The sequence below is a fragment of the Leucobacter faecis genome (assembly GCF_054456695.2).
In genome coordinates this window covers 57672-280861 of sequence record NZ_JBTJER020000005.1, presented here as the reverse complement: position 1 = coordinate 280861, position 223190 = coordinate 57672, and the positions used below count along the sequence as shown (strand labels likewise).

Below are 223190 nucleotides of genomic sequence, written 5' to 3'. Positions count from 1 at the left end.
GAACCCGGAAGCTAAGACTGACTGCGCCGATGGTACTGCACTCGGGAGGGTGTGGGAGAGTAGGTCACCGCCGGACACCTTTTTATAAGGGGTCGTGGGGTTTTGCACTATGATCGTGCAGAGCCCTACGGCCCCTTTTGTATTTTGCAAGACCAAACTAAACAGTGTTTTCGGGAGGCACCCATGAACGAACGTCCAGACAGGCGAGATCACTCAGATCGCGGCCCCCGGAAACCCTATAACTCGGGTGGGAGTGGCGACCAACGGCGCGGTAACAGCGATCGTGGACCGCGCCGCGACGGTGAGTTTAAGCCGCGCCGCGATGGCGAGTTTAAGCCGCGTCGTGATGGTGACGGCGGGCAGCGTCGAGACGACCGCGGGTACGCTCCGCGTCGCAATGACGGTGACCGCGGTCCCCGCCGCGAGGGCGAGTTTAAGCCGCGCAATGACGACCGCGGGTACGCTCCCCGTCGTGACGATCGTGGCCCGCGCCGCGATGGTGAGTTTAAGCCGCGTCGCGATGGTGACTTTAAGCCCCGCCGCGAAGGTGACTTCAAGCCGCGTCGTGATGGTGATTTTAAGCCGCGTCGCGATGGTGACTTTAAGCCGCGTCGTGACGGTGACTTTAAGCCGCGCCGTGACGGAGCCCAAGGTCCCCGACAGTACGACCGTAACGACCGTAACGACCGTAACGACCGTAACGACCGCGGACCCAAGGAGTACGGCCGCGGGGGCACCCGAGGTGGCGGCCGCAGCGACCGAGGCGGCGCTGGTCGCGAGTTCACCGAGGCAGAGCGTCTACAGCACCAGCTGCGCCCGGTGCGCAGTGAGCATGCTGATCCGGTGCTGCCCGAAGAGATCCAGGCGAACGACCTGCACCCCTCGGCGCGCAATGAACTCAAGACGCTGCAGCCCGATGTGCAAGATCGCGTTGCGAAGCACCTTGCCATGGTTGCGTACCTGATTGACGAGGATCCCGAGCTCGCACACCAGCACGCGCTGTCGGCGAGCCGCCGGGCAGGCCGCATTCCGGTCGCGCGCGAGACCCTCGCGATCACCGCGTACCGCACGGGCGACTTTGCACTTGCGCTGCGCGAGCTGCGCACCTACCGGCGCCTCAGCGGCCGCAATGATCACGTTGCGCTGATGGTCGATTGCGAGCGCGGTCTCGGTCGCCCCGAGAAAGCTATCGAGACGGCCCAGGGCATCGACGTCGCGTCGCTCGAGACGCAGGACCGCGTGCTGCTCGCGATCGCGGTCTCAGGCGCGCGGCTCGACCTCGGTCAGACTCAGCAGGCCCTGTTTGAGCTCGAGATTCCCGAGCTCAACCCTAAGAAGGCGTTTTCGTGGAGCCCCGACCTGTTCGGCGCATACGCTGCCGTGCTTGAAGATCTCGGCCGCGAGTCTGAGGCAAAGCGCTGGTACGCTCGCGCCGACCAGGCAGCCAACGCGCTCGACTCGCTCACGGCAGGCTTCGATGAGGTTGAGGTCTTCGAGATCTTCGAAGAACACTACGACGAAGAGCCCGAAGCCCCCGCTACAGTCGGCGAGGCCACCGAGGCTGCGCAGCAGCATGATCCGGATCAAAACCCGGCAGACGAGGGCGCCGAAGCCGCCGAGGCGAGTGCGCCCGAAGCAACAGCGGTGTCAGCCCAGGCTGCCGCCGAGGCGGCGGGAGCATCGGCCGATACACCCGATGCATCGCTCGATGCGATGTCAGTGGAGGACGAGGTCGCTCAGATTCTCGCCGATGCTGGCATTACAGACACTAGCGACGATGATGCGAGCGACGACGACGCTGCGGGCAGCGAGGAGGCCGCAAAGTGAAGCTGTTTGGCGCCAAGCGCACCCCCCTGGGGGCCGCGCCAATTGCGGGCCACAAGCTGCTGCTGACCGACCTCGACGGCGTCGTGTACCGCGGGCACCTTGCGGTCGATGGCGCTGTCGAGTCACTGACCCTCGCCGCTGATTCGGCCCAGGTCGCCTACCTCACGAACAACGCGTCGCGCACAGACGAGACCGTGGCCGCACAGCTGCGCGGTTTTGGGCTGCCAGTGACGGCGAACGATATCGTGACGTCGCCGCAGGCCGCCGTGGCGCTGCTCGCACAGACCGTCGCCCCAGGCGCGCGCGTGCTCGTGATCGGCGGTGACGGCCTGGTCGATGAGCTCACCAAGGCCGGCTACGAGGTGACGCGCAGCGCAGACGATAGCCCGGCGGCTGTGCTGCAGGGATTCGCACCCGATATTGGGTGGAAGCACCTCGCAGAGGCGGCGTACGCGCTCGCCGAGCGCGCCGACGGCAGCGCGCTGCCCTGGATCGCCACCAATACCGACTGGACGATGCCCACCGATCGCGGGCTCGCGCCGGGTAACGGCACCCTCGTGTCAGCGGTGCACACGGCGGTGCAGCGGCTGCCCGAGTTCGCGGGCAAACCCGAGACGCCCATTTATGAGGCGGCGTTTGCGCGCTTCGGCACGCGCGAGGCGCTCATGCTGGGCGACAGGCTCGACACCGACACGAAGGGTGCGCGCGCCGCCGGCATCTCGGCGCTGCACGTGCTCACAGGCGTTGACCGCCCCAAGCAGCTGGTGGCGGCCTCGAAAGACATGCAGCCGAACTACATCGTCGAGAATCTTGCGGGGCTGCACGAGCCGTACCCCGAGACCGTGACGCTGAAGGACGGCACCGCTCAGGTGGGCACCGCCAAGGTACGCATGGACGGCCACGTCGCAAAGGTGGTGTCTGAGGGTGACTCAGCGCTCAACCTGCTGCGCGCAGGTTGCGCCGCGATCTGGGGCTCGGGGCTTGCGATCTACGGCCTCAAAGTGCCCGAGATTCTCTATGAGGATCACTGGCGGTAACGCCGAACGCCGTTCATGAACGCCGCGCTGATCGCACTGATCAGTGCGGCGTTCTATATGACATTGGTCCCGAGATATCTCGCCCGGTCAGCGCGGCGTCGGTGGTGCTCGTTAGGCTAAGGGCATGACAGTTTTAGACGACGCCGCGCAACCGGCCGGTGAGCTTCAAGAACCGGTAGTTACCGGTCAGCTCGAGCTCATCGGTGCGCTGGCGCTCGCACAGCGGGCGGCGGGCTTCTTGCAGCTGCACGATGAACTGCTCGCAGAGCTTGAGCGCAGCGATCAGCCCGTCGTCGCATCAGATACGGAGGCCGCGCATGCCTAACTCAGTCTGGGGCGGGGAGCCTGCGCGGCTCGACCGTGTGCTCCCCGAGCTTGGTCTTGCGCGCTCGCGCACGCAGGCGCAAGAACTCATCGAGCGTGGCGAGGTGCGCATCAACGGTGTGACCGCGGGTAAGCCCAGCGTGCGCGTCGGCGCGGGCGACGACGTCGCGATCGCTGAGGTAGCGCGCTATGTGAGTCGGGCTGCGCACAAGCTCGTCACGGGTCTCGAAGCGTTTGGTATCGATCCTGCGGGCTGCACCGCGCTCGATCTCGGTGCCTCGACCGGTGGGTTTACGCAGGTGCTGCTTGAGCGCGGCGCCGCTGTTGTGCAGGCTATCGACGTGGGTCACGACCAACTCGCGCCAGAACTGCGGGGCGATTCGAGGGTTCGGCTCGTGGAGGGACGCAACGCACGCGACCTCGACCCCGCAAACCTGGCCGCCGATACCGGGGTGCAAGCGGCGCCTACGCTCGTTGTCGCCGATCTGTCATTCATTTCACTGCGTCTTATTTTTCCGGCGATCGCGCGCTGCGCGGCGCCCGACGCAGACCTTGTGCTGCTCGTCAAACCGCAGTTCGAAGTGGGGCGGGTGCGCGACGGGGTCGTCACCAACCCCGCACAGTGGGCCCAGGCGCTCAAGATCGCGGCGGCAGCGGCCGCCGAGAACGGCTATGCGGTGCGCGGGCTCGCCCGTTCACCGATTGCGGGCGGACACGGCAACCGCGAGTTTCTCGCCCATTTCGTGCGCGATGCAGGTCAGTCACTCGCAGATCAGTCACAATGGGACGCGCGCATCGCGGCGCTGTGTCAAGCCGAAGGAGACGAAACCGCATGAGCAGCACAGCGAACCAGGAGGGGGCAGCTGCGAGCAAATCGGCTGCTGAGCGCCGCATCTTGATCGTGTCGCACACTCACCGCGACGAGGCTGTCGCGGCGACGGTGCAGGCGGTGCAGGCGCTCATGGACGCCGGTGTGATTCCCGTCATGGACGGGCAAGACCTCGACGAGTTCTCGCCCCACATCGATGTTGAGCAGATTGAACGGCTCGGCGCCATCACGCCGATCGGGTCGCTCGAAGTCGCGATCGTGCTGGGTGGCGATGGCACGATTTTGCGTGCAGCCGAACTGTTGCGCGGCTCGCGCTGCCCCATCGTGGGCGTCAACCTCGGCCATGTTGGCTTTCTCGCTGAAATGGAAAGCTACGATCTCACCACCACGATTGAGCGGGTGCTGGCGCGCGATTACACCGTCGAAGAGCGGCTCACGCTGGATGTGACGGCCACGTGCGACGGCGTGGTCATCGCCGACACATGGGCGCTCAACGAAGCGAGCGTTGAGAAGCGGCGGCGCATGCTCGAGGTCGAGATCGGTGTTGATGGGCTGCCCGTATCGACGTTCGCCTGCGATGGCATGGTGCTTGCGACCCCCACCGGCTCGACCGCATACGCGTTCTCGGCAGGCGGGCCGGTCGTGTGGCCGACGGTGCAAGCGATGCTCATGGTGCCAATCGCGGCCCACGCGCTGTTCGACCGGCCGCTCATGACCGGCACCGATTCAGAGCTGAGCGTGCGCATCTTGCCCGAGAACATCGGCCCTGGCGTGCTGTGGTGTGACGGCCGACGCCGCACAGAACTGCCCGCCGGATCAATCGTGCGTGCCCGCACATCGAGTGAGTCGGTACGGCTCGCGCGGCTCAACGCCGCCGAATTCTCGCACCGGCTGGTACAAAAGTTTCACCTACCGGTGTCGGGTTGGCGCGGCGCGCGACGTGAGGAGACAGCATGATCGAGCAACTGCAGATTCGCGATCTGGGCGTCATCGCAGACACGACGCTGCCGCTCGGGCCAGGCTTCACCGCTATCACCGGTGAGACGGGCGCCGGTAAAACAATGGTTGTGAGCGCACTGGGGCTGCTCATGGGGGAGCGCTCCGACGCGGGCGCGGTGCGTTCGGGCACGAAGCAGGCCCGAGTCAGCGGCATCGTACGCACAGGTGACGCTGCCGTAGAACAAATCGTCTTCGACCTCGGCGGTGATGTCGAAGACGGCGAGCTCGTGCTCACGCGTACGGTGAGCGCCGAGGGGCGCAGCCGGGTGAGCGTCGGCGGCGCAAGCGCCCCGGTCGGTGGGCTCGTACGGCTTGCCGAGCGGCTATTTGCAGTTCACGGGCAGTCAGAGCAACTGCGACTCAAATCGCAGGCAGCCCAGCGCGACACACTCGACAGGTTCGGCGGCGAGAAAGTCGCGAAGACCCGTGCCGCATATGAGACTGTGCACGCGCGCTGCCGAGATCTCGCCGCCCAACTCGAGTCGCTGCGTGACGCCCGAGACGAGCGGGCAGCCGAAGCAGCACGCACACGCGCCGAGCTCGAAGAAATCGAAGCGGCAGACCCGCAGCCCGGGGAAGAGACCGACCTCACCGAGCGCATCGAACGGCTCAGCAATATTGAACTGCTGCGTGCGGCGACGTCGGCCGCGCACGAGGCGCTCGCGAGCGAGTCCGACGACCCGATGGCACGAGACGCGGCCGGGCTCGTCGATGACGCAGTACGCGAAGCCCTACGCGCCGCGGCATACGATGCCCGCCTTACTCCCATCGCAGAGACGCTGCAGAGCGTTAGCTTTCAGCTCGCCGACGCGGCCCGCGAGCTGGCAGCCTACGCGGGCGACCTCGACCAGGAGGGACCGGGCGAACTCGCGGCTGCGAACGAACGCCTCGCCGCGTTAAACGCGCTATTTCGGCTCTACGGCGTCGACACAGTCGCCGTCATCGCGTACGCGCAGCAGGCAGCCCAACGGCTCACCGAACTCGAGGGTGACGACGACCGTATCGACTCGCTTTCCGCTGAACTGACCGACGCCGCAGCACGCGAGGCGAAGCTCGCCGCAGAGCTCACAAAGCTGCGCACGGCGGCGGCAAAACGCATCTCCAAACTCGTCAGTGTCGAGTTGAAACAGCTCGCCCTACCCGACGCCGAATTTGTCGCGAGCGTGCTGCCGCTCGAGACGCTCACCGCGTCGGGCGCCGACGAGGTTCAGTTCTTGCTCGCCCCGCACCCCGGTTCAGAGCCCAGGCCTGTCGCAAAAACGGCCTCGGGAGGCGAGCTTTCGCGGGTCATGCTCGCGCTCGAAGTGGTCGTTGCAGGTGTTGACCCGGTGCCCACGTTCGTGTTCGACGAGGTCGACTCGGGCGTGGGCGGGGCCGCCGCGATTGAGATCGGGCGCAGGCTCGCGCAGCTCGCGAAAACGTCGCAGGTGATCGTCGTGACCCACCTAGCGCAGGTCGCGGCGTTCGCGAACAACCACCTGCGCGTGCAAAAAGACTCGAGCGGCGGGTTCACTGAGAGCAGTTGTGTACGCCTTGAAGGGCCCGCGCGACTCGGCGAGATGGCCAGGCTACTGTCTGGCCTTGCCGACTCCGACAGCGCGCTCGAGCACGCCGCCGAGCTTCTTGCGCTCCGCGGGTAGCTCCCAGGTGCTACGCTCCCAACCATGAACAAGTTGTTCGGACGGAGCGCACTGCGCAAGAGGCAGCCCGACGTGACCAGTCCCGCCGAAGAAAAAGCGGCGTACCTCGAGAGTCACCCCGACGTGGTGCACGCCGATATCGAGCAGATGGACGCCGACACGCGCAAGATGTACCGCGAAGCGCGTGAAGCAAGTCGTGACGCTCAAGCCGAACAAGCGCAGTCGCGCACGCGCGAATTTGTGATCCGATCACCGTTCCAGCTGGGCTTCACGGTCACGCTGGGGGTGCTCGTCGCGATCCTCTTCGGTTCGATGGTGGGCAAGCTGAGCACCATCATCATGTATGTTGCCGCCGCTTTGTTCATTTCGCTCGGCCTCGACCCGGTCGTGCGTATGCTCGAACGGCGCCACATTAAGCGCGGGCTGGGCATTGGCATCGTGTTTGGTGGCTTCGTCGTGGTGATCGCAGGGCTGCTCGCGATTATCATCCCGATGATCGCCAACCAGGTGTCGCAGCTCATCAAGAGTGCGCCGACCCTGTTTACCGACATCACCAAACAGCCCTGGTTTCACGACATCAATACCAGGTTTGGTACGTTCATCGACTTCGACGGTCTGCTCGACATGGGGCGCAACCTGGTAAGCAAACCCGAAAACTGGGCGCAGCTTGCAGGCGGCGTATGGCAGGCGGGCATCGGTATCGCCAACGGGCTCACCGCCACGCTCATCATTCTGATCCTGTCGCTCTACTTCCTGTCGTCCCTGCGCGGCATCAAACGGGCTTTCTACCAGGTCGTGCCTAAAACGGGGCGTGCAAAAGTGATCGACATTACCGAGCAGGTCACCAAATCGGTCGGTGGCTATGTCAACGGAATGGTTGTGCTGGCGTTCATCAACGCGACACTCGGGTTCATCATGATGACTATAGTCGGGGTGCCGTTCGCGGGGCTGGTTGCCGTGGGTGTGTTCCTGCTCGCGTTGATTCCGCTGATCGGCTCGGTGCTCGCCACCGTGCTCGTGTCAGTTGTGGCGCTCTTTAACTCACCGATGACCGCGCTCATCGCCGCGGGCTACTACCTCGTCTACATGCAGATCGAGTCATATTTGCTCACTCCAAAGGTGATGAACCGTGTCGTGTCGGTGCCAGGATCCCTCGTCGTGATCGGTGCGCTCGCTGGCGGCACGCTGCTGGGCCTGCTCGGCGCGCTGATCTCGATTCCCGTGACGGCGGCCGTTCTCATGATCATTAAACAGGTTTGGGTGCCCCGACAAGAGCTGCGGTAGCTCTCTCACCGCAACCTAACGAAATCAACTGATAGGATCGAAGCCCGTGGGAACGAAGCAGAGCGCGGCACAGCCGAAAACGACCAAGCACATCTTTGTTACCGGGGGCGTGATCTCGTCACTCGGTAAAGGCCTGACGGCCGCCAGCCTGGGTAACCTGCTCACCGCACGTGGTTTGCACGTGGTGATGCAGAAGCTCGATCCCTATCTGAATGTGGATCCGGGCACTATGAACCCGTTCGAGCACGGCGAGGTCTTCGTGACCGACGACGGTGCCGAAACCGACCTCGACATCGGTCACTACGAACGTTTCCTCGGCATCAATCTGTCGCAGGCCGCCAACGTAACGACCGGCCAGATCTACTCGACTGTGATCGCTAAGGAGCGCCGTGGCGATTACCTCGGCGCGACCGTGCAGGTGATTCCGCACATCACGAACGAGATCAAGCGTCGCATGCGCCTGCAGGCATCGGAAGACCCGCAGCCCGACGTGATCATCACCGAGGTGGGCGGCACCGTCGGCGATATCGAGTCGCAGCCGTTCCTTGAAGCGGCACGCCAGGTGCGCCACGAGCTCGGCCGCGGCAACGTGTTCTTCGTGCACGTGTCGCTCGTACCGTTCATGGGTGCCTCGGGTGAACAGAAGACGAAGCCGACCCAGCACTCGGTGGCGGCGCTGCGCTCGATCGGTATCCAGCCCGACGCGCTCGTGCTGCGCAGTGACCGCCCGGTCACCGACGACAACATGCGCAAGATCGCGCTCATGTGTGACGTCGAAGAGAACGCCGTGATCAATGCGATCGACGTGCCCAGCATTTACGACCTGCCGACGCTGCTCAACACGCAGGGCCTCGACGGCGTGATTGTCGAACACCTGGGGCTGTCTGAGCGATCCAACGACGTCGACTGGACTGAGTGGCAGCCGGTGCTCGACGCCGTACACGAGCCGAAGGGTGAGGTGACGATCGCGCTCGTCGGCAAGTACATCAACCTCCCCGACGCTTACCTGTCGGTGACTGAGGCGCTGCGCGCGGGCGGCTTTGCTCATGCCCAGAAGGTGAACCTGAAGTGGGTGCCCGCAGACGACTGCGAAACCCACGATGGCGCGAAGGCCGCCCTCGGTGATGTGCACGGCATCTGCGTGCCCGGCGGTTTTGGCGTGCGCGGCATCGAGGGCAAGCTCGGTGCGCTGCGCTTCGCCCGCGAAAACGGTATTCCCACACTCGGCCTGTGCCTCGGCATGCAGTGCATGGTCATCGAGTACGCGCGCAACGTCGCAGGGCTCGAGGGTGCGTCGTCGACCGAGTTCGACCCCGAGACCAGCGTGCCCGTCGTGGCGACGATGGCCGAGCAGGTTGAGATTATTGACGGCGGCGACATGGGCGGCACGATGCGCCTCGGCCTGTACGAGGCGCAGTTCGCTGCGGGCTCTCTCGCCGAGCGCCTCTACGGCGCGAAGAGCGCGAGCGAGCGCCACCGCCACCGCTACGAGGTGAACAACGCCTACCGCGACGAGATCGCCGCGGCCGGCCTGTCGTTCTCGGGCATGAGCCCCGACGGATCGCTCGTCGAATACGTCGAGCTGCCCGCCGATCAGCACCCGTTCTACATCGCCACCCAGGCGCACCCCGAGCTGCGGTCGCGCCCCGGCCACCCGCACCCGCTGTTCGCGGGGCTCGTGTCGGCCGCGATCGGCCGCCGCGAGGCTGCCCGCCTCTTCGAGGTCGAGGGTGACGACAACTAACGATCGCGAGAAGGGCGCGGGGGCCGAGGCTCCCGCGCCCTTCGGCGCATCCGACGCAAATGGGCTGGGCGATCCGGCTCAAAAGGCGCCCGCCCATTTGCTCGCCGATGCGGCCGCGCACGTGCACGTGCTGGAGAGCGAGTTGATCGTGCGTGGCCGGGTGTGGGACGTGCGCCGCGATCGGTTCGAGTTTGGCGGCGCCGAGCTCGTGCGCGACTACGTCGATCACACGGGCGCGGTCGCTGTGCTGGCGCTTGACGAGGCGGGGCGCGTGCTGCTGATCAAGCAGTACAGGCACCCGATTGCGCGCAGGGACGTCGAGATTCCGGCGGGATTGATGGACGCACCAGGCGAGTCGGGGCTGGCGGGCGCTCAGCGAGAGCTGGCCGAAGAAGCCGATCTCGCGGCGGGCCGCTGGGACCTGCTGCTCGACCTGTTCTTGTCGCCCGGCGGATCGAGCGAGGCCATGCGCATCTTCCTGGCGCGCGACCTGAGCCCGGTCGCGCACGACTTCGTGCGCGAGGGTGAGGAGGCCGAGCTCGAACCCGTGTGGGTGCCGCTCGATGACGCGGTCGCTGCGGCGCTTCAGGGCCGGATCGGCAATGCCGTGACCGTGAGCGCGGTGTTGGCGGCACACGCCGCGCGCGGTGCGGGCTGGGCGTCGCTGCGCGACCCCGAAACGCCGTGGGAGTTTCGTGCGGGCGTGCAGGGCGAACGGTCGCGATGAGCGGGCTCGCGGTCGACGCAGGCATCGATCGGTTCTTGCGGCACGTTGCGATCGAGCGCGGCCTCGCCGCAAACAGCCTGGCGGCGTATCGGCGCGATCTCGCGGCCTACGCCGAATGGCTGGTAGGGCAAGACATTACCGATTTAGCCCACGTCGGCCCCGATACGCTCTCGGCGTTTGTGGCAGACCTCGCCGCGCCGGCCGGGGAGCGGGCTCCGCTCGCGGCAGCGTCGATTACTCGCCGCGCGTCGACCGTGCGCGGCATGCACCGCTACCTGTTTGAAGAAGACCTGCTCGACGGGTATGCGGGGCGGGGGCTGCGCACGCCCAAGAAGCAGCTGCGCCTGCCGCAGGCGTTGTCTGTGGATGAGGTTGAAGCGCTGCTCGCGCACGCGGGCGGCGACGACCCCGTAGGGCTACGTGACCGTGCGCTTCTCGAGCTGCTGTACGGCAGCGGGGCGCGGGTCAGTGAGGCGTGCGGCATCGACCTCGACGACCTGCTGCTCGAGGGCGGCCGCAGCGATGCGCTCGCTGGAGGCGCTGGCGGTGCGGGTGAGGCGAACGCCGCTGCCGAGCAAGCGCTCGCGGGCGGCGGGCTGCTGCGTGTGCTCGGTAAGGGGTCGAAGCAGCGCATTGTGCCGTATGGCAGCTACGCGGGTACGGCGATCGCGGCCTACCTGGTGCGTGCCCGCCCCAGCATGGTGGCGAAGGGCAGGGGAACCCCCGCCCTGTTTGTAGGGCCGCGTGGTTCCCGCATTTCGCGTCAGAGCGCGTGGCTCGTGATCCAGGCAGCGGCGGGGCGCGCGGGCATCACCCGTCATGTGTCGCCGCACACGCTGCGGCACTCGTTCGCGACGCACCTGCTGTCGGGCGGCGCAGACGTGCGCACGGTGCAGGAGCTGCTCGGCCACTCGTCGGTGACCACCACGCAGATCTACACCCAGGTCACGGCCGACACGCTGCGCGAGCACTACCTCTCCTCGCACCCGCGCGCGACGTAGCGGTTCACCGTCATTCTGCGGGACGCACCACCACCGTCATTCTGCGGGACGCTCCGCCACCGTCATTCTGCGGGAGCGTGCGACTCGCAGAATCCACACACCGTTGCCGGCTGGGCCGCGACCAGCCCAGACAACGATAGGATGAATCGTTAGTGACACGGGAGGAGGCCCACGTGGCGAACGCGCAGGAGAAGATCGGCCCGACCGGCAGGCCGGAGCGACACATTCCGCCACCCTCATTTCTCGCCAGTCACGGCCCCGCCCGCATCATCGCGATGTGCAACCAAAAGGGCGGCGTTGGCAAGACGACCAGCGCAATTAACCTTGCGGCGGCGCTCGCGCGCTACGGCCGCAGGGTACTCGCCATCGACTTCGACCCGCAGGGTGCGCTCTCGGCAGGCCTCGGGGTGCCAGCACACGACGTGCCCACGATCTACGACCTGATGCTCGGCAAGGTGAAAGACCCGCGCGAAGCGATTCAGCAGACCGCCACGCTCGGACTCGACGTGATTCCCGCCAACATCGATCTGTCAGCGGCAGAGGTACACCTCGTTACCGAGGTCGCGCGCGAGCAGATTCTAGCCGGCGTGCTGCGCAAGATCGCCCATGACTACGACGTGATCTTGATCGACTGCCAGCCATCGCTGGGGCTACTCACCGTGAACGCGCTCACCGCGAGCCACGGGGTACTGATTCCGCTGGCGTGCGAGTACTTCGCGCTGCGCGGTGTTGCGCTGCTCGTTGAGACGATCGACAAGGTTAAAGAACGGCTCAACCCCGCGCTCGAGCTCGACGGCATTCTCGCCACCATGTTTGACCCGCGCACGCTGCACGCCCGCGAGGTGCTCGAACGCGTCGTCGATACGTTTGGAGACAGCGTCTTTGACACTGTCATTGGGCGTACGGTGAAGCTGCCCGACGCGCAGATCGCGGCGAAGCCAGTGCTCGACTACGCGCCAGCGAACCCCGCCTCAGAGGCCTACCTGAAACTCGCCCGCGAGCTCGTGCAACGCGGCGTCGTCGCCTAAGCGAAGCCCCCGTGACCCGCACGAGCGAAGCCGCAGGCGATCGCGACGTCGAGTTTCGGGTGAGTCTCGACGTGTTCGATGGCCCGTTTGACCTGCTGCTCAGCCTGATCGGCAAGCACGAACTCGACATCACTGAGGTGTCGCTGAGTCTTGTCACCGATGAGTTCATCAGTTACCTCGCAGGGCGCGACGCTACCGGGTCTGAAGAGGGCCGCTTTGAGGCTGCCCAGCTCGATCAAGCGAGCGAGTTTCTGGTGGTGGCGGCAACGCTCCTCGACCTGAAGATCGCGAGCCTGTTGCCGCAGGGCGAAGCCGTCGACGCCGAAGACATTGCGCTGCTCGAAGCGCGTGACCTGCTCTTTGCACGGTTACTGCAGTACCGCGCGTTTAAACAGGCGAGTGCCTGGTTTCGTGAGCGCCTCGTGGTTGAGGGCGGCAGGCACCCGCGCCAGGTGCCACTCGATGTTAGGTTTCGCGAGGCGGGCCCCGCACTCGAACTACAACTTTCTCCGCATGATTTCGCGGCCATCGCCCAGTTCGCGTTTACCCCGCGTGAGATTCCCACCGTCGGGCTTGCGCACCTACACGCCCCGCTCGTGTCACTTCGAGAGCAAGCGGCGATCATCGTGACGCTGCTGCGCGAGGGAAGCGCGAAGACGTTTCGTGAGCTCATTCTCGGCGCCACCGAGCGCGGCATCATCGTCGCAAGATTTCTCGCAATCCTCGAACTGTACCGTCGCGACGCAGTGAGTTTCACACAGGTCGAACCCCTGGGAGAATTGATTGTGCAGTGGACCGGCGCAGGCTGGTCTGACGACGATCTAACGACACTGGGGAGCGACTATGAGTGAGCACGCGCCGACCGCGCACGCGCAGGCGGGGACCACCCGCGCTGGCGAGACTCACGGCGAAGAACTCGAGGTCGCGCGCGCAGCGCACTCGCTCACCCAGCAGCTCGAAGCGCTCTTGATCGTCGCCGAAGAACCGCTCGACGCGCAGACCCTCGCCGCAGCGGTCGCACGGCCCGTACCCGACGTGCGCGCGGCGCTCGCCCGGCTGCAGGCCGAATACGACGGCGTAATTGACCCCGGAGTGACCGGCCCAGGCGCGAGCGCTGGCCCGGGTCTTGAGGGCTCGGGCGAGGCAGGATCCGGATCAAATGCGGGCGGAGAGGCCGTGCGCGTAGAAGGAGCGCAGGGCAGCTTCGCGTCGCGGGGATTTGAGCTGCGCGAGGTGCCCACGGGCTTCAGGTTCTACGTACGGGCTTCTCTCGACGCAGTTGTGGCAGACTTTGTGAGGCAGGAGCGCAGTGCGCGGCTGTCGCAGGCGGCTCTCGAGACGCTCGCCGTGATCGCGTATCGGCAGCCGGTCACGCGGGGGCAGGTCGCCCAGATTCGTGCGGTGAACGTCGATTCGGTCGTGCGAACGCTGCTCAGTCACAGCCTGGTGGCAGAGGTTGGCAGGCATGAAGAGACAGGCGCGACGCTCTACGGCACCACCGCGGTGCTGCTCGACAAGCTCGGCATCAGCGATATTGCCGAGCTGCCACACATTTCGCCGTTGCTTGATGACGGCGCCCAGGGTTTTGAACATGAAGTTTTGTAGGCGCGCTTTCGCGCCAGGGTGGAAGGTAATCACATGAATCGCGATAGCGAAGGCCTCGGCGGCTCGTTCTCGGTCGACGGCGAAAACGTCGAGGTAGACCTCGCAGAGTTCGGTTGGGAGGGGGGCGCGGCTGGCGCTGACAGCACCGATGGTGCTGCTGGCGCTGACGGCACCGATGGTGCCGACCCAGACGACGGGCGCGTGAGGCTGCAGAAAGCGCTCGCGCACGCGGGCATCGCTTCGCGTCGCGCCTGCGAGTCGCTCATCACGACCGGCCGAGTGCGCGTCAACGGCAAGGTCGAACACGAGCTGGGATCGCGCGTCGATCCCGAGGCAGACGAGGTGCGCGTCGACGGTGTCGTCGTGCAGCTCGACGTGTCGAAGCGTTACTTCGTGCTCAACAAGCCGCAGGGTGTCGTGTCGACCATGAGTGACGAGCACGACCGCCCCGATCTGCGCGAATTCACCGACAAGATCAAGGACCGGCTCTACAACGTGGGGCGCCTCGACACCGACACGAGCGGCCTGCTGATCCTCACCAACGACGGCGAGCTCGCACACAAGCTCGCGCACCCGAGCTTTGGTGTCTCGAAGACGTACGTGGCGCGCGTGCGCGGTCGCATCACCGGTGCCGTGATTCAGCAGCTCAAGTACGGCGTCGAGCTGAAAGACGGCCCGATCCACGCCGACCGCGCCCGCATTCTCTCTGACGGCGGTGGCGGTAAGTACTCACTCGTCGAGCTGACACTGCACTCGGGCCGCAACCGCATCGTGCGTCGCATGCTTGCAGAGGTCGGATTTCCCGTCATCGATCTCGTTCGTCGCCAGTTTGGCCCGCTCAGCCTCGGCACGCTCGGCATCGGCGAGATGCGCGAGCTGTCTGCCGGTGAGCGCGGGGCCCTCCTGTCGGTGACGAGCGAAGACGGATCTGTCGCGGACGGTGGCGCCTCGGGCGGTTCTGCGTCAGGCGGCACCGCAGAGAACCCGACTAGGCGTGGCTGGGCTAAGAGCTCGCGCGTAAAGAACGCAGGTGCGAAGGCTGGCGCTAAGGGCGGGCGCGGTGCCGGTGGTGCCGGCGGCGCCGGTAAGCGTCGCGACGAAATCACGGCCGGGCGCCCCGGCGACGGTAAGGGCGCACGCGGCCTGCGCGGAATCGCGGCACGCGGTAACCCGCACGGCCGCCGCACGGCAGATGATGCGCGCGAGTGGCAGAGCCGCGGCGAAGCAGAAGCGCAGGAGCGTCGTGCAGGCGGTGCTGGTCGCGGTGCTGGTCGCGGTGCTGGCGCTGCCCGGGGTGCTGGTGCTAGCCGCGGTGCTGGCCGCGGTGGTTTCGAACGCAACGATCGCGATGGTCGTGGGTTCGATCGCAATGATCGCAATGATCGCAATGACCGCAATGGCCGCAATGATCGCAGCGACCGGTCAGAACGCCCCGGTCAGGGTGCTGGCCGCGCGCGCGTCTGGTCAGATCGTGATGACCGCAGCGATCGCTCGCCCCGGGCAGATCGCAGCGACTACTCTGGCCGCGATAACTTCCGCGGTAGCAACGAGCGCAACGAGCGCCGTAATGATCGCAACGACCGCGGTGGCAGCGAGTACCGCGGCCGCACCGACCGCAACGACCGTGGCGAGCGTGGCGGCGAGCACCGCGGCCACGGCAGAGGCGACTCGGCGCGAGGCGGATCCGGCGCTGGATACAGCCGCGGCAGCCAGAGTCGCGGGCCCCAGCACGGTGGCCAAGAGCGTAACGACCGCAACGATCGTGGATACCGCGGCGGCAGCGAGTACCGCGGCGGTAACGACCGTGGTGGCAGCGACCACCGCGGACGTAACGACCGCAACGACCGTGGATACCGCGGCGGACGTGATCAGCGGGGCGGGGCGCGATGAGCGACGCGCAGCTGAGCGCGCGCACGCGCGGCACCGTACACATCATCGGATCGGGCCTGCTCGGGGCGAGCGTGGGCCTCGGCCTGCGCGAACTCGGCGTCGACGTGACGCTCGAAGACCTGTCGCCCACGACCGTTGCGCTCGCCGCAGACTACGGCGCAGGGCGGGTGCGCACAAGCGCCGATGACGAGCCCGCGCTCGTAGTCGTCGCGACCCCGCCCGACGTGACGGCAGACGTCGTCGAGGGGGCGCTCACCCGCTTTCCGGGCGCGGTCGTCACCGATGTCGCGAGCGTGAAGCTGGCACCGTTCGAAGAGCTGAAGCGCCGCGGCCTTGACCTCACCAACTACGTAGGTTCGCACCCGATGGCCGGCCGCGAACGCGGCGGCGCCACCATGGCCCGCGCCGACCTGTTCGCGGCGCGCCCCTGGGTGATCTGCCGCGACACCGAGACGCCCGCCGCGGCGCTCGCGCTCGTCGAAGCGATCGCGCTCGACCTCGGCGGTGTGCTCATCGAAATGACGCCCGAGCAGCACGACCGCTCGGTGGGGCTCGTATCGCACCTGCCGCAGGTCATTTCGAGCCTCACCGCCGCGCGCCTCGCGCCCGCGAGCGACCTTGCGATCGGCCTCGCGGGAGGCGGTCTGCGTGACACGACGCGTATCGCTCAGAGCGACCCCGAGCTGTGGGTGCAGATCCTCGGCGCGAACCGGGGCCCGGTCGTCGAGCTGCTCGAAGCGTTTGCCGCCGATCTGGCCGAGTTCGCTGAGGCTTTGCGCGATCCGGATCAGCCTGGAGCCAAGCGCCGCATCGCCGACCTCTTGGCAGCGGGCAACACCGGTGTCGCAAGGATTCCCGGCAAACACGGATCTGCCGAGCGATTCACGACGATCACAGTGCTGATCGATGACCAGCCGGGCCAGCTGGGCTTGCTGCTCACCGAACTCGGAGAACTGGGCATTAATATGGAAGACTTGCGCCTGGAACACTCTCCCGGGGCACAAATTGGTTTTGCTGAGATCGCCGTGCTGCCCGAGGTAGCTGAGCGTGCGGTGTCAGACCTGGTTGAGCGCGGATGGAGGACGCTGTGACAGAAACTGTGACGACGGTAGAAGCCGAGACGGTAACGAACGCGGTGGCGGCGCCCCTGCTGGTAGCTATTGACGGCCCCGCCGGCAGTGGCAAGTCGAGCGTCTCTCGCGCCGCCTCAGACCGGCTCGGGTTCGGCATTCTCGACACGGGCGCCGCATACCGCGCGCTCGCGTGGATCGCTCTGCAGGCCGGCGTCGACCTCGACCAAGAGGCCGCGGTGCTGCGTCTGATGGACGCGTGGGAGTACACGATCACGATGCGCGGCGAACAGCGGGTGACCGTGGGGCTTGCGGGCGCAGACCCGATCGATGCGACCGCGGCGATTCGTGAGCACGCCGTGAGTGGCCAGGTGAGCCGGGTCTCGAAGCATCCCGTGGTGCGCGAGCGGCTCAACCGCATGTTTCGTGAGCTTGTCGCCACATCGGGGCTTCCTGGCGTGGTGATCGAGGGCCGCGACATTACGACCGTTGTAGCGCCCGACGCCCCCGTGCGCATTCTCATGACCGCGTCGGCCGAGGCGCGCGCCACGCGCCGGGCGGGCGAGCTTGAGGGGCTCACACACGAGCAAGTGCTCGCAGACATCGCCGCGCGCGATGCCAAAGACGCGCTCGTGGTCGACTTTTTTAACCCCGCCCCGGGGGTGACGCTCGTGGATACGAGCGACCTGAACTTCGAGCAGTCGGTGCAGGCTGTCATCGACATCGTAGAAGCGGCGCGAGTGCCCGCAGAGAAGAGCAACTAATGACGATCGAACGAGCAGGCGACGAGTTCGCCGCCGCCCAAGAAGCCGAGGTGTTTGACGCTTCGAACGTGCCGGCTGACGAAGTTATCGAGGGCTTTGGCATGTCTGAAGACGGCGATGAATTCGACGGAGTAGTCACCGACGAAGAGCGCCTGCGTGCGATGCGCTCAAACCTCGACAGCTTCTCGCTCGAAGACGACGACATCGCGATTATCGGCGATGACGGTGAGTTCTTGGGCTTCAAGGAGCAGGCTTCTGAGACGCTGCCCGTTGTTGCGATCGTGGGCCGCCCCAACGTGGGCAAGTCGGCGCTCGTCAACCGTATTCTGGGTCGCCGCGAGGCCGTCGTTGAAGACAAGCCCGGTGTGACACGCGACCGCGTGAGCTACCAGGCCGACTGGAACGACACCCGCTTCACGCTCGTCGACACCGGCGGTTGGGAGCCCGACGCGAAGGGCATCGACGCTTCAGTCGCGCTGCAGGCCGAGGTGGCGATTGAGCTGTGTGACGTCGTCATGTTTGTGGTCGACTCACGCGTGGGCCCGACCGCGACCGACGAGCACGTCGTACAGCTGCTGCGCCGCACCAAGAAGCCCGTGTTTCTTGTCGCCAACAAGGTCGACGACGCTGTGCTCGAGCCCGAAGCAGCTCAGCTGTGGTCGCTCGGCCTCGGTGAACCGCACCCCGTCTCTGCCCTGCACGGCCGCGGTGTGGCAGACCTGCTCGACCTCGTCGTAGGCTCGCTGCCCGAAGAGTCGACGGTTGCCCAGCCCAAGCTGCTGGGCCCGCGCCGCGTCGCCCTCATCGGCCGCCCGAACGTGGGCAAGTCGAGCCTGCTTAACAAGGCCGCCGGCGAAGAGCGCGCTGTCGTGAACGAGCTCGCTGGCACCACCCGCGACCCCATTGACGAGCAGATTGAGCTGGCCGGGCGGGTGTGGACGTTTGTCGACACCGCCGGTATTCGCCGCCGCGTGCACATGCACAAGGGCGCCGACTTCTACGCTTCGCTGCGCACAACTGCCGCGCTCGAAAAGGCCGAGGTCGCCGTCGTGCTCATCGACGTGACGCAAGAGATCAGTGACCAGGATCTGCGCATCATCGACCTGGTGCTCGAGTCGGGCCGCGCGCTCGTGCTCGCGTTCAACAAATGGGACCTGCTCGACGATGATCGCCGTCGCTACCTCGAGCGCGAGATCGAGAAGGATCTCTCACACGTGGAGTGGGCGCCTCGCGTCAACATCTCGGCACGCACCGGCCGCCACCTCGAGAAGCTGGTGCCCGCGCTCGACGCTGCACTTGAGTCGTGGGACACCCGCATTCCGACCGCGAAGTTCAACGCGTTCGTGGCCGAGCTGGTGCAGGAGCACCCGCACCCGCTGCGTGGCGGCAAGCAGCCGCGCATTCTGTTTGGTACGCAGGTGCAGAACCGTCCGCCCACGTTCGTGCTCTTCACCACCGGGTTCCTGGATCCGCAGTACCGTCGCTTCATTCAGCGCAGGCTGCGCGAAACCTACGGTTTCGAGGGCTCACCGATCGTGCTGAACATGCGCATTCGCGAGCGTCGCCCGCGCCCGTAACCGCGCATATGACTGTGGCCGCGTCCCCCTTAGGGGGCGCGGCCACAGTCATTTGCGCGGGCTTTTTCTTCCGTCATTCTGCGCGACGAAGGAGTCGCAGAATCCACAACCTACGCAACAAACGGTAGGGCAATCAGGCCCGCGCTCACGATGAGCACGAATACCAGCACGGCGAGGGCGGCGAGCCCAAGCATCACCCCGTTGAGCCACACGCCCCACAGAGCGAGCGTGCGTTCAGAAGTCTCGCGACGTAGCGCTTTCACTCCGAGCACGAGTCCAATGATGGGCGCGATCACCGTCCAGCCCGACACCACCGACACGATGCCCAACACGAAGCTCGCGATAGCGAAGCCGCGCTCCCGGTCTGACGAACCCGCTGTGGGCTGTGCGTTTGGCTGCTGTGCGTTTGGCTGCTGTGCGAACTGGGCGGTCGCCTGCGCGGTGCCCTGCTCGGTGGCCTGGGGTGCGCTGACACCCGCGGTGACCTGTTCTGCTGCGGGTAACTGAGCTGTGCTGTTCATGGAGGTTCCTCTCTGCGCGGTACGCAACTGTCGGTGCAAACCTGCGACCGATCTATTGGTTCCTACGCTACGCGCGTGAGCTCTGCCCCGGATCGCCCGCCGGTACCAACCTCCGGCCGCGGCACGGTACCGCAGTACCACGGTGTTCGCCGATGCCGCCACCAGCTGCTCGCGACTGTGTCGCGTGGCTATGGCCACTGGTGCCTATGGTTTCGACCGGCGCCTATGGTTTCGTCAGCGTTACAACGCACGATCTCATAGGCGCCAGTCGAAACCATAGGCGTAGGTGGACGGGGAGACCACGTGCACGGGCGGGCCAGCCGGCGCTGACGGGCCCGTCAGCGCGCCGCCTGTCAGCGCCGCCCGTCAGCGCCGCCCGTCAGCGCCGCCCGTCAGCGCCGCCCGCCAGCGCCGCTGCCGCTAGCGCGGCCGGGCCGGTCGCGCCGACCACGGCCGGTACCTACCTCCTAGTGTTCGGCAGCCGAGATGTCGGTGCCCTTGGGGGTCATCAAGAACACGGCGACGCCGGCAGCAAACATGATCAAGCCGCCGGTGATACCCGTGACCTGCAGCGAATGCGTGAAGGCCTCGCCTGCGGCGTGGGCGAGATCCGGAATTGCAGCCTCTTCAGAGATTGCGACCGCAGCGCCCAGCGACTCGTGCGCTTGCCACGAAAGCTTGTCGGTGAGCGGTTTAAGGGCCGGGCTGAGGGTGAGCTCAGCGCGGTAGATCAGAGCCGAAACGCTGCCGAGAATCGCGACACCCAGCACCGCGCCCAGCTCGTACGAGGTCTCTTCGAGCGCTCCGGCGCTGCCGGCCTTCTCTTCGGGGGAGCCCATCATGATCATGGCCGACCCGATCGCGAGCGAGCCCATGCCCACACCGATGAGTGCGAGCGCGAGAATGATCACGCCGATGTCGAGCCCGCCGGGCGCGATGCCCAGAATGAGCATGCCGAGGCCCGCGATCGCGATGCCGCCGGCGAGCACCGCGCGCGTGCCGATGAGGCGCGTGGCGGCGGGGGCGGCGAGCGATGCGATCGCGCTCGTGACCGCGATGGGCAGCATCTGTACGCCCGCTTCGATGGGGGAGGCGCCGTTTACGAGCTGCAGCCACTGCGCGAGCAGCAGCATCGCCGCGGCCATCGCGAACATCGAGCCGAGGGCGGCGATGATGCCGGCCGAGAAGACGCGGCTGCGAAACAGCTGCAGGTCGAGCAGTGGGTGCGTGCTGCGCACCGAGCGCGCGCCGAACCAGGCAAGCAGTGCGAGGCCCGCGAGCAGCGCGATCCAGGCGTCGATTGCGGTGAGGCTCGCGGTCTTGCCAAACATTTTGATTGCCCAGATCGTGAGCGTCATGCCCACGAGCGCGAGCACAGCGGCGAGGAAGTCGAGACGGCCGGGGTTCTTGACGCGCGACTCGGGCAGGATCAGCACGCCAGCGATGAACGCAAGGACCATGAGCGGCACGTTCACGAGGAACGCGGCGTGCCATGAGAAGTGCTCGAGCAGGAATCCGCCAAGCAGCGGGCCGATTGCGGCGCCCAGGCCCGAGACGGCGGCCCAGATCGCGAGCGCGGTCGCGCGCTCCTTGGGATCCTGGAAGATCACGCGAATAAGCGACAGCGTCGTGGGCATGATCATCGCGCCGCCGATGCCGAGCAGCGCGCGCACGCCAATCACCGCGTCAGCGGTCGGCGCCCACAGAATCAGTAGCGACGCAGCACCAAAGATCAGGTAGCCCAGCAGCAGCATGCGCTTGCGGCCCCAGCGATCGGCGATCGCGGCGAACGGTACGAGCAGGCCCGCGAGCACGAGGGAGTAGACGTCGATGATCCACAGCTGCTGGTCGGAGTCGGGGTGCAGTTCGGCCGACATTTCGGGCAGCGCGATGTTGAGGATCGTCATGTCCATCATGATCACGAGCAGGCTCGCGGTGAGAACCGCGACGGCCGCCCATCGGCGCGTGCGTGAAAGTGATTGGACTGTGGTGGAGGGCATGTGCCTGGGAGCCTTTCGGGGTTAGGGCTTGGTGCTTTGGTGCTTTGTGCTTAGAAGCTTGGTGGCGTAGAAGCTTGGTGGCTTAGTGATGATCCGGATCGGGCATATTGATGAGTGCCTGCACCGTGCGCTTGATCGTCTCGCGATCGAGCGGGTGCTCGTGGAGGCCCGCGTGCAGCGTGACGCCGTCGTAGTAGGTGGCGATCGCGGTCGCGCGCTCGCGGCCGATGGTGCGGGCGAGCATATCGATGAGCCGGTTTGACCAGCGCAGCGCGAGCTCGCGCAGGTGCGGGTCGGTTGACGCGGTGGTCATTAGTGCAATGTCGGCATTGACCACGCGTTCGTCTTGTAAAAACGAGCAGAACTCGTCGACGAGTGGATCGGGGTTGTGCGCGACCTCGTCAATGAACACTGCCATGCGGGCGAGTGACTCGTCGATCTCGTCGGCGAGGAGCTGCAGGGCGGCTTCGCGAATTTCGTCAATCGAGGTGAAGTGCTGCGTCGTTGAGCCGAGCGGCACTTTGGCCTGGGCGGCGATGGCTCGGTGGGTGAGCTTGGAGACGCCGTGCTCGACGACCAGCTGTGACGCGGCGGCGATGATCTCGCGGCGGCGGCCCTCGGGGTCGCGGCGCCGGGGGGCCTGGGGCTGCTCGTTCATGGGGCCTTTCTGGTGTGAGGACGAGTACGTTCTCACAGTGTACATCTGTACATGTACGTTTGTACACTTTTCAAAGTGTTGCATTTTGTTGTTGCTTGTCTGCCCGTTTGTCGGTCGTTGCGGGTAGCGTGGGGGCTAACTCGCCGCGAAGTCGCGGCGCGAACAAGGAGGACACCCGCAATGGCCGAAATCAGCACGGCTGATCTCTACGACGAGCGCGGCGCGCAGCTGCAGTCGCTCGCGCTGCAGATGCAAGACATTGGCGGCATCGTCGGATTCACGGGCGCCGTGCGTACCGTGCGCTGCTTCCAAGACAACCTGCTCGTGCGCGAGACGCTGCAGAGTCCGGGGGAGGGGTGCGTGTTGGTGATCGACGGCGCGGGCTCGCTCTCGACCGCGCTCGTGGGTGACGTGATCGCGAGCGCCGCGGCAGACAACGGCTGGGCTGGCATTATCGTGAATGGTGCGATTCGCGACCGCATGTCGCTGGGTACGCTGCCGATTGGCGTAAAGGCGCTCGGGTCGAACCCGGCACGATCGTCGAAGACCGGCGCGGGTGAGGTCGACGTGACGGTCGAGTTTGGAGGGGTGCGGTTCGAGCCCGGCGCCCAGGTGTGGTGCGACGAAGACGGGGTGCTGGTCGCCAAGCCCGCCGCGGCGTAGCACCGCGACTTGTCATTCTGCGCGAGCGTGGCTTCATGTTTTGTCATTCTGCGCGAGCGTAGCGAGTCGCAGAATCCAGCACACCGCCGCTGTTGCCGTTGCCGCTACTACGGCAGCGGCGGCAGTATGCGCAGCAGCATCTGGGCGCCGTGAATGCTCGCTGCGCCGACGGCTCCTACGCGCACTTTGAGCTCAGCGTCGCTCGTGGTGACCGCGACGAGGGCGCCAGCCGCCGCGCGAACATCGGTCTCTCGCACAATCGCGTCATCGCCCAGGAGCTCGGCGTCGATGATCTGCACAAGCTGGCCCGGGGTGATGCCGCGGGCGACGCCCTCGGTTACCATCACCCAGTCTGGAAACGCGCGGTCGAGACCGGGCACGCGGGCATCGGGCACGCCCACAAAGCCGGCGCGAATGCCTGCGGGTGACGCGGCGAGCAGCTCGAGGCGGTCGCGCAGCTTCTCGGCTGCGCCGCGGCGGTCCTTCCACCAGCCGTCGGGAACGCTGCCGATCACGTTCGCGGCGTCAACGATCACGGCGGGAGCAGCTGCCAGTAGGGGCCGCAGAATCTCCCAGCTCGCGGCGAAGGCGGGGTGCAGCGGCAGGCTCGTCACCTCGTCGAGCGGCACCCACGCAAGCGCGTGGCTCTCGGGGTCGGTGATCTCGGGCTCAAACGGCGCAGTCACCTCGGCGATGAGCGTGGTGTAGGCCCAGCCGCCACGGTCGAGCACATGCGTAAAACGCGGGCGCAGGCAATTATCTGGCACGCCCGCTTCTTCTTGAGACTCCCGGATCGCGGCAGCGATGGGTGACTCACCCTCGTGCCGAGCGCCGCCCGGGATTCCCCAGGTATCGCCGTGGTCACTCCACGTGACGCGGTGCTGCATGAGAATGGCACCGCGGCCCTCATCGCGGTCGCGGTCAATCACGAGAAGGCCGGCGGCGCCAAAGCGGCCCCAGTAGCGCCCGCCGTCGGCGGCTGTGATCCAGGCATCGCCAGTGTTTCGGAGGTCGCTCATGTCTTCAGCGTAGCGGGCTGGCCCGGTTTGGGTAAGAATGAGGGTATGGACAGCAACGAAGTGCCCGTCATTGTGCTCGCAGAAGAAGAGTGCTGGAAACTGCTGGGTATGGAAGACGTGGGGCGGCTCGTTACCCATGTCGGTGACATTGTCGACATTGTGCCGCTGAACTTTGTGGTTGACCGCGGTTCACTCGTGTTTCGTACCGCGCCAGGCAGCAAACTCTCGGGGCTTACGGTCAATAGCTCGGTCGCGCTTGAGGTTGACCGGTTTAACTCAGAGCGCGGGTGGAGTGTTGTGGTGCACGGCCGTGCCGAGGCGCTTACCCAGTCTGCCGATATTGAAGCGGCCGAGCAGCTGCCGCTCACGCCTATGGTGGCGACGGTGAAGCCCGTGTTTGTGCGCATTCACGTTGATTCGATTCGCGGTCGCCGGTTTAGATTTGGGCCCGAGCCGAAGGCTGCTGATCAGCAAGAAGGCTGAGTGATTTCACCTGATGTGGCGGTTTCGACGCGCCGGGCGCCCCCGATTTCGCGTGCGCGCACGAAATGGGTAATATTAAAGGGTTGCCTCGGGCGGTTAGCCACTCGGGAACAACGGGTTGTGGCGCAGCTTGGTAGCGCACCTGACTGGGGGTCAGGGGGTCGCAGGTTCAAATCCTGTCAACCCGACAGCTAAGCCTCGGCGAGAGTTTCTCGCCGAGGCTTTTGTCGTATGTGCGCGGGTGAGTGCCTCGTGGAAGCAGTTCAAACAGAAACTAGTTGGTGTCAGGTCGCGGCGGCGCTTGGCGTAGGCATCGAGGATGTAGCCACGCTGAAAGGGCACGCGCTCCGTTTAGGTTTGGATACAGGACATCTGACCGGTCATATGGAGGCCCCCAGCACCGCCGGTCTCCCAAATTTATCGCGTTTAGATCGTGCCGGGCCGCTTGTCGCGGCAGCGTGGTACACGTTAGCCGGCTACGACGTGTCATGGCCGCTGGAGCCCTGTAGATACGACTTGCTGGTTGTGAGCGGTGCGACGGTGCGCCGGGCCTACCGCTGCGCGTCCGGTGGGGTACATGTGGTGAGAAAGGCCATGATCGAGGTGGCGTCCGAGTCCCTGAAGAGAGACTCCAACCCCTGATTAAATTCAAGCCTTCGAGCAACAGGGACGCTTACCGCTTCGTAACCAGAGGCGATGAGATGGCCCGTCATCATAATTCGTGCCGTTCGCTTGTTCCCGTCGTAATAGAACTGTGATCGTGTGGCCGATGCAAAGTACGCGAGTGCGCGCTCTCTGGGATCGATGACACTCTCCAGCGCAGCGAGCAAGTTTGCGTAGTCGACCACCATCTGCTCGCCGCCCTTGCCGGGGTCGTCACCGTCGATGTCGCTGCCATCAGTGAGTCGAACGGTACCGCCACCTCCCATGACCGTGCCCTGCCCGCGAAACACCCCAGGGTCGATGATTTCGTACTGCGCTACAGTGCGGTTGATGCTCTGCGAGGTTTCGGCAGACAGATTGAAGCTACCGTCTCTCACCATCTCAATCATGGTGTTCATGGCCTCGCTGAGTGCGATGATCTGATTCGCGTCCTCAACGCGCTTTCCTCCAACGGTTACTCCGTCGAGTAATGTGCGCACCTCTGGCAGCGTGAAAAGGTTCCCTTCAAGGGCTGCTGTGTTCCAAATGAACTCTGGAAGGGTGTTCCTGAGCCGTTCGAGGGACCGTTCGATAGGTGATTCGCGAATGAGGTCAAACTCTATCTGCGACGTATCCCAGATGACGCGTCCTGAATCTCCAATCTTCTGTGGTGTGACTTTGTCATGGCGGCGGAGGTAACCTGAGCGTTCGTTTACTTGGGGGCGAAGGTGGTAATGGTCGCTCCCGAGCCCCCACTTCTTCTTAGTCATTCTTGCCCCATTCCTGAGTGATCTCACGGGCTAGGTGCGCCAGGCCGAGTCCGTGAAGGTCTAGGACCGTTTGGATGGGTGACGCAAAACGCTGCTGCTGAACCACTAACGGGTCGATGAGTGTCTCCCGCGGGGCTGGCGCAACAACGACTCCGGCTGGTTGGAACCGACTCGTCTCCACAAGTGTTTGCCTGATTGCTTCTGAAGCGCCGTCGGGGTCAGTCGACCACAAGACGGTTGCTCCACGGACCTCTCTGTCAAGCAGTAAGGCAGCAGCCGGGGCGCCCGAAACAACGGAGTCGCTTCCCCCTGCTGAAGCCGCGTTCACCCCCAACGCAAAAGAATCTAGCCCGCGCCTGGGGGCGAAGAATCTTGCGTCCGGATGGTGCTGCGGTGCACTAAGTCTTCCGGCGGTTTCAACAAGGGGCTCAGGATCTTTGGCGATACCGTATCGCTCAAACCGCTTCAGCCATTTCAAGACTGCAGGTCTCGCTACAGCATCCATTTCGGGATCCAGGAGCACTCTCGCCGCTATTGCCGCGTAGGGGTCCCCGCTCGGGTTCACGCGTACTTCGATGGCTAGGCCGAGTGCTGCAGCAAGCTCACTCAGTGTGCCCAAGGATGGCTCACCGTCACCTTTGCGAAGACGGTTAATGGTCGCTCGAGACACGCCAGATCTTTGCGATGTGGCTGTCGGGTGCTTTGCAGCCAGCTCGAGTAGATCTTGAACATCCATGATGCGATTGTATCATTTCTAGTACAACGTACTGTTTGTGATACTTGATGTTGTTGCTCGGAACTTGAGCGCCATGAGGCTGGGGCGCCGCATTGGAAGAGAGTGCTTCGGTGAGAGCATTCTCCTCATAGGCAAAGCGACACTTACGCGACACCTTCTCGAGTGGAGACGCTGATTGTGCGCGCCTAGTCGTGGTCGGAGGCCCCAAAGTAGGCGCTCCGGGGCACCCGCGCGACAGAGGATTCCCGCACGATCAACTTTGGCTCGAAGATCTCGTGCACGGGCGCGCTCGTTGGCGTGGCTTCGAGGAGTATCGCTGTGATGCTCGCCGCCATTTCGGTGACCGGTTGACGTACAGATGTGAGGCTCGGCACTGTATATCTGCCTGCCGCTGTGCCGTCTACGCTCACCACAGCAAGATCGTCGGGGATGCTGAGCCCGGCGTGGTGCGCGGCCGACAGCACACCGATTGCTTGTTCGTCGCTGATCACGAAAATGGCGTCGGGCAGTTCGTCAGATTCCCACCAGTTAGTAAACGCTGCGGCCGCCGCTGCCCGCGTGTAGTTCGAGGAGCGTTCGGAGGTTGAGAGCGAGAGCTCTTGGGTTGCGCGGCGAAAGCCAGCGACTCGTCCTGTGCTCGTTGATGTCTCGCCAGGGCCACTGAGTAAGCCGATACGAGTGTGGCCTTGATCCGCGAGGTGGCGTGTCGCAAGGTACGCCGCTTGTTCATAATCGATCGCGACGGAAGATGCGTCGCTATCTGGTCCCACCGCGCGCAGTGAGACCACGGGAATCCCTAACTTCTGGCAGATCTTGTCTTCGGGGTTGCTGCGCATGGACGCGTAGACGAGCGCGTCCACGCGACGCTCCACGAACGTCTCGACGAGACGCGTCTCGCGGTGCTCATCCATCGCTGCGTCTCCGATGAGGAGCAGATAGCCTTGGTCGCCCAGGGGTGCTTCGAGCTCTCGAGCCAGCTCAGCAAAGAAGGGGTTCGTGATGTCGGGCACAATGAGCCCTATCGATCGGGACTTGCCGCCGCTCAGCGCTGCTGCGGTGCTATCTGGTCGATAGTTGAGTTTCGCGGCCGCATCAAGCACACGGCGTCGAGTTTCGGCCGCCACGGGGCGAGGGCCGTTGTTGAACACGTAGCTGACGACCGCGTTAGAGCAGCCCGCTAGACGCGCAACGTCTCTTGCTGTCGCCATGATTCTCCCTGCTATCCGGATAGAACGAACACTATCGCACCTTGCTTGTCACCAATCAAAAGTTGACGAACGGACGCAAGGCTCGTAATCTATCCGGTTAGATACCTGATACGACAGATTGGCTTCCAATGAAGAAGAACCTGCTCGCCGCGGCCGCCGCCGCTATGGCCGCTGTGCTTGCCCTCGCTGGTTGCTCTGGACAGGATGGCGCGGCGCCTTCAGAAGCAGCATCGGGCACTGTCCGATTCGTGGCCACCGATGACCCGTCGAGCTACGACGCGGTGATCGCGGCTTTCGAGGAAGCTCACCCTGACGTAAAAATCGAGTACTCGCAGATTCCGTTCGACCAGTACAGCTCGACGATTCAGCAGCGCATCGGCGCTAAGGATGAGACGATCGATATTTACTCGGTTGATCAGCCGCGCTTGGCGCAACTGGCTGCGCAGGGATACCTTGAAGACTTGTCGGCGCTCGACGAATCGACCAAGAGCGCGGTCAGCGACGTGGCTTACAACGTCAGCGTGTACGACGGCAAGCTGTACGCCCTGCCGATCACGACTTCCACGCAGCTGCTCTTCTACAACAAAGACCTGCTGGACGCCGCGAATCTCTCATACCCATCGTCAGACGTCGATGCGCGCGCGACATGGGAAGAGATCGCCGAGAACGGTGCGGCAGTGCAGCAGACCGGTGCGAAGTATGGCCTGTTGCTTGAGCAGCCCGACTCGTACTACCAGATCCAGCCCCTAGTGGAGTCGGCCGGTGGTGGCTCGGGCTTCACCGGTGATGACAACCTGGGCGTTGACGTGACCAACAAGGAGTGGGTCGAAGCGATGGACTGGTTCGCCGATATCTTTGACTCCGGTCTCTCCGCTCGCGGCATTGGCATCTTCCAGACCAACGCCGTGTTTGCAGATGGCAACGTGGCCTACTTCGTGGGTGGCACTTGGAACCTCGCCAACTTCGACGCTTCTGAGGTGAACTGGGGCGTCGCTCCGATGCCGTACTTCAACGGTGGTACCGTTGCGACGCCTACCGGATCATGGTCGTTGGGCCTCAACCCCGCTTCGCCGAACAAGGCGGCAGCGCAAGAGTTCATGGAATACATGGCGCTCGACGCCGAGGGCAGCTACCTGACGAGCGAGTCCGTCGCGAACCTGCCCGCCAACACGGCCGCGCTCGAGCAGACTCTGCCCAACCTTGACGCACTTGCGGGTGAGCGCAGTGCGGGCGCCGGTGACATTGTCGGCTATGAGGCGAACACGACTGCCGTACCGCGCCCGGTGAGTGTCGGCTTCCCCCAGTTCGAGGATGCGATCAACAAGGCAATCGCAGACATTCGCAACGGCTCAGACGTTACAGCTCGGCTTGGTCAAGCGCAGCAAGAGATCACTGATGTGTGGGCGCGGCTGAAGTGACGCACACAGCGCTGAAACGCCGTGTGAGGGTGGGGCGTACCCGCCCTCGCACGGCCCACGGCAATCTGTGGGTGGCGCTCGGGTTTCTTGCCCCCGCCCTCATTGCGCTCGCGCTGCTGCGGCTCTTGCCCGCAGGCGTTTCTCTGGTCGAGAGTCTCTACCGCACCAGCATCCTTAACCCCACCCCGACGTTCGTGGGGCTCCAAAACTACACCGAGCTGTTCACCAATGCTGGCTTTCAACAGTCCATCTTGGTGACGCTTATTTTTTCAATCATCATCAACCCGCTGCAGGTCGTTGTCTCATTCCTGCTTGCGGTGCTGTTCACGCGCCGTACGGCAGGGTCCCGGATCTGGCGATCGCTCGTGATCGTTCCCATTGCAGTACCTCCCGCGGTTTCTGCTGTTGTCTGGAGCGTGATCTATCGCCCAGACGGTCTAGCCAACTCGTTCCTCTCGCTGTTTGGAATTCCGGATCAGCCCTTCCTGTCTTCGGCGCAGCAAGCGCTACCCGCCGTTATTGTGCTGCTGTGTTGGGTGGGTGTTGGGTACTGGATGTTGTTTCTCTGCGCCGGGATCAACGACATTCCACAGGAGATCTTTGAAGCCGCAGACCTCGACGGTGCGAGCGGTTGGCGCAAGACCTGGGCAATCACGCTGCCCATGGTGCGTCGTCCTCTCGGGTTCGTGCTTGTCGCAACGACGGTCGCAAACTTCACCGTATTTGCGCCGATTCAAATCCTCACCAAGGGCGGCCCCGACGGCTCAACGAACCTGCTCATGTACGACCTGTACAACCGTGCCTACTCCTTAGGCGACCTCAACACGGCCCAGGCCGAGGTGCTCGTTCTGGTGCTCATAACCCTGGCCGTAGTTGCGATCCAGTTCCGCATGATGAGGAGCGCAGACTAGTGGCACAAACGAACATTCGACGCGGCCCGCGGTCTCGCACCGTCACATACGTCCTACTGTCAGCGTTGGCCGCCGCGGTGGGGCTGCTGTTTCTGGCACCACTGTGGTGGGCCTTCATTAATTCGCTCAGGCCTTCTGTTGAGACCTTCAGCTACCTCGACCCGCTGCAGTGGCAAACCTTCTTCACGCTGACACCTACGACACAGAACTATGGCGCTCTGCTGTCGAGCGACCTGGGTCGTGCCACCGTCAACTCGCTCCTGGTGAGCGGGCTAACGGTCATCGGGGGACTGGTGATCTGCTCGATGGCGGCCTTCGCTCTCGCAGCAATTCCCTTTCGGGGGCGCGGCGTTGTTTTCGTCATCGTGCTGGTGAGCTTTTTGATCCCGTTCGATGCGATTGCCATTCCGCTGGCAAACATCTTCCGGGATTGGAACCTCGTCAACACTTTTGTCGGGCTCATCCTTCCCGGGATCGGCAACGGCATGGCCATTCTGCTGATACGCACGTTCTTCCTCGCGATCCCCAAGGAGCTCGTGGAGGCGGCACGACTGGACGGACTGGGGTGGTGGGGAATCTTCCTCCGGGTGTACCTGCCGCTATCGGTGCCCGCTCTCATTGGTGCGGGCTTGACTCTCTTCTTGTTCCAATGGCAGGCCTACGTCTGGCCGCTGCTGATGGGAACCGATAAGGGGCACATCCTCGCTCCGATCGCACTGGCGAATCTGCAGGGACAGCACACGGTCGACTATGGTGTGCTCTTTGCCGGCGCGATCGTGCTCACACTCATCCCACTCGCGCTCGTGCTCGCTTTCCAGCGTTACTTTGTGCAATCGACAGCAACCACGGGCATCAAGTAACACTCACTGCTGCGCTGCAGCACACTTCCTTCCATGAACAGGACCTTCGTCATGCCGCGACCTTTCCAAATTATTCTTGACACCGACCTGGGATCAGACGTCGACGATGCTATGGCGCTCTCCGTCATACTCGGCAGCGACGATATCGACCTCGTCGCGGTAACTACCGTCTACGGTGACGCTTTACTGCGGGCACGCATGGTGAAACGGTATGCGGCCCTGGCCGGCGTCTCGGCGCCCACCTACGTGGGTGAATCGACGCCGCTCTCGGGCAGAGACGTTTGGTGGGCGGGGGTCGAGGGCACGCTCCACGCGGGGCTTGAGGCCGAGACTCCGGACCAGGGGTCGGCGGTGCAGAAGATGGTCGAAGCGGTCAACGGTCGGCCGGGGGAGATCGACATCGTTGCGATCGGGCCGCTCACGAACATCGCTTCAGCAATCGCCGCATCACCACAGTTCGCCGGTAACGTCAGGCACCTGTGGATCATGGGAGGTTCATTCGACGGTGGCCCCGGCGTCGATGGGACAGGTATCGAACACAACCTGCGCAGTGATGACGTTGCCGCGGCGCGCGTGTTCGCCGCAGAAATTCCGACCACTGTGACCGGGCTTGAAGTCACCGAGCAGATTGAGATCGCGGCCGATCAGCTCGACCGCATCCGTCAAGCTGGGCCCGTCGGGGCGGCACTCGGTGCAGATATCGCCCAGTGGTGGGAGTATTGGAACCGTGACAAGAACGTCCCTCACGATCCCATCACGGTGCTCACCATGACGCGCCCTGAGCTGTTCACATTTAGCGCCAGTGGGCGCGTAGAAATTCAGGTGGGCGGTGCAGGTGGTGGCCGAAGCGATTTTCATGCCGACCAGGCAGGCACAGTCAGACTGGTTACCGGCGTGAACACTCCCGCCGTGACCGAAGCGATCGTTTCTCACATCGAACGTCTGGCGCAGCTAAACAGCAAATGAACCGCAATTTGAAGCCTGTCTGGGGGTGCGTAGGGTTTGGCGTCTTCCTGGGGTTGTTGCTGCTCACCTACGTCTTGGTGGCGACTAACGTGCTCCACGGAGGCTGGTGGATGCCGTGTCTCTTGGCGACCATGACCGCCGGGACTGCGCTCGCGACCACCTCTCTAGTTAGGCGTGAGCGCAAAGGCTTCGCGGTCGCGACACTCATCCTCGCGCTCGCCCTGCCGGCGGTGATTTTTCTAGGACTCGTGGTGTTCTTCAGTTTCATTTACGTCGGGTAGCTAGGCGTTCTGCGGTTATGACCGCGCTCCCAGAGGCCACATATTTCGTGGCTGCGGCGGCGCAAACGCCCCACAATGTTCGTCGCGAATACTACATGACTATCCATGCGCAAACAGGTTCACTGTCTCACGATGATGCAAACTTGGTGACGCGTATTTTTCACGCCCACGCCCTCGTGCTCTATCGCGCGCAACAGCGAAGGCGAAGCCTGGGCCCTCTATGCTTCCGTGTTCATTTCTCACTGAACTGAACCAAACATCAACAATCTGACGTTGGACTGAATGATTCCGACGCGGTATTGCGTCGTTTTCATGTTCGACGACAGCACCGCAGGGGCTGCGCGCCCTCACTCAGAATGGATCTCAGTTGACTTCTCCCTCTCCTCTCACATCGAGTTCGAGAGCAGGCGCGAGCACAGGCTCGAGCGCAGGCGCGAGCGCAGCCTCAGCTCCCGCCACTGAGCCTGACGCCAAACCAGGGGCCGCTGCGGCTCGTAATATTGATTGGCACGTTGCGGGCTGGAGCTTAGGCATTCTCGCGGCCTTCGTCATAGCCGCGCTAATCGTTCCTGACGCAGTCTCCGACGCTGTCAACGTGGGATTCACCAAGGCTGCCGCGTGGTTCGGGCTGTACTGGCAGTACCTGCTCCTTTTCACCTTCTTCGTAGCCGTAGCCTTGATCTTCACGCCGTGGTCGAAAGCGCGCTTGGGAGGGCTGAAGAGCCCCGAGTACAGTCGGTTCAAGTGGGTGGCCATGATCATGACCACGTTGCTTGCCGGTGGCGGTGTGTTCTGGGCCGCGGCTGAGCCGCTTTACCATTACATGTCGGTGCCGCCGTTCTTCGAAAACCTCGAGCAGACCCCTATGGCTGGTGTGTTTGCGGCGTTAGCGACGAGCTTTGCCGACTGGGGGTTTCTCGCTTGGGCGATTCTTGGCTCCCTCGGCGCGATCGTCATGATGATTGCCTCCGAAAAGGGGCTCCCGATGCGGCCGCGCAGCTTGCTGTACCCGATTCTTGGTCAGAAAGCGGCGACCAGTCGGATCGGCGCCATCGTAGATATCGTGTGCATCATCTCGGTCGCGGCAGGCACGATCGGCCCGATCGGGTTTCTGGGGCTGCAGATCTCTTACGGGCTGAACTTTCTCTTCGGTGTCCCTGACGTCTACTGGGTGCAGCTCGCGATCATCGCCGTTCTCACCGCGGTCGCAGGGGTGAGTGTGTTCTCTGGAATCAACAAGGGCATTCAAATCCTGAGTCGTGTGAACGTGTGGATGGCGCTCGGGCTTATGGCGCTCGTGGTCATGCTCGGCTCGGCTTGGTACCTGCTCGAAGCCTTTGTGGGTGGGTTTGGCATGTACCTTTCGAATTTCATTCCGCTGTCTCTGTACCATGGCGACAGTGCATGGCTCGCGAGCTGGACGGTCTTCTTCTTTGGCTGGTTCCTCGGCTACGCGCCGCTGATGGCTATCTTTGTGGCCCGGATCTCGCGCGGACGCACGGCTCGCGACCTGCTGCTCGGCACCGCGGTGCTCCCGCCGATCGCGACCGCCGTCTGGTTTAGCGTCTTGGGCGGCACAGGAATCTACCTTGACCAACAAAATCCCGGATCAATCACCGGGGCGCTTGCAGAAGCCGGGCTCCCGGCAGCCATTATGGCTATCACCTCAGAGCTTCCGCTGTCGATGTTCCTCGCGATTACCTTCCTTGTGCTCACCATGACGTTTGTGGCGACCACGGCCGACTCAATGTCGTTCGCGATCTCCCAGTCTTGCGTGAAGGGCGACGCGCCTTCACCGAAGCTGCGTCTTACATGGGCGATCTTGCTGGGTGCCGCGGCTGCGGTTCTTATCTCGATCGGTGATGGGGGCATCGGTGCGTTGCAGTCGGCGATTGTGATCACCGCGGTACCCGTGGGGTTCGTGATGCTACCGTCGCTCGTTGGAGCCCCGTTCTTGTTGCGCAAGCTTGCCATCGAACAAGGCGTTGCGGGGCGCGCGTAGACGCTCGTACGATGAGCGGTGAGGTTCTCACCATGACTCGTAATGAAATGCTCCCGCCGAGTCGCATTGAAGCGTTCTCCGACGGCGTGATCGCCGTCGCAATCACGCTGCTCGTGCTTGATCTCACGGTGCCTGACCCGAATAGCGCGGGCGCTCTGGGGGAGCGTCTTCTTGCTGAATGGCCCAGCTTTGTGGCTTATGTCGTCTCGTTCGTGGCGATCGGCATCTTCTGGATCAATCACCACACGATGGTGCGCCGGCTGTTTAGCAGCCGCTTTTGGTAGCGCCTGTGGGTTGACCCGGTAGCAGACGTGGGAGTGCCCGGTAGCGGTCACGCGCCCGCGTTGCCGGCCCGCGCTAGGTTGGCCCGCTGATATCGGCTCGATGGCGGCGCACGTTCAGGCCGTTCGACTGCACGACTCCCGTGTTCGAGACGCTCCAGTTGATAGCGGATTCTGCGATGACGGCGTCGTGGAAGGACTTATCCCAGTCCACGGGATCGAATTGCGAGGTCACCAATGGCGATCGCGCGACGCGAGCAGTGTGTGATCGCTTCGACCTGTCGATCGGGACGTTGCTGGCTGAGTGACGCATGATGTTGGTAGTCGGCCATACGTGTAGATCCTTCCACCCGCCAAGACCCTAATCGGTCACGGTTGATGGCCACTCTCAGACATGACCGCCGGAGCGCTACCGGGTGCACCCACGCACGCTACCGGGTACCCCCACAGGCGCTACCGAACAAGTCGGCTAAACACCGGCTCGCCAGTGTGGACCACTCTGTTCTCGTGCTGAACGTGTTTCTCCTGTTGAGCATTGTGGTTCTCCCGTTCACGACCTCACTACTCGCCACCTATTTGAACAGGCCCGCGGGTGGCCATCTCGCTGCTGTGGTGTATGCGTTGTCATTGTTCGTGGCATCATCGCTGTTCTTCCTCATGCAGTGTCACCTTCTGCTGCGACGCAGATATTTGCTGCGATATCCCCCCACAGCTCTGCAGGTACGTTTCATATTGGTTCGTGCCGCGTTGGCCTTGCCCACCTACCTCGTTGCGGGTGGTCTGGGGTTGGTGTCGCCCTATCTCACGCTCACTGTTTGCATCTTGCTGGGTGTCTTCTACCTGCTGGCACCACCGTCAAGTGGGTATCCCGAGGCGCCGCCAACAGGCACGACAAGCGGCTAATGGCGAGGGCTCGCCGAAGAGCGGGCGCGGCCCCGACTTGACAGGTTGGATACCCCTGTGGGTATAGTGAAGGCGTGTAAACAGATACCCCTAGGGGTATCTGTCTTGCTGTGAATCTGTGTGTCTCACAGCATTCGCTCCCTGTGCGGCTAGCGGCCCCGCGGTACTCGCGCGTAGCCTGACTGCATCCAAACATGTTTCACCGAGAGAGTTGGAGACCCGACCATGCTGCTTGAACGCATCTATGACGAAGACCTGGCGCAAGCGAGCTACTTCATTGGATGCCAGGTGAACGGCGAAGCCATTGTGGTCGACCCGCGCCGCGACACCGATGTCTACCTCGACCTCGCCGCGAAGAACGGCATGTCGATCGTCGCCGTCACCGAGACTCACATTCACGCCGACTACCTTTCGGGCACCCGCGAGCTCGCCGCCCGCACTGGTGCACAGATATACGTTTCTGACGAGGGAGGCCCAGCTTGGATGTACGGCGCAGACTTCGACGGCGCCACCCGCATGAAGCACGGTCACCGCATCACCCTCGGTAACATCACCGTCGAAGCTTCACATACGCCCGGCCACACCCCCGAGCACATGTCGTTTCTTGTTACCGACGGGGCGCAGGCGACCGAGCCCGGGTTTATGCTCACTGGTGACTTCGTCTTCGTAGACGACGTCGGCCGTCCCGACCTGCTCGACGAGGCCGCGGGCTTCGTTGACACCAGGTTTCAGGGGGCTAAAGACCTCTTCGCGAGCCTGCGCGACAGGTTTCTCACACTGCCCGACTATGTGCAGGTGCTGCCCGCCCACGGCTCGGGGTCTGCCTGTGGCAAAGCCCTCGGTGCGATCGCGGCCTCCACCGTCGGCTACGAGCGCAACTTCTCGTGGTGGGGTGCGTTCCTCAAAAACAATGACGAACAAGGCTTCGTCGACGAACTGCTGAGCGGGCAACCCGACGCCCACGCCTACTTCGCGCGCATGAAGCTCGAAAACAAGACCGGCCCGGCCGTCATCGGTGAGACCTCCGAACTCATCGAATACACCGCGAACGACCTCAAGGATGCGCTCGCCGCAGGGACCGTGCTTCTCGTCGACACGCGCCACAACAGTGAGGTCCACGAGGGCACCGTCGCGGGCGCACTCAACATTCCGGGCCCCGCGAAGGCTGCAAGTTACGGTGCGTGGGTTGTCGACCCGCAGCGCGAAGCGCGCCCAATCGTGCTGCTCGCAGACTCCCGGGAAGCAGCGCAAGAGCTGCGCGACCACCTGGTGCGCGTGGGCATCGACACGGTGCGCGGGTTCGTCACCTCCTTTGACGGGCTCGAGCTGGTGCAACCCGAGCTCATCGCGCCAGCAGAGCTCGACGGGTTCGACCGCGCGCTGCTGCTCGACGTGCGCAACCGCACCGAGTACCAGGCGGGTCACCTGCCCGGCGCTCACCAGCTCTCGGGTGGTCGCGTGCTGTGGCATCTCGATGAGCTGCCACAGGCGGGCGCGGGCACGATCGTGTCGTACTGCCAAAGTGGCGTGCGTAACAGCGTCGTCGCGAGCGCCCTGCGCGCCCGCGGCTACGACGTCGCCGAGCTCGACGGCAGCTACGCAGCCTGGGTCGCTCAGCCAGGCAACACCCCAGCTGAGGGCAGCTCGCCAGGTGCAACCGCGACCGGTGCGATCGTGCTTGATGTGCGCACCGCCGAGGAGTACGCGTCGGGTCATCTCGAGGGCGCCCAGCTGCTTGACTTCAACGGCGGAGACCTCACCGCCGCGATCCCCGCCCTTGACCCCGAGGCTGAGTACGTCGTCTATTGCCGCTCGGGCAACCGATCGGGCCAGGCCATCGCGCTCATGGCGCAGGCCGGGTTCGAGCACCTCACAAACCTCGGCTCGCTCGACCAGGCCGCGGCCGCGACGGGCCTGCCCGTCGCGCGCTGAGTCGCTGCGGGCTGAGCCGGGGCGCCTCGCGCTGGGCTGCCGCGCGCTCCGCTGGGCTCGGGCGGCTGAGTGGCTGCCGCGGCTGGGCTCGGGTGGCTGAGCGGCTACGGCGTGCGGGGGCGCGGGCGTTCTAGGATCCGGATCCCTCGACCGCAGCGATCACCGCGCCCAGCTCGTCGCGCAGCGCGACGAGCCGTTCGAGCGGCAGGCCGAGCCGCTTGATGACCGCGGGCGGCACACCCAAAGCTTGTTCGCGCAGTGCCTGGCCGGCCTCGGTTGTGACGAGGGCAAACGTGCGCTCGTCGCCCGCGACGGGCACGCGCTCGATGAGGCCGGCGTGCTCGAGCCGTTTGATGATCGGCGACAGTGACGCCCGGTCGAAGTGGAGGGCCTGGGCGATGTCGCCAAAACGCATGGGGGCGCGCTCCCAGAGGGCGAGCATGACCAGGTACTGCGGGTGTGTGAGTCCGAGGGGCTCGAGGATGGGGCGGTATGCGCCGATCACGCTGCGACTGGCGATCGCGAGGGCGAAGCACACCTGCTGATCGAGTTTGAGCAGGTCGTCGGGGAGGTCATCCATGTTCACCATGCTATCTCGTTAGTGCACAAACGAACTGTGTTAGGGTTTCGTTTGTGCGCGAACGAAAAAGACGATTGTGGCATGAGACTCGCTGGGACGGGCTGCCCGGGTTTGGTAATGCGCTGCGCCGACTGCTGTACCAGTTTGAGGGTGCCGCGCAGTTGGGGGACCCCAACGAGCCGCCGTATGTGCCGCCGGCGAACCCCAAGTGCCCGGTGTGCAACGAACTGATGGCGGACCACCGGGTTGACCGTGGCGGGCCTGGCGAGCGAACGCATTTGCGGTGCCCGAAGCCCGGCGCGGCGGCTGCCGGTGCAGGTGACAGAACCGATCCCGCGTAAGTCGGCGCGGGCCGCCTGTGTCGGCGCGAGTCGGTGCGAGGCCGCCTGAGTCAGCACGAGTCGGCATCGAAACGACGAGTCGGCCCGATAAATGCGTACTTATCGGGCCGACTCGTCGTTTCGATACCGTCTCGTCAGTGCGAGGTTGTGCTGGGCGCTGGGCGCTGGGCGCGGGGCGCTACGCGCGGTGCGACGCAAAGCTGAACGCTGCGGGGGCTACGCCCGCACCCACACTGAGGTCTGCGAGCACGCGGCCCACCGCGGGCACGAACTTGAAGCCCTGGCCCGAGAACCCGGCTCCCACCGTCACGCGGCCCGCGCGGTCGAGCACAAACCGCTCTGACGGCGTCATCGTGTAGGTGCAGCTCACCCAGGCGGCCGAGTCTGAGTCGAGACCGGGAAACCACTCGTCGACGTATTCGCGCAGTTGTGCGCGGGCTGCGTCGGGTGCCCGAAACTCGCGCTGATCAGGGTCGACGGTGTCGCCCGTCGCGTGAAACCCTACCTTGATGCCTTCGCCGTGCGTGAGCATGCCGTAGACGTTGCCCGCGTATCCGGTGAGCTCTGAGGCACGCCGAAAGTGGTTAAACGACGGCCATTCAGCGCCCTCGGTCGCAGCGCCGTTGACCCCAGCATCATCGACCCCAGCGCCGTCAAACCCTGAACTGTCGAACGCGGCGCCCTCGGGCCCTGAACTATCAAACGCAGCGCCGTCGGACGGGGCGCTGTCAAACTCAGCGCCCTCGAACCCAGCGCGCGCGGCGAAGTGCGCGGGATGCTCTTCGGTGACCCGCAGCGGCGGCAGCTGATCGGCCACCGCGAGCCCGCCGAGCACCGGCTCGCTCCACGCACCGGTCGTCACAACGACCCCGGGTGCCTCAAACTGCGCGGTCTCGCCGCCCGGCAGGGAGGCTGTTACGGTGACGCGATCCGGAGCTTCATTGATCGACGTGACCCGGTGCTCGTAGCGCAGATCGGCGCCGTCAGCGGTCGCGAGCGCGCCGATCACCTCGAGCGCGGTGCGCGCGTGAATGCGGCCCGCGTCGCGATTCACGAGCACCTCACCCTCGAAGCGCATGCCCGGCCAACGGGCGGCAGCGGCCGCGGGCGTGATGAGCTCGGTGGCGGCGTCGCGGGCAGTGAGGGCAGCGTGGGCGGCGCGCACGCGGGCGGGGTCGCCGTGCGTGACGAGCCCGCACATGGTGAGCAGCTGCTTGCCCGAGCGGCGCTCGAGCGCGCGCCAGAGCGTGAGTGCCTCGTCGTAGAGGTCGAGGTAGTGGGGCTCGGCGTAGGCGTTGTTCATGTTGCGGGTGGCGCCGTGCGAGGCGCCGCGCTCGTGGCCGGGCGTGAAGCGCTCGAGCATGAGCACGCGCAGGCCACGCACCGCGAGTTGCCAGGTGGTCGCAAGTCCCATCGCGCCGCCGCCGATCACGATGCGGTCGAAGTGTTCGGTCATGGCCCCCAGCCTAGCGAGCGCGTGCGTGGTGGGTTGCGCATTGCGCGGCGGGCGTTCGGCGGGCGTTCCGCGGGCGCGCATGCGGGATTCGTGGGATTCTTGGGGTATGGATCTTACGGTGTCGCGGGCGCTCACGATTCCGGCGGGCGAGCTGGGGTGGCGATTTTCGCGCTCTTCGGGGCCGGGCGGGCAGCACGTCAACACGTCAGACAGCAGGGTTGAACTGACATGGAGCGTTGCGGGGTCGGCCGTGCTCACCGGAGGGCAGCGGCAGCGACTGCTTGAAAAGCTAGCGCCCAGGCTTGTTGCGGGGGCTGTCACAGTCGCGGCGTCTGCCGAGCGCTCGCAGCTACGCAACCGCGAGATCGCGCTCGAAAAACTGGCTGCGCTTGTGCGCGAGGCGCTGGCCCCAGATGCTCCGACTAGGCGCGCGACCAAGCCCACACGCGGTTCAAAGCGGCGTCATTTGGCGGCAAAAACGCGCCGGTCAGAGACGAAGAAGCTGAGGCAGCGGCCGCGCGGGGAATAGTTCGCGCCCGGAGGCTTTGCAGCTGCTTGGCGCGACTGCCGCTTGGCGCGCGTGCTGCTTGGCGCGCGTGCCGCTTGGCGCGCGTGCTGCTTGGCGCGCGTGCTGCTACTTGTCGAGCGCTGCCTCGATCGCGTTCGGTAGATCGTTGGGATCGGTGAGCGTGAGCTGCTTGCCGTCGAGGAAGAACGTGGGGGTGCTGTTCACACCGAGGGCCGTGCCGGCGTCGAGGTCTTGTTGCACGCGCGCCTCGGTGGCGGGGTCTGCGACCGCCTTGTCGTACGCGCTCATGTCGAGCCCGAGCTCTTCGGCGTAGCCGCGAAACCGCGCTGCCTCTGAGGTCTGTTGCTCGCCCCACTCGGCCTGCGACTGCAGCATCTGGTGAAACATCTCTTCGAACTTACCTTGCTGTGCGGCCGCCTCGACCGCAACGGCAGCGTTCATCGAGTTGAAGTGCCCGCCGAGCGGAAAGTAGCGCACCACGTAGTTGATCTTGCCGTCGTAGTACTCGCGCACGTCTTCAACGTAGGGGTAGAGCGCGCCACACGCCTCACACTCGAAGTCGAGAAATTCGACCAGGGTGGGCGCATCTTTACCCGCGTCATCGAGCACGTGCGAGTTGTCGGCCACGGTCACAGCGGGCTTCGAAGGGCTCGTCACCACCTGGGTGGGCCGCGACGCAATCGACATTGAGATGACGAGACCCACCACGATGAGCACCACCGGCACGGTCACAAGCATCGCTCGCATCGACGTGCTGAGACGCCGCTTCTGGGGGCCCGCAGTTGGCTGTGTCATTGTGGTCGTCTCCTCGTGTGGGGCAGGCAACAGTAGGTTCAGCCATCAGCCTAAGCGAGGTGCAGCTGAATAAACGCGGGGGCGGCGGTGAGCAGTGAGTGGCAAGATGGGGCACAGGTTGATTCAACGGCGGGGCGACCGAGGCTTCGCGACCTTGGATGGCAGCAGCAGAAGCAACAGCCGAAGCTGACGCAGAGTAGAGGAGCACCGTGCGTCCATATATCGACAAAGTTATTCCTAAAGCGTGGAAGGCTGCCCAGCGCTTCTCAACCGAGGTTCGCGAAGCCGCACTCGAGCACGGTCTCAGCGCACAAGAGTTCGAGCTCATTAACGTGCGGGCTTCACAGCTCAACGGTTGCGCTTTCTGCCTGGACATGCACTCGCGGCAGGCGCGCGATAGCGAGCTGCCGCAGCAAAAACTCGACCTGCTGCCTGCCTGGCGAGAGCCGACAGGCACAGGCACAGGCACAGGCTCGGGAACTAGCGACACGAGCCACCCTGCGGGCGTCTTCTCTGAGCGCGAAGCGGCGCTGCTCGCGATCGCCGAGGCGGCGACTCAGCTGCCGCTCACCGAAGACGCGCGCGCAGATCTTTCGGGCGCGCTCGTTGTGCTCGGGGAAGAGACGTTTGCGGCTGCCGAGTGGGTGGCGGTGTCGATCAACGCGTTTAACCGAGTCTCGATCTTGAGCGAGCACCCGGTGCGCCCGCGCGACGGAGCGGGCAAGCTCATGCGCTAGCAGCACCCAGCGCCCAGCACCAAGCAGTACGGGCAAACGCCCAACGAACCCGGCATCGCCCAGCGAACCACCCACCGAAAGGGAGCCCACTGTGAGTAACCTCGAGCAGCACCCCACCGAAACCCTGCTCGCGCAGGGGGCGCCCTGCACCGACGTCGAAACGCTCGAAGCCCGGCCCGTTCCGCTTGGTGGGCTGCGCGCCATGACCGTGTACCGCACGCTCCCGCAGCGTCAGCGTTCCCTCGTGGGCGCCTGGTGTTTTCTCGATCACTACGGCCCCGACGACGTAGCCGCGACGGGCGGCATGGAGGTGCCGCGGCACCCGCACACGGGGCTCGCGACCGTGTCATGGCTGTTCTCGGGCCGCATCGACCACCTCGATTCGGGCGGCAACGCTGCAGCGGTGCTGCCGGGCGAACTCAACCTGATGATCGCGGGCCGTGGGATCACGCACCAAGAGATCAGCAGCCCCCAAGCGTCCACACTGCACGGCGTGCAGCTGTGGTACGCGCTGCCCGAAGCGACGAGGCACAGCGAAAACCACTTCGTGCACTACGCGCCCGAGCCTGTCGATCTGGGGTCAGGCACCGCGCGCGTCTTCATCGGCGAGCTCGCGGGCGCCAGCTCACCTGTCGACACGCGCACGCCCCCGCTGCTCGGGGCCGAGCTGCTCATCAACGCCGGCGCGAGCGTGCGGCTTAAGATCCGGCCCGATTTTGAGCACGCCGCGCTCGCCGAGAACAGCGCGCTCACCGTGAACGGTCACGAGCTCGCGCACCGCGAGCTCGGGTACGTGCCGCCGGGGGCAGACACACTCGAGCTGCGCGCGGGCGAGCATGGCGCGCGCGTGATCTTGCTGGGCGGCGTGCCGCTCGGCGAGCAGATCGTGATGTGGTGGAACTTCATCGGCCGCGACCACGACGAGATTCTCGAGTACCGCAGGCGCTACCAAGCTGAGCTGGGTTTTGAAGCTCCGGATCAGCGCGACGCGGGCAAGCGCCCCCTGTTTGGCGACTTCGCGCCGGGCCAGCGGCCGCCGCTGCCCGCGCCGCCGACCCCCATCGCGCGGCTCAAACCGCGCGGGTAGCGGGGCGTGCGCCGCGGGCCGGCGCCACCCGCTACCAGGGGCTCGGCTCGTAGTCCTTCAAGAACTTGCCAAACAGGTCTTCGCCGGCCTCACCGCGCACGATCGGGTCGTAGACGCGGGCCGCGCCGTCGACGAGGTCGAGCGGGGCGTGAAAGCCCTCTTCGGCGAGCCGCAGCTTGGTGAAGTGGGGGCGCTCGTCGGTGATCCAGCCTGTGTCGACGGCGGTCATCAAGATGCCATCGGCCTCGAGCATCTCACCCGCGCTCGTGCGCGTGAGCATGTTGAGCGCGGCCTTCGCCATGTTGGTGTGCGGGTGGCCCGGGCCCTTGTAGCGGCGCGAGAACTGGCCCTCCATCGCCGACACGTTCACGATGTATGTGCGGCGCGCGGGCGACGACGCCATCGACGCGCGCAGCCGACTGATCAGCAAGAACGGCGCCGTCGTGTTACACAGCTGCACCTCGAGCATCTCGAGCGGATCAACCTCTTGCACGTGCTGCACCCAACTGTTCACGTGCGTCACATCGGGTACGAGCCCGCCCGCGTCGATCGCAGTGCCGTCGGCGTGCTTCTCGATCGACGACGAGCCCGCCTTCATTGCGGCCTCGGTCAGATCGCCCGCCGTGAGGTGCTGCGCAAACCCCTCGGCGACCGTGCCCGCGAGGCCCGCGGTCGACAGCGCGGCGGTCGAGAGCGCGGCTTCGGCCAGCGCCGGATCAGCATCGACCGATGCCTGCAGCGCCTTCGGATGCAGCTGCGCGGTGCGCCCAAACGTTTCGAGCTCGGGCATGGGCCCGTCGGGGAGCGGCTGCAGCTCGGCGTCGGTGAGCAGCGAGTACGAGCCGGGCGAGCGACGCACGGTCTGCGCGGCGTTGTTGATCAGAATGTCGAGCGGGCCCTCGGCCGCGACAGACTCTGCCAGCGCGATCACCTGTGACGGGTCGCGCAGGTCGATGCCCACGACTTTGAGGCGGTGCAGCCAACCAGCAGAGTCGGGCAGCGACGCGAACCGGCGCGCAGCGTCTTTCGGAAACCTGGTGGTGATCGTCGTGTGGGCGCCGTCGCGCAAGAGCCGCAGCGCAATGTGCATGCCGATCTTGGCGCGGCCGCCCGTGAGCAGCGCGCGCTTTCCGGTGAGGTCGGTGCTGGCGTTACGCTTGCCGTGGCTGAACGCAGCGCAGCTGGGGCACAGCTGGTGGTAGAACGCGTCGACCCGCGTGTACGGCTGCTTACAGATGTAGCAGTTGTGCGGCTTGAGCAGCTCACCCGCGGTGGGCGCATCGGTCGACGCCTGTAGGTCGAGCCCGCGAGTCTCATCGTCGATGCGGTCGGGCGCACCCGTCGCGGTATTGGCGATCACAGCCTGGTCTGCGCGGCGGATCGCGTCGCGTTCACGCTTGCGACGCTCACGCCTTGCCACCTTGTACATGCCCGAGGTCGCGTCGCGCACCGTCAAATAATCGGGGTGATCCTCGGGCAGCCAGGCCGCCGCGCTGAGCACCCGCAGCGCGACCGCGAGGTCGGCCGGGTCGATGGGGGCGTGCTGGCCGGTGTCTGTAGCAGAGCTGGTCGCCTGAGCTGAATCGCTCGAAGAATCGATCATTGGGCCCATTTTACGCGAGCCACCTGCGCCAAACGTTCAGCCCCCGTTCACGCGCCGGTTTGGGCCCGGCCACACGCGCACGCCGTAATAGGGAGGTGACTATTCTTACTCCACTCGCCGCTACGCCCGGCACCGCTGACGACGCTGGACTCGCTGGCCTCGCCGTGATGTTTGACCTCGACGGCACGCTCGTAGACACCGAGCGCAGCTGGCTCGAGGCGGTACGCCGCACCGTGCACGGGCTTGGCGGCGCGATCGACGACGCAGCATTGCTCTCGTATGAGGGCGCCACTCTCGAACAAGCAAGCAGCCGGATCATTGCTGCGTACGAGGTTTCGCTGCCCGCCTCAGAAGTGGCGCGGCTGCTCGAAGACACCACGCTCGAAGCGCTCGAGGGTGAGGTGGCCTGGCGCGAAGGAGCGGGCGAACTGCTGCGCGCACTGGGGGTGGCCGGGGCATCGCTCGCGCTCGTCACGAGTTCAACGAAGCGGTGGGTAGACACGGTCACCCGGCACGTCGACCTCACCCCGTTTGATCACATTGTGACGGCCGACGACGTGGAGCATACGAAGCCGCACCCTGAGCCGTACCTGCGAGGGGCGGCGCTGCTGGGCGTAGACCCGACGCTTTGTGTCGTCTTCGAAGACTCGCGCGTGGGCACCGAGGCCGCGCTCGCCGCAGGCTGCGTGAGTGTGCTGGTGCAGCCGACTGCCGCGGGTTGGGCTGAGCGCGTGCATGCGACGGCGCCGACGTTTACGGGCATTGATCCGGCATGGATAGTGAGTGTGCAAAGCAGCGCGCGCTGATTTTTATGGCGGTCACCGTCGCGCCGTGGGTGGACCCTGCGACTCCTTCGTCGCGCAGGGTGACAAGGAAGGGGGCGCCTTACCACTACCGTCATGCTGCGGCGGCGTGGTCTCCTACCGTCATGCTGCGGCGACGGAGTCGATCGCAGTATCCACGCGACCTACAGTTGCACTCACGCAGGAGATCAGCACTCCTGCAGGATCAGAACCTGGTTTTAGTCCTGCACGAATGTTGATCTCCTGCACGAGTGCAAATTCACTGCACCGAGGTCCGTGGCGACCGGAGGTGGACCCTGCGACTCCTTCGTCGCGCAGGGTGACGGGGTGGGAGCGTCGCGCAGGGTGACAAGGAGGATGCATCGCGCAGGGCGTCGTGGGGGTTGACTGGGCGAGGAATGTTACTAGCGTGGGCGTATGAAGGCCTTTGTTATCGCCGATCAATCTGCAGGGCATGTGCAACTGGCAGAGGTGCCGGTGCCGCGCGAAGGGCAGGGCGAGCTGCTCGTGCGCATGAGAGCAATTGGCGTGGGAGTCCATGACGCCTACTATTTGCCGCCCGAGTCACACCCCTGCCTTCCGGTTGGAATTGAGGGGGCAGGTGAGATTCAACGGGTCGGCGACGGTGTCGCGAACTATCGTGCGGGGGACCGCATCGCCTTCGTGAGCTCGATGCAAGCCAAGGGAGGAACCTGGGCCGAGTACGCGGTCGTAGATGCCGAGGCGCTCATCGTGCAGATGCCGCCAGGCATGAGTTTTGTGGAGGCGGCAGCGCTTCCTGTCGCGGCCAACACTGCGCTACGAGCACTGGCGAGGCTGAGCGATTTGCCCAGCGGTGCACACGTGTTTATTGCCGGTGGCTCGGGCGCCATTGGTACGCTGGCGATTCAGCTGGCCGCGAGGCGAGGGTGGCGGGTCGCTGCTTCTGCCTCTGCCCAGAACCACAACTTCATGCGTGCGCTTGGCGCCGAGCTGACGGTCGACTACCGAGATGCCGGGTGGGTGTCGCAGGTGAGGGAGTGGAGCGCCCGAGGCGTTGACGCCGCGATTGCCGTGCAACCGGCGACAACGGCCGACAGCATGCGGGCTGTGAAAAACGGGGGTGCAGTGGTGACTGTCTCGGGCGATACCGTGACGCCCGAACGAAACATAACTGTGGCCATGATCGACTACAGCGTCGATGTTCGTAGTGACCTCACGCAGTTGGTGGCCGATGCGGTGCGTGGTCAACTACGGCTTGAGATTGAGCGCGTGTTTCGGTTTGCTGACGCGCCCGACGCGCTCAGCAAGGTGCAGACACGACACGCACGTGGAAAGGTCGTGGTGAGTTTGGAAGGCGCGACCCCTGTCGCGCCACGCGCGTCAGTCGTACAGTGAGAAGCATGATCCGGATCATGATGATCGTGGCGAGTGTGCGAGAGGGGCGCATCGGCTTGCCGATCGCCCGGTGGGTGCGCGAGGTAGCGGCGAGCGACACGCGTTTCGAGATTGATTGGGTCGATCTGAAAGAGGTCGCGTTGCCGTTCATGGATGAGCCGAGGCATCCGCGGCTTCGTGAGTACACGCACCCGCACACGAAGAGCTGGAGCGCCCGCGTCGAAGCGGCAGATGCGTTCATCTTTGTGCAGCCCGAGTACAACTACAGCTTTGCGCCGACCCTCAAGAACGCACTCGATTATCTGTGGCATGAGTGGGGCCGCAAAGCGCTTGGCACCGTGAGCTACGGCGGCATTTCGGGTGGCACCCGCGGCGTCGTTGCGCTGCGGCCCGTCGTAGTTGAACTCGGTCTCGTGCCGGCTCAGACGAATGTTGAACTTGCCTGGGCCGCCAAACAGATCACAGAAACGGGAGCGTTTGAACCGCGCGCCTCGCAGGTAACGACGCTGCGCGCGATGCTCGATGAACTTGCACTGCTCGAGGGGGCGCTGCGCACGCTGCGGCACTCGTCGCCGACAGCAGAGCGCAGCTAGCGGGCGAGCGAGCGCTGCAGGGGGGCGTAGTGGTTGATCACCGCGGTGCGATACGCCTCGACATCGCCGGCCAGCGCGGCGGTGAGCATGTCGCCGTGAGCCTTTGCCGTGTCGGTTATGTCGGTCGGCTGTGCGATGCCCAGCTGCGGTAGTACGGCGGTGTGTACGTCCCAGAACGCGCCGACGAGCTGCTGTGCGAGCCCGTTTTGGGTGAGCTCAAACAGGCGCGTGTGAAACTCGCGGTCTGCTTCGAGAAAAAACTCGCCGCGCCCGGCCTTATCGACCATCTCGGCGACAAGCTCGTGCATGCGCGCAAGTTCGGCCCCCTGTGCCTCGGCCACGATCCGGTCGGCCATCGAGAGATCGAGAGCGAGACGCACTTCGACGACCTCGCGCAGGGCATCGATCGAGCCTTCGGGCGAGATAACGCCACGAAACACGAGCGTCTGTACGAGCGGGTCAAGTGACATCTCGCCGACGTAGGTACCGTGCCCGTGCCGCACGTCGACGATGTCGAGCGTCGACAGTGACCTGATTGCCTCGCGCACCGAAGATCGCGACACCTCGAGCTCTTCGCACAGCTCGGCTTCAGTGGGAAGCGGGTCGCCGGGCATGAGGCGTTCGCGCAGAATGAGCCGTTTGATTTCGTCGGCGGTTGTTGCCCGGCGGGTGCGGCCACCCCGGGGTAATGGCGCATTCATAGCTCACTCCTTAAAAACCTGTAGTCACTACATCGTGATCTTCTCACGCTTGTAATTCATCGTTCGATATGTTTATAGTACGTCAGACGTCTGATCTCCTCAAGGCGTTTGCCCACAACAACTTGGAGCAATACATGTACCGAATCACATCCCGCCGCGCGGGACGTTTTGCGACTGTCGCAGCGGGCACGTTGGCCGCCGCGCTCGCACTCACGGCGTGCAGTGCAGCCGCCCCCGCCAAGACCGAAGGTGGCGACGCAGCCTCAGCGGCCGAGGTCGACCCCAACGGCATCATCGAGGCCGGCATCTCGTACGCGCTCAGCGGTAGCTTCGATCCGATGGTCGCATCGGGCGCCGTTACGGTCGCAGCAAACTGGCACGTCTTCGAGGGCCTCGTCGACCTCAACCCCGTCACGAACGTGCCCGCACCGGCGCTGGCGGCCGACATGCCCAAGCAGGTTGACGACACCACCTACGAGGTCGACCTGCGCGAGGGGGCCACCTTCCAGGACGGCACGCCCGTCACCGCAGACGACGTCGTCTTCAGCTACGAGCGCGTGCTTGACCCCGAGTCGGGTAGCCTCTTCACCCCGTTCGTTGACTTCATCGACACGGTCACCGCGGTCGACGAAGACACCGTGCAGATCACCACCGACTTCCCGTTCTCGCTCATCGAGCAGCGCCTGGGCATCGTCAAGATCGTGCCGAAGGCGCTCGTCGAAAAGGACGCAGAGGCGTTTGGTGCGAACCCCGTCGGCTCAGGCCCCTACAAGCTCGTCTCGGCTACCCCCGACGACGCGGTTGTCTTCGAGCGCTACGACGATTACAACGGTCCGCACAAGGCACTCGCAGCCGGCATGAACTGGAGCCTGCTCTCAGACGCCGCCGCCCGCACCACCGCCCTCACGAGCGGCACCATCCAGGCGATGGAAGACGTGCCCTACATCGACGTTGACACGATCGCGCAGAGCGCGACCGTCGAGAGCGTGCAGTCGTTCGGCCTGCTGTTCATGATGTTCAACATGAAGCAGGCACCGTTTGATGACGTGCGCGTGCGCCAGGCGCTGTTCTACGCGCTCGACATGGACAAGATCATCGAGACCGGCATGCTCGGCAACGCCGAGGCCGCCACCTCGTTCTTGCAGAAGGGCCACCCGAACTACCACGAGGCGTCGACGGTCTACACCTACGACGCTGAGAAGGCGAAGTCGCTGCTCAAGGAAGCTGGCGTCGAGAACCTCGAGCTGAACATTCTTATGACCGACACCGGTTGGGTGAAGGAGCTCGCTCCGCTCATCAAGGAATCGCTTGACGCCGTGGGCATCAAGACCACGCTCGACATCGCGCAGAGCGCCGCACAGTACGGCAAGGTTGACCAGGGCGACTACCAGGTCATGATCGCCCCCGGCGACCCCTCGGTATTCGGCAACGACGCAGACCTGCTGATGCAGTGGTGGTACGGCGACAACGTGTGGCCGCAGACCCGCTACAACTGGACCGGTTCTGAGGACTTCACGAAGCTCCAGGGCCTGCTCAAGGACGGTCAGCAGAAGACTGGTGACGAGCAGCAGCAGGCGTGGAACGATGCGTTCGACCTCGTCAGCGAGCAGGTGCCGCTCTACCCGCTGCTGCACCGCAAGCTTCCCACCGCGTGGGACAGCGAGTCCCTCGTCGACTTCAAGCCGGTTCCCACCACCGGCCTGTCGTTCCTCGACGTAGGCGTCGCAGCCAAGTAATTCCACTCGCGGGGGCACGATCCATTCGTGCCCCCGCGGTGTGTCACGAGTAAGGAACCACCGTGCAACACGTGCTTCAGCTGATCGGGCGCAGGCTGCTCCAGCTGCCGCTGATGCTTCTTGGCATCACACTCCTAGTTTTCTTCGTCATGTCGTTCTCGCCGGTCGACCCGGCCATTACGGCGCTTGGCGAATCTGCATCACCCGCCGACCGCGAGGCATATCGCGATGCGCACGGGCTTAACGACCCAATCTTCGTGCGCTACTTCAGTTTTCTGGTGGGCCTCTTCCAGGGCGATCTGGGCACGTACTCTGCCCGCCAGCTGCCGGTCATCGACGAACTGCAGCGCGCATTTCCCATCACCCTCCAGCTCACATTCCTCGGCCTCATCATCGCCGTTATCGGCGCCACAGTGCTCGGCGTCGTCGCCGCGATCAAGCGCGACAAATGGCCCGATCAGGTGATCCGCGTGGTGTCTGTGGCGTCGCTGTCGACGCCCTCGTTCTGGCTCGCGATCCTCTTGATCCAGGTCGTGACGCTGCAGTTCGGCTTGCTCCCCGGATCAGGCAAACTGCCGCCGCTCACCGAAGACCCCGCGGGCTGGCTTGCGCGAATGGCGTTGCCGGCGATTGCGCTCGCGGTGCCGGTGATCGGGCAGCTGTCGCGCGTGGTGCGCACCGCTATGGTCGAAGAGCTCGACCGTGACTATGTGCGTACGGCGCTCGGGTTCGGTATTCCCCGCGCGGTCGTCGTGGGCCGCAACGTGCTGCGCAACGCACTCATCACCCCCGTCACCGTGCTCGGTTTGCGCGTGGGCTACCTGCTCGGCGGTGCCGTCGTGATCGAGATCATTTTCGCCATTCCCGGCATGGGCATGCTCATCTTGAACGGCGTGACCAACAACGAGCCCAACCTGGTGCAGGCGGTGACGCTCGCCGTAGCGGTAGCGTTCGTCGTGGTGAACATCATCGTCGACCTGCTCTACGTCCTTATCAATCCGCGTATTAGGTCGGTGTGACATGCGACGCAAACTCACAGAACGTCTCTCTCGCCCGGGCCTCGCGCTCGGCCAGCTCGGGCTCGGCGCCAAGATCGCACTCGCGCTCGTCGCACTTGTCGCGCTCGTGGCAGTGTTCGCGCCGCTCGTGGCCCCCTACGACCCGCTCGCTTCGGGCCCCCCGGTGCAGCCTCCGAGCGCAGAGCACCTGTTCGGCACCGACCGTCAGGGCCGCGACATCCTGTCGCGCCTGATCTACGGTGCACGCTACTCGCTCGTCATTGGCCTCGGCGCGACCGCGGTCGCACTCGCAGCCTCCGCCGTGCTCGGCACCATCGCGGCGACCGCGCCCAAGGCCATCTCTGAGACGCTCATGCGCGTGCTCGACGTGATCATGTCGTTCCCGGGCATCGCGCTCGCGATCGTGTTCGTGGCCGTGTTTGGACAGTCTCTGCCGATCCTGGTGCTGATCATCGCGTTCCTCTACACCCCGCAGCTCACCCGTGTGGTGCGCGCCAACATCCTCGATCAGTACGGCGAAGACTACGTGTCAGCGGTGCGTGTCATGGGTGCGCCCACGGCCCGCATCATCGTCAAGCACGTGATGCGCAACTCGATCGCCCCGGTGCTCGTGTTTGCGACGGTGCTCGTCGCCGACGCGATCGTGTTTGAAGCCTCGCTGTCGTTCATTCAGGCGGGCGTGCCTGCCCCCGAGCCGTCGTGGGGCAACGTGATCGCCGAGGGCCGCAACCTGGTCATGAGCGGTGCCTGGTGGGCCACGTTCTTTGCCGGTGCGCTGATTCTCGTGACGGTGCTCAGCCTCAACATCCTGTCTGAGGCGATGACCGACGCGATGGTCTCGCCGCGTGCTCGCCGCATCACGTCTGACGCTGCGAACACCGAGGAGTCGACCAGCGACCTCGAGCACGAGCAGGCTGCCTTCACCGGCGTCATTACTACGGTCGATACCGCGGTCAATGTTGCTGTGCCCGGCGGTGTTTCTGACCCGGATCTTGCCCCGCTCACCCCGCTCGTTCCGCTCGCGGATCGCCTCGCGCTGCTGCGCGAAGTTGAGCTTGCCCGCACCGACCGGCTCGTGTACGAGGGCGACGCGGAGCCGCTGATCTCGGTCGAGAACCTGAGCATCAAGTTTCCGCGTCACGGCGACGTCAATGTCGTCGACCGCGTCAGCTTCGACGTGCGCCCCGGCGAAACGATGTCGCTTGTGGGTGAGTCGGGCTGTGGCAAGTCGATCACGTCGCTCGCGATCATGGGCCTGCTCGACGCGAAGGCCGAGGTTTCTGGCCGTGTCATGTTCGACGGCAAGGACCTGCTCGCGATGAGCGAGAAGGAGCGCAACGAGTTGCGCGGCCACGACATCGCCATGATCTACCAAGACGCGCTCAGCTCGCTGAACCCGGCCATGAAGATCAAGGCGCAGATGAAGCAGCTGACGAGCCGCGGCGGTACCCGCAGCGCCGAAGATCTGCTCGAGCTTGTGGGTCTCGACCCGCAGCGCACGCTCGCCAGCTACCCGCACGAGCTTTCGGGCGGTCAGCGACAGCGCGTGCTCATCGCGATGGCGCTCACCCGCAACCCGCGCCTCGTGATCGCCGACGAGCCGACCACAGCGCTCGATGTCACCGTGCAGAAACAGGTCGTTGACCTGTTGCGCAGACTGCAGCAGGAGCTCGGGTTCGCGATGATCTTCGTGTCACACGACCTCGCACTCGTCGCTGAGCTGACGCACAAGATCACCGTGATGTACGCCGGTCAGGTCGTCGAGCAGGCGACCACGCGCGAGCTGCTCACGCAGCCCGTGCACGAGTACACCCGCGGCCTCCTGGGCGCTGTGCTCTCGATCGAGGCGGGCAGCGACCGACTACACCAGGTGCCCGGCATTGTGCCCTCGCCGAGTGAGTTCCCGGCCGGTGACCGCTTCGCGCCGCGATCGAGCGATCCGGCACGATATGCGGGCGTGACCCCTGTGCGCCGCCAGATTCCAGGCACCGCGCACACCTATTCCGCGCATCCAGACGATGCGCCCGTCACCGCAATTGAGGTACTGGCATGAGCGAGAACGTGAAGACCCCTGCGCAGCGGGCCAGCGTGAGCGACGCGCACAGGCCCGTGATCGAGCTGCGCGACGTCGAGATGCGCTACCGCGCACGCAACTCGACACTGTTCAACAAACAGTATGTTGACGCGCTCGCCGGCGTATCGCTGCAGGTGATGCCCGGGCGCACGCTCGGCATCGTGGGCGAATCGGGCTCGGGCAAGTCGACGTCGGCGAAGGTGCTGCTGGGGCTCGAACAGCCCACAGCGGGCCAGGTCGTGTTCGACGGCGAGGTTGTCACCAAGTTCACAACGCCCGTGCGCCGCCGTATTGGCCGCATCATCTCGGCCGTGTTTCAAGACCCGGCGACGGCGCTCAACGCGCGTATGACGGTGCGTGAAGCCCTCATCGACCCGATGCAGGTGCACGGACTCGGCTCGCCCCGCGATCGTGAGCGCAAGACCCGCGACCTGCTGACGCATGTTGGTTTACCGCAGTCGGCACTCGAGGCGATGCCGGGGCAGCTGTCGGGCGGCCAGCGCCAGCGCGTCGCCATCGCGCGTGCGCTTGCGCTCGACCCGCAGGTGATCGTGGCCGACGAGCCGACGAGCGCGCTCGACGTGTCGGTGCGCGCGCAGATCCTCAACCTGCTCACCGACCTGAAAGACGAGCTGGGGCTCGCGATGGTGTTCATCTCGCACGACATTCAGACCGTGCGCTACCTGTCAGACGAGATCGCCGTGATGAACCGCGGCAGGGTCGTCGAGTACGGGCCCGCGGCCGAGGTGTTCGATAACCCGAGCGATGACTACACGCGCACCCTGCTGGGGGCGGCGCCGTCGCTGCTCGAGCTGCACTAGCGCTCCGTCATCCTGCGCGAGCACGCTCCGTCATCCTGCGCGAGCACGCTCCGTCATCCTGCGCGAGCGAAGCGAGTCGCAGGATCCACCCGGAAGCGCACCACACACGTTTTATTCGCATCACAACACAGATAAAGAAGACACACCAATGACTGCTACACCCGTAACTTCACCCGTTTTCGCCGGCGTTGTGCCCCCCGTGGCGACGCCGCTCACCCCCGCGGGCGACGTCGACCACGTTTCGCTCGAGCGTCTCATCAACTACCTCGTTGACGGCGGCGTCGCGGGCCTGTTCGCGCTCGGATCGACCGGCGAGACCGCCTACTTCACCGACTCGCAGCGCGTCGAGATTCTCGAGACGATTGTGCGCGTCAACGCGGGCCGCGTGCCCGTGATTGCTGGCGCGATCGAGCTGACCGCCCCCCGCATCATTGAAACGGCACAGAAGCTCATCGCCGCTGGCGCCGACGCCATCGTGACGACGGCGCCGCTGTACACGCTCAACTCGCAGGGTGAGATCGGCCGTCACTTCCGCACTATCGCCGCCGCCATCGACGCACCGCTGTGGGCATACGATGTGCCCGTGCGTGTGCACTCGAAGCTTAGCCTTGAGCTGATCATGGAGCTCGCCCGTGACGGCGTGATTCACGGCATCAAAGACTCGTCGGGCGACGACGTCGGGTTTCGCCGCCTCGTGGCCGCGAACCGCGCCGCCGGCCACCCGCTGCAGCTGCTCACCGGTCACGAGGTCGTCGTTGACGCGATGCTGCTGGCTGGCGCCGACGGCGTGGTGCCCGGCTTCGGCAACGTCGAGGTCGAAGGCTACGTGCGCATGTTCGAGGCAGCGAAGCGCGGAGACTTCGCCACCGCCGCCACCGAGCAGGAGCGCATCAACGAGCTCTTCGAGATCGTGTTTCAGCCCAAGGGCTACTCGGGCGACGCGACGGGCGTGGCAGCGTTCAAGGAGGCCATGGCAGCCCGCGGCATCATCGCTAGCGCGCAGATGAACCTTGCGCTTGACACGTTGAACGCGAGCGACCGCGCCGCCGTGCGCGAGGTGCTCGCTGCCGCTGGCGTCGGCCCCATCGCCCAGGCGTAACCGTGCAGACCGGGGTGGGAGCGAACGCCGCTGAAGCTGTGGCCGCTGAGTACGTCATCGCCGTCGATATCGGCGGCACCAAGACGGTCGTCGCGCTCGTCGACCGTGCACTGCGAGTGACGCACGCGCACACCGCCCCCACCCCCGCCCGCGAGGGCGCGGACGCTGTCGTCGCGACGGTTGCTCGCCTCGCGGCGGCCGCGCTCGACGCGGCCCGTGCCGCAGACGCGGCACCCCCTTTCATTGCCGGCGTGGGTATTGGCACCGCCGGCACGGTTGACCCCGAGCGCGGTGTGATCGTCGCATCAACCGACACGATGGTCGGTTGGGCGGGCACCGAGCTCGCCCGCGACGTGCGCGCCGATCTCACCAAGGTGCTCGCGGTGCGCGGCGTCGCGGTGCGTGACGCTGTGCAGCCGACCACTCCGCTGCCCGTCACCGTGCGCAACGACGTCGACGCGCACGCGGCCGGCGAGTTCGCGGCGGGGGCCGCACGCGGCGACCAGAGCGTGCTCGTCGTCGCGGTCGGCACCGGAATCGGCGCGGGCATCATCTTGGCAGGTACCCCGCTCACGGGCGCTCACCACTCGGGCGGCGACCTCGCCCACGTGCCCGTACCCGGCGCAGAGCACCTCACCTGCACCTGCGGCAGGCCCGGGCACCTCGAGGCCATCGCCTCGGGGCTCGGCATCCTCGCCCACTACCGCTCGCTCGGCGGCGACCAGACCGTGCCCGACACCCGCGAGGTCGCGGCGCGGGCGAGGGCCGGAGACCCGCTCGCGGCGCAGGCGATCACCGACGCGGCCCGGGCCCTCGGGCGCGCGCTGGCTGGTGCGGTCGCGATTCTCGATCCGGATCGTGTCGTGCTCACCGGCAGCGTGACCGGCATCGGCGCAACGCTGTGGGACGCCGCCGAGGCAGCGTTTCGCGCCGAGCTCACGGGCGCCGTCGCGGGCACGCCGCTGGTGGCGGGCGTGCTGGGCGGGGACGCGCCGCTCGTGGGCGCAGCGGCGGCCGTGTGGGCCCAGGCGTAGCCCGCGGCACTTCGTTTGAGACCGCGGCGATGCGCCGCGAAGAACAGGATTCAACATGAGATTTACCTCCGAACAGATTCTTGACGCGCTCGCGGGCGGCCTCGTCGTGTCGTGCCAGGCGTACCCGGGCGAAGCGATGCGCGACCCGCGCACGACCGCGCAGGTCGCCGACGCCGCGGTCGTGGGCGGGGCCGCGGGCATTCGTGTGCAGGGCCTCGCCGACGTGGCCGCGGTGCGGGGCCTCAGCGACGACCGCGCGCGCGATGGCGGTGTGCCCGTGCCCGTCGTAGGGCTGTGGAAAGATGGCGACGGCGGGGTATTTATCACTCCGACGCTCGCGCACGCGAAGGCCGTGGCCGATGCCGGCGCCGACATCGTCGCGATCGACGGCACGCGTCGCGCCCGCCCCGACGGCCTCACCCTCGCCGAGACGGTGGCCGGGCTGCGCGCACACTGCGATGCGCTCGTGATGGCCGACTGCGGCTCGCTCGAAGACGCGATCGCGGCCGAGCAGGCGGGCGTCGACATTCTAGGTACGACCCTCTCGGGGTACACCGGGGAGCGCGAGAAGAGCGCGGGGCCCGACCTCGAACTTATCGCGCAGATCGTAGCGTCGAGCACGTTACCGGTGCTCGCCGAGGGGCGGGTGCATGCGCCTGAGCAGGCAGCGGCCGCGCGCGCTGCGGGCGCGTTTTCAGTGTGTGTGGGTACCGCGATCACGCACCCGGCCACAATCACTTCGTGGTTTGTTGACGCCGTGAAGGGGCAACAATGACCGGGGCTGCGGTGGGTGTTGACGTGAGTGCTGGTGCTGGTGTTGCCGCCGTTGGTGCGGCTGGTGTCGCCGCTGCCGCTACCGCGGCGGCTGCTGGCGTCGTGACCGGCGAGCGGCCCGCGGTGGCGGCCGAGCTGCGCGATGGGTACACCCTGCTTGCACAAGTGCAGCCGCGCGGGGTGGCCCACGAGGGCGAAATCGCTGCGTACCGGGCGGCCGCCGTGGTGCGTGCGCAGAACCCGGCCCGACGCGTGCGTGAACTGCGGCTCGTGCAGCGCGAACACAGCGCGGCCGTGACGGTGTTTACCGACGTGTCGGTGGCCGAGTCTGGCGAGAGGCACAGTCTGCGGGTCGTACACTTGCACGGCGGCGGGCTCATCGCGGGCGACAGGTTTGCGGGCTTCGATATGACCGCACGCTTTGCGAAGCAGCTGCGACTTGAGGTGTGGGCGGTGGAGTATCCGCTGAGCCCCGCGGCGTCGTTCACCGACATGGTTGACGCAGTCGTGTCAGTGCTGCGCGAGGCCGTCACAGACGGTGTGCCGGTTGTGCTGGCCGGGCAAAGTGCGGGCGGCGGCCTCGCCGCGGCGGTCGCTTTTGAGTGCCGCGACCTGGGCATCGTGCTCGCCGGGCACCTGCTCGCCTGCCCCATGCTCGATGCGCGCGCGACCGTTTCTGCCGCCCAGTTTGACGACGATGAGTCGTGGAACGGGCCCTCAAACCGCATTGCGTGGACGGCCGCGCTGCGTGGCACGAACGCGCTGCCGCCGGGCGAGCGCACCGACCTGGCCGGGCTTGCCCCCGTGTTTGTTGACACGGGGTCGGCCGAGCTGTTTCGGTCGTCAATCACGGGGTTCGCCGGGCGCCTGTGGGAGGCCGGGGTGACGGCCGAACTGCACGTGTGGTCGGGCGCGTTTCACGCCTCAGACTTTGCGGTCGAAGAAGCGATTGTGTCGCAGGAGGCGCATCGCGCGCGCGGCCGCTGGCTCGAAAGGCTCATTGAGGGGCGCCTGTAGCTGTTGAGCCCGAGAACTACTTGGCGATGCGAAAGCCCAGGTGGGAGGTGGCAGAGTCCTCTGTCTGCGCCGAGCGCGCGGCGGGCCGGTACCGCTGACAGTAGTCGGGGGAGCACAGGTGCGACCCACCCTTGGTGACCCGGCTCACCGCTGGGTTAGGTGCGGCTGGGTGGGCAACAGCATCAGGCGCCTGCGGGCTGCAGCCGCAGCAAGTCGTGGCCCCGGCACCCGCTGAGCTCGCTGCTGAGCTCGCTGCTGCGGTCGCTGCTGCGGTCGCTGCCGGAGCGTCTGACGCCGCCGCGCGGTGATTCGGCGTCGACACCGTCGTCGTCCATTCCCACACGTTGCCAATCATGTCGAACAGCCCGTAACCGTTGGGCGCAAACGTGCCCACGGGCGACGTGCCGCCCCAGCCGCGGTTCTCGTACGGAAACCGTCCGAGCCAGGTGTTCGCGAGCACCTCGCCGGCCGGGTGGAGCTCGTCGCCCCAAGCGAACTCGGTGTCGGTGCCACCGCGAGCTGCGTGCTCCCACTCGGCCTCGGTGGGTAGCCTCCCCCCTGCCCATTCGGCGTACGCCGTCGCGTCGGCAAAACACACCTGAGTCACGGGGTGCTGATCCTTGCCGGTGAGGTCTGAGTCGGGCCCGAGCGGAGCACGCCAGCTTGCACCCGGCACCCACGCCCACCACTGCCGCCAGTCACGTAGGTCGACGGGACCGGGTGTCTCATGAAATACGAGGCTTCCGGGGGCCCTGTCGGCGTCGCTCAGCGCGGCGTAAGCCGGGCCGGTGAGCTCTCGTTCAGCCACGGTGACGTAGCCGGTCTGCGAGGCAAACTCCCGAAACTCGAGGTTGGTGACGGGCCGCTGAGCAATCTGAAACCCGGTTCCCATCGCGGTGTGTGCGGGGCGCTCCTCGGGGTAGAACCGATCGGAGCCCATGCTGAACTGGCCACCGGGAATGGAAATCATATTGCTCACACGTTCGATCCTATTGTTGTTGTCTCGATTCAACAGCAGAAGTACGCTGGAGTATGGCTACCGTCAGAACCGTACAGGTCACATTTGATTGTGCAGACCCGCGCGCAGTTGCAGCGTTCTGGAAACGGGTGCTCGGCTATGTTGACCCGCCCACACCGCCCGGTTTTGCGACCTGGGACGAAGTCGATGCCGCCCAACCGGCCGCCGATCAAGGAGCGAAATGGGCTTGTCAAGACCCTGAGGGCGTGGGCCCGCGACTCTTCTTTCAGCGTGTGCCCGAACCAAAACGCGTGAAAAATCGAGTACACCTTGACGTGCGGGTGGGTGTCGGGCTGCGGGGCGACGAACGTGTGGCGGCACTCGAAGCAGAGGCGGCACGGTTGATCGAGATCGGTGCGACTCGTCTTTACCTCCTCGAAGCAGACGGGGTCAACGAATCCTGCCTGGTCATGCAAGACATTGAGGGTAATGAGTTCTGCCTCGACTGATCGGCGCGGTGTAGAGCGCACCGGTGCTGAGCACCCGCCGCCGCTCCATCAAAATAGCGGTACTGACCTCGAACGATTGCCGCCGCGCTCTTCGGTGCCGCCGCCTGAAGCTGCCGCGGCCTCACGCGCAAGCAACCGCTCCTTCACCGGTAACCCATACCTGAACCCGCCCAGCGTTCCGTCTGAGCGCATCACCCGATGGCACGGAACAAACAGCGCCGCTGCGTTCTTCGCGCACGCGCTCGCCGCAGCGCGCGCGGCGTCGGGGTTTCCGGTGCGGGCCGCATACTCGGCGTAGGTGAGCACCTCGCCGGGTGCGACGTCGCGCAACACCTCCCACGCACGCTCGCGGTACGGGCCAGACTCCTGCACGACAGGCACAGTGCCCGGCGCCGCGACGTCGCCCGCGTAGTATGCGTCTACCGCTGCCGCAGCCTCGCGCGCGATCCGCTCGGCCGATCCGGAGCCCGCAGAAGAACCGGAGCTCGCAGAAGAACCGGAGCCCGCAGCAGGGTCAGCAGCAGCACCAGCAGCGGCACCAGCACCAGTAGCGGCACCGGCATCGCCAGTGGGGTCGAGCTCTTGCACGTCGCTCTCGGCGGGGCGCAGTGACTCGTGAATGAGCGGCAGCAGGTAATTGGTGTCATCGGTCCAGCCCGATGCGAGCACGCCCAGTGCTCCCGCGATGAGTGTGAACGGCCCGTCGGGAGTCTCGAGCGTCACGCAGACGGCGGGGCTATCTTGTGACATCTTCTGACTCCTTCGACTGCGGTGTAGGTTGCGCCGCGGGTTGGGCCGCGGGTTGGGCCGCCGCCGCCCGCCACAGGTGCATCGACGCGTATGAACGCCAGGGTGCCCACTCTACGGCGCGGGCCGCGAGCGCGCGATGCTCGGCCTGCCTGCTGCCCACGCGCGTCTGGGGCAGCGCACCGAGCGCCCGCGCTCCCGCTACGAGGGCGACATCTCCGATGAGCCACGCATCGGGGTCGCGCTGCACGCGCATCGCGACATACGCGGCGGTCCACGGCCCCACCCCGGGCAACGCGGCGAGCTGCTTCGTCAGCGTGCCAGCGCCCGCAGCACCCTCGAGGTCGAACTCGCCCGCCGCGAGCGCGACCGCCGCCGCCCGCACTGCATTGCTCTGCCGCCTAGGAAGCCTCAGCGGCCGCTCGGGGTCGAGCTCGTCTGCCGGCCCGATGTGCGGCACGGCCGCGACGATCTGCGCGGGGGCCGGAAACAGGGTCGTGAGCCCCGGCGCGATGCCGGGGGCGGTGGGCGCGGGGGATCCGGCACGCTGCGCCAAGCGCGCGAGGTGGCCGCGGGCCGCGGCGACCGTGATCTGCTGGCCTATGATCGCCCTGATGATGAGCTCGGCGGGGTCGAGCGCGCCCGGCACGCGAGTGCCTGGGCGCGCGTGCACGAGCGGGGCGAGTGCCGGATCGTTCGCGAGCGCGGCATCGATGCTCGGCGCGTGAGCGTCGAGGTCGAAGAGGGCGGCGATGCTGGCCGCGACCGTGTCGACGTCGTGCTGGTCTGCGGCATGGACCGTGGCGTGCAGGGTCACCGGGGCGGCCTCCGCGCGCGGTGCGGCGTGCTGCTCGGTGTAGCGCAGTGCGATCGCCGCGGGGCCGCTCGGCCCGCGCAGGGTACGCGCGTAGGTGTAGGTCGTTCCGTGGGCGGTGTCGTGTTCGGCGGTCGCGTGTTTGACGGTCGCGTATTCGACGCCCGTGACCGCTCGCGCCGCGAGAAACTCAAATACGCCCCGGGCGTCGAACGGTGGCCGCGGGGTGAATTCGAGCTCGCAGATCATGGTGCGACGCTAACATGACCGGGCGTTAGTGCTGTGCTGCCATGTCGCCCACGTGAGGGGCTTCGAGGGAGCGCATGTAGCGCAGCATCACGGCACCGTTGGGGGAGGTGACGGCGGGCTGCGTGAGGCGCAGGCTGGTAGGCATCGCCCCGTGCGCGAACACTTTCTTGCCGTGGCCGAGCACAATGGGGTACACCCAGAGGGTGAGAATATCGAACAGCTTGTGCGCAATGAGGGTCTGCACGAGGTCGAGGCTGCCGATCACGTGAATGTGGTTGTGCTGGTCGCGCAGCTTGCGTATTTCGGCCTCCGTGTTGGGGCCGAGCTGCCGCGAGTTGTGCCACTCGAGCGTGCGCGGCTGGCGCGACGCGACGTATTTGGGCAGCCGGTTAAGCTTCTCGGTGATCGGTCCCTCCTCGGCGGTGGGCCAGTAGCCAGCAAAGATGTCGTAGGTGCGGCGTCCGAGCAACAGGGCATCCATCTTGGCCATGCCCGCGTCAACCTGCTCGCCGACGAGGTCGTCGATGAGGGGTGCTTGCCAGCCGCCGTACTTGAAGTCTTGATCGGTATCTTCGTTTGGCCCGCCGGGAGCCTGAGCGACACCGTCGAGCGTGGTGAAGAGATCGATGTAGATGAGTCCCATGATGAACCGTCCCAACGGCCCGACAGCAGCATCGGGCCTACCGCGAGTGTCTCACCAGCGCGGCGCGTGCACAACGGGGTTGACGGGGGAGAGGCCACGTTCATGGCATGAACTATAAAGACTATAAAAGTACCGCGAACTATAAAGACTATAAAAGGTCACGACGACTATAAAGACTATAAAGACTATAAAGGGGTATTCTTGGGGTATGAGTAACGTGGGAGACGACGAGCAGAGAATGGACAGCCCATTTCGTCCGGGGTTTGGCAAGAACCCACCCTTCCTGGCGGGGCGCGATCGCGCGCTTGAACAGTTGAGCTTTGGGCTCGAGATTGGGCAGTGGCCGCAGGAGCGCGGGATCCTCATGACCGGATTGCGGGGCGTGGGAAAGACCGTGATGCTCAACCACGCCGAAGACCTGGCGCGCGAGGCGGGTTGGCTCGTGATCTCCGAGACCGCTTCAAAGGGATTCTTTGAACGCATCGTTGGCGTGCATTTACCTGAAGCGCTCAACAGGCTGCGCCCAGGGCGGGGGTTTCGGGTCACTGACATCTCTGTCGCGCACCTGGGCAGTGTGTCAATTCAATACCCCGATGGGCGCGAAGAAGCCCCAACCTTTCGCGGAATGCTCTCTGAGATTCTCGAGCGGCTAGGAGGAGCGGGCGGGGTTTTGTTTAGTATCGACGAAGTGAGCTCTGCGTCAGTGTCAGACTTCACCGTGTTTGCTGGCGAGTACCAGCACCTTGTAAGAGAAGACGCCGAGGTGGCGTTTGTGGGGGCCGGGGTGCAGGGCGAAATACGCGATTTGCTTTCGAAGAGCAGCGCGACGTTTCTACGGCGTTGTGCCAATGTGGCTATCGGCATGCTGTCGTATGAGGAAGCACGTGAAGCGTTTCGCGAACCCATCATGTCGCGGGGGCGCACAGTGTCAGCAGAAGCACTCGAGCATATGACGCTTGCGTCGCAGGGGTACCCGTTTCTTGTGCAGTCAATTGGTGACATTGCCTGGCGTGAGAACCATCAATTGCAAGAGATTTCGCTCGCCGACGCGCGACAAGGGCACCGCATGGCCCGGCGCTCAATGGGGGCCTTTATCCACGAACCGGCGTTGTCTGGCCTGTCGGGTATCGACCGAAGTTTTCTCGCCGCCATGGCACACGATGACGGACCAAGCCGACTTGAGGACCTGCGCAGGCGCATGGGAGGTGTGGACTCAGGGTACGCCGGCGTGTATCGGGATCGGCTCCTTACCGCCGGATTGATCGAGGCCGCTGGGCGAGGGCGGGTGACGATCTCCTTTCCGTACCTGCGCGACTACTTGCGGCATCACGTGGTGGCCGATGCGGCCAGTGACGAGACGCGAGAGCACGAGCAGTTTCCGCCGCCGCCAGCGCTCGACTGAGTCGAGTTTGATTGGGTTGGTTTGATCTGTGGTTAGGTCATTTGCGTAAGTGCAAAGTAGTGCACATAAAGTGCAGTATGCTGCACAGGTGGATGAACATGCAGCCGAACTGGCCCGAGCCATCGGGTCGCGGGTGAGAGACGAACGTAAACGGCACGACTGGACCCTCGAACACCTCGCCGCCGCGGCGGGAGTGAGCCGCCGCATGCTTGTCAGCGTCGAACAGGGCACCGTAAACCCCAGCGTGGGCAGCCTGCTGCGTATCGCAAGTGCGCTTGGCGTGGGGCTGCCAGCGCTCGTCGAACCGCCCGCCGAAAGTGCCTCGCAAGTGACCCGCAGCGGTGACGGCGCCACACTGTGGTTGGGGGAGCACGGCGGTCGCGGCGTGCTGCTCGCCGGCACCGCCCCGCCAGACGTGATCGAGCTGTGGGACTGGACGTTTGAACCGGGCGATAGCCGTGCGAGCGAGCCGCACACCGACGGCACCCGCGAGGTGCTGCAAGTGCAGCGCGGCACACTCACCGTCACGGTCGACGGCGAAACCCATCAGCTTACGGAAGGCGACTCCCTCAGTTTTAGGGGCGACGTTGACCACGAGTACGCCAATAATCACGACGGCACCCTGCACTTCTTACTCTCGGTGTTTGAGCCCGCGATGGGACGCGCACACCACCTGCAGAACGGAGCACACGCATGAACCGGTTGACATCGAAGCCCAGCGGCGCGGGGATTCCACCATGGTCGATCGCGGTCGCGGCGATGCTGCTGATTCAGCTGTCAAACGCGCTCTCGGTCACCGTCATTGAACAGGTGGGCCCCGCGGGCACCGCGTGGCTGCGCATGTGCTTTGGGTCCGTATTGCTGCTGCTCATCGTGCGCCCCAAGCTGCGGTCGATTCGGGTCAAAGATATTCCCGCCCTGCTCGTGCTGGGGCTCGTCACCGGGTTCATGACCACGTTCTTCTTGATGGCGGTCGCCCGAATTCCGCTCGGCACCGCCGTCGCGATCGAGTTTCTCGGCCCCTTGGCCGTCGCCGCGATCACCAACAAGAAGCGCAGCGCCTACGCCTGGCCAGCCCTCGCGCTCGTCGGAGTGGTGCTGCTCACCGAGCCCTGGCACGGGGCGGTCGATATTTTGGGTGTCGTGTTCGCGCTGCTCGCCGGTGTCTGCTGGGGCCTCTACAACGTGTTCACGCAGTTTGTTGGCGACCGTTACGCGGGTATCAGCGGGCTCGCGCTCACGATTCCAATCGCCGCGGTGTTCACCGCAGTCTTGGGACTGCCGCAGGTGCTGAACGGTAACCCCGAGCTGTGGGTGCTGCTGCTCGCGGCGGGAATCGCGCTGATTTCACCGGTCGTCTCGTTTGGGCTCGAGATGCTCGCACTACGCCGCATGACACACACCGCGTTTGGCACGCTACTGTCGATCGAGCCGGCGTTTGGCGTCATCATGGGCATCCTCGTGCTCGCTCAGTCACCATCGGTGCTGCAGCTCGTGGGCATCGCGATCGTGGTGCTCGCAGGCGCGGCCGCCCAGCGCGGCGGCCGGCGCGAGGGCCAGCCATCCTTGTAACCCGGCGCTTGTAGACTGTGACCCTATGCACGCCATGGCCCGGCGGCCCGCTCGTGCCTCTCATTTGAGGCGCGGGCTGGCCCGGGCCGCTATCGAACGAGGTCGATCTCTTATCGCTCCGGATCAGCCAGCAGCCGGCCAGCCCGCCGCCGTCCCCTCGGTGACCTGGCAGGGTGACGGTACAAGCCACTCGGCCGTGTGGCTCTCTGCAAACGACCGGCCAGCGCCTAAGCGCGTGGTGGCGGTAGACGATCGGCTCACCGCCGACCAGGCGATCAAGCATGCCGCACAGGGCACGGCAATGCTGTGGCTCGGCGACTTTCACGGGGCCAAGCAAATTCTGAGCGCGATCGACCGCCGGGTGTCAGCTGGCAAGAAGACCGCACGCGGTAAGAATCGGCCCGCGCGCGGTGCTCGAGATCAAGCGAGCGCGCGCGGCGATGCGCCTGCCGATACTCTCAGCGACGCCGAAGAGTTCTACCGGATCCGGCAGGCGCGTGCTGGCCGCTCACGCATCATGTCACTCGTCTTGGTGCCGCTCGAAGTGGATGCCGAAAGTGGCCTCGCCGAGATCCCGCTCCCGCGTGCGCCAAAGATCGGGCCCGCGATCAAGTTTGGGTACGGCGACTGGCCGGGATCCGGATCGAAGCCAGCAGACGGCACTGGCAACCAAGTGGCGCGCCGAGCCGTTGTGAGCCTGCAAGAGCTTACGGGCGTGCAGGGTGCGTACCAGTGGTTTGTGAGCGGCGTCGATGTGCCGAGCTTGGGCGCGAAGATTCACCCGCACTACGGCACGTTCTTGCCGACGCGGCACGAGTACGTTGACCTGGTCGCGCAGGCACCGCTCGCTGAGGGCGCCCTGCGCGCGTTCGATATTGGTACCGGCACCGGCGTGCTCGCCGCGGTGCTTGCGCAGCGGGGGGTGCAGCAGGTGGTGGGAACCGACCTGCATCAGCGGGCCGTAGATTGCGCGAATGACAACTTTGCGCGGCTCGGCATTTCTGCGGTGGCCTCGGCTGAGTGTACGAGCATGTTTCCAGAAGGGCGGGCGCAGCTCATCGTGTGTAATCCGCCGTGGCTGCCGGGCAGCGCCGCGACCACCCTCGACGCCGCGATCTATGACCCTGGTAGCAAGATGCTGCTGCAGTTCTTGAACGGGCTGCCGACGCATCTGACCGAAGACGGCGAGGGGTGGCTGATCATCTCGGACCTTGCCGAGCTGCTCGGGCTGCGCACCCGAGCGATGCTGCTCGAAGCGATCGAGCAGGCGGGGCTCACTGTTGTGGAGAGGCTCGACACGGTGCCGACCCACGGTCGCGCGCGCGACACCAGCGATGTGCTGCACGCCGCGCGCTCGCGTGAGGTGACGAGCTTGTGGCGGCTGCGGGTGAGGGCGCGGGCGTAGCTGCGCGGTGCCGGGCCTGTGCGGTGCCAGGCTGTGCGGTGCCGGGCCCGTGCTTGCACGAGTCGGCATCGAAATGACGAGACGGTATCGAAAATGCGTACTTTCCATACCGGCTCGTCATTTCGATGCCGTCTCGTCACTGAGACGTGAACGTCGTCGCGGGCGTAGCTGCCTCCGTGTGGACGCTTCACGCGGTCTATTGGTTGATGCCCACTAATCCGTACGAGCGCAAGTACTCGATGATCGCGGTATGCTCATCAAAAATATATGCGCGTGCCATGAGGTCATTAAACCTGTCGCTTACCGCAGGGTCTTCATCATCGAGTGGAATCGTGAGCAGCATATTGGTTTCGGCCGTGATCAGCAGCCGGTTGGCAGCAAAGATCGCAGTGCGTTTGTTTCCATCTTCAAAGGCTTGAGCCTTTGCGAGCAAGACGAAAAGCCAGAGCGCGGCTTCGACGGTATCGCTCCGTTCAAGGGCCGCATCGATTGTGAGCTGCAAGCCAGCGAGGTCAAGCGCGGGAGGTTCGTGTCGCCCGTAGCGCGTGCGCACACCGATCTGTTGATGCGCGGTGCGAAGCTCGCCGGGATGAAGTGGCCCGCTTCGGGTGATGGTGGCATTGATGCTGCACACATAGCGCGCATCGAATTGCGTGTCGTCAGGTGCAAGGATGAAGGTCGCCGCATCGCGTAGATCTTCAAGCAGTGCGAGATCAGCGCGCGAAGAAATGCCCTCGAGTGACCCCGTGCGTAGAAAGTTTTCAGTGTCGAGCCGGCCAGTCTGTAGCCCGTCGAGCACCTTGCCTGACGAATAGATCACACGAGCGAGTTTTGATACATTAAGCACGGTTTCGCCTGTGACTGGTTCTTGTATGTGCTCCACCGCGCCAGTCTACTTGAGGGGTGTGCAGCGCGAATAGATACCTTGAGGGCGGTACGAAACGGAGTCAACTACTGTCAACCCCTTTCACGTGACGTACGATCGTGCGTACTCTCGTGCCAGCAGGTGCTGTTGCTGCACATGCGGTGCTGCCGACGCCTCGAGGTAGTCCGCACACGCGGCGCGTCACCTGCTAGAAGGGAGAACGCGATGACCACCGCGCACCGCAGCAGCGGCGACGAACCCTCGCACGAACACAATCGCACCTTCGGTATCGAAGAAGAATTTCTGCTGCTCGACGCGCGCACCCTCACCCCGGTGAACTGTGCAGCAGAGGTGATTCTCGCGGCCCCCAAGACGCACCGGCTGCCCGAGCGCGAGTTTTTGTCGAGCGAGCTCGAAGTCTCCACCCCCATCTGCCGCACCGCGGCCGAGGCAGAAGACGCGCTCCGCGGGTTTCGTACGGCCTACGCAGGGGTCGCCGAAAGCTGCGGGGTGGTGCTCGCCAGCTGCGGGCTGCCGCCGCTGGGCGGTGAAACCACCTGCACCGTCACGCCCAAGTCGAGGTACCAGCGGCTGCGCGACGAGATGCGGGGCGTCGCTGGCCACCACTACGCGATCGGCACACACGTGCACGTCGCGGTGCCCTCGCGTGACGCGGGCGTCGACGTGCTCGCCCGCCTGGCGCGCTGGGCGCCGGCGCTGCTTGCGCTCACGGCTAACTCGCCGCTGTGGTGCGGGGAGGCCACGGGATTCGCCAGCTGGCGTTACGTGCAAGAGCTCGCCTGGGCGACCGCGGGTTACCCGCCCAGCTTCAGGGACGGGGCAGAGTATGCGCGCGCGGTCGCCGGCCTCATCAACACCGGAATCATCATCGACGAGGGGCACGTCACCTGGATGGCCCGGCTCTCGCACCGGTACCCGACGCTCGAGCTGCGCATCGCAGACGCACAGCTCGAGGCGGGCGAAGCCGTCGCTTACGCGGTGATCGTGCGGGCGCTCGTCGAGCACGCGCTGCGCGAGGGCGAGGCAGGGCAGCCGCGACCGCGCTATGTGCCGGGTCTCGTCGACGGCGCTACGTGGCTCGCGGCCCGCAACGGGCTCGCGACCGATCTCACCGACCCGCTCACGGCAGAAACGATGCCCGCATTCGACCTGGTCGGTCGCATGATCGCGACGGTCGAAGACGAGCTCGACCGCTTCGGCGACCGCGGCCGCGTCGCCCGGTATCTGCGCCGGATCAAGCGCAGCGGCAGCCCCGCCGCGCGCCAGGCCGCCGCCTTCGCCTCGGGCGGTGTCAGCGACCTGCTAAGCCTTTACCGTGCCCGGTAGCCGTGCGCGCCCGCTCCCGTCATGCTGCGGGAGCCCAGCGACTCGCAGCAATTGCCTACTGCTGTCGAGCCGTCAGAAGTTTGCGTAATCCATGTCAGACGAACTTAGGTTTCCACCTACTTGCAAGATCAGCTCGACGGTCCAGCAGCTTTCATAGTCAAGCGTGAACGTTTCACGAGTCTCGGTGTAGGCGCCCTCGGGGCCGAACGCGTAGGTCCACCCATACCATTCAGAACCAGCACCGTAAGTGAGGTCGTAGGTGCCAATAGGCACCCCAAAGGATTCACTGGTGCCGGGTGCAAGGTAGGCATCCCAGACCGTTGTTGGGCCGCTCTTTAGTTTCACATAGTAGCTACGGTCACCAGAGGGCACAGTGACAGTTAGACAGCCTTCGCCCCCACCTCCGGAGGCGCCGTAACGGTGAGTCGGGGCGGGGACGCTGGGCTGGCTAAAAGCGGGCTCAGGAGGGAGGAGGTCAATTTCTGCCGGAGGCTCTGAACTCGATGATGTGTTCTGGTTGCTGTTGCTGTTGCTGTTGCTGTTGTTGTTGCTGTTGCTGTTGTTGCCTTCGCCGTTTGAAAACTCTAAGAACACAGCCAATAGAACAATGACAGCGACACTGATGAACAGCCCCCAGAAAAGACGACCGGAAGCTGACGCACGATCGTCGCTAGCTGCGGTAGGGGGTCGGGAGGCTGCGGAAGTTGTTGGGGGTTTCGGGCCGATTAATAGATAGGCCTTGGGTTTGGAGTCTTGCTCGTGTGCAGGCAACAAGAAACACCATTCAGCGGTGACGAGCATGACGCTCAAACACCTCCGGCGTGTGGCACACTCAACGCGCCGGGTTTCGGGGCACGCTAGGCTAATGAGTTGTGCCGCTGATTAGATCACTATTCGAGTCGGTAGTTCTCGCAGCTATTGGCGTGCTGCTCCTAGCGTGGGCTGCGGCGCAGAACCAAATAGGGGGCGGGGCTAGCGGCAGCTTCGAGAAGTGCAGCCTCGCCACGGGGCTCCTCTACTTATTCTTTGCAGCGCTGGTAGCTGGCTTGGTGCTGTGGCACGCTTACAGGCGCAAAACCGCGAGGGAAAAGCAGGCTGCGGCGGAACGGGGCGGGCGCTTCGGCGCGCATCAGCCGATGCACGTGAGTCGAGAAACCACGAAAGGTGCGCCAACAGCCCCCAACCAGTTGATTCTACGCGGTGACCTGTGGTTTAGAGTACGAAGCCTGCCCGCCATTTGTACCGATCTGTTGCTTGCTGCCTTGGTTGTCGTTGGGTTCGTGTACGCGGGCCCTGCCCGGCTCAGCTTCACCATTTTTGCGTTCACCGTGGGGGTGTGGATCGGCTATCGCTTCCACCGAAAACGTGGTCGCGGTGTCGCAGCGCAGCGCGTGCTTTCGACCACGGTGCCGCTTGCCATCACCGTTTTCTTCTGGATGATGATGCGCACGACAGAGATTCCGTATGCTGCGCTCATGTTCTTACCAGCGGCCGGGCTTGGTGCGGGGCTAGCGATGGCGGTGGAGCGATGGGTCGGCCCGAAGCGCTATGCGCTTGCCCGCGCCTGGGAAGGCATTGACCGGGTGATTGGAGCGAGGCCGGGTGCGTCAGCAGCGACTCCAGCACTGAGTCGTGGGCAAATATCGTTCAAGATCGCAGCCCTCACTGCTCGGATTTCAAAACGCGAGGTGCGTGCATTTCTGAGGCAGTTTATTGCTCAGTTTCCGCGAGTTAGCCGTTCCGATATTCTGGGGCGCAGGGTCGTGATGACCGTAGGCGTCATTGCTTTTGCTATCGGGATGCTCGCGTTTCTCACCGGCATCGTGGAAATTGCGAGTGAGGGGGCAGAGGACGCGGCGGCCCAGCTGCTCGGGATGAGCGCGGTTCTGTTGCTCTTCATGTTCGCCGGCGCAGTGTTCATCTGGTTTCTGGTGCGCACACGCACCAGAGTGCCGTACGGCGAAGATTATCTGCGGCTCTCGCGCTTCGCAGCAGACAACGGTTTCGGTTTTGATCCGGGACCCTGCGTGCTGAATGACGGTGCAATTGAAACAAACATCATGCAGACCGTTCATGCAGTCGAGGTTGCCACTCGGCTGAGAATCAGCAACCTCGAGCACCGTCAAGGGGTAGCGCTCGCCCGAACGACTCACTTCAGCGGCAAATGCGTGATCGAGCTTAGTACCGAACTGCCGCACGTCATGCTGTTCAGCCAGGATCATCTGACGCCCTCATTCGCAGCGTTTACGGCCCCGGCGGGGAACCAACGGTTGTCGCTTGAGGGCGATTTCGATGACCACTTCGCGCTCTTCTGCCCTCGGGGTTATGAACGCGACGCGCTCTACCTCTTCACACCAGACATCATGGCGCGACTCATCGACGGGGCGCGCAGCTTCGATATCGAGCTCGTCGGCAATCTGCTCATACTGCGTTCGCGGCGTGATCTCGTGACGGTAGACCCCGCAGTCTGGGCCGAGCTCGCGACAGCCCTCACCGCACTCACCGACAAGCTGGCTCAGTGGGAACGCTGGCGTGACGAGCGACTGCTTCTGCAACGAACGGTGCAACCGTTTACAGAAGGAGTAATCGCCGGGTCGTCAGGTGCACGAGTAGCAATACAAGGGAGGCGGCTGAGACGGGGGATTGGACCTGGCACCTGGTTCGCGATGGGGTTTGTTTCTCTGTACCTCACGCTGACCGCGCTCGCGAACCTGATCTAGGCAGACGGCGCGCGCCAACGAGCATCGCGACAACGTGACAAATTATGAAGCCTTCGAGGGGCTCGATCAACCGCGCCAGGTGACCGCCACCGACGCCATCCGCCGCACAGATAACGCCGAGGTCGCGGCAATGATCGGGGTGCGTGCTGAGGGCGTTGCGAAAGAGCCCGCGCACGCACGCAGTCTGAGCGCGCGGCGTGATCCGGATCGCTCGTGGCTGCTGCCCACTTACCGCCTGAATCAAATAATGCTATTCTGATTCAGTTAAGGAGGGGTCATGGAATCTATGCCCAATCGCATCACTCGACTCCGTGCCGAGCTGGGGCTCGATCAGCGTGCTGCGGCAGCGCAGTCGGGGCTATCGCAGTCGACCTGGAACCGCATCGAAACGGGCAAGAAAGATCCGACGCTCGCCGAGCTCGTGGGCATTGCACACGCGCTTGGAGTGCTGCTGAGCACCGTTCTCGGACACAGCGAATTTCGTGATCGCCTGCAAACCGCCGCGCGCGCTGAGCACCCCAATGCCGATGTTGCCCGAGCAGTAGAACGCCTCGACTTTTGGTTTGAGCTCGACAACGACCTGCGCGCGGCAGGCATCGGAACCCATCGGTAGGGGTGAGGGCGCATGAACGCTGAACTCGAAGGGCAGCAAAAGGCCGCGACGTTTCGCCACGATAACGACCTTGGGATGTCGCCCATTCGTGACGTGCAAGAACTGATCGAAGGGCTGCTCGGTATCGATGTTGCAGTGATGACGATGCCGGGCGATCTTGACGCGGTGATGCGCCGTGACCCAGAAAGCGGTCGCGTGCTGATCGGGGTGGGTACGAGCAGGTCGCCAGAGCGGCAGAGGTTCACGACAGCGCACGAACTCGGGCACGTTCTGTTTGGTGAATTTCGTGACGAGGTAGCCAACGGCTTGCACCGTGATGCTGCAGAACAACGGGCGGACTCGTTTGCGCGCCACTTACTTGCACCGCAGCAGGGGGTGCGCCGCCTCGTTGAGAAAATTCCAGACGAGTTGACGGTGTTCGCCAAAATGTCTGCGATTGTGCGCCACTTTGGTGTCTCGCCCTATGTTGCGGCGATTCAGCTACGTGACATTGGAGTGCTTACCGTTGAGGAGTTTGACGCGGTAAAAGCAAAACCTGCGAGCTGGTATGCACGCCGATTTGGCTGGGCTGCTGAGCGAGAATCACTCGTCGTAGACGCGTTGCGCGAGCAAGCGCCGCAGCGCATCACGACGAACGCGATCGAGGCGTACCTACTGGGGCAGCTCTCGCTCAGACAGCTGGCCCGCGTACACGGCGTCAACGATGTCGACGAGTTCGAGCGCGAACTCGTGGGCGAAGGGATTGTGCCGCCGACTGCGGCCGATCCCCACAGCGAGGTGTCATTCGGAGATGAATGGTGACTGATCCGCGGGCAGTGATCATTGATGCCGGGCCAGCTTTGAATTTCATTGCGGCGGGGTATCAACAGCTGCTGTTGGACGTCATATCGGCAAAATCTGCCTTCATGTGTGCACCGCAGTCGGTTGCAGATGAGGTACAGCGCAAGTCTCACCAGCCGCACGGATCACATGCAGGCACCGCCCGGTTTCACAGCAGACACTGGCACGTGTTTGAAGCGCTTGTCAGCAACGGGCTAGTGAAGCTTCTCATCGATGATGTGCGAGATAAAGCGTTAGTGGCGGCGACGGTGTCAGTATCAAAGCAAACCGTCATGCAACGTGCACTCACGTCAAAAGACCTGGGTGAGACGATGGTGGTGGCGCACGCTCTCAAAATGGCGCGCATCGGCAAAGCCGTGATCGTGCTGGTCGACGATGGCGGCGGCCAGCGGCTTGCCCGGCAGCATGGGTTAAAGGTGACGTCGACGCTCGGCATTCTTCGAGATGCCGCAAGGCTTGGAATGGTCGAGACGCGCGGCGACATGAAACTGATCTACGCGAGAATCGCGCAGTATGACGATGGGCTACCTCACTGGGATACCAGCGTCGTGAGCGTGCTGCATGACCGCGAGTTGTACATCGGTCGGCGAGCGGCCCCGCTCTGATAGATACGGCGCCGCAAAGTGCGCCAAGATAGAGACATGGCTGTCTCTTTCTCTGCCTTGCACGCCGACGTCGGCACAATCAACGGCCCAGTAGCGAACGAATACTCGGTGGCCAATCCGTCATCGAAGTTATGGGTGAAAAGCGTGGTGCACGATGGCGAGTACCCAAAACTGACGTTGAATGAACCGCCGAATGAAGCGATCCAATTTGTCCTGACCTGCGATTTTTGGTTCTAGGAGTTTTGGGTTTGAGGCTTTGTGATTTCCAAATAGGCCCCTAAAGAATCCATAACTGCTTGAGCTTGAGGCACATGAGATGCGTGATTTGAACGATGAACCGAGGAGAAATCTTGCACGACGACGAGTTCGTCTACGACAGAGCTGCTGAGGCCGAGGCGGTTCTACTCACAGACCAGAGCCGCCTGGGCGACACCTTCCGAGGCGACCGAGACGGCCTCACTCGGGAAGAACAAGCAGAGATGGTCGGCGCTAAAACCGTAAACTACGGTTACAACAACGGCGTGACTATCAAAGCGCTGGTGGACGGAACCCTGCCGTCAGGCCCGACGCTCGCGCTGCAAGCTGCGCGCCGATTGCGTACCCTGCTTAAGCGCGATGATCTTTCTCAAGAGTTGCGTGCTGATTGGGCCTTGCTCGAAGAGCAGTTGACACTACGGGCAGAAGACCGGCTCGCAGCAGAAGCAGAAGACACCGCAACGGCGAAGGCTACGACTGAGGCGGAGTCAGTTGGAACTTCAGGCATCTATGTCTACACGTTGCCGCACTACCTCAAGTATCCAGTCGATGCCGAGACCGGTAAGACGTATCTTAAGGTCGGGCACTCATCGCGTGACGTGCTGCACAGGGCGGGGTCGCAGGGGCGTTTAACCGCGCTGCCAGAGGACCCAATCCTGTTGCGCATTTACCCGTCACCGGCATCAGGTGAGACTGAACGAAAGTTTCACGAGTGGCTTCGCATGGCAGACCATCACGGTGCGCGCACTCGTCGCGGTGGCACCGAATGGTTCTTGACCTCGACGAAGTTTCTCGATCACATCGCCACAGAACTCGGACTAGAGCGGCAGACCATCAACGACCTTGAAGTCGGCGACGACTAACCCAAGTACCCACCCACCTCAGAAGCGAGACATGAATGGCGTCGTCGATTACTTGGCTCGATAGCTCTAGCGTCGAGCAACGGCGCATACGCGAAATCTTGGGGCTCTTCACCAGCAAAGAAAGTCTTGAAGAGCTCGGGCTTGGGCAAGTGCGCGACGCGCTGGCTGACGCGCTCTTTCCAGGCACTTCAACGCTGCACACCCGCGCACGATACCTCCTGTTTATCCCGTGGATCTTTCAGCAGGTGTCACAGGAGCGAGGGTCGCTCGTGCAAGCGCAGGCGAAAGAAATCGAGCTCATTGGCGCCCTCAAGTCTTTTGACGCGCGCGCTCGCGGCATCATTGGCGCCGAGGCAGGTGCCGCGCTCAAGACGATGCCGTCCACTATCTACTGGTCTGCGCTAGGCTCCTACGGCATATTGACCGACCCCAAACTCAATAGGGGTCAGGCGATCAGCACCGAGGGGACAAGACTGCAACAAGACGATCCCGAGCACAGGTCACTCACCCTCCGTGCTTGGCGACCAGAGATGCCCCCTGCCCCAGAGGGCTTCCCTGCGCAGGCCATCGGAGGCATGCAGCTCACAGCAGACGAGGCAGCCTGGCTGCGCGAACGCTTCATCGCGAGTGCCCCGGGCTCAATGCTGGCGCACCTGGTGTCGCATCTCGAAAGGCAACAGCTCACCAAAGACAGCGGCGCACCCTGGGAAGACCTCGCCACGAGCACCGCGGCGGGAGACGCTCAGCACGCCCTGCACCATGCGCGACTGTTTTCAGAGACCATGCACGGTGCGCAACTGCTGTACAACCTGCTGATTGCAGAGAGCTATGAGGCCCACGGGCTCACGCGTCAGGCGGGCGCACGTGAGAAATTCGCTGCACGTCTGAGCGACTGGGCAGAGCAGTACGAAAATGTGACACGCGAGCAGCCCTGGAGCCTGAACAGTTTCTTCACCCTCATCACCCGCACGCGAGGTGGGTCACCAGTGGGAGCGTCCACCGAACGGTTTGTGCGCGAATGGGTGCAGACCCTCGCGACTGCTAACGCGCACGAAATTGCGTCTCATGCCGCGGCGCGCGAGTTAGTGCGCACGCGCGAACGCCGTAACAAAGGCCCCATGGCACGCATCGACAATAGGCCGCGACTCGAAACGTGGGGTGGCAGCTCAGGCGCGGGCCGCTACGTATACCGCTGGTCGTATGTGCGCACGATCCTCACCGACATCGCAGACGGGCTGGCGCATGTTTGAACCACAAAACAGGTCGCTTCTCACCGATAGCCTGCAGCCTCCGCGCGGCTATGAGCTTGTCCAAGCGGTCGGCACAACGTTTACGCTCGACCTGGCCACGGCGCTGGCGGTGCCGCTCGCGTTCGCGTCGAAGAACCTCGCTGGCCATGACGACCTCGGCATCATCGCCGCGCTCACCCGCTTCACCGACCGCATCACGATCTTCACGCAGGCCGGCGAGATTCGCCCAGGAGTACGCACCGACCTCGTCACGCTGCTCGAACCGATGCTGCACACTGTGCACCCGGGCGGCGGCATCTTCCACCCCAAAGTCTGGCTGCTCGAGTACGCCGCGGGCGACGACCGCCGGTATCGACTGCTGTGCTTGAGCCGCAATCTGACTGAAGACCGCAGCTGGGATCTTTCGATCCGGATCGATGGGGCAGTGACCAGTGAGGCCGCGGCCGAGACGGCGCGCGCACGCAATCTGCCACTGCGGCGGCTTCTTCACGGACTGTGTGCGTTGGGCGCAGACACGCTCGATGACGCCCGGGTCGCGAACCTTCGTGGGCTGGGAGAACGGCTCCTGCGTGTGGAATGGGAGCTGCCGCCTGGGGTGACGGACCTCACATTCCATGTGCTCTCGGGCGCCGCACACGAGCAGTTCGGGGCGGAGGATAGCGACAGCGATGTGGAAGCCGGCTTGGTCACCCCTGAAACACAGATCGCCGAAATGCTCTCATACGATGCAGCTGAGGCCCTCGTGATCTCACCTTTTTTGTCGGAGGAAGGGTTGAATCTCGTGCGCAGCCAGGTTTCGCGCAAGACGGCCGTGATCTCACGGGTCGAAGCGCTCGACCGCCTACCAGGCACGGTTACAGGGAGCGACCTGCCGACCTACGTGCTCGATGCGCAATTGAGCGAAGTCGACGATGAAGCACCCGAAACTCTGACGGGGCTACACGCCAAAGCGATCTTCTACAAGCACCGCCGATACAGCAGTCAGTCACGCGCACTTATTGGGTCAGCGAACGTCACGGGCGGCGGGCTGCGCAGAAACGTCGAAGTGATGCTTGAGCTCACAGGGCACTCCCGCGATTTCGCCCCCGCGAGTGTGCTGAAGGAACTCGAGCCCATGCTCGAACAACACACTTCGGTCGGCGGAGTGGAAGAAACGGTGGCAGACGCCGCCAGGCACCGGCTCGAAGCAAAGCTCAGGGGGCTCGCCGGGCAGCGGTTTCACGCGCGAGTGGTCGCTGGTGAAGCGTATGCGATGCGCGTGTGGTGTGATGCGCCCGCCGCTAAGCTCCTCTCGAAGCTCGAATCCGACGGGATTGACGTGTCATGGGGCCTGCACTCTGGCGCAGGGAGTGGATCGGGCACACCTATCGGGGCGAGCGAACAAGCAGCAGCTACACTCGACCATCTCACGCTCACCCAGGTGTCTCCGTTCTTGAAAATCACCTTGAAGCAGCGTGCCGAGGGAGAAGAAGTTTCGGCAACGACGATCGTGCTGGCCACCCTGCACGATGACATCACAGCGCGCCGTGACGCCATCTTGGCGCAGGGGATTCGTAGCGGCGATGAATTCTTACGGCTGCTTGCACTGCTGCTTGACCCCGACGGGCTCCGGTTTGACCTGCGGGCTGGAGTGGGTGGCGGAGGAAACGGGAGCTGGTCGACCGCTGGGCTCAGCCGCGGCCTCTTCGAAGCGATGCTCACATCCCTTGCGCGGGGGGACGACGGGCTCGAGGTCGTACACCGCATTTATACGGAGCTGGCTGCCAACAGTGACACAGAAATGGACCTGCCGCCGGGTTTTGCAGAGCTCTGGCAGAGTGTGTGGAACGCACGCAGTGGGCACGGGCAGAGAGGCCAGAAGCGATGAGCGCGGTAAACCGTGAAGACGTGTTGAACGGGCTGCGCAGCTTTCAACGCGATGCCGTGGCCCACGTTATTGACCAGTTCTACGGGCCTGCCTCGGCCCGCCATGCCGGCAGATTCTTGATTGCCGATGAGACGGGTCTCGGCAAGAGTGTCATCGCACGCGGCATCGTCGCAGAAGCCATCACCGCGCTCGAGCAGGACGACAGTGTGAGCCGCATTGACGTGGTCTACATCTGCAGCAACCGCGACCTCGCCGGTCAAAACCTCAAACGGCTCAACGTCACGGGTCAAGAAGAAGTCGCTATGGCGACCAGGCTGTCGCTGCTCGCGCTCGAATCGAGCCGACTATCGAAGCCTTCGGCATCACCCTCAGGCAAGCCCATCAACCTCGTGTCGTTTACGCCGGGCACATCATTCTCTGTCGCATCGTCGAATCAGGGCAGCGGTGATGAACGTGCACTGCTCGTACTGCTGCTCGATGACCTACTGCAGCATGATGAGGCGCAGCAGCACGCGATACGTGTGATGCTGCGGGGCCATGTCGAATCGGTGCAGCGATTTTCACGCCACTACGTTGACAACGTTGCCGCTCGCTTAGCGGGGCCGATCGACCCCGGCATACGAGACGGGTTTGCCGCCGAAGCGCGCTCGAGCGGCAGCCTCGCCGAGTGTGCACGGTTGCGTGACCGCGTCGCCGAATTCTTGACTCATAGCCAGGCCACACAGCCCGAAGCGAGAACTGAGCGCTTACCCGATGACCTCTACTGGCAGGTTGTCAGATTGATCGCCAAGCTGCGCGCGCACCTCGCTCTCGCAAGCGTCGTGTCTCTCGAAGCAGACCTCATAATCCTCGACGAGTTTCAGCGCTTTAAAGCGCTCCTTGACCCGCAACAGGGAGGCGATGCGGCCGAACTCGTAGAGGCTCTGTTTCGCTCGCGGGGTGTAAAAGTGCTGTTGCTCTCGGCGACACCCTACGAGCCCTTCACACAAGCAGACGATAGCGACGCAAACCATTATGAAGACTTTCTCGCAATCGTAAACTTTTTGTGCGACGGTGACGCTGCGCAGGTACAGGACGTGCAGCATGCGCTGCAGCGGTACCGCGACATCTTGGTAGCAGGTGGCGACGCGGATGCGGCGGCCGATACGGTGCGCCGGTGCCTCAGCCCGATCATGTCGCGCTCTGAACGCCCGAATACCATGGACGGCGCCGACCTAGTGAAAGTGCAGCGACTTGAAGTGCCAGTGCCGACGGCGAAGGACCTGGAACGCTGGGTAGCGCTGAGCGATCTCGGCCATGAAGTGGGCAGCCCCGTGAATCTGGAGTACTGGAAATCGGTACCGCACTTCGCCAACTTCATGGAGCACTACAAGATCGCGCGCATGGTCGACCAGGCAGCAACCGGAGCCCAAGCCAAACGTGTTGCTCGAGCGATCGAGCGCACCGGAGCCATCACCCGCGATACCGTCGAACGGCGGGCCCAGATCGACGTGGGCGGAGGGCCGTTACGTGCACTGATGGATCACACCGTTGACGCAGGGTGGTGGCGACTCTTATGGCTTCCCCCGTCGATGCCGTACCTGAAGCCGGGGTACGTGTATGCGCCGTTTGCTGACGCAGGGGTCACCAAGCAGGTGCTGTTCTCAGCCTGGTCGGCCGCCCCTACCGCAATCGCGGCAATCATGAGCCACGAAGCCGAGCGACGCATGCGCGATATTGGAGAGCAGGGCGTAGGAGCTGCTGACCGGGAGTCTCGCGCCCAGCTGCTGACCTATCGACAGGCTGAAAACCAGGCCGCTAGTTTGTCGACTCTTGCGCTTTTTTGGCCACACCCCCGGCTGCTCGCCGCGGCCGATCAACTCGCCGACGTGCGCGCTGCCAGTGGGCTCCTTGAAAGCACAGCGCTCGCCGAAGAAGTTGCTAAGCGGCTGCCGCAGGGGGCCGCCACGCAGCACGCTTGGGAAGCGTTTTTCGGTAACGCCGGGGCGTTTGACCCCGACGGCACCGACGCCGCGTTCGCTGTCGACCGTGAAGAAGCGACGCAGCGCGCCACCAAAGCCGACGATCGTGAGGCTTCTGACCTGGCGGCGCAACCCCGCGGCACAGTGGGGCTGCGGGCCAACATCGCCGCAGCCGAGCAGCACGCGCAGACGATGGGGGCAGAGGGATCCGGCGCGCGCGGCCTGACACACCCAGACCTTGCGCGAATCGTCGCGTTCTCGCCGGGTAGCGTCGCCTACCGCTCGCTGGCCGCGCTAGCGAGCGAGGAGTGCACGCCGCAGGGAATCTGGCGGGCCGCGTTCACGATCGCTGAGGGCGTGCGAGCCCTGTTTAACAGGCCCGAGAGCAGAGAGCTGCTCGACCTGCTTGCTCGTGAGCAGGGCAACAACGCGCCCTATTGGAGCCGCGTGCTCGACTATTGCGCCGATGGTAACCTGCGCGCGGTGCTTGATGAGTATGTGTTCCAGTTGTGGTGCGAGACCGGGCAGCAGCCGTTGACCGACAAGATGCTGGGCGATATTGCGGCGCAGGTGGCGGCGGCGCTCGGTATGCGCCCGGCGACATATCACGCGCACGAGGCCACGATTGGACGCGAACGGATCTCGATGAATGCGCGGTTTGCGGTGCGCTATGGCGGCGGAGACCAGTCGCGCAGCGAGGGCGATGCGGACGTGGCGAGGCAGTCAGCGGTACGCGCCGCCTTCAATAGCCCCTTTGCGCCGTTTGTGCTGGCATCGACGAGCGTGGGGCAAGAAGGCATCGATTTTCACTGGTGGAGCCACTCGGTAGTGCACTGGAACTTACCGAGTAACCCCGTGGACTTTGAGCAGAGGGAGGGGCGAGTGAATCGATACGGCGGTCACGCCGTGCGCAAGAACGTCGCTGAAGCTCACTGGGCTGAGGTGCTTTCCTCCGAGGATCCTTGTGCGTGGCGGGCAGCGTTTGAAGCGGCCACGCTTGAGGTGACCGAGGCAGGGGAGTTTTCGCCCTGGTGGGTATACCCGGGCCGCGCGCAGATTCAACGGACCCTGGTGCAGTATCCGTTGAGCCGCGACATCGAACGCTACGACAGACTGCGGTCTGCCCTCACCCTGTACCGACTCACACTTGGCCAGCCCCGGCAAGAGGACATGGTCGAGATGCTGGAACGACGCGGCGTCGACGGCGCCGCTGCAGCGATGATTGATCTGAGGCCGCCGGTGCGCAGCGGTGAGGGCACGGCTTAAGAATATTTAGTTGTGCACAACTCAATAGTGTCCAATGCTTTTCAGGTCATGTCGGCGCTGGCATCTTCTCGTTCGACGAGATCGGCGAGGCTGCCACGGTCAGTCAGTAGTAGCTCACATATCGCGCCCAGAGCGCACAGGGTTGAGTCGAGCCACGGCGCACCCCTGCGCACGGCAGCTTCGAAGCGAAGTCGTCGCAGTAGTAGGTATGGACGAGTCCGTACACTTTTGTGAAGATTTCACAGTCGCAGTGGCAGGCGCCCATGCGGGCGAGACGCTCGCCGAGCGCGGTTGCACGAGGCGCGGTGAGGTCACGAAACGTTCGTGCGAACCGATGGGTGTGGTTGCACCCAAACGAGTTGGCTTGACGTAGGACATAGCAGGCGAGGCATTCGCCCGCCTGGGGCAGGAGTAGCGCCAACGCAGTATCTTGAACGATCTGCTCGGCGACATCGGCGATAGATTTGGTGTTCATGCCAGCATGGTTGCACGAGCCTCCGACATCGCAACTGAAGATTTATTACGGAGCGACGAGATCGAGAGTCGTTCGGGAGCTTCTACGAACTTTCTGAAGAGGGTGGCAGGGGTCGGGTGACAGCCGAAAATCATGCAGCGTTTCGGCAGCCCGGTGGACTGCGATTTTTCGTCAGTCTCAGATAGATAGGTCTGATGCTCAGTGGGCTGAACCAAAATTGCCCCGGCGCGGCGACCAGATAACTGGCCTCGTCCGGGGCTTACGAAGTAGAGTCTACCGTGTCGATGAAGGGACTACGTCAGACGTAGTCGCATGGTAGCGAAGAATCAAATCCCTAAAGTGATCGACCGCGAATCCCAAACAAGTAAAGGCGTATCAAAGTCAATGGATGCGTTTACCTGGAGTTTTCGAGAAGGCCGCATTTGGAACTGGTAAGCAGGGATTCCAGATGGTCCCTAATCATCTCTAAATTGAGCATGTCGGTGGCTGGGAACGCGTAGCAAACAACGCAGTTGGAGGCTCCGCCGCCGGTGGAGCGATCGAACAATCAAGAGCAACGATTTCAACATTTGTCGGCGACAACTGACTTTCGGCGTGCTTTGATGGGCGCATGGCCCCCAATGATGCGGCGCCCCGCGATCCGGAGCACAGCTCGCGCAAACCGCGCAAACCGCGCAAGCCGCGCACCCCAGTTGCGCCGACGCCCCAAGCCCAGAGCGCAACACGCGACCAAGCCGATCAGCTGCGCGAGCAGACCCGGCTCTTGTGGGCGACCGTCGCGGGTTTCGTGCTGGGCGCGATCGGCGGGGCGGCCGTGCTGCACGGTGGCCCGCGGCCGTTTGCGGGCGCGGGAGGCGCGACCGTGCCCATCGCACTCATCGCCGCAGCGCTCGCCGCCGCCGCGTTCATCGCAAGCACGCGGCTGCACCGCGCCCACGAGACGACCCCCATGCCGCCGTGGCAGACCGCCGTCTCGCACCTGTCGGCGGCCTCGGTGACCATCGCGCTCGCCGCTGTCACCGGCCTCGGCGTGCTGCTCACCGGGCAGGTGCTCGAAACGAGCCTCCAGGGGCTCGCGCTGCAGACCCCAGGCGGCGCAGTGCTCGCGGGCGTCGCCGCCGCCCTCGGCGCACGGTTCGCGTTTCGCGCAGGAGCCGCGCTCACCGCGACCGACCTCGTGGGGCTGCTCGCCGCGTTCCTCGTGATCGGCACGTTTCTCGCGATGGTGACCGCGACCGAACCAGACTGGTGGCGGCGCAACTTCTCGCAGCTCGGCATGGGCCCCGGCGGCTGGGCGTTCAACGGCACGCTCATCGTCGCGGGCCTGCTGATCGCCACCGTCGGCTCGTACATCGGCCGCGACCTGCACCGACTGCTCGGCGACCGAGCCCTCGCGCGCATCGCCCCCGCGGTGCTCGCATGGGCGCTCGCGGGCACCGCGCTCGCCGCGGTCGGGCTGCTGCCGCTCGACCGCGCCCCGGTGCCGCACCTGATCGCGGCGTTCGCGGCCGCCGCGCTGGTCGCGATCGCGGCTGGCTTCTCGCTGCGTGCAGTGCCGGATCCGCCGCGCGTGCTCCTCGCTGCCACGGGCGGCTTCATCGTCTTGGTCGTCGCGGTCGTCGGCGCAGCTTTACTCTTCCATTTGCCGATGGCGGCCGTGGAGGGAGTGGTCGTCGGGCTCGCGATCTTGTGGCTCACGACTTTCGTGCGGGTGCTGGGCATCTTGAGCCCGAGCAGCTCGGTGCCGTCGGCGGTGCGGCACCTGATTCGGTAGGCGGCGGTGCCGCCGCGCATGCCAGACTGTACCTATGAAGCCAGTCACAGAAGACCAGTTCATTGACCTCGTCGCATCTCTCATGGACGAACTACCTGACGACCTCGCGCAGGTGCTGAACAACGTCGCGATCACCGTGCAAGACGCGCCCGATGATGGCAACCTCAACGTGCTCGCGGTCTACCGGGGTACGCCACTTACCGTGCGTGGCAACTTTGGTGCAGAGGCGATTCCAGACAATGTCGTTCTCTATCGTGAATCGATGCTGGCGCATGCGCACGACGAAGAACAGTTGAAGCGGGAAGTTTGGAACACGCTCATTCGTGAAATCGGCGCACACTTGGGAATGACCGAGGCGCAACTGCACGAGCTGCATGAGACACACAAGCGCTAGGCGCATCTCAACGGAGCACAGCGAACGGGCCCGCGGTAATGCATCAGTCGCAAATGCGCGAGTGATAAGCAATCAGTCGTGACCCGCCGTGATCCGGCGCAGACGAACCAATATGATGAACCGTATGAAGACTGTAAAGCACTGGTATGTTTCACGTTTGCGCGTTGAAAACTTTCGGTGCTTCGCGCGCCTCGATCTCGAACTTGCACCCGATCTCACTCTGCTTGTCGGGCTCAACGGGGCTGGAAAGACCGCGGTGCTAGACGCGATCGCTGTCGCGTTGGGAACCCCGATGCGTGAACTCAGCGGAGAAAAGCAGCGTGGAATCTTGCAAGAGGACGTGCGAGTCGTGCCGTTTGATCTCGACTCGCACGTTACAAGCGCGACAGTAGAACCGCAGTATCCTGTAAGCGTTGCAGTAGAGGCAGCACTCGACGGCCACGATGTGACTTGGGAACGGCGTCGCGATAGTGCGAGCGGTAACACTAAAGAGGTGGGCAAAGAGGTTCATCAGCTCGCAGCAGCGGTGTCTTTGCGCGCTACCGGGTCTGACGCCGATGCGCGAGCGCAGACGCTGCTTCCAGTAATCTCTTACTACGGTATTGAACGACTGGTGAAAATTCGCTCTGGTCACGGAGAAATCCAAGCATCACGGAAGCATGCCTACGCCTCGGCGCTCGAACCCGGGTCTGATCTGACCCGGCTCAACGGGTTTCTTGCGGTGCTGGACGGCCAGATTCAAGACGCGCGCGTGTTCGGTGACGAGAATCCAGAAGGCGCGATCAACCAGTTTCGGGCGATTGACCTGGCGTGTGAAAGAGTACTTGAAACCGTTGGATGGCGACGACTTCGTTGGAATAGGGCAATAGGCCAGCTCACTCTGTCGCACAGTAAACACGGCACGCTACCGCTGTCTTACCTGGCGACTGGCACCAAAATTGCAGCAGGCATGGCGATCGATCTTGCCAGCCGAATGGCACGAGCAAACCCGCAGCTCGGAGCGTCGGAGCTTCTCGAATTGACCCCGGGCATCGTCATGATCGACGAAGTCGATATGCACTTGCACCCCTCCTGGCAGCAGCGCATCGTGCCAGCGTTGCGGCGGGTGTTTCCACGCGTGCAGTTCATTCTCACCACCCATAGCCCGCAGGTCATATCGACGGTAGAAGCCGATCGGGTCCGAATTCTTGACGGACGCGGGGTGAGCGCACCGCAATTTTCGCAGGGCCTTCGTGCGAACGTGGTGCTCGAAGAGGTACAGGGTGTGAACCCTGCTCCCGACGTCGAGATTCGGGCCACGCTGGGTAGGTACATGCAGCTGGTACATGCGGGTGAAGGTAAGGGGAGCCGCGCTCGTGAACTGCGTGGGCAGCTGGACGACACCCTTGGCGGCGCGGACTTCGAGGAAGAGCTGCGTCGAGCCGACATTGCGATGGAATTTTCGGACTGGGACGACTGAGCATGTATCGCATCAATGCTTCGCCTATGCCGGTAGCGGTGCGCAGTTACCTGCAGCAAAACCCTCAGTTACGGTTCGCGAGCGGCGCACTTGATAGCGACATTAAACGGCAGATTCGTGAACATCTTGCGGCGCAACAACACGGTCGATGCGCCTACTGTGAGCGCAAAATCGGCGACCTGGGTTCGAGCGTTATTGAGCATTTTCACCCACGAGATATACAAACGATAGGCCCAGATGATCCCTGTCGTCCACGACTGGGGGCACGACGGAACACCTCGATCAGAGTTGATTTTGACCCCAATAATCTTTTGCTTTCTTGTGACGGTCACAGGGCCAGACCTGCCTCAGACGCGACGTGTGATCGTCGAAAAGACAAGGCACACGTGTGCGCAGATATTGACAACCCAAAGCAGCTTGCGACGGGGGCCTACTCGATCGTGTGGGTGGAAAGCGACGGCAAGCTGGCGGCTCAGCGCACCCCGAGCAACATTGCTGCAACACAGATTGTGATTGAACAAGTGCTCAACCTCAATGACCCAAGTCTCCTCGAGCGACGTGCCGGTTTGATCGCCGACCTGAAAGAGCAGTTCAACAGATTGAGAGCAAAACATGCGGCAGGAGGATCCACCGCGTCTATGCGACGAAAGTTTGCGAGCAAACTGCGCGACAACATTGAAGAGAAAGACTACCCGTCGACGCGTGAGTCAATCGCGCAACTGATCGAAAGCGGGATCACCCGCTAAGGGGGTGACCGGACTGCAGTACGCGCTTGAACCGTGGTTGCGCTGCAAATGATTGGTGCCACAGAAAGAGCCACAACATATAAACGGGGGAGCCGCGCGTGGAGGAGCACATGCTGGAGACGTTTGTTGGGGCGCTGTGGGCGATGCTAGAACCAAATCTGTGGTGGCTCGTACCGCTCGTGGTGGTCGTTGCTGTGCTGCGCTGGCCGTATCCCGGTCGCGGGCCGAGCTCAGCGAAACGCGACAGCTGGCGTAGCTTCAAATACGCGCTGCGCGCGGCCGTTTTTGCGCGAGCACAGGGACGGTGTGAAGGGCCGCTGGTGCTCGCTTGGGGGCGCTGCGCAAGGCACGCCGAGCATGCCGACCACGTGTACCCGTGGTCGAAGGGCGGGCCGACCACATTGGCAAACGGGCAGGCGTTGTGCGCGGGCTGCAACCGATCGAAAGGGGCACGCACGCCGGCTTGGTGGTACATTGCAGGTCTTGAGCACAGACGTGCCGGCTATGTTGACGCCGGGGTCGACCTACGCGTGTCGGCTGTGCACCCGCGCGAATGAACTAGCAGGCATCACTTCGCGAACCGCATGCCGTAGGTGGTGTCGGCGCCGTCGGTCGCGAGAAACCTGAAACCGAGCCGCTCGTAGAACGCGCCCGCCGGGGCGTTCTTGGCATTCATCGTGAGGTGCAAGCCAGGCACGCCCCGGCGCACGAGCTCGTCGCACAGCGTATTGATCAGCCGGCGGCCGAGGCCTGATCCCTGCGCCTCGGGTAGCAGATTGATGTGCAGATGTGCGGGGTAGTCACGCGTCAGCGCGCTCGCCGCTGCAGACTGGGCCTCGGGCGAAATACCGTCGCCGTACGCCAAGAACTCGTCTTGAAGCGCCCCGCCCTGCGCCCCACGCAGGTACCGGCCGGCCCGCGACGCCCACCACTCGGTACGAAACCAGCGGGCAAACGCGCGGGTGTCTGCGGTGCCGACGATGTAACCGACCACCCGCCCGGCAGCAGGCCCGACAGTAAACCAAGCAGCAGGCCCGCCTACAGCCTCGACCACCCAGCACAGGCTCGCGTCGTGCACCCCGTACGGCACCGCAAACAGGTCGCCCCACAGCGCGTCATCGCAGAGCATGCCGGTGGCGTCGGCGCCTACGTTCGCGGTGCGGGTGCAGACATCGGCAAGAGCCGCGCTGTCTGCCGAGACAAACGGTCGCACTCGATACGCTGGGGGCTGCGGTGTTTCGTCGTCACACATGCACCCATAACACCACACACAGGACGCGATGCCCCACTCAGCTTCTTCACCGTGGCTGCACCGCTTTGACCTTCAGCTAGCAATCGACCTTTGCACACATGAATTACCGCGGATTTCTGTGTGTAAAGGTCGATCGATGTAATGAGGTCAATGTACGCGACCCTCACGGTACTTGCGCACTGCGGCCAGCGCCTTCTGCAGCGCCGACATGACGGGCGGGCCGAGCACCATGCCCAGGATCCCCGCGACCACGCCGCCGATGATCGTCGACAGCAGCACCATCACGGGGTGAATGTTGAGCGACGAGCCGAGCGCCCACGACAGTACCGCGTTCTGCACGGGCCCGTTTGAGACGAGCAGCGCGAGACCCACGATCAGGGCGGCGGGCGCCCCACCAAACCCAAACGCGATGAGCACGGCGAACGCGCCCGTCACCCAGGCACCAATGTAGGGCACAAATGACAAGAAGAAGTAGAGCACGATCATGGGAATGACGAGCGGAATGCCCAGCAAGATGAGCGGCAGCACGAAGATGGGGCCCGTGATCACGGCGGTGAGCGCGGTGCCCTTAAAGTAGCCGCGCACCGAGAACCGCACCTGCTCGTCGATTTCGGTGATGAGCGCGTCGTCTTGCGAGATGACCCGTGCGAGCCAGTGCGGAAACAGCTGACCGTCACGCAACACGAAGAACAAAAAGTAGAGCGCGAAGAAGATACCCACGCTCAGCATCACCGTGCTGTAGACAGCGCCCGCCGCCATGCCAAAGGCGCCGTGGCCGAGCTTGCTCAGCAGGTCGTCGCCGGCGGCACGCAACTGCTCGAGCCATGACGGGTCGATGTCGAGTGAGTGCAACCAGTTTAGGGCGATCGTCCAGCCGTGAATCAGCTGTTTCGAGATGTCGGGAATCTGCTGCACGAACCCAACCACGGCGACCACGATCACGCCCGTCGCCACGGCGATCGCCACGAGCAGCACCAGTGTCGCCGCGAGCGCGCGCGGCATGCGATGGCCCACGAGCCAGGTGACGATCGGCTCGAGCACCGTGCCCAAGATCACGGCAATCACGAGCGGTACGAGGATTCCGCTGAGCGCGCTCACCCCGCCCGCGATGAGCACCGCGAGCACGATCACGCCTATCGCCGACCAGCTGGCAAGCCCCACTCGGCGCAACCGCGCATAACCCATCTGGTTCTGGCCCGGTGCGCCATCGTTCGTCATTGACATGCCGCTCCTGTGTACTCTGCACGCCGCGCCGCCGCGGCTCTTACTTAAGTAACCTAGCGGTTTTCGTGGTAGCTCGGGCTCAAGCCCGGCAGAGATATGGCACAAAGCAATTGAATAGCAGAGTATGTACTACAGCGGGTGTGAGTGACAGGCGAAGGAGCAGCAGTGTACGAACAGCCATCGGGCCAGGGCCCAGCCCACTACACGCCTCGAAACGATAATCAGTTCAAGCAGCGACCTCCGCGTCGCGGTCTAGCCGTGGCCATCATCGCGGTCGCGGCATTCATCGCGCTCGGGGGAGCCTCGGCGGTGCTGGCCGCGACGGGTGTGCTCGGCACCTGGTTTGGTGGCGCAGATACGCAGGCCACGGTTAAGAACTCCCAGAGCGCGACCGGTGGCAACGCGGGCGCGGCAGAACCCGAGCCCTACGAGTTTGGCATCGCCCAGAAGTGGTCGACCGAGCTGAAGCCTGGCATGCGGCTGAGCAAGGTGCCAGTGCAGTTTGCGGGCGGCGTGGTGGTCGAGCGGCAGGCTGTAGCGGGCGATGGCGCGCGCGCCACGCTTTACCGTACGAGCGACGGTAAGCAGTTGTGGGATGAGGCCACAACGATCACCACCTGCGAGCTCGACCCGCTCACCTCGGGTGCCGCATGCTCCCTGCAGTATATGCTCGGCACGGGTCCCACCGAGGTCGTATTTCTTGATGCACAGGGCGAAACTTCGCGTTTCGAGGTGCCCGGCTTTCGTGCGCTCCAATTCGCTGACGACGGTGAGAGCCTCTGGCTCTTTGCTCACGACGGTGCCATTCATGTCGATCGCGAGGGCAACGAGCTGACCAGCAATGATCCGGATCAAAAACCAGCCGCGCCCGTAACGTCGCTCGCCGCGCCTGAATCGAACCTCACCGTGCCGCTGGGCGTAGACACCGCGCAGTTTGATGAGTCGTTTCGCACGATTGAGGTGCGCCAGACTAACTCTGAGAAGGTGCTGCTGAGCCAAGCGATCGACCCGATCGCGGGTGCGACGGCAGCCTGGGGCGGGCCCGACGGGGTGCTTATTACCTCTACCTGCGTCGACTGCGTTGACTCCACAACGGGCAGCCTGTCGCGGCTCACGTTTCTCGCGGAGGGAGACGAAGTGAGCAGTGCCGTGAGAAAAGTCGCGACCGAGGTGCCGGCCGAGATTCCAGACTGCCCCGAACCGACGGTGCTGCTCGCGTGGGCGCAGTTTACGAACGGGTGGGTGCTGATCTGTGGGGTAGATGGGCAACCGAGCTACCTGGCAGTGCAACTGCCGGGCGAAACTTCGCCGCGGTACTCAGCCGGGCAAAGCGACCCGACGTCGCAGGCCGCGCGCGACGCAGTGAAGTGGGATGAGCACCTCGAACGGTACACCGCGGTGATGGAGCGCGGTGACTTCTTTGTGCTCGAAAACGACACGGGCACGGCCACTCTCTGGCCGTCAGCGACGATGTCGGGGGAGCCGAGCAGGGCCGAATGGGTGCTGCGTATCTTCGTGCCGCTTTACGACAGCTCGCCGCGCACTCTGCGCGGTGACGCCCGCGGCACCGATCCGGGGCAGAGCTCAGGCCCGCAAGTCCCGGTTGAAGAGTTCGCGATTCCCGCCTGCGACGTGCTGAACCCGGCTGCGACGCGGGCAACGGGGGTCGCGCCGCACACTGTGCCGCGCGACGCCGCGAAGATGTATGGTCCGGTCGTGCGCGGTGCACTGCAGCAGGCGTCGCGGGTGGCTGGCTGCGCCTGGGAAGGCAAGGGCACTGTGATGCAGTGGGTGGCTGAGGTGGCGCCCGAGCAGAAGAACGCGCTCATCGACGGCATGCTCGACTTTGGTTATCGCGCCGAGGCCGACGGGCCGCTGCTGCGGGTATCGTTCAGCGAACCGACGAGCGAGGGGCTCGAAACACACACGCACGTGTTCGACGGCGATGCGTGGTTGTTCATCTATCAGCTGGGCAGTGAAGACGACTTCGAAGAAGCGGCCAAGCTGACGCTGGCCGCCGCAAACCCCGGCCGGTTTGAGTGACGCTCTACGGGTGGCCGCTGAGCCCCGCAAGCTCGGCGGTCACGTTGCTGCGCGCCCGAGCCTCCCAGCGTGTGCGCGCGAAGTCTGTTTCGTACAGCGCCGGGCGCTCGAGGTAGGCGGTGAGAATCTGTGCGCGGCCGGAGCGAAACCGCGGCTCGGCCACGCTCGCGTACTCCGCACGCACGTCGAGCGTGTAGCGCTCGTAGCGGCTGGGTGGCGCCGCAAAGATCCACAGGTCTGAGTCGAGCAGCTGCGCGAGCGAGGCGCGGTCGGGGCGCATGCGCGAGTTCACGGCGTACGCGCCGTTCGCGCTGCTTGCGCCGGGAGGGATCGTCGCGACGATGAGGTCGTGCACGCCCGCGACGGTGTCGGTGTGCACGCCGGCTGGGCTGAGCTCGCGCACCGCGAGTTCGGCGCAGGCGCGCTCGTCGGCGCCCGCCCTGCCCGTATAGATAGCGTCGTGAAACCACGCCGCCAAAAGCACCGCTGGCGTAACGGCTTCGCCCCCGACGGTGAGCTGGTCGAGTGCCAGCAACACGTCTTCGAGGTGGCGCTCGTCGTGGTAGCGACGGTGTGGCTCTCGCCAGCGGGTGAGTAACTGTGCCGCTAACCGTGCGCCCGCGGCAGGTGCAATGCCTGTCGCTTCGGCCAGGAGTTGCCACTCCTCGCGCAGATAGGCGTCTCGGCGCGTGCGCCGCAGCGCTTCTTTCTCGCTCTGGCGCACGCGCAGCCCCGATCGTTGCAGCGCAAACAACAGTTCGCGGCCGCTCACGGGGGCGGCACCGAGTGCAACCGCATCACGGTAGAGCCGTTCGGGCAGGTCGTAGTGGTCGAGGTCGAAGCCGCGGCGGGGTACTCCGAGCGCCCGTGCAAACTCGTGCAGCTCGGCGTAGCTTGAGTCAGACACGAGGTGGCTCCACACCTGCCCGTGTGCGGGCCACACCGGGGGATCGATGAGAACGGCCATGCCCCCATCGTACGGCTGCCCGGTGTGTGACGCGGCGCAGGAAAGCGCCCGCGATTACGATTTCAACATCGCGAAGCTCTGACTACGGTTTCGTAGTCTGAGAGACATGATTACTCAGCGCTGGTTGTCAGAACTCGAGCAGGGTCGAGGTAAGCAGCTCAATGCGCGCTACTTCGAAGTCCTCTCTATGATGGGCATTCAACTCATGGGCGAAATTGAAGATGTCTGAGCATGCCTTCGAAGTGCGTCTGCCGGGAGTTCCCGTTAGGGATTCAAAGGCTCGACGCTGGGCCCTTCTTCGGTGGGCTGCTTCCAGAATTTGATGCGGTGCTGGCGCGTGTTCGACCGCACTAAAACGAGGGGCTTGATCACGCACTGACTCGCGATGTGAGGCTCCGAGCAGCAACTAGGAAGACCATTTCTGACCGGTGCCCGTTACTAGAGGAGCTGACTGTCGGCATTCACGCGGCACGAACCCGGTCGCACACGGGCGCCAAGACATCGTGCGGCCAAAAGTGGGTGTTATTGGTCCTGATAACACCCACTTTTGGCCGCACGGCATCGGCGGCTTCAGGAGGCCAGCGCATCACCATGCACTTTGGAAGACGCATGGGAAAGCATCACACCCGCGCTGTCGCCCCATAAGTAGGCGACAGGCCGCCCCGCTACAGCGCGTACGCGTGGATCGGAAGCGCGTAGGGCACGCCCGCCGCCTCGCCGCCGCCCGTGAGGATCCCGGTAATGAGGTCGCGCGGAGCGGTATGATCCGGCAGTGCAGCCAGGTACTCGCGGTGCGCCTCGAGCGAGGCGACCCCGTGCTCGAGCGCCTCAGCCGAAACCTCGATCGCGTGCTCGGGCCGGTGCATCGTGACGCACAGCCAGTCGGCCTTCCACGCCGCAAGCTCCCCGCTCGCGAGCTGCTCAGGGAACAACCACGGGTTATCGGCGTCGCGTGCCGCATCAACGACGCTCAGGCCGGTTGCCCTGTGGTCCGCGTGATTGAGGCCCCAACCCGCCTCGAGCTCCCACGACATCGTGACGAGCACCTGCGGGCGCACCGCGCGAATCTCGCGGCAAATGGCCTCTCGCAGTGCGAGCCCGGGTTCAAGCAGCCCGTCTGGGAAGTTCAGGATCGTGAGCCGCGCGACCCCCACGATGTCGCAGGCTGCGCGCTGTTCGGCCGCTCGCAGTGGCCGCACCCGGCCGGGCGTCATGCCGCGAATACCGGCCTCGCCGGCGGTGAGCAGCAGGTAGGAGACCTCGATACCGCGCGCAGTCCACTCGGCCATTGCGGCCGAGCCTCCGTACTCCATGTCGTCGGGGTGCGCGACAATGCACAGCACCCGCTCGATATCGGTCGGGTCAAACAACTCGAGAGCAGCCATGCCAGCAGCCTACGCCCTCGCGAGGTCGCGCGGATAGACCCGGGCGCAGCTTGGAATGATCCGGAGCCGGCGGTAGATGCCCTGAACAGTTGGGAGCTGCAGGCAGCGCGAAAGCGGGTGACTCATCCCCCCGGTGAGCCACCCGCCTTCGCGGGTCTGGTGCGCGCTAGCCGAGGTCCTTGGACTCTGCGACGGTGACCTTGCGCGTGTGAATATCGAGGTTCTTGCCCTCGGGGGCGATCAGTACTGCGGTGAGGCTTGCGAGCAGCACGATGATCCAGATCGCGGCCACGGGCCAGGTCGCCGCAAAGCCGAGCACGAGGCCCGTCGCGATGAGCGGCGAGAAACCAGCGCCGATGGTCGACGCGGTCTGGTAGGCGGCCGATGCGCCCGAGAAGCGCAGCGCGGTGGGAAACTGTTCGGCCACAAACGCGGCCATGGGGCCGTAGACGAGGCCCTGCACGAGGCCGTTGCCCAGCACGATCGCGACGGCGAAGCCCCATACGGTGCCCGTGCCGAGCAGCGAAATGATGGGAAACGCGAGTACGACGCCCGTCACGCAGCCGATCGCGATCATGCGGCGGCGGCCGACCTTATCGCAGAGGCGGGCCGAGATCAGTGACACGATTACGGTGGCGATCGCTGCGGCCGCCTTCCAAGCGAGCACGCCGGTGGCGTCGGCGCCGTTGCTCACGGCCTGGGCGACACCCCACACGGTCATGAGCCCCTGCGTGAACGTGAACGCGAGCACCGCGACGAGCGAGATCAGCACAGCACGCCAGTGGTTACGCAGCACCTGCACGATGGGCGTCTTCTTCTTCTCGCTCGCGGCGCGAATCTGCTGAAAGCCGGGCGTCTCAGACACCTTCAGGCGAATGATGAGGCCGATGCCCACCATCACAACGCTGAAGAGAAACGGAATGCGCCAGCCCCACGACATGAACTGCTCCGGGGGCAGCATCGAGAACAGGCCCAGCATGACGGTCGCGAGCACCGCGCCGACGGGGCCGCCAGCGTTGGCAAAGCCAGCCGCAAAGCCGCGGTGCTCCTTGGGAGCGTGTTCGAGGGCCATGAGCACCGCGCCGCCCCACTCGCCACCAACTGAGAGGCCCTGAATCACACGTAGCATCACGAGTGCGATGGGGGCGATGATGCCCACCTGGGCGGTCGTGGGCAAGAGCCCAATAAGCGTAGAAGCGATGCCCATGAGCAGCAGCGACAGCACGAGCACGGTCTTGCGGCCGCGCGTGTCACCGAAGTGGCCAAAGAGCAATCCACCTAGAGGCCGGGCAAGGTAGCCGACAGTGAAGGTTGCGATCGAGGCGAAAAGGGCGAACCCCTCGCCGAGATCGGTGAAGAACACCTGCGCGAACACGATGCTCGCGGCGGTCGCATAGAGGATGAAGTCGTAAAACTCGATCATGCTGCCCATGAAGCTCGACAGCAAAATGCGTTTCATGTCGGTGGTGGTGAGCGAGATTTGTGTGCCGTCGCTCGTGGCAGTGTTGTGCGTAGACATGGTCTCCTGCTTGGTCTCCTGCGTCGTTGGGGAGGTGAGGGCGGTCATCGTCGACCCTTCCTTACTATCTGAGTTATCACGTGAAGCGCTAGTGCCAGCTAACGCGCGAAAGAGATGACGTCGAGGTCGTCTGGAATGAGCACGTCGCGGCCGTGCGCCTCGCTGCGCCACGCATCGAGTCCGAGGTTGCCCGGCACCAGGTGGTGAATCGCGAGCTTTTTCACGCCCGCCTCCTCAGCAATGTCGGCGGCGTCTTCGACGCTCGAGTGTGAACGACGATGGTGGTCGCGTGATGCGCGCAGCGTCGGGTTGTCGCTCGAGCCATACATTTCTTCGACCCAGCTGAAGCTAATCGCCTCGTGCAGCATCAGCTCGACGCCCTCTGAGATGCGCGCCATGTTGGCCGTCTTCTTGGTGTCACCCGAGATGGACACAGACCCTTCGTCGGTCGTGAAGCGGTAGGCGAAGGCCGGGGCGATCGGCGGGTGCTCCACGAGAATCGCGTCGACGCGCACACGGTCGTCTTCGAACACGGTGAACGGGGCCATGTCGGGGGTGGGGTTGTCGTTGGGGTGGTACCCGATATCGGTGGGCACCGCGATGTCTTGCGCGTCGAACAGGTCGAAGGGCGACGGCCGCAGTGCGTCGAGCACACGGTCGTTGAGGTCGGTCGCGTACGCCTCCATCAACAGCCGAAACATGTCTTTGGTGCCCGGCGTGGGCAGGTGCGGGGCGACGGGCTGCGGGGCTACGAGAGCACGCTGCGACACTGGCGGGGTCATGCCGCGGTCGCCGGGGCCAATGATGGGAATCTTGGGCCCCTCGCCCGACAGCCCGAACAGGCCAAAGAGGGCGATGTTTGCGAGATCGGTGGTGTGATCCGAGTGCAGGTGGGTGAGAAAGACTCCGCCGAGGTTAGCCATTTCGAGGCCCGCCCGCGTGAACTGGCGGCCGGCGCCCATGCCGGTGTCGACCAGATAGTTGCGGTCGCCCACGACGACGGCCGTCGAAATGCCAAAGCGCGAGCTGGCCATCATGGGGGTCCACCAGCGGGGGCCGCCCGCGGTGCCGAGGGTGATGACGTGGGGTTTGGTCACGGTCGTCTCCGTTCAAAGATGTTTCCTCAATGGTCGGTCACCCCATTTCATTTGTAAAACCAAAAGTATTGATGAACTCAATAGACTGAGCCTATGAATGGGGCTACGCTGCGTCAGATCGAGTACTTTGTGGCCGCCTGCGACACCGGGTCGGTGAGCGCGGCGGCCGACCACTGCCGCGTCACGCAAGCCACCGTGTCTGCCGCGCTCTCAGAGCTCGAGCGCGGCATCGGGGTGCCGCTGCTCGTGCGCACCCCCGCGAAGGGGGTCGAGCTCACCTCGGCGGGGGAGCGGGCGCTGCCGGTCGCCCGGCGCATGCTGCAAGACGCCGACACGCTCGCTCACCTCGCCTGGGAGGAACTCAACGAGGTCGCCGGCCCGCTGCGCATCGCCTGCACGGTCGCCCTGTCACCGCGGGCCCTGCCCGTCATCGCGCACGCCTTCAACGAGCGGTACCCGGGGGTCGACCTGCAGCTGTTCGACGGGCTGTCGAGCGAGGTGCAGCGCATGCTCGCAGACCGCACCGTCGACTGCGCGCTGCTCTATACGCGCCAGGTGACGGGCAGTTTCGAAACCCGGCCGGTGCGGCGGGTGCACCCGTATGCGGTGCTGCCCGCAGACCACCGGTTCGCCCAGGCGCCGCAGGTTGCGCTCGCTGACCTGAGCGCCGAGCGACTCATCGTGGTGCAACCAAGCGGTTCGGGTGACGTGATTCAACACTTGCTGCACGACGCAGGCATCACCCCCAACGTCGGTTGGTCGTTTGTGAACCCCGAGACGGTGCGTGCGATGGTCGCTCGCGGCCTCGGCTACTCGGTCTTCAGCGGCAAACCCAAGGGCACGGTGACTTTCGATGGCCGCGCGGTCACGTACGTGCCCATTTCCGATCTCGTCGCCCCCAACGAGGTCGTGCTCGCGTACCCCCAGGGGCACCACTCGAACGCCCGGCTGCGGGCGCTCGAACTGCTGCTCGCTGAGCCCGATGCGCAGCGCGCTTTTGGCTAACCAGCTCCGGATCGCCCGCCCGGGGGCGCTGCCCGCCCCGTAGGCTGGGCTCATGCGAATCAATGTGGCAGCGCTTTTGTTTGACATCGACGGCACCCTCGTCGGCTCCATCGACACGGTCGAACAGGTGTGGCGTGCCTGGGCGAAACGTCGTGGCATGCATGCAGACGAGATTCTCGCGGTTTGCCACGGCAGGCGCAGTGAGGACACGCTCGCCGAGTTTCTGCCCGCCCAAGAAGTGCCGGCAGCGCTCGCCGAGCTCGACGCCCTCGAGCACGCTTACGCTGGCAACGTCTCGGCACTGCCTGGAACTCACACGCTCCTCACGGGGCTTGCCGCTGAGACGCGGCAGCGCTGGGCCGCAGTCACGTCGGGCGGCCGCCAGGTGATGCTGCCGCGGCTCGTCGCGGCCGGGCTGCCCGTGCCCGACGTGTTCGTGGCGGCAGAAGACGTGTCGCGTGGCAAACCCGATCCCGAGGGGTACCGCATGGCCGCCGCGGCGCTCGAAGTTGCCCCGCAAGACTGCCTGGTGCTTGAAGACGCTCCCGCCGGCATTGGGGCGGGCCTCGCTGCAGGTGCGCACGTGCTGGCGGTCGCCACCTCGCACACCGAGCAAGAGCTGCGCGACGCTGCCGCGTTCTTTGGTGCGCTGCTCGGCGTGAGTTCCGACGGGCCTGCGGCACGGTTCGCAGTGGTGCGCGATCTCGAAGACTGTGAGTTCGCCCTCGATCCGGCGCAGATTCGTGTCGAGACCAAATAGCGCTTAGAGCTACAGCACCCGCAGGATCTTCTCGAGCGGCCGGCCCTTCGCCAGCTCATCGACGACCTTGTCGAGCAGCCGAATCTGTCGCATCAGCGGGTCCTCAACCTCTTGCACTTTCACGCCGCAGACCGACCCCGTGATGAGCGACGCCGCCTCATTGAGGCGAGCGGTGGCAAAGAACTCCCGAAACGTCGTCTCGGCGGTGATCTGCTGCGCAAGTTCTTGGTCAGAGTAGCCGGTCAGCCAGGTGATCACGGTGTCGAGCTCGTCTTTGGTGCGGCCCTTGCGCTCGACCTTGGTGAGGTACAGGGGATAGACCGAAGCGAAGCTCATCTCAAAGATCTTGTGCATGCCGCGAGTGTATCCCCGCAAGATGAACCCGCGGCGATACACTGCGAGCATGATTGATCTGAGTCATCCGATTCGAACGGGCATGACGGTGTACCCGGGCGACCCCGGTGTGCGGTGCGCGCAGACGCTCACCCTTGCGTCTGACGGGGCCGCGGTCACCGCGGTGAACCTCGGTTCGCACACGGGCACCCACGTCGATGCCCCCGCGCACTCCATCGAGGGCGGCCGCAGCATCAACGAGGTGACCCTCGGCGAGCTTGTGGGCGACGCGCTCGTGCTGCACCTGGCAGACCGGGTGGGCCCGGGCACGCGCATCGACGCCGAGATGCTCGAGGCTGAGCTCGAGCGCTTCGTCGCGGTGCCGCGCATCGTGCTCGTGCACACCGGCTGGGACAGGCACTTTACGACCGAGCTCGCTTACGACCATCCGTTCCTCTCGCGTGACGCGGCCGACGCGCTGTGGCAGCGCGGCATGCGGGTGCTGGGGGTCGATACGCTGAGTCCGGATCGCACCAAAGCCGACGTGGCCGGCGGGGGCGGGGGCCTGGGGCGCGGGCTTGAAGTGGCACCCGGGGTGTTTCCCGTGCACGACCTCGTGCTGGGCGGCGACGGCTTCATCGTTGAGAACCTGCGCGGGCTCGAACGGCTCGACACGCTTGCGCGGGTGGGCTTCTTTCCGCTGCCGCTCACCGGCGACGGTGCGCCGGTACGCGCGGTGGCCTGGGGGCCGGGCGAGGCGATGCCGAGGTAGCTTCACTCTGCGGTAGCTTCACTCTGCGGTAGATTCACTCTGCGGTAACTTCACTCTGCGGTGCTCACGAGACGGCATCGAAACGACGAGTCGGCCCGGTAAAAACGTATTTATCGGGCCGACTCGTCGTTTCGATGCATAGTCGTGCCTGTCGGTGCTTGCCGGTGCTTGCCGGTGCTTTCGACCGCGTGGTGGGGCGACTTGCCGGCCCACGCTCTTACCGGCTGCGCGGTATCGAGGCGGCGAGAGCCGTGCCCGCGAGCGCCGCCCCCACACCCACTGCGAGCGACACGAGAAACCCGCCGAGGGTGGGCACGAGCACGCCGCCCGCCTCGTGCATCATCGACGCGAGAATCACGCCGACGATGGCGGCGGCACTCGTGGTGCCGAGCGAGCGCATGAGCGCATTAAAGCCGTTGGTGGCGGCCACCTGAGACGCGGGCACCGCCCCCATGACGAGCGCGGGCATCGCGCCAAACGCAAACCCAATTCCGCAGCCCGAGATCGTGCTGCCGATAGCGAGCAACACGAGGGTGGTGATGACCACCGCGGCTGACGCCTCCCCGGGGGTGCGGTTGCCAAGCGTCGCAAGCACCACCGCTATAAGGCCATAGCCCACCGCGATCACGACGCCTGCGAGCATGAGGGTGACGCGGGGCCCACGCGTGCGACTGATCTCGGCCCCCAGCTTCGACACGGCCATCATGCCGATGCCCAGCGGCATCATCCACAACCCCATGATCACCATCGGCTGCCCGAGCCCATAGCCGAGCGCGATGGGCAGTTGCATCACCTGCGGCAGCACGAGGTTCATCGCGTACATCACAAACCCAAACATGATCGACGCGAGGTTCGTGTACAGCACCGTCGGAATCATCGCGGTGCGCAGGCTGATGAGCGAGTGCCGCACACGCAGCTCGTACCAGCCCCAGAGCGTGAGCACCAGGGCGGCAACAGCGAAGGCGCTCAGCGTGAGCGGGCTCGACCAACCCCACACGCTGCCCTTCGAAACACCGAGCAGCAGCGCCACGAGCCCCACCGCGAGCCCGATCGCCCCTGCGACATCGAAGCTCGCACCAGAGCGGCCCTGCGGCCTGGGCCGAATCACGACCGCGATCGCCGCCCCCACGAGCACCGCGGCGGCGCCGACGCCCCAGAACAAGATGCGCCAGTCTGCAAACTGAGCGACCCCCGCCGCGATCGGCAGTCCGAGCGCGCCGCCGATGCCCATCGAAGAACTCATGAGCGCGATACCCGCCCCGGCTCGTTCTGGGGGCAGCAGTTCGTGCAGGATCGAAATCCCGAGCGGCACCATGCCGCTCGCCAAGCCCTGCAGGGTGCGTCCCAGCACCATCACTCCGAGACTGTGTGCGAGGGCGCAGGCGATCGACCCAGCGACGAACGCGCCGACCGCGCTGAGCATCATGAGCTTCTTGCCGTAGAGATCGGCGAGACTGCCAGCAATGGGCGTGGCGACGGCGCCCGCGAGCAGCGTCGACGTGATGATCCATGAGGCGTTGGCCGCTGACGTGTCAAACATGCTTGGCAACTCGCCGATCAGCGGCACGATGAGGGTTTGCGCGAGCGATACCAAGATGCCCGCAGAAGCAAGCACCGCGACGATGACGCCGGGGGTGGGGCTGAACGCTGGGCGGGAGGCGCGCGGGGTACGAATCACTTGTGTAGTCTACACACGTTATGTAGTCTGCAATTTTTGGGGTCCGTTTGATAATCTTGTGCCATGACAACTGACCCGATTGCTGCGATTGAGTTTGAGACGCTCGCATTCGCCCGGCACGTCGATGCCGCGGTGGGGCGAACCCGCAGCGACGAACCCGTGCTCGAAGCGAGCGCGTACACGCTGCTCAGCCTGATCTCGGCGGGCGGGCCAGCGTCGATTGGCACGCTGTCGGCGATCACGGGGCTCGACGCTTCGACCCTCAACAGACAGACCGCAGCGCTCGTGCGCGACGGCCACGTCGAGCGCGTGTCGGACCCCGCAGGTGGCATCGCCCGTGTGTTCAAGCTCACGTTTGCGGGGCAGATGGCACTCGAGTTCGAGCAATCGCAGAGCCGATCGGCGCTCGCACGCACCTTGCGCGACTGGACGGGGGCCGAACGTGACGAGTTAGCGCGCGTGCTGCGCCACCTCAATGAGTCGATCGAGCGCGGCTACGACAAACCCTGGCCGCGCGCAAAGCCCTAACCGGCAAGGGCGACCCTCCCTAGAATGGGAGCGGGGTTCAACCAGAACCGACAGCGCAACACACGGAGGTGCCCGGTGCCGATCACAGGAACGATCCTTGCGACGGCTACACAGCACCCGGCACGCGTCGCGCTCGCAGGTTCGCACGCGGGCGAGCGGCTCACCTACGCGCAGCTCGTCGCTGACTCAGCCAAGCTGTTCGCTGCGGTCGACGCGTTACATCGCGCACAGCAGCGCCCGCCCACTCCGGCCCCCGAGACCGTTGGTATTCCGATCACGGCGGTGAGCGTCGACAGTGCGTTTCTTGCGGCGCGCATCGTGGCGGGCCTCGCTGGATTTCGCTCGGTCTCGGCGGTCATCGACCCGCGCTGGCCGCTCGCGCACCGCATCGGTGTGATCACGGGCACCGGCACGGGGCTCGTGATTTCGGCCGACACCGAGCTCGCCACGGCGCTTGCAGCGCGCGGCTGGGGCGGCACGGTGATCTCGCCCGCGGCGTTTGAGCGGCACGTGGCTGCGGCGGATCCGCATCACGTTGCCGGGCCTGCCGTGCGTGACGCAGCCGAGGCGTTCTTGCTGCTGTTTTCGTCGGGCACCACCAGCAACCCGAAGGCGTTTGTGAAGACGCGTGCGCAGTACCGCGCGAACGTTGCGGTGTCTGCCGCGCACCTCGAGCCGCTACCGGGCGTTTCGACGCTCGCGCCGGGACCGGTGTCGTACAGCCTCACCCTCTACGCCGTGATCGAGTGCCTCGCCACCGCGGGCAGCGTGCACCTCGCCGACCGGTTTGACCCGTTTGCGCTCGCCGCCCGCGTCGCGCGCGAAGGCATCACGCGCGTCGTGTCCGTGCCCGCGATCGTGCAGGGCATCGCGGCAGCGGCGCAGCGCGGGGCGGGCCCGCGGGGTGCGGGCCTCGAACGGTTGTCACTCGTGGTGACGGGCGGCGCGAACCTGCCCGCCCACATTCGCGATGCGCTCGCACGCGCGCTGCCGGGCACCCGACTCATTAGCTACTACGGGGCGGCCGAGATCGGGTTTATTGGCGACAGTCGTGATGGTGACGGCACTCGCGTGCGACTGTACGACGGGATCGAAGCGAGCGTGCGAGACGCCCGAGGCAACGAGCTGCCAGCGGGAGAGCCGGGCACCCTGTGGATACGCGCGGCTGCCTGCTCTGACGGGTATGTTGCTCGCACCTCGAACGAGCAACTGCGCGGCGGTGACGGTTGGGCGACCGTGCACGACCAGGCCCGCATGATCGACGGGCAACTCGAGCTATTGGGCCGCGCTGGCGATATCGCGATCACCGGCGGCCACAAGGTGTCGCTCATCGAAGTCGAGCGAGCGTTCGCAGGGCTGCCGCAGGGCGCCGTCGCGGTCGCGCTGCCGCACGCTACGCTCGGTAGCGTGATCGGGCTCGTGGTCGAGGGCGATGCCGGGCAGGTGCCGTCGCGTGCACGCCTGCGCGAGATCGCCACCGCGCAGCTTGCGCCACAGTACGTGCCCAGCAGGTGGTACAGGCTCGACGAACTGCCCCGCACGGTCGGGGGCAAAGTACGCCGTATTGAAGCGACCGAGCTTGCCGCTACGGGCCGAGCGGAGCGGCTGTGAACATGCCAAACCACGCCGCCGTCGTGCACCCCGCCGTCACGCACACCGCCGTTATCACCGGGCTCGGCGCCATCACGCCGAGCGGGCTGAACGTTGCCGACCTCTGGGACGCTGTGCGTGCCGGCCGCAGCGCGATCACTGAGCTCACGGGCCCCGAGTTCGATCAGCTCGCCGTGCGCATCGGCGGGCAAGTGCGCGGCTTTGAAGCCGCGCTGGGCGACACGATCGGGTCGCAGCTGGCGCGCCGCATCAGCCCCGTCCAGCAGTGGGCCATTGCCGCCGCAGACCAGGCACTGGCACAGGCGGGCGTAGCCCGCGATCCGGAACTTGGCGCGGAGCTTGACCGGCAGCGCGTGGCTGTGATCGCAGCGACCGGATCTGGGCCGATCGACGCGATGCAGCAGGCCACGCGGGTGCTTGACGCCCGTGGCCCGCGGGCCGTGCCGCTCACCCTGTCGATGCACGGTGCCCCAGACTCGGCCGCAGCTCTCCTCAGCCAGCGGTACGCATTGCAGGGCCCTGCCCAGGGCATCTCGGCGACCTGCGCGAGCGGCACCGTCGCGCTCGGCGAGGCGCTGCGGCGCATTCGCCACGGCTACGCAGACGCCGTGCTGGTGGTGGGCATGGAGGACTGCCTCAACGCGGTAAACCTGGCGTCGAACGCGAACCTGCGGGCCCTCGCCGCCGGTTATGAAGCGCGGCCCGCTGCCGCCTCGCGCCCGTTCGACCGTGACCGCGCGGGTTTCGTGATGAGCCAGGGGGCCGCGGCGGTGCTCGTTGAATCGGCCTCGAGCGCGCGCCGCCGGGGTGCGCCCGTGCTCGCCGAGCTCGCGGGCTTCGGCGCGTCGAGCGATGCGCACCATCCGACCGCTCCGCACCCAGCGGGGCGCGGGGCCACGCAGGCGATCGCGGCCTGCCTGGCAGATGCGGGCCTCGCCCCCGCAGACATCGACCACATTAACGCTCACGGCACGGGCACCCCCGCGGGTGACGCGGCAGAGCTGCGCGCGTTCGAAGCTGCGCTGGGGGAGCGGGCGCGTAAGATCCCGATCAGCGCCACGAAGTCGAGCACAGGGCACCTACTCGGTGCGGGCGGAGTGGTCGAAGCGATCATCACGGTGATGGCGCTGCGCGATCGGGTGCTGCCGCCCACCATCAACCTCGACGTGCCCGAGGAGCCCGGCTGGAACTTCGTGGCCGGGGCCCCGCGAACGCTGGGGGTGACGGGGGCGACTGCGCTCTCGACCTCGTTCGGGTTCGGCGGGCACAATGCTGCGGTGATTCTGCGCGCTCCCGGTGCCATGACAACCCAGCTGACGCAGTAGAAGAGCCACATGGCTCACGCCAAGAATGGAGAACCGAGTATGACCGCGACGTCGCCGAATCATCAGCAAGCACCTCACCGAGAAGCACGCCAGGCCCTGCTCGAAGACCAGTTTCTGCCCAACTGGCTACTCGCGCGCTTTCGCGACCGTGCGCATGAGTATGACCGTGACAATAGGTTCTGCGCCGAAGACATCGAAGATCTTCGCGCGCAGGGCTACCTCACGTGCCTCGTGCCAGCCGAGTTTGGTGGCCCAGAGCTGAGCCTGACCGAGGTGTCTCGCTTGCAGCAGCGGCTCGGGGCCGCCGCCCCCGCGACGGCGCTCGCAGTGAACATGCACCTGATGTGCACGGGCGTGGTGCGCGTGATGCGTGAGCGCGGTGATCGCTCGCTCGATTATGTGCTCGAAGAAGCGATGGCGGGCGAGATCTTTGCGTTTGGAATCAGTGAACCCGCAAACGATTGGGTGCTGCAGGGCGCACGCACGCGCGCCGAACCGCAGGGCGACGGCGGGTATCTCTTCACCGGTACGAAAATTTTCACGTCACTGTCGCCGGTGTGGACCAGGCTCATCGTGCACGGACTTGATGCGTCTGACCCGAGCAACGAGCAGCTCGTCTACGGTTTCGTCGAGCGGCCCGCGCGTGCGCTGCGACCGGCCCCCGAGGGCGTCCGCGGCCTGTACGAGATCAGCACACACGACGACACGGTCGTGGTTGGTGACGAGTGGGACGTGCTTGGTATGCGGGCCTCGCACAGCCGCACCACTCGGCTGAACGGGGCGCTCGTGCGACGCGAGCGCGTCGCACGCACGTTGGCGCCCGGGCGCACGCCCGACCTGCTCGTGTTTGCGATTACGAGCTGTTTTCAGCTGCTCGTTGGCTCGGTATATGCGGGTGTTGCCTGGCGGGCGCTCGAGCTCGGGGCCGAGGGGCTGCACCTGCGGCGCTCGGAGAGGGCCGGCACGTCGCTTGCCGAGAACCCCGAGTCACGCACCCGGTTGGCAGACGCGCACCGTGCATACCTGGCGGTTCCCGCCCAATTGGAGGTGTGTGCACGTGACCTCGACGAGCTAAGCGATCACGGTGCCCGCTGGCCGCTGCTGCTGGTCGCGGCGCGTATCGCCGCGGGCGAGGCGGCCAGGCAGTGTGCCGAGGTCGGGCTGATGTGCACGGGAGGATCCGGATTCGGCAATCGCAACGAGATGAGCCGCGTTTACCGCGACGCGACCGCGAGCCTGTTTCACCCGCCGAGCGCTGACTCGGTACGGCCGATGTTTGCCGCTGCCCTGCTCGATGAAGGTTGAGGGGAAAGGGACCGAGGACGCCATTGTCAACGGTCACCCACGACCATAGCGGGCTGCCACGCAGAAAGCTAGGCTTGCTAGATCCGCCCCGATGCTGCTAGCTGCGGCGTGAGCCAGGCAGCGTTGCGAGCGTGCCGAGTAGAGAATTCGGTACAAGCGTCTCGTTGGCGCTGCCCGCGCGCACGATGTCGGCGATGCGGTGGCCGACCTCGGACGTGTTCATTCCCATGCCCGGGCCCGCCAGTGCTTCCATACCGCCGATGACCTCGACGGTGGCGGCCTCGACGGCACGCGCTGCCTCGCCCTCGCCCAGGTGGCCGAGCATCAGCGCGAGCGACAGGATCGCGCCTGCAGGGTTCGCGGCTCCCGTGCCCGCGATGTCGGGCGCCGAGCCGTGAATCGCCTCGAACATGCTGGGAGCGGAACCATCGAGATTCAGGTTGGCGCTCGTCGCGACACCGAGGCCGCCCTGGATCACGGCGCCGAGGTCGGTAATGATGTCACCGAACAGGTTGTCGGTGACGACCACGTCGAATTGCTCGGGCGTGAGTGGCAGGTGGAAGCACATGGCGTCGACGTGCACGTAGTCGGTCTCGACTTCGGGGTAGCGGGCGCCGACCTCGGCAACGACCTGCTGCCACAGCTGACCCGCCGCGACGAGAATGTTCGTCTTGTGACACAGTGTCAGTTTCTTGCGGCGGCCGACCGCGAGCCGAAAAGCGAAGTCGACGACGCGCTCGATGCCGGCGTAGGTATTGAGCGACTCCTGCATAGCGACAGCGTTCGTGGTGCCGCCGTGCACGGTCGAGCCGCGGCCAACGTAGGCGCCCTCGGTGTTCTCGCGCACGATCACGATCTCACAGCGCTCGGGGGTAAGCCCGGCGATCGGGGAGGGGACGCCCGGGTAAAGCCGAACGGGGCGCACGTTCGCGGCCTGGGCAAAGCGCTGACGCATCTCGAGAATGAAGCCGCGCTCGAGGATGCCCGGAGTGACGCGGGGGTCACCCATTGACCCGAAGAGTACGGCGTCGGCGCCACGCAGGTCAGCCTCGACTGCGTCAAACAGCTCGCCGGTAGCGAGGTAGTGGTTGGCACCCGCGGCCACCTCGTTGCGGGTGGTCGTGAACCCGAACTGAGCCTCGGCCGCGTCGAGAACGTCGAGCGCACCCTGAATGACCTCGGGGCCGATCCCGTCGCCCGGGAGAACTGCGATGGTGTAGGTGGTGCTCATTGGGCGAATCCTTTCGCAGGCGCAAGGGGGCGCGGATTGGTCGAGACTGTTGGAAAATTTCCCTGTGGTCATCTATGTTAGATGGTAAGACCACTCAGTGGGGAGAATCACACCATGTCACACGCGCACCGTCTACTCGCGCCCCTGCTCGCACCCGCGCGCTCGCTCCCGATTGGTGACGCCTGGCGCACCCTCGAAGCGACGAGCGATATCCTGTTCCCGTTTGACGGCAGCGTCGTCGCACAGGCTCCCGTGTCGAGCGCAGATGACTCCCGCGACGCCATGGAAGCGGCCGAGGCCGTGCGCAAAGAAGTCGCCGCCCTCACCGCTGCTGAGCGCCGATCGATCATCGTCGCGATCCACGACCGCGTGCGCGAGGAGGCCCAGCGTCTCGAAGATCTGCTCGTGCTCGAAACCGGTAAGCCCCGCGCAGACTGCCGCGTCGAGGTGAACCGCACGATCGTGACACTCCAGGCCACGGCAGAGGAGGTCTCGCACGTGCACGGCGAGACCGTGCCGCTTGACGTGCAAGAGCAGGGACGCGGCATGATCGGCTACTATACGCGCAAGCCCGTGGGCGTCGTCGTTGGTATCGCAGGCTTCAACTACCCCATGCTGCTCGCGACGCACAAGCTCGCGCCCGCGCTCGCCGCGGGCTGCCCGGTCATCATTAAGCCCGCGCCCAACACCCCGCTCGCGACTCTCGAACTCGTCGCGATCACCCGCGAGGCGCTCGAATCCCACGGTGTCTCGGCGGCGGCGGTGCAGCTCGTCAATGGTGGACCTGAGGTCGGCGAGGTGCTCGTACGCGACCCGCGCGCCCAGGTTGTGTCGTTCACCGGATCCGCCAAGATCGGCCATCTCATCGCCCAGCAGGCGGCCCCCCGCAAGGCCGTGCTCGAGCTCGGCTCGAACACCGGCTTCATCGTCGCGGCCGATGCCCACCTCGAAGCCGCGGTCGACGCTGTGCTGCGCGGCGGCTTCTATGCCAACGGACAAGCCTGCATCTCGGTGCAGCGCGTCGTGCTCGAACGCTCCATCGCCGAGGCCTTCACTGCACGCCTCGTCGAACGCATCGCCGAGATCGTCGTCGGCGATCCGCGCAACATCGAAACCAACGTCGCGCCCGTGATCAATGAGGCCTCTGGGATCCGGATCCGCGCCATGATCGACCGCGCCCTGGCCGCGGGCGCCACACTGCTTACCGAGGGGCCGGGAGAAGGCGAACCCGCCAACATGCGCCCCGTGGTGCTGGGGGACGTACCCGCTGACGTCGACGTGTGGTGCGAGGAGATCTTCGGCCCCGTGGTGTGCCTCACCGTAGTCGATTCGGTGGACGAAGCGATCGACCTCGTGAATAACTCACGCTACGGCCTGCAGGCCGCGATCTACACGGCGTCGCTTGAGGCCGCGTTCGACGCGATCGACCGGCTCGAAGTGGGCGGCGTCGTGGTCAACGAGATTCCCGGTTTCCGCTCCGACATCATGCCTTACGGCGGCGTGAAGGATTCGGGTATCGGCCGCGAGGGCCCCCGCTTCGCGATCGAGGAGTTCACGGTGACGCGCATGGCGATGATCCGGCCCCGCGCCCGCGGTTAACGCGCCTGGCCTCTGTCATCCTGCGCGAGCTTGCGAGTCGCAGGATCCACCCCTTTCCCAGTATCTCTAGGAGACCCGCATGAACGCCGTAGCACCCATCGACTACACCCAGCTCTTTCGCCTCGACAACCGCACCGTCGTGGTGATCGGTGCTGGCAGCGGTATTGGCCGCGAGTCGGCCCAGGCTCTCGCGGCCCAGGGCGCGCACGTGGTTATCGCCGACTACTCGCTCGCTGCCGCCGAGGCGACGACCGCGCTCATTCAGGGCACCGGTGGATCGGCCGAAGCATACGAGATGAACGTGCTTGACGACGCGGCCATCGACGATGCGGTGGAGCGCTTTGGACACGCCTCGTCGCTCGTGTTCACGGCGGCAACCAACGTGCGCAAACGCATGGAGGACTACACGCTGGACGAGTTTGACCGCGTCGTGAACCTCAACCTGCGGGCGTCGTTCCAGCTGATCCGCAAGTTTGGCGCCTGCTTCGCGGCCAACGGCGGTGGATCGATCATTGGCTTCGCGTCGATTCGCGCGCAGGTCGTTGAGCCAGGCCAGGGCGTCTACGCGGCGACCAAGGCGGGCCTCGTGCAGCTCGCGAAAACCGGTGCGGCCGAGTACGGTGCCGCGGGGGTGCGCGTCAACGTTGTCGCCCCGGGCGTCGTGGAGACCCCGCTGACCGCGCAGATCACTGCGAACCCCGAGTGGTACGGGGCCTACGCATCGAAGAGTGCGCTAGGCCGCTGGTCGCGCCCCGATGAGCTCGCGGGTGCCGTCGTGTTCCTCGCGTCAGACGCGTCGACTTTTGTGACGGGCACCACGCTCACCGTCGATGGCGGTTGGACCGCCATCGACGGCCGTTTCACGCCGCCCGCGAGCTAGCGCGACAGCGCAGAAGGGGGTTCAGGCAGACGCGCTTGACCCCCCTCTGCGTTCGAAGACCTACGGCAGGTGCGACCAATCGACGGTCGCCTCAGCGCCGCGCACCGTCTCAAACCAGGCGGCCACGCGTAGCAGCGTGTCGTCGGTGCCAATGCGCGATGCGATCTGCAACCCGATCGTGCGGCCGTCGCTCTGAATCCCGGCGCCTACAGACACCGCGGGTTGTCCCGACATGTTGTAGGGCACGGTGAACGAGATGTGTCCCATCGTCACGAGGGGGTCGGTGAGCGGCATCGGATCCTCGGCGGCGAACGCGGCGACGGGGGTCACCGGCGATAGTACGAGGTCGAACGGGTCAGTCGCAGCGCGGGTGAGGCGCGCCATCTCGTCCATCATCGAGCGGCCGCGCACGGTCTCGGCCGCCGTGAAACCGGCCCCGGCTCCGCACCATTCGGCAATGAACGGCAGCACGACCGCTCGCTCCGTCTCGCTGAGTAGTTCGTAGTCCGCCCACGAGCGGCTGCGCCAGTAGTTGACGATGCCGTCGAGCACCTCGGGCCCAATAAACTGTGCGAGCGGCACGACCTGGGCCCCGGCCTCGGCGAAGAGGGCCGCCGCGCGCTCGATCGCGGCGCGGGTCTCGGTCTCAACTGCAATGCCGGATCCGGCATCGAGCTGAACAGCCACCCGCATGCCCGCGGGCGACAGCGGCTCGGTCGACCAGTTCATCTCGGTGTAGGGTCGCGTGAGATAGTCACGCGCGTCGGGCTGCGCGATGATCGACATCAGCCTGATTGCGTCGGCCGCGGTGCGGGTCAGCGGGCCCGCAGCGCGACCGGTGTAGGGCACGTCGAGGGGCACGAGCCCTTCGCTTGGTTTCAGTGCGGTGAGCCCCTGCCAAGACCCGGGGAGCCGGATTGACCCGCCGATGTCGGTGCCAATGTGAAACGGGCCGTAACCCGCGGCCGCCGCGGTGCCTGCGCCGGCGCTCGAACCGCCCGAGGTGTGAGCAGGGTTGAGGCCGCCGCGAGTGATGCCATGCAGACTCGAGACGCCCGACGAGAGCATGCCCCAGTCGGGCATTGTGGTCGATCCGATGATGATCGCACCAGCCTCAACCAGCCGGTCAGTTGTGGGGGCGTTGCGCTCCGATACCGGAGGATTGGGGATTGCGGTACCCGAGGGCTTTGGACACCCCGCCCGGGCGATGTTTTCCTTCACAGTGACGGGCACCCCGTCGACCTCGCTCAGCTGGGTGCCCGCCGCCCAACGCTGGGTAGAGGCCGCTGCGTCGGCACGTACCTGCGCTGCGTCAAACAGGTAGAGGGCGTTGAGCTCGTGCTCTCGCGCCTCGATGCGGGCGATGACGTCCTCGGCGACCGCGCTCGGCGAGAACGTGCCAGCCGCGTACCCGGCCGCGAGCGCGGCGGCGTCGAGGTCTGCGAGGCGGGGCGGGGCGGCGGTGGTCATGTGCGCTTCTTTCTACTGAGGTCTACCTTGAATACTTGTCATTCTGCGGAGGCTTATCCCTGGTCATTCTGCGCGAGCCTGCGAATCGCAGAATCCAAGTGGTGAGCGTGGATCCTGCAAGTCGCAAGCTCCCGCAGGATGACGGGGGTGTTAGGCCCGGGCAGGCCTAGAACGCGGTCGCGAGCTCCTGGCGCAGCGTTAGCGACGAGTCGATGAGGCGCTTCGTGTATGGGTGCTGTGGGGTGCGGTACACCGTCTCGGTGTAGCCCGCCTCCACGATCTCGCCCGACTGCATGACGACCACCTGGTCGCACAGGTGTCGCACGACGTTGAGGTCGTGCGACACGAACACGAGCGTGAGCCCGTACTCGTCCACCAAATCGGCGAGCAGGTTGAGCACCTGAGCGCGCACCGACACGTCGAGCGCGCTCACGGGCTCATCGGCGACGACAACGCGGGGGCGGCAGATGAGCGCGCGGGCGATCGAGATGCGCTGGCGCTGGCCGCCCGAGAACTGGTGCGGAAACCGCGTCGCGGCCGACGGCTCGAGGCCCACGGCGACGAGCATCTCGGCGACCATGCGCTTGCGATCGGCGGTCGTCTCGTTGCGACCGCGCACCAGCAGCGGCTCCGAGATGATCTGCTCGACCGTCATGCGCGGATCGAGCGAGCCCATCGGATCCTGGAACACGATCTGCAGGTTCTGGCGCAGCTCGCGCAGCTGGGCTTCCTTCGCCCCCGCGACCTCGTTACCCGCGACGACCGCGCTGCCCGAGGTGGGCTGGTCGAGTCCCGCAAGAATGCGCAGCAGCGTCGACTTGCCCGAGCCAGACTCGCCCACGACGCCCAGGCGCCCGCCCTCGGGTACCTCGAACGAGATGCCCTTGAGGGCGTGTACCTTGGGCGCCGGTTTGAACATGCTCGTCTTGCCGCGCGAGTACGTGCGCACGAGGTCGGTCACGCGCATCACGGGGGCGGTAGAGTTCCCGGTCGCTGAGCTGGCCGGGGTGGCGCTGGCGTCGGCAGGGCCGGTCTCAGCGGCACGTGCCAGACCCGGATCCTGGCCCGTAGCGTGCTGAGCGTCCAAAGCCGCCTGCGCCTCGCCCGCGGTGGGCGGCACGTAGTCCTGGGCCGTCGCGACGGTGAACAATCGCCCGTCTCGATCGGTCGCGTCGAGGTCGGATGCCGCGAGGAGACCCCGAGTGTAGGCGTGCTGGGGCCGGGTAAAGACTTCCTCGGTCGTGCCCTCCTCGACGATCACACCCTGGTTCATGACGAGCACGCGGGTGCACATGTTCGCGACGACCGCGAGGTCGTGAGTGATGAACAGCAGCCCCGTGCCGCGCTCGCGTACGAGCTCGAGGATCAGATCGAGCACCTGGCGTTGCACCGTGACATCGAGCGCGGTGGTTGGCTCGTCGCAGAGCAGGAGCCCGGGGTCGTTGGCGAGCGCCATCGCGAGCATGACGCGCTGACGCTGGCCACCCGACAGCTCGTGCGGGTACGCCTTCGCGGCCTCGGCCGGGCTCGGCAGCTTCACCGCGTCGAGCATTTCAATGGCGCGGCGGGAGGCGTCGGCCTTCGAAGAAGCGAGCTTGTGCAGCAGCATGATCTCGGCGACCTGGTCGCCCGCCCGCATCAACGGGTTGAGGGCGGTCAACGGCTCCTGAAACACCATCGCCATGTCGTTGCCGCGCAACTGCATGAGGTCCTTCTCAGGCGCTTCAAGCAGGTTGCCCTGGTACCCGTCGATCTCGACCGAGCCGTCGGCCGTGACGCCCGCGGGCAGCAGGCCGAGCAGCGCGGTCGTCGTCATGGACTTGCCCGATCCGGATTCGCCGATCAGGCCGATCCGCTCGCCCCGTCGCATGTGTAGCGAGAAATCGCTCACGAGCGTGCGGTGCGGCGTGCGCACGTTGAGGTGGTCGACCTTTAGGAGCAGGTCGTCAGCAGAAGTGCGTGCGGTCATTAGCTACGGCTCCCGTTCAGCTTGGGGTCGAAGCGGTCGCGCAGACCGTCCCCGAGGAGGTTGAAGCCCATTACGGCGATCGCGATCGCGAGGCCCGGCCACACGGCGAGCATAGGCTCGGTGCCGAGGAACTGCTGCGACTCCTGCAGCATGCGTCCCCAGGACGGGGTGGGCGGGGGCGTGCCGAGGCCTAGGAAGCTCAGACCAGCCTCCGCGAGGACTGCGAGCGCAAACGACACTGAGGACTGCACGACCACGATGCCGATGATGTTGGGCAGCACGTGGCGCAGCGCGATCCGGAATCGCGATTGGCTCGCGGCCCGGGCCGCGAGAATATATTCGGTGCTCATGACCTGCAGGGTGCCGGATCGCGCCACGCGAGCGAAGCCAGGAATGGTGGCGATGCCGATCGCGACCATCGCGGTGAGCGTTGAGGCACCGAACACCGCCGAGAACATGATGGCCAGCAGCAGCGCGGGGAACGCGAGCGCGATGTCGGAGGTGCGCATGATGACCTCTTCGATCCAACCACCGCGAATGCCGGCGAGGATGCCGAGCGGGGTGCCGATGAGGATCGCGATGCCGACCGAGATGACGCCGACGAAGAGCGTGATGCGTGCGCCGTACAGCATTGCCGAGAACACGTCGCGGCCGTACTTGTCGGTGCCCATGAGGTGCGCGAAGCTCGAACCCTCGAGGCGCGCGGCGGGGTCTGCCTGCACGGGATCGTAGGGGGTCCAGATGAATGACAGGACCGCTGCTGCCGCGACGAGCCCGATCAGTACGATGCCGATGATGAGGGTCGCCGAGAGTTTCTGGCGACCCGGGCCGTCGGCGTCCTTGCGGCGTCCGGTCGAGGCACCCCCGGGCGCCTGGATTGCGGTCGTGCGTGGGGCCTGGACCGGGGGAATGGGAACCTGCTGGGTGCTCATGGTTAGGCGCTCCTTCGCAGACGCGGGTCGACGATCGTGTACAGCAGATCGACGATGAGATTGAGGATCAGCGTGATGGCGACGAGCACGATTACGACCGACTGCACGGTGAGCAGGTCGCGGTTGCCAACGGCATCAAGCAGCATGGATCCGAGGCCGGGAATCACGAAGACACGCTCGATGACCACGGCGCCGATAATGAGTGCGGCGATCTGCACTCCGGTGACGGTGATGACGGGAATCGCGGCGTTGCGCAGCCCGTGCTTGACGAGCGCACCTGACTTTGACAGGCCCTTGGCGCGGGCGGTGCGAAGGTAGTCCTCGCTCATCACCTCGAGCACGGCGGAACGCACGTAGCGTGTAAGAATCGCGCCCTGCACTGACGCGAGGGCAACGACGGGAAGAATGAGGCGGCGAATGAAGTCACCGAAGTCCTCGGACGGTGCCGTCCAGCCGTTCGCGGGGAGCCAACCGAGGCCCACGGCGAAGACCATGACGAGCAAGATACCGGCGAGGAAGCCGGGAATCGCAACGCCCAGCTGTGAGCCGACGCCGATGAGCGCGCCCGAAAAGTTGCGGTGCCTCACGGCGGCCCACGTTCCGAGCGGGATCGAGATGAGGAGCGCGACGGCCATCGCGGTAAGCACGAGGATCAGGCTGACCTGCAGCCGGTCGATGACCATGGGACTGATGTCCTGGCGTGTCAGGTATGAGGTACCGAAGTCGCCGCGCAGCAGACCGCCGAACCACTCGAAGTACTGCGCGAAGAGTGAACGGTCGGTGCCGAACTCCTTGCGGGTCTGCTCAAGCAGCTCGGGGGTCGCGTTCACGCCGAGCGCGATCTGTGCCGGGTCGCCCGGAATCAGTCGCATGAAGAGGAACACGACGACCGTGGCGACAAGGAATGTCACCGCGAACCTCGCGAGGTTAATCAGAATCCGTATGGCCATGGGTTCCTCTGTGGTGGGGCCGCGCTGGGCGGGAGCGGTGGTGCGTGGTGCGTGCGGGGGGTCTCGCGGTGGTGCAGCTGGGGCAGCGGCGAAGCCGCTGCCCCAGCGATCCGGAGCTTACTTCCAGCTCAGGTCAGTGAGATCCAGCGCCTCGATGATGGCGTTCTCGGGGAGGCCCTCGAGATTGGCCTTCGCGACGACGATGTTCGGGAAGAGGAACAGCACGCCGCTGGCGGCATCTTCGACGATCTGGCGCGAGACCTGCTTCATGCCGTCCACGTATCCGGCTTCGTCGGCCGCGTCGGCCTGCTTTGCGATGGGCGCGATCTTGGAGTTGTCGTACCCGATGTAGTAGTTCGGGTCGTTGAACACGGTGAGCATGTCACGCGCCTCAACGGCCAGAACGGTGGTCATCTGGTAGTCATGCTTGGTGAAGACCTCATCGAGCCAGACGGCGGGGAACTCAGCGGACTTGATGTTGGCCGTGATGCCGACGTCCTTGAGCTGCGACACGACGATCTCGCTGACGGCCTGCGCGTAGGGGCGCGTGGGCACGGTGTACGAGATCTCGAGGTTCTCCTGGCCGGCCTCCTTGAGGAGCTTCTTGGCCTTCTCAGGGTCGTATGGGTAGACGTCGTTCAGATCCTCGTAGTACGGATCAGTGGGCGTCGCGAAGGTCGCGACGAGTGAGCCGTAGCCGTTCCACGCGGTGTCAATGATTGCCTGCTTGTCGAGCGCGTAGAGCACCGCTTGGCGCACGCGCACGTCATCAAACGGGGCGGCCTGGTTGTTCATCGACAGCGACACCTCGCCGCTCGAGGTGCCCTCGATCACCTTGAACTTGTCATCGGATTCGAACGCAGTGAGTAGCTCGGGGGCCTGCAGATTGACGATCGCGTCGACGTCGCCGGTCTGCAGCGCGTTGGTGGTGGCTGTTGCGTCGGCGAAGTACTTGAGCGTGACGCTCTCGACGCCGGGAGCTTCGCCCCAGTAGTCGTCGCGGGTGTCGAGCACGATGCTCTCATTGGGAACCCACGACTCGACAGTGTAGGGGCCGGTGCCAATGGGGGCGTTGGCAAGGTCGTCGACCCCGTCGGGTGAGAACATCGCGCCGACCGGGGTCGCGAGGCTGAAGAGCCAGGCGTTCGAGGGGGTACTGAGGGTGACCTTCACTTCGGTGTCCGATACGACCTCGACGCTGTCGACGACATCCATCTTGGCCTTGAGGCTCGAGACCCAGTCGCTCTTGACTCGGTCGAAGCTGAACTTCACGTCTTCTGCGGTGAAGGGATCACCGTTTGAGAAGGTGACACCCTCCTGCAGTGTGAACGTGTAGGTCTTGCCGTCGGGGCTAATGGTCCACTCCGTAGCGAGCGACGGGACGATCTCGCCCGCGTCGTTAAGCTGCACGAGGCCCTCGTACACGTTCGACATCATCGCCTGTGGGATCGCGGATCCGGCGGTCGTGGTGAAGTCGAGGTTCGTGGGCGGGCCGGTGAGCGCGATCGTCGCGCTCGTGGGCGTGTCGCCGCTGTTGCCTGAGCCACCCGAACTGCTGGCGCCTGCAGAGCAGCCTGCGAGGCCGAGTGCTGCGGTGACTGCGATCGTTGCGGTCAGCAGGAGGGGATTCTTACGACGCATCATTGCTTCCTTATTGGTCTGTGGGTCTCTGAGGGAGAAACGCCTGTGCACGTTGCGGGCGGCGGTGCCTGCTCGCCTCCTCGGGGCCGTCATGTGTGGTGACTGCCGATACTCAACCGCAGAGATTGTTGATCCCTGGATCTGATCAAGCGTATTGCCGAGGTGGCTCTTCAGTGTTCTCAGTGGTGGCTTCGTGCACATGAAGATTTGAACCAGGATACATGGTAAGACCACTTAACGTCACGCTAGTATCGGGAACAATCAGATCACGCCCCACAGAAACGAGCTCAGGTTGACCACGCCCCACAGCTTTGCCCCGGCGGTGCCCGTGCATACGTACGAGCGCATTGTCGACCAGATTGAGCAGGCGATCGTGTCGGGAGAGATTCCGGTTGGCTCGCAGCTGGCGAGTGAGCGTGACCTCATGGTGCAGTTCGGCGTGAGCCGGCCGACCGTGCGCGAGGCGCTGCGCATTCTGCAGAGCATGGGGCTGCTTGAGTCGCGCCCGGGCACCCGTGGCGGGCCCGTCGTCCTCTCGCCCTCATCCAAGGCGCTGTCGCGCTCCTTTCGGGCCATGATCGGCACCGACGCTCTCGATATCGCCGACCTTATGGAGTACCGCGTCGTGCTCGAGGGCACCGCGAGCAAGCTGGCCGCGCTGCGCCACGACGATGCCTCACTCGCGCGCCTGCGCACCGCGATCGAGCGCATGGAGCGTGAAGCCGAGGGCAACGCCGACAGCTTCGCCGACGCAGACCTCGAGTTTCACGAGGCGATCTGGGCCGCGAGCGGCAACGAGGTGCTGCGCATGAGCGGCCAGGCCGTGTCGGGCGCGCTGCGCGGCATCATGCAGCGCGACGCCGAGGGCGATCACCACGACAACCGCGTCAAGCTCGCCTCTGCGAAGATTGACCGCGGGCTGTTCGAAGCGATCGCGAGCCGCGACGCCACACTCGCCAGCCGGATCGCGCGGCGTGCGGTCGCCGACCGCTTCGCCCCGCTGCTCGGGGACGAGGGGCGCCGCGCGCTCGAGGCACTCGCGGAGTAGGGATGCAGCGCAGCCACGGGCACCGACGCCCGGGCGCACGGCTTACCTTTGTGGCCGTGCGAATACCGCGAGCGCCGCGCACGCGGCCGCTACGGCGATGGCAAACACCGTTACGGCCGGGGTCAGGCCCAGCTCTTCGGCGAGCAACCCGAGCCCGATGACGGGAAGCGCGCTGCCGAGATAAGTAACCGTATAGATCGCGTTGACCGTAGAGGCGTGGCGTTCGGGCTCGACTGCGGCGGTCGCCGCAGTGAACGCCGCCTGGAACGCGATGCCCTGCCCTATGCCGGCCAGCGTGCTCGCCGCGACCAGAAGCACGCCACTGTGGAGCGGGCCCGCGGCGGCCACCCCGACGAGTGCAGCGGCGAGGGCGATGAGCCCCACGCGTACCAGCCACTCACCACGCAGCGGGACGAGCTGGGTGAGGGCGGAAGCGGCGAGCGTGACCGCGGCGAGGAGCCCAATGCCGAGGCGCGAGTCGGCGCCCGCAATGCTCGCAAAATGTGTGGGGGCGAGCGAGAGGCAAAAACCAAAGACGGTGAAACTCAGGAATCCGGTTGCAGTCGCGGTTCGGAACGTGCGGAGGGAACGTGAGCTTGGGGTCAGCTGGGGGAGGTGGCCAGGTGCTTCGGGGAAGTGTTCGGGGGCGTCCGCGAGCGCAAGGGTTGGCGTGGCCATGCGTGGCACGCACTCCCGGTGCGGCGCGACCAGCAGGATCACGGGCACGAGCACCACTAGGGCCGCCGCCACCACGAGATAGGGCAGCACGAGCGGGTCGGTGAGAAACCCGATGGCAGGCGACTCCGGCGAGTCAGCCGTCGACGTGCTGGAAGATCCTGCGCCGGCGAAGGACAGCGCCCCGCCCAGAATGGGCCCGACCGCCACTCCGCCAGAGGTGGCCAACAGGGTGACGCGGCCCACAAGTGCGGGGCGATCGGGTGAGAGGGCGCGCAGGGCACCTGATCCGGTGCCGGTGGCGCACGCGATCGCCACGCCCTGTACCGCCCGCGCGACGCAGAACCAGCCGAGCGTCGGTGCGAACGCGAGCCCGGCTGTCGCGAGCGCCGCGGTGGCGACGCTCGCGAGCAGCACTGTGCGTCGGTTCGCGGTATCAGTGAGGCGCCGCGACGCCACCAGACCCGCGATGAGCGCCAACACATAGCTCGAGAACGCGAGGGCGGTGCCGAGCGACGACATGCGCAGCTTGACCTCGAGTAGCGAAAACAGCGGGGTGCTGAGATTGGCGCTCACGAGTAGCACGAAGAGAGTGGCCGCAGTCACGAGCATGCGGGAGCGGGGCCGGATCGGCGTGCGGGGGAGTGTCGGTGGGTCGGATCGAGTGGATGATCGGTGGAACGCGGGGGTGGTGCGCAAGTTAAGATCTCCTTCGCGGACGCCGGGGTGAGGCGGCCGTGCATGCTTGCGGGGTGCTGCGAGCTGTGCGGTATGCCTCAGGGATGTCTGTGGCACAGGAAAAGTACATCGGGTTCGCGCGTATTGAGCAAGTGGTAGGTTGCAGATTGATCAATATGATCAATGTCGGTAATCTCGAATCATCAGAAGGTGGTCAAAATGAGCGATCTAGATGCAACCGACCGCAAAATCCTCGCCGCGCTCGACGATGACGGCCGGATGCCAACTGCCATGATCGCAATGCGCCTCGGGCTAGCTCGTGGCACTGTGCAAGCGCGACTCGAGAAGATGCGCGAATCGGGGGTCCTCCGTTTGCACAGTTCCCGGGTGAAACCGGCGGCGCTCGGTCGTCCTGTCGCGGCGAGTGTGCAGGTAGAACTGGACCAGCATCAGATCGCTGCGGCGATTGCGGCGCTGGCGAGCATTCCTGAAGTGCTCGAGTGCTTTGCGCCCGCGGGTAACACAGACCTGTTGCTGCGGGTGGTAGCGAAAGACCCCGACGACCTGTATCGGGTGAGCGAAGAAATTCGGCTATGCCCCGGTATCAACCGCACATCAACGAGCTTGTTTCTTCGAGAAGTGATCGCATACCGAGTAACTGGATTGCTTGCAGAAAGTCAGTAGATAGTTGGTTCTTTCTGAGCGTGAGCGGAGTTGCCTGAGGTAACTCAAACCCATCGGGTGCTAGCGTAGCGAGGGTTGTACATGCATTTCGACGTCCTATGGGGAGGCCACCACATGCGCAGAGAAACCCGAGCAAGATTCAGGCGGGGTGTTGCCGTGCTCGGCGTCTGCGCGTTCATTGCTGGCATGGCGGTCACGCAGCAGGTGCAGGCGCCCGCCGCCCAGGCAATTGAGCTCGACCTTCCCACCTGGGAAGACGTTGAAGCGGCCAAGAAGAACCAGAAGCTCGCAGACAAAAAGGTCAAAGAGATCGAGGCGCTCATCGCCGAGGGTGAGAAAGAGCTCGATCGCCGCCGCAACATGCATGCCACGACGATCGAGGAGCTTCGCGACGCTGAGGTAGCTCTCGCGGAGGCCTCAGACAAGGCCAACACCCTCAATGAAGAGGCCGAGGCGAGCCGTGTCGAAGCAAAAGAGGCGGCGGATCGTGCGGGCGTGATCGTTGCGCAAATGTACCGCTCGGGCGGTGTTGACCGCAGTATGGAACTCTTCCTCGACTCAGATGGCAGCACCGCAGACGCGCTTCTCGAGCGCATGGCCTCGATGTCGAAGGCGACTGAGCGTAACTCGCAGGTTTCAGAGGCAGCCGAGCAGGCAGCCAACAACGCCGACTCCCTCGGTAAGCAAGCGAAGACTGCTGAGGCTCTGCGTGAAGAACTACGGCTCGACAAGCAAGAAAAAGAGAACGCTGCGGCCATCGCCGTAACGTCGCAGGGTGAGCTCGTCGCAGAACAAGAGCTGCAGCAACGCGACCTCGAAACGAAACTCGAGGCGCTCAAGGACACCACGTCGAAGACGATCGACGGTTACAAAGAGCGGCTGCAAAAAGAGGCAGAAGAGCGCGAGCGCATACGCAAGGAGGCCGAAGAGGCCGAGCGCCGCCGCCAGGCCGAAGAAGAAGAGCGTAGGCGCCAAGAACAAGAAAACAACAACACTGGCACCCCGCCGCCCACGTCGCCGCCGCCGCCCACCGGGCCGCCGACTACACCGCCCAGCACGTCGAATGGTTGGGTGTACCCAACCTCGAATTACTGGGTTTCAGAGGGCTACCGCAGCCCCGGGCGTTGGAACCACACTGGCATCGACCTCGCTACGGGATGTGGCACACCCATCGTGTCGGCAGCGCCGGGCTACGTACGCCTCGCCTACTGGGATAGTGGAGGCGGCGGCAACATGGTCACCGTCGACCACACGAACGGCTGGCAGACGCGCTACGCGCACATGATTAGCTGGGCGATTGTGGCGCCGGGTCAGTGGGTCGACGCAGGCCAAACGGTCGGGTACGTTGGCACGACCGGCGCGAGCACCGGCTGCCATCTGCACTTTGAGATGATTCCGGGGCAGCACGACGGTTGGTACGGGTTCGTGAACCCCGCCGATTACATCGCGTTCTGGTAGAACGCACGCAAAAGGCGCCGAGAGAGCTGCTCTCTCGGCGCCTTTTGCGTGCCCCAGGGGCCGAAGTGCGCGTTACTCCTGAGCTGCGAGGCGCTCCTGTGCCTCGACGATCAGCTGCTCGGCGTCTGCCGCCGAGCCCCACGCGTCAACCTTGACCCACTTGCCGGGCTCGAGGTCCTTGTAACGCTCGAAGAAGTGCTCGATCTCCTTGCGGGTGTACTCGGGAATGTCTGCAACATCCTGGATGTGGCTCCAACGGGGATCCTTCACCTGCACAGCTACGACCTTGTCGTCGCCACCAGCCTCGTCGCTCATCTTGAGCACGCCGACGGGGCGCACCTTGACTCCTACGCCGGGGAATACGGGGTAGTCGAGCAGCACGAGCACGTCGAGCGGGTCGCCGTCTTCGCCGAGGGTCTCCTCGAAGAAGCCGTAGTCGGCGGGGTACACGAACCCGGTGTAGAGCACGCGGTCGAGGTAGACGCGCCCCGTCTCGTGGTCGATCTCGTACTTGTTGCGGCTCCCCTTAGGGATCTCGATGACGGCGTCGAACGCTGCGGTCATTGGCTGCTCCTTGCGTAAATGATTGCGAGATAATGCTGAGCCCAGAGTACCCGAAGCGGGCCAGGGAGGCTGGCCGCCCGCAGGTGTAATAGCTTGCGCCCGTTTAAAACCGTGTTCCGGATCATGCGCAGCGACGACCAGCGATAGCGTAGACGGCATGACCGAGCAGGCGCGACCACCTCAACCGTTGCCCAATGGGCGGCCTGGAGCACGCACGTTCGGACCCGAGACGATGGCGACGCGGCGTGCCGTGCGGCGGGCGCTCGCACCGCTGGCCGGGCAGCACCGGCGGGCGGGCGGCGGGCCCGACGAGTGGCCGCTTGTGCTGGTTGGGCTCTCGGGCGGGGCAGATTCGCTGGCGCTCGCCCTGGCCGTAGCCTACGAAGCACCCCGCGCCGCCCTGCGTGCGGGGGCTGTGATCGTGGACCACGGACTCCAGGTGGGCTCGGCTGAAGTTGCACGGACGGCCGCAGCGCAGGCACGGGCCATGGGGCTTGATCCGGTGCTGATCGAGCGCGTGAATATTGCCGCCGATGCCGCCGGAGGCCCAGAATCAGCCGCGCGCAGTATGCGCTACGCGGCGTTTACGCGCGTGGCAGAGGACGTGGGCGCCAGCAGCGTGCTGCTAGCGCACACGCACGACGACCAAGCGGAACAGGTGCTTTTGGGACTGGTGCGCGGCAGCGGGCTACGCAGCCTCGCGGGGATGCCGGTGTCACGCCCGCTTGCGCGGCCCGTCGTACACACGGAGGCGGGGTCAGGCGGTTCAGGCTCAGCGGTGTCGCGCTACCTCCTACGTCCGTTCTTGCTAGCGGCCGAGGATGGCGCTACTCCTATCACCCGCAGTGTGACCGAGGCGGCCTGCGCAGACCAAGGTGTTGAGTACTGGCGCGATCCGCACAACAGTGACGCGAGCTTCGCGCGCGTGCGGGTGCGCGAACGGGTGCTGCCGCTGCTTGAGGCAGAACTCGGGCCGGGCATCGCCGACGCGCTCGTGCGCACCGCCCAGCTAGCGCGCCAGGATGCAGACGCCCTCGACGCGATCGCCGCTGGGCAGGTGCGCGCCTTGCTGGCTAATGCTGGTGCTGGTGCTGCCGAGGTTGACGACGCAGACCTGCTTGCTGTTTCGGCGTTCGATTTGAGTCTGCTCGATGGGCCCGTGCTGCAACGCGTGGTGCGGGGGCTTGCGCGCGCAAGATTTGGAGTTTCGCTCGAGCGAGTTCACACGCTCGCTGTGGTGAGCCTCGTTACGGCCTGGACCGGGCAGGGAACAATCAGCGTTCCCGGTATTGCGGTCACGCGCAGGGCTGGCATGCTTTACTTTCAGCGCCAAACCACCTCCCCAAGGCGCGCCTAGCGAATTGCAGGCCGGACCAGCTGCACACAAACAGGAGATCTGCGCTCGTGCAGGATCAAATCCGCGTTTTAGTCCTGCACGAGCGAGTCGCAGCATCCACCCCCGCAATCTCGCCTGTAGGAATTACCCAGCGTGCAAAACCAGGTCGGCGGTAAACTACAGCGCATGGACGTTGAACACCTGGGTGACGATCTCACCGAAGTACTGCACACCGAGGCCGAGCTACACGCGCGGCTCGCCGAGATGGCGCGCGAGATCGAGGCAGACTACGCCGACGGCCCGCCCCCGCTTCTCGTGGGCGTGCTCAAGGGTGCGGTCATGGTGATGGCCGACCTCGCACGCGAACTGCGCTTCCATGCGCAGATGGACTGGATGGCCGTCTCGTCGTATGGCGCGGGCACCAAGTCGAGCGGTGTCGTCAAGATTCTTAAGGATCTCGACGCCGACATTTCTGGCCGCGATGTGCTGATCGTTGAAGACATCATCGACTCGGGGCTCACCCTGTCGTGGCTGAAGGAAAACCTCGAAAGCCGTGGCGCGAAGTCGGTGCGCATCTGCACGATGCTGCGCAAGCCGAAGGCGCTCAAAGTGGACGTCGATGTTGCGTACGTCGGCTTCGATATTCCCGTCGAGTTTGTGGTCGGTTACGGCCTCGACTACGCAGAGGATTACCGTAACCTGCGCGACGTAGCGATTCTCGCGCCGCACGTCTACAGCAAGTAGCACGAACGCGGGGGCGGCCTTGCGCCGAGAGCGTACATCCGCCCCCGCCGCAGTACGGTGTCAGCGGTATTAGCTACGCTTACACCTGCACCCCGCGTACCCGAAAGGCGCTGACTTGGCAGAGAATTCACCGAAGAGCCCACCTAAGAAGAACAAGCTGCTGCGCGGCCCGCTGGTCTATTTGATCTTGGCGCCGCTTATCGTGCTGCTGGGGTGGTCGCTGCTTTCGGGCGGTAACGTGCGCGAGGTACCCACCGAACAGGGCCTCGAAATGCTCGCTGCGGGCGACGTGAAGAAGGCCGAGATCGTTGACGGTGATCAGCGCGTCAACCTCGAGCTCACCAAGGCAGACAAGAAGACCGGTGCAACCGAGGTCTACTTCTACTACGTCACGCCCCGCGGTCCCGACATTGTCAAGGCCGTCGACGACGCCAAGATCAAGGACGGCTTCACCGACCAGGTGCCCCAGCCCAATCCCGTGTGGTCGCTCGTCGGGTTCATGCTGCCGCTGCTTCTCATTGGTCTGCTGATCTGGTGGATGCTGTCGTCGATGCAGGGCGGCGGCCGCGGTGTCATGCAGTTCGGCAAGAATAAGGCCAAGCTCGTGTCGAAGGAGACCCCCAAGGTCACGTTCGCAGACGTCGCCGGCGCAGACGAAGCGGTCGAAGAGCTGCACGAAATCAAAGACTTTCTGCAAGACGCGTCGCGGTTTCAGGCCGTCGGCGCACGCATTCCCAAGGGAGTGCTGCTGTATGGCCCTCCCGGCACGGGTAAGACCCTGCTCGCACGCGCGGTGGCGGGCGAGGCCGGCGTGCCGTTCTACTCGATCTCGGGCTCAGACTTTGTCGAGATGTTCGTGGGCGTCGGTGCAAGCCGCGTGCGCGACCTCTTCAAAGAGGCCAAAGCAAACGCCCCCGCCATCATCTTCATCGATGAGATCGACGCTGTCGGCCAGCGCCGCGGCCAGGGGATGGGTGGTGGCCACGACGAACGTGAGCAGACCCTCAACCAGCTGCTCGTTGAGATGGACGGCTTCGACCCCAAGACCAACGTGATCATGATCGCGGCGACGAACCGCCCCGACATGCTCGACCCAGCCCTGCTACGCCCGGGCCGTTTCGACCGACAGGTGGGCGTCGACGCCCCCGATATGCCGGGCCGCCTCAAGATTCTGCAGGTGCACGCCAAGGGCAAGCCGCTGTCGAAGAACGTCGACCTTGAGGTTGTCGCGCGCAAGACGCCCGGCTTCTCGGGCGCTGACCTCGCGAATGTGCTCAATGAGGCCGCGCTGCTTACCGCGCGCTCGAACGCTCAGCTCATCGACAACCGTGCCCTCGACGAGGCCATCGACCGCTCGATCGCTGGCCCGCAGCGTCGCACCCGCGTCATGAAAGACCGCGAGCGCCTCATTACCGCCTACCACGAGGGCGGGCACGCACTCGTGGCGGCAGGCCTCAACCACACCGACCCCGTGACCAAGATCACGATCCTGCCGCGCGGTCGTGCGCTGGGCTACACGATGGTGATTCCACTCGAAGACAAGTACTCGGTGTCGCGCAATGAGCTGCAAGATCAGCTCGCCTACGCGCTCGGCGGCCGCGTTGCCGAAGAGCTCGTGTTTCACGACCCCACCACTGGCGCTGGTAACGACATCGAGAAGGCGACGAGCACAGCGCGCAAGATGGTCACCGAGTACGGTATGTCGTCGTCGGTGGGGCCGGTGAAACTGGGCGAAGCGCAGCCCGGTGCGTTCATGGGTGAGTTCGGCCAGAGCCGTGACTACTCCGAGGGCCTCGCCGTCACCATCGACGCCGAGGTGCGCGCCCTGCTCGAGCAGGCGCACAACGAGGCGTACGAGGTGCTCGTGCAAAACCGCGACATTCTTGACAACCTTGCGCACGAGCTGCTCGAGAAAGAAACGCTCGACCACAACCAGATTGCCGAGATTTTCCAAGGTGTGCAGAAGCTCGCGCCGCGTCCCATCTGGCTGTCTCACGACGACCGACCCGTGTCGACGAGGCCTCCCATCGAGGTGCCCGCCAACGTGCGCACCGACGGCCCCGCTGTCGACCTGTCGGCTCTCGACACGAAAAATGGTGACCAACAAGATCCTGAGGCACCCGTAGCTTCCGAAACAACGGAGAACTAGGCGTGGCACCCATCGAAGTGATGGGCGTGCTCAACGTCACGCCTGATTCATTTAGTGACGGCGGCAAATACGTCGACGTTGAGACGGCCGTGCGGCGCGGTGAGCAGCTCATCTCGCAGGGTGCGACCTTCGTCGATGTCGGCGGTGAGTCAACGCGGCCGGGCGCAGCACCCGTGAGCGAAGACGAAGAGGCCGCACGGGTGCTACCCGTGATTCGGGCGCTCGTTGAACGCGGGATTCCCGTCTCGATCGATACGATTCACGCTTCGACGGCCGAGGCAGCAGCAGACGCGGGGGCCGCGTACATCAACGACGTGTCGGGCGGCACCCACGACCCGCGCATGTGTGCTGTAGCGGCGCTCGCCAGCCAGGGGCACGGCACCAAGTTCATCATCGGACACTGGCGCGGTATTCCAGACCTGGCGCACCACCGCTCTGAGTACACCAACGTCGTCACTGAGGTGCGCGACGCGCTTGCCGGGCTCGCCGGCAACGCGATTCGCGCGGGCGTCGATCCGGCCCACGTGATCATCGACCCGGGTCTCGGGTTCGACAAGACCGACGCGCAGTGCTGGCAGTTGCTCGCGCAACTGCCAGAGCTTGCTGCGACAGGTTACCCCGTGCTCGTCGGTGCATCGCGCAAGCGCATGCTGGGTGAGATGCTGGGCGGCCTGCCCGGCGCGGTGACCGCCCATATCGACGCCTGCGAGACCCACGAGCGCGATCTCGCTACCTCTGTGGTGAGTGCCTTTGCGGCGCGCGCGGGCGCATGGGGGGTGCGCGTACACGACGTCGCGGGAACGACTCAGGCCCTCGCGGTCGAGGCTGCGTGGCGCGCCGCGAGCGTCGCGGCGGTGCACCCCGCGGGGGGAGCTGGCCAGGCAACAGCCGGGCTGCGCGACCGCATCACGCTTACGGGTCTTGAAGTGTTCGCGCACCACGGCGTGTTCGACTTCGAACGCGAGAACGGTCAGAAGTTCTTGATCGACGCAGAAATCGCGGTCAACCTGCACCAGGCCGCGGCGGGCGACGCGCTCGGCGAGACGGTGCACTACGGTGAACTCGCCGACGCCATCGTCGAAGCGGTGAAGCGTGACCCTGTCGATCTGATCGAGACGGTGGCCGAGCGTATCGCCGACGTCGCCCTGTCATTTCCGGGCGTGCGCGAGGCCCGCATCACGGTCAATAAACCCGATGCACCCATCAGCCACCCGTTCGAGAACGTATCTGTGACGGTCGTGCGATGATCGCCCAGCTCGCCCCCGTGCTCATCGCGTTTGGCGCCAACCTCGGCGACCGCGGTGAGACGATCGACGCGGCAGCGCGCGCGCTCGCAGGCACCGACGGCATCTTTGACCTACAAATGTCACCGCTGCGCGAAACGATCGCGGTGACGCTTGAGGGCCCAGATCCCAGCGCGCCCCGCTATCTCAACGCGGTCGCCCGCGCTACGACGTCGCTCGGCCCGCACGAGCTGCTCGACGTGATGCAGCGCATCGAGCACGAGCAGGGCCGCGTGCGCGACGTGCGCTGGGGTGCACGCACGCTCGACCTCGACCTGATTCTCTACGCGGGCCGCGTCATCAAGGATGAACGCCTCGAGGTGCCGCACCCGCGCGCCCACGAGCGCGACTTCGTGCTCTCTCCCTGGCTCGCGCTCGAACCGGGCGCGGTGCTCATGGGCCACGGCCGAGTCGCCGATCTGCTCGCGCGCATAGGCGATACGACGCAGCCGCTCTCGGCGGGTTTTGATCCGGATCATGGCTAACCACCCGAGCCCACAGCACCAGCCGTTCGCGCCGCTGATCGTGGCGGGCGCGGGGCTTGTCGCCGCGCTGCTTGTACAGTGGGGGCTCGCCCGCAGCGGGCAGTCGCCGCTCGTGCCGCCCTACAGCGTCGCGATTGCCCTCGTATCGATCGCGGCCGTGCTCATCGTGTTCGGGCTGCGCATTAAGCGGGCCGTCGCGAGCGAGAAACGCGCGGTCGACCCGTTTCTCGCGGTGCGCGTGCTGGTCGCCGCGCGAGCGGGCGCCCTGGTGGGAGGCGCGTTTGGTGGGTTTGGTGCAGGCCTGGTGCTGTCGCTTGTGGGGCGTAGCGTGCCGGCACCCGCGACGGTCTGGTTGCCGATGGCCGCTGTTGGAGGCGCGGGTCTCGCCCTGCTCGTGTGCGGTTTGATTGTTGAGCGCTGGTGCCGGGTACCACCGGGCGACGGTGACGAGACACGCGCGAGCGATGACGGTGAGACCGGGCCAGAGTCTCAGGCGGCCTACCGTCGCCCGTAAGCTGGTGCGGTGATGAATGAAGAACACCACGTAACCCGCGACAATTGGACCCGCGTATCGACCAAGTACGCCTGGGCTGACCTGGCTATCAACCTGCTGCTCGTAGTCGCCGTTGCGATCGTGTTCACAGTAGTGCTGCTGAACGCGGGCGACGAAGCCCCGCTGCCCGTGCTGATCGGCCTGCCCGTGGGCATTGTCGCCCTGTTCGTGAACGCACTGCTCGCGTTTCGGCGCGTGCGGGCGATTGGCTACATTCTGCGCGAAGACGACCTGCTGTTTCGCCGCGGGATCATGTTCGAGCGCATCGTGGCGGTGCCCTACGGCCGGCTGCAACTCGTCGACGTGACACGCGGCCCGCTGCTGCGTGCGCTCGGTCTATCGACCCTCAAGTTTGTGACTGCGTCGGCTGCCACTGGTGTGCAGCTACCGGGTCTCGCAGCCGATGACGCAGAGGAACTGCGTGACAAGCTTGTCGCGCTCGCCGAGATTCGGCGGTCTGGCCTGTGACCGGCGCAGAAACTGAGACCGCATGGCGGCGCATGCACCCGTTCTCGCCGCTTCTGCGCGGCGGGCTCGCGCTGCTCGTCATCGCGGGCATCATCATCGGCAACTTTCGCGACCGCATCATCGACATTTTTGTCGGTGAGAAGTTGTGGAACAGCGATGAATACAACGAGATCCCCTCGGGGGCGCAAGACCCATTCGGGTTCATCGCCGAGCGAGGGCTTGTGCTCGTCGCGATGGGGGTCGCGCTCGCGATCATTGCTTTGATCATCTTCTTCTCGTGGATTGGCTGGCGGTTTTCGACCTATCGGGTCACAGGCGACGCCGTTGAAGCACGCAAGGGCGTCGTGTTTCGTAGCCACCGGCGGGCTCCGCTCGAGCGCATTCAGAGCGTCAACCTGCAGCGGCCGCTGCTCGCGCGGGCACTGGGGCTCACCAAGATCGAGATCGTGACGGCGGGTCAGGGCGGCAAAGTTGAACTCGCCTACCTGAGCTTTCAAGACGCAAAGACGGTGCGCGAAGACATTCTCGGCCGGGCGGCGGCAAAGCGTGGCGGCGCGCAGGTTCAAGATGAACACGCCGCCGAGGCGAATCAGCCGCTTGAACAAGCGATCGAACAGGCAGCTGAACAGCCCGCCGACCAGTCCGCCGACCAGCCGGCCACGGGGGCACCCTCGGTAGCTCCCGCGCAAGCTCCCGCGCAAGCTCCCGCGCAAGCTCACGCCCAGTTCGGCAGCGCAGCGTTCGACGCGGCACTTGTGGCGAGGGCCAACGATTTCGTCGACTTCGATATCGACCCGAAGGCGGTCACCGAGAATACGCTCGTGCGCGTGCCCGTGGGCCGGCTTGTCGGGAGCATCGCGCTGAGCTGGGAAGCGGTGTCGCTCGTGGCAGTTGCGACCGCGTTGATCGTTGGCGCCGCCACAATCGAACCGGTTATGGCGTTTGGCCTCTTTCCCATGGTGATCATCACCGCGAGTATCATCATCAGCCAGTTCAACAAGGGCTTCAACTTCACGCTGTCGCGCGGGCACGACACGATTCGCACCGGCGCGGGCCTCACCTCCACGGTGACCGAGACGATCCCGTTTGGCCGTATTCACGCGGTCGAAGCGAGGCAGCCGCTGCTGTGGCGGAAGCTGGGGTGGTGGAAGGTACGCGTCACGACGGCGGGGCACTCGGTGTCGCAGGGCGGGCAGAACGCTGCACAAAATGTGGTGCTGCCCGTGGGATCGATCGATGACGTGCTGCGCGTGTTCGCGACGCTGCTGCCGGGCATCGGCGAAGACCCGCGTGAGCTCGAAGAGCTGCGTGAGGGCCTCGTCGGCCAGGGCGAGGGCTACCTGGGGGCGGGCCCGCGCGCCGGGTGGGTGCTCTGGTTTGGCCGCCGCCGCTCGGGCGTCACGATCGGAGACGCCCAGGCACCGCACGCGACGCTGCGTATTCGCCGCGGATTCTTGACCCGCTCACTGGGTGTGATGCCCGTGCTGCGGGCGCAATCAGTGCTCTTCCACCGGCCGCTCGTGCACCGCATGCTCGGGCTCGCGACACTGCAGGCGCACACGGTGCTCGGCCCCGTGCTGATGCAGGTGCGCGGTGTCGAGCTGCAGGCCGCCCGCGCGATGTTTGACGAGTTCGCCGCGTGCGTGCTGCGCGTGCAAAACTCAGAGGCGCGAGAAATTGCCGAGGCGCGTGCGAGTAGCCAGCCCGCCCAAACAGCTCCGTCGCCCGAGCCCCCAGTAACCCACCATCAGGAGTCACACGATGTCAACGGTGAGTGAATCACGTCTCGGCGTCGGAGTCGTGGGCGCGGGGCGTGTCGGCCCCGTGCTGGCACGTGCCCTCGCGGGCGCGGGCCACGCGATCACCGGCATCAGCGCGATTAGCGCCGAGAGCCGCGAACGGGCCGACGTGATGCTGCCGGGCGTGCCCGTGCTCGAGGTCGCAGAGGTGGTGCGCCGCTCTGAGCTTGTGCTGTTCGCGATTCCGGGCGACGAACTGCCCGCGCTCGTGTCGGGGCTCACTGCGACCGGCGCGTGGCAGCCCGGCCAGCTCGTCATTCATACGAGCCCCGAGCACGGTTACGGCGTGTTTGCGCCCGCAATGGCGGCGGGCGTGATTCCGCTTGCGCTGCACCCCGCGCTCAAGTTCACGGGCACGAGCCTTGATCTCACGCGGCTCGCGGGCGCCTCGATCGCCGTCACGGCCCCCGCCCCGGTGCTGCCCATAGGCCTGGCGCTCGCGGTCGAAATGGGCGCCGAGCCCGTCGCGATCGCCGAAGCCGACCGTGCGGCCTACGCCGACGCGGTCACCGCGGCCGGCGATCTCGTCGGCGCGGTCGTGCGCCAGGGCCTCGACGCGCTGCGCGAGATCCGGGTCGAAGACCCCGCGCTGCTGCTTGGGGGTCTCGTGCGCGCGGCGCTCGAAGAAGCGCTCGCAACAGGATCCGGATCATCGCCAGACGCCGGGGGCGCCCCCGGCACGGGGCTCGAAGCGCCCTAACCCAGCCAGGCTCGCGTAGGATGGATCGGTATGCCGATCCGCCTGGATCTGGCGAGCCACGAACCGGAGGAACCCGCCCCAATGAGCGATCAGCCCGCATCCAGCACTCCCGCGACGAGCGAAGAGGACGTCTTCGAACAGAAGCGCGTGCGCATGGAGAAGCGCGAGAAGCTTAACGCCGGGGGAGACCTCGGCGGAGGCGCGTACCCCGTCGCGGTGCCCGTCACCACCACTATTCCCGCGGTGCGCGCCGAGTGGGGCCACCTCGAAGAGACCCCCGACACCGCTTCGGGTGCGACCGTCGGCATCGCCGGCCGCATTGTGTTTCAGCGCAACACGGGCAAGCTGTGCTTCGCGTCACTGCAGGCGGGCGATGGCACGCGCATTCAGGCGATGGTGAGCCTCGCCGAGGTGGGCGAAGAAGCGCTCGCCAAGTTTAAGGAGCTCGTCGACCTGGGTGACCACGTCTTCGTGGCCGGTGAAGTGATTTCGAGCCGCCGCGGCGAGCTGTCGATCATGGTGACCGAGTGGCAGATGGCGTCGAAGGCGCTCGCGCCGCTGCCCAATATGTACTCAGAGCTGAACGAAGAGATGCGCGTGCGCCATCGCTACCTCGACCTGATCCAGCGTGAGCAGGCGCGCATCAACGTGGTGACGCGTGCGCGCACGATGGCGAGCCTGCGCAAGACGTTTGCTGAGCGCGACTACCTCGAGGTCGAAACGCCGATGCTGCAGACTATGCACGGTGGAGCCTCGGCGCGCCCGTTCATCACGCACTCGAACGCTTTCGACACCGAGCTGTTCTTGCGCATCGCACCCGAGCTCTACCTCAAGCGCGCCGTCGTTGGCGGGCTCGAGCGCGTGTTTGAAATCAACCGCAACTTTCGCAATGAGGGCGCAGACTCGACTCACAGCCCCGAGTTCGCGATGCTCGAGGCGTACGAAACGTACACCGACTACAACGGCATCGCAGACCTGACGCAGGAGCTGATTCAGAACGCGGCGCTCGCGGCGAACGTGGGAAGCGAGCGTGAGGGTACGCACGTCGTGAAGTGGGCCGACGGCACGCTCTTCGACCTGGGCGGTAACTGGGCTCGGATCTCGATGTACGGCACGCTGTCTGAAGCCTGCGGCCGTGAGGTCACCCCCGAGACTTCGGTCGAGGACCTGCTCGCGATCGCCGACGCCGAGGGTGTTGAGGTGCACCTGCCCAACCACGGCAAGCTGGTCGAAGAGCTGTGGGAGCACTTCGTGAAGGACGGGCTCACCGCGCCGACCTTCGTCATGGATTTTCCGGTCGAGACGAGCCCGCTGACTCGTCACCACCGCTCGATCGCGGGTGTCGTTGAGAAGTGGGACCTCTACATTCGCGGCTTCGAGCTGGCGACGGGCTACTCCGAGCTCGTCGATCCCGTCGTGCAACGTGAGCGGTTCACGCAGCAGGCAGCTGAGGGTGCACGCGGTGACGACGAGGCGATGGGCGTTGACGAGGACTTCCTACGTGCGCTCGAGCACGCCATGCCGCCCGCGGGCGGCATGGGCATGGGCATGGATCGCCTGCTGATGGCGCTCACGGGCCTGGGAATTCGCGAGACGATCTTGTTTCCGCTCGTAAAGTAGGTTCCCGCGGGGTGTGCCCCGGGTAAAACTTTATCGCCGCGGGCCGTCAGTTGACGGCCCGCGGCGAATTCTATTTGTAGCCCGCTACTTGCGGTTCCAGGCAAGGGCAGCGAGAGCGAGCGCCGCCACCATGAGTCCGAAGTCGCGCAGCGCTACATCGAGGTAGCCGCCTACGCTCACGAGGCTGATGATGATGCCGGCCAGCCAGACCGCCACGAGCAGACCGCCAAACCTGGGCAGAAACGCCACCACCAGGCCGGCCACAATCTCGATTGCGCCGATGATCAGCATTGCCGTGTGCGCATCGCCGGGAATGATGTTGTCCATCCATGGAGCCAGGTAGCGCTCCCAGTCATCGGTGAGCACGCGCACAAACTTGTCGAGGCCAAAGAGGATTGGCGCGACGGTGAACACCGTACGCAGCATGAAGAATGCGAGCCGGTTGCCGTCAGCGAGTAGCGACGCTTGGGCGCCTCGCTGTGCTTCTGCGCGCGTCTTGGCCTGTGCGTTGGAGTGGTGAGTCATGATGAGTCCTTTGCCAAATTTGTTAAAGATGTTTTTACTTACGATAGATCCAGTTTTGCTCTAGTGTCAACTTTCTTATCCGATAGAATGGTTGGTATTGGGTCTACCATGTAGGCGAGAGGAGCAATGATGTTCTCACTGGGGTTTCTGATCATGTCGCTGGTGCTATTGCTCGTGCGGGCTATGCTCGCCGTGGCGTTTGCGCGCGAGGCGCTCTTGAAGTTGAAGGACGTGCCCAAGTTTGCGAAGAACGACGGGCTGCCCGTGCCTCTCGCGTGGGTAGTTGTGGTGGCCGAGTCGGCCGCGGCGCTCTCGTTCGCAACTGGTGTGCTCGCAGCGTGGGCCGCGCTGGGGGTCATGCTGCTGATGCTCGGCACCACGGCACTGCACGTGTTTAAGTGGCGCAGCAAGTATTGGGCGCAGCAGGGTGGCCCCGAGTATGACCTGTTGCTGCTCACGCTTGCGGCGGTGATTGCAGCGTTTGGGCCGGGTTTAATGGCGGTGCCGCTACCCTTCTGACCTGGGCCAACGGAGGCGCACTCGTTCAGGAAGTGCCGGGCTGGCGCGGGTACAGTGGCAGGTATGGATAACTGGTGGATGAACGCTGTCTGGTCGCTTACCCCGACCGTGCTAATCGGGCTTTTCTTCTGGCTCGTGCTGCGGCTCATCATTCGTGCCGACCGCACAGAGCGACGCGTGTACCAGCAGATCGAAGACGAAGAGCGGGCCAAGGCCGGGCTGCCGCTGCGTAACGAGAAATAGTGCGTTGCCGGTAATCGACTAGAACTTTCCCATCTGGCACTAAGGTGAATACGACGGTGTGTTTACTTAGTGCTAAGGGGAATGGTCGATGAGTTTCAACTGGTCTGAGCTGAACTGGCCGGTTGCGTGGACCTTTACGGTTCTTGTCGTCGACAACCTGATTCGTATCACGGCGCTCTTTATTGTGCCGCGCAACCGGCGCCCGACTTCGGGTATGGCATGGCTGATGGCTATCTTTTTCATGCCAGTGCCCGGCTTACTGCTGTTTTTGATCATCGGCAGCAAGCGGTTGCCCAAGAAGCGTGAGCAAAAACAAGAGGCGATTAATCACTTCGTGAAGCAGATTGCAGACCGCGAGGAGCAGGGTCTCGTGTGGTCGGGGGAGCCGCTGCAACCCGGTCTCGAGAGCGTTGAACGGCTGGGGCGCTCCCTCGGCGCGCAGCCGATGCTGCAGGGCAATAGTGCCTCGATCTGCATTGACTACGAAGAAAGTCTCGCCCGCATGGCTGCCGCGATTCGCGAAGCGCAGGCCTACGTGCACGTCGAGTTCTATATTTTCGTGCTCGACGACACGACCGCCGACGTGTTCGCGGCGCTACGCGAAGTGGCCGCGCGCGGTGTCAAGGTGCGTGTGCTCGCCGATCATATCTCGGCCGTGCGCAACCCCGGTATGAAGCGCACGGCTAAAGCACTCGACGACATGGGCGCCGATTGGGCGTACATGCTGCCCGTGCGCCCGTGGCGCGGTGAGTACCAGCGCCCGGACCTGCGCAACCACCGCAAGCTCATCGTGGTCGATGGCAAGGTGGGCTTTATGGGATCGCAAAACCTCGTCGATTCGAGTTACAACAAACCGGCGAACCGGCGTCGCGGCCTGCACTGGAAAGACCTGATGGTGCGTGTGGAAGGCCCGATCGTGTTGGGCCTTGAAGCGGTCTTTCAGGGGGACTGGTACCTCGAGACCGACGAGTACCTGACTCACCTGACCGATAACCCGCTCGAACTCGAAACTCCTGGCAACCTCGAGTGCCAGATCGTGCCGAGCGGCCCGGGCTACGCTGGTGAAAACAACCTGCAGGTGTTTGTCGCCCTCATGTACACGGCTCAGAACCGCATTAGTATCACGAGCCCATACTTTGTGCCCGACGGGTCGATCATGAACGCGGTGCGTGCGGCGACCGCCCGCGGTGTTGACGTCGAACTGTTCGTGTCAGAAACCGGCGACCAGGCTGTGGTGTACCACGCGCAGCGGTCGTATTATGAAGAGCTGCTGCGGGCGGGGGTGCGCATCTGGATGTTCAGGCCGCCGTACATTCTGCACTCGAAGCACTTCACCGTCGACGACGCTGTGGCCGTCGTCGGCTCCTCCAATATGGATCAGCGCTCATTTGGGCTGAACATGGAGATCTCGATGGTGGTGCACGGCGAGAGCTTTGTGCGCGACCTCGACGAGGTCAACGACTACTACCGCGCGAACGCCCGCGAGCTCACCCTCGAAGAGTGGTCGAAGCAGCCGCTGCGCTGGCAACTGATGGACGGGCTGGCGCGGCTCACCTCAGCGCTGCAGTAATTGCAGTAGACGCCGTAGCTGCAGCAGACGCCGCACAAGCGGCGGCTTGTTCGAATCGTTCAACGCTCAACCCGGCCGGGCCGCGCGAGAGGAGCCACACCTCGCCGTTCAAAATTCGGGGCACCTCGGCACCCGACACTGCCATTAGGCCTACGCGCAGCATTGCGCCGTGGGCGACGACAATCGATCCGGGAGCCTCGGAGAGCACGCGCTCGAAGGCGGCGGCAGCGCGCGCCGCCACCGCATCAAGTGGCTCGGCGCCTGTAATGTCGACGAGCCCGGGCCAGCGCTCCTTGGCCTCGTCGACGCCTACCCCCTCGGCAGCGCCAAAATCTCGCTCCCAGAATCCGTGATCTCGCTGCGGCGCAGCAAGGCTTAGGCCGTTCGCGAGAATCTCGGCGGTCTCAAAGGCGCGCGCAAGCGGCGAGGATCGTACGCCGGCCCATGTGCCTGCAGCGGCGAGCGATGCGGCCGTGACACGGGCCTGCGCGCGGCCCGTGTCGTTGAGCGCAATATCGGTGCGGCCCTGAATGCGGCGCTCAAGGTTCCAGTCGGTCTCGCCGTGGCGCACGAGCGCGATCGAGTCTTGAATGAGCAGGTTCATGAGAAGTAAGCGTAGTGAATGATTATGGTTGGCGGCGTAGAGCGCTATAAACATTGCCTATGCGCATTTCTGGTGCATAGGCAATGAGTGTCATTCTGAGCGTTGCCACGGGTGTCGCTCTGGAGTGTTGCCACCGGGTGTCGCTCTTGAGTGTTGCTACCGGGTGTCGCTCTTGAGTGTTGCTACCGGGTGTCCCTTTTGGCCATTATTAAAGGAACTGCTCTGCTGAGGGCACAGCTGTCCCCTCGAGCTCAGTTTTGCCGTCTGACGCGGGTCAGATTCGGTGATGCAGGGGTGCGCGCTGCGCGCGGCAGGGATTGCCACTTGTCGGGTGGCACGGGTGCCGGTGGTCTGCTCTTGCCCGGCAGAAACGCTACTGAGGGTGTGACTGAAGGGGCGGTCGAGGGCGTGTCTGTGTCTGTGTCTGTGTCTGTGTCTGTGTCTGTGTCTGTGTCTGTGCTTGTGTCTGTGTCCGTGTTTGTCTTTGTCGGCACGATTGTGAGCTGTGCCCAAGCAAGTTGCCGGGCCGCTCTGGGTGCTAGGTCGGTAACGTCGCCGTCTCTTGAGTGGAGCTTGAACGGGCCCTTGCCGTCGCGAGTGATGCGCCACCCTCCGGCGTGGAGTTGCATGTGGTGAAAACGGCAGAGCAAGGCGCCACGGTCAATATCGGTGCGGCCGCCATCACGGTCCCATTCGTCGATGTGGTGTGCCTCGCAGTATGAGGCGGGCCGGTCGCAGCCGGTCCAGATGCAGCCGCCGTCACGTAGCGACAGGGCGATGCGCTGCTCTGAAGAGTATGACCGTTTGGTGCGGCCCAGGTTTAGGGGGTTGCCCGCGCGGTCGACAGTCACCGGCACGACGCCAGTGTTGCACACCATGCGGTTCGCGACATCGACGGGCACGGCGGCGTTCTCGTCTTCAAAGAACGCCCGGCCAGGCCAGGTTGCCCCGGTCTCGGGGTCTGGCGCGTCGACGACGTGTACGACCCGCACGCCAGCTTGTCTCACCCCGAAGACCTGCTCGACGGTGGCGAGGGTGCCCGCGTGCATGACGTCGATTAAGAGATCGTGGGTGAGTTGGTTGTTGCTGCGGGGGTCGTCACGCAGTTCTCGTGCGGTTTCTTTGTCTTCATCGCTGACAAAGCGGGGCCCGCCTCGCCGGGGTCGCATTGCGCCGTTAATCATGGAGCGTACCCACGCGGCTGATTCGTCATCGAAGGTGAACGACCCGTGGTGCACCCCGTGCGCGTCGACCCACATGCGAAACGAGCGGCCCTCGTAGCGGGTCATGAACCGCTGCTGGGCCCCGTCGGGGTCGAGCAGGTCGCGCACGGTGCGGGCGGCCCCGGCAAGCTCTTCAACGGTGCGGCGGGTGGCTTCAAGGCTGAGTTGCTCGGCCGCGAGCCGCCATGCTTCGACCGCGGCATGGTTGGTGGCTTGTGTGATTGCTGCTTCTGCTTCTGCTTCTGCTTCTGCCTCTGCCTCTGCCTCTGCCGCTGCTTCTGCCTCTGCGGCCGCGTCTAAGCCGGCGTCTTCAGGGCCGGTGTTTTCAACAGCAATGCTGGGCGAGCCTTCGTGCTCGCCGGTGCTGACCGGTGGTTCGCCGAGCCCCCTGCGGATCGCATCATGCTGCTCAGTCGTGAGCGTACCCTCTAGAAGAGCGGCGCGAAGGGGTGCGTGCCAGGGGAGAGGCGGTGCGGTGATAACTCCTGAAGCGTCAGCGCCCGCACCCGCGCCCGAACCCGCGCCCGCACCAGCGTCAGAACCAGCGTCAACGCCCGGCTCGGATTGATCGAGGCCGGCATCCACCGGCCCATCTGCAAACAGTGACTCACCGACGCGCACCTCGCGTGCGGCCTGAGCGCGCGAGGCCCCGGTGATCTGTTGCACCAGGGACACGGGGCTGCGGTGACCGCGTGACTGCGCGAGCCCCGAGTGGCCAGCCTCGCGCGTGGAGCGCTGCGCGACGACACCCGACGCGGCGACGCGCACCCGGTCTGCCGTCTGCGCGAGCCTGGCTGCCGCGTCGAGCACCGCCATCACGTCTGTGTCAGAGAGGGCAGCGATGGTGTCGGGCAGCACCGCGGTCTCGGGCACCTCACCAAGCAGCCGGCGTAGCTCCGCCTGCTGCTGTGCGAGTGAGGTGAAAAGTTCCATGTCTCTATAGTCCACGCAGCCACCGACATTGGCGCAAGGAAAACCCCTGGTCAGGTTTAAGTAGCACAACATGAGTGTCACGAAACGGTAACAAAAGGTTCTGGTTATGGGGTTGTATAGGTGGTCAACGATGTCGCCTACTGCTTGATCACGAGCAGCTCGCCCACCTCGCATCCGAGCACCTCGCAGATCGCGGTGAGCGTTGAAAACCTGATCGCTTTCGCGCGATCGTTCTTCAGTACCGAGAGGTTCACAATGCTCACCCCCACGCGCTCACTGAGCTCAGTGAGAGTCATCTGTCGCTCGGCGAGCAGCTCATCCAAGCGGCACCGGATCGCGTGCCCCTCCTCGGGGGGCACTAGACGAGCCCCTCAGCGTCGTGCTGCACGCGGATCGCGCGGCGCAGGGCGACATCAATGAGACCGAAGGAACAAGCGGTGAAGAGCACAATCCAATACCAGGCCCACCACTCGGCTCCGCCCGACACCCGCGACTGCACCGCCAGCGCTCCTTCAATTCCGTTGGCCGCGAGGTTCCAGCAGGCCCAAGCAGCGAGGCCTCCCGCAAAGATGGCCCACGTGATCGCGCGCAATGCATGGCTCGTCGATAGTGTGAAGAACCTGCCCTGCTGAAACAGCCAGGCGATGCGCACCACTGACGCGACGGTTACGAGGCCAGCGAGAGCGAGCAGCACGATGCTGGCACCTAGGCAGAACGTCGAGACGGTGTTGAGGTTTGGCACGACGACCTGCAGCTGCGTGACCGTACCTGTGACGTCGGCGACAGGCGCTGTTGCTGCAGCGTCTGCGGTGGCGTCGAGTAGCCCCGCTGCCGCACCCGGCTGCGGTTCAACGGGCAGGTTCCACACGACACCGTTTGGCGTGAATACCGTACGAAATTGCATCACCGCGAGGGTGATGATCGCGGCACTCGCGGCGACACCGAGCGCCAAGATCGCGACGGCGTCGGCCCGAACTTTACGGGCGCTCGGTTCCTTGGGCAAGGGGATGTTCATACGAGTCCTTCCGTGTCGCGTTGCATGCGCTCACCGACGGCAAACGCGGTGACGACGATGCTGATAGCAAACCCTGCGACGAGAAACGGGGTGGGTGAGACCACAAAGAGTGCGACCTCGGTATTCTCGCCCGTGAGGGCAAAGAGCGCATCGTTCGCGGCGATGCTACCGAACACGGGAGCCAAGGCGAATCCCACGAGTCCGGTCAACCCCGCGGCCACGACGCTGCGAGTTTGCGTGCGTCCAAACACCTGCCCGCGCAAGATTTTGAACGCGAGAATCGTGAGGCACCCGATGACCGTCGCTACGGTGAGCAGTGTGATGAGCGGTTCGAGTGCTGCTGGGCCGATGGCGGCGGGTGACAGTGAAGGCACCGTGATGAATGCGGCATCGAACTGTGCCTCTACATGGCTGCCCGCTTCGCCCATCGAGACGCTTGCGGGGGTGCTCATGAACTGGGCCAGCAGCGTGATGGGGCCGCCCGCCAAGATCTCCCAGATGCGGCGAATCGATGCGACGGCGGTGAGGGCCAAGATCAACGCGCCCAGCGCGATGAAGATGACGATCCCTGCGCGGTCTGCCCGTCGCGGGCGTTGTTCGTTGGCATCCATGGTGGGCTTCCTCCCAGGGGAGCTGTCACTGCCGCGACAGCTCCTTATCGATTATCGTTATTATCGGTAATCGATAACTTACGGCGTTGTGGGGTGCGCTGTCAACCCGTCGTTACGCCCAGCACGAACACGCCCCCGTAGGGGAGCTGCACCCCGTAGCCTGGACTCATCGGTTGGCGCCGCACCGACGACGCGACCCCAGCCCGAGGAGGAGACAGATGTTCGAGAGATTCACCGATCGCGCTCGCCGCGTGGTTGTGCTCGCCCAAGAAGAGGCGAAGATGCTCAACCACAACTACATCGGCACGGAGCACATTCTGCTCGGCCTCATCCATGAGGGTGAGGGCGTCGCTGCAAAGGCGCTCGAGCAGCTCGATATTTCGCTGGATGCCGTGCGCGCGCAGGTAACCGACATTATCGGCACGGGCCAGCAGCCCCCCGCGGGCCACATCCCGTTCACGCCCCGCGCCAAGAAGGTGCTCGAGCTGAGCCTGCGCGAGGCGCTGCAGCTCGGCCACAACTACATTGGCACCGAGCATATTTTGCTCGGCCTGATTCGCGAGGGCGAAGGCGTTGCCGCCCAGGTGCTCGTGAAGCTCGGCGCAGACCTGAACCGCGTGCGCCAGACGGTCATCCAGCTGCTGTCGGGCTACCAGGCCGGCAAGGAAAGCGCGACCGTTGGGGCTCCCGAACAGCAAGGCGAGTCAAAGGGCTCGCAGGTGCTCGATAACTTCGGCACGAACCTCACGCAGGCTGCCCGTGACGGCAAGCTTGACCCGGTCATCGGCCGCGAGAAAGAGGTCGAGCGGGTTATGCAGATCCTCTCGCGCCGCTCGAAGAACAACCCCGTGCTGATCGGCGAGCCCGGCGTCGGTAAGACCGCCGTGGTCGAGGGTCTCGCCCAGGCGATCGTGCGCGGCGAAGTGCCCGAGACGCTCAAGGACAAGCAGGTCTACATGCTTGACCTCGGCTCGATGATCGCCGGTAGCCGCTACCGCGGTGACTTTGAGGAACGACTCAAGAAGGTCACCAAGGAGATTCGCAACCGCGGCGACATCATCATCTTCATCGATGAGATCCACACGCTCGTGGGTGCCGGTGCGGCCGAGGGTGCAATCGACGCCGCCAACATTCTGAAGCCCATGCTGGCGCGTGGCGAGCTGCAGACCATCGGCGCGACCACGCTCGACGAGTACCGCAAGCACTTCGAGAAGGACGCCGCGCTCGAGCGCCGCTTCCAGCCGATCCAGGTCGCAGAGCCGTCCATTCCGCACTCGATCAACATTCTGAAGGGTCTGCGCGACCGCTACGAGGCGCACCACAAGGTGTCGATCACCGACGGCGCGATTGTCGCCGCGGTGAACCTGGCCGCGCGTTACGTGCAAGACCGCTTCTTGCCCGACAAGGCGATCGACCTGATCGACGAGGCCGGCGCACGCTTGCGCCTGTCAATCTTGTCGAGCCCGCCCGAGCTTCGCGAATTCGACGAGAAGATCGCGGTTGTGCGCGCTGACAAAGAGAAGGCAATCGAAGATCAAGACTTCGAGCTCGCCGCGGGTAAGCGCGACGAAGAAAAGCAGCTGATCGCCGAGCGCCTGCGGCTCGAGAAGCAGTGGCGCTCGGGCGACGTTGTCACCAAGGCGGAGGTCGACGAGGGGCTGATCGCCGAGGTGCTCGCACAGGCCACCGGCATCCCCGTCTTCAAGCTCACCGAAGAAGAGACGAGCCGCCTCCGGTTTATGGAGGAGGCGCTGCACCAGCGCGTCATCGGTCAGAACGAGGCCATCTCGGCCCTCGCCAAGACGATCCGGCGCCAGCGTGCAGGGCTCAAGGACCCCAAGCGTCCCTCGGGCTCATTCATTTTCGCTGGCCCCACCGGCGTCGGCAAGACCGAGCTTGCGAAGGCACTGGCCGAGTTCTTGTTCGACGACGAGGACGCGCTGATCTCGCTCGACATGTCGGAGTACGGCGAGAAGCACACCGTTTCGCGCCTCTTCGGTGCTCCTCCCGGGTTCGTCGGCTTCGAAGAGGGCGGCCAGCTCACCGAGCGCGTGCGCCGCAAGCCCTTCTCTGTCGTGCTTTTTGACGAGATCGAGAAGGCGCACCCCGACATCTTCAACTCGCTGCTGCAGGTGCTCGAAGAGGGGCGTCTCACCGACGGCCAGGGTCGCGTCGTCGACTTCAAGAACACCGTCATCATCATGACCACGAACCTCGGTTCGTCGGCCATCGCCGGTGGCCCGGTGGGCTTCCAGATCGAGGGTGACCTGTCGATCGGCTACGAGTCAATGAAGGGCAAGGTCAACGAAGAGCTGAAGAAGCACTTCAAGCCCGAGTTCTTGAACCGTGTCGACGACACGATCGTGTTCCCGCAGCTGTCCAGGGACGAGATCCTGCAGATCGTCGACCTGTTCGTCAAGCAGCTCAAGGACCGCCTGCTCGACCGCGATATGCGCATCGAGGTCACGCAGGTCGCCCGCGAGCGTCTGTCTGAGCTGGGCTACGATCCGGCGCTGGGGGCGAGGCCGCTGCGCCGCGCGATCCAGCGTGAGATCGAAGACATGCTGTCAGAGAAGATCCTGGGCGCCGAGCTCCTGGCGGGCGACCTCGTGAAGGTCGACTTCGTAGACGGCAAGTTTACCTTCACGACCGATCGTGACCAAGAGAAGGCGCACGGCGAGACGTCGGCGACGTCGGCCGCGAGCATTGCTTCGTCGGCGGGCACGCCCGGCACTGTCGAGCAGTAACGTACGCGCCAACGCCGAAGGCCCCGCAGCATACCGCTGCGGGGCCTTCGGCGTTTGGTGCGGCGCGAGCCGCCGGCACCGCTCCACTAGACTCGAAACCATGATTGATGCTGGCGAAGTCTTCATCCGCACCGCGCGCACGGCCGACGTGCCGCGCATGGTTGAACTGATGGAGCCGCTCGTCAACCGACGAATCTTGTTGGGCAAAGACCTCGTTGAGCTCTACGGCGCGGTGCCCGAGTTTCTGGTGGCCTGCGCGCCCGGCGGCGATGTGATCGGTTACGGTGCCGTGCATGTGATGTGGGATCAGCTGGGCGAGGTGCGCACGCTGGGCGTATCGCAGGACTGGCTCGGTCGCGGAATCGGCCACAAACTCCTCACCGCCCTCGAGTCGCGCGCACGTGATCTGGGCCTAACCCAGCTGTTCTGCCTCACGTTTGAGACCAACTTCTTTACGAGCCACGGGTTCGAAGACGTCGGCGAAAACGGCGAGCTGGTCGAGGCTGAGGTCTATGCCGAGCTGCTGCGCTCAACCGATGAGGGCGTGGCAGAGTTTCTCGACCTCGCGCGCGTCAAGCCAAACACGCTAGGCAACACACGCATGCTCAAGCGCCTCGAACCCTAACGCAAAGGAAGTGCGCACCATGTCGACCTTTCGTGACCCCGTAGGCCCGAAACCCGCGGGCGTATATGTGCGCCGCCGGCTCATCGTGCTCGCGGGGCTCATCGCGTTCATCGCGGTGGTCATCTTGCTAGTGCTGCGGCCCGGTTCGAGCGGCCGCGAGCAGGGCGCGGCCGATGTTGAACTGCCGACCGATCTTGCTGCGCAGACCGCGCCGGCGCCCGACCCCAAAGAGGGCGATATTCCCGCGTGCCAGGCCGGTCAACTACAGGTCACACCGGGCACCGATCAGACGGACTATGCTGCGGGTGAGTTGCCCCAGCTCTTCATGAGCATCGTCAACGCGGGCGGCGAGGCGTGCAGCGCCGATCTGGGCACCGGCGGCATGGAGTTCACCATCTCGAGCGGCAGTGACGAAGTCTGGCGCTCGATCGACTGCCAGGACGACGCGGCCTCGCTGCCTGTGATTCTCGATCCGGATCAGGCCGTGCAGACCGAGCCGCTGAAGTGGGATCGCACCAGGTCGAGCGCCGAGACGTGCGGTATTACACGCGATGCGGTGGGCGGTGACGGGGCGTCGTACCACCTGCGCGTGTCCGTAGCGGGCGTCGAGGGGACAGGTACGGCACAGTTCTTGCTGTACTAGGCGGTGCGCCGCGGCGGTCGTGGCACCGCAGTCACCCCTGGAGTTCTTCGAGTTTGAGCGCGAACCACAACTCGGCGCGATCGTCGGCGTCTGCAAGCGATCGGCCCGTGATTCGTTCGATGCGGGTGAGCCTGTCACGCAGCGTGTTGCGGTGAATGCCGAGAGCTGTGGCGGCGGGCCCACGCCCGCCATCGTGCTCAAACACGGCGGTGAGCGTGGCGCGCAGTTGTGCCCGTTCTGCGGCGCTCAACTCGGTCTCGGGGTTACTGCCGTCGGGCGCGGCAACGCTGGCCCCGCTCACGACGTCTGCAGGCGTAACCGGTTCGTTCGATAGCGGCCCGAGTACCTGGCGCCCGAGCGCTCGTGCTGCCCCCGCCTGGGTGAGGCCCACGAGTGCTTCGAAGAGCGGCGCATCGCGATCAGCCCACACCACCACGGGGACCCTGGGCGCCCGGTACAGCGGCGCGGTGGGCGAGAGCGCGCGCAGCCGACCCTGCGCTGAGCGCCTGCTTACCGGGGCATCAGTGGCGGGCACCGAACGGCCGACTGCGGCATCGAGCCCGTGGCTGGCGGCCGCCGCGAGCGCGGCTGCGACCGCGTCTTCGGTGTCGCTGCACACCTGCCAGGCAAGGCCTATCCCGGGAGCGGGCGCGGGGCCACGATCCGGCGCGACGAGCCGATCGAGGCCGCTTCTGGGCCGCTTGCGCCACGCCGCGACGTCTTCGGCCCCGCCCTGCACCGCGATGACCCGCAAGCGGGCGGGGGCCGCAGGCTGGCGTGTAGAAGTGGAAGCCAGAATCTCGATCGCTTCTGGGCCGTGGCGGCCCTCGAGCAGCCCGAGCGCGAGGCGCTCCCAGCGCTCACGCTCGCGCAGCTCATCTGCGCGGCCACCATGCAGGCCCAGACCGAGCACCATTGACCCCGCGGCAATGATGGCGTTGCCCTCGGGGGAGAGCGGCGCATTACCAGCGACGCCGAGTCGCAGGGTGGCATCTCGGTCGAGGTCGATGTAATCGATCTTGCCGTGCTGCGCGGCGAATCCTGCGGTGCTCGCGACGAGCGTGCCATCAGTGGTGACGAGCGCCAGATGTCTGCCCGTGGCCTGGGCCATGACCGCGAGCACCTCGGCCGGATCCTGGTCCCCTCGGGCGCCGTCGAGCAAGCGCTGCTGCACCTGCAGCGCGCCGCGTGCAGCCCGCAGCTCGTCGGCGCGCAACAGGCCTGCGGCAGCCTTGCTGATCGCAACAAATGGGGTGGGCAGCGGAATTTCGAACAGGGCGACCCGGTACTGGGTGGCAGCCTGAATGAGCTCGCGGGGTACGCGATCGTGATTGACGCCGATGCCAAAACCGATTGCCGCGATGCGTGCGCGGTTCAGGCTCGCTACAAAATCGCGCCACCTCGGGTCGCCCGCGGTGAACGCGAGCCCGGTCGTGAGCAGCACCTCGCCGCCCTCGAGATACTTGCCCAGATCGAGCAACTCGGTTGTTGAGACCCAACTGATCTCGGGATCCCCCGGGCCGGCCTTGATGAGGCGCAGCCCCAGATCGGGCAGGTCGAGCAGCTGCGAAAGAAGAGCCATAGTGTCATTCTTGCACGACGGCGATATCGAGTGTTGTGCAAACCTGCTCTGTGGCGCAGCTGGGCGTGTGCCTAGACTGGTGGGCGGAACAGCAGCGGGCAGCGAAAGGTTTTGTGGCGATGGTGAACACGGCGGCAGGCAATCGGGGCAGCGCGGGCGACCGGGGCGAGGCAGGCGGTGCGCTCGCCGGTATTCGGGTGGCTGACTTCTCTCGTGTCCTCGCAGGCCCGCACGCCACGATGATTCTGGCAGACCTCGGGGCCGACGTTATCAAGATCGAAAGCCCCGAAGGAGACGGCACGCGCCAGTGGAGCCCGCCGACGAACGCTATTGGTCAGAGCACCTACTTCGCGGGTGTGAATCGCGGTAAGCGCTCGGTTGTGTGCGACCTGCGCACTGAGGCAGGCGTCGCACGAGCCAAGGAGCTCGCGGTCACCGCCGACGTCGTTATTGAGAACTTCAAGCCCGGCAGCATGGATCGGTTTGGGCTCGGATACGCAAGCATCGCGGCCGAGAACCCCGGTGTTGTGTTCTGTTCGATCTCGGGTTTTGGTGACGAAGCGGGCAAAGACCTGCCCGGTTATGACCTGCTAGTGCAGGCCGTGGGCGGGCTGATGAGTATTACCGGCCAGGCCAACTCAGACGGTGGTGAGCCCACCAAAGTGGGCGTAGCGCTCGTCGATATTCTCACCGGGCTCAACTCGGTGATTGGCATCCAGGCTGCGCTGCGCGCGCGAGACACCGAGGGTTCCGCATCGTACGGGGTGGGTCAGCACGTCAAGGTCACCCTGCTGGGGTCGCTGCTGTCGGCGCTCGCCAACCAGGCCTCCTCGACCCTCGAAACGGGTGTCTCACCCGCTCGCATGGGCAACGCCCACCCCTCGATTTCACCGTACGAAACCTTCCACGCCGCCGACCAAGCGCTCGCCCTCGCGGTGGGCACCGACGGGCAGTTCACACGGCTGTGTGAGGTGATCGCGGCGCCCGAGCTCGCGGCTGATGCACAGTTTGCGAACAACCCCGCGCGCGTCGCGCATCGCGCTGCCCTGCGCGAAGCCCTCGAGGCACGGCTCGCGACCAAGCCCGCGCAAGAGTGGATCGACGCGTTCACCGCCGCCAACATTCCGGCAGGCCGTGTCAACACGATTGGCCAGGCCTTCGAACTGGCCGAATCGCTCGGCCTCGGCACGATCGCCCACACCGAGGCCACCGCGCCCGACGGCTCGGCCCAAACGCTCAGCTCGGTCGCGCTGCCCATCTCGCTGTCGGGCACCCCCGCCCGGTACCAGGCGCCACCACCCAACGTGGGTGAGCACCAAGACGCGACCTGGCGCTCAAACATTTAAACATTTCGTCCCGCTACTAAAGTAAGGAACACCCATGACCACCATTGATCAGCTCTTCAACGTCGCAGACTATGTCACCGAGGAGGAGCGCGAGTGGCAGTTGAAGGCGCGCGAGTTCGCCCAGGCCCGCATCAAGCCGATCATCGATGATGCGTTTGAAGCGCGCCGCCTGCCCGTCGAGCTGCTGCCCGAGGTGGGCGAGTTTGGTGCGTACGGCATGTACATGGACGGGTACGGGCTCAAGGGTGCGTCGTCGGTGGCCTACGGTCTCGTGGCGATGGAGTTCGAAGCCGTCGACTCGGGGTTTCGCACCGCGCTATCGGTGCAGGGCTCGCTCGCGATGGGCGCGATCTACAAGTTTGGTTCTGAGGAACAGAAGCAGCGTTGGCTGCCCGCGATGGGCCGCGGCGAAGCGATCGGCTTCTTCGGTCTCACCGAGCCCCAGGGCGGCTCTGACCCCAACACTATGATCACGACCGCGCGCCGCGATGGCGACTCGTGGGTGCTCAATGGCAAGAAGCGCTGGATCGGGCTCGCGACGATCGCGCAGGTCGGTGTGATCTGGGCGAAGGACGAAGAAGGCATCGTGCGTGGCTTCGTTGTGCCGACCGACACCCCCGGCTTCGAGGCGCGCGCCATCGAGAACAAGCTATCGATGCGCGCGTCCCTGCAGTGCGAGATCGAGCTCACTGAGATGCGCCTGCCGCTCGACGCAATTCTGCCCGGATCAAAGGGGCTCTCGTCACCGTTCAAGTGCCTCAACGAGGCCCGCTACGGCATCGCGTGGGGCGTCATGGGGGCCGCGCGTTCATGCCTCGAGGCTGCCGTCGAGCGGTCGCAGACTCGCCAGGTGTTTGGCTCACCGATCGGCGGCAAGCAGTTGATTCAGGGGCAGCTCGCCGACATGTTCCTCGAATACCAGAAGGGGCTGCTGCTCGCGCTGCACCTCGGCCGGCTAAAGGATGCGGGCACCCTGCCGCACGCGCAGATATCGGTGGGCAAGCTCAACAACGTGCGCGAGGCCATCAAGATCGCGGGCACCTGCCGAGCGATCCTCGGCGGAGATGGCATCACCAGCGACTTTCCGGTGATGCGCCACATGGCGAACCTCGAGTCGGTGCGCACCTATGAGGGCACCGACGAGGTGCACCAGCTCGTCATTGGCCGCGAGCTTACGGGGATTGCCGCGTTCTAGTCGGGAGCACGGAACTTGGCACGCCGGGGGCTTTCTCCTGGATGCAAAATATGCGCGACTACTTCCGTCTAAGACTCAGTCTTAAGCGGAGTTCGTCGCGCATATTTTGTTCGTGTCGCACGCTGGCATGACCGAGAGGGAGAAGGCCGCCGCGTTTTCCTTTGATATGGTTCTATTAGAACTAATTGAGGGGGTGCACGGTGCTGATCCGGATCGACGAGGCGAGCGAGCGGCCCATCTACGCGCAGATCGCCGACTCCGTGCGTGGTGACATGCTGGCCGGGCGCATTGCGCCGGGGGCGGTGCTGCCGCCCGCGCGCGAGGTGGCGACCGGGCTGGGCGCGAATGTGCACACGGTGCTGCGCGCATACCAACTGTTGCGTGATGAGGGCCTCGTCGACCTGAAGCGGCGCCGGGGCGCCGTCGTCACCGAGACAGCCGCCCACATCATGTCGCTCAGCGGCGAGATCGACGCGCTCGTCGCCCGGGCCAGCGCTCTCGGGGTGACCGCCGAGGCACTCGCGGCGATGGTGGCGGTGCGGGCGTCGAACACCCGGCCCGAGCTTTAAGCACCCGCCACAGGCATCCACGGAGGACCAACGCATGCACGACGACCGCAACGAGCACGACGACCCCAACGCGCACGACGCGCACGACGCGCACGACGCGCACGGCGCGCACGACGCGCACGGCGACGCTGACACTGCTCAAGACCCATACGTGGGTGCCACCGCACCAGAGCTCGTGGGGTTGACCGCTGAGCAGTTACGGGACCTGGCGCGCGCTCAGCGGGCAGCCGTGTGGGCGGGCCTCGTGGCGCCACTCGCACTGGTGCCCGCGTACGCCGCCGTGCTCATCACCTGGCTGCCGCGGCTGCCCGCCCCGATCGCCACGCACTGGTCGGGGGGCGGGCATCCCGATGGCTTTAGCGGCCACACCGAGTTCATCCTCTTCACGGTGGGCATGAGCACGGGCATGGCGCTGCTCATGGGGTGCATCGCGAGGTTTGGCCCGGGCAAGGGCGAGATCGCAGTGTGGTCGGGCATGAACCGGTTTATGGCCGCCTTCTCGCTCACCATGAGCAGCAGCATGGGGCTCATGGGCGTGCTCATCGCGTGGCGTCAGCTTGGGCTCAGCGATGCGCAAGACGCCGGCGGAGTCGGCGGTATCGTCGCAGCGGCCTTTGGCGTGGGGATCGTGCTCGGCGCGGTGGCGTTCGTGCTGCAGCCGGGGGTGCACATTGCAGGGGCTGCAAAGCGTGCCGCACAGCCCTTGCCGCTCGCACCTACCGAGCGCGCCGTGTGGGTGGCACAGGCGCGCCCGTCAAAAATGTTTGTGACCGTGATCGGGGTCACCGTACTGGTGATGCTTGTGAGCACCGCGGCCTCCGCCGCGAGCGCGCTTGCAAACGCCGGGGAGTCAGGCGCAAGCGTCGCGTTCTGGAGTATGGCGGGCACCACTGTGTTGATCATTGCGCTCTTCGCGATGACATCCTCGTTTCGCGTGCGAATCGACGAGCACGGCCTCGTCGCAAGGTCAGCGATCGGTTGGCCCGTGTTTCGGGTGCCCGCTGCAGATATAGATAGCGCGGTCGCCACGCACATTTCACCCATGGCCGAGTTTGGTGGTTGGGGGTTGCGCTGGGCACCGGGCAGATTTGGCATCGTGATGCGTGCGGGGGAGGGGATCGTGATCACCCGCAAAGACGGCCGCGTTTTTGCCGTCACCATTGATGACGCCGCCACCGGCGCTGGGCTACTCGAAGCGGTGGCCCAGCGATGACCAATCCAGTGATGACCAAGCCAGCGCCGCACGGCGCCGCCCGAGTCACACCCTCACGCGTGCCCTGGGGTGCTGTCGCGCTGTTCACCGTGCTCGCTTACGGTCTCGCGTGGCTCGTCGCCGTGCCGCTGTGGCGCAGCGACCTCGAATCACTGAGCGGTCAACTGCTTGTCGTCCTGCTTGCGCCGGTGATGATGCTGACCCCGGCTATAGCAGCCCTTGTCGTGGTGTTTCTCGCCCGCACGCCGCGGCGTGACCGGGCCCGGCTGCTCGGGCTGTGGCCGCTGCGGCCCGCGAAGCGTACCGTCTGGATCACGGTGGCTGCGCTGTTTGGCACGCTCGCGCTGGGTTTCGCAAGCGTCGCGATCGCCGCGCTTGCGGGTTGGGTCACGCTCGATCTCGCCGAATTTTCGGGCTTCGCGGCGCTCAATGAGGCGGCGCTCAGCTCAGCCAATCTGCCAGGCGGAGCCGATGCTGCAAGGCTGCCTGACCCGGCCGTGCTCATTGCGGTGCAGCTCGCGCTGCTGCCGATCGCAGCGATCCTGCCGAACTCCCTCTTCGCGCTCGGCGAAGAACTTGGGTGGCGCGGTTGGCTGCTGCCGATGCTGCGGCCGCTCGGCACCTGGCCTGCGCTCGCCCTGAGCGGTGCCATCTGGGGCGTGTGGCATGCACCGCTCACACTGCTCGGCCACAACTACGGCCTGCTCGACTGGCGCGGCGTCGGCTTGATGACCATCAACTGCGTGATCTGGGGTGCGCTGCTGGGCTGGCTCAGACTGCGCACCGCATCGGTGTGGCCCGCGACCGTCGCGCACGGGGCGCTCAACGCGGTCGCGGGCGTCACGCTACTGTTCACCGCGGCGGGCACCGAGGTTCGACCCGAGCTCGCGAGCATCGTGGGCGTGGCCGGCTGGATCGCCGTCACGATCGTGCTTGCGGTGCTGTTCGTGACGGGCCAGTTTAGGCGCCAGCCGGATCTCGGGCCTACGCGCCCGCGCAGTACCTAGTCTTCCTCGCCAAACCACCAGGTGGGAATGAGAGCGGTGAGGGACTTCAGCAGAACCTCACGGTCGCATTTGCCCTCGCGCACCCACATGTGGAGCGCGCCCACGAGTCCCGCACCGCAGTAGCATGCGATGACCTCGGGGTCGAATTCGGGGGATGCACTGTTCTTTGGAACGTAGTCTGCGAGGTGTAGGCGAATGGTGTCGCTGAAGTGCGCTGAGAGAACCGAGGGCACCGCACCGTCGTCGGGATCAGCGAAGCTCAGCTCATACAGCTTGCGGTGCTCGTCAATATGGTCCAGTACAAAATTGACGCCAGAAATCAGGTCAAATCGAACATCGCTTGTTGGCTCTTCGAAGCGCGCGAGGAACGCCTCACGCGAACGGTCAAGCTCGCTGGTGAGGGCTTCGCGCAGCGCTTCTGCGGGGCTGGCATAGTGTTTGTAGAACGTCACACGGTTGATCTCTGCTGCGGCAGCAAGTTCAGACACCGTAATTTCGGTGACGGGTTTCTGCGAGGCCAGGTCGAGGATCGCGGCACGCAGCGATGCGCGGGTGCGAACAATTCTTGCGTCGGTCATGCCACCACAATAGCCGTGAAGAGCAGCTTCGCAAGGCTACAAGTGTACGAAGCCAGGTGAAAAGCCAGGTTACTATTGTCGCGTGAGAGCGCCGATGCGCTCGTGCGCGGCGGGGTATCGCTGCTGTAGAGCCGCGCGCTCGCCCAGTTCGAAACCGTTCCAATCGAACGGGGGCGACATGGTGGTGCCGATGAGGCTCCATGATCCGGTCGAGCTTGATCCCTGCATCACCCCCGGTGCGACGACGAGCTGCGGTCGCTGCCCGGCGGCCGGGTCAGGTCCGAGCACGGGCTCCTCCACACGGCCGTCGGGGTGCAGCAGCAGCAGCTGGAGCGGCGCACCGGCGTACCAGTGATACACCTCGACCGAGCCGAGCGCGTGAAGCGCCGAGAAATCGGGGTCGGCGAGGAGGTAGTAGATCGCGCTCGAGTGTTCGTCGAGGTGCATTTGGCGAAAAAGCCCGCCCTCGTGCTCGAGTGGCTCGAGCCCGAGCAGGTTGATCCACGCTTCTGCCTCGGGCGGCAGTGCGCTGGGCGTGGCTGATGCCGCGGTCACGCGAGTGCCGCCTCACGGGGCTTACGAAACCTGCGGCTCGTGAAGATCAACACGAGCAGGGTGACGACATAGGGTGCCGCGTCGGTGAGCTGCGGCGGGAGGCCGAAGATCTGCAACCTAAAGCCGAGCGCATCGGCAAACCCAAAGAGCACGGCGGCGCCCAGTACGCCGACGGGGTGAGCGCGTGCAAGCATCACCGCGACGACAGCGATCCAGCCGCGGCCCGCCGACATGTTCTCCGAGAACAGCACGACGTTACCGAGCGCAAGTTGAGCGCCGCCCAAACCGGCGAGAGCGCCCGATGCGACGACGGCACCGAGTTGGTAGCGCTCGGGCTTCACCCCGAGCGTGGCGGCCGCGAGCGGGCGCTCACCGACGCCGCGCAGTCGCATGCCGATCGGCATGCGAAACAGCATCACCCATAACGCCGGTACGAGCAGCAGCGCCAAGTAACCGAGCGGGGTCAGCGAGAACAGTGCTCCCAGCACCGGAATCTCTGAGAGGAACGGGATCTTCCAGGTCGGAATGCCCGCGATGCCGGGGTCCTGAAACACGCCCTGCACATCGAAAATGGCGACGATCAAGAAGCTTGTCACGCCGACGGCGAGAATGTTCATGGCGATGGCGATCACGATGGGGTCACCCTTGCGATAGACCGCGCCGTAGCCCAGAATCACTGCGAACAGCGCACCCGCCACCATCGCGGCGAGCACGCCGAGCACCCAGTTGTGGGTGAAGAATGATGCGGCGACACCGCAGAACGCGCCGATCAAGATCATGCCTTCGAGGCCGATGTTGAAGATGCCGGCGCGCTCGGCGATCATGCCGCCGAGGGCTGCGAGCAAGATCGGAATCAGGGCGCTTAAGATCGTCGTGACGAGATCCTCATTAAACATGTCGAGGAAGTTCATCGTGCGGACTCCTTCGAGGCGGGGGCCGAGTTCGTGGCCTCGGTGGTGAGTGCCACCGGCTGTTCGGTGCTGGGCGGTTCGCGATCCGGATCTAAGGGGGCGGGCGCAGCTGCGGCATCGCCCCGCTTCTTGCGCAGCTTGGGCAAGCTAACGCGGAACGCGAGCAGGATGATGACGAGCGCCTGAATCACGGCGGCGATTTGGGGAGAGAGGCCGAGCTCGCGGCCCATCGCGTCGCTGCCGACCATGATGGCGGCGAAGAAGAGACCTGCGATGGCGGTGCCGACCGGGCGGTACAGCGCGAGCAGGGTGACGAGCAGCGCTGTCCACGCGTAGTTGGTCTGCACAATGTAGCCCTCGAGCAGCCGAGTTGAAGGCGCGCCGATCACGAGCATCAGGCCAAACATGCCTGCAATTCCGCCCGAGAGCGCCATGGTGCGTGTGACGAGTGGGGCGGGCTTCACACCCGAGTAGCGTGCAAATTCGGCGTTCTGGCCACTCACGCCCGACTCGAACCCGAAGCGGGTGCGCTTGTTCATGAAGATGACACCGGCGAGCACTACGAGCAGTATGACGAGTGACCAGTTGACGCTCGTCAGCACCGAGGTGATCGGGTTCGTGGGGCCGAGCGTGTTACGCAGTGTCTCAGCGAACGATGAGTCACGCGGTACAAGCATCGACAGCTGCACCTCGGGGCGCACCTGCTCGCTCGCGATGAGCTCGGAGTCGGGTTCGTCGAGCTTGAACCGAATCAGCCACGACGAGAAAAATCGTGCGGGGTAGTTCAAAAGCAGCGACGACAGCAAGATGGGCACGCCGAGCCGGTTTTCGAGTACGGCCGCGAGCATACCCCAGGCGGCGCCCGCCGCGATGGCGGTGATGAACGCGAGTGGCACGATGAGCAGGGCGGGGCCGGGCACGTAGATAGCGACGATACCGCCCGCGAGCGCGCCAAGGCCTGCCTGGCCCTCGGTGCCCAGGTTGAGCACGCCAGCACGGAAAGCGATGGCGAGCGCAAGACCGATGCCGATGATGGGAATCGCGCGCGCGACGGTGTTGGCGAGGCCGGGGCCCGAACCAAACGACCCCTGCAGCATGGCGACGTAGCCGCTCAGCGGGTCAACGCCCGCGATAAGCATGAAGCAGGCGCCCACGAGCAGCGCGAGCAGCACTGAGATAGGAATGGGGCCGGCGCACCAACGGCCGATCCGGGTGAGCTGTTTCATCGTGCGTCTCCGTTCGCGATGGCCCCGGGCCTGTGCCGTTCTTCGGGTTCGTGGCCCGCCATGTAGAGGCCCAGGAGAGCCTCGGTAGCGTCTTCCTTGGGCAGCTCGGCGGTAATCCGGCCCTCAAACATGACGAGAATGCGTGAGGAGAGCGACATGATCTCACTGAGCTCAGCCGAGATCAGGAGCAGCGCGCCACCCGCATCGCGGTACTCGCACAGCTCGCGGTGAATGGACTCGATCGCGCCGACGTCGACGCCGCGGGTGGGCTGCTCGGCGATCAGTAGTGGGGAGCCATAGTCGAGCTCGCGCGCCACCACGACCTTCTGTAGGTTACCGCCCGACAGGGTGCCCACGGGGGTGGCGGGGGTGGCGATTTTCACGCCAAATCGTTTGATGAGTCGCTGCGCGTGCTCGAGCATGGCGGCTCGTGAGAGGAGACCGCGCTGCAGAATGGGCGGGGTACGGTGGTGACCGAGCGCCAGGTTATCGATGGCGCTCGCGGTGCCCGCGCTACCCACACCGTGCCTGTCTTCGGGCACATAAGCGATGCCAGCATCGCGGCGCTGCGCGATTGAACGGCGCGAAAGGTCTTGCTCCTTGAGTGTGACAGAGCCAGCGTTGGTTGGGCGCATACCGATAATCGCCTCTGCGAGCTCAACCTGGCCGTTACCCGCGACACCCGCAATACCGACGACCTCGCCCGCACGCACCCGCAGTGATGCGCGGTCAACATTGGGGCGGTCGTGCGGTGAGCTCTGCACGGTGACACCCTGCACATCGAGCACGGTCTCGCCGGGCGTGAGCGCTGGCGGTGGCGTCGACAGGTCAACGTCACGGCCGGTCATGTGGCGTGTGATCTCGGCGGGGGAGCTGTCGGCGGTGACGAGCTGGGCCACATTGCGGCCGTCGCGCAAAACGGTGACGCGATCTGAGATCGCCATCACCTCGTTCAGCTTGTGCGTGATGAGAATAATCGTGCGGCCGTCGGCTTTGAGGGCACGCAGCACGTCAAAGAGTTTCTCGGTCTCCTGCGGCGTGAGCACCGCGGTGGGCTCATCGAGAATTAGCACGCGGGCCTCGCGGTAGAGCGCCTTCACGATCTCGACGCGCTGCAGCACGCCGACGGGAACCGAGTCGACGCGGGCGGTGGGATCGAGGGCTAAGCCGTATCGGTCTGCGATCTCGCGCACGCGCTCATTCGCCGCCTTGCGGTCGATGAGCCCGCGCTTCGTGGGTTCGCTGCGAAACACCACGTTCTCGGCGATCGTGAGCGAGGGGAAAAGCTTAAATGACTGAAACACCATGCCGATGCCAGCGTCGATGGCTCCCTGCGGCGACGCGAAGTGCACTTTCTCACCGCGCACATAAATTTCACCTTCGTCGGGCTGGTACACGCCCGCGAGCTGCGACATGAGGATCGACTTGCCAGCACCGTTCTCACCCATGAGAGCGTGGATCTCGCCGGTTTCGACTTCGAAGTTGACGTTGTCGTCGGCGAGTACGCCGGGGAAACGTTTGGTGATGCCGCGCATCGAGATCTCGGCGGTCATCCGCGCTCCTTCGGGGTGGGGTGAGTGGTGGGTGAAAGCTGCGGCGCGCAAGACTTAGCGCGCCGCAGCTTCAGCGGGTTACGCGAGCGGGTCGGTGACCTTCACCTTGCCAGCAACGATGTCGTCGCGCAGCTGGGTGACCTGTTCGAGCACCTCGGGGTTGTCCATGACGGTGCACTGCGAGTCAGCAGCGCCCTCGTCGAGGCTGACGATCGTCATGCCCTCTTCTTTGAGCCCGAACGAAGTGGTGGCGTCCTTCGAAGTCACACCGTCCATGATCTCACCGACGACGGTCTCGACGACGCGGTTGACCGACTTCACGGTGCCATCCACGACGAAACCGGGGGCCATGCCGCACTGGTTCGCGTCAACGCCGTATGCCGAGAAACCCTTCTCTGCAGCGGCCTCCATGATGCCGCCGTTGGCGGCGGCGCCCACGGCGAAGACCTGGTCAACGCCGGTGCCAGCGTAAGCGATGGCCTGTTCCTTCGCGCGAGCGGTGTCTGCGAAGGGGTTCTCGCCGCCAATGACCTGCGGTGAGGCAACATCGACCTTGTCGTTGGACGCCTCGGCACCCTCACTGAACCCAGCGGTGTACTTCTGGAGCAGCGGGTTGTCGACCGAGATGATCGAGCCCACCTTGTTCGCCTCAGTCAGGAGGCCAGCCTCGTAGCCGAGTAGGTATGAGGGCTCCTGCTCACGGAACGTGGCCTGGTAGAGGTTCTCGGGAGCGTTATCGCTGGCAGCGTCGATCAGCACAAACTTCTGCTGCGGGTTCGCCTCTGCGAGCTCCTGGGCCATGTCAACAAACTGGAAGCCGAGCATCACGACGACCTCGGGGGCCTGCGAGATTGCTGCTTCGAGGTTGGTGCGACGAGTCGCTTCATCCTTCGACTCGAAGGTCTTCGAGGTGCCATCAAACTGCTCGGCCACCGACTCGATACCGACCTTGCCCGACTTCAGAAACTCGTTCTGGCCGATCGGGTCGCTCGTGATGTAGATGAACTTGGGGCCCGAAGCATCGCTCGCACCGGTGTCGCCGCCACCCGCGCACGAGGTGAGCAGCAGGGCGCCAGCAGCAGCCCCGGCGACGAGCGCCGCACGCGTGCGGCTCTTGGTGAAGAACATGGGTATTCCTTTCGAGAATAACTGGGGGAATAACAGTGGGAATAAAGTGAAGCTTATGAGCGCAGGGCGCCGAGGGGAACAGTGAGAGGTGATTCACCCTTGCCCGGCATGATGATCCGGCGTTCGGTGACGATCGCCGTAATGAGATCGTGCGGGGTGACATCGAACGCGGGGTTCACCGTGTTCGTGCCCTCGGGGGCGGTGCGTGTGCCGCCGAAACCGCACACCTCAGCCGAGCCGCGATCTTCGATCTCGATGTCAGCGCCAGTTGCGGTCTGCATGTCGATCGTTGACTCGGGGGCGACAACAATGAAGGGCACACCCGCGTGCTTCGCTGCGAGAGCGAGCGAGAACGAGCCAATCTTGTTGGCTGAATCACCGTCGGCCGCGATGCGGTCGGCGCCGATGAAGACTGCGTCTGCGATTCCGCGCGAGAGCAAGAACGGGCCGGCCGAGTCGATGATGAGCCTAAACGGCGCCTCCATGCGCGTAAGCTCCCACGCCGTAAGACGGGCACCCTGCAAGAGCGGCCTGGTCTCGAGAGGCAGGGCCTCCTCGAGCGACCCCTGCTCGAGCAGCGTCTGAATCACGCCGAGCGCGGTGCCGCGCTCAACGGTAGCAAGGCTGCCCGTGTTACAGATCGTCATGACGCGCACGCGATCTTTGCCCGTGAGCTCACGGGTCAGGTCGGCGCCGTAGAGTCCCATCGAGACGCAGGCCGCAATGTCTTCGTCGCGAATAGCGCAGGCCTCGGCGAGCACGGCCGACGGGCCGTCCTCAAGTTTCGTGAGCGCGCGGTCAACACCCCATGACAGGTTCACGGCCGTGGGGCGGGCCTCGCGCAGAATCGCGGCCTGGCGGCGCACTTCAGTGGTGTCGAACTCCTCGTCACCGTTCTCGGCGGCGACGCTCTGCGCGATGAGGGCCACACCGAACGCGCCAGCCACGCCGAGCGCGGGGGCACCGCGCACCGCAAGCCGCTGAATGTCGTCAATGAGGGCGGGCAACTCGGTAACACGCAGCACCTGCACAGAGTGGGGCAGCAGCGTCTGGTCGATCAGCTCGATGGCTCCGTCGACCCAGTCGATCGTGCGCAAGAGGGCTCCTTAATTGTCTTGCCGTGGCAAGGCGCAAGACGCCCCCCGGCACCGATGTCGCAACACTCAAGGGTACCTGACTGTGTGCGTTCGATAAAGCTGGTGTTCCCAGGGTGAAGAAAATCTACAACTGAGGCGCACATTCTGCGCCGTCACACAGGGTTCACCGACTGGTCCTCTGCTGTTCAGGGCACGCCGTGCGCGCCGCTTCCGGGAGCCGGGCGTAGGCGCGTACGGTGAGGGTATCGGGCACCGCCCGATCGAGGAGGCCGGAGCCTTCGGCGTCACGGCCGCCTCGCCCCGCGGGTATTCCTGTAGGAGATGACGATGATGACGCACTCTCTTGAGCGCACCTACGTGCTCGACACCTCGGTCTTGCTGAGTGACCCCCAAGCGCTGTTTCGATTTGCGGAGCACGCCGTGGTGCTGCCGGTGGTGGTGCTCGTTGAGCTTGAGCACAAGCGGCAAGATCTCGAGCTGGGCTATTTCGCCAGGCGGGCACTGCGCAGCCTTGACGCGTTGCGTGCACAGCACGAGCGGCTCGACCGCCCCGTACCGGTGGGCGACGCGGGCGGCACACTGCGAGTCGAACTCAACCACAGCAGCCTGGACGCCCTGCCAAGCGGCATGCGCTTGGGCGACAACGATACCCGCATACTCGCGGTCGCCCAGAACCTCGCGCTCGAGGGGGCGAACGTCACCGTCGTTTCGAAAGATCTGCCGATGCGGCTGAAGGCATCGGCGCTCGGGCTCGGCGCAGAAGAGTACCGCGCAGAGCTCGCCCGCGACGACGCCTACTCCGGCGCGGCCACCATCAATCTTGACGAAGAAGAAATGCGGCTCCTGTGGGAGGCCGAACGCGTCGACGACGTCGATGCGGCGCGCGGCCTGCCGTACGGCACCGGCCTGATTCTGCACTCACCGCGCGGCTCGGCACTCGGCCGCATCGACGGCGACGGCTCACTGCACCTTGTACGCGGCGACCTCGAGGTGTTCGGGGTGACCGGACGCAGCGCCGAACAGCGCCTCGCGATCGACCTACTGCTCGACACCGGGGTCGGCATCGTGTCGCTCGGTGGAAACGCTGGCACGGGCAAGTCAGCCCTCGCGCTCGCTGCTGGGCTCGAGGCGGTGCTCGAGCGGCGCCAACACCGCAAAGTGATGGTGTTTCGGCCGCTGTATGCCGTGGGTGGGCAAGACCTTGGATACCTGCCGGGCGACCGTGAAGAGAAGATGAACCCGTGGGCGCAAGCCGTGTTCGACACCCTCGGCTCGATCGTGTCAGAGAACGTGCTTGACGAGGTGATGGCGCGCGGGCTCGTCGAGGTGCTGCCGCTCACCCACATTCGTGGCCGCTCACTGCACGACGCGTTCGTGATCGTCGACGAGGCGCAGTCGCTCGAGCGCGGCGTGCTGCTCACCATGCTCTCGCGCATCGGGCAGAACTCGCGCGTCGTGCTCACCCACGATGTCGCGCAGCGCGACAATCTGCGGGTGGGCCGCTACGACGGCATCGCGGCCGTGATCGAGAAACTGAAGGGTCACAGGCTCTTCGGGCACGTGACCCTCACGCGCTCCGAACGCAGCGACATTGCGGCGCTCGTCACCGAGCTGCTTGACTAGCTCGCCCGCAGGGTCCGGATCCGGCGCCGCATGATGCAGCGGAGCGCCGGGCCCGGCACCGCGCGTTAGCCCGCGATACACCTGTTAGTTACCTGGCGGCCGCGGCGCCGACACCCGCGACTGGTGAGGTAGAGGAGGCCCGTCAGACGCGGGCGCATCCTCGACAAGAAGGACACACATGACCTCCCAGTCATCCACCGGCGTGCAGCCGGGGCGGGCGCCGCGCGCTCGTCGCAGCACAGTGGCGCTCGCCGTCACCGCCCTCATGGGCGCGGGCCTCGCGCTGCCTACAATCGTGCCCACGGCCGCGCTCGCAAATGCGCCGGAAGCATCGCAGCCAGAGGTGCCCTCGGAGGCGCTCGTTGAGACGGGCAGCACGTGGAAGTACCTTGACGACAACACCGACCCGGCGGGCGGCGACGCCAACCTGCGGGTGTGGACGACCCCCGGTTATGACGACAGCGCGTGGGCGAGTGCCGCGAGCGGCTTCGGCGTGAAGAAGAACGAACTCGCGCAGGTGGGCAGCCACATGCCCAAGACGAAACTTAACCACTACATTGACGGAGTGGGCGCTCCGACGATCCCCACCTACTTCTTTCGCACCACGTTCGATCTCGAGCAGGGCGTAGCCGAGCAGGTGGCGTCACTCACGGGCGAAGTGATTTACGACGACGCCCTCGTGGTGTGGGTCAACGGCGAAAAGGTCGCGAGCTTCGTGGACGGGCGCATCACCGGCACGACAAACAACGAATACGCGGGGGAGGGCAACGGGTCACCCCTCACGAGCGGGTTCTCGGCCGACTCCGACGTGCTGCGAGACGGCACGAACACCGTCGCCGTCGCGCTGTATCAAGATCGCGAGTCGTCGTCTGACGCGTACTTTGACATGTCGAGCCTCACGCTCACCGAGGCTGCCGCGCCGGGAGAGGTCGTTGACGCTCCGCCCACGCGCGTGATTCTCACCCCGACCGAGACTCCGTCGGTTTCGCAGTCGTTCTCGTGGCTCGCGGGCGATGCCTCACACACGAGCGGCCAGGTCGAGATCGGCGCCGTCGGGGCAGACGGCGTAGCGGGTGCGTCACGCGTCGTCGATGCGTACGCCGCGGGCGTCGTTGGCAGCAACCCCAACCAGCACTTCTCTGCCACGGTAGACGGGCTCACCCCCGCCACTGACTACCGCTACCGCGTAGGGCTCGAGGGCAGCTGGAGTGACTGGTACGAGTTCACGACCGAGAACCCTGCGGCAACCGACTTTCAGTTCATTTACTACGGTGACGCACAGATCGGCCTCGACACCACGTGGCCCGAGGTTGTGAAGCAGGCCGAGCAGCGGGCCCCCGAGTCGATCGGCTCGGTGCACGCAGGTGACCTGATCAACACCTCGAGCAACGAGACCGAGTGGACGAACTGGTTCGCTGGCATGGCAAACTCTGCAACGTCATCGAACGTGATGGCGGCCCCGGGTAACCACGAGTACACCGGTGACAAGCTGCTCTCCGCCTGGAAGGCGAACTTCGAGTACCCGCACAACAACCCCCGCCCGGGCACCGTGGGGGAGCTCGCAAACCTCGCACAGGGTGACACGGCCGAGGCGCAGCAGTACGCCGCCTACTTTGAGCACTGGAGTGAGTTTGCGGCCGAGACCGTCTACTACACCGACTACCAGGGCGTGCGATTCATCACGCTCAACGCGACGCGCGACACGACGTTCCTCACCCCCGACAACCTGCCCGGCTGCACCGGCGCCGAGTGCCCGCAGACCAAGGTGGCGAAGCTCTGGACCGAGTACCAGGCTGCTTGGCTTGACCACATTCTCGCCGAGAGCCCGTCGAAGTGGAACGTCGTCACGTTCCACCAGCCGGTCTACTCGACCTCGTCGGGCCGTGACGAGCCGGTGCTGCGCGACGCGTGGGTTCCCGTGTTTGAGAAGCACAACATCGACCTCGTGCTCATGGGCCACGACCACACCTACGCGCGCGGATTCAAGGATTCAAACGCGACAGACACTCCGGGCATCACGACGGGCCCCGTCTATGCCGTCTCGAACTCGGGGGCGAAGCACTACGACCTTGCATCCGAGAGTGACAACGTGTGGACCAAGAACGGCGCCACCCAGGTGCTGCGCGGCGAGGGCGTTACGACCTATCAGGTCGTCGATGTAACCGCCGATCAGCTCGTGTACCGCTCGTACCTTGCGGCGAAGACGAACGACGCTACCACCGACAAGGCAGTGGGCGACCTGTACGACGAGGTCACCGTCACCAAGTACGCGACGGGCGCGAAGTGGGTCACCGAGGCCGGAATCGAAGCACCCGCGGGCCCCGCGCTCTCGGTAGCGGCGGGCGAGATCACCGCTGGTGCAACCGTGCAGCTCACCGGCACGGGCTTCATCGCTGACTCGCAGGTCGAACTTGAACTGCGCTCGGCTCCGGTCAGCCTCGGCAGCCTGGCGGTCGACGCGAACGGAAGCTTCGATACCCAGGTCACGATCCCGGCCGCGACCCCCGCCGGCGAGCACACGATCGTCGCCATGCTTGAGGGCGGTGCTGAGGTCAGCCTCCCCGTGACGGTGACCGCCGCAGGTGGTGCTGGTGCAGAAGGTGGTGCTGGTACCGCAGGCGGTGCTGGTACCGCAGGCGGCGCCGGTACCGCAGGTGGTGCCGGTACCGCAGGTGGTGCTGGTACCGCAGGTGGTGCTGGTACCGCAGGTGGTGCTGGTACCGCAGGTGGTGCTGGTGGCGATGCCGACGCGGGCGCAAAGCCCGAAACACCGGGCACCGGCGGCACCGGCGGCGCGAAGGGCGGCGCACTCGCCGCAACCGGCGCTGACTCCGTCGTGCCGCTCGCGGCAAGTGGCCTGGCGCTGCTGTTCGCGGGAGTGCTGCTCGTAGCGATGCGCCGCAAGCAGCGGGCCCGCGCGTAGCGCACAGATATATGTCACGGAGCTGACCCGGGTCACAACCCGAGAGTCAGTATCGAAATGACGAGTCGGCATGATAAAAACGCATTTATCATGCCGACTCGTCGTTTCGATGCCGTCTGTAAGCGCCGGCCGTAAGCGCCGGCCGTAAGCGCCGGCCGTAACCGCTGACCAGGACCAGCGATTGCGAAGCCCGGGGTCGGCTGCGCCATACTGGTACTTTGCCGTTTGCTAGGTCGCGCGGTCGGCCACAGCCGCCCACGCCACCATGAGGGTTGGGATATCAGTGGGAATTCGTAGCAGCCAGGCCCCCCGCACAGTGGCTCTCGTGTTGGTGGCGCTCGTGCTCGTTGCGCTCAACCTGCGCATCGCCGTCACTACGGCCGCTGCGCTGCTGGTACCTCTCACCGACGCGGGGGCGCTCTCTCCGGCCGCCGCGGTGATCGTCCCCTCGATCCCCACCGCTATCTTCGCGATCGCGGGCGTCGTGACACCGCGCCTCGCCTCGAAGTTGGGCATCGAACACACGATCAAGTGGGGCATGCTCACCCTCACGGTGGGCCTGGCGCTGCGCGTGATCGCAGAGCCGGTCGCGATCGTCGCGGGTACGATCATCGCGACCGGCGGGCTCGCGGTCGTCAACATTCTGTTGCCCGCCGTGGTGCGCTCGCGCTTCCCCGGTCACATCGGCCCCGTCACGACCACGTATTCGATGGCCATGTCGCTGGGCTCGGCAGCAGGGGCCGCGGTGGCGGTGCCTGTGGCCGAGTGGCTGGGATCACCCACGCTGGGGCTCGCGGCGTGGGCGATTCCCGCGGCGCTCGGTTTCGTGGCGTGGACGTTCGTCAGGCCCGTCAAAGCGCACACGCAGGCGACGCCCGGCACCGATCCGGAACCCCCGCTCGCTGCAGCTGCGCCGAAGCCGCCGCTGCCCGCAGGTACCTGGCTGCTCGCGGCCTACTTCGCGCTGCAGTCGCTCGTGAGCTACATCGTGATGGGGTACGTGCCGGCGATCGCGATCGACGCGGGCATCGCGGCGGCACGCGCAGGCCTGCTGCTCGGCATTGCGATGGCGGTGGGTATTCCTGGCACGTTTATCGTCGTGAGCTTCGTGCGCAGCGCGGCCTGGCTCAGGTTTGGGTTCGTGCTGGTGGCCGCCGCGAGCGCCGCGGGCATGCTCGGTCTGCTCGTCGCGCCCGCCCTCGCCCCCGAAGTGTGGGCGGCGCTTCTGGGGCTTGGGATGTGCGTGTTTCCGCTCGTGCTCGCGCTGATCGCGGGCATGGGCGCGAACGCCCGCGAGACCTCCAGGGTCTCGGGCCTCGCCCAGTCGCTCGGCTACACCGTCGCGACGCTCGGCCCGCTGGGGGCCGGGGCGCTGCGGCAGGTATCCGGATCATGGACCGCGGTGCTCATCGGCGTCACCGTGCTGATTGCCGTGCAGTGCGTAGTGGGGCTTGCGCTTACGCAGGTGCTGGCCCGCACGCGGTACGCCGCCCGCTAACTGTGCGGGTGGGCGGTGCGGTCCATGCGTGTGCTGCGGGCACGGCAGCGGTGCGCGAGCAACAGCAAAGCGGCCGCGACGAGGCCGATAGCGGCGATGCTCGCGGGCGTTGTCTCGGCGCCCGTGACCGCGAGGAGCGGCTGCGCGGTGGTGCGCGCCGAGGGTAGTTCTGGGTTGGGCGCAGGAGTAGGCGGTGTTGGGGTGGGCGGTTTGGGGACCTCCGGGCCTGGCAGCGTCGGCGCCTGTGCGACGGTGAACGAGTCGATCGTGACCGTTGCTGGTGCGTGGCGTACATCGCCACCGTAGACCGCTTCGACCGTGTAATCGCCCGCCGGGAGCGCCTCAAACGTTGCCGTTGCCACCCCGTCGGTGAGGATGCCATCGGCGATCAGTGGGCCCTCACCCGCGACCATCACCCCGGGAAGCGACGGGGCAAGTGACGGATGCATCGCTGGTGCGCTCTGCTGCGACTCCGGGTCGTCGCCTGCGGCACTGGAGGTATCTGTCGTTTGAAGACTGAAGGTCACGGTGCCTGTTGGTAGCCCGGCGTGAGCCTGCGCGGTGAGCGTCACGGGTTCATCTGAACGGGGGTGGTCGGGCGACAGCGACAGCGTGAGCTCGGGATCAATCTGTGCCACTTCGACGGTAGCTTCGCCTGACGAAGACGCCAAGTGGGTCGCGTCTCCGGTGTAAGCCGCGGTGAGGGCAGTAGTACCCAGGGGGAGGTCTTCGATGGTCAGCGTTGCTGCACCGTGCGTGAGGGGTGCTTCGCCGATGAGCTGCGCGTCAGCAAAGAACTCGACCGTGCCAGTGGCGGTGTTGCGGTCGACGGTGGCGGTGATCGTGAGCGGGTCCCCGGCCACGATTGATGCGTGGGAGGGCTGCAGCGACGTCGCGGTCTGAATCTTTGTGACGTTGACGGGGGTCTCAGTCGATGCCGACGACACATAGTCAGCGGAACCGCTGAAAGTGGCTGTGACGGGGGTCTCCCCGACGGGCAGCGACTGACCGGGCAACATGGCGACGCCCTGTGAAACGTCAGCGCTGCCGAGTGATGCGCCGCCCGCAAAGAACTCGACGCTGCCCGCATTCGGTAGCCAAGTCTCGGCGCCGGGGCCGGTGACCCGAGGGGCACTTACCGTGGCTACGAGATCAATGGGCACGCCCGCTTCGGTGGTCTGTGGCGTTGCGGCGACGCTTGTGACGGTGGGGGCCGGGGCGACAGATATCGCCACAGCGCTGACATTCGACGAGGGGGCTCCCGAATTGCCCACAAACTGAGCGCTCAAATTGTGGTCGCCTCGGGGGAGCCGGATCCCCGTGAAATTGGAGGTGCCGTTCACGACACTTGACGAACCAAGGATTTCGCCGTTGCTGTAGTACGTGACCGTGCCAGCGGCCGCCGCCGGGGTGACGGTCGCCGTGACCGTGATCTGCTCGCCGTGTACCGGTGTTGCGGGCGCGACTTCGAGCTCAACGGTAGGCCTCTCGGCTGGCGTCACGTCGATCTGAATCATGTTAGAAACAGCCCAGTCCGTGTCTGGATTCCCCTCGTAATACGCATAAATTTGGTGTTGCCCTGCGCTGAGCGCAGCTGTGGTGATGCTCGCCACTCTGTCTGAACCCAGCGTGGTCGTTCCGAACACACGCTCGGACCCATTCATGTAGCTGTAGAACGTTACACTCCCGCTGAGGTTTGTGCTTACCGAGGACTGAACAGCCGTGAGGGTCACATCCTCTCCCTCAACGGTGGTTAATGTCGACAGAGAAAGATTGAGACGGGACGAGTGGGTGAGGGTGATATACAGTGTGAGATCGACAGATGCACCTGCAGCATCTACCGCCCGCACGACAATCTCATCGGTGCGACTGGTCGTAACGCCTGCAGGGGCCAGGCCCGGTGCATAACTGAGGCTTCCTGAATCAGGGTTAACCTCCGCGGTACCGTAGGTGGGGCCACTTCCAATCGAGTAGTTGCTCGACCCAGAGGGGAACCGGGACGCCAGCGGCATGGTGTTGTATGTGGCAAATCTGATGGTCACGGAATCGGTCAGACTCTGCGCAGCGGCGGGCGTATCGGCCCGGGCAGCGGCGGCGGGAAGCGAAACCGCCGCCCCGCCTGCGATGAAGAGGAGGGCAAAAAGTGCCACCGCGAAGCGCTTGAACATGAGTCAACATTAGACCATGACTAGGCGAGGTTGGTAGCGGTTTCAAATAAAAGGCGGGTGAGCGTTCAATGAACGCTCACCCGCCTTCGTAACGCGGTGCCCGTGCCTTACTTGGCGACGCCCGGGTGGGTCATCGACAGCAGGTCGAGTGCCTTGTCGAGGTCGGCCTCGGTGACCTCGCCGCGCTCGACGTAGCCGAGGTCGATCACGGCGTCGCGCACCGTGATGCCCTTGGCGACCGAGTGCTTCGCGATCTTCGCGGCGGCCTCGTAACCGATGAGACGGTTGAGCGGCGTCACGGTCGACGGGCTCATGCCGGCGAGCTCGGCAGCGCGCTCGATGTTTGCCTCGAGGCCCTTGATGGTCTTGTCGGCGAGCACGACCGACGCGTTCGACAGCAGGCGAATCGACTCGAGCAGCGCGGTGCCCATGACGGGAATCTGCACGTTCAGCTCGAGCGCACCCGATGCGCCAGCGAAGGCGATCGTCGCATCGTTACCGATGATGCGCGAGCACACCATCAGCACGGCCTCGGGCACCACGGGGTTCACCTTGCCGGGCATGATCGACGAACCGGGCTGCAGATCGGGGATGTGCAGCTCGCCGAGGCCCGTGTTGGGGCCCGAGCTCATCCAGCGCAGGTCGTTGTTGATCTTCGTCAGCGACACGGCGATCGTGCGCAGCGCGCCCGATGCCTCGACGAGACCGTCACGGTTTGCCTGCGCCTCGAAGTGGTCACGCGCCTCGGTGATGGGCAGCCCGGTCGACTGTGCGATCTCGGCGATGACCTTCTCGGGGAACCCGAGGGGAGTGTTGATGCCGGTGCCCACCGCGGTGCCACCCTGCGGCACCTCGGCAACGCGGGGAAGAGCGGCCTGCACGCGCTCAATGCCGTACCGGATCTGTGCGGCGTAGCCGCCGAAGACCTGACCGAAGGTGACGGGGGTCGCGTCCATCAGGTGGGTGCGGCCTGGCTTCACTGCGGTTTTCCACAGCTCAGCCTTTTCTTCGAGCGCCTCTGCGAGGTGCGCGAGTGAGGGGATGAGCTGCTCGATGAGCGCACCGGTTACGGCGATGTGCACCGAGGTGGGAAACACGTCGTTCGACGACTGCGAAGCGTTGACGTGGTCGTTCGGGTGCACGGGCGCGCCCAGGTGCTTCGTCGCGAGGGTTGCGAGCACCTCGTTCGTGTTCATGTTCGACGAGGTGCCAGAGCCTGTCTGGTACGTGTCGATGGGGAACTGATCGTGGTGATCGCCGCCGATGACCTCGTTGGCCGCTTCGACGATTGCGTCGGCGATAGCGCCGTCAAGAATTCCAAGATCCTTGTTAGCAAGGGCAGCCGCGCGCTTAATGCGAGCCAGTGCCACGATCTGGGCGGGCTCGAGGCCCTGCCCCGAGATCGGGAAGTTCTCAACGGCACGCTGCGTCTGCGCAGCGTACAGGGCGTTCTTGGGAACGCGCACCTCGCCCATAGTGTCGTGCTCAATGCGGTACTCGATGTCGCTCATGTCTTCCTTTGTTTGAGGGGATAAAGCTCGGGTTGAGTGAATGTAAGGCGGTAAAGACTAGTGGTTACGCGAACTCGGCCAACGCAATATCAAGATTGCCGAGGGCGGTGACGGGGGCCACCCGACCGTTGTCGAGCTGGTACTGGCAGCCGACGATGCCAAGCTTGCCCGCGGCCACGGCCTCGCTCAGTACGCGCGACGAGCGGATCAGCTGATTGATCGTCGTAACGAGGTGACGACGGCCGACCGCGTTGGCGTCGATCTGTGACGGGTCAACGTACGGCGTTGCGCGGTGCTCCTTAAACCAGACCTGCTGCACGGCGGGCTGAATGAGGGCGAGCTCATCGCGAATCGCTTCGGTGACCTCGGTGGGGTGCGCGCTCGTCTGATCGATGGCGGCGGCCACCGCACCGCACGAGTCGTGCGCCAGGACGACGATCACAGCAGAACCGAGAACCGCGACGGCGTACTCGAGCGTAGCCACCATGTTCATGTTGGCTACCTGGCCAATGTTGCGGGCAACGAATAGGTCGCCCAGGCCGCAGTCGAAGAGCATCTCAGCGGCAACTCGCGAGTCAGCACAACCGAGAAACGCGGCGTTGGGCGCCTGACCAGTCGCCAGCTCGTGGCGCCTGTCGGTGTCTTGGTTGTTGTGACGCAGGGTGTCGTTCATAAACCGCTCGTTACCGGCGGCCAGTGCGTCCCATGCTTCTTGCGGAGTTACGCGAGGTGCGTTCATCTGCTGCTCCCTTGTGTGTTGTGTGAATTGGGTCTGTGTGGGCTCCTGTTACTGGAGCGAGCGTGCCACCTCTGCCGCGAGCACGCGTATGTTGCCGGGAGTGTCGGTGCCGTAGACGAGCACCGTGTCGCCGTTAATCTCGCCCTCGAGCCCAAAGAGCATATTGCTCGAGTCGGGGTCGCGCTTCGGATAGTCATAGACCGTCCAGTTCACCCCGCCGAGTTCTTCTGCGCCCGTGGGTGGCTGGTTCTCGAGCTGTTCAAACGCCCACTCCTCGTCAACGGGGGAGCCGTCGGCGGTGAACCCCTGGGCTACGGCGGCGTACGCCTCGTCAGCGGTTGTGTAGTTGATCTGCCACCAGGTGACGTCGCCGCTGTGGCGCAGCTGCGCCAGCTTTGCGAGCCAGCCCTCGGGTACTACGGGGGCCGCGAACGCGCGCCCCGTGCCGGGGGCCGCTTGCTCGGCAAGCTGTGTGACGTCGACCGAGTAGTCCTTGTACGTGTCGGTGCCGCGCGGCACCCCCAAGTACATGATTGCGACGACGCCGAGTGACACGATAAGTGAGAACACAAGGTTATTGACCGTCTTGCGTTTCTTATACAGGTACGAGTCGGTCGCCTTACGGTGGGCCGTCTCTGCGGGCGTCTCGGGGCGACCGAGCTCTGCTACGACGACGGGCGCCTTGTTCTTCTTCGCCATTCTTACGCGCCGGCCTCGCCGGTGTGCCCGGTAGCACCCTGCTCGCTCTGCGCGCCGCGGCGCGCGGCTTCGAGGCGCTGGCGTGCGCCGAGCAGCCACTCTTCGCAGCGCGCGGCGAGGGCTTCGCCCCGCTCCCACAGCGCGAGCGACTCTTCGAGCGAGATGCCGCCCTGCTCAAGTCGACCAACGACCTGAATAAGCTCGTCGCGTGCCGCTTCGTAGCTCAGGGACGCCTGATCCGGTGCCACAGTCTCTGCCATGACTACAAGCTTACCGCGCACCCCTGACAGCGGCGTGACGCCCCGGGCGCTACGGCCGGACGCTGCGGCCCGGGCGCAGCGGCCCACTGCGCTTACGGTGTTGCGGTCACGGCGTCACGGTCGCGCGCAGCTGGCCGCCCGCGACCGTGAGCCGCATCACGGTCGCGGCGGGGGCATCTGCGGGTGAGCGTACGACAGCCCCCGGCTCGCCGCCCGCCGTGATGGTTTGTGCAATCGCGTAACCGCGCTCGAGCGTTGCCTGGGGTGAGAGCGCCGTGAGACGCGCCCGTGTCTGCTCGAGGGACTGCGCGCGGTCAGCCACGGCGCGGTCGGCGAGTTCGGCGCCGCGCGCGGCCCAGCGCACGAGTTCGTCTGCGCGCTCATCGATGCTGCGCTCGGGCTGCGCGAGCACGGGGCGTGCACGCAATTGCGAGATGCGGTCTGACTCGTGCGCGATGAGCTGGCTGAGCCGCGCGCTCATGCGGGCCCTGGCCTGATCGAGGCCTGCGAGCTCCTCGCCAACATCGGGTACGACGCGCTTGGCTGCGTCGGTGGGGGTTGAGGCACGCAGATCGGCCACCTCGTCGAGCAACGGCCGGTCGGCCTCGTGCCCGATCGCGCTGACAATGGGGGTCGTGGCGGCGGCGGCGGCGCGCACGACCCGCTCGTCGCTAAACGGCAACAGGTTTTGAAAGTCGCCGCCGCCGCGAGCGACGATGATCACGTCGACGGCGGGGTCACGGTCGAGCGCTTCAATACCCGCCGAGACCTCTGTCGCGGCACGATCGCCCTGCACCGCGGCGTAGTGAATCTTGAATTGCACGCCGGGCCAGCGCAGGGTGGCGTTGCGCACCACATCTTTTTCGGCGTCGGAATCGCGACCGGTGACGAGCCCGATGAGACTGGGAAGAAAGGGCAGCGCGCGTTTGCGCTCGGGTGCAAATAGCCCCTCGGACAGCAACTGGCGACGCAGTCGCTCGAGTCGCTCGAGGAGTTCGCCAAGCCCCACATGTGACAGGTCAAACACCTGCACGGTGAGGGAGCCGCCCTTGACCCAAAAGTTGGGTTTGACGAGGGCGATGACGCGGTCGCCCTGTGAGAATTCGCTCGTGAGTCGGCTCGCGACTGAGCGCCACACGGTGAAGCTGACGGTCGCGTCTTGGCTGAGGTCTTTGAGCTTGCCGTAGACGTGGCCCCCGCGTACCTGCCACTGGGTGACCTCGCCCTCGATCCATACCTGCCCGAGCCGGTCGACCCAAGCGGCGATCTTCTCGCTCATCAGCGCGACGGGCCACGGGGTGTCGCGGGTCGCGGGGGAGTTTGCTGCCTCAGCCATGCCCGTAAGCCTAGCTTCAGCCACCGACAGCCACCGCCAGCCACCACTGGCCAGCGTGCCCCCGGCGCAGAGCGCGTGCTCAGACCCAAAGCGTAGACTTGCAGCCATGACCGTGACTGCCATGACCCCGAACCCGCGCACCCTGGGTGCGCCCGTTGTGAGCCTGGCGATGCCTCGCGTGCGTCGCCAGGAGGGCCGGCTCAAAAACAACCCCGTAGACGGCGCCAAGAAGATTCTGCTCGCGGCCCCCCGCGGCTACTGCGCTGGCGTAGACCGCGCGGTGGTGGCCGTCGAGAAAGCGCTCGAGCGCTACGGCGCTCCCGTGTACGTGCGCAAGCAAATCGTGCACAACGTGCACGTGGTGCGCACGCTCGAAGAAATGGGCGCGATCTTTGTTGAAGAGGTCGATGAAGTGCCCGAGGGCGCGAACGTCGTGTTCTCGGCGCACGGCGTGTCACCGGCGGTCGTGAACGAGGCTGAAGATCGCGGCCTGCACGCCATCGACGCGACATGCCCGCTGGTGACCAAGGTGCACCGCGAAGCCGTGCGATTTGCGCGCCAAGACATGGAGATCTTGCTTATCGGTCACGAGGGGCACGAAGAGGTCGAGGGCACGGCGGGTGAGGCGCCCGAGCACGTGACCATCGTCAATTCGCCCGAAGACGTCGACACCCTCGAGGTCAAGGACCCAGACAACCTGGTGTGGCTCTCGCAGACCACGCTCTCGGTGGACGAGACGATGGAGACCGTGCGCAGGTTGCGCGCCAAGTTTCCTAACCTGCAAGACCCGCCGAGCGAAGACATCTGCTACGCGACGCAGAACCGACAGGGCGTTATTAAAGAGATCGCGCCGCAGTCTGATCTGGTGCTCGTAATCGGTTCACGCAACTCGTCAAACTCGGTGCGCCTCGTCGAGGTTGCGCTCGAGTACGGCGCTAAGTCGGCGTACCTCGTTGATTACGCGAGCGAGGTGAAGCAGGAGTGGCTCGATGGCGTCAAGACGATCGGTGTATCGAGCGGCGCTTCGGCGCCCGAGGTGCTCGTGCAAGAGCTGATCGACGACCTCATCGACGCCGGGTATGCAGATATTCAGGCGGTCATGACAGCAGAAGAGGACCTCGTGTTCTCGCTGCCCAAGGAGCTGCGTCAAGACGCCTCGGGCAACACCGACGCGCGGGCACTCGGCGGCCGCGTGCGCTAGCGGCCCGACGCCTGCACAACTACGGCTCGCTCACGCGCGCGAGCAGCTCGGTGAGCAGCGCCTCGGCGACCGGCGCCGGGAGCTCCTCGACGAGCGCCATCAACGGCGCCATTTTGCGCGGCAGCTTCGTACCACCGGCACCAGCTGCGCGCAGGATCGCCCACGCCGCCGCGGGGCCCGGCACACGCTGGGTCCCGGCGCGCGCGGGCCGACCGTACCCGAGCAGCCGCAAAGCCGCGAGCGCGAGCGCGGGGTTCGGGCGGGGCTTGCCTCGTACGGCGTCGGCTGCCGTGCGTACGGCAGCGATGAGGTCTGCAAGCGTGTGCTCGGTCACCGGGGTGACGGTGAGGTGCACACTGTGCGGCAGGCGCACACCGTTCGCCTGGGTGAAGCCGGGCTGGTGCTGAAGCCGGTAACCTAGCCGCGCCATCTCGTCAGCCAAGTGGTGCGGGTCGACCTGCTCGTGAGCCGGGAGCGAGGCATCTGCCACGAACGCGACCGCTGGGCCCGTAGGCGTGCCCCACACGCTCAGCCCAGGCACGCCATTCACCGCACGAATGATCGCTTCGACTGACCGCGCACACGACGCGGTGAGATCTGCAAACCCGGTCTCACCGAGTCTGCGCGTGATCGCCCACGCTGCCGCGAGTGGCGAAGCAGAGCGCGAGCCCATCAGTGTCGGGTTCACCACCGGGTAGCCGGGCCAGCTGGTGGTGGCGAAGAACTGCGCGCGGTGGCGGGCTCGCCCGCGGTGCAGTAGCACCGAGACGCCCTTGGGGGCGTAGCCAAACTTGTGCAGGTCAGCAGATATGCTCGTGACGCCCCGCACGCGAAAGTCCCACGCCGGAATCTCGGGCCACCACGGCAGCACGAGGCCACCGAAGCAGGCGTCAACGTGGCACGAAACCCCAAGCCGGTCTGCGGCTGCCGCCACCTCGGCCACCGGATCGAGCGCGCCGCTCGGGTATGCGGGGGCCGAGACGACAACGAGCGCGACGTCTGCGCCTAGCCGCGCGATCACATCCTCCGCCACCACTGACCCGTCGGGTGCGCAGGGCACCCCATCGAACTCGAGATCGAAGGCGAGGGCCGCCTTACGAAATGCCGCGTGTGCCGTCTCTGGGGCGACAATGCGCGGCCGCCGCACGCCCGCGTCGGCCGGCTGCGGGTGACGCCTGCGCCACAGGTCGCGCGCGGTCTTTACCGCGAGCAGGCAGCTCTCTGTGCCGCCGCTCGTGACACTGCCGACGACGCGGCCGCCGTCGAAGGGGCTGCGCCGCTCGCCGCCCAGCGCCTGTCGCATAAACCGTACGAGGTCGCGCTCCATCGCTGCGATCGACGGAAACGTGGTGGGGTCTAGGCCGTTGAGCGGCCGGGCGATCTCTGCAGCGGCACCCGCGAGCGCATCGAGCGCGGCCTGGCCCGAGTCGTACACGTACGACAGCAGCCGGCCGCCGTGCGTCGGCGCGTCTTTGGCGCGCAGAGCTCGCAGCTCGGCGAGGATCGCCAGCCCCTCGTCGTCGGTACCGCCCTGAGCACAGGCGCCCTGAGCCCGGCTTTCGTCACCGCCGTTGTGCGGGCGTGCGCTCATGCGCGCGCACCCGTGTTCTGTGCGATGTCGGCTTCGCGTAGCCGGTACCGCGACAGCGTCGCGAGGCTCGCAAGCATCAAGAGCGCGGGCACCACGCTAAACGAGAGCGCGATACTGACGACAGCGGCGCCCGGTTGTGCGACCGCGGGGTCTCCCGCCACCGATTCAATGTATCCAGAGGTCGCGAGCATGATGGTGAGTATGGTCGCGCCCAGTGCCATGCCCGCGGTCTCGCCCGCGGTCCACACCCCACCAAACACCCCCGCGCGGGTGTCGCCGTCGTAGCTGATCACGTCGGGCAGCATCGCCATCGGCAGCGACTGCATGCCGGCGTAGGCGGCGCCAGCGACCGCGACGGGCGCGAGGATCCACCACCCGGGCACCAAGATCATCGGGGTCAGCGCGAGAGCCGCGACAAGAAATAGTGTGCTCGCGAGACGAAACGCACGCTCCTTGCCGGTGCGGTCGGCGAGTCTGCCCCACAGCGGCGCGACAAATAGCGCGGGGGCGATGAGCGCCAGAAACAGCGGTGTGACGGCGCCCTCGTTGCCCAGGATCCATCGGGCGACAAACTGGGCGCTCGCGAGCATCATGCCCGTCGCGAGACCCTGCAGTACGAACGTCGCGAGCAGCGCACGAAAGGGCTGGCTTTGCCGCAGCGCGGTGAATCCGTCACGATAGTGCGCAAGCGAAAAGACCCGCGATGCCCCGTGCGCACCGGCCACGAAACCGAATGAACCGCTCGCGGCCCGCGGCACCACGGTAGACGCCACGAAGAGCCCCGTTCCCAACACGACGGCCGCCACGACTCCCATCGTGAGGTAGCCAGCGTAAGGGCTATCCGGAAACAGGCCGCGCAGCTCGGGCCCGCCCGCACCGAACAGCAAGATCGCAAACGTGAGCACGACCACCCGCCAAGTGAGTAGCCGAGTGCGCTCGTGATACCCGTCGGTGAGCTCGGCGGGCAGCGCAATGTAGGGCACCTGAAACAGGCTGAAGCAGGTGGCGGCAGCCACAAACGCGACGAGCACCCAGAGAGCCGAAAGCGGCGGCGCGAGGCCAGCGGGCACGGCGAAGGTGAGCGCAAACGCGAGAGGTAGGCCCACGACGCCCACCAGCATGGGGCCGCGCCGTGATCCGGAGCTGCGCAGCGCGCGGTCGCTCAGTGCGCCGATCACCGGGTCGATGAGCACGTCCCAGATCTTGGCGACGGTGATGATCGCGCCAGCGGCCAGCGCCGTGATACCGAGCGAGTCCGTCATGTAGTAGACGAGCACGAGCCCGGGCAAGGTGGCGAAACCGCCGGTGCCGAGCGAGCCCGCGGCGTAGCGAGAGATCACTCCGCGAGACAGCCTGGGCGCCGGGGAGTTCGTCGTTGAATCCATGCGCCCAGGCTACTCCGCGTAGGGGTGCAGCGTGGCAGCGGCGCGCGCTACATCTGCATGTCCTTGATGTACGCGAACATCTTGTCGAGCGATCCGTTGGGGTCGGCGTCAAGCTGCTGCATAATCTCGGGTGCGCCCGCAAACATGGCGACCGTGGGCACGATCAACACGATGAGCACCGCAATTGCGCCCGCCGTGAGCGGCACCCAGAACGCGAGCCTGCGCGCGCGCATGCGCTGAATCGAGTAGATCAGCGTCACCGCGAACAAAGCGAGCACCGCGATACCCGTACCGGTGCCGAGAGGCTTCACCCACTCGGCGAGCGTCGCGTGCTCGAGACCAATCATGGCCCCCACGAGGCGCAGCTGCGACTCGAGCGCAAACATCGAGCTCGCGATGCTCAGGGTGCTGTACGCGGCGAGCACGAGCAGACCGATCGTGATGACCCGGTCGGCGATGCGTGGCTTTGGCGCGCTGGGCTGCGCTACCGCGCCGGGCCTGCTGCCCTGCTGGGGAGCGGCGCCAGAGGCCCCGGCCCCCGGCGCGCGGTATGGCGCCCCGGGGGTGCTGGGACCCTGCGCTTCGGGTGCCTGAGCTCCGGATCCCTGGGGGCCGGTGCTTTGCGCCCCGGGCCCGGCGGCGGGCGTGCCGCTGGGGCCGGATCCGGCGCTAGACGCGCCTTCGGCACGACCACCCGAGGCCGATTTGGCCCCGCGCTTGGGTAACCCCGCACCGAGGTTATGCGGCACACCGGGGAGCGACTGGGCCGAGCCACCGGGAACGGCGGCGGGATGCGTCGCGCCGGAGTGAGCGGCGCTAGCGTCGTTGGTGTCGTCGCTCGCGCCCTCGGGCTTCCACTCCCAGCCCTCGGGGGCAAGCTCGCCATAGGCAGGCTTGGGCCTTGAGACCGGCGGGGGTGTGGGCTCTTCGGGAGCAGCCGAGTCTTGCGGGGTCGCGGGGCCGTCTGTCACTACGCGCTCACCGACTTGCCTGCCGAGCCGAGCTGCTCAGCAGCCAGCGCGATACGCGCCGCCATACCGGTCTCTGCTACCTTGCCGTAGGCGCGGGGGTCGTACTGCTTCTTGTTGCCGACCTCACCGTCAATCTTGAGCATGCCGTCGTAGTTCTTGAGGACATAATCAACGAGCGGGCGCGAGAATGCGTACTGCGTGTCGGTGTCGATGTTCATCTTGATGACGCCGTTGCGCACAGCCTCGGCGATCTCCTCAGCAGAGGAGCCCGAGCCGCCGTGGAACACGAGGTCGAGGGGCTTAGCCGCGGTGCCGTACTTCTCGGCAAGACCCGCCTGGATGTCAGCGAGCAGCTCGGGGCGCAGCTTCACACCGCCGGGCTTGTAGACGCCGTGCACGTTGCCGAAGGTGAGGGCCGTGAGGTAACGGCCCTGCTCGCCGAGGCCGAGCGCCTCGACCGTGGCGATGCCGTCTTCGAGCGTCGTGTAGAGGCTGTCGTTGATCTCGTGGGTGATGCCGTCTTCTTCGCCGCCCACGACGCCGATCTCGACCTCAAGAATGATGCCGGCAGCCGCCATGCGGGGCAGCAGACCCTTCGCGATCTCGAGGTTCTCGCTGAGGGGAACGGCCGAGCCGTCCCACATGTGCGACTGGAAGTAGGGCAGACCGTCGCCGTTCTTGACGCGCTCTTCGCTCGCGCCGAGCAGCGGCAGCACGAAGCTGTCGAGGTGCTGCTTGGGGCAGTGATCGGTGTGCAGGGCAACGGTGATGTCGTAGGCCTTGGCGACTTCTTCGGCGTACTTAGCAAACGCGAGCGCGCCGCCAGCACGGTTCTTGACGGTGTGACCCGCGAAGTAATCGGCGCCGCCAAAGCTGACCTGAAGAATACCGTCTGACCCGGCCTCTGCGAAGCCCTGCAGGGCAGCGTTCAGAGTCTGCGAGCTTGATACGTTGACCGCGGGGAACGCGAACGCTCCAGCCTTTGCGGTGTCGATCATTGCTGCGTATTGTTCCGGGGTTGCAACGGCCATGAGGGCTCCTTGAGGGGTGAGAGAGTGAGTTACTACTACGCCACTTGTTCCATACCACGCGGTTCGGCGCTGGACCGCGTTCGTACTCCAGTCTAGGCGGTAGACTTGAGGCCATGACTGAACCACGATCTCTCGGCGATTGGCAGCCTGACCGTAACCTCGCAATGGAACTGGTGCGCGCGACTGAAGCGGCGGCCATGCGGGCGACTCCCTGGATCGGGCGCGGCGACAAGAACGCAGCTGATGGTGCGGCGGTCGATGCGATGCGACGCTTCCTCTCCACCGTCAACATGAACGGCACCGTTGTGATTGGTGAGGGCGAGAAAGACGATGCGCCGTGGCTGTACAACGGCGAGCAGGTGGGCAACGGTGAGGGCGCCGAGTGTGACGTCGCGGTCGACCCGATCGATGGCACGCGCCTGGCCGCAGAGGGGCGCCCCGGCGCGCTCTCGGTGATCGCGGTGGCCGATCGCGGCAGCATGTATGACCCGTCGGCTGTGTTCTACATGGACAAGCTCGTGTGCGGCCCCGAGGGCGTGGGCGTGGTTGAAATCAACCGCCCCATTGGCGAGAACATTCGCGCGCTTGCTCGCGCCAAGAAGGTCGACGTGTCTGACATTCGTGTCGCCGTGCTCGACCGTCCCCGCCACGAGCAGCTCATCACTGACATTCGCGAGGCGGGTGCTGGCACGCGGCTCATCATGGACGGCGACGTCGCGGGCGGAGTCAACGCGGCACGCTGGGACTCGCGCATTGACATGTGCGTAGGCATTGGTGGCACACCCGAGGGCATCATCACCGCGTGCGCGGTGAAGGCACTCGGTGGCGTGATTCAGGGTCGCCTGTGGCCGAAGGATGACGAGGAGCGTGAGCGAGCCCTGGGCGCCGGCCACGATCTCGACCGCGTGCTCGAGGCAAACGATCTCGTTGCGAGCGACAACTGCTACTTCGTGGCGACCGGCATCACGTCGGCCGACTTCGTTGACGGTGTGCAGCGCCACGGCCCGTTCGTGCGCGCAGAGAGCATCGTGATGCGTGCGCACTCGGGCACCATTCGCCACGTCATCAGCGACATGGACCCCACGCGCTGGAACTAGCGCACACGCCACAGGCTATTGACCTGCGGTAGAACTTCGCCCCCGATGCTCACTGAGCGCCGGGGGCGAAGTGTTTCAGCCGTCAGCTAGAGGGCCTCCACTTCTTCGAGCATGCTGGCGTCGTAGGTTTCGACGTCGCGCAGGCTCCGCTCGACCGCGCGGGTGCGCACGCCGACCTGCTGCACCGTGTTTTGGGCGGTCGCGAGCTGCTTCTCGAGTTTGTCCCACACCTGGCCGTACTTCTGAAACTCGGCCTTCGCGGCGCCCAGTACCTTCCATACCTCAGAGCTGCGCTGTTCGATCGCGAGGGTGCGAAACCCGAGCTGCAGGCTATTGAGTAGCGACATCAGCACGGTGGGACCTGCGACGGTCACGCGGTACTCGCGCTGAATCTTGCTCGCGAGCCCCGGCCGCCGAATAGCTTCAGCAAACAGCCCCTCGGTGGGCAGGTACATGATGGCGAAGTCGGTTGAGAACGGCGGGTGCACGTACTTGTCGTGAATCAGCTTCGCCTGCGTGAGGATCACCTTTTCGATGGTGCGGCCAGCGAGCTGCACCGCCTCGGCGTCTCCTGTTTCTTGCGCCTCGAGCAGACGCTCGTAGTCTTCTTGCGGAAACTTCGAGTCGATCGGCAGCCACACGGGCACGTTACTGTCGTCGCGTCCGGGCAGCTTAATGGCAAACTCGACGCGCTCTGCCGAATCGGGGCGCACGGCCACGTTCTGTTGATACTGCTCGGGGGTGAGCATGTCTTCGAGCTGGCGGGCCAGCTGGACCTCGCCCCAGCTACCGCGGCTCTTCACGTTGGTGAGCACGCGCTTAAGCCCGCCCACGTCTGAGGCGAGCGTCTGCATTTCACCGAGGCCCTTTTGTACCTGCTCCAGGCGCTCGCTCACGAGACTAAACGATTCGCCGAGTCGCTTCTCGAGCGTGCCCTGCAACTTCTCGTCGACGGTCTCACGCATCTTTTCAAGCTTCGCTTCATTGCCCTGGCGCATTTTTTCGAGCTCGATAGCGAGGCTGCGCCGCAGATCTTCAAACCGGCCCTCGACCGACTGCTGAAACTCAATCTGCGACTGCACGTGCGCCTGTGACGTCGTATGCATGCGGTCGTTCAAACCCACGAGTGATCGTTCGAGTAGGTCGCGCTGTTCGAGGGCTGCGCCCTGACGCGATTCTCGATCGCGCGCGAGCTCACTGGCCTGGGTTTGGCTCACCGCGAGCAGCCTGGCGTCGAGCTGCTGCTGCCCGGCCGCGATCGCCTGGTTGATTTCGCCGCGCAACAGCGCAAACTCTTGCCGTAGCTCAGGCCCCAGTGAGGCCGACCCGCCTCCGGGTGCTTGCCCCGGTTTGTAGCGCAGCAGCACCACGGCGAGCACCGCGATGAGCAGCAGTAGGTTCGCCGCGAGCAGCGTGATGACAAGGGCATCCATAGCGTCCCAGCCTTTCGAAATCGGTGTTGTGCCAACGCTACTGGGCACCACCGACACAGGCGCTTCGAGACACCGGCTGCGGGGAGCACAGGGCATGATCCGGAGCAAACAAGCCGCGCACAGCGGGCGCCCGAGGCTACAGCTTGAGCGGAATTGCCTTGAGCGTGTGCAGCTTCACGCCCGTGGCCTTCACGAGCTCGGCGATGCTGGCAGCGCCGTGGCGCCTCGCGGCGTCGATGACGATCGCGGCGCAGGCCTCGGCGTCGGCGCTCGCGTTGTGGTGCGCGAAGTCGCCGTAGCCCGCTGCAGCGGCGGCGAGCGGTAGCCGGTGCGACGCGAGCTCGTAGGTCTTGCGCGAGACCTGCACGCTGCAGAGGTAGCGCAGCTTGGGCACCGGGGTGACAGTCTCGGCGCAGGCCGTGCGAATCACGCTCATATCGAAGCTGGCGTTGTGCGCCACGGCCACGTCGTCGCCCAGAAAATCACGTAGGTCGCCGAGCTGAGCTGCCCAGTCTGGGGCGTGCGCGACCATCGCGGGGGTGATGCCGTGAATCTTGATGTTGAAGGGCTGAAATTCGGCGTGTGAGGCCGGTGGTTTGATGAGCCAATCGGCGCGCTCGACGACGAGCCCGTCGCGCACGCGCGCGAGCCCGACCGAGCACGCCGAAGAAGCGTGGCCATTTGCGGTCTCAAAATCGATGGCGGTGAAGTCTACGGGCACACATAAAGCGTGCCACACACCTCTGACAGTTCTTACAGCGCTCGTGCCGGGTAGAATGGTCGATCGTGGCTCTAACTATCGGAATTGTCGGACTCCCTAACGTAGGCAAGTCGACCCTGTTCAACGCTCTCACGCACAACGACGCGCTCGCGGCGAACTACCCGTTCGCCACGATCGAGCCGAACGTTGGCGTCGTCAACCTGCCCGACCCCAGGCTGAACAAGCTCGCCGAAATCTTCGGCTCTGAGCGCCTGTTGCCCGCGCCCGTCAGCTTTGTTGATATCGCGGGCATCGTACGCGGCGCGAGCGAGGGTGAGGGGCTCGGCAACCAGTTCCTCGCCAACATTCGTGAGGCAGACGCCATTGCGCAGGTCGTGCGCGGGTTTCAGGACCCCGACGTCGTGCACGTTGACGGCGATGTGAACCCCGCCAGTGACATGGAGACGATCAACACCGAGCTGATCATCGCCGATATGCAGACCCTCGATAAGGCCCTCCTGCGCTTTGAGAAGGAGCTCAAGAACCGCAAGATCGAGGCCTCGGTCGTCGCGACGGCGAAGACCGCTCGCGTGGCGCTCGATGAGGGCAAGCTGCTTTCGCAGACCGACATCGACCTCGAAGACATTAGCGAGCTCGGGCTGCTCACAGCGAAGCCGTTCCTCTACGTCTTCAACGTCGACGAAGAGGTGCTGCAGGACTCGGCGCGTCTCGAAGAGCTCGCGGCGCTCGTGGCGCCCGCGAAGGCGATCTTCCTCGACGCCAAGATTGAGAGCGAGCTCATCGAGCTCGACGACGAGGACGCCGCTGAGATGCTCGCGTCGATCGGCCAGGAGGAGAGCGGTATTAGCCAGCTCGCGCGCGTCGGCTTCGACACCCTCGGCCTGCAGACCTACCTGACCGCGGGCCCCAAAGAGGCGCGTGCGTGGACGATCCGCAAGGGCGCGACCGCGCCGCAGGCAGCCGGCGTGATTCACGGCGACTTCGAAAAGGGCTTCATTAAGGGCGAAATTATCTCGTTCGAGGATCTCGTCGAAGCCGGATCGGTGGCCGAGGCACGCGCCAAGGGCAAGGCCCGCATGGAGGGCAAGGAATACGTGATGCAAGACGGTGACGTGTGCGAGTGGCGGTTTAACGTCTAGTTTTGTTGAACTGATGCGACACCCCTTCACAGATTGTGGAGGGGTGTTTTGCATCTAGGGGAACGACAGCCGGTGCTTGGCCACCTCGACTTCGTCACCGAGTTTCCGCTGTAGGCGCACCGCCTGGGACGCGAATCGCTAGGGTGGTGAGGACCGAGTTACCTCGAGCGTAAAGCCTCAAGAAGCGGAGTGTGCGACCATGAGTTTTAACGTCTACCTGTCTGGAGAGATTCACACCGAGTGGCGCGATGAGATCAAGCGCGGCGCAGAAGAAGCAGGTCTCGACGTGGTCTTCACGGCCCCGGTCACCGACCATCCCGCAAGCGACGCGGCAGGTGATCACCTGGCTAACGCCGAGAGTCAATTCTGGCGCGACCAACAATCGGCAAAAGTGAATGCGATTCGTACGCGCACGCTCATCGAGCAGAGCGACTTCGTTGTCGTACGCTTTGGCAGCGAATACAAACAGTGGAACGCGGCGTTCGACGCCGGCTACTGCGCGGCACTTGGCAAACCGTATGTCACGCTGCACGATGAGAACATCGTGCATCCGTTGAAAGAAGTTGACGCGGCGGCCCAGGGCTGGTGCACGACCACGGCTCAAGTGGTCGAAACTCTGCGCTACGTGCTGCGAGACTAACCGCAAACCTTTGACCAAAAGCAGTACTTAGCGGAGTTCAACGACCTCGGTGAACACTAGAAAGAGCATGACTCACGTGACAGACACCTTTGAAGCAGAGCTACCGCCGTGCCCCGAGTGTAAGGCAGAGTACACCTACGAATCAGGTGCGCTGTTCAGCTGCCACATGTGTGGGCACGAGTGGGCGCCTGCGTCAGCGAGCGCGCAGGCGAACGCGCAGCAAGCGCAAGAAGTAAACGTTGTACGCGACGCAGTGGGCAACCCGCTCGCTGACGGCGACGACGTCACCGTTGTGAAAACGGTAAAGATTGCGGGCGGGGGAGGCGGGGCGGTGAAAGCCGGCACCAAAGTGCGGGGCATTCGCCTCGTAACTGACCGCGGCGATGGCCACGACATCGACGCCAAGATCGCGGGCGTCGGCAAGATTCAACTCAAGTCGAGCATCGTCAAGAAGCTTTAGGTAATAGGCAGTCTCGCGCCAAGGCCATAACGGGCTCGAGTACGAAACCGGCAAGCCTCATCGAAAGTTTGAATATTACTTCTTGATTTCGCTACAAATGTTGCACTAGCTTGATCGTGTGCAAAAGAAATCAGTAGGTATTGCTCTCGCGCTCTCTGGGCTCCTGCTCGCCGGTTGCGCATCGCAGGCGCCCGCAAAGGCACCCGCACCGGAGCCCGACACGAACCCCAGTGCGAGCGCAGAAACAGACGCGAAGCCCACAGAATCTACGCCGAGCGAAGGCCAATTCTCAATCGAACACATCACCTCGTGTGACCAAATCGAGGCGGTTGTTGCGCCTTTCATTGAAGGGCTCGTACCGCTAGACGACAACGTCGTCGATGAGTGGGGCGTGAGCTGCGGTTGGGACATGGCCGAGGACGAAACAAACGTCGCGAACGGTCGCAGCGTCTCGGTAGGAATGGCCACGGTTGAACAGGGCACGCCCAAACCCGACCCGAGCATGGTGCTCGAAATGGAGGGTGCTTCACTCGTCGAGGATCCCTGGCTGGCAGATAACGGCGGCATCGGTTACTCCCTGCAAACAGCAGTCGCTATCGCAGGGGCAAGCACCACGACCATCTGGGTGCCGGGCGTCGAAACGAGTATTACGGCATCGGCGGTGGGGGACATGTCAACGATCGATGGCCCAGCTGGGCTGAAGATCGTGCAAGCGCTCCTCGCCAAGTGATCCTACTCAAAGAGCGATTGTGGTGCACCAAACAAGTGAGGCCGTAAACGCCTCACCAAACACACATCTGACTGTCGACGAAATTCGATACTGTAAAGATCCCAACCGAACCTGACCCACGAGAGAGACACCCGTGAGCCATCGCAGCACCCACCCTGACCAGGAGGGTCGATCTTCGCGCCCCCTTATGATTCAAGGGGGTGACAAGAAATGGTAGAGGCTTGGCTCACACTGCTCGTGGGCGTTCTCATTACGCTCGCGATCATCGTGGCGTGCGGGTTCTTCGTGGCCCAAGAGTTTGCGTACATGTCGGTCGACCGCTCGCGCGTCTCGGCGCAGGCGGCGAAGGGCGACGCCAAAGCGCGGCAGGTGCTCGGCATCACCAAGCGAACGTCGTTTATGCTCTCGGGCGCGCAACTCGGCATCACCGTCACCGGGTTACTCATCGGCTACGTCGCTGAGCCGCTGATCGGCAAATCGATCGGCACGCTGCTGGGCGGCGCGGGGCTCGATCCCGTCACCTCGGTGCTCATCGGCACAGCGGGCGCGCTGATTCTCGCGACGCTCGTCACCATGATCTTCGGCGAGCTCTACCCCAAGAACCTCGCCATCGCGAGCCCCGAACCGCTGGCCCGGGCACTCGCGACGCCCACGCGCATCTACCTCGCGGTCTTTGGCTGGCTCATCAAGATTTTCGATATGGCCTCTAACGCCCTACTGCGTTTGCTCCGGATCGAGCCGCTTGAAGACGTTGACGAGAGTGCCACGGCCCGTGATCTCGAGGCCATCGTAGACGCATCACGCGAGAGCGGCGACCTGCCGCAAGACCTTTCGGTCATCATTGATCGCATTCTTGACTTCCCAGAGCGCGACGTTGAACACGCGATGGTGCCACGCTCGCGCGTCGACGTGGTCACCCCGCAGACCACAGTCGGTGAAGCACGAACACTCATGGCGACCGGGCACACCCGTTACCCTGTTATCAGCGACGAGGATTCGCCCGTGGGTGTTGTCGAACTGATCGACCTGCTGCGCGGCAGCTACCCCGACGCGACGCTCGTCGCAGACGTGATGCGCGAAGCAGTTGTGCTGCCCACCACGATGCTTCTGCCCGTGGCGTTTGCGCGCATGCGTGAAACCCGCAACGAACTCGCCTGCGTCGTTGATGAGTACGGCAGCTTCGACGGTATCTTGACCATCGAAGACCTGACCGAAGAGGTCATCGGCGAACTCGCCGACGAACACGACACCGATGTGGCCGACGCGACCAGCATTGGCGAGAACAGCTGGCGTATTCCGGGCGACGTGCACCTCGACGAGGTTGAACGCATCATCGGGTTTGACCTGCCAGAAGAAGACATCGAGACGATCGCCGGCCTCATGATCGATCGCTACGGCGACCTCGTGCCTGTGGGAGCGAAGGTGCGTGTAGACCTGCCCGAGCGTTCGGCGGAAACACTCCAGGGGATCCGGATCTCGCGCTGGCTCGAGATCGAAGCGACCGAGGTCGCACGCCACGTGCCGTCGCAGATTCTGGCGCGCCTGCACGAAGCCGATATGACGAACGACACTGAGGAGGCAGCGCGATGAGCTGGTGGCTAGTCACAATCATCACGATCGCACTGATCGTTGCGAGCGCCTTCTTCGTGATCGTCGAGTTTGCGCTCCTCGCGGCGCGCAGGCACCGGCTCGAAGAACAGGCCGACCACAGCGCGTCCGCCCGTGCGGCGCTGCGCAGTATGAACGAGCTGACCGTGATGCTCGCGTTCGCGCAGCTCGGTATCACCGTGTGCACGTTCTTGCTCGGTGCGATCACCAAGCCGGCGATCGACTACGCGCTGTCGCCGGTGTTTGAGGCGTGGGGCCTGCCCTACGTGCTCGCCGACATCATTGCGTTTATGCTCGCGCTGATCGTGGTCACGTTCTTGCACCTGGTGATCGGCGAGATGGCGCCTAAGTCGTGGGCGATCGCACACCCCGAAACGGCCGCCAAGTCGACCGCGTTTACTGCGCGGCTGCTCACGTGGCCGCTGCGGCCGCTGCTCCTGTGGATCAATCGCATCGCCAACAAGCTCGTCAAAGCATCGGGCGTGGAGCCGGTCGAGAAGGCCGCCGCGGGCGGTCAAGACGTCGACACGATCAGGCAGCTCGTGGCGCACTCGCGCGCGGTAGGCACGCTCGCAGAGGAATACTCAGAGTCGATCTCGCAGGTGATCGAGCTCAGTTCGATGACGGTCGGCTCGATCGTGCGCACCGACAAGGCACCCTCATCGGTGCCGGTGCACGCGACCGCCGCCGATGTGCGAGCCGTCGCAGCAGAGTCGGGGCATCTGCGCCTGCTCGTCGGGTCAGACGCCGACTGCCGTGTCGCGCACGTGCGCGACACTCTCGCGGTCGCTGATGAGACGCCCGCGGCCGAGATTTCACGCCCTGCGATGAGCCTCGCACCCGGCGACTCGGCCTACGATGCGCTCGCGCGCATGCGCCGCGGTCAGGTGCAGCTCGCGATCGTGGTCGAAGACGGCAGGCTCGTCGGCGTGATCACGCTCGACGATCTGCTGCGCGAGATCGTACCCGCGTAGCGAGCGCCGCCGCGAGACAGCATCGAAATGACGAGACGGCATCGAAACGACGAGTCGGTGCGATAATGACGTACTTATCGCACCGACTCGTCGTTTTGATACCTGCTCGTGCCGGCTCGCCACCACGGTAGCCGTCGTAGCCACAGCAGCCGTCGTAGCAGCGACCGCGCGGCGGTTAGGCTTAAGACCATGACTGCAACGCTCGTGGCCGAGGGAATTTCGGGCGGATACGCCCACCGCACCCTCTTTGACAACGTCAACCTCACCGTCGCCCCCGGCGACGTGATCGGGGTCGTCGGCGTGAACGGCGCGGGCAAGTCAACCCTCTTGCGCATTCTCGCGGGCGACCTCGCACCACAGACCGGCAAGATCCACCGCGCCCCCACCGACGCGTTCGTCGGCTGGCTGCCCCAGGAGCACGAGCGGGTCGCGGGCGAGACTGTCGCCGCCTACATCGCGCGCCGCACCGGCTGCGCTAAGGCCACGGCCGATATGGATGCGGCCGCGATCGCCCTGGGCGATCCGGGGGCGGTGCGGCCGGGGGATCCGGATCCAGCTGATGTGTACGCGGCCGCGCTCGATCGCTGGCTCGCGAGCGGGGCGGCCGACCTCGAGGAGCGGCTGCCCGCGGTGCTCGACGAGCTGGGGCTCGCGCAGATCGGCGCCGAGTCGCTCATGACCGGGCTGTCGGGCGGGCAGGCCGCGCGCGTGGGACTTGCGGCGTTGAAGCTGTCGCGGTTCGACATTGTGCTGCTCGATGAGCCGACGAACGACCTCGATTTTGCGGGCCTCGAACAACTCGAGAACTTCGTACAGGGGCTGCGCGGCGGCGTCGTGCTCGTGAGCCACGACCGAGAGTTTTTGGCGCGCTGTGTGACGAGCGTGTTCGAACTCGACCTCGCGCAGGGCCGCAGCACGCTGTTTGGGGGCGGCTACGACGCTTACCTGCAAGAGCGCGAGGTGGCGAGGCAGCACCGCCGCGACGAGTACGAGCAGTTTGCGACGACGAAGGCCGACCTCGTCGCACGTGCCCGCACGCAGCGGGAGTGGTCGAGCCAGGGCGTGCGCAACGCCATGAAGAAGAACCCCGACAATGACAAGATCAGGCGCCGCGCATCGACCGAATCGAGCGAAAAGCAGGCGCAAAAGGTGCGGCAGATGGAGAGCCGCATTAAGCGCCTCGACGAGGTCGAAGAGCCACGTAAGGAGTGGCAGCTCGAGTTCACGATTGGGGCGGCCCCGCGCTCGTCGAGCGTCGTGGCCACCCTCAACGAGGCCGTCATCGAACAGGGCGACTTCACGTTTGGCCCCGTGTCGCTGCAGCTCAACGCGGGGGAGCGGGTAGGCATCACGGGCCCCAACGGCGCGGGCAAGTCGACGCTCTTGCGGGCACTCCTGGGGCGGCAAGAGCTGACACGGGGCGCGGCATCGCTGGGCGCCTCGGTTGCGATCGGCGAGATCGACCAGGCGCGCGCCCAGTTCGCGGGCGAAGCTACGCTCGCCGACGTATTCGAAAACCTCGTGCCCGAGTATGCGAGCGGTGAAGTGCGCACGCTGCTCGCCAAATTCGGGTTGAAGGCCGACCACGTGAACCGAGCCGCAGGCGAGCTGTCGCCGGGTGAGCGCACGCGGGCCGGGCTCGCCCTCCTGCAGGCTCGCGGCGTCAACGTACTCGTGCTCGATGAGCCCACGAACCACCTCGACCTGCCCGCGATCGTGCAGCTCGAGCAGGCGCTCGAAAGCTTCGAGGGGGCGCTCTTGCTCGTCACGCACGACAGGCGCATGCTCGAATCGGTGAACCTCACCCGCCGCTGGCACGTGGAGGCCGGTCGTGTCCAAGAACGCTAACGTACACGCGGCGGTCGCGCGGCTGTCGCCCGGCTATTTTGCGCTCGTGATGGCGACGGGCATCGTCTCAATCGGGCTGCACGATGTCGGTGCACAGGCGCTGTCGCTCGCGCTCCTGTGGATCGCGGCGGTCGCCTACGCGGCCCTGTGGGTGCTGTTCATTTGGCGGGCGATCGCGTTTCCGCACCACGTCCGCCGCGACCTGCGCAACCCCGAGATCGCGTTCGCGTACTTCACCGTCGTCGCGGGCACCGACGTGCTCGGGGTGCGGCTCGCACAAGCGGGCGCGGTGACCGCCGCGACGACGCTGCTCTTCGTCGGGGCGGGCCTCTGGTTCGTCTTCGGGTACCTGCTGCCCTGGCAGGTGCTCATGACCCGCGACGGCCACCGTATCCTCGCGCGCACCAACGGCACCTGGTTCATTTGGGCGGTCGCGAGCCAATCGCTCGCCGTCGGCATGAGCCAGATCCAGGCGCACGCGGCACCCCAGGCACAAACCTGGATCGGTATGCTTGCGGTGCTGTCGTGGTCGGTGGGCGTCGCGCTCTACGCTGGCATCGCGCTCATCGTGCTGCTGCGCATCATTCACTATGGCATCACGCCCGGCGAGTTCGAACCGCCCTACTGGGTCGCGATGGGGGCGCTCGCGATCGCGGTCGTCGCGGGCTCGGGCATCGTCGACATGCAATCGACGCCCATGGTCGACGCGACGCGCGAGCTCATCTCGGGCACCGTCGTCGTGTTCTGGAGCTTCTGCGTCTGGCTGATTCCGATGCTGCTGGGTGCGGGCGTGTGGCGCCACCTCGTGCACCGAGTGCCACTGCGTTACGTGCCGACGCTGTGGTCGATGGTGTTTCCCATGGGCATGTTTGCGGTCGCCTCGATCTCACTGGGACGGGCAGACGCGCTGCCCGCGGTCGAAACAATCGGCCACATCGCGCTCGTGATCGCGGCCCTCGTTTGGTGCGCCGTGTTTCTGGCGATGCTGCTCCGGATCGCCCACGCGCTGTGGGCGCAGGCGCGGGGCGGGCGAGCTACATTGGAGGGGTGAGCGCCAAACTAACCCGTCCCATTCACTCTGTTTCGTCGGGTGACCCCGCAGCCCCACACCGGGTCGTGTTCTTACACGGCCTGTTTGGCCGCGGCAAGAACTTCACGCGTGTGGCAGCGGGGCTCGAGCCCGAAGCTGTCAGCCTGCTCGTCGACCTGCCCAACCACGGTCAGTCGGGGTGGACCGAGCACATCTCGTACGAGGAGCTCGCCGACCTCGTGGCAGAGCACCTTCGTGCGGGATTTGCGGCGGGCGGCCCGGTAGACGTGATCGGGCACTCCATGGGCGGCAAAGTAGCGATGGTGCTGGCGCTTCGGCACCCCGATCTCGTGCGCAAGCTTGTGGTGCTCGACAACTCACCTACAACATCGGTGAGTGGGCGAGGGGAGTTTCAACACCTGCTGGCTGCGCTCGCGAGCATCGACACGTCGAAGCTCACCCGTCGTGCCGACGCCGGCGCGCTGCTTCGGGCAGAGATTCCCAGCGACGCGGTACGCGGGTTCTTGCTGCAAAATCTGCGCCGCGACACTGATGGTTTCTCGTGGGAGCCAAACCTTGCGCTGCTGCGCGCAGAACTCGAAACGATCATGGCGTTTCCAGAGGTTGCGCCGCTCACGTTTGATGGGCAGGTGCTGTGGGTGGGAGGCGAAAAATCGGGGTATGTTACCGACGAAGACGAACCCGCCATGCGCACCCTGTTTCCGAGAACCCGACGCCTGACGATGAAGGGTGCGGGGCACTGGGTGCACTCAGAGAAGCCAGCAGAGACGATCGCGGTGCTGCGGGCGTTCCTCTTGCAGTGATCTTCGAGAGAGCGGGCGGCTAGAGTCACAGGCAGACCTGACCGATGAGGGATACGCTCGAGACATGAGCACCACGGAAACAACAGTGCCAGCCCCCATCATTGCAGCTGAGGTGGGCGACGAAATTACGATCTCGGCGCGGGCACTGAAAGCACTCGGTGAACGCATGCAGCGCTTCTTGCTCGAATATCGCTTTGGTATGCAAGAGGTCGAAACCAAGCTGTCGATTTTGCGCGAGGAGTTTGTGCACACGCACGAATACAACCCGATCGAACACGTTTCGAGTCGCGTGAAGTCGGTGGAAAGCCTCGTCGGCAAGCTTGAACGGCGCGGTATTGGGGCCGACTTCGAAGAGATTCGCGCCAACATTCACGACATCGCGGGGGTGCGCGTCACATGCTCGTTTAGGCGTGACGTGTATCGACTCTTCGATCTCCTCACACAGCAAGATGACATCACCGTGCTCGAAGTCGAAGACTTCATTGCTGAACCCAAACCCAACGGGTACCAGAGCCTGCACACGATCATCTCGGTGCCCGTGTTTCTCTCGAAGGGACGCGTGGACGTGCCCGTCGAAGTGCAGTTTCGAACTATCGCGATGGATTTTTGGGCGAGCCTCGAACACAAGATTTACTACAAGTACGAGCGGCAAGTACCCGACTCGCTCATCAGAGATCTGAAGGATGCCGCCGACCTCGCAGCAGAACTCGACGCACACATGGAACGCCTGCACGTTGAAGTACACGGGCTACCGAGCGACCCCACCCCGCCCGGTCCGCGCGTGTTCCCTGCGTAACAGCGTGCCCGAATCCTCTACAGTCGAAGAGTGGAAAGCGAACATTTAGCGGGTGGCTCGGGCGGCGTGTGGCGTATATGCGCAAACGGCGTCACCCGTGTACACCGGCCCACGGGGCCGTGGACGCCAGCAGTGCACGCGCTACTCGAGCACCTACACGAGCGCGGCCTCCCCGGGATCCCACGTGTGCACGGCATTGATGCTGAGGGGCGCGAGGTGCTCGACTACCTACCCGGTGACACGCTCGACCCCGAAACTACGCAGCCGGGTGACGCGGCGCTCGCCGATGCGGCCGCGTGGCTGCGCAAGTATCACGATGCCGTGCGTGACTTTCGGCCGGGGGCGCTCGCATGGCGGCAGGGGGTGCAAGCCCTCGAAGCCGATGAGATTATCTGCCACAACGATCCGGGGCTGTATAACTGGGTCGTTCAGGAGGGCGAGTTTGCGGGCATGATCGACTGGGATCGCGCGGGCCCGGGTCGCCCGCTTGACGATCTCGCGTTTCTCGTATGGTCGGGGGTGCCGCTCTTGCGACCGGCCCCGGTTGCAGACGTCGTGCGCAGGCTGCAGCTTGTAGCGGTGGCGTACGGTGGCGTCACCGCGACAGCCGTGCTCGACGCCGTTGATGCACGCATGGCTCTGATCGCGGCAAGGTGGCAGGCCGGTATCGAACGCGGGGACCCCGGCACGCTTGCACTGCGTGATTCGGGAGCGATGGGGCGCCACCTTTTGCGCGTACGCGAGTTTGGGCAGCGGGAGGTCGCGATCCGGCACGAACTGGCCGCCTCCAGAGAAAACCCGGGGAAAGAGCAGTTAGGGTGGTCAGGTGAGTAGAGACCCCTTTGAGGAGCTGTTTGGCCCGCTGAATGACGACGCGAACGACGCGTCGGGCACAGACGCGGGTCGCAGCGAGACCCCTACAGCGCCGCTGCCGACTTCTCGCCCAGCTGCACGTCAGCCCGTACTCCCTCAGCCCGTGGCCCCTCAGCCCGCTGCCGCTCAGAGCTCCGAACCGGTGCCGGGCGTGCGTCGTGGGCAGCAGCCCGCTGCGGAGCCGGTGACAGCAGCCGCTCCCATGCCAGCGCGGCAGCGGCTGGCGCATGAACAGGCTGAGCGTGTGCACACGAATCAGGGACCCACGGCGAAGAAGAAGGCTCCCATGCCGTGGATCATCGTGGGCGCGGTGGCCGTGGTCGCGATCATCCTGTCGATCGTGGTGGTGAACGTCGTGCGCGGCGCAGAGTCTGCGCCACAGGCGACCCCGCCCAGCTCGAACACCACGGAGACGACACCGCAGACGCCTGAGGCGACGCCCGACACTGAGCAGCCCGAGACCCCAGTAAAGCCTGAACCCGAGCCCGAGAAGAAGGACGAGGCGCCCCAGGTTGATGTGGGCGAAGTGACCTCTATGCCGATCGGCCCGTGGAACTCGGCGTCACAAATTTCGACCCGCTTTGGCATGGTGTACTACGCGATTCCAGACAACGTAAACCTTGAGCTCACGTCTGAACTGCTGAGTTCATTCCCCGAGGAGTGCGCGGCCATGCGCACCGCGTGGGGTGCGACGCGGCTGGACGACGGCACGATTCAGATTCGCAAGCCTGCCGAAAGCTGCGCCGCCGCACCAGAGCTCTACAACGAGGTGTGGGGGCTCGTTGCCGCCTGGATCGGTACGATTCAGCCGCAGTAAGCTCGTGCTCGTGCTCGCGCTCGTGCTCGTGCTACGCTCCGGGCGCCGCAAACAGGGTGGGCCACAGGGCGAGCGCGAGCGGGTACCCCGCGAAGCTCACGATATCTAAGACCCAGTGGGCGATGACCAGCGGCAGTGCGCGACCGTAGCGCTGGTAGCACCAGCCAAATACGAGCCCCATCACCACGTTGCCTAAGAAACCGCCGAAGCCCTGGTAGAGGTGGTAGCTGCCACGCAGCAGTGCGCTCGTCACAACAGTGGTGACCGGGCCCGCGCCGAGTTTGCGCAGACGATCGAAGAAGTAAGCGACGACGATCAGTTCTTCACCGAGCGCGGCCTTGAGCGCTTGCAGAATCAGAATCGGAACCGTCCACCAGTACGCATCGAGCACGGTCGGCACGACGGTGACATTGATGCCGATGGCTTTCGTGACCAGGTAGAACCCGATGCCGGGGATGCCGATGAGGGCAGCGAGCCCCACCCCGTACCAAATTTCGCGCGGCCACCAGCGGCGCCTGGGGTCGCGATACCCGCCGAGCGGTGTGCCTAAACCGAGCGCGCCGAGCCTCGGTGGTGTGCTGCGCCACACCATAAAGATGACGAGCGCCACGGGGGCGAGACCAAACGTAAAGCTCAGCAACTGGTAGACGAGGTCGAGCACGGCCTGCTCAGACAGCGGCCGGTTGATCGTGGCGGTCTGCTGTGACAGCGGCTGCTCGCGCGTGAGACGCTCGATGATGGCCACAATCGCGTACACCCCTGACGCACCAAATGAGAGGGCGAGCACGATGCCGAGCTCCCACGCGGTGCGGGTGCGCGAGGGAGTGCTGTGCAACTGGGTCATGAGTCGAGCGTAGTCGTTTGTAGAAGATGAACAGTGTGTTTCTCAGCCACACGTACTTTTAGGTGTGGGCGTTGTTGATCCCTACAGACTTTGGGTCACAAACTGGTTACGCCCGTGAGTTTTGCGGAACGCAGAGATCTTGCTCGATAGTGTGGGTCGCGGAACCCGGTGCCATGTGAACTGGCCCGGATCGCGATACTCAAGGAGGAATATCAGTGAAGAGAACACGTGCGGGGCTGAGCTTCATCGCTCTTGCCGCAGCGAGCACCCTGGTGCTGTCAGGGTGCAGCTCTGATGGAGGCGGCTCAAACGAGGGCGGTGCTGCATCTTCTGGCGTCATCACCACGAACGGGTCAGAACCACAGAACCCGCTCATTCCGACCAACACCAACGAGGTGGGCGGCGGCAAGATCCTCGACTCAATTTTTGCGGGTCTGGTGTACTACGACGCAGAGGGCGCCGCCGTCAACGATGTTGCTGAGTCGATCGAAACTGACGATGCAATTCACTACACGATCAAGATTCGCGACGATGCAACGTTCTCTGACGGCACTCCGGTGAAGGCAGACAACTTTGTGAAGGCCTGGAACTATGGTGCGCTGTCTGAAAACGCGCAGCTCAGTGGCTACTTCTTCGAAGACATCGATGGCTTCGAATCGGGCCCCGGCCCTGACGGCAAGTTCGCTTCTGACGGCACCACCGATGAAGAACAAGAGCAGTTTGGAGCCGACGATGTGTTTGGCTCGATCGGTGACCTCAAAGGCCTCAACGTCGTAGATGACACCACCTTCGAGGTAACACTCAATAAACCGGCAGCCGACTTCCCGCTGCGCCTTGGGTATTCAGCGTTCTACCCGCTGCCCGACGCTGCATTCGAGGACATCGAAGCGTTCGGCCAAGACCCGATCGGTAACGGTCCGTACAAGCTTGCCGGCGACGGTGCATGGAAGCACAACGAGCAGATCGAACTCGTCAAGAACGAAGACTACAATGGCCCGCGCGAGGTGAAGAACGACGGTCTCACGATCAAGTTCTACGCAGACCAGAACGCGGCTTACGCAGACCTGCAGGGCAACAACCTTGACGTGCTCGATGCGATCCCCGATTCGGCGCTCGCAAACTTTGAGTCAGACCTGGGCGACCGCGCGATCAACCAGCCTGCTGCAGTGTTCCAGTCCTACACTATCCCCGAGCGCCTCGAGCACTTCGGTGGCGAAGAAGGCAAGCTGCGTCGCCAGGCAATTTCGATGGCGATCGATCGCGATGAGATCACCGACATCATCTTCGAGGGCACTCGCACCCCTGCGAGCGACTTCACCTCACCCGTTATCGACGGCTGGAGCGATGACCTGAAGGGCTCTGACGTTCTCAAATTCAACCCCGATGAGGCTAAGAAGCTCTGGGCTGAAGCAGACGCTATTGCCCCCTGGACGGGCACTTTTGAGATCGCATACAACGCCGACGGCGGCCACCAGGCGTGGGTTGACGCTGTGACGAACAGCATCAAGAACACGCTGGGCATCGACGCAGCGGGTAAGCCGTTCGCCACGTTCGCCGAGGCGCGCTCCGAGATCACGAACCGCACGATCCAGACCGCGTTCCGTACGGGCTGGCAGGCCGACTACCCGGGTCTGTTCAACTTCCTCGGCCCGTTGTACGCGACCGGTGCTGGCTCGAATGATGGCGATTACTCGAACGCAAAGTTTGATGAGCTGCTGAAGGAAGGCTCGCAGCAGACTGACACTGACGAAGCAAACAAGTACTTCCAGGAGGCGCAAGAGGTTCTGCTGCAGGATCTGCCGGCGACCCCGCTGTGGTACTCGAACGTCACAGGCGGTTTCAGCGAGAACGTTGACAACGTTGTCTTCGGCTGGAACTCGGTGCCGCTCTACTACGAGATCACCACGAAGTAACGTGACATCACGGAGGCTCCGCGAATCTTTGCGGAGCCTCCTTTGTCAGCCCGCGATGACCATTCGCGGCTGACCCCTTACACGCGGCAGGTCGCGACCGTACGGCCCGCCCTAGTTCGCATCACGACTGCGAAAGAATGAACTTCATGTATCCACACCCCAACGAGGAGGTGCGATAGCGGATGCTGAGATATATCCTCTTCCGGATCCTCCAGGTGATCCCTGTGCTATTGGGCACCACATTCTTGATCTACTTCATGGTCTTCGCGATGCCCGGAGACCCGATCGTCGCTATGTTTGGCGACAAGACCCCCAACCCCGCTGTAGTTGCAAAACTCCGAGAGCAGTACAACCTCGATCAGCCGTTCTTCATTCAGTACTTGCTCTATCTCAAGGGCATCCTGATCGGAGACTTTGGCGTCAGCTTCTCGGGTGAACCCATCAGTAAGATTCTGGCCCGCACGTTCCCGGTCACCATCAAACTTGCGGCAATTGCTATCGTGATCGAGCTTGCGCTCGCGATCGGTATCGGGCTGTACTCGGGACTTCGTAAGGGCAAATTCTTTGACAACATCAGCCTGATTATTGGGTTGGTGTGGATGAGCGTGCCCATCTTTGTGATCGCTTTCATTGCCCAGTACTTCTTGGGCATTAAGCTGGGCTGGTTTCGCACCACAGTGGGGGCGGGAGCGCCTATCCAAGATCTCCTGTTGCCTGGCATCGTCCTGGGGATCAGCTTGTATGCGACGAGCATGCGCCTGACCCGCTCATCGGTGATCGAGACACTCAACCAAGACTTTGTGCGTACGGCGTACGCGAAGGGCCTACCGCGCAAACGCGTGGTGCCCGTGCATGTGCTGCGCAACTCGCTTATTCCAACGCTCACGAACACTGCAACGGACTTTGGCACGCTTATGGTGGGCGCGACCGTCACCGAGGGTATCTTCAACGTGCCCGGTGTCGGTAACGTGCTTTTCCAAGCGATTTTGCGAGGTGAGAATGCGACCGTCGTGTCATTTGTCACGGTGATGGTGCTGATCTATCTCGGCGTGAACCTTGTCGTCGACCTGCTCTACGCCGTACTCGACCCAAGGATTCGGTATGCCTGATAAAAACCTTCCCCAGATAGAGCACTACGTGGCGCCGTTCGAAGACACGCCCATGCAGGCGGTTGACGCGGTGCAGGTCGACGCTCGTAAATCAAACCTCTGGACTGACGCCTGGCGGGATATGCGCGGGCGCCCCATGTTTTGGATCTCAGTGGTGATCATTGCCCTGGTGGCTGTCGTATCGCTATTTCCGACTCTCTTCACCCAGGTCGATCCCCGCGAGTGCATTCTTGCGCGTTCGAACGGTGACCCGACCGCGGGGCACCCGCTTGGATTCAATAAGCAGGGTTGTGACGTCTACTCTCGCGTGATTCACGGCACCTCCACGTCGGTTTCGGTGGGTTTGATCGTCATCTTGATGACCTTCGTTATCGGCACGATCATGGGCGCTCTCTCAGGCTATTTTGGTGGCATCGTAGACACGATCTTGTCGCGCATAGGCGACATGTTCTTCTCGATTCCATACATCCTCGCTGCAGTCGTGGTGATGAGCGTTCTCTCTGAGCACCGAAACGTATTTGTCATCTCGATCGCCATTGGCGGGTTTGCATGGCCGGTGACCGCTCGCATTTTGCGCTCCGAGATTTTTAGAGTGAAGAACGCAGACTTTGTGATGGCTTCTGAGTCCCTCGGGCTGTCACGCATGAAGACCCTGTGGGCGCACGTGATGCCCAACTCGATCGCGCCGGTGATCGTGGTAACGACACTGTCACTCTCCTCTGCGATTGTTGCTGAGGCGGTGCTCTCGTTCCTCGGTGTTGGCTTGCCACCGGCGTCCTTCATCAGCTGGGGCAACGACATCAGCGCCGCACAGTCAGACCTGCGCACCGCGCCGCAAACTCTCATTTATCCGTCGCTCGCACTGACGATTACCGTTCTTGGGTTCATCATGTTTGGTGAGGTCGTACGTGATGCACTTGACCCGAAAGCGAGGGCCCAGCGGTGAGTAAAACACAACCAATTCTGAGCGTACGTGACCTCACGATTGCGTTCGGAAAGAAGAAAACTCCAAACGAGGTCGTGCACGGAGTCTCGTTTGATGTATATCCCGGTGAGACTGTCGCCATCGTGGGTGAATCTGGGTCGGGGAAGTCGACGACGATGCACGCGGTCATCGATCTGCTGCCCGGTACGGGGCACGTTACAGGCGGGTCAGTGTTGTGGAATGGGCGAGAGCTCGTGGGTATGCACCGGCGTGATATGGAGCGTCTGCGCGGGCGCGAGATAGGTCTCGTGCCCCAAGACCCGATGTCGAACCTCAACCCGGTGTGGTCTGTCGGTTTTCAGGTGGAAGAGGCCGTACGTGCCAACGGGCTTGCCACCGGCCGCAAGGCCGTGCGTGAGCGCGCCATCGAGGTGCTCGAACAAGCCGGCCTGCAGAACGCTGAACAACGCATGAAGCAGTACCCGCACCAGTTCTCTGGGGGCATGAAACAGCGAGCGCTGATCGGCATCGGCCTGGCAGCTGAACCACAGCTGCTCATTGCAGACGAGCCTACGAGCGCGCTTGACGTGACCGTGCAGCGGGTCGTGCTCGATCACCTCGAGGGGCTCGCGAGCGAGCTCGGCACGGCCGTCGTGTTCATCACCCACGATCTTGGTCTCGCCGCAGAGCGCGCAGAGAAACTGATCGTGATGTACAAGGGCAACATTGTCGAGTCGGGCCCGAGCCGCGAGATTTTGCAGCGACCGCAGCACCCGTACACGAAGCGACTTGTCGCGGCAGCTCCGAGCCTCGCGTCACGGCGCATCGGCCCAGACCCGGCAATTCCGACCGCCCCCACCTCAACCTTTGATGTGGCGGCGCTCGCAGATCAGCCTTACAAGGCGATCGCACACGGTGAACCGATGATTGAAGTGGAGGGGCTCGGCAAGACCTACAAACTGCGCAAGGGAAGCTTCGGCAGCGAAGATTTCCACGCGGTCCAGGGTGCCACGTTCACCGTGAACAAGGGCGAAACAATGGCGCTCGTGGGTGAGTCTGGCTCGGGTAAATCCACGATCGCCAAGATGATCCTGCAGCTCGAGAAACCCAGTTCGGGCACGATCCGGGTAGCGGGTGAAGACCTGAGCGGCATTTCGGGCCGCAGGCTTTTTGACCTGCGCCGCACACTGCAGCCCGTGTTTCAAGACCCGTACGGTTCGCTCGACCCGCTGCACAACATTGGCAATACGATCATGGAGCCGCTCAAGATTCATGGCGTGGGCGACGCGGCGTCGAGGCGCGCGCGCATGCTCGAGCTGCTTGACCAGGTGGCGTTGCCGCGTGAGCTCGCCACCAGATACCCGAACGAGCTTTCGGGCGGGCAGCGCCAGCGCGTTGCAGTTGCACGCGGGCTCGCGCTGAAACCCGACATTTTGGTGCTTGACGAGGCGGTTTCGGCGCTCGACGTGCTGGTGCAGGCGCAGATTCTTGACCTGCTCGCCGAGCTGCAGCGTGAGCTGGGGCTCACCTACCTCTTCATCACCCACGATCTCGCCGTCGTGCGCTTGATCGCAGATCGCGTGTGCGTGATGCAGCAGGGCCGCATCGTGGAACAGGCGACCACCGAGGAGGTGTTTGAACAGCCGCGCGAGGAGTACACACGCAAACTGCTCGAAGCGATTCCCGGGGCCCGCATCGAGCTGGGGGTCGAATAGTCAGCTCATTCGTATAGCCCTCTTAAGGGATGCAGTGAAGTTCTGCTTACTCTTTGCTGAAACATTCTAAGAATGGTGCCTTCCCGCCGAATTTTTTGACGGGAAGGCACCGTTATTTGTCACAAGAGTGTCACAGCGCGGCGAAACGCCCGAGGTGCGCGCCGCGCGTGAGTAGGCTCTTGAATGTTCTAGTTATCTCTCTGCGTGAGGCGAAGCGGCCCGCGCGTTTCAATGGAGGAAGAGATTGAAGAAGACACTCATGACAACGGCGGTCATCGCCGCGGGCGCCCTGCTCTTCACCGGCTGCGCAACGAGCAGCACGGGCGGCGGAGGCGACAATGGCGGCGACGCAGGGTCGAACCTCGTTGTCGGTACGACCGATAAAGTCACCGCGCTCGACCCGGCAGGCTCGTACGACAACGGCTCGTTTGTCGTAATGAACCAGGTATACCCGTTCCTGATGAACAGCGCATACGGCACTGCCGATGTGACCCCCGACATCGCAGAGTCGGCCGAGTTCACCTCGCCCACCGAATACACGGTGAAGCTTAAGAAGGGGCTCACGTTCGCCAACGGCAATGAACTCACCTCGAGTGACGTGAAGTTCTCGTTTGACCGCATGGTCGCAATCAACGACCCCAACGGCCCGGCCTCGCTGCTGAGCAACCTCGACAGCGTTGAAGCGCCCGACGAGCTCACCGTCGTCTTCAAACTGAAGAACGGCGATGATCAGATTTGGCCACAGATTCTGTCGAGCCCCGCTGGCCCCATCATCGATGAAGAGGTCTTCGCTGCCGACGCGATTACGAGCGACGACGACATCGTGAAGGGTAAGGCGTTCGCTGGCCAGTACTCGATCGACACCTACAAGCTCAACGAGCTCATCTCGTACACGCCGTTCGACGGCTACCAGGGCAACCTCGGCGCGGCAGAAAACTCGGGTATCAGCGCGAAGTACTACGCAGACGCTTCAAACCTCAAGCTTGCGATCGGCAACGGCGACATCGACGTGGCGTTCCGTAGCCTTTCTGCGACCGACACCGAAGACCTCGCGAAGAACGACAAGGTCAAGATCGTTGACGGCCCCGGCGGCGAGATTCGCTACATCGTCTTCAACTTCGACACTATGCCCTATGGTGCGACGACGACAGAAGCAGACGCCGCGAAGGCGCTCGCGGTGCGCCAGGCTGCGGCCGACCTGATCGATCGCGACGCGCTCGCGAAAGACGTGTACAAGGACACCTTCTCGCCGCTGTTCTCGCCCGTCGCTGACGGTATGACCGGCGCGATCTCGCCGTTCAAGGAGCTGTACGGCAACGGTGAGGGTGGCCCCGACTCAGCAAAGGCAGCCGATCGTCTGGCTGCGGCGGGCGTTGAGACTCCCGTTGACCTGAAGCTGCAGTACAACGGTGACCACTACGGCCCCTCGTCGGGCGACGAATACGCGATGATCAAGTCGCAGCTCGAGAAGGACGGCCTGTTCAAGGTTGACCTGCAGCAGACCGAGTGGGTGCAGTACAACAAGGACCGTACGGCAGACGTGTACCCGGCATACCAGCTCGGCTGGTTCCCTGACTACTCAGACGCCGACAACTACCTGTCGCCCTTCTTCTTGAAGGACAACTTCTTGCTCAACCACTACGACAACGCAGAGGTCAACCAGCTCATCGTCGACGAGCAGACTGAGACCGACTCGGCGAAGCGCACCGAGATCATCGAGAAGATTCAGCAGATCGAATCTGAAGACATCTCGACGCTGCCGCTCCTGCAGGGCAAGCAGGTCGCTTACGTGGGGGCAGATGTTGAGGGCACCACGCTCGACGCCTCGTTTAAGTTCCGTTACGCGCCGCTCACCAAGTAAGCGCGAGCTGGCATCGGGCCGGGGCACACCAGCCCCGGCCCGATGCCGTATCGATAGAGGTATTTCTCCATGGTCGTAGATACACCAACACCCGTCGCGACAGCGCGACCCAAGTCGGGCGGGGGTGGGTTGTGGCGGTATATTCTGATACGCCTCGTACTCATCATTCCGACCGTGTTCATTCTCGTCACCGTCGTGTTCTTCTTGATGCGGCTCACCGGCGACCCCATCACCGCCGCGCTCGGCGGTAGGCTTCCCCCAGATCAACTCGCTGAGCGCGTGCACGAGGCGGGCTTCGATCGCCCGATCCTCATTCAGTACTTCGACTATCTCGGTGGCATCTTGACCGGGGATTTTGGTACGACGATCACTGATCGCCGCCCGGTGACCGAGATTTTGCTGCAGTACGGTTCGGCCACGCTTGAGCTGGCCTTCTACGCCCTCATCGTGGCGTTCGTCGTGAGTATTCCGCTCGGCCTCATCGCAGCCTACAAGCGCGACAAATGGCAAGACGCGGTGCTGCGCATCATGGCGATCCTCGCCTACGCGACACCCATCTTCTTCGTCGGGCTGCTGCTCAAACTCGTGTTCTCGGTGTGGCTCGGCTGGCTCCCCGTGTCGGGGCGCGCGAGCACCCGCACGGAGCTCACCATGAGCGGCATCGACACCCCCACCGGCCTGTATCTGCTCGACGCGATCAGGCTTGGTGACAGCGCAGCGATCAGCGACGTGCTGTGGCACGCGATCCTGCCGGCTGTAGCACTCGGCATGCTCACCGCGGGCGTATTCTTGCGGCTCATTCGCACGAACGTGATCGGCACGCTCGGCCAGCAGTACGTCACGAGCGGCCGCTCCCGCGGCGTGAGCGAATACCGGCTCATCACGAAACACGCGTTTCGGCCCGCGCTCATTCCCATCATCACGGTGATGGGCATGCAGATCGCGCTGCTCTTGGCTGGCGCGGTGCTCACCGAGACCACGTTTGAGTGGAAGGGCCTCGGATTTATGCTCGCCGAATATCTCAAGGCCCGCGACTTTGTGGCGGTGCAGGGCATCGTCGTGATCATCGCCGTGATCGTAGCGGTCACCAACTTCATCGTCGACCTTGTTGCCGCGGCCATCGACCCGAGAGTGAGGTACTGATCATGGATCAGCAAGACCTCCCCACACCGTCCACGCAAACCCTTGCGCTCGAAGTACCGCGCAAGAAGAACTGGCGCGACACGGTGCCCGTCATCTCACATCTGCGCCAGAGCGTCGGGCTGCAGCGTGGCATGTTGATCGCGGGCCTCGTGATCACGGGTGGCTTCGTGCTGCTCGCGATCCTCGCCCCCTGGATCGCGCCCTACAGCTGGGCCCAGCAGGCCGTTGACGGTGTCAGCTTCGGCGCGCAGCAGCCACCCAATGCCACGAACCTGCTCGGCACGACCGTCTCGGGCTTCGACGTGTTCTCGCGCGTCATTTGGGGCGCGCAGACCGCGCTGTTTGTCATCGTCGCCGCGATCTTGTTCTCGATCTTTCTGGGCATTGCGCTCGGGCTCATCTCGGGCTATTTCGGTGGCATGCTCGACCGCGTACTCGTCGTGTTGTGCGACGCGATCTACGCGTTCCCGTCGCTGCTGCTCGCGATCGTGATGTCGATCGTGATCAGCCGCGGCCAGTCGACCCTTTTGGGTGGCATCCTCGCGACCTCCCTGTCAATTACGGTCGTGTTTGTGCCGCAGTACTTCAGGGTGATCCGGTCAGAGGTCGTGCGCGTGCGCGCAGAACCGTTTGTTGAAGCGGCCCGCGTGATCGGCGTGCCCACGCCGCGCATTCTGCTGAAGCACGTGCTGCGCAACTCGACTAGGTCGCTGCCCGTGATCGTCACGCTCAACGCCTCTGAAGCGCTACTCACGCTCGCGGGCCTCGGCTTCTTGGGCTTCGGCATCGAAGCGACGGCCGCCGCAGAATGGGGCTACGACCTCAACCGCTCGGTCGCCGATGTCACGAGCGGCATCTGGTGGACGAGCGTGTTCCCCGGTGTCGCGATCGTGCTCGTGGTGCTGGGCGTCACCCTCGTGGGTGAGAGCCTCAACGACCTCGCTGACCCGCGCCTGCGCACGCGCAAGCGCCTGAAGGGCAAGAAATGACTCACGTCGCTAACATTCAAGATCTCAAGGTCACGTTCGCCACCGACGCCGCCCCGGTCGAGGCCGTCAAGGGCATCTCGATCGAGGTCGCTGCGGGCGAGGTGCTCGCGATCGTCGGTGAATCCGGATCAGGCAAGTCCGTGACCGCCAACGCGCTGCTTGGCCTGCTCCCCGAAACGGCCGCCATGTCGGGCGCCATTGTGATCCGGTCGCGTGCCGGTGACGAGACCGACGTAGTGCACGCCACTGGTGCGCAGTTGCGCGAGATGCGCGGCCGCGACGCGGCCATGGTGTTTCAGGAGCCGTCGACCGCGCTCAACCCCGTGTACACGGTGGGCTGGCAGATCATCGAGGGACTCAAAGCTCACGGCAAAATCGACAAAAAAGAGGCGCGCGCGCAGGCGATCGACATGATGCGCAAGGTCGGTATTCCCGAGCCCGAGACGCGCATCGACGATTTTCCGCACCAGTTCTCGGGCGGCCAGAAACAGCGCATCGTCATCGCGATGGCGCTCGTTATGAACGCCGGGCTGATCATCGCCGACGAGCCGACGACCGCGCTCGATGTGACCGTACAGGCCGAGATTCTTGACCTGCTGCGCGTGTGCCGCGATGAGTTTGGCGCGACGATTGTGCTGATCACCCACAACATGGGTGTCGTGGCCGACCTCGCCGACCGGGTTGTCGTGATGTACCGCGGCGACATCGTCGAGCAGGCGCCCGTGCGTGAGCTGTTCGCGAACCCATCGAAGCAGTACACGCGCGATTTGCTCGCCGCTGTGCCGCACGTGGGGCGCGGCAAATCGCGCATGCAGGCGCGTGAACGCGACGAGGCTTTGGCGCAGGGCCAGGCGCTGGCAGAGACTGCTCGCGATGCTGCGCGCGACACGACTGGCCACCTGATCATCGCCGAGAACGCCCAGATCGGGTATCCGGGCCGATTCGGTAAGGGCGCGACCGTGGTCGTGCACGGCGTCGACCTGTCGGTCGCCCCGGGCGAGGTCGTGGGCCTCGTGGGTGAGTCGGGGTCTGGCAAAACAACCATCGGCCGCGCCGTTGTGGGCCTCACGAAGGTCGTCGAAGGCTCGTTGAAGGTGCTCGGGCACGAAATGCGCGGCGTCAAGAACCGCGAGCTCGCGCCGCTGCGCCCCGAGATCGGGTTCGTGTTTCAAGACCCCGCGACGAGCTTCAACCCGCTCCTGTCGATCGCCGAGTGCATCGCCGAGCCGCTCATTGTACACGGCAAGGCGGCGTCGCCGCAGGCGGCGCGCGCACGGGTCAACGAACTGCTCGACGCGGTGCGGCTGCCCACCAACTTCGGTGACAGGTTTCCGCACGAGCTGTCGGGCGGGCAGCGGCAGCGCGCGTCGCTTGCGCGCGCGCTTGCGCTCGACCCGAAGCTGCTGATCGCCGACGAGCCGACGAGTGCGCTCGATGTGTCTGTGCAGGCGACGGTGCTCGAGCTGTTTGTGCAGCTGCAGGCTGAGCTCGGTTTCGCGTCGCTGTTCATCAGCCACGACCTGGCCGTGATTGACGCGGTCTCTGACCGCATCATCGTGCTGCAGCAGGGCCGCATCCAAGAGCAGGGCACCACGGCTCAGGTCTTGGGGGCGCCCTCGAACGCGTACACGCGCGAGTTGCTCGCGGCCCTTCCCGTTCCGGATCCGGTCGAGCAGGCGGAGCGCCGAGCGCTCTGGCAGCGGGTGCGCCGCGGGGCGTAGGCTCGGCGTAATGCACTCTGAAGGAGGACGACCATGTGGAGCCAGACAGACGCGGTGATCGTAGCGGCGAAGCGCACGCCGCTCGGAGTGGGCAAACCGGGCCGCGGGGCGCTCGAAGGAGTGCACCCCGTCGATCTGTCGGCGCAGCTGCTCACCGCGGTCGTGGCGGCCGCGGGCATCGCGCCCGACACGATCGATGACGTGATGTGGGGCTGCGTCACCCAGGTGGGGGAGCAATCAAGCAACATCGGTCGTAACGCCGTGCTTGCGGCCGGGCTGCCAGAGAAGATCCCCGCCATGACCATCGACCGGCAGTGCGGCTCTTCACAGCAAGCAATCCATTCGGCGGCCGCCGCGATCATTTCGGGGCAGGCCGACGTGGTGATCGCGGGCGGCGTCGAAGTCATGAGCCGTGTACCGATGTTCTCAAACGCTGTCGGCGGTGACGGGCCTTACGGCCCCGCCATGCGCGCCCGGTACCCGCACCTGGTGCCGCAGGGCGAGAGCGCCGAGCTGATCGCAGACAGGTGGCAGCTCAGCCGCACACACCTCGACGAGCTCGCGGTGCGGTCGCACGAACGGGCCGCCGCTGCGGCCGCTGCCGGGCTCTTCGACGATGAGCTCGTGGCGGTCACAACACCTGCGGGTGAGGTGAGTGCCGACCAGGGCATCAGGCCGGGCACAAGCCTCGAAGTGCTGGCCGGTCTGAAAACGCCGTTTCGTGAGGGCGGGGTCGTGACCGCGGGTAACGCCTCACAAATTTCTGACGGGGCGGCGGCCCTCGTGATGATGTCGGGGGAGAAGGCAGGGCAGCTGGGGCTCACGCCGCTCGCCCGAGTACACACGGCGACCGTCGTGGGCTCTGACCCGATCTTGATGCTCACGGGGCCGATCGCCGCGACCGCGCGGGTCCTCGACCGGGCAGGGCTCACCCTCGATGACATCGATGCGTTCGAAGTGAACGAGGCTTTCGCCTCGGTGCTGGGAGCATGGCTACACGACACCGGGGCAAACCCGCAGCTCGTCAACCCGCGCGGCGGCGCAATCGCGCTCGGGCACCCGCTCGGTGCCTCGGGCGCGCGCCTCGCCACCACGCTCGTGCACCACCTGCGCCAGACGGGCGCTCGCTACGGCCTGCAAACCATGTGCGAGGGCGGCGGCATGGCGAACGCCACGATCTTCGAACGGCTCTAGCTGCTACGTGCGCGGCGACGCAGGATCACGGCGCCGGCGACCGCGCAGGCACCCGAAGCGACCGATCCGGCGATGATCATGAGCGCCATCGGCAGTGCGGTCTGGTCACCCCAGGCACCCACGATGGGTGGGGCGATTGCCCCGCCCATGAACTGGATGGCACCGAGAAGGGCGGATCCGGAGCCGCGGGCAAAGTCAGCGAGGCCCAGCGCGAGCGCCGTGCCGTTCGAGCTGGTGAGCGCGACGCCGCCGCTCAGCACGAACGCGCACGCGATGTAGCCGGGAATCGACAGCGAGCCGGTGAGCGAGAGCACCGCGAACGCGGTGCCCGCGAGCACGACCGCGCCGCTGCCGATCGACAGCATCAGCGTGGCGGGCACGCGGCCAGCCAGCCGCGAGTTGAGGTAGTTGGTGAGCACCATCGCGAGCGCTCCGGTCGCGAACGCAAACGAGAACTGCGACGGCGTCATGCCGAGCATCACCTGTCCGACGAACGGCGCGCCCGCGATGTACGACAGCAGCGCCGCGAAATTGCAAGCGACCACGAGCGTGAAGAGCACGAATGCACGGTCGCGGCCGAGCCTGGCGAAGTTGCCAAACGCGCGGCGGGCGCCCCCAATTTGGCGCTGCGAGACCGGCAGCGTCTCGGGTACGAGCAGCAGCGCGAGCACGAACATGAGCGCCGTGACACTCGCGAGCGTCGCGAGCACGCCGCGCCAGCCGAAGTGCTCGGTGAGAAACCCACCCGCGAGCGGAGCCACGAGCGGTGCGACCGCCACGATCATCGCCATCAGGCTAAACGCCCTGATCGCGTCTGTGCCCTTCGCGAGATCGGCGATGATCGCGCGCGCGAGCACCACGCCCGAAGCGCCCGCGAGGCCCTGCAGTAGTCGCAGCGCCGTGAATATTTCGACCGTGGGTGAGAACACCATCGCGATGCTCGCGGCCGTAAACGCGCCGAGCGCGACGAGCAGTACGCTGCGGCGGCCGAGCCGGTCAGACAGCGGGCCGAGATACAGCTGGCCAAGACCCAGGCCGAGCATAAACGCGGTGAGTGTGAACTGTACTCCCGAGGGGGTCGTGCCCAGCTCGTCGGCGATGTCGGTGAACGCTGGCAGGTACAGATCGACCGCGAAAGGCCCCACCGCAGAGAGGAATCCGAGGGTGATAAGCAGGCCTCTGGTGAGGGGCTGCGGTGAAGATTTCATGCGGTGTACTGCTCACTTCCAGCCGGGCACGCCCGACATCCGTTAGAATTGCTCGTCGGCATCTTCTCGTGCCTGCGCGGAGCCGCTGTGAGGTGGCTCCCGCGACGCACTCGGCATCCCGCCGTGTCGACGTTCCGTTCGTCTCGTTAGGACACTACCTCTATGGCTCTCGCCACTCGCGAAGACCTCCGCAATGTCGCTATTGTCGCACACGTTGATCACGGCAAGACCACGCTCGTCAACGCGATGCTGACTCAGACCAACTCGTTCGATGCGCACGAAGAAGTTGGCGATCGAGTCATGGACTCGAACGACCTTGAGCGCGAAAAAGGCATCACGATTCTCGCCAAGAACACCGCTATCACCTACGAAGGTGAGCACGCGAAGAACGGCCCGATCACGATTAACGTGATCGACACGCCGGGCCACGCGGACTTCGGTGGCGAGGTTGAGCGTGCACTGTCAATGGTCGACGGCGTCGTGCTGCTCGTTGACTCGTCGGAGGGCCCCATGCCCCAGACCCGCTTCGTGCTGCGTAAGGCGCTCGAGGCCAAGCACCCCGTGATTCTCGCGGTCAACAAGACCGACCGCCCAGATGCACGCATCGAAGAGGTTGAGAGCGACGCGCAGGATCTGCTGCTCGGTCTCGCGTCTGACCTCGCAGAAGACGTGCCCGATCTCGACGTCGACGCCGTGCTGAACGTGCCCGTCGTATACCTCTCGGGCCGTGACGGCGCAGCATCGCACAACCGCCCCGCCGACGGTGAGCTGCCCGACAACATGACCCTCGAGCCGCTGTTCGAGACGATTCTCGAGCGCGTGCCCGCTCCCACCTTCGACGATGAGCGTGCCCTGCAGGCTCACGTGACGAACCTTGACTCGTCGCCGTTCCTGGGCCGTATCGCCCTGCTGCGTATTCACAACGGCTGGATCAACAAGGGCGAGACCGTCGCCTGGGTGAAGTCAGACGGCACCGTGGCGAACGTGCGTATCTCTGAGCTGATGCTCACGAAGGCGCTCACGCGCTACCCCGCAGAGAAGGCCGGCCCCGGCGACATCGTGGCGATCGCCGGTATCGAAGACATCACCATTGGTGAGACCATCTGTGATGCGAACGACGTGCAGCCGCTGCCGATGATTCACATCGACGACCCCGCGATCTCGATGACGATCGGCGCGAACACATCGCCGCTCGTGGGCAAGGTGAAGGGCCACAAGCTCACCGCGCGCATGATCAAGGAGCGCCTCGACCGCGAGCTGATCGGTAACGTGTCACTCAAGGTGGTCGACACTGGCCGCCCCGACGCGTGGGAGGTGCAGGGCCGCGGCGAGCTCGCGCTCGCAATTCTCGTGGAGAACATGCGCCGTGAGGGCTTCGAGCTGACCGTGGGCAAGCCCCAGGTTGTCGTGAAGGTCGTCGACGGTAAGAAGCAGGAGCCGTTCGAGCACCTCACAATTGATACCCCCGAAGAGCACCTCGGTGCGATCACCCAGCTGCTCGCTGCTCGTAAGGGCCGCATGGAGAACATGGTGAACAACGGCACCGGTTGGGTGCGCATGGAATTCATTATTCCGTCGCGTGGCCTCATCGGCTTCCGCTCGGAGTTCATGACCGAAACCCGTGGCACCGGTATCGCGAACGCGATCGCTCAGGGCTACGGCGAGTGGGCCGGCGTCATCAACACGCGTAACAACGGCTCGATCGTCGCCGACCGTTCGGGCGTGGCTACACCGTTCTCGATCATCAACCTGCAGGAGCGCATGTCGTTCTTCGTGCAGCCCACCGAGGAGGTGTACGAGGGCATGGTCATCGGTGAGAACTCACGTTCAGAGGACATGGATGTGAACATCACCAAGGAGAAGAAGCTCACGAACATGCGCTCGGCCAACGCCGACAACTTCGAGTCGATGACGCCCCCGCGCAAGCTCACGCTCGAGGAATGCCTCGAGTTTGCTCGCGAGGACGAGTGTGTCGAGGTGACGCCCGAGATCGTGCGTATTCGCAAGGTTGAGCTCGACGCGAACTCGCGTGCGCGCGCTGCTTCGCGCATCAAGAACGCCAACAAGTAGGCTCTTGCCCGCGGTCGGAGTCGCCTTGCGGCTTCGATCGTGTCGCCTTGCGGCTTCGATCGTGTCGCCTTGCGGCTTCGATCGTGTCGCCTTGCGGCCTCGATCGTGTCATCCTGCGCGAGCGTAGCGAGTCGCAGGATCCATGCTCACCCCCGCCCGGCCTATGCCGGGCGGGGGTTTCGCGTTCACGCCCGGCTTTGTAGGATCAGGTCATGTCGATCATCTACGAGACAACGCTGTCACCGTCAAAGTACGAGCTGCTCGCAGCCTGGCTGCCCACACAACCCTGGTTTGCGGGCGACACGGGGCAGCTGGCGCCGGTGGGGGCCTATAGGCTCGTCGACCCCGAGGGAGAAGTGGGCTTCGAAGGGCATCTGTTCACCGCGGGCGACAGCGTGATCTACCACGCCCCACTGAGCTACCGCGGTGCACCGCTCGATGAGGGCGATGAATTCTTGGTGGGCACGATCGAGCACGGCGTGCTCGGTAAGCGCTGGGTGAGCGACGCGATCGGCGACCCGGTGTTTCGCGCGGTGCTTGCGGCTGCTATCGCACAGGGCTCGGTCGGCAGCCAGGAGTATGTGGTCGGCGGTGCACCCGACGGCGGTACTTTGGAGCGCGCCACGAGCGTGCGGGTCGCTGGCACCGGATCGCCCGGCGCCTTCGTGCCTGAGCTGTGGGCGGCGCTCGTTGAGCAGCGCAGCGGCGCCACGGTGGCGCACACCGAGTTTGCCGCGCTCGAAGTGCGTCGGGTGCTGCGCGAGAGTGATCCACCCGTGGTGCCCCGCGAGCTGACGCTGCGCGCGTCGTGGGACGACGCGCACATCGGGGTGCTACTCGCCGCCCTGCAGGCGTGAGTTCGGCTCAGCTGACACGCGCGCGATTCGTTGATTTCAATTATTGACCTGTTGTTCGCTAGAGTAGTGCTTGCGTGAAAACGCAATCGGGATGTGGCGCAGTTTGGTAGCGTACGTCGTTCGGGACGACGGGGTCGCAGGTTCAAATCCTGTCATCCCGACGAAATGCCCCGGTCAGAACATGTTTCTGGCCGGGGCAATTTTCGTCTTAGGGGCCGCAGACACGTTTCGGACACGATGACGTTCTGTGTGGCGGCGTGAGGCTCCCGGCCACCCTGCGCGAGCTCGCATTATGGTCACCTTGCGCGCGCTCGCATTATGGTCACCCTGCGCGCGCTCGCATTATGGTCACCCTGCGCGCGCTCGCACTATGGTCACCCTGCGCGAGCGCAGCGAGTCGCAGGGGCCAGGCTTTCGAGAATGTCGTAGGTGTGCGAGACAATGTGCAGTGTGACTGGGGTGACGACAGACGGGAGCATCGGTGCGAACGGGATTGCGTGCCGTTGGCGGTCTGTCGATCTGTAGAATCTCAACGGGGTGACCATGGACCGGCTGCTGCAAGACGTCGATCTCATTGCTGAGGTGGAACAGATCGAAGACTTCCGCACTATCTGCGAAGAAGCGGAGAAGATCTCACCGCGTCAAAAAAGCTCTCCGCAGTGAAGCGCGCCGGTGGTGGAGCGAAAGAGTAACGTCCACACAAAAAGCGATCGCTGACAAGCGAAAGGATCTCCGGAAGAAACTTAAGAAGGTTTCCGCGAAGGTGCTGATCTTCATGTACCTCACCTACTTCCGCGAAGAACGCCTGGCGCACGTGATCGAGTCACTCGACACCGAGCAGTTCTTGCGCTCCACCGACCTCTCGCTCGGCTCCTACGGTAAGCTGACCGAGACTGGCGTGATCGACGTGGGTAACATGACCGACGCGATCCAGGAGGTCCGCTACTTCGAGAAGAAGAGCATCGAAGGGTTGGTGGAGGGGTAACCGTGAACGATCATCCCGTTGCGCTGACTGACCCGCCTGAGGGGTACGGTGAGTGGCTCACCGATCTCAAACAGCGCATCTACGCCGCGCAGCAGCGCGCTGTCCTGGCAGTCAACACCGAAATGGTCGCTCTGTACTGGCGAATTGGTCAGGACATCATGGAGCGCCAGTCTCGGCAGGGTTGGGGCGCAAAAGTGATCGATCGACTTGCGCATGACCTGCGGGTGGCGTTCCCTGAAATGCGTGGCATGTCGGCGAGGAATCTTCGATATATGCGGGATTTCGCGAAGGCGTGGCCAGACATCGAGATTTGGCAGCAGGCTGCTGCCAAATTGCCGTGGGGTCACAATATGGTCCTCATCGACCGGGTCAAAGACCCCGAGCGGCGACTGCTGTACGCTGCTGCCGCTGTCCAACACGGCTGGTCTCGGAATGCGCTCGACATGCACATCGATATGCAATCCGTGGAACGCGCGGGAAAAGCGATCACAAACTTCGATCGAACGCTACCGCCGTCAACCTCTGACCTTGCCCGTCAGTCACTCAAGGACCCCTACAAACTTGACTTTCTCGGCCTCGGGGAAAATGCCGCAGAGCGAGCGATTGAGCAGGCCATTGTTGATCACCTCACCGATTTTCTCATCGAACTCGGTGTCGGCTTCGCCTACGTTGGGCGCCAAGTCCACCTCGAAATTGGTGACGATGATTTCTATATCGACTTGCTGTTTTACCACCTGCAGCTGCGTTGCTATGTCGTCATCGAAATCAAGGGTGGGAAATTTAAACCTGAGCACCTCGGCCAACTGGGTTTTTACATGACAGCGGTGGATGAGACGCTTCGACATGAGAGCGATGGCCCAACCATCGGCCTATTGCTCTGCCGCTCGAAGAACGAAATAGTGGCAGAGTATGCCTTGAAGGACAGCAAGCACGCCCTCGGGATCGCGGAGTATGAACTCCTGAAGGCGCTGCCCGAGCCACTACACACTTCGTTGCCGACCATCGAGCAGATCGAACGTGAACTCGGCGAAACGAGCGAATGACACACAATCACCGAATACCCACCTCAATCAACCAAAATCGACCGTGACGAACCGCCAATGAGCCGGTAGATTAGCCACAGAAGAATCGCCCGATTCGTCAATTGACCAGGGAAAACAAGAGTTTCTCGCAGGTTTCAGATGGTAGCAATAACCCGAGACGGGGTCGCAGGTTCAAATCCTGTCATCCCGACGAATTGCCCCGGTCAGAACAAGTTTCTGGCCGGGGCGATTTTCGTTCTAAGGGCCGCTATTTGTGCGGCCTCGTTTCGGTCGCAGCCACTGGTTCTCGTGGAGACGCATGTGCCGCATTCATGATGGCAGCCATGCTTGCGCCCAGCACCGAGTCGGCTCGACCGGCTGACCAGCCAGTGCGGTCGTTGTTACGGTACTCAATCACAGTAAGGGCTTCGCTGTCGTTGCCGTGCCCGGTGCTGGTTTGGTGAAGTTCTAATACCTCGACGTGGATGCCTTGCGTAGCAAGTGCCGTGGTCAACGCTTCTACCGGTCCGACGCCGTCATGGCTGGTAGCAAATTCTTGGTCTCGGGTTCGAAGAACGATCCGGGTACTGTTTCCTCCAGATGACTCAGAGGCCTCATATCGCGCTAGCACGATGGCTGCACCGGTTGGCTCGCTGTGCAGATATGACTGCTGAAAGATATCCCAAATCTCTGCGGCAGTAATTTCACGGCCCGAGCAATCAGTATGCCGCTGCACTTGCTGCGCGAAATCAATCTGTAATCGCCGTGGCAGTTCGATGCCGTAGGCGCTCTCAAGCAGGTAAGCGATGCCGCCCTTTCCTGACTGTGAATTCACGCGAATGACCGCGTCGTAACTTCGGCCAATATCTGCCGGATCAATTGGCAGGTACGGTACTTGCCAGCAGGCTTCACTCTCCGTGAGTCCTGACGCTTCGGCTCGCGCGCGATGTTCAGCGAAACCCTTCTTGATAGCGTCTTGGTGGGTTCCGCTAAATGCAGTGTGCACGAGGTCGCCAACATACGGGTGCCTGGGGTGCACTTCGAACCGATTGCAGTACTCGACCGTGCGGCGAATCTCGTCAATATCGCTGAAATCGATCATCGGGTCGATACCCTGTGCATGCAAATTCAGAGCAAGTGTTGCGATGTCCACATTTCCGGTGCGCTCACCGTTGCCGAAGAGGCAGCCTTCGACTCGTTGGGCTCCAGCGAGCACTGCCAGTTCGGCGCAGGCGATCCCAGTGCCGCGGTCATTATGCGGATGCACGGAGAGGATCACGCTATCGCGCCGAGCGAGGTTTTTATGCATGTATTCGATCTGGTCCGCGTATACGTTTGGGGTTGCAATTTCCACAGTTGCAGGCAAGTTCAGGATCACCGGGCGTTCTGGCGTCGCCTGCCAGAGCTGGGTCATCGAATCGCAAACATCGAGCACGTAGTCGGGCTCTGTCAGGTTGAACACTTCCGGGCTGAATTGAAACCGAACATTTGGCAGGTCTCCAGCGAATTCAAGTACATCGCGGCCACCGGCCAGAATGAGTTCTTTCAGAGCAGTGCGGTCATGTCCAAGGACCATACTTCGCCACGTCGGTGCTGTTGCGGTGTACATGTGGATCACGACTTCATTGCGGATGCCACGGATGGAGTCGACAGTCCGCTTGATCAGATCGCGTCTTGCCGGGGTGAAAACGACGATCGTCACATCTTCGGGGGCAATCTTTGTATCGGAAATGAGGCGCACGAAATCGTAGTCAGTCTGTGAAGCAGAAGGATACCCAACCTCGATCTCCTTGTACCCCATGGCGACCATCAATTCAAAGAAACGTCGTTTGCGTTCGGGATCCATCGGCTCGGCGAGCGCCTGGTTACCGTCGCGCAAGTCAACCGGCACCCAGAGCGGGGCTTCAGTTAGTTGGTGGGTGGGCCAGGTGCGTTCGGTGATAGGGATACCAACACGTGAGTACACGTCAGTGTAGCGATGGAACGGCATTTGGGAGTGACGCTGCCTGTTCCAGGGCGCGGATTGCAGCGGTACCGGGCCAACGGGAGTCGAGATGTGGGGGAAAGGGGTTGCGGTCATTGCGGAAGTCCTTTTGTTTCGTATTGAGAGACCGGCACATCAAAGGACTCCACGTCGGGAGAGCCGGTCTTGGCTAAACCCCGCCGTGGCTGCGAAGGGGAAGATTGCAAATGAACACGTCAACACAGTAACACAACTCCTCAGACAAGTAGAGGAGCTATGCTTGGTTAATGGCACAGGTAAAACGAACCCCGCTCGCGGCGCAGGCTGCCGATCTGCTGATGGAACGCATCAAGAGTGGCGAGTGGGGTCTTGGTGCGAAGCTGCCTGGCGAAACCACACTTGCCCCACAGCTCGGCGTGGGGCGTTCTACTGTCAGGGAAGCCATTCGGCAGCTCGCGGGGCTTGGCGTCCTCGCAACGAGGCAGGGGGCAGGAGTCTTTGTCACTGCGCTTGACGTGCCGGAGGACTGGGGAACCGTGCTCAAGCATGCTGACATCATCGCCGTGCTCGAAGCCCGCATCGCCATAGAGGGTGAAGCTGCTGCACTTGCCGCTGAGCGACGGAGCACGCAAGATCTACAAACTATTCGAAGCGCACTAACGCAGCGAGGTGTGAGCAGAGCAGAACCTAGTGAACTCGTGGACGCAGATACGGCATTTCATCGCGCGATTGTTGCTGCAGCGCACAGCCCGATACTCCTGGAACTTTTCGACAGCTTTGTTCCCCGATTGCGACAAGCCATGATTGGCTTGCTCAGTATCAAGCAGGATCACGCCACCGACCTCGACCAAGATGTCCATGCCAGCCTCCTACAAGCAATTGACGACCAGGACTCGATAGGAGCGCTCTCTCAGAGTCGCGCGCATCTGCAGATTCTGAAGAGAGATCTGGAATAGAGCTATCGATAGAGCCGGCTATGACAGTGAAGTAGTGCTGCAATCTATCAGGCATCGGAACTGATCAATATTGGGTGAAACTCGGGTACATTCTGGGTCTACTGACTTATGTCCTAAACGCCATCGAGTACGTGTGCCATTTAGTGTGGCAACATTCCGAAACGTCGGCTCAACAGCATATGGTCCGAGTGTCCTCTAGGGACCGGACGGCGCGATAGCTCAGTAGACTCAACGAATAACAGACGGAGCTGTTTGGCCTTGTGGCACTATTTGGCACGAAGCTCAGTGAGCAAAGTGGAAGAGCGGTCATGAATTTTCAGGAGCTGTACAACGTACTGAATGGACAATTGAACGCTGAAGCATTTAGGCTCGCGACAGAAGTAACGAAAGTGGAGCCGTCGACGTTGGCTCACACTATAAATGGCCGTGAAGAAATCGTACAGCTATTTATCACTCAGCTCACGCTGCACGGGGTGACTATTGACCCTCGAACTCTCGACGATGCTTTGAACGCTGCACGGGGCTATTTTGAGGAATCGTACCAATACCACTTCCAGAGCTTGTATCGGGGCCGCGACCAAACAACCGGGCAGGCACATCAGGCTGAAGTTGATCCACTACCCCAATTTGATTCACCACCTCAAACCGCAGACATTCAGATCACGCCGGAGTTTTCCCGTGCCCTCGAACTGCTGCACAGCGGTAGCAACATCTTCTTAACGGGGAAGGCTGGCACCGGTAAATCGACGCTGGTGCGCCATTTTCTCGCCGAGACAGATCGCAAAACCATCACTGTCGCCCCGACCGGGATAGCAGCGCTTAACGTCAATGGCTACACGATCCACCGGCTTTTCTCGTTTCGAGCGGGGATCAATGAAGAAGATGTGCGTAACGGAAAGTACTATCCGGGCCGCTTTGCGAAGGTGCTCAGCGAGCTCGATACGCTCATCATTGACGAAGTGTCGATGGTGAGGGCAGACCTCTTTGACACGCTTGTCGCAGCGCTCGAACGCTTCGGGCCAAAACCCGGCACACCATTCGGTGGGGTGCAGTTGGTGCTCGTGGGTGACCTTTATCAGCTGCCGCCAGTCGTCACTGAACGGGAGGCTTCATACATCTCTGCGGTATTTGGCACGCCATATTTCTTCTCTGCAAAGTCGTACGAGCGAGCACTCTTCCCAACCCTTGAACTCACGACCGTGTTTCGCCAGATCGGTGATACTCGCCTGGTAAATTTGCTCAACGGGGTACGTTCAGGCGCGTTGCTGGAGGACGCACGGGCCGATCTCAACCAGCGCACTGACCCAGATTTTGATCCTTCGCTCGATGAGTTCTGGCTCACTCTCGCGACCACCAACCGGATCGTTGGCGCGAGAAACCGTCAGATGCTCGAGCGGATCACCGATCAACCGAGTGTCTTTCTTGCAGATGTTGCGGGCGACACTGACGGCTTTGAGTTTCCAGCCGACGAAAAGTTGAGTCTCGCTGTGGGCGCCCAGGTGATGCTGCTCAACAATGATGATGGGAACCGCTGGGTTAACGGAACCATCGGCAAGGTTCAGCGCATCGACGTGAGTGGAAACGAAGCGGTCGTTTCGGTACTGCTGCGTGACGGGCGTAGCGTCGACGTGCGTCCCCACCTCTGGGAGATTACCCGCCCCTATGTTGAACGCGGCGCACTTCGTCATGAGGTGATCGGTTCATTTGAACAGCTGCCGATGAAACTCGCCTGGGCAATCACGATTCATAAGAGTCAAGGGCAGACTCTTGACCGCGTGGTGGTCGACCTTACGGGAGGAACTTTCGCGAACGGGCAGTTGTACGTTGCCCTGAGCCGGTGCACAAGCATGGCAGGCCTGGTGCTCAAACGCAATGTGTTGCCCCGCGACTTGAAGACCGACATTCTTGTGCGCCGTTTTCTTGAAACAGGAGAGACGGGCTCGAGTTCGTTGGGCCGTGTGTTTATTTCGATGCTGAAGGTTGGTAACGAGGGTGACCGTTACCGCCCTCGTCCAATCGAAATCGCGGTAACAACGGATGACGGCGATGAGGCTACTACGGTGGTGAACCCTACGAGTGACCTGTTCTCGGCTCAGCGGGCTTTCGGCATTACCACGCGGGATGTCGCCCTCGCCCCTGTCCTTACGGAGGCTTGGGCGGCGCTTGCCCCACTGCTCCAGGGGCGTGTGCCAACGGGGGTTGATATTGACGAGACGCTTGGCATCATCGACTTCGAGCTGAAGCGCAACGGGACGGTGGAACGGATGCCGCTTGGTGTCGAGCTGTCAGCGGCCCTGTTTACTGATGCAGAGAGGGTGCTCATGCAGGCACAGGATGCACTCACGCGGGCGCGGGCGTTGCGAGACATTGCGCGCAGGCTGGAATCACAGTCGCCGGAGGCGCCGCACTTGGCAGGGGGTACGCCTTTCGAAAGTCGTTCTTCCGGGCATGGATACTTGCTGCAACGTGTGCCCGAGCAAACTGGCCAATTCGAGCCGGAGGGCTTCACCGTCGGAGGTAACCTCACGATCGACGATGACGCGGCTCAGATCTTGGCTCAGCACTTGACTGAGGCATGGAATCGGGTGGTGGATCGCAATATCGAAATTGTGGAACGGCTACGTGGCGTCGAAAAGCACTTTGGTGTAGAGGTTCTACCCGCTGATTTTGAGCTTGCTGCGGATGCATCAGCCGCGAGAATTCTGCTTCCCAACGCACGTGTTTGCTTCACCGGAGAGGTGGTGTCGCCAAAGTACGGCACCTTTGACCGCGATGCCATGACCCAACTGGCGGAGGAGCGAGGCCTTGTTATCTCGGCAAATATGACCAAGACCAAGACGGATGTGTTGGTCGTGGCTGAGCGTGGCACTCAATCGAGTAAAGCGAAGAAAGCCGCACAGTGGAATAAGCCTGTCCTCGCTGCGGAGGATTTTCTCGAGTGGGCGTTGACCTAAATGGTGAGTTGAGACCTGTCAAACTTGGGCGCGCAAAGTGCATTATTGAGAGTAACCGTACAAAACTGTGGGTCGCTGAAAGAAAAGAACCCCGGAGGCTTCACCGCTCAAGTAGGGAGAGGCCAGATCCGGGGACTACACACCTAGCATAATCTGCCTTGGCCAGTACGTGGCAGTCGCGCGTTACAGAATGAGGCCCATGCGGCGCGCGGCCGTGACCGCAGCGTGACGTGTCGAGGCGTCTAGCTTGACCATCGCAGTTTTCATGTAGCTCTTCACCGTGCTTTCAGTGAGGCCAAGAGTAAACCCAACCTCTGCGTTTGAAGCCCCCACTGCGGCTTGACAGAGCACATCGACTTCTCTCGGGGTGAGCTGCACACGTGGGGTTGTCGCTACCTTGTGCGGGGTCGCGGCGCGTTCAAGACGAGCCACGACGGCCTCAAGCTGAGCACGTAGGCCGCGATCATGAACCGATGACGTTATTGCACGCAGCTCAGCGTGGCTGAGACGCAGCTCCTCTAACAGCGACGCCGGGGTTTCAATCGTGTGCGGCGTTGACAAACGCAGGCGCTGTTCGATCTCGTCGGCGACGCGCAACTCTTGTACTAACTCACGAGCCACTCCCGCAGCACCCTGCGCGAGAGCATCACGAGGAAACCCGGGCGTGCGGCTGCCGCCATACAGTAGGGCTCGTACGCGGCCGTGATACATGACCGGATACGCGAACAGTGACTGGATTCCCTCGGGGAGCACGTTGGCGTCGTAGTCGTGCGTGATGAGCTGTGATCGGCGGTAGTCATAAGTCAGCCGGGGTCGCGATTCAGAGAGCGAGCGGCCGCCCAAGCCCTTGCCCTCGGCAACCTGAAGGCCTTGTAAAACGCCCGTTCGGTGGCCCGTGATCGCTGAAATGGTTGCGATGCCGTTGTGTTCGAAGCCACCAAACGCGAGTGGGAATCCGGTGACACTGGCGAACTCTTGAACGGCGGTGTTGAGTAGTACATCTGTAGCCGAAGTGGCGTGCTGCTCCATTGCGAGTACCTACTTTCGAGGGTGCCCTGATCATACCGCGATCGTTAGCGTGAGAGCGTTGGCCACGAGGAAGTGGCCGCCAGTTCAGATTTCAAAGGAGAAATTAGTGCTCGAGGCTACAAAGGACGAGGCCCACTCGACCTATCACGAGATATGGAAGTGGAGTCAGGCAGACCGAGAAGAGTTTTGGCTCGACAGTGCCAGACACATCACCTGGAGTGCCGCTCCGAGCCGGGCGCTCACCCAGCACAGCGAAACCGATTGGGAATGGTTTTCAGACGGTCAGATGAACGTTGCCTACAATGCGCTAGACCGGCACATTGAGGCCGGGCTGGGCACGCAAGCGGCCCTAATATACGACTCGGCGATGACCGGCACCCGCGTTGAAATCAGTTACGAACAGCTGCGAGATCGCGTTGCTCGTTTTGCCGGGGTGCTGCGCGCCCAAGGGGTCAACGTGGGAGACCGCGTGTTGCTCTACCTGCCGATGACACCAGAGGCCGTCATCGCAATGCTCGCATGCGCGCGCATTGGGGCGATTCACTCGGTAGTGTTTGGTGGCTTTGCCGCCAACGAGCTTGCGGTACGAATCAAAGACGCAAAGCCTAGGTTGATCGTGACCTCCTCGGGCGGGCTAGAGCCAAACCGCGCCGTAGAATACTTGCCGCTCGTATCTCGGGCGATCGAAATTTGTGGTGGGCGAGCCTCCGGTGTCGAAACCGTGATCGTGAGCGACCGTACCAGCGTCCCCGGCTCTGCCGCTGACTATGCAGCAGACTCTGCAGAGGCAGGCGACGGCGTCGCATGGCTCGATTGGGCCACGCTCGAAGCCGTGGCAGAACCGGCCAACCCGGTACCTGTTGACGCAACACATCCGCTCTACATTCTGTACACATCGGGCACCACTGGTAACCCCAAGGGAGTCGTGCGTGACAGCGGTGGCTACGCGGTCGCGCTGAGCTGGGTGATGCGCAACATTTACGACTTCGGTGTGGGAGACACGATCTTCACAGCGTCAGACGTGGGCTGGGTCGTCGGGCACTCTTTCATCGTGTACGGGCCGCTCCTCGCTGGCGGCACTACGGTGCTCTACGAAGGTAAGCCGGTGGGCACACCTGACGCGGGCGCCTTCTGGCGAGTGCTGTCAGAGTCGGGCGCCAAGGTGCTGTCGACCGCGCCTACCGCTCTGCGCGCCATTCGTCGCGAAGACCCAGACCTCCTCGAACTGCAGCGCTACGACCTCACGAAGCTTGAAGCCGTGTATCTTGCTGGCGAGCGCATGGACCCAGAAACCTGGCACTGGATCAATGAGGGGTTGCGCGTACCCATCGTCGACCACTGGTGGCAGACAGAAACCGGGTGGCCAATCTGCGCGAACCCGCGCGGCATCGAGGAGTTGCCCGCCAAAGCAGGCTCCACAACGGTACCCATGCCGGGGTTCGATGTGCGCATCGTCGACGGGGCGGGCAGTGACATCACCGCGCCAGATGCCGAGGGTAATATCGCGATACGTTTGCCACTGCCGCCCGGCGCGCTCCTCGAGATTTGGGGTGATCGGCAGCGGTTCGTCGACTCATACCTGTCTGCGTTTCCCGGCTACTATGCGACGGGCGATGCAGGGTATTTCGATGCAGACGGCTACCTGTTCGTGATGGGGCGCACCGATGACGTCATTAACGTCGCCGGGCACAGGCTCTCAACGGGTGCGCTCGAAGAAGTGCTCACGCAGCACCCGGCGGTAGCCGAGTGCGCGGTGATCGGCGCGCACGATCCACTTAAGGGTCAACGCGCCGCGGGGTTTGTCACTCTGAAACAGGGGGCAGGAATCTCGAAAGAAGAGCTTGCGCCGCAGCTCGTGCGCCTCGTGCGCGAACAGATCGGGCCCGTGGCAGCGTTTCGTGACGTGACGGTGGTTGACCGACTGCCCAAGACCCGCTCAGGCAAGATCCTGCGCAAAACAATGCGACAGATCGTCGATGGCGAGCCGTACACGGTGCCCGCCACGATCGAAGACGCCTCGGTCATTCAAACCCTCATCGACGCGTTACCAGACACGGTCTCGGCGCCGGCGACCGCGACGGTCACACTACCCAGGTAACACAACTTCGCTCGCGACCACGCGGTAATCCCACCGCGAGCAGCCCCGCCGCACAGGGCGGGGCATCCACACACATGAGGCAAGGAGGCCCCGTGTCTACTGACACCACCCAATCCGCGCATACGGATCCGGCAATTGATTACACCCAATTTCAAGCGCGCCCAGAATTTCAGGCCTATAAACGGAGGCTGCGCAGATTCGTCTTTCCGCTCACCGCATTCTTTCTGCTGTGGTTCTTTGGCTACGTGATCGTCGCAGCGTACGCCCACGACTTCATGGCCACCCCCATGTGGGGTCTCAACGTAGGGCTATGGCTCGGGCTGTTCCAGTTCGTTTCGACATTCGTGATCACGATGTCGTATGTGCGCTTTGCCAACCGAACCCTAGACCCCGAGACGGCGCGACTGCGCCGTGAGCTTGAGCAGCTTGACGAAAGCGACGCCGAAGGAGACGCACGATGATCGTTTCAGCACCTTTTCAGATGGTCGCATCAGACCAGAACCCCGTGATGAACATCTCGATCTTCTTGGCGTTCGTGGCGGTCACGATGGTGATCGTGATTCGCTCGAGCCGCACCAATAAGAGCGCGGCCGACTTCTACGCCGGTGGGCGCTCGTTCTCTGGGCGACAAAACGGCCTCGCAATCGCTGGCGACTACCTCTCGGCAGCGTCATTTCTCGGCATCGTGGGTGCCATCGCGATTAACGGCTACGACGGGTTTCTCTACTCAATCGGGTTTCTGGTCGCGTGGCTCGTAGCGCTGCTGCTGGTCGCCGAGCTGATGCGCAACACCGCCAAATTCACGATGGCAGACGTGCTCTCGTTTAGGCTGAAGCAACGCCCGGTACGCATGGCGGCGGCCCTCACAACACTTGCCGTGTCCTTCTTCTACCTGCTTGCCCAGATGGCGGGCGCTGGCGGCCTCGTGTCGCTGCTGCTCGGCATTCCCGCCGAGAACAAGGTTGCGACCTCGCTGGTCATCGCCGTGGTGGGCGTCGTCATGATGCTGTACGTGCTTATTGGCGGCATGAAGGGCACCACGTGGGTGCAGATTATCAAGGCGGTACTCTTGATCCTTGGCGCTTGCGCGATGACCATCTGGGTGCTCGCACTCAACGGGTTCAGCCTTGCTTCGGTGCTGCAGGGAGCAGTGGACAACGCAGAAAACGCGAACGGCATAGCGATTCTCGCCCCGGGCTTGCAGTACGGTGCGCTGCCGCTCGACTTCATTTCGCTTGCGGTTGCGCTCGTGCTCGGCACCGCAGGGCTGCCGCACGTGCTGATGCGCTTCTACACGGTGCCCACGGCGAAAGAGGCGCGCGGCTCAGTTGTGTGGGCGATCTGGCTCATCGGCATCTTCTACATCTTCACCCTCGTGCTGGGTTACGGCGCGGGTCAGTTGGTGGGGCCCGAAACGATCGCCAACGCCCCCGGCGGGCAGAACTCTGCTGCGCCGCTCCTAGCGCTTGAGCTTGGCGGGCCGCTCTTGCTCGGATTCATTTCTGCCGTGGCGTTCGCGACGATTCTCGCTGTCGTAGCAGGTCTTACGATCACCGCTTCGGCCTCGTTCGCACACGATATCTACAACAGCGTGATCAAGAAGGGCAAAGCATCGCCCAAGCAAGAGGTGCGGGTCGCCAAGATCACGACCCTCGTGATTGGCGCGTTCGCAATCATCGGCGGCATTGGCGTGCAGGGCCAAAACATTGCGTTCCTCGTTGCCCTCGCCTTCGCCGTCGCGGCGTCAGCAAACCTGCCGACGATCTTGTACTCGCTGTTCTGGCAGAAGTTCACGACCCGCGGTGCAGTGTGGTCGATGGTGGGCGGTCTCATCGCCGCCGTCGGGCTCATCGTCCTCTCGCCCGTGTTCTCGGGCAATGAGACGGCAATGCTCGGGGAGAACATCGACTTCGCGATCTTCCCACTCAAAAACCCCGGCATCGTGTCGATCCCGCTCGGCTTCTTCCTGGGCTGGCTCGGATCAGTGACCGACCCGGGTAAAGAGTCGAAGGCGCTCGCCGCCGAGATGGAGGTGCGTGCGCTTACGGGATTCGGGGCGGAGCCCCCGGCCCAGCACTAATCGCATCGGCGGGGCCCAGGCTCATAAGAGCCTGGGCCCCGCCGATCCGGCCTGAAGGCCCACTAATGCCCTACGCGAGCGACGACCCTAGCATTCGCGTAGTCTGGCAACCACACAGCGGCAACAAAGGGGTGGTGTGGTGGGCGCGCAAAACACTGAACAGCAGCTCGCTGAGCTGCGAGCCGAGAACGCTCGGCTCGCGAGCGAGCTTGAGGCAGCACAGGCGGCACAAGCGCCGCAGGCGGCGCAATCTGCGCAATCTACGCAGCCTGCGCACGATCCGGCGCAGCAGTACGCGAAGCCGGATCAGCGCCCCGCGGCCCCAGCCCGCCGCCGCTTCGGGCGCGGGCTGCTCTCGACCGTGCTCATCATTGTGGGTGCGCTGCTTGCGCCCGTCGCCGTCGTGTCGACCTGGGCGCACCACCAGCTCACCGATACGGCCTACTTCGTCGAGACGTTTGCGCCTCTCGCTGAGGACAGGGCGGTGCAAAACTTCGTCGCAGCAGAGGCTGTCGCCGCGATCGAAGCGCATGTCGACATCGACCAGATTGCAGACCAGCTCTTCGACGGGCTAGACGACCTGGGGCTCGAACCGCGCGCCCAGGCCGCGCTCACGCTGCTCAAAGCTCCCGCCGTGTCAGGGGTGAAGGGGCTCCTCGACGATACCGTGCACGACTTCGTCGCCTCAGACGCGTTCGCGACGATCTGGCGCGAGGCGCTGCAGATCACGCACACCCAACTCGTCAATACCGCGACGGGTAAAGAGGGATCCGCGATCACCGTCGCGCGTGGCCAGCAGCTGCAGCTCGAACTCAAACCCGTCATCGAGGCCGTAAAGACTCAGCTCGTGGCGCAGGGGTTTCCGCTCGCAGACAGCATTCCCGCCGTCTCGGGCTCGATCGTGATCGCCGAAGACGCATCGATTGGTGTGTACCTCACGATCTACCAGACCGTCGTCGCGGTAGGAGTCTGGCTGCCCTGGGTGTCACTAATCGTGCTCGCCGCGGGGGTGCTCGTAGCGCGCAGGCGCGTCTTTGCACTCACGGGCGCATCGGGCGCGGTGCTGCTGTCGATGGTGCTCGTGTGCAGCGGCATCAACATCGGCTCGAATGTTTTTGCGCTCGTCACCGCATCGACGATTCCGCACGACGCGGCGATCGCCCTCTACGGCGGGGCACTCAAATTCGTGATGAGCATGATTGTCTCACTCGCCACGTTCGCGGCCGCCCTCTTCGTGGTCACGCTGCTCGCGGGGCCCTGGTCGTGGGCACGCACGCTGCGCAGGCAAGCGCAGAAGCCCATTGCGGCAGTGCAGTCGATTGCCGAGCAGCACGGCATGACAACGGGCAAGTTCGGCGACTGGTTGTATCGCTGGCGCAGGCCCGCGCGGTATGCGGTCGGCATCGTGTGCGCCGCCCTGATCCTGCTCTTGCGGCCCCTCACCCCCGGCACGATCGTATGGATCGCGGTGCTCGGCGGCGCGCTCTTCGTCGCGATAGAAGCGCTCGCACGGCGACAGGCGTAAGCTCGAAGCGAGACCGGTGCTGGCACGGCACCCGCCACGATCAGGGAGGATGCAGTGGCCGACATTTCACCGCACACTGAAGACCCGCAGGGCCCGCTCGCGAGCGCGCTGCTGCGCGAGCACCACGAGATCGACGCTGGCATCGAAGCCTTCGCGGCGAGTGCTGCGAGTACTACTGCCTCGCCCGTCACACCCGAAGCGATGGCGGAGTGGGCGCGGCCGCTCACCGACGCGATGACCGCTCTGCGCCGGCACATCTACCTCGAAGAGGTGATCGTGTTTCCCAAAATTCGGCAGGGTGCGCTCATGATGGCGGTGATGGTGATGATCCGCGAGCATGGCGAGCTGTGGCGCGCGATGGACGCGCTCGACGCGCAGCTTGCGAGCGTGGCTGCTGCCTCGGGCACATCTGGCGCGGTAAATTCAGTGCCGGATCCCGATGCGCTGGTGGCTGACTGCCGCGGCATGCTCGAACTGCTCGAACGCCACAATATGAAGGAGGAGCCGGTGATCTACCCGCACCTCGACACCGATCTAGACGGCCCCACCGAACGCCTGCTGAGTGCGTTTTTGGTGGAGGGCGAAATGCCTGAGGGGTGGGTGTGTGAAGCAGCCCGGTAACGAGAATATTTTGCAGCGTGCGGTGGCGGCGGCGCTCAGACACCGCATCGTGCGCTCGTTCTTGCTGTACAGCGAGAAGCGCGGCTCTGAGCTTGCCGACAGCATCACCTATCGGGCGCTGTTTAGCGTGTTCGCTGGGGTACTGCTCACGTTTTCGCTGGCCGCGCTG

200 protein-coding genes, 2 tRNA genes, 1 rRNA gene and 1 pseudogene (1 of these 204 only partly in view) are annotated in these 223190 nt (G+C 64.5%); 139 read left to right on the top strand and 65 right to left on the bottom strand.

The genetic code is table 11. The annotated features are described in order from the left end of the window. From rrf to der, 18 genes and pseudogenes are all read left to right on the top strand, one after another. Positions 1–76, top strand: a 5S ribosomal RNA gene (rrf, locus tag ACXR2W_RS08015); the annotation flags it as partial. Between the two features lie 107 nt (positions 77–183). Then, positions 184–1827, top strand: coding sequence for a tetratricopeptide repeat protein (locus ACXR2W_RS08010; protein ID WP_489948838.1), 1644 nt, complete (start codon positions 184–186; stop codon positions 1825–1827). Next, positions 1824–2864 (top strand): HAD-IIA family hydrolase, encoded by a 1041-nt coding sequence (locus ACXR2W_RS08005; RefSeq protein WP_458813976.1) that lies wholly within the window; start codon positions 1824–1826, stop codon positions 2862–2864. The genes ACXR2W_RS08010 and ACXR2W_RS08005 overlap by 4 nt, the downstream gene beginning before the upstream one ends. Before the next feature lie 124 nt (positions 2865–2988). After that, the gene (locus ACXR2W_RS08000) at positions 2989–3189 is read left to right on the top strand and encodes a hypothetical protein (protein ID WP_458813974.1); all 201 of its coding nucleotides are present in this window, start codon (positions 2989–2991) and stop codon (positions 3187–3189) included. Then, the gene (locus ACXR2W_RS07995; RefSeq protein ID WP_458813972.1) at positions 3182–4024 is read left to right on the top strand and encodes a TlyA family RNA methyltransferase; all 843 of its coding nucleotides are present in this window, start codon (positions 3182–3184) and stop codon (positions 4022–4024) included. The genes ACXR2W_RS08000 and ACXR2W_RS07995 overlap by 8 nt, the downstream gene beginning before the upstream one ends. After that, a complete protein-coding gene (locus tag ACXR2W_RS07990) occupies positions 4021–4974 on the top strand; it encodes an NAD kinase (protein WP_458813970.1) in 954 nt (317 codons plus the stop codon). Before ACXR2W_RS07995 ends, ACXR2W_RS07990 begins: the two co-directional genes overlap by 4 nt. Continuing rightward, a complete protein-coding gene (recN, locus tag ACXR2W_RS07985; RefSeq protein WP_458813968.1) occupies positions 4971–6656 on the top strand; it encodes a DNA repair protein RecN in 1686 nt (561 codons plus the stop codon). Before ACXR2W_RS07990 ends, recN begins: the two co-directional genes overlap by 4 nt. A 24-nt stretch (positions 6657–6680) precedes the next feature. Beyond that, the gene (locus ACXR2W_RS07980; RefSeq protein ID WP_458813966.1) at positions 6681–7940 is read left to right on the top strand and encodes an AI-2E family transporter; all 1260 of its coding nucleotides are present in this window, start codon (positions 6681–6683) and stop codon (positions 7938–7940) included. 46 nt (positions 7941–7986) lie between these two features. Beyond that, on the top strand, positions 7987–9684 hold the full coding sequence (pyrG, locus tag ACXR2W_RS07975; protein WP_458813964.1) for a CTP synthase: 1698 nt from the start codon (positions 7987–7989) through the stop codon (positions 9682–9684). A gap of 64 nt (positions 9685–9748) precedes the next feature. Further along, positions 9749–10411 carry an NUDIX domain-containing protein gene (locus ACXR2W_RS07970; RefSeq protein ID WP_458813992.1) on the top strand — a complete coding sequence of 221 codons (663 nt, stop codon included), beginning with the start codon at positions 9749–9751 and terminating at the stop codon, positions 10409–10411. After that, positions 10408–11412: a site-specific tyrosine recombinase XerD gene (locus ACXR2W_RS07965; RefSeq protein ID WP_458813962.1), complete on the top strand. Its 1005-nt coding sequence runs from the start codon at positions 10408–10410 to the stop codon at positions 11410–11412. The genes ACXR2W_RS07970 and ACXR2W_RS07965 overlap by 4 nt, the downstream gene beginning before the upstream one ends. A 173-nt stretch (positions 11413–11585) precedes the next feature. Beyond that, complete coding sequence (locus ACXR2W_RS07960; protein ID WP_458813960.1) at positions 11586–12440, top strand: ParA family protein; 855 nt, start codon at positions 11586–11588, stop codon at positions 12438–12440. Positions 12441–12451: 11 nt separating this feature from the next. Further along, on the top strand, positions 12452–13291 hold the full coding sequence (locus ACXR2W_RS07955) for a segregation and condensation protein A (protein ID WP_458813958.1): 840 nt from the start codon (positions 12452–12454) through the stop codon (positions 13289–13291). Next, positions 13284–14045 (top strand): SMC-Scp complex subunit ScpB, encoded by a 762-nt coding sequence (gene scpB / locus ACXR2W_RS07950; protein WP_458813956.1) that lies wholly within the window; start codon positions 13284–13286, stop codon positions 14043–14045. The genes ACXR2W_RS07955 and scpB overlap by 8 nt, the downstream gene beginning before the upstream one ends. A 201-nt stretch (positions 14046–14246) precedes the next feature. After that, a pseudogene (locus ACXR2W_RS07945) lies at positions 14247–14984 on the top strand (pseudouridine synthase); the annotation flags it as partial. Positions 14985–15931: 947 nt separating this feature from the next. Beyond that, positions 15932–17026, top strand: a complete 1095-nt coding sequence (locus ACXR2W_RS07940; protein ID WP_458813954.1) for a prephenate dehydrogenase — start codon at positions 15932–15934, stop codon at positions 17024–17026. Further along, the gene (gene cmk / locus ACXR2W_RS07935) at positions 17011–17769 is read left to right on the top strand and encodes a (d)CMP kinase (protein WP_458813952.1); all 759 of its coding nucleotides are present in this window, start codon (positions 17011–17013) and stop codon (positions 17767–17769) included. Before ACXR2W_RS07940 ends, cmk begins: the two co-directional genes overlap by 16 nt. Positions 17770–17870: 101 nt before the next feature. Next, the gene (gene der / locus ACXR2W_RS07930; protein WP_458813990.1) at positions 17871–19346 is read left to right on the top strand and encodes a ribosome biogenesis GTPase Der; all 1476 of its coding nucleotides are present in this window, start codon (positions 17871–17873) and stop codon (positions 19344–19346) included. A gap of 110 nt (positions 19347–19456) precedes the next feature. Here der and ACXR2W_RS07925 read toward each other — a convergent pair whose 3' ends face one another. From ACXR2W_RS07925 to ACXR2W_RS07915, 3 genes are all read right to left on the bottom strand, one after another. Continuing rightward, positions 19457–19867 carry a DUF4190 domain-containing protein gene (locus ACXR2W_RS07925; RefSeq protein WP_458813951.1) on the bottom strand — a complete coding sequence of 137 codons (411 nt, stop codon included), beginning with the start codon at positions 19865–19867 and terminating at the stop codon, positions 19457–19459. A gap of 467 nt (positions 19868–20334) precedes the next feature. Continuing rightward, positions 20335–21867, bottom strand: a complete 1533-nt coding sequence (locus ACXR2W_RS07920; RefSeq protein WP_458813949.1) for an MFS transporter — start codon at positions 21865–21867, stop codon at positions 20335–20337. An 82-nt stretch (positions 21868–21949) separates the two neighbouring features. Beyond that, entirely contained in the window at positions 21950–22525 is a 576-nt protein-coding gene (locus ACXR2W_RS07915) for a TetR/AcrR family transcriptional regulator (RefSeq protein ID WP_458813947.1), read from the bottom strand. 180 nt (positions 22526–22705) lie between these two features. On the opposite strand from ACXR2W_RS07915, the gene rraA reads away from it, so the two are divergent. Next, the gene (gene rraA, locus ACXR2W_RS07910) at positions 22706–23188 is read left to right on the top strand and encodes a ribonuclease E activity regulator RraA (RefSeq protein WP_458813945.1); all 483 of its coding nucleotides are present in this window, start codon (positions 22706–22708) and stop codon (positions 23186–23188) included. A gap of 107 nt (positions 23189–23295) precedes the next feature. Here rraA and ACXR2W_RS07905 read toward each other — a convergent pair whose 3' ends face one another. Next, positions 23296–24207, bottom strand: a complete 912-nt coding sequence (locus tag ACXR2W_RS07905) for an NUDIX domain-containing protein (RefSeq protein WP_458813943.1) — start codon at positions 24205–24207, stop codon at positions 23296–23298. Positions 24208–24252: 45 nt separating this feature from the next. Here ACXR2W_RS07905 and ACXR2W_RS07900 point away from each other — a divergent pair, with 45 nt between their 5' ends. After that, positions 24253–24690: a pyridoxamine 5'-phosphate oxidase family protein gene (locus tag ACXR2W_RS07900; RefSeq protein ID WP_458813941.1), complete on the top strand. Its 438-nt coding sequence runs from the start codon at positions 24253–24255 to the stop codon at positions 24688–24690. A gap of 114 nt (positions 24691–24804) precedes the next feature. Beyond that, a tRNA-Pro gene (locus tag ACXR2W_RS07895) sits at positions 24805–24878 on the top strand. A gap of 363 nt (positions 24879–25241) precedes the next feature. Here the strand turns inward: ACXR2W_RS07895 and ACXR2W_RS07890 are convergent. The 3 genes from ACXR2W_RS07890 to ACXR2W_RS07880 all read right to left on the bottom strand — a co-directional run bounded on the left by ACXR2W_RS07890 (position 25242) and on the right by ACXR2W_RS07880 (position 28046). Then, entirely contained in the window at positions 25242–26102 is an 861-nt protein-coding gene (locus ACXR2W_RS07890; protein WP_458813939.1) for a Fic family protein, read from the bottom strand. Further along, complete coding sequence (locus ACXR2W_RS07885; RefSeq protein ID WP_458813937.1) at positions 26095–26838, bottom strand: helix-turn-helix transcriptional regulator; 744 nt, start codon at positions 26836–26838, stop codon at positions 26095–26097. Before ACXR2W_RS07885 ends, ACXR2W_RS07890 begins: the two co-directional genes overlap by 8 nt. A gap of 185 nt (positions 26839–27023) precedes the next feature. Then, positions 27024–28046: a LacI family DNA-binding transcriptional regulator gene (locus ACXR2W_RS07880; RefSeq protein ID WP_458813935.1), complete on the bottom strand. Its 1023-nt coding sequence runs from the start codon at positions 28044–28046 to the stop codon at positions 27024–27026. A gap of 128 nt (positions 28047–28174) precedes the next feature. Here ACXR2W_RS07880 and ACXR2W_RS07875 point away from each other — a divergent pair, with 128 nt between their 5' ends. The 9 genes from ACXR2W_RS07875 to ACXR2W_RS07835 all read left to right on the top strand — a co-directional run bounded on the left by ACXR2W_RS07875 (position 28175) and on the right by ACXR2W_RS07835 (position 37600). Further along, positions 28175–29464, top strand: a complete 1290-nt coding sequence (locus tag ACXR2W_RS07875; RefSeq protein WP_458813933.1) for a sugar ABC transporter substrate-binding protein — start codon at positions 28175–28177, stop codon at positions 29462–29464. Continuing rightward, positions 29461–30375: a carbohydrate ABC transporter permease gene (locus ACXR2W_RS07870; RefSeq protein WP_458813931.1), complete on the top strand. Its 915-nt coding sequence runs from the start codon at positions 29461–29463 to the stop codon at positions 30373–30375. The genes ACXR2W_RS07875 and ACXR2W_RS07870 overlap by 4 nt, the downstream gene beginning before the upstream one ends. Positions 30376–30440: 65 nt before the next feature. Continuing rightward, positions 30441–31235 (top strand): carbohydrate ABC transporter permease, encoded by a 795-nt coding sequence (locus tag ACXR2W_RS07865; RefSeq protein ID WP_458813929.1) that lies wholly within the window; start codon positions 30441–30443, stop codon positions 31233–31235. Positions 31236–31268: 33 nt separating this feature from the next. After that, a complete protein-coding gene (locus tag ACXR2W_RS07860; RefSeq protein WP_458813927.1) occupies positions 31269–32201 on the top strand; it encodes a nucleoside hydrolase in 933 nt (310 codons plus the stop codon). Continuing rightward, complete coding sequence (locus tag ACXR2W_RS07855) at positions 32198–32482, top strand: hypothetical protein (RefSeq protein ID WP_458813925.1); 285 nt, start codon at positions 32198–32200, stop codon at positions 32480–32482. The genes ACXR2W_RS07860 and ACXR2W_RS07855 overlap by 4 nt, the downstream gene beginning before the upstream one ends. Positions 32483–32849: 367 nt before the next feature. Then, positions 32850–34484, top strand: a complete 1635-nt coding sequence (locus tag ACXR2W_RS07850; RefSeq protein ID WP_458813923.1) for a BCCT family transporter — start codon at positions 32850–32852, stop codon at positions 34482–34484. A 32-nt stretch (positions 34485–34516) separates the two neighbouring features. After that, a complete protein-coding gene (locus ACXR2W_RS07845; RefSeq protein WP_458813921.1) occupies positions 34517–34768 on the top strand; it encodes a TMEM175 family protein in 252 nt (83 codons plus the stop codon). A 504-nt stretch (positions 34769–35272) separates the two neighbouring features. Then, entirely contained in the window at positions 35273–35668 is a 396-nt protein-coding gene (locus ACXR2W_RS07840) for a hypothetical protein (RefSeq protein WP_458813917.1), read from the top strand. A 225-nt stretch (positions 35669–35893) separates the two neighbouring features. Beyond that, a complete protein-coding gene (locus ACXR2W_RS07835) occupies positions 35894–37600 on the top strand; it encodes an MBL fold metallo-hydrolase (protein ID WP_458813915.1) in 1707 nt (568 codons plus the stop codon). A gap of 130 nt (positions 37601–37730) precedes the next feature. Here ACXR2W_RS07835 and ACXR2W_RS07830 read toward each other — a convergent pair whose 3' ends face one another. Together ACXR2W_RS07830 and ACXR2W_RS07825 are read right to left on the bottom strand one after the other, a co-directional pair. Continuing rightward, positions 37731–38189: a MarR family winged helix-turn-helix transcriptional regulator gene (locus tag ACXR2W_RS07830; protein ID WP_458813913.1), complete on the bottom strand. Its 459-nt coding sequence runs from the start codon at positions 38187–38189 to the stop codon at positions 37731–37733. Positions 38190–38699: 510 nt separating this feature from the next. Next, a complete protein-coding gene (locus tag ACXR2W_RS07825; protein WP_458813911.1) occupies positions 38700–39977 on the bottom strand; it encodes an FAD-dependent oxidoreductase in 1278 nt (425 codons plus the stop codon). Between the two features lie 106 nt (positions 39978–40083). Here ACXR2W_RS07825 and arfB point away from each other — a divergent pair, with 106 nt between their 5' ends. Beyond that, complete coding sequence (gene arfB / locus ACXR2W_RS07820) at positions 40084–40506, top strand: alternative ribosome rescue aminoacyl-tRNA hydrolase ArfB (protein WP_458813909.1); 423 nt, start codon at positions 40084–40086, stop codon at positions 40504–40506. Positions 40507–40611: 105 nt separating this feature from the next. On the opposite strand, the gene ACXR2W_RS07815 is transcribed toward arfB, so the two are convergent. After that, positions 40612–41301, bottom strand: coding sequence for a DsbA family protein (locus ACXR2W_RS07815; protein WP_458813907.1), 690 nt, complete (start codon positions 41299–41301; stop codon positions 40612–40614). 209 nt (positions 41302–41510) lie between these two features. Here ACXR2W_RS07815 and ACXR2W_RS07810 point away from each other — a divergent pair, with 209 nt between their 5' ends. Continuing rightward, positions 41511–42038, top strand: coding sequence for a carboxymuconolactone decarboxylase family protein (locus tag ACXR2W_RS07810; RefSeq protein WP_458813905.1), 528 nt, complete (start codon positions 41511–41513; stop codon positions 42036–42038). A 91-nt stretch (positions 42039–42129) separates the two neighbouring features. Further along, positions 42130–43125 (top strand): pirin family protein, encoded by a 996-nt coding sequence (locus ACXR2W_RS07805; protein ID WP_458813903.1) that lies wholly within the window; start codon positions 42130–42132, stop codon positions 43123–43125. A gap of 31 nt (positions 43126–43156) precedes the next feature. On the opposite strand, the gene ACXR2W_RS07800 is transcribed toward ACXR2W_RS07805, so the two are convergent. Then, positions 43157–44728, bottom strand: a complete 1572-nt coding sequence (locus tag ACXR2W_RS07800) for an SDR family NAD(P)-dependent oxidoreductase (RefSeq protein ID WP_458813901.1) — start codon at positions 44726–44728, stop codon at positions 43157–43159. Positions 44729–44823: 95 nt separating this feature from the next. On the opposite strand from ACXR2W_RS07800, the gene ACXR2W_RS07795 reads away from it, so the two are divergent. The 3 genes from ACXR2W_RS07795 to ACXR2W_RS07785 all read left to right on the top strand — a co-directional run bounded on the left by ACXR2W_RS07795 (position 44824) and on the right by ACXR2W_RS07785 (position 47501). After that, a complete protein-coding gene (locus tag ACXR2W_RS07795) occupies positions 44824–45534 on the top strand; it encodes an HAD family hydrolase (protein WP_458813899.1) in 711 nt (236 codons plus the stop codon). Between the two features lie 414 nt (positions 45535–45948). After that, positions 45949–46908: an NADP-dependent oxidoreductase gene (locus ACXR2W_RS07790; protein ID WP_458813897.1), complete on the top strand. Its 960-nt coding sequence runs from the start codon at positions 45949–45951 to the stop codon at positions 46906–46908. Positions 46909–46913: 5 nt separating this feature from the next. Beyond that, the gene (locus ACXR2W_RS07785; protein ID WP_458813895.1) at positions 46914–47501 is read left to right on the top strand and encodes an NADPH-dependent FMN reductase; all 588 of its coding nucleotides are present in this window, start codon (positions 46914–46916) and stop codon (positions 47499–47501) included. Here ACXR2W_RS07785 and ACXR2W_RS07780 read toward each other — a convergent pair. Continuing rightward, positions 47498–48202 carry a FadR/GntR family transcriptional regulator gene (locus ACXR2W_RS07780; RefSeq protein WP_458813893.1) on the bottom strand — a complete coding sequence of 235 codons (705 nt, stop codon included), beginning with the start codon at positions 48200–48202 and terminating at the stop codon, positions 47498–47500. The two genes, ACXR2W_RS07785 and ACXR2W_RS07780, sit on opposite strands and share 4 nt — an antisense overlap. Before the next feature lie 134 nt (positions 48203–48336). Here ACXR2W_RS07780 and ACXR2W_RS07775 point away from each other — a divergent pair, with 134 nt between their 5' ends. The 8 genes from ACXR2W_RS07775 (at position 48337) to ACXR2W_RS07740 (ending at position 57776) form a co-directional block, all read left to right on the top strand. Next, positions 48337–49938 (top strand): ABC transporter substrate-binding protein, encoded by a 1602-nt coding sequence (locus ACXR2W_RS07775; protein ID WP_458813891.1) that lies wholly within the window; start codon positions 48337–48339, stop codon positions 49936–49938. Positions 49939–50000: 62 nt separating this feature from the next. Further along, positions 50001–50957: an ABC transporter permease gene (locus ACXR2W_RS07770; protein WP_458813889.1), complete on the top strand. Its 957-nt coding sequence runs from the start codon at positions 50001–50003 to the stop codon at positions 50955–50957. A gap of 1 nt (position 50958) precedes the next feature. Beyond that, entirely contained in the window at positions 50959–53010 is a 2052-nt protein-coding gene (locus ACXR2W_RS07765; protein WP_458813887.1) for a dipeptide/oligopeptide/nickel ABC transporter permease/ATP-binding protein, read from the top strand. Continuing rightward, a complete protein-coding gene (locus ACXR2W_RS07760; RefSeq protein ID WP_458813885.1) occupies positions 53007–53852 on the top strand; it encodes an ABC transporter ATP-binding protein in 846 nt (281 codons plus the stop codon). The genes ACXR2W_RS07765 and ACXR2W_RS07760 overlap by 4 nt, the downstream gene beginning before the upstream one ends. Before the next feature lie 148 nt (positions 53853–54000). Beyond that, the gene (locus ACXR2W_RS07755; protein WP_458813883.1) at positions 54001–54951 is read left to right on the top strand and encodes a dihydrodipicolinate synthase family protein; all 951 of its coding nucleotides are present in this window, start codon (positions 54001–54003) and stop codon (positions 54949–54951) included. Positions 54952–54953: 2 nt separating this feature from the next. Continuing rightward, positions 54954–55985 (top strand): ROK family protein, encoded by a 1032-nt coding sequence (locus ACXR2W_RS07750; RefSeq protein WP_458813881.1) that lies wholly within the window; start codon positions 54954–54956, stop codon positions 55983–55985. A gap of 55 nt (positions 55986–56040) precedes the next feature. Then, the gene (locus ACXR2W_RS07745) at positions 56041–56760 is read left to right on the top strand and encodes an N-acetylmannosamine-6-phosphate 2-epimerase (protein ID WP_458813879.1); all 720 of its coding nucleotides are present in this window, start codon (positions 56041–56043) and stop codon (positions 56758–56760) included. Beyond that, complete coding sequence (locus ACXR2W_RS07740) at positions 56757–57776, top strand: alpha/beta hydrolase (protein ID WP_458813877.1); 1020 nt, start codon at positions 56757–56759, stop codon at positions 57774–57776. The genes ACXR2W_RS07745 and ACXR2W_RS07740 overlap by 4 nt, the downstream gene beginning before the upstream one ends. Before the next feature lie 16 nt (positions 57777–57792). Here the strand turns inward: ACXR2W_RS07740 and ACXR2W_RS07735 are convergent, their stop codons facing one another. After that, positions 57793–58755: a formylglycine-generating enzyme family protein gene (locus tag ACXR2W_RS07735; RefSeq protein WP_489945486.1), complete on the bottom strand. Its 963-nt coding sequence runs from the start codon at positions 58753–58755 to the stop codon at positions 57793–57795. A 53-nt stretch (positions 58756–58808) separates the two neighbouring features. On the opposite strand from ACXR2W_RS07735, the gene ACXR2W_RS07730 reads away from it, so the two are divergent. After that, positions 58809–59243, top strand: coding sequence for a VOC family protein (locus ACXR2W_RS07730; RefSeq protein WP_458813875.1), 435 nt, complete (start codon positions 58809–58811; stop codon positions 59241–59243). A 48-nt stretch (positions 59244–59291) separates the two neighbouring features. Here ACXR2W_RS07730 and ACXR2W_RS07725 read toward each other — a convergent pair whose 3' ends face one another. Genes ACXR2W_RS07725 through ACXR2W_RS07715 form a run of 3 tightly spaced genes read right to left on the bottom strand, consistent with a single transcriptional unit; the run spans position 59292 to position 61696 of the window. Further along, the gene (locus ACXR2W_RS07725) at positions 59292–59993 is read right to left on the bottom strand and encodes a methylated-DNA--[protein]-cysteine S-methyltransferase (protein WP_458813873.1); all 702 of its coding nucleotides are present in this window, start codon (positions 59991–59993) and stop codon (positions 59292–59294) included. Further along, positions 59980–61053: a DNA-3-methyladenine glycosylase family protein gene (locus tag ACXR2W_RS07720; protein WP_458813871.1), complete on the bottom strand. Its 1074-nt coding sequence runs from the start codon at positions 61051–61053 to the stop codon at positions 59980–59982. Before ACXR2W_RS07720 ends, ACXR2W_RS07725 begins: the two co-directional genes overlap by 14 nt. 25 nt (positions 61054–61078) lie before the next feature. Continuing rightward, positions 61079–61696: a dihydrofolate reductase family protein gene (locus ACXR2W_RS07715; RefSeq protein WP_458813868.1), complete on the bottom strand. Its 618-nt coding sequence runs from the start codon at positions 61694–61696 to the stop codon at positions 61079–61081. A gap of 208 nt (positions 61697–61904) precedes the next feature. On the opposite strand from ACXR2W_RS07715, the gene ACXR2W_RS07710 reads away from it, so the two are divergent. The 4 genes from ACXR2W_RS07710 to ACXR2W_RS07695 all read left to right on the top strand — a co-directional run bounded on the left by ACXR2W_RS07710 (position 61905) and on the right by ACXR2W_RS07695 (position 66075). After that, positions 61905–63098, top strand: coding sequence for an ATP-binding protein (locus ACXR2W_RS07710; RefSeq protein WP_458813866.1), 1194 nt, complete (start codon positions 61905–61907; stop codon positions 63096–63098). An 88-nt stretch (positions 63099–63186) separates the two neighbouring features. Beyond that, positions 63187–63795: a helix-turn-helix domain-containing protein gene (locus ACXR2W_RS07705; protein WP_458813864.1), complete on the top strand. Its 609-nt coding sequence runs from the start codon at positions 63187–63189 to the stop codon at positions 63793–63795. Then, on the top strand, positions 63792–64670 hold the full coding sequence (locus tag ACXR2W_RS07700) for an EamA family transporter (RefSeq protein ID WP_458813862.1): 879 nt from the start codon (positions 63792–63794) through the stop codon (positions 64668–64670). The genes ACXR2W_RS07705 and ACXR2W_RS07700 overlap by 4 nt, the downstream gene beginning before the upstream one ends. Before the next feature lie 25 nt (positions 64671–64695). After that, positions 64696–66075 (top strand): methyltransferase, encoded by a 1380-nt coding sequence (locus tag ACXR2W_RS07695; protein ID WP_458813860.1) that lies wholly within the window; start codon positions 64696–64698, stop codon positions 66073–66075. Between the two features lie 196 nt (positions 66076–66271). Here the strand turns inward: ACXR2W_RS07695 and ACXR2W_RS07690 are convergent, their stop codons facing one another. Further along, on the bottom strand, positions 66272–66895 hold the full coding sequence (locus tag ACXR2W_RS07690; protein ID WP_458813858.1) for a Fic family protein: 624 nt from the start codon (positions 66893–66895) through the stop codon (positions 66272–66274). A gap of 270 nt (positions 66896–67165) precedes the next feature. On the opposite strand from ACXR2W_RS07690, the gene ACXR2W_RS07685 reads away from it, so the two are divergent. Further along, a complete protein-coding gene (locus ACXR2W_RS07685) occupies positions 67166–68287 on the top strand; it encodes a carboxylate-amine ligase (protein WP_458813856.1) in 1122 nt (373 codons plus the stop codon). A gap of 72 nt (positions 68288–68359) precedes the next feature. Here ACXR2W_RS07685 and ACXR2W_RS07680 read toward each other — a convergent pair whose 3' ends face one another. Next, positions 68360–69097: a hypothetical protein gene (locus tag ACXR2W_RS07680; protein ID WP_458813854.1), complete on the bottom strand. Its 738-nt coding sequence runs from the start codon at positions 69095–69097 to the stop codon at positions 68360–68362. A 332-nt stretch (positions 69098–69429) separates the two neighbouring features. On the opposite strand from ACXR2W_RS07680, the gene ACXR2W_RS07675 reads away from it, so the two are divergent. The 10 genes from ACXR2W_RS07675 to ACXR2W_RS07630 all read left to right on the top strand — a co-directional run bounded on the left by ACXR2W_RS07675 (position 69430) and on the right by ACXR2W_RS07630 (position 80527). Next, positions 69430–71007 carry a hypothetical protein gene (locus ACXR2W_RS07675; RefSeq protein WP_458813852.1) on the top strand — a complete coding sequence of 526 codons (1578 nt, stop codon included), beginning with the start codon at positions 69430–69432 and terminating at the stop codon, positions 71005–71007. 34 nt (positions 71008–71041) lie between these two features. Further along, on the top strand, positions 71042–71266 hold the full coding sequence (locus tag ACXR2W_RS07670; RefSeq protein ID WP_458813850.1) for a hypothetical protein: 225 nt from the start codon (positions 71042–71044) through the stop codon (positions 71264–71266). Positions 71267–71284: 18 nt separating this feature from the next. Next, positions 71285–71620, top strand: a complete 336-nt coding sequence (locus ACXR2W_RS07665) for a helix-turn-helix domain-containing protein (protein ID WP_458813848.1) — start codon at positions 71285–71287, stop codon at positions 71618–71620. A gap of 12 nt (positions 71621–71632) precedes the next feature. Then, entirely contained in the window at positions 71633–72421 is a 789-nt protein-coding gene (locus ACXR2W_RS07660; protein ID WP_458813846.1) for an ImmA/IrrE family metallo-endopeptidase, read from the top strand. 14 nt (positions 72422–72435) lie between these two features. Continuing rightward, positions 72436–73065 (top strand): PIN domain-containing protein, encoded by a 630-nt coding sequence (locus ACXR2W_RS07655; protein WP_458813844.1) that lies wholly within the window; start codon positions 72436–72438, stop codon positions 73063–73065. A gap of 36 nt (positions 73066–73101) precedes the next feature. Next, entirely contained in the window at positions 73102–73302 is a 201-nt protein-coding gene (locus ACXR2W_RS07650; protein ID WP_458813842.1) for a hypothetical protein, read from the top strand. A 95-nt stretch (positions 73303–73397) separates the two neighbouring features. Then, positions 73398–74183 carry a GIY-YIG nuclease family protein gene (locus tag ACXR2W_RS07645; protein WP_458813840.1) on the top strand — a complete coding sequence of 262 codons (786 nt, stop codon included), beginning with the start codon at positions 73398–73400 and terminating at the stop codon, positions 74181–74183. 35 nt (positions 74184–74218) lie between these two features. Next, positions 74219–75433: a DUF6361 family protein gene (locus tag ACXR2W_RS07640; RefSeq protein ID WP_458813838.1), complete on the top strand. Its 1215-nt coding sequence runs from the start codon at positions 74219–74221 to the stop codon at positions 75431–75433. After that, positions 75426–77300, top strand: a complete 1875-nt coding sequence (locus tag ACXR2W_RS07635; RefSeq protein ID WP_458813836.1) for a phospholipase D family protein — start codon at positions 75426–75428, stop codon at positions 77298–77300. The genes ACXR2W_RS07640 and ACXR2W_RS07635 overlap by 8 nt, the downstream gene beginning before the upstream one ends. Further along, complete coding sequence (locus ACXR2W_RS07630) at positions 77297–80527, top strand: helicase-related protein (RefSeq protein ID WP_458813834.1); 3231 nt, start codon at positions 77297–77299, stop codon at positions 80525–80527. Before ACXR2W_RS07635 ends, ACXR2W_RS07630 begins: the two co-directional genes overlap by 4 nt. A 103-nt stretch (positions 80528–80630) precedes the next feature. On the opposite strand, the gene ACXR2W_RS07625 is transcribed toward ACXR2W_RS07630, so the two are convergent. Continuing rightward, positions 80631–81002 (bottom strand): DUF2695 domain-containing protein, encoded by a 372-nt coding sequence (locus ACXR2W_RS07625; RefSeq protein ID WP_458813832.1) that lies wholly within the window; start codon positions 81000–81002, stop codon positions 80631–80633. Between the two features lie 610 nt (positions 81003–81612). Here ACXR2W_RS07625 and ACXR2W_RS07620 point away from each other — a divergent pair. From ACXR2W_RS07620 to ACXR2W_RS07600, 5 genes are all read left to right on the top strand, one after another. Further along, the gene (locus tag ACXR2W_RS07620; RefSeq protein ID WP_458813830.1) at positions 81613–82776 is read left to right on the top strand and encodes a DUF998 domain-containing protein; all 1164 of its coding nucleotides are present in this window, start codon (positions 81613–81615) and stop codon (positions 82774–82776) included. Positions 82777–82810: 34 nt separating this feature from the next. Continuing rightward, on the top strand, positions 82811–83170 hold the full coding sequence (locus ACXR2W_RS07615; RefSeq protein ID WP_458813828.1) for a metallopeptidase family protein: 360 nt from the start codon (positions 82811–82813) through the stop codon (positions 83168–83170). 124 nt (positions 83171–83294) lie between these two features. Continuing rightward, positions 83295–84629 (top strand): AAA family ATPase, encoded by a 1335-nt coding sequence (locus tag ACXR2W_RS07610; RefSeq protein WP_458813826.1) that lies wholly within the window; start codon positions 83295–83297, stop codon positions 84627–84629. A gap of 2 nt (positions 84630–84631) precedes the next feature. After that, positions 84632–85375 carry an HNH endonuclease family protein gene (locus ACXR2W_RS07605; protein ID WP_458813824.1) on the top strand — a complete coding sequence of 248 codons (744 nt, stop codon included), beginning with the start codon at positions 84632–84634 and terminating at the stop codon, positions 85373–85375. Positions 85376–85485: 110 nt separating this feature from the next. Beyond that, positions 85486–85932 carry an HNH endonuclease gene (locus tag ACXR2W_RS07600; protein WP_458813822.1) on the top strand — a complete coding sequence of 149 codons (447 nt, stop codon included), beginning with the start codon at positions 85486–85488 and terminating at the stop codon, positions 85930–85932. 11 nt (positions 85933–85943) lie between these two features. Here ACXR2W_RS07600 and ACXR2W_RS07595 read toward each other — a convergent pair whose 3' ends face one another. Together ACXR2W_RS07595 and ACXR2W_RS07590 are read right to left on the bottom strand one after the other, a co-directional pair. Further along, positions 85944–86627, bottom strand: coding sequence for a GNAT family N-acetyltransferase (locus ACXR2W_RS07595; protein WP_458813820.1), 684 nt, complete (start codon positions 86625–86627; stop codon positions 85944–85946). Between the two features lie 147 nt (positions 86628–86774). Next, on the bottom strand, positions 86775–87851 hold the full coding sequence (locus ACXR2W_RS07590; protein ID WP_458813818.1) for an AI-2E family transporter: 1077 nt from the start codon (positions 87849–87851) through the stop codon (positions 86775–86777). Between the two features lie 165 nt (positions 87852–88016). Between ACXR2W_RS07590 and ACXR2W_RS07585 the strand changes: the two genes are divergently transcribed. Further along, positions 88017–89894, top strand: a complete 1878-nt coding sequence (locus tag ACXR2W_RS07585; protein WP_458813816.1) for a hypothetical protein — start codon at positions 88017–88019, stop codon at positions 89892–89894. A gap of 4 nt (positions 89895–89898) precedes the next feature. Here ACXR2W_RS07585 and ACXR2W_RS07580 read toward each other — a convergent pair whose 3' ends face one another. Continuing rightward, positions 89899–90861 carry a DUF4031 domain-containing protein gene (locus tag ACXR2W_RS07580; RefSeq protein ID WP_458813814.1) on the bottom strand — a complete coding sequence of 321 codons (963 nt, stop codon included), beginning with the start codon at positions 90859–90861 and terminating at the stop codon, positions 89899–89901. A 106-nt stretch (positions 90862–90967) separates the two neighbouring features. On the opposite strand from ACXR2W_RS07580, the gene ACXR2W_RS07575 reads away from it, so the two are divergent. After that, positions 90968–91090 carry a hypothetical protein gene (locus ACXR2W_RS07575; RefSeq protein ID WP_458813812.1) on the top strand — a complete coding sequence of 41 codons (123 nt, stop codon included), beginning with the start codon at positions 90968–90970 and terminating at the stop codon, positions 91088–91090. A 436-nt stretch (positions 91091–91526) separates the two neighbouring features. Here the strand turns inward: ACXR2W_RS07575 and ACXR2W_RS07570 are convergent, their stop codons facing one another. From ACXR2W_RS07570 to ACXR2W_RS07560, 3 genes are all read right to left on the bottom strand, one after another. After that, a complete protein-coding gene (locus ACXR2W_RS07570) occupies positions 91527–92246 on the bottom strand; it encodes a PIG-L deacetylase family protein (protein ID WP_458813810.1) in 720 nt (239 codons plus the stop codon). Between the two features lie 166 nt (positions 92247–92412). Beyond that, entirely contained in the window at positions 92413–93813 is a 1401-nt protein-coding gene (locus ACXR2W_RS07565; RefSeq protein ID WP_458813808.1) for an MFS transporter, read from the bottom strand. 50 nt (positions 93814–93863) lie between these two features. Next, entirely contained in the window at positions 93864–94862 is a 999-nt protein-coding gene (locus ACXR2W_RS07560; protein ID WP_458813806.1) for an MBL fold metallo-hydrolase, read from the bottom strand. Between the two features lie 93 nt (positions 94863–94955). On the opposite strand from ACXR2W_RS07560, the gene ACXR2W_RS07555 reads away from it, so the two are divergent. Further along, entirely contained in the window at positions 94956–95867 is a 912-nt protein-coding gene (locus ACXR2W_RS07555; protein WP_458813804.1) for a LysR family transcriptional regulator, read from the top strand. 52 nt (positions 95868–95919) lie between these two features. Continuing rightward, the gene (locus tag ACXR2W_RS07550; RefSeq protein ID WP_458813802.1) at positions 95920–96627 is read left to right on the top strand and encodes an HAD-IA family hydrolase; all 708 of its coding nucleotides are present in this window, start codon (positions 95920–95922) and stop codon (positions 96625–96627) included. 9 nt (positions 96628–96636) lie between these two features. Here ACXR2W_RS07550 and ACXR2W_RS07545 read toward each other — a convergent pair whose 3' ends face one another. Continuing rightward, entirely contained in the window at positions 96637–96981 is a 345-nt protein-coding gene (locus tag ACXR2W_RS07545) for a DUF2200 domain-containing protein (protein WP_458813800.1), read from the bottom strand. 49 nt (positions 96982–97030) lie between these two features. Between ACXR2W_RS07545 and ACXR2W_RS07540 the strand changes: the two genes are divergently transcribed. Beyond that, positions 97031–97732 carry a cyclase family protein gene (locus tag ACXR2W_RS07540; protein WP_458813798.1) on the top strand — a complete coding sequence of 234 codons (702 nt, stop codon included), beginning with the start codon at positions 97031–97033 and terminating at the stop codon, positions 97730–97732. 217 nt (positions 97733–97949) lie between these two features. On the opposite strand, the gene ACXR2W_RS07535 is transcribed toward ACXR2W_RS07540, so the two are convergent. Further along, positions 97950–99410, bottom strand: a complete 1461-nt coding sequence (locus ACXR2W_RS07535; RefSeq protein WP_458813796.1) for an MFS transporter — start codon at positions 99408–99410, stop codon at positions 97950–97952. A gap of 63 nt (positions 99411–99473) precedes the next feature. On the opposite strand from ACXR2W_RS07535, the gene ACXR2W_RS07530 reads away from it, so the two are divergent. From ACXR2W_RS07530 to ACXR2W_RS07515, 4 genes are all read left to right on the top strand, one after another. Next, on the top strand, positions 99474–99938 hold the full coding sequence (locus ACXR2W_RS07530; RefSeq protein WP_458813794.1) for a MarR family winged helix-turn-helix transcriptional regulator: 465 nt from the start codon (positions 99474–99476) through the stop codon (positions 99936–99938). Positions 99939–100013: 75 nt separating this feature from the next. Next, a complete protein-coding gene (locus ACXR2W_RS07525) occupies positions 100014–101549 on the top strand; it encodes a class I adenylate-forming enzyme family protein (protein WP_458813792.1) in 1536 nt (511 codons plus the stop codon). Positions 101550–101551: 2 nt separating this feature from the next. Then, on the top strand, positions 101552–102874 hold the full coding sequence (locus ACXR2W_RS07520; protein ID WP_458813986.1) for a beta-ketoacyl-[acyl-carrier-protein] synthase family protein: 1323 nt from the start codon (positions 101552–101554) through the stop codon (positions 102872–102874). Between the two features lie 39 nt (positions 102875–102913). Then, entirely contained in the window at positions 102914–104179 is a 1266-nt protein-coding gene (locus ACXR2W_RS07515; RefSeq protein WP_458813984.1) for an acyl-CoA dehydrogenase family protein, read from the top strand. Positions 104180–104276: 97 nt separating this feature from the next. On the opposite strand, the gene ACXR2W_RS07510 is transcribed toward ACXR2W_RS07515, so the two are convergent. Further along, positions 104277–105410, bottom strand: coding sequence for a 3-isopropylmalate dehydrogenase (locus ACXR2W_RS07510; RefSeq protein ID WP_458813790.1), 1134 nt, complete (start codon positions 105408–105410; stop codon positions 104277–104279). 114 nt (positions 105411–105524) lie between these two features. On the opposite strand from ACXR2W_RS07510, the gene ACXR2W_RS07505 reads away from it, so the two are divergent. Next, a complete protein-coding gene (locus ACXR2W_RS07505; RefSeq protein ID WP_458813788.1) occupies positions 105525–107009 on the top strand; it encodes an aldehyde dehydrogenase family protein in 1485 nt (494 codons plus the stop codon). Positions 107010–107088: 79 nt separating this feature from the next. After that, complete coding sequence (locus ACXR2W_RS07500) at positions 107089–107889, top strand: SDR family NAD(P)-dependent oxidoreductase (RefSeq protein ID WP_458813786.1); 801 nt, start codon at positions 107089–107091, stop codon at positions 107887–107889. Between the two features lie 60 nt (positions 107890–107949). Here the strand turns inward: ACXR2W_RS07500 and ACXR2W_RS07495 are convergent, their stop codons facing one another. The 5 genes from ACXR2W_RS07495 to ACXR2W_RS07475 all read right to left on the bottom strand — a co-directional run bounded on the left by ACXR2W_RS07495 (position 107950) and on the right by ACXR2W_RS07475 (position 114854). Further along, complete coding sequence (locus ACXR2W_RS07495; protein ID WP_458813784.1) at positions 107950–109359, bottom strand: amidase; 1410 nt, start codon at positions 109357–109359, stop codon at positions 107950–107952. A 166-nt stretch (positions 109360–109525) separates the two neighbouring features. Continuing rightward, positions 109526–111328 carry a dipeptide ABC transporter ATP-binding protein gene (locus tag ACXR2W_RS07490; protein WP_458813782.1) on the bottom strand — a complete coding sequence of 601 codons (1803 nt, stop codon included), beginning with the start codon at positions 111326–111328 and terminating at the stop codon, positions 109526–109528. Continuing rightward, on the bottom strand, positions 111328–112260 hold the full coding sequence (locus tag ACXR2W_RS07485) for an ABC transporter permease (RefSeq protein ID WP_458813780.1): 933 nt from the start codon (positions 112258–112260) through the stop codon (positions 111328–111330). Before ACXR2W_RS07485 ends, ACXR2W_RS07490 begins: the two co-directional genes overlap by 1 nt. Before the next feature lie 2 nt (positions 112261–112262). Continuing rightward, positions 112263–113210 carry an ABC transporter permease gene (locus tag ACXR2W_RS07480; protein WP_458813778.1) on the bottom strand — a complete coding sequence of 316 codons (948 nt, stop codon included), beginning with the start codon at positions 113208–113210 and terminating at the stop codon, positions 112263–112265. Positions 113211–113327: 117 nt separating this feature from the next. Continuing rightward, positions 113328–114854, bottom strand: a complete 1527-nt coding sequence (locus ACXR2W_RS07475) for an ABC transporter substrate-binding protein (protein ID WP_458813776.1) — start codon at positions 114852–114854, stop codon at positions 113328–113330. Between the two features lie 289 nt (positions 114855–115143). Here ACXR2W_RS07475 and ACXR2W_RS07470 point away from each other — a divergent pair, with 289 nt between their 5' ends. Continuing rightward, positions 115144–115899, top strand: coding sequence for a FadR/GntR family transcriptional regulator (locus ACXR2W_RS07470; protein ID WP_458813774.1), 756 nt, complete (start codon positions 115144–115146; stop codon positions 115897–115899). A 42-nt stretch (positions 115900–115941) separates the two neighbouring features. Here the strand turns inward: ACXR2W_RS07470 and ACXR2W_RS07465 are convergent, their stop codons facing one another. After that, a complete protein-coding gene (locus ACXR2W_RS07465) occupies positions 115942–117273 on the bottom strand; it encodes an MFS transporter (RefSeq protein ID WP_458813772.1) in 1332 nt (443 codons plus the stop codon). Positions 117274–117471: 198 nt separating this feature from the next. On the opposite strand from ACXR2W_RS07465, the gene ACXR2W_RS07460 reads away from it, so the two are divergent. Together ACXR2W_RS07460 and ACXR2W_RS07455 are read left to right on the top strand one after the other, a co-directional pair. Beyond that, the gene (locus ACXR2W_RS07460; RefSeq protein WP_458813770.1) at positions 117472–117936 is read left to right on the top strand and encodes an Lrp/AsnC family transcriptional regulator; all 465 of its coding nucleotides are present in this window, start codon (positions 117472–117474) and stop codon (positions 117934–117936) included. Positions 117937–118050: 114 nt separating this feature from the next. Further along, on the top strand, positions 118051–119394 hold the full coding sequence (locus ACXR2W_RS07455) for a peptidoglycan DD-metalloendopeptidase family protein (RefSeq protein ID WP_458813768.1): 1344 nt from the start codon (positions 118051–118053) through the stop codon (positions 119392–119394). 72 nt (positions 119395–119466) lie between these two features. Here the strand turns inward: ACXR2W_RS07455 and ppa are convergent, their stop codons facing one another. Further along, positions 119467–119958: an inorganic diphosphatase gene (ppa, locus tag ACXR2W_RS07450; RefSeq protein WP_458813766.1), complete on the bottom strand. Its 492-nt coding sequence runs from the start codon at positions 119956–119958 to the stop codon at positions 119467–119469. A 157-nt stretch (positions 119959–120115) separates the two neighbouring features. Between ppa and tilS the strand changes: the two genes are divergently transcribed. The 10 genes from tilS (at position 120116) to lysS (ending at position 131095) form a co-directional block, all read left to right on the top strand. Beyond that, the gene (gene tilS / locus ACXR2W_RS07445; RefSeq protein WP_458813764.1) at positions 120116–121315 is read left to right on the top strand and encodes a tRNA lysidine(34) synthetase TilS; all 1200 of its coding nucleotides are present in this window, start codon (positions 120116–120118) and stop codon (positions 121313–121315) included. A gap of 165 nt (positions 121316–121480) precedes the next feature. Then, positions 121481–122038, top strand: coding sequence for a hypoxanthine phosphoribosyltransferase (gene hpt, locus ACXR2W_RS07440; protein WP_458813762.1), 558 nt, complete (start codon positions 121481–121483; stop codon positions 122036–122038). Between the two features lie 115 nt (positions 122039–122153). Next, positions 122154–124187, top strand: coding sequence for an ATP-dependent zinc metalloprotease FtsH (gene ftsH / locus ACXR2W_RS07435; RefSeq protein ID WP_458813760.1), 2034 nt, complete (start codon positions 122154–122156; stop codon positions 124185–124187). Positions 124188–124189: 2 nt separating this feature from the next. Next, positions 124190–125434 carry a dihydropteroate synthase gene (folP, locus tag ACXR2W_RS07430; RefSeq protein ID WP_458813758.1) on the top strand — a complete coding sequence of 415 codons (1245 nt, stop codon included), beginning with the start codon at positions 124190–124192 and terminating at the stop codon, positions 125432–125434. Beyond that, positions 125431–125955 carry a 2-amino-4-hydroxy-6-hydroxymethyldihydropteridine diphosphokinase gene (gene folK, locus ACXR2W_RS07425; protein WP_458813756.1) on the top strand — a complete coding sequence of 175 codons (525 nt, stop codon included), beginning with the start codon at positions 125431–125433 and terminating at the stop codon, positions 125953–125955. The genes folP and folK overlap by 4 nt, the downstream gene beginning before the upstream one ends. After that, complete coding sequence (locus ACXR2W_RS07420) at positions 125948–126469, top strand: DUF3180 domain-containing protein (RefSeq protein ID WP_458813754.1); 522 nt, start codon at positions 125948–125950, stop codon at positions 126467–126469. The genes folK and ACXR2W_RS07420 overlap by 8 nt, the downstream gene beginning before the upstream one ends. A gap of 12 nt (positions 126470–126481) precedes the next feature. Then, entirely contained in the window at positions 126482–126976 is a 495-nt protein-coding gene (locus tag ACXR2W_RS07415) for a PH domain-containing protein (RefSeq protein ID WP_458813982.1), read from the top strand. Continuing rightward, complete coding sequence (locus ACXR2W_RS07410; RefSeq protein ID WP_458813752.1) at positions 126973–128754, top strand: PH domain-containing protein; 1782 nt, start codon at positions 126973–126975, stop codon at positions 128752–128754. Before ACXR2W_RS07415 ends, ACXR2W_RS07410 begins: the two co-directional genes overlap by 4 nt. Then, a complete protein-coding gene (locus tag ACXR2W_RS07405; protein ID WP_458813750.1) occupies positions 128738–129475 on the top strand; it encodes a DUF2520 domain-containing protein in 738 nt (245 codons plus the stop codon). The genes ACXR2W_RS07410 and ACXR2W_RS07405 overlap by 17 nt, the downstream gene beginning before the upstream one ends. A gap of 81 nt (positions 129476–129556) precedes the next feature. Beyond that, positions 129557–131095 carry a lysine--tRNA ligase gene (gene lysS, locus ACXR2W_RS07400; protein ID WP_458813748.1) on the top strand — a complete coding sequence of 513 codons (1539 nt, stop codon included), beginning with the start codon at positions 129557–129559 and terminating at the stop codon, positions 131093–131095. Between the two features lie 84 nt (positions 131096–131179). On the opposite strand, the gene ACXR2W_RS07395 is transcribed toward lysS, so the two are convergent. Then, positions 131180–131620, bottom strand: a complete 441-nt coding sequence (locus ACXR2W_RS07395) for a hypothetical protein (RefSeq protein WP_458813742.1) — start codon at positions 131618–131620, stop codon at positions 131180–131182. A gap of 126 nt (positions 131621–131746) precedes the next feature. Here ACXR2W_RS07395 and ACXR2W_RS07390 point away from each other — a divergent pair, with 126 nt between their 5' ends. The 3 genes from ACXR2W_RS07390 to cls all read left to right on the top strand — a co-directional run bounded on the left by ACXR2W_RS07390 (position 131747) and on the right by cls (position 133952). Further along, on the top strand, positions 131747–132139 hold the full coding sequence (locus ACXR2W_RS07390; protein ID WP_458813740.1) for a DoxX family membrane protein: 393 nt from the start codon (positions 131747–131749) through the stop codon (positions 132137–132139). Between the two features lie 63 nt (positions 132140–132202). After that, positions 132203–132382, top strand: coding sequence for a hypothetical protein (locus tag ACXR2W_RS07385; RefSeq protein WP_458813738.1), 180 nt, complete (start codon positions 132203–132205; stop codon positions 132380–132382). Positions 132383–132470: 88 nt separating this feature from the next. Next, entirely contained in the window at positions 132471–133952 is a 1482-nt protein-coding gene (gene cls, locus ACXR2W_RS07380) for a cardiolipin synthase (protein ID WP_458813736.1), read from the top strand. On the opposite strand, the gene ACXR2W_RS07375 is transcribed toward cls, so the two are convergent. The 5 genes from ACXR2W_RS07375 to ACXR2W_RS07355 all read right to left on the bottom strand — a co-directional run bounded on the left by ACXR2W_RS07375 (position 133933) and on the right by ACXR2W_RS07355 (position 138338). Further along, the gene (locus ACXR2W_RS07375) at positions 133933–134556 is read right to left on the bottom strand and encodes a histidine phosphatase family protein (RefSeq protein WP_458813734.1); all 624 of its coding nucleotides are present in this window, start codon (positions 134554–134556) and stop codon (positions 133933–133935) included. The genes cls and ACXR2W_RS07375 overlap by 20 nt on opposite strands. Positions 134557–134807: 251 nt before the next feature. Then, positions 134808–136712: an HNH endonuclease signature motif containing protein gene (locus ACXR2W_RS07370; RefSeq protein ID WP_458813732.1), complete on the bottom strand. Its 1905-nt coding sequence runs from the start codon at positions 136710–136712 to the stop codon at positions 134808–134810. 137 nt (positions 136713–136849) lie between these two features. Continuing rightward, the gene (locus ACXR2W_RS07365; protein WP_458813730.1) at positions 136850–137071 is read right to left on the bottom strand and encodes a helix-turn-helix domain-containing protein; all 222 of its coding nucleotides are present in this window, start codon (positions 137069–137071) and stop codon (positions 136850–136852) included. Beyond that, the gene (locus tag ACXR2W_RS07360) at positions 137071–137727 is read right to left on the bottom strand and encodes a hypothetical protein (RefSeq protein WP_458813728.1); all 657 of its coding nucleotides are present in this window, start codon (positions 137725–137727) and stop codon (positions 137071–137073) included. The genes ACXR2W_RS07365 and ACXR2W_RS07360 overlap by 1 nt, the downstream gene beginning before the upstream one ends. Continuing rightward, positions 137724–138338, bottom strand: coding sequence for a hypothetical protein (locus ACXR2W_RS07355; RefSeq protein WP_458813726.1), 615 nt, complete (start codon positions 138336–138338; stop codon positions 137724–137726). The genes ACXR2W_RS07360 and ACXR2W_RS07355 overlap by 4 nt, the downstream gene beginning before the upstream one ends. Before the next feature lie 218 nt (positions 138339–138556). Between ACXR2W_RS07355 and ACXR2W_RS07350 the strand changes: the two genes are divergently transcribed. The 3 genes from ACXR2W_RS07350 (at position 138557) to ACXR2W_RS07340 (ending at position 142353) form a co-directional block, all read left to right on the top strand. Further along, on the top strand, positions 138557–141085 hold the full coding sequence (locus ACXR2W_RS07350) for an ATP-dependent Clp protease ATP-binding subunit (protein WP_458813724.1): 2529 nt from the start codon (positions 138557–138559) through the stop codon (positions 141083–141085). A 100-nt stretch (positions 141086–141185) separates the two neighbouring features. After that, entirely contained in the window at positions 141186–141710 is a 525-nt protein-coding gene (locus ACXR2W_RS07345; protein WP_458813722.1) for an amino-acid N-acetyltransferase, read from the top strand. 19 nt (positions 141711–141729) lie between these two features. Further along, positions 141730–142353: a hypothetical protein gene (locus tag ACXR2W_RS07340; RefSeq protein WP_458813720.1), complete on the top strand. Its 624-nt coding sequence runs from the start codon at positions 141730–141732 to the stop codon at positions 142351–142353. Positions 142354–142384: 31 nt separating this feature from the next. On the opposite strand, the gene ACXR2W_RS07335 is transcribed toward ACXR2W_RS07340, so the two are convergent. Beyond that, positions 142385–143935, bottom strand: a complete 1551-nt coding sequence (locus ACXR2W_RS07335) for a PucR family transcriptional regulator (RefSeq protein ID WP_458813718.1) — start codon at positions 143933–143935, stop codon at positions 142385–142387. 119 nt (positions 143936–144054) lie between these two features. Here ACXR2W_RS07335 and ACXR2W_RS07330 point away from each other — a divergent pair, with 119 nt between their 5' ends. The 5 genes from ACXR2W_RS07330 to ACXR2W_RS07310 all read left to right on the top strand — a co-directional run bounded on the left by ACXR2W_RS07330 (position 144055) and on the right by ACXR2W_RS07310 (position 149265). Then, positions 144055–145281: a CaiB/BaiF CoA transferase family protein gene (locus ACXR2W_RS07330; protein WP_458813716.1), complete on the top strand. Its 1227-nt coding sequence runs from the start codon at positions 144055–144057 to the stop codon at positions 145279–145281. Positions 145282–145315: 34 nt separating this feature from the next. Next, a complete protein-coding gene (locus ACXR2W_RS07325) occupies positions 145316–146476 on the top strand; it encodes an acyl-CoA dehydrogenase family protein (RefSeq protein WP_458813714.1) in 1161 nt (386 codons plus the stop codon). A 185-nt stretch (positions 146477–146661) separates the two neighbouring features. Further along, the gene (locus ACXR2W_RS07320; protein ID WP_489948837.1) at positions 146662–147045 is read left to right on the top strand and encodes a GntR family transcriptional regulator; all 384 of its coding nucleotides are present in this window, start codon (positions 146662–146664) and stop codon (positions 147043–147045) included. Positions 147046–147079: 34 nt separating this feature from the next. Next, entirely contained in the window at positions 147080–148258 is a 1179-nt protein-coding gene (locus ACXR2W_RS07315; protein WP_458813710.1) for a DUF1648 domain-containing protein, read from the top strand. A gap of 11 nt (positions 148259–148269) precedes the next feature. Continuing rightward, positions 148270–149265, top strand: coding sequence for a CPBP family intramembrane glutamic endopeptidase (locus tag ACXR2W_RS07310; RefSeq protein WP_458813708.1), 996 nt, complete (start codon positions 148270–148272; stop codon positions 149263–149265). On the opposite strand, the gene ACXR2W_RS07305 is transcribed toward ACXR2W_RS07310, so the two are convergent. From ACXR2W_RS07305 to mtnA, 7 genes are all read right to left on the bottom strand, one after another. Continuing rightward, positions 149262–149843 carry a TetR/AcrR family transcriptional regulator gene (locus ACXR2W_RS07305; RefSeq protein ID WP_458813706.1) on the bottom strand — a complete coding sequence of 194 codons (582 nt, stop codon included), beginning with the start codon at positions 149841–149843 and terminating at the stop codon, positions 149262–149264. The genes ACXR2W_RS07310 and ACXR2W_RS07305 overlap by 4 nt on opposite strands. Positions 149844–149915: 72 nt before the next feature. Further along, a complete protein-coding gene (locus ACXR2W_RS07300) occupies positions 149916–150398 on the bottom strand; it encodes a cupin domain-containing protein (RefSeq protein WP_458813704.1) in 483 nt (160 codons plus the stop codon). Beyond that, positions 150395–151309 carry an ABC transporter permease gene (locus ACXR2W_RS07295; RefSeq protein ID WP_458813702.1) on the bottom strand — a complete coding sequence of 305 codons (915 nt, stop codon included), beginning with the start codon at positions 151307–151309 and terminating at the stop codon, positions 150395–150397. The genes ACXR2W_RS07300 and ACXR2W_RS07295 overlap by 4 nt, the downstream gene beginning before the upstream one ends. Continuing rightward, positions 151306–152535, bottom strand: a complete 1230-nt coding sequence (locus ACXR2W_RS07290) for an ABC transporter permease (protein ID WP_458813700.1) — start codon at positions 152533–152535, stop codon at positions 151306–151308. The genes ACXR2W_RS07295 and ACXR2W_RS07290 overlap by 4 nt, the downstream gene beginning before the upstream one ends. Next, positions 152532–154088: an ABC transporter ATP-binding protein gene (locus tag ACXR2W_RS07285; RefSeq protein WP_458813698.1), complete on the bottom strand. Its 1557-nt coding sequence runs from the start codon at positions 154086–154088 to the stop codon at positions 152532–152534. Before ACXR2W_RS07285 ends, ACXR2W_RS07290 begins: the two co-directional genes overlap by 4 nt. A gap of 78 nt (positions 154089–154166) precedes the next feature. Further along, complete coding sequence (locus tag ACXR2W_RS07280) at positions 154167–155216, bottom strand: BMP family ABC transporter substrate-binding protein (protein WP_458813696.1); 1050 nt, start codon at positions 155214–155216, stop codon at positions 154167–154169. 53 nt (positions 155217–155269) lie between these two features. Beyond that, positions 155270–156313: an S-methyl-5-thioribose-1-phosphate isomerase gene (gene mtnA, locus ACXR2W_RS07275; protein ID WP_458813694.1), complete on the bottom strand. Its 1044-nt coding sequence runs from the start codon at positions 156311–156313 to the stop codon at positions 155270–155272. Positions 156314–156640: 327 nt separating this feature from the next. Between mtnA and phoH2 the strand changes: the two genes are divergently transcribed. The 3 genes from phoH2 to ACXR2W_RS07260 all read left to right on the top strand — a co-directional run bounded on the left by phoH2 (position 156641) and on the right by ACXR2W_RS07260 (position 162357). After that, positions 156641–157936, top strand: coding sequence for an RNA 5'-3' helicase PhoH2 (gene phoH2, locus ACXR2W_RS07270; protein WP_458813692.1), 1296 nt, complete (start codon positions 156641–156643; stop codon positions 157934–157936). Between the two features lie 178 nt (positions 157937–158114). After that, the gene (locus tag ACXR2W_RS07265) at positions 158115–160859 is read left to right on the top strand and encodes a purple acid phosphatase family protein (RefSeq protein WP_458813690.1); all 2745 of its coding nucleotides are present in this window, start codon (positions 158115–158117) and stop codon (positions 160857–160859) included. Positions 160860–161142: 283 nt separating this feature from the next. After that, a complete protein-coding gene (locus tag ACXR2W_RS07260) occupies positions 161143–162357 on the top strand; it encodes an MFS transporter (RefSeq protein WP_458813688.1) in 1215 nt (404 codons plus the stop codon). Here ACXR2W_RS07260 and ACXR2W_RS07255 read toward each other — a convergent pair. The 6 genes from ACXR2W_RS07255 to xseA all read right to left on the bottom strand — a co-directional run bounded on the left by ACXR2W_RS07255 (position 162354) and on the right by xseA (position 169094). Further along, entirely contained in the window at positions 162354–164369 is a 2016-nt protein-coding gene (locus ACXR2W_RS07255) for an Ig-like domain-containing protein (protein WP_458813746.1), read from the bottom strand. The genes ACXR2W_RS07260 and ACXR2W_RS07255 overlap by 4 nt on opposite strands. Before the next feature lie 263 nt (positions 164370–164632). Then, a complete protein-coding gene (locus ACXR2W_RS07250; RefSeq protein WP_458813686.1) occupies positions 164633–166036 on the bottom strand; it encodes a class II fumarate hydratase in 1404 nt (467 codons plus the stop codon). A gap of 64 nt (positions 166037–166100) precedes the next feature. Further along, a complete protein-coding gene (locus ACXR2W_RS07245; RefSeq protein ID WP_458813684.1) occupies positions 166101–166775 on the bottom strand; it encodes a carbonic anhydrase in 675 nt (224 codons plus the stop codon). Between the two features lie 48 nt (positions 166776–166823). After that, on the bottom strand, positions 166824–167474 hold the full coding sequence (locus ACXR2W_RS07240) for a DUF4245 family protein (protein ID WP_458813682.1): 651 nt from the start codon (positions 167472–167474) through the stop codon (positions 166824–166826). A gap of 2 nt (positions 167475–167476) precedes the next feature. Then, positions 167477–167734 (bottom strand): exodeoxyribonuclease VII small subunit, encoded by a 258-nt coding sequence (locus ACXR2W_RS07235; RefSeq protein WP_458813680.1) that lies wholly within the window; start codon positions 167732–167734, stop codon positions 167477–167479. Between the two features lie 106 nt (positions 167735–167840). Next, the gene (gene xseA, locus ACXR2W_RS07230) at positions 167841–169094 is read right to left on the bottom strand and encodes an exodeoxyribonuclease VII large subunit (protein WP_458813744.1); all 1254 of its coding nucleotides are present in this window, start codon (positions 169092–169094) and stop codon (positions 167841–167843) included. An 82-nt stretch (positions 169095–169176) separates the two neighbouring features. On the opposite strand from xseA, the gene ACXR2W_RS07225 reads away from it, so the two are divergent. After that, positions 169177–170271 carry a 4-hydroxy-3-methylbut-2-enyl diphosphate reductase gene (locus ACXR2W_RS07225; protein ID WP_458813678.1) on the top strand — a complete coding sequence of 365 codons (1095 nt, stop codon included), beginning with the start codon at positions 169177–169179 and terminating at the stop codon, positions 170269–170271. A gap of 19 nt (positions 170272–170290) precedes the next feature. Here the strand turns inward: ACXR2W_RS07225 and ACXR2W_RS07220 are convergent, their stop codons facing one another. The 4 genes from ACXR2W_RS07220 to fbaA are packed head-to-tail and all read right to left on the bottom strand — an operon-like array spanning position 170291 to position 175249. Beyond that, positions 170291–171862, bottom strand: coding sequence for a pyridoxal phosphate-dependent decarboxylase family protein (locus ACXR2W_RS07220; protein ID WP_458813676.1), 1572 nt, complete (start codon positions 171860–171862; stop codon positions 170291–170293). Then, entirely contained in the window at positions 171859–173247 is a 1389-nt protein-coding gene (locus tag ACXR2W_RS07215) for an MFS transporter (RefSeq protein WP_458813674.1), read from the bottom strand. Before ACXR2W_RS07215 ends, ACXR2W_RS07220 begins: the two co-directional genes overlap by 4 nt. A 47-nt stretch (positions 173248–173294) precedes the next feature. Beyond that, positions 173295–174218 carry a DUF6264 family protein gene (locus ACXR2W_RS07210; protein WP_458813672.1) on the bottom strand — a complete coding sequence of 308 codons (924 nt, stop codon included), beginning with the start codon at positions 174216–174218 and terminating at the stop codon, positions 173295–173297. Continuing rightward, entirely contained in the window at positions 174218–175249 is a 1032-nt protein-coding gene (gene fbaA, locus ACXR2W_RS07205; RefSeq protein WP_458813670.1) for a class II fructose-bisphosphate aldolase, read from the bottom strand. Before fbaA ends, ACXR2W_RS07210 begins: the two co-directional genes overlap by 1 nt. Positions 175250–175362: 113 nt before the next feature. Between fbaA and glpX the strand changes: the two genes are divergently transcribed. Beyond that, positions 175363–176346: a class II fructose-bisphosphatase gene (glpX, locus tag ACXR2W_RS07200; protein WP_458813668.1), complete on the top strand. Its 984-nt coding sequence runs from the start codon at positions 175363–175365 to the stop codon at positions 176344–176346. Between the two features lie 86 nt (positions 176347–176432). Here the strand turns inward: glpX and ACXR2W_RS07195 are convergent, their stop codons facing one another. Together ACXR2W_RS07195 and ACXR2W_RS07190 are read right to left on the bottom strand one after the other, a co-directional pair. Next, the gene (locus tag ACXR2W_RS07195; protein ID WP_458813666.1) at positions 176433–177779 is read right to left on the bottom strand and encodes a DNA recombination protein RmuC; all 1347 of its coding nucleotides are present in this window, start codon (positions 177777–177779) and stop codon (positions 176433–176435) included. A gap of 136 nt (positions 177780–177915) precedes the next feature. Further along, positions 177916–178500 (bottom strand): exonuclease domain-containing protein, encoded by a 585-nt coding sequence (locus tag ACXR2W_RS07190; protein ID WP_458813664.1) that lies wholly within the window; start codon positions 178498–178500, stop codon positions 177916–177918. A 65-nt stretch (positions 178501–178565) separates the two neighbouring features. On the opposite strand from ACXR2W_RS07190, the gene ychF reads away from it, so the two are divergent. From ychF to ACXR2W_RS07130, 12 genes are all read left to right on the top strand, one after another. Continuing rightward, entirely contained in the window at positions 178566–179639 is a 1074-nt protein-coding gene (gene ychF, locus ACXR2W_RS07185; RefSeq protein WP_458813662.1) for a redox-regulated ATPase YchF, read from the top strand. A gap of 199 nt (positions 179640–179838) precedes the next feature. Continuing rightward, positions 179839–180279, top strand: a complete 441-nt coding sequence (locus ACXR2W_RS07180; protein WP_458813660.1) for a YtoQ family protein — start codon at positions 179839–179841, stop codon at positions 180277–180279. A 67-nt stretch (positions 180280–180346) separates the two neighbouring features. Further along, positions 180347–180739 (top strand): zinc ribbon domain-containing protein YjdM, encoded by a 393-nt coding sequence (locus ACXR2W_RS07175; protein ID WP_458813658.1) that lies wholly within the window; start codon positions 180347–180349, stop codon positions 180737–180739. Between the two features lie 118 nt (positions 180740–180857). Further along, the gene (locus tag ACXR2W_RS07170) at positions 180858–181469 is read left to right on the top strand and encodes a hypothetical protein (RefSeq protein ID WP_458813656.1); all 612 of its coding nucleotides are present in this window, start codon (positions 180858–180860) and stop codon (positions 181467–181469) included. A gap of 210 nt (positions 181470–181679) precedes the next feature. Beyond that, complete coding sequence (locus ACXR2W_RS07165; RefSeq protein WP_458813654.1) at positions 181680–183059, top strand: hemolysin family protein; 1380 nt, start codon at positions 181680–181682, stop codon at positions 183057–183059. Beyond that, complete coding sequence (locus ACXR2W_RS07160) at positions 183056–184051, top strand: hemolysin family protein (RefSeq protein ID WP_458813652.1); 996 nt, start codon at positions 183056–183058, stop codon at positions 184049–184051. Before ACXR2W_RS07165 ends, ACXR2W_RS07160 begins: the two co-directional genes overlap by 4 nt. A gap of 189 nt (positions 184052–184240) precedes the next feature. Beyond that, positions 184241–185899 carry a ribosomal protection-like ABC-F family protein gene (gene abc-f, locus ACXR2W_RS07155; protein ID WP_458813650.1) on the top strand — a complete coding sequence of 553 codons (1659 nt, stop codon included), beginning with the start codon at positions 184241–184243 and terminating at the stop codon, positions 185897–185899. Continuing rightward, on the top strand, positions 185883–186950 hold the full coding sequence (locus tag ACXR2W_RS07150) for a tellurite resistance/C4-dicarboxylate transporter family protein (protein ID WP_458813648.1): 1068 nt from the start codon (positions 185883–185885) through the stop codon (positions 186948–186950). The genes abc-f and ACXR2W_RS07150 overlap by 17 nt, the downstream gene beginning before the upstream one ends. Then, positions 186947–187753 (top strand): alpha/beta fold hydrolase, encoded by an 807-nt coding sequence (locus tag ACXR2W_RS07145; protein WP_458813646.1) that lies wholly within the window; start codon positions 186947–186949, stop codon positions 187751–187753. The genes ACXR2W_RS07150 and ACXR2W_RS07145 overlap by 4 nt, the downstream gene beginning before the upstream one ends. A gap of 64 nt (positions 187754–187817) precedes the next feature. Then, positions 187818–188549 (top strand): GTP pyrophosphokinase, encoded by a 732-nt coding sequence (locus ACXR2W_RS07140; protein ID WP_458813644.1) that lies wholly within the window; start codon positions 187818–187820, stop codon positions 188547–188549. A 30-nt stretch (positions 188550–188579) separates the two neighbouring features. Further along, entirely contained in the window at positions 188580–189383 is an 804-nt protein-coding gene (locus tag ACXR2W_RS07135; RefSeq protein WP_458813642.1) for a phosphotransferase, read from the top strand. After that, a complete protein-coding gene (locus tag ACXR2W_RS07130) occupies positions 189376–190239 on the top strand; it encodes a hypothetical protein (RefSeq protein ID WP_458813640.1) in 864 nt (287 codons plus the stop codon). The genes ACXR2W_RS07135 and ACXR2W_RS07130 overlap by 8 nt, the downstream gene beginning before the upstream one ends. A gap of 31 nt (positions 190240–190270) precedes the next feature. Here ACXR2W_RS07130 and ACXR2W_RS07125 read toward each other — a convergent pair whose 3' ends face one another. Continuing rightward, complete coding sequence (locus ACXR2W_RS07125) at positions 190271–191083, bottom strand: CPBP family intramembrane glutamic endopeptidase (RefSeq protein ID WP_458813638.1); 813 nt, start codon at positions 191081–191083, stop codon at positions 190271–190273. 215 nt (positions 191084–191298) lie between these two features. On the opposite strand from ACXR2W_RS07125, the gene ACXR2W_RS07120 reads away from it, so the two are divergent. The 9 genes from ACXR2W_RS07120 (at position 191299) to ACXR2W_RS07080 (ending at position 203653) form a co-directional block, all read left to right on the top strand. Next, complete coding sequence (locus tag ACXR2W_RS07120) at positions 191299–192996, top strand: peptide ABC transporter substrate-binding protein (protein ID WP_458813636.1); 1698 nt, start codon at positions 191299–191301, stop codon at positions 192994–192996. 182 nt (positions 192997–193178) lie between these two features. After that, positions 193179–194105 (top strand): ABC transporter permease, encoded by a 927-nt coding sequence (locus tag ACXR2W_RS07115; protein WP_458813634.1) that lies wholly within the window; start codon positions 193179–193181, stop codon positions 194103–194105. Next, on the top strand, positions 194098–195051 hold the full coding sequence (locus ACXR2W_RS07110) for an ABC transporter permease (protein WP_458813632.1): 954 nt from the start codon (positions 194098–194100) through the stop codon (positions 195049–195051). Before ACXR2W_RS07115 ends, ACXR2W_RS07110 begins: the two co-directional genes overlap by 8 nt. Continuing rightward, positions 195048–196745 (top strand): dipeptide ABC transporter ATP-binding protein, encoded by a 1698-nt coding sequence (locus tag ACXR2W_RS07105; protein ID WP_458813630.1) that lies wholly within the window; start codon positions 195048–195050, stop codon positions 196743–196745. Before ACXR2W_RS07110 ends, ACXR2W_RS07105 begins: the two co-directional genes overlap by 4 nt. A 259-nt stretch (positions 196746–197004) precedes the next feature. Then, positions 197005–198606: an ABC transporter substrate-binding protein gene (locus tag ACXR2W_RS07100; RefSeq protein WP_458813628.1), complete on the top strand. Its 1602-nt coding sequence runs from the start codon at positions 197005–197007 to the stop codon at positions 198604–198606. A 69-nt stretch (positions 198607–198675) separates the two neighbouring features. After that, complete coding sequence (locus ACXR2W_RS07095) at positions 198676–199749, top strand: ABC transporter permease (protein ID WP_458813626.1); 1074 nt, start codon at positions 198676–198678, stop codon at positions 199747–199749. 2 nt (positions 199750–199751) lie between these two features. After that, positions 199752–200738, top strand: coding sequence for an ABC transporter permease (locus ACXR2W_RS07090; protein WP_458813624.1), 987 nt, complete (start codon positions 199752–199754; stop codon positions 200736–200738). After that, a complete protein-coding gene (locus ACXR2W_RS07085; RefSeq protein WP_458813622.1) occupies positions 200735–202459 on the top strand; it encodes a dipeptide ABC transporter ATP-binding protein in 1725 nt (574 codons plus the stop codon). Before ACXR2W_RS07090 ends, ACXR2W_RS07085 begins: the two co-directional genes overlap by 4 nt. A 33-nt stretch (positions 202460–202492) precedes the next feature. Next, the gene (locus tag ACXR2W_RS07080; RefSeq protein WP_458813620.1) at positions 202493–203653 is read left to right on the top strand and encodes a thiolase family protein; all 1161 of its coding nucleotides are present in this window, start codon (positions 202493–202495) and stop codon (positions 203651–203653) included. Here ACXR2W_RS07080 and ACXR2W_RS07075 read toward each other — a convergent pair. After that, positions 203650–204861 (bottom strand): multidrug effflux MFS transporter, encoded by a 1212-nt coding sequence (locus ACXR2W_RS07075; RefSeq protein WP_458813618.1) that lies wholly within the window; start codon positions 204859–204861, stop codon positions 203650–203652. The genes ACXR2W_RS07080 and ACXR2W_RS07075 overlap by 4 nt on opposite strands. Before the next feature lie 162 nt (positions 204862–205023). On the opposite strand from ACXR2W_RS07075, the gene typA reads away from it, so the two are divergent. The 5 genes from typA to ACXR2W_RS07050 all read left to right on the top strand — a co-directional run bounded on the left by typA (position 205024) and on the right by ACXR2W_RS07050 (position 209816). After that, the gene (typA, locus tag ACXR2W_RS07070; protein ID WP_458813616.1) at positions 205024–206931 is read left to right on the top strand and encodes a translational GTPase TypA; all 1908 of its coding nucleotides are present in this window, start codon (positions 205024–205026) and stop codon (positions 206929–206931) included. A 212-nt stretch (positions 206932–207143) separates the two neighbouring features. Continuing rightward, on the top strand, positions 207144–207788 hold the full coding sequence (locus ACXR2W_RS07065) for a maltokinase N-terminal cap-like domain-containing protein (RefSeq protein ID WP_458813614.1): 645 nt from the start codon (positions 207144–207146) through the stop codon (positions 207786–207788). An 87-nt stretch (positions 207789–207875) separates the two neighbouring features. Then, positions 207876–207949 (top strand) — tRNA-Pro (locus ACXR2W_RS07060). 602 nt (positions 207950–208551) lie between these two features. Beyond that, positions 208552–208773: a hypothetical protein gene (locus ACXR2W_RS07055; protein ID WP_458813612.1), complete on the top strand. Its 222-nt coding sequence runs from the start codon at positions 208552–208554 to the stop codon at positions 208771–208773. A gap of 2 nt (positions 208774–208775) precedes the next feature. Beyond that, positions 208776–209816 (top strand): PDDEXK nuclease domain-containing protein, encoded by a 1041-nt coding sequence (locus ACXR2W_RS07050; RefSeq protein WP_458813610.1) that lies wholly within the window; start codon positions 208776–208778, stop codon positions 209814–209816. A gap of 247 nt (positions 209817–210063) precedes the next feature. Here the strand turns inward: ACXR2W_RS07050 and ACXR2W_RS07045 are convergent, their stop codons facing one another. Continuing rightward, a complete protein-coding gene (locus ACXR2W_RS07045; protein ID WP_458813608.1) occupies positions 210064–211875 on the bottom strand; it encodes a 2-isopropylmalate synthase in 1812 nt (603 codons plus the stop codon). A gap of 170 nt (positions 211876–212045) precedes the next feature. Here ACXR2W_RS07045 and ACXR2W_RS07040 point away from each other — a divergent pair, with 170 nt between their 5' ends. Both ACXR2W_RS07040 and ACXR2W_RS07035 read left to right on the top strand, forming a co-directional pair. After that, positions 212046–212714 (top strand): FadR/GntR family transcriptional regulator, encoded by a 669-nt coding sequence (locus ACXR2W_RS07040; RefSeq protein WP_458813606.1) that lies wholly within the window; start codon positions 212046–212048, stop codon positions 212712–212714. A gap of 308 nt (positions 212715–213022) precedes the next feature. After that, a complete protein-coding gene (locus ACXR2W_RS07035) occupies positions 213023–215668 on the top strand; it encodes an AAA family ATPase (protein ID WP_458813604.1) in 2646 nt (881 codons plus the stop codon). 183 nt (positions 215669–215851) lie between these two features. Here ACXR2W_RS07035 and ACXR2W_RS07030 read toward each other — a convergent pair whose 3' ends face one another. After that, positions 215852–216697 (bottom strand): LuxR C-terminal-related transcriptional regulator, encoded by an 846-nt coding sequence (locus ACXR2W_RS07030; RefSeq protein WP_458813602.1) that lies wholly within the window; start codon positions 216695–216697, stop codon positions 215852–215854. Between the two features lie 106 nt (positions 216698–216803). Between ACXR2W_RS07030 and ACXR2W_RS07025 the strand changes: the two genes are divergently transcribed. The 6 genes from ACXR2W_RS07025 to ACXR2W_RS07000 form a co-directional block, all read left to right on the top strand. After that, positions 216804–218795 (top strand): AMP-binding protein, encoded by a 1992-nt coding sequence (locus ACXR2W_RS07025; RefSeq protein WP_458813600.1) that lies wholly within the window; start codon positions 216804–216806, stop codon positions 218793–218795. A 92-nt stretch (positions 218796–218887) separates the two neighbouring features. After that, positions 218888–219256 carry a DUF485 domain-containing protein gene (locus ACXR2W_RS07020; protein WP_458813598.1) on the top strand — a complete coding sequence of 123 codons (369 nt, stop codon included), beginning with the start codon at positions 218888–218890 and terminating at the stop codon, positions 219254–219256. Continuing rightward, positions 219253–220875: a monocarboxylic acid transporter gene (locus ACXR2W_RS07015; RefSeq protein ID WP_458813596.1), complete on the top strand. Its 1623-nt coding sequence runs from the start codon at positions 219253–219255 to the stop codon at positions 220873–220875. The genes ACXR2W_RS07020 and ACXR2W_RS07015 overlap by 4 nt, the downstream gene beginning before the upstream one ends. Positions 220876–221014: 139 nt before the next feature. Further along, the gene (locus ACXR2W_RS07010; protein WP_458813592.1) at positions 221015–222400 is read left to right on the top strand and encodes a hypothetical protein; all 1386 of its coding nucleotides are present in this window, start codon (positions 221015–221017) and stop codon (positions 222398–222400) included. Between the two features lie 54 nt (positions 222401–222454). Next, on the top strand, positions 222455–223021 hold the full coding sequence (locus tag ACXR2W_RS07005) for a hemerythrin domain-containing protein (RefSeq protein ID WP_458813590.1): 567 nt from the start codon (positions 222455–222457) through the stop codon (positions 223019–223021). Then, on the top strand, positions 223005–223190 hold the 5' portion of the coding sequence (locus tag ACXR2W_RS07000; RefSeq protein WP_458813588.1) for a YihY/virulence factor BrkB family protein. The gene runs 861 nt beyond the window's last position; the window shows 186 of its 1047 coding nt (coding positions 1–186); its start codon is at positions 223005–223007; its stop codon lies off the right edge, out of view. The genes ACXR2W_RS07005 and ACXR2W_RS07000 overlap by 17 nt, the downstream gene beginning before the upstream one ends.

Coding starts and splice junctions, on each gene's coding strand:
- lysS (WP_458813748.1), top strand. CDS start 129,557: ATGAGCGATCAGCCCGCATCCAGCACTCCCGCGACGAGCGAAGAGGAC.
- ACXR2W_RS07420 (WP_458813754.1), top strand. CDS start 125,948: ATGGCTAACCACCCGAGCCCACAGCACCAGCCGTTCGCGCCGCTGATC.
- ACXR2W_RS07925 (WP_458813951.1), bottom strand. CDS start 19,867: ATGAACAGCACAGCTCAGTTACCCGCAGCAGAACAGGTCACCGCGGGT.
- ACXR2W_RS07165 (WP_458813654.1), top strand. CDS start 181,680: ATGGTAGAGGCTTGGCTCACACTGCTCGTGGGCGTTCTCATTACGCTC.
- ACXR2W_RS07785 (WP_458813895.1), top strand. CDS start 46,914: ATGATCCGGATCATGATGATCGTGGCGAGTGTGCGAGAGGGGCGCATC.
- ACXR2W_RS07195 (WP_458813666.1), bottom strand. CDS start 177,779: ATGGATGCCCTTGTCATCACGCTGCTCGCGGCGAACCTACTGCTGCTC.
- ACXR2W_RS07880 (WP_458813935.1), bottom strand. CDS start 28,046: ATGGCGACAGCAAGAGACGTTGCGCGTCTAGCGGGCTGCTCTAACGCG.
- ACXR2W_RS07715 (WP_458813868.1), bottom strand. CDS start 61,696: ATGGGACTCATCTACATCGATCTCTTCACCACGCTCGACGGTGTCGCT.
- ACXR2W_RS07860 (WP_458813927.1), top strand. CDS start 31,269: ATGAACAGGACCTTCGTCATGCCGCGACCTTTCCAAATTATTCTTGAC.
- ACXR2W_RS07605 (WP_458813824.1), top strand. CDS start 84,632: ATGTATCGCATCAATGCTTCGCCTATGCCGGTAGCGGTGCGCAGTTAC.
- ACXR2W_RS07800 (WP_458813901.1), bottom strand. CDS start 44,728: ATGATCGATTCTTCGAGCGATTCAGCTCAGGCGACCAGCTCTGCTACA.
- ACXR2W_RS07700 (WP_458813862.1), top strand. CDS start 63,792: ATGAACCGGTTGACATCGAAGCCCAGCGGCGCGGGGATTCCACCATGG.
- typA (WP_458813616.1), top strand. CDS start 205,024: ATGGCTCTCGCCACTCGCGAAGACCTCCGCAATGTCGCTATTGTCGCA.
- ACXR2W_RS07140 (WP_458813644.1), top strand. CDS start 187,818: ATGAGCACCACGGAAACAACAGTGCCAGCCCCCATCATTGCAGCTGAG.
- scpB (WP_458813956.1), top strand. CDS start 13,284: ATGAGTGAGCACGCGCCGACCGCGCACGCGCAGGCGGGGACCACCCGC.
- ACXR2W_RS07905 (WP_458813943.1), bottom strand. CDS start 24,207: ATGAGCGACCTCCGAAACACTGGCGATGCCTGGATCACAGCCGCCGAC.
- ACXR2W_RS07325 (WP_458813714.1), top strand. CDS start 145,316: ATGACCACCATTGATCAGCTCTTCAACGTCGCAGACTATGTCACCGAG.
- ACXR2W_RS07600 (WP_458813822.1), top strand. CDS start 85,486: ATGCTGGAGACGTTTGTTGGGGCGCTGTGGGCGATGCTAGAACCAAAT.
- ACXR2W_RS07085 (WP_458813622.1), top strand. CDS start 200,735: ATGACTCACGTCGCTAACATTCAAGATCTCAAGGTCACGTTCGCCACC.
- ACXR2W_RS07035 (WP_458813604.1), top strand. CDS start 213,023: ATGAATTTTCAGGAGCTGTACAACGTACTGAATGGACAATTGAACGCT.
- tilS (WP_458813764.1), top strand. CDS start 120,116: ATGACCGAGCAGGCGCGACCACCTCAACCGTTGCCCAATGGGCGGCCT.
- ACXR2W_RS07730 (WP_458813875.1), top strand. CDS start 58,809: ATGGCTACCGTCAGAACCGTACAGGTCACATTTGATTGTGCAGACCCG.
- ACXR2W_RS07830 (WP_458813913.1), bottom strand. CDS start 38,189: ATGGTGAACATGGATGACCTCCCCGACGACCTGCTCAAACTCGATCAG.
- recN (WP_458813968.1), top strand. CDS start 4,971: ATGATCGAGCAACTGCAGATTCGCGATCTGGGCGTCATCGCAGACACG.
- ACXR2W_RS07835 (WP_458813915.1), top strand. CDS start 35,894: ATGCTGCTTGAACGCATCTATGACGAAGACCTGGCGCAAGCGAGCTAC.
- ACXR2W_RS07310 (WP_458813708.1), top strand. CDS start 148,270: ATGACCAAGCCAGCGCCGCACGGCGCCGCCCGAGTCACACCCTCACGC.
- ACXR2W_RS07345 (WP_458813722.1), top strand. CDS start 141,186: ATGATTGATGCTGGCGAAGTCTTCATCCGCACCGCGCGCACGGCCGAC.
- ACXR2W_RS07095 (WP_458813626.1), top strand. CDS start 198,676: ATGGTCGTAGATACACCAACACCCGTCGCGACAGCGCGACCCAAGTCG.
- ACXR2W_RS07390 (WP_458813740.1), top strand. CDS start 131,747: ATGATGTTCTCACTGGGGTTTCTGATCATGTCGCTGGTGCTATTGCTC.
- ACXR2W_RS07635 (WP_458813836.1), top strand. CDS start 75,426: ATGTTTGAACCACAAAACAGGTCGCTTCTCACCGATAGCCTGCAGCCT.
- ACXR2W_RS07590 (WP_458813818.1), bottom strand. CDS start 87,851: ATGTCAATGACGAACGATGGCGCACCGGGCCAGAACCAGATGGGTTAT.
- ACXR2W_RS07995 (WP_458813972.1), top strand. CDS start 3,182: ATGCCTAACTCAGTCTGGGGCGGGGAGCCTGCGCGGCTCGACCGTGTG.
- ACXR2W_RS07755 (WP_458813883.1), top strand. CDS start 54,001: ATGACTGCTACACCCGTAACTTCACCCGTTTTCGCCGGCGTTGTGCCC.
- ACXR2W_RS07110 (WP_458813632.1), top strand. CDS start 194,098: ATGCCTGATAAAAACCTTCCCCAGATAGAGCACTACGTGGCGCCGTTC.
- ACXR2W_RS07650 (WP_458813842.1), top strand. CDS start 73,102: ATGGCTGTCTCTTTCTCTGCCTTGCACGCCGACGTCGGCACAATCAAC.
- ACXR2W_RS07625 (WP_458813832.1), bottom strand. CDS start 81,002: ATGAACACCAAATCTATCGCCGATGTCGCCGAGCAGATCGTTCAAGAT.
- ACXR2W_RS07290 (WP_458813700.1), bottom strand. CDS start 152,535: ATGAAACAGCTCACCCGGATCGGCCGTTGGTGCGCCGGCCCCATTCCT.
- ACXR2W_RS07695 (WP_458813860.1), top strand. CDS start 64,696: ATGCACGCCATGGCCCGGCGGCCCGCTCGTGCCTCTCATTTGAGGCGC.
- arfB (WP_458813909.1), top strand. CDS start 40,084: ATGGATCTTACGGTGTCGCGGGCGCTCACGATTCCGGCGGGCGAGCTG.
- ACXR2W_RS07330 (WP_458813716.1), top strand. CDS start 144,055: ATGGTGAACACGGCGGCAGGCAATCGGGGCAGCGCGGGCGACCGGGGC.
- ACXR2W_RS07760 (WP_458813885.1), top strand. CDS start 53,007: ATGAGCGAGAACGTGAAGACCCCTGCGCAGCGGGCCAGCGTGAGCGAC.
- ACXR2W_RS07815 (WP_458813907.1), bottom strand. CDS start 41,301: ATGACACAGCCAACTGCGGGCCCCCAGAAGCGGCGTCTCAGCACGTCG.
- ACXR2W_RS07660 (WP_458813846.1), top strand. CDS start 71,633: ATGAACGCTGAACTCGAAGGGCAGCAAAAGGCCGCGACGTTTCGCCAC.
- cls (WP_458813736.1), top strand. CDS start 132,471: ATGAGTTTCAACTGGTCTGAGCTGAACTGGCCGGTTGCGTGGACCTTT.
- ACXR2W_RS07980 (WP_458813966.1), top strand. CDS start 6,681: ATGAACAAGTTGTTCGGACGGAGCGCACTGCGCAAGAGGCAGCCCGAC.
- ACXR2W_RS07665 (WP_458813848.1), top strand. CDS start 71,285: ATGGAATCTATGCCCAATCGCATCACTCGACTCCGTGCCGAGCTGGGG.
- ACXR2W_RS07775 (WP_458813891.1), top strand. CDS start 48,337: ATGTACCGAATCACATCCCGCCGCGCGGGACGTTTTGCGACTGTCGCA.
- ACXR2W_RS07265 (WP_458813690.1), top strand. CDS start 158,115: ATGACCTCCCAGTCATCCACCGGCGTGCAGCCGGGGCGGGCGCCGCGC.
- ACXR2W_RS07545 (WP_458813800.1), bottom strand. CDS start 96,981: ATGCACAAGATCTTTGAGATGAGCTTCGCTTCGGTCTATCCCCTGTAC.
- ACXR2W_RS07355 (WP_458813726.1), bottom strand. CDS start 138,338: ATGGATGCCAACGAACAACGCCCGCGACGGGCAGACCGCGCAGGGATC.
- ACXR2W_RS07350 (WP_458813724.1), top strand. CDS start 138,557: ATGTTCGAGAGATTCACCGATCGCGCTCGCCGCGTGGTTGTGCTCGCC.
- ACXR2W_RS07920 (WP_458813949.1), bottom strand. CDS start 21,867: ATGCCCTCCACCACAGTCCAATCACTTTCACGCACGCGCCGATGGGCG.
- ACXR2W_RS08010 (WP_489948838.1), top strand. CDS start 184: ATGAACGAACGTCCAGACAGGCGAGATCACTCAGATCGCGGCCCCCGG.
- ACXR2W_RS07780 (WP_458813893.1), bottom strand. CDS start 48,202: ATGAATGCGCCATTACCCCGGGGTGGCCGCACCCGCCGGGCAACAACC.
- ACXR2W_RS07825 (WP_458813911.1), bottom strand. CDS start 39,977: ATGACCGAACACTTCGACCGCATCGTGATCGGCGGCGGCGCGATGGGA.
- ACXR2W_RS07360 (WP_458813728.1), bottom strand. CDS start 137,727: ATGAACATCCCCTTGCCCAAGGAACCGAGCGCCCGTAAAGTTCGGGCC.
- ACXR2W_RS07520 (WP_458813986.1), top strand. CDS start 101,552: ATGCCAAACCACGCCGCCGTCGTGCACCCCGCCGTCACGCACACCGCC.
- ACXR2W_RS07875 (WP_458813933.1), top strand. CDS start 28,175: ATGAAGAAGAACCTGCTCGCCGCGGCCGCCGCCGCTATGGCCGCTGTG.
- ACXR2W_RS07685 (WP_458813856.1), top strand. CDS start 67,166: ATGACCACCGCGCACCGCAGCAGCGGCGACGAACCCTCGCACGAACAC.
- ACXR2W_RS07385 (WP_458813738.1), top strand. CDS start 132,203: ATGGATAACTGGTGGATGAACGCTGTCTGGTCGCTTACCCCGACCGTG.
- ACXR2W_RS07550 (WP_458813802.1), top strand. CDS start 95,920: ATGCGAATCAATGTGGCAGCGCTTTTGTTTGACATCGACGGCACCCTC.
- hpt (WP_458813762.1), top strand. CDS start 121,481: ATGGACGTTGAACACCTGGGTGACGATCTCACCGAAGTACTGCACACC.
- ACXR2W_RS07295 (WP_458813702.1), bottom strand. CDS start 151,309: ATGAACTTCCTCGACATGTTTAATGAGGATCTCGTCACGACGATCTTA.
- ACXR2W_RS08000 (WP_458813974.1), top strand. CDS start 2,989: ATGACAGTTTTAGACGACGCCGCGCAACCGGCCGGTGAGCTTCAAGAA.
- ACXR2W_RS07575 (WP_458813812.1), top strand. CDS start 90,968: ATGATTACTCAGCGCTGGTTGTCAGAACTCGAGCAGGGTCGAGGTAAG.
- folK (WP_458813756.1), top strand. CDS start 125,431: ATGATCGCCCAGCTCGCCCCCGTGCTCATCGCGTTTGGCGCCAACCTC.
- abc-f (WP_458813650.1), top strand. CDS start 184,241: ATGACTGCAACGCTCGTGGCCGAGGGAATTTCGGGCGGATACGCCCAC.
- ACXR2W_RS07900 (WP_458813941.1), top strand. CDS start 24,253: ATGGACAGCAACGAAGTGCCCGTCATTGTGCTCGCAGAAGAAGAGTGC.
- ACXR2W_RS07845 (WP_458813921.1), top strand. CDS start 34,517: ATGACTCGTAATGAAATGCTCCCGCCGAGTCGCATTGAAGCGTTCTCC.
- ACXR2W_RS07890 (WP_458813939.1), bottom strand. CDS start 26,102: ATGACTAAGAAGAAGTGGGGGCTCGGGAGCGACCATTACCACCTTCGC.
- ACXR2W_RS07220 (WP_458813676.1), bottom strand. CDS start 171,862: ATGAGCGCACGCCCGCACAACGGCGGTGACGAAAGCCGGGCTCAGGGC.
- ACXR2W_RS07160 (WP_458813652.1), top strand. CDS start 183,056: ATGAGCTGGTGGCTAGTCACAATCATCACGATCGCACTGATCGTTGCG.
- ACXR2W_RS07495 (WP_458813784.1), bottom strand. CDS start 109,359: ATGACCACCGCCGCCCCGCCCCGCCTCGCAGACCTCGACGCCGCCGCG.
- ACXR2W_RS07610 (WP_458813826.1), top strand. CDS start 83,295: ATGAAGACTGTAAAGCACTGGTATGTTTCACGTTTGCGCGTTGAAAAC.
- ACXR2W_RS07615 (WP_458813828.1), top strand. CDS start 82,811: ATGAAGCCAGTCACAGAAGACCAGTTCATTGACCTCGTCGCATCTCTC.
- ACXR2W_RS07240 (WP_458813682.1), bottom strand. CDS start 167,474: ATGGCGAAGAAGAACAAGGCGCCCGTCGTCGTAGCAGAGCTCGGTCGC.
- ACXR2W_RS07475 (WP_458813776.1), bottom strand. CDS start 114,854: ATGATGCGTCGTAAGAATCCCCTCCTGCTGACCGCAACGATCGCAGTC.
- ACXR2W_RS07515 (WP_458813984.1), top strand. CDS start 102,914: ATGACCGCGACGTCGCCGAATCATCAGCAAGCACCTCACCGAGAAGCA.
- ACXR2W_RS07065 (WP_458813614.1), top strand. CDS start 207,144: ATGTCGATCATCTACGAGACAACGCTGTCACCGTCAAAGTACGAGCTG.
- ACXR2W_RS07175 (WP_458813658.1), top strand. CDS start 180,347: ATGACTCACGTGACAGACACCTTTGAAGCAGAGCTACCGCCGTGCCCC.
- ACXR2W_RS07280 (WP_458813696.1), bottom strand. CDS start 155,216: ATGTTCTTCACCAAGAGCCGCACGCGTGCGGCGCTCGTCGCCGGGGCT.
- rraA (WP_458813945.1), top strand. CDS start 22,706: ATGGCCGAAATCAGCACGGCTGATCTCTACGACGAGCGCGGCGCGCAG.
- ACXR2W_RS07530 (WP_458813794.1), top strand. CDS start 99,474: ATGACAACTGACCCGATTGCTGCGATTGAGTTTGAGACGCTCGCATTC.
- ACXR2W_RS07115 (WP_458813634.1), top strand. CDS start 193,179: ATGCTGAGATATATCCTCTTCCGGATCCTCCAGGTGATCCCTGTGCTA.
- ACXR2W_RS07745 (WP_458813879.1), top strand. CDS start 56,041: ATGAGATTTACCTCCGAACAGATTCTTGACGCGCTCGCGGGCGGCCTC.
- ACXR2W_RS07030 (WP_458813602.1), bottom strand. CDS start 216,697: ATGGAGCAGCACGCCACTTCGGCTACAGATGTACTACTCAACACCGCC.
- ACXR2W_RS07540 (WP_458813798.1), top strand. CDS start 97,031: ATGATTGATCTGAGTCATCCGATTCGAACGGGCATGACGGTGTACCCG.
- ACXR2W_RS07940 (WP_458813954.1), top strand. CDS start 15,932: ATGAGCGACGCGCAGCTGAGCGCGCGCACGCGCGGCACCGTACACATC.
- ACXR2W_RS07245 (WP_458813684.1), bottom strand. CDS start 166,775: ATGAACGCACCTCGCGTAACTCCGCAAGAAGCATGGGACGCACTGGCC.
- ACXR2W_RS07640 (WP_458813838.1), top strand. CDS start 74,219: ATGGCGTCGTCGATTACTTGGCTCGATAGCTCTAGCGTCGAGCAACGG.
- ACXR2W_RS07765 (WP_458813887.1), top strand. CDS start 50,959: ATGCGACGCAAACTCACAGAACGTCTCTCTCGCCCGGGCCTCGCGCTC.
- ACXR2W_RS07285 (WP_458813698.1), bottom strand. CDS start 154,088: ATGACCGCCGAGATCTCGATGCGCGGCATCACCAAACGTTTCCCCGGC.
- ACXR2W_RS07075 (WP_458813618.1), bottom strand. CDS start 204,861: ATGAAATCTTCACCGCAGCCCCTCACCAGAGGCCTGCTTATCACCCTC.
- ACXR2W_RS07250 (WP_458813686.1), bottom strand. CDS start 166,036: ATGAGCGACATCGAGTACCGCATTGAGCACGACACTATGGGCGAGGTG.
- ACXR2W_RS07340 (WP_458813720.1), top strand. CDS start 141,730: ATGTCGACCTTTCGTGACCCCGTAGGCCCGAAACCCGCGGGCGTATAT.
- ACXR2W_RS07480 (WP_458813778.1), bottom strand. CDS start 113,210: ATGGCCATACGGATTCTGATTAACCTCGCGAGGTTCGCGGTGACATTC.
- ACXR2W_RS07725 (WP_458813873.1), bottom strand. CDS start 59,993: ATGTCACAAGATAGCCCCGCCGTCTGCGTGACGCTCGAGACTCCCGAC.
- ACXR2W_RS07740 (WP_458813877.1), top strand. CDS start 56,757: ATGACCGGGGCTGCGGTGGGTGTTGACGTGAGTGCTGGTGCTGGTGTT.
- ACXR2W_RS07505 (WP_458813788.1), top strand. CDS start 105,525: ATGTCACACGCGCACCGTCTACTCGCGCCCCTGCTCGCACCCGCGCGC.
- ACXR2W_RS07045 (WP_458813608.1), bottom strand. CDS start 211,875: ATGACCGCAACCCCTTTCCCCCACATCTCGACTCCCGTTGGCCCGGTA.
- ACXR2W_RS07555 (WP_458813804.1), top strand. CDS start 94,956: ATGAATGGGGCTACGCTGCGTCAGATCGAGTACTTTGTGGCCGCCTGC.
- ACXR2W_RS07485 (WP_458813780.1), bottom strand. CDS start 112,260: ATGAGCACCCAGCAGGTTCCCATTCCCCCGGTCCAGGCCCCACGCACG.
- ACXR2W_RS07510 (WP_458813790.1), bottom strand. CDS start 105,410: ATGAGCACCACCTACACCATCGCAGTTCTCCCGGGCGACGGGATCGGC.
- ACXR2W_RS07720 (WP_458813871.1), bottom strand. CDS start 61,053: ATGATCTGCGAGCTCGAATTCACCCCGCGGCCACCGTTCGACGCCCGG.
- ACXR2W_RS07415 (WP_458813982.1), top strand. CDS start 126,482: ATGAATGAAGAACACCACGTAACCCGCGACAATTGGACCCGCGTATCG.
- ACXR2W_RS07315 (WP_458813710.1), top strand. CDS start 147,080: ATGCACGACGACCGCAACGAGCACGACGACCCCAACGCGCACGACGCG.
- ACXR2W_RS07570 (WP_458813810.1), bottom strand. CDS start 92,246: ATGGCTGCTCTCGAGTTGTTTGACCCGACCGATATCGAGCGGGTGCTG.
- ACXR2W_RS07455 (WP_458813768.1), top strand. CDS start 118,051: ATGCGCAGAGAAACCCGAGCAAGATTCAGGCGGGGTGTTGCCGTGCTC.
- ACXR2W_RS07395 (WP_458813742.1), bottom strand. CDS start 131,620: ATGACTCACCACTCCAACGCACAGGCCAAGACGCGCGCAGAAGCACAG.
- ACXR2W_RS07645 (WP_458813840.1), top strand. CDS start 73,398: ATGAACCGAGGAGAAATCTTGCACGACGACGAGTTCGTCTACGACAGA.
- ACXR2W_RS07915 (WP_458813947.1), bottom strand. CDS start 22,525: ATGAACGAGCAGCCCCAGGCCCCCCGGCGCCGCGACCCCGAGGGCCGC.
- ACXR2W_RS07100 (WP_458813628.1), top strand. CDS start 197,005: ATGACAACGGCGGTCATCGCCGCGGGCGCCCTGCTCTTCACCGGCTGC.
- ACXR2W_RS07235 (WP_458813680.1), bottom strand. CDS start 167,734: ATGGCAGAGACTGTGGCACCGGATCAGGCGTCCCTGAGCTACGAAGCG.
- ACXR2W_RS07080 (WP_458813620.1), top strand. CDS start 202,493: ATGTGGAGCCAGACAGACGCGGTGATCGTAGCGGCGAAGCGCACGCCG.
- fbaA (WP_458813670.1), bottom strand. CDS start 175,249: ATGGCCGTTGCAACCCCGGAACAATACGCAGCAATGATCGACACCGCA.
- ACXR2W_RS07405 (WP_458813750.1), top strand. CDS start 128,738: ATGTCAACGGTGAGTGAATCACGTCTCGGCGTCGGAGTCGTGGGCGCG.
- der (WP_458813990.1), top strand. CDS start 17,871: ATGTCTGAAGACGGCGATGAATTCGACGGAGTAGTCACCGACGAAGAG.
- ACXR2W_RS07180 (WP_458813660.1), top strand. CDS start 179,839: ATGAGTTTTAACGTCTACCTGTCTGGAGAGATTCACACCGAGTGGCGC.
- ppa (WP_458813766.1), bottom strand. CDS start 119,958: ATGACCGCAGCGTTCGACGCCGTCATCGAGATCCCTAAGGGGAGCCGC.
- glpX (WP_458813668.1), top strand. CDS start 175,363: ATGACTGAACCACGATCTCTCGGCGATTGGCAGCCTGACCGTAACCTC.
- ACXR2W_RS07370 (WP_458813732.1), bottom strand. CDS start 136,712: ATGGAACTTTTCACCTCACTCGCACAGCAGCAGGCGGAGCTACGCCGG.
- ACXR2W_RS07490 (WP_458813782.1), bottom strand. CDS start 111,328: ATGACCGCACGCACTTCTGCTGACGACCTGCTCCTAAAGGTCGACCAC.
- ACXR2W_RS07790 (WP_458813897.1), top strand. CDS start 45,949: ATGAAGGCCTTTGTTATCGCCGATCAATCTGCAGGGCATGTGCAACTG.
- ACXR2W_RS07710 (WP_458813866.1), top strand. CDS start 61,905: ATGAGTAACGTGGGAGACGACGAGCAGAGAATGGACAGCCCATTTCGT.
- ACXR2W_RS07460 (WP_458813770.1), top strand. CDS start 117,472: ATGAGCGATCTAGATGCAACCGACCGCAAAATCCTCGCCGCGCTCGAC.
- ACXR2W_RS07565 (WP_458813808.1), bottom strand. CDS start 93,813: ATGACCGCCCTCACCTCCCCAACGACGCAGGAGACCAAGCAGGAGACC.
- ACXR2W_RS07125 (WP_458813638.1), bottom strand. CDS start 191,083: ATGACCCAGTTGCACAGCACTCCCTCGCGCACCCGCACCGCGTGGGAG.
- ACXR2W_RS07015 (WP_458813596.1), top strand. CDS start 219,253: ATGATCGTTTCAGCACCTTTTCAGATGGTCGCATCAGACCAGAACCCC.
- ACXR2W_RS07335 (WP_458813718.1), bottom strand. CDS start 143,935: ATGGCTCTTCTTTCGCAGCTGCTCGACCTGCCCGATCTGGGGCTGCGC.
- ACXR2W_RS07965 (WP_458813962.1), top strand. CDS start 10,408: ATGAGCGGGCTCGCGGTCGACGCAGGCATCGATCGGTTCTTGCGGCAC.
- ACXR2W_RS07885 (WP_458813937.1), bottom strand. CDS start 26,838: ATGGATGTTCAAGATCTACTCGAGCTGGCTGCAAAGCACCCGACAGCC.
- ACXR2W_RS07090 (WP_458813624.1), top strand. CDS start 199,752: ATGGATCAGCAAGACCTCCCCACACCGTCCACGCAAACCCTTGCGCTC.
- ACXR2W_RS07595 (WP_458813820.1), bottom strand. CDS start 86,627: ATGTGTGACGACGAAACACCGCAGCCCCCAGCGTATCGAGTGCGACCG.
- ACXR2W_RS07500 (WP_458813786.1), top strand. CDS start 107,089: ATGAACGCCGTAGCACCCATCGACTACACCCAGCTCTTTCGCCTCGAC.
- ACXR2W_RS07855 (WP_458813925.1), top strand. CDS start 32,198: ATGAACCGCAATTTGAAGCCTGTCTGGGGGTGCGTAGGGTTTGGCGTC.
- ACXR2W_RS07305 (WP_458813706.1), bottom strand. CDS start 149,843: ATGACCGACGCAAGAATTGTTCGCACCCGCGCATCGCTGCGTGCCGCG.
- phoH2 (WP_458813692.1), top strand. CDS start 156,641: ATGATGACGCACTCTCTTGAGCGCACCTACGTGCTCGACACCTCGGTC.
- cmk (WP_458813952.1), top strand. CDS start 17,011: ATGGAGGACGCTGTGACAGAAACTGTGACGACGGTAGAAGCCGAGACG.
- ACXR2W_RS07620 (WP_458813830.1), top strand. CDS start 81,613: ATGGCCCCCAATGATGCGGCGCCCCGCGATCCGGAGCACAGCTCGCGC.
- ACXR2W_RS07580 (WP_458813814.1), bottom strand. CDS start 90,861: ATGGCCGTTCTCATCGATCCCCCGGTGTGGCCCGCACACGGGCAGGTG.
- ACXR2W_RS07255 (WP_458813746.1), bottom strand. CDS start 164,369: ATGCCGCTGGCGTCCCGGTTCCCCTCTGGGTCGAGCAACTACTCGATT.
- ACXR2W_RS07630 (WP_458813834.1), top strand. CDS start 77,297: ATGAGCGCGGTAAACCGTGAAGACGTGTTGAACGGGCTGCGCAGCTTT.
- ACXR2W_RS07375 (WP_458813734.1), bottom strand. CDS start 134,556: ATGAACCTGCTCATTCAAGACTCGATCGCGCTCGTGCGCCACGGCGAG.
- ACXR2W_RS07215 (WP_458813674.1), bottom strand. CDS start 173,247: ATGGATTCAACGACGAACTCCCCGGCGCCCAGGCTGTCTCGCGGAGTG.
- ACXR2W_RS07990 (WP_458813970.1), top strand. CDS start 4,021: ATGAGCAGCACAGCGAACCAGGAGGGGGCAGCTGCGAGCAAATCGGCT.
- ACXR2W_RS07040 (WP_458813606.1), top strand. CDS start 212,046: ATGGCACAGGTAAAACGAACCCCGCTCGCGGCGCAGGCTGCCGATCTG.
- ACXR2W_RS07225 (WP_458813678.1), top strand. CDS start 169,177: ATGACCGTGACTGCCATGACCCCGAACCCGCGCACCCTGGGTGCGCCC.